The 192,105-nt window shown below is 68.2% G+C and carries 185 protein-coding genes and 3 pseudogenes (1 of these 188 running past the window's edge); 65 read left to right on the forward strand and 123 right to left on the reverse strand.

Annotated features, from left to right (window positions below; translation table 11 throughout):
* Positions 1 to 399: the final stretch of a DNA-formamidopyrimidine glycosylase family protein gene (locus tag ABJK40_RS15165; protein ID WP_348481009.1), read on the forward strand. Its footprint begins 456 nt before the window's first position; 399 of the gene's 855 nt are visible here — the last part of the coding sequence; its start codon lies off the left edge, out of view; its stop codon occupies positions 397 to 399.
* A gap of 136 nt (positions 400 to 535) precedes the next feature.
* Here ABJK40_RS15165 and ABJK40_RS15170 read toward each other — a convergent pair whose 3' ends face one another.
* Complete coding sequence (locus tag ABJK40_RS15170; RefSeq protein ID WP_348481008.1) at positions 536 to 1,468, reverse strand: hypothetical protein; 933 nt, start codon at positions 1,466 to 1,468, stop codon at positions 536 to 538.
* A 265-nt stretch (positions 1,469 to 1,733) separates the two neighbouring features.
* Between ABJK40_RS15170 and ABJK40_RS15175 the strand changes: the two genes are divergently transcribed.
* Both ABJK40_RS15175 and ABJK40_RS15180 read left to right on the forward strand, forming a co-directional pair.
* Positions 1,734 to 2,453, forward strand: coding sequence for a purine-nucleoside phosphorylase (locus ABJK40_RS15175; protein ID WP_348481007.1), 720 nt, complete (start codon positions 1,734 to 1,736; stop codon positions 2,451 to 2,453).
* An 87-nt stretch (positions 2,454 to 2,540) separates the two neighbouring features.
* A complete protein-coding gene (locus ABJK40_RS15180) occupies positions 2,541 to 3,839 on the forward strand; it encodes a multidrug effflux MFS transporter (RefSeq protein ID WP_348481006.1) in 1,299 nt (432 codons plus the stop codon).
* Positions 3,840 to 3,878: 39 nt separating this feature from the next.
* On the opposite strand, the gene ABJK40_RS15185 is transcribed toward ABJK40_RS15180, so the two are convergent.
* The 5 genes from ABJK40_RS15185 to purH form a co-directional block, all read right to left on the reverse strand.
* Entirely contained in the window at positions 3,879 to 4,865 is a 987-nt protein-coding gene (locus ABJK40_RS15185) for a malate dehydrogenase (protein WP_348481005.1), read from the reverse strand.
* A gap of 42 nt (positions 4,866 to 4,907) precedes the next feature.
* Complete coding sequence (locus tag ABJK40_RS15190) at positions 4,908 to 7,172, reverse strand: acyltransferase family protein (RefSeq protein ID WP_348481004.1); 2,265 nt, start codon at positions 7,170 to 7,172, stop codon at positions 4,908 to 4,910.
* A gap of 65 nt (positions 7,173 to 7,237) precedes the next feature.
* A complete protein-coding gene (locus ABJK40_RS15195) occupies positions 7,238 to 9,415 on the reverse strand; it encodes an acyltransferase family protein (RefSeq protein WP_348481003.1) in 2,178 nt (725 codons plus the stop codon).
* Positions 9,416 to 9,431: 16 nt separating this feature from the next.
* A complete protein-coding gene (locus ABJK40_RS15200) occupies positions 9,432 to 10,289 on the reverse strand; it encodes a methylenetetrahydrofolate reductase (RefSeq protein ID WP_348481002.1) in 858 nt (285 codons plus the stop codon).
* Between the two features lie 153 nt (positions 10,290 to 10,442).
* Positions 10,443 to 11,990 carry a bifunctional phosphoribosylaminoimidazolecarboxamide formyltransferase/IMP cyclohydrolase gene (gene purH / locus ABJK40_RS15205; protein ID WP_348481001.1) on the reverse strand — a complete coding sequence of 516 codons (1,548 nt, stop codon included), beginning with the start codon at positions 11,988 to 11,990 and terminating at the stop codon, positions 10,443 to 10,445.
* Between the two features lie 157 nt (positions 11,991 to 12,147).
* On the opposite strand from purH, the gene ABJK40_RS15210 reads away from it, so the two are divergent.
* Entirely contained in the window at positions 12,148 to 12,756 is a 609-nt protein-coding gene (locus ABJK40_RS15210; RefSeq protein ID WP_348481000.1) for a hypothetical protein, read from the forward strand.
* 169 nt (positions 12,757 to 12,925) lie between these two features.
* Here the strand turns inward: ABJK40_RS15210 and sucD are convergent, their stop codons facing one another.
* From sucD to ABJK40_RS15225, 3 genes are all read right to left on the reverse strand, one after another.
* A complete protein-coding gene (sucD, locus tag ABJK40_RS15215; protein ID WP_348480999.1) occupies positions 12,926 to 13,822 on the reverse strand; it encodes a succinate--CoA ligase subunit alpha in 897 nt (298 codons plus the stop codon).
* Between the two features lie 87 nt (positions 13,823 to 13,909).
* On the reverse strand, positions 13,910 to 15,055 hold the full coding sequence (gene sucC, locus ABJK40_RS15220) for an ADP-forming succinate--CoA ligase subunit beta (RefSeq protein ID WP_348480998.1): 1,146 nt from the start codon (positions 15,053 to 15,055) through the stop codon (positions 13,910 to 13,912).
* Positions 15,056 to 15,138: 83 nt separating this feature from the next.
* Positions 15,139 to 15,552, reverse strand: a complete 414-nt coding sequence (locus tag ABJK40_RS15225; RefSeq protein ID WP_348480997.1) for a cobalamin B12-binding domain-containing protein — start codon at positions 15,550 to 15,552, stop codon at positions 15,139 to 15,141.
* A 256-nt stretch (positions 15,553 to 15,808) separates the two neighbouring features.
* On the opposite strand from ABJK40_RS15225, the gene ABJK40_RS15230 reads away from it, so the two are divergent.
* A complete protein-coding gene (locus ABJK40_RS15230) occupies positions 15,809 to 16,330 on the forward strand; it encodes a hypothetical protein (protein ID WP_348510335.1) in 522 nt (173 codons plus the stop codon).
* A gap of 202 nt (positions 16,331 to 16,532) precedes the next feature.
* On the opposite strand, the gene ABJK40_RS15235 is transcribed toward ABJK40_RS15230, so the two are convergent.
* Positions 16,533 to 16,967: a hypothetical protein gene (locus ABJK40_RS15235; RefSeq protein WP_348480995.1), complete on the reverse strand. Its 435-nt coding sequence runs from the start codon at positions 16,965 to 16,967 to the stop codon at positions 16,533 to 16,535.
* Between the two features lie 121 nt (positions 16,968 to 17,088).
* Between ABJK40_RS15235 and ABJK40_RS15240 the strand changes: the two genes are divergently transcribed.
* The gene (locus ABJK40_RS15240; RefSeq protein ID WP_348510336.1) at positions 17,089 to 18,708 is read left to right on the forward strand and encodes an ATP-binding cassette domain-containing protein; all 1,620 of its coding nucleotides are present in this window, start codon (positions 17,089 to 17,091) and stop codon (positions 18,706 to 18,708) included.
* A 6-nt stretch (positions 18,709 to 18,714) separates the two neighbouring features.
* Here the strand turns inward: ABJK40_RS15240 and ABJK40_RS15245 are convergent, their stop codons facing one another.
* The 4 genes from ABJK40_RS15245 to ABJK40_RS15260 all read right to left on the reverse strand — a co-directional run bounded on the left by ABJK40_RS15245 (position 18,715) and on the right by ABJK40_RS15260 (position 23,229).
* Positions 18,715 to 18,912: a hypothetical protein gene (locus ABJK40_RS15245; protein WP_348480908.1), complete on the reverse strand. Its 198-nt coding sequence runs from the start codon at positions 18,910 to 18,912 to the stop codon at positions 18,715 to 18,717.
* A 5-nt stretch (positions 18,913 to 18,917) separates the two neighbouring features.
* Positions 18,918 to 20,003 carry a hypothetical protein gene (locus ABJK40_RS15250; RefSeq protein ID WP_348480907.1) on the reverse strand — a complete coding sequence of 362 codons (1,086 nt, stop codon included), beginning with the start codon at positions 20,001 to 20,003 and terminating at the stop codon, positions 18,918 to 18,920.
* Between the two features lie 26 nt (positions 20,004 to 20,029).
* On the reverse strand, positions 20,030 to 22,495 hold the full coding sequence (gene pcrA / locus ABJK40_RS15255) for a DNA helicase PcrA (protein WP_348510337.1): 2,466 nt from the start codon (positions 22,493 to 22,495) through the stop codon (positions 20,030 to 20,032).
* A gap of 119 nt (positions 22,496 to 22,614) precedes the next feature.
* A complete protein-coding gene (locus ABJK40_RS15260; protein WP_348480905.1) occupies positions 22,615 to 23,229 on the reverse strand; it encodes a class I SAM-dependent methyltransferase in 615 nt (204 codons plus the stop codon).
* A gap of 127 nt (positions 23,230 to 23,356) precedes the next feature.
* On the opposite strand from ABJK40_RS15260, the gene ABJK40_RS15265 reads away from it, so the two are divergent.
* Positions 23,357 to 24,043 carry a pyridoxamine 5'-phosphate oxidase family protein gene (locus ABJK40_RS15265; protein WP_348480904.1) on the forward strand — a complete coding sequence of 229 codons (687 nt, stop codon included), beginning with the start codon at positions 23,357 to 23,359 and terminating at the stop codon, positions 24,041 to 24,043.
* Between the two features lie 80 nt (positions 24,044 to 24,123).
* On the opposite strand, the gene ABJK40_RS15270 is transcribed toward ABJK40_RS15265, so the two are convergent.
* The 4 genes from ABJK40_RS15270 to ABJK40_RS15285 form a co-directional block, all read right to left on the reverse strand.
* Positions 24,124 to 24,975 (reverse strand): patatin-like phospholipase family protein, encoded by an 852-nt coding sequence (locus tag ABJK40_RS15270; RefSeq protein WP_348480903.1) that lies wholly within the window; start codon positions 24,973 to 24,975, stop codon positions 24,124 to 24,126.
* 84 nt (positions 24,976 to 25,059) lie between these two features.
* Positions 25,060 to 25,392, reverse strand: a complete 333-nt coding sequence (locus ABJK40_RS15275) for a hypothetical protein (RefSeq protein WP_348480902.1) — start codon at positions 25,390 to 25,392, stop codon at positions 25,060 to 25,062.
* A gap of 211 nt (positions 25,393 to 25,603) precedes the next feature.
* Complete coding sequence (locus ABJK40_RS15280) at positions 25,604 to 26,485, reverse strand: hypothetical protein (RefSeq protein ID WP_348480901.1); 882 nt, start codon at positions 26,483 to 26,485, stop codon at positions 25,604 to 25,606.
* A 107-nt stretch (positions 26,486 to 26,592) separates the two neighbouring features.
* Positions 26,593 to 28,431 (reverse strand): ABC-F family ATP-binding cassette domain-containing protein, encoded by a 1,839-nt coding sequence (locus tag ABJK40_RS15285; protein ID WP_348480900.1) that lies wholly within the window; start codon positions 28,429 to 28,431, stop codon positions 26,593 to 26,595.
* Positions 28,432 to 28,510: 79 nt separating this feature from the next.
* On the opposite strand from ABJK40_RS15285, the gene ABJK40_RS15290 reads away from it, so the two are divergent.
* Positions 28,511 to 29,050, forward strand: coding sequence for a hypothetical protein (locus tag ABJK40_RS15290; protein ID WP_348480899.1), 540 nt, complete (start codon positions 28,511 to 28,513; stop codon positions 29,048 to 29,050).
* A gap of 25 nt (positions 29,051 to 29,075) precedes the next feature.
* Here ABJK40_RS15290 and ABJK40_RS15295 read toward each other — a convergent pair whose 3' ends face one another.
* Positions 29,076 to 29,807 carry a DinB family protein gene (locus ABJK40_RS15295; RefSeq protein ID WP_348480898.1) on the reverse strand — a complete coding sequence of 244 codons (732 nt, stop codon included), beginning with the start codon at positions 29,805 to 29,807 and terminating at the stop codon, positions 29,076 to 29,078.
* Positions 29,808 to 30,002: 195 nt separating this feature from the next.
* On the opposite strand from ABJK40_RS15295, the gene ABJK40_RS15300 reads away from it, so the two are divergent.
* The 3 genes from ABJK40_RS15300 to ABJK40_RS15310 all read left to right on the forward strand — a co-directional run bounded on the left by ABJK40_RS15300 (position 30,003) and on the right by ABJK40_RS15310 (position 31,302).
* Positions 30,003 to 30,392, forward strand: coding sequence for a VOC family protein (locus ABJK40_RS15300; protein WP_348480897.1), 390 nt, complete (start codon positions 30,003 to 30,005; stop codon positions 30,390 to 30,392).
* A gap of 185 nt (positions 30,393 to 30,577) precedes the next feature.
* A complete protein-coding gene (locus ABJK40_RS15305; RefSeq protein ID WP_348480896.1) occupies positions 30,578 to 30,991 on the forward strand; it encodes a CrcB family protein in 414 nt (137 codons plus the stop codon).
* Positions 30,988 to 31,302, forward strand: a complete 315-nt coding sequence (locus ABJK40_RS15310) for a CrcB family protein (RefSeq protein ID WP_348480895.1) — start codon at positions 30,988 to 30,990, stop codon at positions 31,300 to 31,302. The genes ABJK40_RS15305 and ABJK40_RS15310 overlap by 4 nt, the downstream gene beginning before the upstream one ends.
* Before the next feature lie 27 nt (positions 31,303 to 31,329).
* On the opposite strand, the gene ABJK40_RS15315 is transcribed toward ABJK40_RS15310, so the two are convergent.
* The 6 genes from ABJK40_RS15315 to ABJK40_RS15340 all read right to left on the reverse strand — a co-directional run bounded on the left by ABJK40_RS15315 (position 31,330) and on the right by ABJK40_RS15340 (position 37,615).
* The gene (locus ABJK40_RS15315) at positions 31,330 to 32,121 is read right to left on the reverse strand and encodes a methyltransferase domain-containing protein (protein ID WP_348480894.1); all 792 of its coding nucleotides are present in this window, start codon (positions 32,119 to 32,121) and stop codon (positions 31,330 to 31,332) included.
* A 230-nt stretch (positions 32,122 to 32,351) separates the two neighbouring features.
* Positions 32,352 to 33,704, reverse strand: a complete 1,353-nt coding sequence (locus ABJK40_RS15320) for a cytochrome P450 (protein ID WP_348480893.1) — start codon at positions 33,702 to 33,704, stop codon at positions 32,352 to 32,354.
* Between the two features lie 11 nt (positions 33,705 to 33,715).
* A complete protein-coding gene (locus tag ABJK40_RS15325) occupies positions 33,716 to 33,946 on the reverse strand; it encodes a ferredoxin (protein WP_348480892.1) in 231 nt (76 codons plus the stop codon).
* Positions 33,947 to 34,061: 115 nt separating this feature from the next.
* Positions 34,062 to 35,318 (reverse strand): MFS transporter, encoded by a 1,257-nt coding sequence (locus ABJK40_RS15330; protein ID WP_348480891.1) that lies wholly within the window; start codon positions 35,316 to 35,318, stop codon positions 34,062 to 34,064.
* A gap of 129 nt (positions 35,319 to 35,447) precedes the next feature.
* Positions 35,448 to 36,770, reverse strand: a complete 1,323-nt coding sequence (locus ABJK40_RS15335) for a site-specific DNA-methyltransferase (protein ID WP_348480890.1) — start codon at positions 36,768 to 36,770, stop codon at positions 35,448 to 35,450.
* 17 nt (positions 36,771 to 36,787) lie between these two features.
* Positions 36,788 to 37,615, reverse strand: a complete 828-nt coding sequence (locus ABJK40_RS15340) for an SDR family NAD(P)-dependent oxidoreductase (protein WP_348480889.1) — start codon at positions 37,613 to 37,615, stop codon at positions 36,788 to 36,790.
* Between the two features lie 218 nt (positions 37,616 to 37,833).
* Here ABJK40_RS15340 and ABJK40_RS15345 point away from each other — a divergent pair, with 218 nt between their 5' ends.
* The 6 genes from ABJK40_RS15345 to ABJK40_RS15370 all read left to right on the forward strand — a co-directional run bounded on the left by ABJK40_RS15345 (position 37,834) and on the right by ABJK40_RS15370 (position 48,005).
* Positions 37,834 to 40,380: a glycoside hydrolase family 3 C-terminal domain-containing protein gene (locus tag ABJK40_RS15345; protein WP_348480888.1), complete on the forward strand. Its 2,547-nt coding sequence runs from the start codon at positions 37,834 to 37,836 to the stop codon at positions 40,378 to 40,380.
* 124 nt (positions 40,381 to 40,504) lie between these two features.
* A complete protein-coding gene (locus ABJK40_RS15350; RefSeq protein WP_348480887.1) occupies positions 40,505 to 42,235 on the forward strand; it encodes an alpha-amylase family glycosyl hydrolase in 1,731 nt (576 codons plus the stop codon).
* 139 nt (positions 42,236 to 42,374) lie between these two features.
* Positions 42,375 to 44,396 carry an NAD(P)/FAD-dependent oxidoreductase gene (locus ABJK40_RS15355; protein ID WP_348480886.1) on the forward strand — a complete coding sequence of 674 codons (2,022 nt, stop codon included), beginning with the start codon at positions 42,375 to 42,377 and terminating at the stop codon, positions 44,394 to 44,396.
* 184 nt (positions 44,397 to 44,580) lie between these two features.
* Positions 44,581 to 45,768: a pre-mycofactocin synthase MftD gene (gene mftD, locus ABJK40_RS15360; protein WP_348480885.1), complete on the forward strand. Its 1,188-nt coding sequence runs from the start codon at positions 44,581 to 44,583 to the stop codon at positions 45,766 to 45,768.
* A 123-nt stretch (positions 45,769 to 45,891) separates the two neighbouring features.
* Positions 45,892 to 46,629, forward strand: a complete 738-nt coding sequence (mftE, locus tag ABJK40_RS15365) for a mycofactocin biosynthesis peptidyl-dipeptidase MftE (RefSeq protein WP_348480884.1) — start codon at positions 45,892 to 45,894, stop codon at positions 46,627 to 46,629.
* A complete protein-coding gene (locus ABJK40_RS15370; RefSeq protein WP_348480883.1) occupies positions 46,599 to 48,005 on the forward strand; it encodes a glycosyltransferase family 2 protein in 1,407 nt (468 codons plus the stop codon). Before mftE ends, ABJK40_RS15370 begins: the two co-directional genes overlap by 31 nt.
* Here ABJK40_RS15370 and ABJK40_RS15375 read toward each other — a convergent pair.
* The 5 genes from ABJK40_RS15375 to ABJK40_RS15395 all read right to left on the reverse strand — a co-directional run bounded on the left by ABJK40_RS15375 (position 47,974) and on the right by ABJK40_RS15395 (position 53,056).
* Positions 47,974 to 48,522: a DUF4395 domain-containing protein gene (locus ABJK40_RS15375; RefSeq protein ID WP_348480882.1), complete on the reverse strand. Its 549-nt coding sequence runs from the start codon at positions 48,520 to 48,522 to the stop codon at positions 47,974 to 47,976. The genes ABJK40_RS15370 and ABJK40_RS15375 overlap by 32 nt on opposite strands.
* A gap of 68 nt (positions 48,523 to 48,590) precedes the next feature.
* Positions 48,591 to 49,724 (reverse strand): DUF418 domain-containing protein, encoded by a 1,134-nt coding sequence (locus tag ABJK40_RS15380; protein ID WP_348480881.1) that lies wholly within the window; start codon positions 49,722 to 49,724, stop codon positions 48,591 to 48,593.
* A gap of 1 nt (position 49,725) precedes the next feature.
* Positions 49,726 to 50,679, reverse strand: a complete 954-nt coding sequence (locus ABJK40_RS15385) for an alanine racemase (protein ID WP_348480880.1) — start codon at positions 50,677 to 50,679, stop codon at positions 49,726 to 49,728.
* A gap of 66 nt (positions 50,680 to 50,745) precedes the next feature.
* Positions 50,746 to 51,774, reverse strand: a complete 1,029-nt coding sequence (locus ABJK40_RS15390; RefSeq protein ID WP_348510338.1) for a neutral zinc metallopeptidase — start codon at positions 51,772 to 51,774, stop codon at positions 50,746 to 50,748.
* A gap of 187 nt (positions 51,775 to 51,961) precedes the next feature.
* The gene (locus ABJK40_RS15395; protein WP_348479868.1) at positions 51,962 to 53,056 is read right to left on the reverse strand and encodes an ROK family protein; all 1,095 of its coding nucleotides are present in this window, start codon (positions 53,054 to 53,056) and stop codon (positions 51,962 to 51,964) included.
* Positions 53,057 to 53,395: 339 nt separating this feature from the next.
* On the opposite strand from ABJK40_RS15395, the gene ABJK40_RS15400 reads away from it, so the two are divergent.
* Complete coding sequence (locus ABJK40_RS15400; protein WP_348479867.1) at positions 53,396 to 55,129, forward strand: hypothetical protein; 1,734 nt, start codon at positions 53,396 to 53,398, stop codon at positions 55,127 to 55,129.
* A gap of 108 nt (positions 55,130 to 55,237) precedes the next feature.
* On the opposite strand, the gene ABJK40_RS15405 is transcribed toward ABJK40_RS15400, so the two are convergent.
* Both ABJK40_RS15405 and ABJK40_RS15410 read right to left on the reverse strand, forming a co-directional pair.
* Positions 55,238 to 56,122 (reverse strand): DNA-formamidopyrimidine glycosylase family protein, encoded by an 885-nt coding sequence (locus ABJK40_RS15405; RefSeq protein ID WP_348479866.1) that lies wholly within the window; start codon positions 56,120 to 56,122, stop codon positions 55,238 to 55,240.
* A gap of 111 nt (positions 56,123 to 56,233) precedes the next feature.
* The gene (locus ABJK40_RS15410) at positions 56,234 to 56,791 is read right to left on the reverse strand and encodes an NUDIX hydrolase family protein (RefSeq protein ID WP_348479865.1); all 558 of its coding nucleotides are present in this window, start codon (positions 56,789 to 56,791) and stop codon (positions 56,234 to 56,236) included.
* A 98-nt stretch (positions 56,792 to 56,889) separates the two neighbouring features.
* Here ABJK40_RS15410 and ABJK40_RS15415 point away from each other — a divergent pair, with 98 nt between their 5' ends.
* Both ABJK40_RS15415 and ABJK40_RS15420 read left to right on the forward strand, forming a co-directional pair.
* The gene (locus ABJK40_RS15415) at positions 56,890 to 57,756 is read left to right on the forward strand and encodes an arginine deiminase family protein (RefSeq protein WP_348479864.1); all 867 of its coding nucleotides are present in this window, start codon (positions 56,890 to 56,892) and stop codon (positions 57,754 to 57,756) included.
* Positions 57,756 to 58,325, forward strand: a complete 570-nt coding sequence (locus ABJK40_RS15420; protein WP_348479863.1) for a methyltransferase domain-containing protein — start codon at positions 57,756 to 57,758, stop codon at positions 58,323 to 58,325. Before ABJK40_RS15415 ends, ABJK40_RS15420 begins: the two co-directional genes overlap by 1 nt.
* Before the next feature lie 113 nt (positions 58,326 to 58,438).
* Here the strand turns inward: ABJK40_RS15420 and ABJK40_RS15425 are convergent, their stop codons facing one another.
* Complete coding sequence (locus tag ABJK40_RS15425; RefSeq protein WP_348479862.1) at positions 58,439 to 59,368, reverse strand: alpha/beta fold hydrolase; 930 nt, start codon at positions 59,366 to 59,368, stop codon at positions 58,439 to 58,441.
* A 92-nt stretch (positions 59,369 to 59,460) separates the two neighbouring features.
* On the opposite strand from ABJK40_RS15425, the gene ABJK40_RS15430 reads away from it, so the two are divergent.
* From ABJK40_RS15430 to ABJK40_RS15455, 6 genes are all read left to right on the forward strand, one after another.
* Entirely contained in the window at positions 59,461 to 60,483 is a 1,023-nt protein-coding gene (locus ABJK40_RS15430; protein ID WP_348479861.1) for a D-glycerate dehydrogenase, read from the forward strand.
* Positions 60,452 to 60,946: a PPOX class F420-dependent oxidoreductase gene (locus ABJK40_RS15435; protein ID WP_348479860.1), complete on the forward strand. Its 495-nt coding sequence runs from the start codon at positions 60,452 to 60,454 to the stop codon at positions 60,944 to 60,946. The genes ABJK40_RS15430 and ABJK40_RS15435 overlap by 32 nt, the downstream gene beginning before the upstream one ends.
* A gap of 47 nt (positions 60,947 to 60,993) precedes the next feature.
* A complete protein-coding gene (locus tag ABJK40_RS15440) occupies positions 60,994 to 61,485 on the forward strand; it encodes a DoxX family protein (protein WP_348479859.1) in 492 nt (163 codons plus the stop codon).
* A gap of 89 nt (positions 61,486 to 61,574) precedes the next feature.
* Positions 61,575 to 62,162 carry a sigma-70 family RNA polymerase sigma factor gene (locus tag ABJK40_RS15445; protein ID WP_348479858.1) on the forward strand — a complete coding sequence of 196 codons (588 nt, stop codon included), beginning with the start codon at positions 61,575 to 61,577 and terminating at the stop codon, positions 62,160 to 62,162.
* Positions 62,159 to 63,349, forward strand: a complete 1,191-nt coding sequence (locus tag ABJK40_RS15450; RefSeq protein WP_348479857.1) for a hypothetical protein — start codon at positions 62,159 to 62,161, stop codon at positions 63,347 to 63,349. Before ABJK40_RS15445 ends, ABJK40_RS15450 begins: the two co-directional genes overlap by 4 nt.
* 102 nt (positions 63,350 to 63,451) lie before the next feature.
* Positions 63,452 to 63,634: a hypothetical protein gene (locus tag ABJK40_RS15455; RefSeq protein WP_348479856.1), complete on the forward strand. Its 183-nt coding sequence runs from the start codon at positions 63,452 to 63,454 to the stop codon at positions 63,632 to 63,634.
* A 110-nt stretch (positions 63,635 to 63,744) separates the two neighbouring features.
* Here ABJK40_RS15455 and ABJK40_RS15460 read toward each other — a convergent pair whose 3' ends face one another.
* A complete protein-coding gene (locus ABJK40_RS15460) occupies positions 63,745 to 64,434 on the reverse strand; it encodes a TetR/AcrR family transcriptional regulator (RefSeq protein ID WP_348479855.1) in 690 nt (229 codons plus the stop codon).
* Between the two features lie 76 nt (positions 64,435 to 64,510).
* Here ABJK40_RS15460 and ABJK40_RS15465 point away from each other — a divergent pair, with 76 nt between their 5' ends.
* From ABJK40_RS15465 to ABJK40_RS15495, 7 genes are all read left to right on the forward strand, one after another.
* The gene (locus tag ABJK40_RS15465) at positions 64,511 to 65,872 is read left to right on the forward strand and encodes a carotenoid oxygenase family protein (RefSeq protein ID WP_348479854.1); all 1,362 of its coding nucleotides are present in this window, start codon (positions 64,511 to 64,513) and stop codon (positions 65,870 to 65,872) included.
* 52 nt (positions 65,873 to 65,924) lie between these two features.
* On the forward strand, positions 65,925 to 67,388 hold the full coding sequence (locus tag ABJK40_RS15470) for an ABC transporter substrate-binding protein (RefSeq protein WP_348479853.1): 1,464 nt from the start codon (positions 65,925 to 65,927) through the stop codon (positions 67,386 to 67,388).
* Between the two features lie 35 nt (positions 67,389 to 67,423).
* The gene (locus tag ABJK40_RS15475; RefSeq protein WP_348479852.1) at positions 67,424 to 69,463 is read left to right on the forward strand and encodes an ABC transporter permease; all 2,040 of its coding nucleotides are present in this window, start codon (positions 67,424 to 67,426) and stop codon (positions 69,461 to 69,463) included.
* Positions 69,460 to 70,548 (forward strand): M14 family metallopeptidase, encoded by a 1,089-nt coding sequence (locus ABJK40_RS15480; protein WP_348479851.1) that lies wholly within the window; start codon positions 69,460 to 69,462, stop codon positions 70,546 to 70,548. Before ABJK40_RS15475 ends, ABJK40_RS15480 begins: the two co-directional genes overlap by 4 nt.
* 55 nt (positions 70,549 to 70,603) lie before the next feature.
* A complete protein-coding gene (locus tag ABJK40_RS15485) occupies positions 70,604 to 71,293 on the forward strand; it encodes a Type 1 glutamine amidotransferase-like domain-containing protein (protein WP_348479850.1) in 690 nt (229 codons plus the stop codon).
* Positions 71,294 to 71,487: 194 nt separating this feature from the next.
* Positions 71,488 to 72,366: an alpha/beta fold hydrolase gene (locus ABJK40_RS15490; protein WP_348479849.1), complete on the forward strand. Its 879-nt coding sequence runs from the start codon at positions 71,488 to 71,490 to the stop codon at positions 72,364 to 72,366.
* A 46-nt stretch (positions 72,367 to 72,412) separates the two neighbouring features.
* Complete coding sequence (locus ABJK40_RS15495; protein WP_348479848.1) at positions 72,413 to 72,718, forward strand: putative quinol monooxygenase; 306 nt, start codon at positions 72,413 to 72,415, stop codon at positions 72,716 to 72,718.
* 49 nt (positions 72,719 to 72,767) lie between these two features.
* On the opposite strand, the gene ABJK40_RS15500 is transcribed toward ABJK40_RS15495, so the two are convergent.
* Positions 72,768 to 73,403, reverse strand: a complete 636-nt coding sequence (locus tag ABJK40_RS15500) for a helix-turn-helix domain-containing protein (RefSeq protein ID WP_348479847.1) — start codon at positions 73,401 to 73,403, stop codon at positions 72,768 to 72,770.
* Positions 73,404 to 73,556: 153 nt separating this feature from the next.
* On the opposite strand from ABJK40_RS15500, the gene ABJK40_RS15505 reads away from it, so the two are divergent.
* The 5 genes from ABJK40_RS15505 (at position 73,557) to ABJK40_RS15525 (ending at position 78,327) form a co-directional block, all read left to right on the forward strand.
* Entirely contained in the window at positions 73,557 to 73,766 is a 210-nt protein-coding gene (locus ABJK40_RS15505) for a hypothetical protein (protein ID WP_348479846.1), read from the forward strand.
* Positions 73,763 to 74,035, forward strand: coding sequence for a hypothetical protein (locus tag ABJK40_RS15510; RefSeq protein WP_348479845.1), 273 nt, complete (start codon positions 73,763 to 73,765; stop codon positions 74,033 to 74,035). Before ABJK40_RS15505 ends, ABJK40_RS15510 begins: the two co-directional genes overlap by 4 nt.
* Positions 74,032 to 75,747, forward strand: a complete 1,716-nt coding sequence (locus ABJK40_RS15515) for an amidohydrolase family protein (protein ID WP_348479844.1) — start codon at positions 74,032 to 74,034, stop codon at positions 75,745 to 75,747. The genes ABJK40_RS15510 and ABJK40_RS15515 overlap by 4 nt, the downstream gene beginning before the upstream one ends.
* A 79-nt stretch (positions 75,748 to 75,826) precedes the next feature.
* Complete coding sequence (locus ABJK40_RS15520; protein WP_348479843.1) at positions 75,827 to 76,804, forward strand: alpha/beta hydrolase; 978 nt, start codon at positions 75,827 to 75,829, stop codon at positions 76,802 to 76,804.
* The gene (locus ABJK40_RS15525; RefSeq protein WP_348479842.1) at positions 76,801 to 78,327 is read left to right on the forward strand and encodes an NAD(P)-binding protein; all 1,527 of its coding nucleotides are present in this window, start codon (positions 76,801 to 76,803) and stop codon (positions 78,325 to 78,327) included. The genes ABJK40_RS15520 and ABJK40_RS15525 overlap by 4 nt, the downstream gene beginning before the upstream one ends.
* A gap of 254 nt (positions 78,328 to 78,581) precedes the next feature.
* Here the strand turns inward: ABJK40_RS15525 and ABJK40_RS15530 are convergent, their stop codons facing one another.
* The 4 genes from ABJK40_RS15530 to ABJK40_RS15545 all read right to left on the reverse strand — a co-directional run bounded on the left by ABJK40_RS15530 (position 78,582) and on the right by ABJK40_RS15545 (position 84,252).
* A complete protein-coding gene (locus ABJK40_RS15530; protein WP_348510339.1) occupies positions 78,582 to 79,979 on the reverse strand; it encodes an HNH endonuclease in 1,398 nt (465 codons plus the stop codon).
* Positions 79,980 to 80,124: 145 nt separating this feature from the next.
* Positions 80,125 to 81,462, reverse strand: a complete 1,338-nt coding sequence (locus ABJK40_RS15535) for a hypothetical protein (protein ID WP_348479840.1) — start codon at positions 81,460 to 81,462, stop codon at positions 80,125 to 80,127.
* 219 nt (positions 81,463 to 81,681) lie between these two features.
* On the reverse strand, positions 81,682 to 82,902 hold the full coding sequence (locus tag ABJK40_RS15540) for an acyl-CoA dehydrogenase family protein (protein ID WP_348479839.1): 1,221 nt from the start codon (positions 82,900 to 82,902) through the stop codon (positions 81,682 to 81,684).
* 180 nt (positions 82,903 to 83,082) lie between these two features.
* Entirely contained in the window at positions 83,083 to 84,252 is a 1,170-nt protein-coding gene (locus ABJK40_RS15545; protein WP_348479838.1) for a Rieske 2Fe-2S domain-containing protein, read from the reverse strand.
* 134 nt (positions 84,253 to 84,386) lie between these two features.
* Between ABJK40_RS15545 and ABJK40_RS15550 the strand changes: the two genes are divergently transcribed.
* On the forward strand, positions 84,387 to 85,361 hold the full coding sequence (locus ABJK40_RS15550) for a hypothetical protein (protein WP_348479837.1): 975 nt from the start codon (positions 84,387 to 84,389) through the stop codon (positions 85,359 to 85,361).
* 12 nt (positions 85,362 to 85,373) lie between these two features.
* Here the strand turns inward: ABJK40_RS15550 and cysS are convergent, their stop codons facing one another.
* Positions 85,374 to 86,732 carry a cysteine--tRNA ligase gene (gene cysS, locus ABJK40_RS15555; protein ID WP_348479836.1) on the reverse strand — a complete coding sequence of 453 codons (1,359 nt, stop codon included), beginning with the start codon at positions 86,730 to 86,732 and terminating at the stop codon, positions 85,374 to 85,376.
* 131 nt (positions 86,733 to 86,863) lie between these two features.
* On the opposite strand from cysS, the gene ABJK40_RS15560 reads away from it, so the two are divergent.
* The 5 genes from ABJK40_RS15560 (at position 86,864) to ABJK40_RS15580 (ending at position 92,721) form a co-directional block, all read left to right on the forward strand.
* On the forward strand, positions 86,864 to 87,199 hold the full coding sequence (locus tag ABJK40_RS15560; RefSeq protein ID WP_348510340.1) for a PRC-barrel domain-containing protein: 336 nt from the start codon (positions 86,864 to 86,866) through the stop codon (positions 87,197 to 87,199).
* A 187-nt stretch (positions 87,200 to 87,386) separates the two neighbouring features.
* A complete protein-coding gene (locus ABJK40_RS15565; RefSeq protein WP_348479834.1) occupies positions 87,387 to 87,608 on the forward strand; it encodes an antitoxin in 222 nt (73 codons plus the stop codon).
* A 163-nt stretch (positions 87,609 to 87,771) separates the two neighbouring features.
* Positions 87,772 to 90,348: a valine--tRNA ligase gene (valS, locus tag ABJK40_RS15570; protein WP_348479833.1), complete on the forward strand. Its 2,577-nt coding sequence runs from the start codon at positions 87,772 to 87,774 to the stop codon at positions 90,346 to 90,348.
* Between the two features lie 136 nt (positions 90,349 to 90,484).
* A complete protein-coding gene (locus tag ABJK40_RS15575; protein ID WP_348479832.1) occupies positions 90,485 to 91,189 on the forward strand; it encodes a L,D-transpeptidase in 705 nt (234 codons plus the stop codon).
* 74 nt (positions 91,190 to 91,263) lie between these two features.
* Positions 91,264 to 92,721, forward strand: coding sequence for an LCP family protein (locus tag ABJK40_RS15580; RefSeq protein WP_348479831.1), 1,458 nt, complete (start codon positions 91,264 to 91,266; stop codon positions 92,719 to 92,721).
* A 45-nt stretch (positions 92,722 to 92,766) separates the two neighbouring features.
* Here ABJK40_RS15580 and ABJK40_RS15585 read toward each other — a convergent pair whose 3' ends face one another.
* From ABJK40_RS15585 to ABJK40_RS15610, 6 genes are all read right to left on the reverse strand, one after another.
* A complete protein-coding gene (locus ABJK40_RS15585; RefSeq protein WP_348479830.1) occupies positions 92,767 to 93,591 on the reverse strand; it encodes a vWA domain-containing protein in 825 nt (274 codons plus the stop codon).
* Positions 93,592 to 93,698: 107 nt separating this feature from the next.
* Positions 93,699 to 94,712 carry a MoxR family ATPase gene (locus ABJK40_RS15590; RefSeq protein ID WP_348479829.1) on the reverse strand — a complete coding sequence of 338 codons (1,014 nt, stop codon included), beginning with the start codon at positions 94,710 to 94,712 and terminating at the stop codon, positions 93,699 to 93,701.
* Positions 94,705 to 95,856 (reverse strand): NDMA-dependent alcohol dehydrogenase, encoded by a 1,152-nt coding sequence (locus ABJK40_RS15595; protein ID WP_348479828.1) that lies wholly within the window; start codon positions 95,854 to 95,856, stop codon positions 94,705 to 94,707. The genes ABJK40_RS15590 and ABJK40_RS15595 overlap by 8 nt, the downstream gene beginning before the upstream one ends.
* Positions 95,857 to 95,915: 59 nt before the next feature.
* Complete coding sequence (locus tag ABJK40_RS15600) at positions 95,916 to 96,623, reverse strand: hypothetical protein (protein WP_348479827.1); 708 nt, start codon at positions 96,621 to 96,623, stop codon at positions 95,916 to 95,918.
* 112 nt (positions 96,624 to 96,735) lie between these two features.
* Positions 96,736 to 97,587 (reverse strand): MBL fold metallo-hydrolase, encoded by an 852-nt coding sequence (locus ABJK40_RS15605; protein ID WP_348479826.1) that lies wholly within the window; start codon positions 97,585 to 97,587, stop codon positions 96,736 to 96,738.
* A 182-nt stretch (positions 97,588 to 97,769) separates the two neighbouring features.
* Positions 97,770 to 98,882, reverse strand: a complete 1,113-nt coding sequence (locus ABJK40_RS15610; protein ID WP_348479825.1) for an NDMA-dependent alcohol dehydrogenase — start codon at positions 98,880 to 98,882, stop codon at positions 97,770 to 97,772.
* A gap of 195 nt (positions 98,883 to 99,077) precedes the next feature.
* Between ABJK40_RS15610 and ABJK40_RS15615 the strand changes: the two genes are divergently transcribed.
* A complete protein-coding gene (locus ABJK40_RS15615) occupies positions 99,078 to 99,608 on the forward strand; it encodes a hypothetical protein (protein WP_348479824.1) in 531 nt (176 codons plus the stop codon).
* Positions 99,609 to 99,667: 59 nt separating this feature from the next.
* On the opposite strand, the gene ABJK40_RS15620 is transcribed toward ABJK40_RS15615, so the two are convergent.
* Positions 99,668 to 102,691, reverse strand: coding sequence for an insulinase family protein (locus ABJK40_RS15620; protein ID WP_348479823.1), 3,024 nt, complete (start codon positions 102,689 to 102,691; stop codon positions 99,668 to 99,670).
* Between the two features lie 10 nt (positions 102,692 to 102,701).
* On the reverse strand, positions 102,702 to 103,283 hold the full coding sequence (locus ABJK40_RS15625) for a bifunctional precorrin-2 dehydrogenase/sirohydrochlorin ferrochelatase (protein WP_348479822.1): 582 nt from the start codon (positions 103,281 to 103,283) through the stop codon (positions 102,702 to 102,704).
* Positions 103,284 to 103,440: 157 nt separating this feature from the next.
* On the opposite strand from ABJK40_RS15625, the gene ABJK40_RS15630 reads away from it, so the two are divergent.
* The 4 genes from ABJK40_RS15630 (at position 103,441) to ABJK40_RS15645 (ending at position 108,592) form a co-directional block, all read left to right on the forward strand.
* Positions 103,441 to 105,252, forward strand: coding sequence for an NADPH-dependent assimilatory sulfite reductase hemoprotein subunit (locus ABJK40_RS15630; protein WP_348479821.1), 1,812 nt, complete (start codon positions 103,441 to 103,443; stop codon positions 105,250 to 105,252).
* Entirely contained in the window at positions 105,249 to 105,977 is a 729-nt protein-coding gene (cobA, locus tag ABJK40_RS15635; RefSeq protein WP_348479820.1) for a uroporphyrinogen-III C-methyltransferase, read from the forward strand. The genes ABJK40_RS15630 and cobA overlap by 4 nt, the downstream gene beginning before the upstream one ends.
* Before the next feature lie 99 nt (positions 105,978 to 106,076).
* A complete protein-coding gene (locus ABJK40_RS15640; protein WP_348479819.1) occupies positions 106,077 to 106,859 on the forward strand; it encodes an ABC transporter ATP-binding protein in 783 nt (260 codons plus the stop codon).
* Positions 106,860 to 106,936: 77 nt separating this feature from the next.
* The gene (locus ABJK40_RS15645; RefSeq protein WP_348479818.1) at positions 106,937 to 108,592 is read left to right on the forward strand and encodes a hypothetical protein; all 1,656 of its coding nucleotides are present in this window, start codon (positions 106,937 to 106,939) and stop codon (positions 108,590 to 108,592) included.
* Positions 108,593 to 108,620: 28 nt separating this feature from the next.
* Here the strand turns inward: ABJK40_RS15645 and ABJK40_RS15650 are convergent, their stop codons facing one another.
* Positions 108,621 to 109,352: an MOSC N-terminal beta barrel domain-containing protein gene (locus ABJK40_RS15650; protein WP_348479817.1), complete on the reverse strand. Its 732-nt coding sequence runs from the start codon at positions 109,350 to 109,352 to the stop codon at positions 108,621 to 108,623.
* Between the two features lie 87 nt (positions 109,353 to 109,439).
* A complete protein-coding gene (locus ABJK40_RS15655) occupies positions 109,440 to 109,895 on the reverse strand; it encodes an ATP-binding protein (RefSeq protein ID WP_348479816.1) in 456 nt (151 codons plus the stop codon).
* Positions 109,896 to 109,997: 102 nt separating this feature from the next.
* Here ABJK40_RS15655 and mftA point away from each other — a divergent pair, with 102 nt between their 5' ends.
* From mftA to ABJK40_RS15680, 5 genes are all read left to right on the forward strand, one after another.
* Positions 109,998 to 110,129, forward strand: coding sequence for a mycofactocin precursor MftA (gene mftA, locus ABJK40_RS15660; protein WP_348479815.1), 132 nt, complete (start codon positions 109,998 to 110,000; stop codon positions 110,127 to 110,129).
* Between the two features lie 12 nt (positions 110,130 to 110,141).
* Entirely contained in the window at positions 110,142 to 110,462 is a 321-nt protein-coding gene (mftB, locus tag ABJK40_RS15665; RefSeq protein ID WP_348479814.1) for a mycofactocin biosynthesis chaperone MftB, read from the forward strand.
* Entirely contained in the window at positions 110,459 to 111,649 is a 1,191-nt protein-coding gene (gene mftC, locus ABJK40_RS15670) for a mycofactocin radical SAM maturase (protein WP_348479813.1), read from the forward strand. The genes mftB and mftC overlap by 4 nt, the downstream gene beginning before the upstream one ends.
* Positions 111,650 to 111,899: 250 nt before the next feature.
* Positions 111,900 to 112,481: a glycerol-3-phosphate 1-O-acyltransferase PlsY gene (gene plsY, locus ABJK40_RS15675; RefSeq protein ID WP_348479812.1), complete on the forward strand. Its 582-nt coding sequence runs from the start codon at positions 111,900 to 111,902 to the stop codon at positions 112,479 to 112,481.
* 46 nt (positions 112,482 to 112,527) lie between these two features.
* The gene (locus tag ABJK40_RS15680; protein WP_348479811.1) at positions 112,528 to 113,316 is read left to right on the forward strand and encodes an SDR family oxidoreductase; all 789 of its coding nucleotides are present in this window, start codon (positions 112,528 to 112,530) and stop codon (positions 113,314 to 113,316) included.
* Positions 113,317 to 113,352: 36 nt separating this feature from the next.
* On the opposite strand, the gene ABJK40_RS15685 is transcribed toward ABJK40_RS15680, so the two are convergent.
* Positions 113,353 to 114,312, reverse strand: a complete 960-nt coding sequence (locus tag ABJK40_RS15685; RefSeq protein ID WP_348478332.1) for a TrmO family methyltransferase — start codon at positions 114,310 to 114,312, stop codon at positions 113,353 to 113,355.
* Positions 114,313 to 114,480: 168 nt separating this feature from the next.
* Between ABJK40_RS15685 and ABJK40_RS15690 the strand changes: the two genes are divergently transcribed.
* A complete protein-coding gene (locus tag ABJK40_RS15690; RefSeq protein ID WP_348478333.1) occupies positions 114,481 to 116,118 on the forward strand; it encodes an AMP-binding protein in 1,638 nt (545 codons plus the stop codon).
* 87 nt (positions 116,119 to 116,205) lie between these two features.
* Here ABJK40_RS15690 and ABJK40_RS15695 read toward each other — a convergent pair whose 3' ends face one another.
* From ABJK40_RS15695 to ABJK40_RS15710, 4 genes are all read right to left on the reverse strand, one after another.
* Complete coding sequence (locus ABJK40_RS15695) at positions 116,206 to 116,940, reverse strand: hypothetical protein (RefSeq protein ID WP_348510341.1); 735 nt, start codon at positions 116,938 to 116,940, stop codon at positions 116,206 to 116,208.
* On the reverse strand, positions 116,937 to 117,704 hold the full coding sequence (locus ABJK40_RS15700) for a dienelactone hydrolase family protein (RefSeq protein ID WP_348478336.1): 768 nt from the start codon (positions 117,702 to 117,704) through the stop codon (positions 116,937 to 116,939). Before ABJK40_RS15700 ends, ABJK40_RS15695 begins: the two co-directional genes overlap by 4 nt.
* Before the next feature lie 98 nt (positions 117,705 to 117,802).
* Positions 117,803 to 118,837, reverse strand: coding sequence for a phosphotransferase family protein (locus tag ABJK40_RS15705; protein WP_348478337.1), 1,035 nt, complete (start codon positions 118,835 to 118,837; stop codon positions 117,803 to 117,805).
* A 34-nt stretch (positions 118,838 to 118,871) separates the two neighbouring features.
* A complete protein-coding gene (locus tag ABJK40_RS15710; protein WP_348478338.1) occupies positions 118,872 to 119,156 on the reverse strand; it encodes a hypothetical protein in 285 nt (94 codons plus the stop codon).
* Between the two features lie 55 nt (positions 119,157 to 119,211).
* On the opposite strand from ABJK40_RS15710, the gene ABJK40_RS15715 reads away from it, so the two are divergent.
* Positions 119,212 to 119,967 carry a PHB depolymerase family esterase gene (locus tag ABJK40_RS15715; protein WP_348478340.1) on the forward strand — a complete coding sequence of 252 codons (756 nt, stop codon included), beginning with the start codon at positions 119,212 to 119,214 and terminating at the stop codon, positions 119,965 to 119,967.
* Between the two features lie 63 nt (positions 119,968 to 120,030).
* Here the strand turns inward: ABJK40_RS15715 and ABJK40_RS15720 are convergent, their stop codons facing one another.
* On the reverse strand, positions 120,031 to 121,308 hold the full coding sequence (locus tag ABJK40_RS15720) for an NlpC/P60 family protein (protein ID WP_348478341.1): 1,278 nt from the start codon (positions 121,306 to 121,308) through the stop codon (positions 120,031 to 120,033).
* Positions 121,309 to 121,502: 194 nt separating this feature from the next.
* On the reverse strand, positions 121,503 to 123,026 hold the full coding sequence (guaA, locus tag ABJK40_RS15725) for a glutamine-hydrolyzing GMP synthase (RefSeq protein ID WP_348478427.1): 1,524 nt from the start codon (positions 123,024 to 123,026) through the stop codon (positions 121,503 to 121,505).
* A gap of 195 nt (positions 123,027 to 123,221) precedes the next feature.
* Here guaA and ABJK40_RS15730 point away from each other — a divergent pair, with 195 nt between their 5' ends.
* Together ABJK40_RS15730 and ABJK40_RS15735 are read left to right on the forward strand one after the other, a co-directional pair.
* Positions 123,222 to 123,620 carry a hypothetical protein gene (locus ABJK40_RS15730; RefSeq protein WP_348478343.1) on the forward strand — a complete coding sequence of 133 codons (399 nt, stop codon included), beginning with the start codon at positions 123,222 to 123,224 and terminating at the stop codon, positions 123,618 to 123,620.
* A 148-nt stretch (positions 123,621 to 123,768) separates the two neighbouring features.
* Positions 123,769 to 124,605 carry an SDR family oxidoreductase gene (locus ABJK40_RS15735; protein WP_348478344.1) on the forward strand — a complete coding sequence of 279 codons (837 nt, stop codon included), beginning with the start codon at positions 123,769 to 123,771 and terminating at the stop codon, positions 124,603 to 124,605.
* A gap of 45 nt (positions 124,606 to 124,650) precedes the next feature.
* Here the strand turns inward: ABJK40_RS15735 and ABJK40_RS15740 are convergent, their stop codons facing one another.
* Entirely contained in the window at positions 124,651 to 125,241 is a 591-nt protein-coding gene (locus ABJK40_RS15740) for a TetR/AcrR family transcriptional regulator (protein WP_348478346.1), read from the reverse strand.
* A gap of 5 nt (positions 125,242 to 125,246) precedes the next feature.
* Entirely contained in the window at positions 125,247 to 126,404 is a 1,158-nt protein-coding gene (locus ABJK40_RS15745) for an amidohydrolase family protein (protein WP_348478348.1), read from the reverse strand.
* Between the two features lie 97 nt (positions 126,405 to 126,501).
* Here ABJK40_RS15745 and ABJK40_RS15750 point away from each other — a divergent pair, with 97 nt between their 5' ends.
* From ABJK40_RS15750 to ABJK40_RS15760, 3 genes are all read left to right on the forward strand, one after another.
* Positions 126,502 to 127,941, forward strand: coding sequence for a pyridoxal-dependent decarboxylase (locus tag ABJK40_RS15750; RefSeq protein ID WP_348478350.1), 1,440 nt, complete (start codon positions 126,502 to 126,504; stop codon positions 127,939 to 127,941).
* A 10-nt stretch (positions 127,942 to 127,951) separates the two neighbouring features.
* Complete coding sequence (locus tag ABJK40_RS15755) at positions 127,952 to 128,725, forward strand: SDR family oxidoreductase (protein ID WP_348478351.1); 774 nt, start codon at positions 127,952 to 127,954, stop codon at positions 128,723 to 128,725.
* An 87-nt stretch (positions 128,726 to 128,812) separates the two neighbouring features.
* Entirely contained in the window at positions 128,813 to 130,783 is a 1,971-nt protein-coding gene (locus ABJK40_RS15760) for a hypothetical protein (protein ID WP_348478352.1), read from the forward strand.
* A 54-nt stretch (positions 130,784 to 130,837) separates the two neighbouring features.
* Here the strand turns inward: ABJK40_RS15760 and ABJK40_RS15765 are convergent, their stop codons facing one another.
* From ABJK40_RS15765 to ABJK40_RS15775, 3 genes are all read right to left on the reverse strand, one after another.
* Positions 130,838 to 131,503: a CoA pyrophosphatase gene (locus ABJK40_RS15765; RefSeq protein WP_348478353.1), complete on the reverse strand. Its 666-nt coding sequence runs from the start codon at positions 131,501 to 131,503 to the stop codon at positions 130,838 to 130,840.
* Between the two features lie 130 nt (positions 131,504 to 131,633).
* Complete coding sequence (locus ABJK40_RS15770) at positions 131,634 to 131,804, reverse strand: hypothetical protein (protein ID WP_348478354.1); 171 nt, start codon at positions 131,802 to 131,804, stop codon at positions 131,634 to 131,636.
* Positions 131,805 to 131,834: 30 nt separating this feature from the next.
* Positions 131,835 to 132,392, reverse strand: a complete 558-nt coding sequence (locus tag ABJK40_RS15775; RefSeq protein WP_348478355.1) for a hypothetical protein — start codon at positions 132,390 to 132,392, stop codon at positions 131,835 to 131,837.
* 55 nt (positions 132,393 to 132,447) lie between these two features.
* Between ABJK40_RS15775 and ABJK40_RS15780 the strand changes: the two genes are divergently transcribed.
* Positions 132,448 to 133,764, forward strand: a complete 1,317-nt coding sequence (locus tag ABJK40_RS15780) for a cytochrome P450 (protein WP_348478356.1) — start codon at positions 132,448 to 132,450, stop codon at positions 133,762 to 133,764.
* A gap of 156 nt (positions 133,765 to 133,920) precedes the next feature.
* On the opposite strand, the gene groL is transcribed toward ABJK40_RS15780, so the two are convergent.
* From groL to ABJK40_RS15795, 3 genes are all read right to left on the reverse strand, one after another.
* On the reverse strand, positions 133,921 to 135,558 hold the full coding sequence (gene groL / locus ABJK40_RS15785; protein WP_348478357.1) for a chaperonin GroEL: 1,638 nt from the start codon (positions 135,556 to 135,558) through the stop codon (positions 133,921 to 133,923).
* Positions 135,559 to 135,614: 56 nt separating this feature from the next.
* Positions 135,615 to 135,905 carry a co-chaperone GroES gene (groES, locus tag ABJK40_RS15790; protein WP_348478358.1) on the reverse strand — a complete coding sequence of 97 codons (291 nt, stop codon included), beginning with the start codon at positions 135,903 to 135,905 and terminating at the stop codon, positions 135,615 to 135,617.
* Between the two features lie 280 nt (positions 135,906 to 136,185).
* Complete coding sequence (locus ABJK40_RS15795; RefSeq protein ID WP_348478359.1) at positions 136,186 to 136,905, reverse strand: DM13 domain-containing protein; 720 nt, start codon at positions 136,903 to 136,905, stop codon at positions 136,186 to 136,188.
* Between the two features lie 95 nt (positions 136,906 to 137,000).
* Here ABJK40_RS15795 and ABJK40_RS15800 point away from each other — a divergent pair, with 95 nt between their 5' ends.
* A complete protein-coding gene (locus tag ABJK40_RS15800) occupies positions 137,001 to 137,759 on the forward strand; it encodes a class I SAM-dependent methyltransferase (RefSeq protein WP_348478361.1) in 759 nt (252 codons plus the stop codon).
* 23 nt (positions 137,760 to 137,782) lie between these two features.
* Here ABJK40_RS15800 and ABJK40_RS15805 read toward each other — a convergent pair whose 3' ends face one another.
* The 17 genes from ABJK40_RS15805 to ABJK40_RS15885 all read right to left on the reverse strand — a co-directional run bounded on the left by ABJK40_RS15805 (position 137,783) and on the right by ABJK40_RS15885 (position 155,711).
* Positions 137,783 to 138,403, reverse strand: a complete 621-nt coding sequence (locus tag ABJK40_RS15805; protein ID WP_348478362.1) for a TetR/AcrR family transcriptional regulator — start codon at positions 138,401 to 138,403, stop codon at positions 137,783 to 137,785.
* Positions 138,404 to 138,464: 61 nt separating this feature from the next.
* On the reverse strand, positions 138,465 to 139,517 hold the full coding sequence (locus tag ABJK40_RS15810) for an ABC transporter ATP-binding protein (protein ID WP_348478363.1): 1,053 nt from the start codon (positions 139,515 to 139,517) through the stop codon (positions 138,465 to 138,467).
* Positions 139,514 to 140,560, reverse strand: coding sequence for an ABC transporter ATP-binding protein (locus tag ABJK40_RS15815; RefSeq protein WP_348478364.1), 1,047 nt, complete (start codon positions 140,558 to 140,560; stop codon positions 139,514 to 139,516). The genes ABJK40_RS15810 and ABJK40_RS15815 overlap by 4 nt, the downstream gene beginning before the upstream one ends.
* Positions 140,557 to 141,483 (reverse strand): ABC transporter permease, encoded by a 927-nt coding sequence (locus ABJK40_RS15820; protein WP_348478365.1) that lies wholly within the window; start codon positions 141,481 to 141,483, stop codon positions 140,557 to 140,559. Before ABJK40_RS15820 ends, ABJK40_RS15815 begins: the two co-directional genes overlap by 4 nt.
* On the reverse strand, positions 141,480 to 142,415 hold the full coding sequence (locus ABJK40_RS15825; protein ID WP_348478366.1) for an ABC transporter permease: 936 nt from the start codon (positions 142,413 to 142,415) through the stop codon (positions 141,480 to 141,482). The genes ABJK40_RS15820 and ABJK40_RS15825 overlap by 4 nt, the downstream gene beginning before the upstream one ends.
* A 16-nt stretch (positions 142,416 to 142,431) precedes the next feature.
* Positions 142,432 to 144,033 (reverse strand): ABC transporter substrate-binding protein, encoded by a 1,602-nt coding sequence (locus ABJK40_RS15830; RefSeq protein ID WP_348478367.1) that lies wholly within the window; start codon positions 144,031 to 144,033, stop codon positions 142,432 to 142,434.
* A 190-nt stretch (positions 144,034 to 144,223) separates the two neighbouring features.
* The gene (locus tag ABJK40_RS15835) at positions 144,224 to 144,823 is read right to left on the reverse strand and encodes a Maf family protein (protein ID WP_348478368.1); all 600 of its coding nucleotides are present in this window, start codon (positions 144,821 to 144,823) and stop codon (positions 144,224 to 144,226) included.
* A 233-nt stretch (positions 144,824 to 145,056) separates the two neighbouring features.
* Positions 145,057 to 146,214: a tRNA dihydrouridine synthase DusB gene (dusB, locus tag ABJK40_RS15840; RefSeq protein ID WP_348478370.1), complete on the reverse strand. Its 1,158-nt coding sequence runs from the start codon at positions 146,212 to 146,214 to the stop codon at positions 145,057 to 145,059.
* A gap of 95 nt (positions 146,215 to 146,309) precedes the next feature.
* Positions 146,310 to 146,753, reverse strand: a complete 444-nt coding sequence (locus ABJK40_RS15845) for a hypothetical protein (protein ID WP_348478371.1) — start codon at positions 146,751 to 146,753, stop codon at positions 146,310 to 146,312.
* Between the two features lie 7 nt (positions 146,754 to 146,760).
* A complete protein-coding gene (locus tag ABJK40_RS15850) occupies positions 146,761 to 148,242 on the reverse strand; it encodes a fasciclin domain-containing protein (RefSeq protein WP_348478373.1) in 1,482 nt (493 codons plus the stop codon).
* Positions 148,243 to 148,335: 93 nt separating this feature from the next.
* Positions 148,336 to 149,418 (reverse strand): tRNA (adenosine(37)-N6)-threonylcarbamoyltransferase complex transferase subunit TsaD, encoded by a 1,083-nt coding sequence (tsaD, locus tag ABJK40_RS15855; protein ID WP_348478374.1) that lies wholly within the window; start codon positions 149,416 to 149,418, stop codon positions 148,336 to 148,338.
* Entirely contained in the window at positions 149,415 to 150,008 is a 594-nt protein-coding gene (gene rimI, locus ABJK40_RS15860) for a ribosomal protein S18-alanine N-acetyltransferase (protein ID WP_348478376.1), read from the reverse strand. Before rimI ends, tsaD begins: the two co-directional genes overlap by 4 nt.
* The gene (gene tsaB / locus ABJK40_RS15865) at positions 150,005 to 150,697 is read right to left on the reverse strand and encodes a tRNA (adenosine(37)-N6)-threonylcarbamoyltransferase complex dimerization subunit type 1 TsaB (RefSeq protein ID WP_348478377.1); all 693 of its coding nucleotides are present in this window, start codon (positions 150,695 to 150,697) and stop codon (positions 150,005 to 150,007) included. The genes rimI and tsaB overlap by 4 nt, the downstream gene beginning before the upstream one ends.
* 40 nt (positions 150,698 to 150,737) lie before the next feature.
* Positions 150,738 to 151,322: a tRNA (adenosine(37)-N6)-threonylcarbamoyltransferase complex ATPase subunit type 1 TsaE gene (gene tsaE, locus ABJK40_RS15870; RefSeq protein ID WP_348478379.1), complete on the reverse strand. Its 585-nt coding sequence runs from the start codon at positions 151,320 to 151,322 to the stop codon at positions 150,738 to 150,740.
* Positions 151,322 to 152,461 (reverse strand): alanine racemase, encoded by a 1,140-nt coding sequence (gene alr, locus ABJK40_RS15875; protein ID WP_348478380.1) that lies wholly within the window; start codon positions 152,459 to 152,461, stop codon positions 151,322 to 151,324. The genes tsaE and alr overlap by 1 nt, the downstream gene beginning before the upstream one ends.
* A 25-nt stretch (positions 152,462 to 152,486) precedes the next feature.
* Positions 152,487 to 153,911 (reverse strand): NAD(P)H-hydrate dehydratase, encoded by a 1,425-nt coding sequence (locus ABJK40_RS15880; protein WP_348478381.1) that lies wholly within the window; start codon positions 153,909 to 153,911, stop codon positions 152,487 to 152,489.
* A 57-nt stretch (positions 153,912 to 153,968) separates the two neighbouring features.
* Entirely contained in the window at positions 153,969 to 155,711 is a 1,743-nt protein-coding gene (locus tag ABJK40_RS15885; protein WP_348478382.1) for a class I adenylate-forming enzyme family protein, read from the reverse strand.
* A 110-nt stretch (positions 155,712 to 155,821) separates the two neighbouring features.
* Between ABJK40_RS15885 and ABJK40_RS15890 the strand changes: the two genes are divergently transcribed.
* The gene (locus ABJK40_RS15890) at positions 155,822 to 157,822 is read left to right on the forward strand and encodes a cation:proton antiporter (protein ID WP_348478383.1); all 2,001 of its coding nucleotides are present in this window, start codon (positions 155,822 to 155,824) and stop codon (positions 157,820 to 157,822) included.
* A 42-nt stretch (positions 157,823 to 157,864) separates the two neighbouring features.
* Here ABJK40_RS15890 and ABJK40_RS15895 read toward each other — a convergent pair whose 3' ends face one another.
* The 5 genes from ABJK40_RS15895 to rplM all read right to left on the reverse strand — a co-directional run bounded on the left by ABJK40_RS15895 (position 157,865) and on the right by rplM (position 164,217).
* Entirely contained in the window at positions 157,865 to 158,251 is a 387-nt protein-coding gene (locus tag ABJK40_RS15895) for a holo-ACP synthase (protein ID WP_348478384.1), read from the reverse strand.
* Positions 158,252 to 158,258: 7 nt separating this feature from the next.
* Positions 158,259 to 161,666: an SIS domain-containing protein gene (locus ABJK40_RS15900; protein WP_348478385.1), complete on the reverse strand. Its 3,408-nt coding sequence runs from the start codon at positions 161,664 to 161,666 to the stop codon at positions 158,259 to 158,261.
* A 240-nt stretch (positions 161,667 to 161,906) separates the two neighbouring features.
* Positions 161,907 to 163,319: a phosphoglucosamine mutase gene (gene glmM, locus ABJK40_RS15905; RefSeq protein ID WP_348478386.1), complete on the reverse strand. Its 1,413-nt coding sequence runs from the start codon at positions 163,317 to 163,319 to the stop codon at positions 161,907 to 161,909.
* A 13-nt stretch (positions 163,320 to 163,332) separates the two neighbouring features.
* Positions 163,333 to 163,725 (reverse strand): 30S ribosomal protein S9, encoded by a 393-nt coding sequence (gene rpsI, locus ABJK40_RS15910; protein ID WP_348478388.1) that lies wholly within the window; start codon positions 163,723 to 163,725, stop codon positions 163,333 to 163,335.
* Positions 163,726 to 163,764: 39 nt separating this feature from the next.
* Complete coding sequence (gene rplM, locus ABJK40_RS15915) at positions 163,765 to 164,217, reverse strand: 50S ribosomal protein L13 (RefSeq protein ID WP_348478389.1); 453 nt, start codon at positions 164,215 to 164,217, stop codon at positions 163,765 to 163,767.
* A gap of 329 nt (positions 164,218 to 164,546) precedes the next feature.
* On the opposite strand from rplM, the gene ABJK40_RS15920 reads away from it, so the two are divergent.
* Entirely contained in the window at positions 164,547 to 166,673 is a 2,127-nt protein-coding gene (locus ABJK40_RS15920) for an EAL domain-containing protein (RefSeq protein WP_348478391.1), read from the forward strand.
* Here ABJK40_RS15920 and truA read toward each other — a convergent pair.
* The 36 genes and pseudogenes from truA to tuf all read right to left on the reverse strand — a co-directional run.
* Positions 166,592 to 167,638 (reverse strand): tRNA pseudouridine(38-40) synthase TruA, encoded by a 1,047-nt coding sequence (truA, locus tag ABJK40_RS15925; RefSeq protein WP_348478392.1) that lies wholly within the window; start codon positions 167,636 to 167,638, stop codon positions 166,592 to 166,594. The two genes, ABJK40_RS15920 and truA, sit on opposite strands and share 82 nt — an antisense overlap.
* 144 nt (positions 167,639 to 167,782) lie before the next feature.
* Positions 167,783 to 168,151, reverse strand: a complete 369-nt coding sequence (gene rplQ / locus ABJK40_RS15930) for a 50S ribosomal protein L17 (protein ID WP_348478393.1) — start codon at positions 168,149 to 168,151, stop codon at positions 167,783 to 167,785.
* 31 nt (positions 168,152 to 168,182) lie between these two features.
* A complete protein-coding gene (locus ABJK40_RS15935; protein ID WP_348478394.1) occupies positions 168,183 to 169,115 on the reverse strand; it encodes a DNA-directed RNA polymerase subunit alpha in 933 nt (310 codons plus the stop codon).
* A gap of 101 nt (positions 169,116 to 169,216) precedes the next feature.
* On the reverse strand, positions 169,217 to 169,834 hold the full coding sequence (rpsD, locus tag ABJK40_RS15940; protein ID WP_348478395.1) for a 30S ribosomal protein S4: 618 nt from the start codon (positions 169,832 to 169,834) through the stop codon (positions 169,217 to 169,219).
* 26 nt (positions 169,835 to 169,860) lie between these two features.
* Positions 169,861 to 170,256 (reverse strand): 30S ribosomal protein S11, encoded by a 396-nt coding sequence (rpsK, locus tag ABJK40_RS15945; protein WP_348478396.1) that lies wholly within the window; start codon positions 170,254 to 170,256, stop codon positions 169,861 to 169,863.
* Positions 170,256 to 170,636 carry a 30S ribosomal protein S13 gene (gene rpsM / locus ABJK40_RS15950; protein WP_348478397.1) on the reverse strand — a complete coding sequence of 127 codons (381 nt, stop codon included), beginning with the start codon at positions 170,634 to 170,636 and terminating at the stop codon, positions 170,256 to 170,258. Before rpsM ends, rpsK begins: the two co-directional genes overlap by 1 nt.
* 22 nt (positions 170,637 to 170,658) lie before the next feature.
* Entirely contained in the window at positions 170,659 to 170,772 is a 114-nt protein-coding gene (rpmJ, locus tag ABJK40_RS15955) for a 50S ribosomal protein L36 (protein WP_015440432.1), read from the reverse strand.
* A 9-nt stretch (positions 170,773 to 170,781) separates the two neighbouring features.
* The gene (gene infA, locus ABJK40_RS15960) at positions 170,782 to 171,006 is read right to left on the reverse strand and encodes a translation initiation factor IF-1 (RefSeq protein WP_348478428.1); all 225 of its coding nucleotides are present in this window, start codon (positions 171,004 to 171,006) and stop codon (positions 170,782 to 170,784) included.
* 243 nt (positions 171,007 to 171,249) lie between these two features.
* Positions 171,250 to 171,888, reverse strand: coding sequence for a TetR/AcrR family transcriptional regulator (locus ABJK40_RS15965; protein WP_348478398.1), 639 nt, complete (start codon positions 171,886 to 171,888; stop codon positions 171,250 to 171,252).
* 519 nt (positions 171,889 to 172,407) lie between these two features.
* Complete coding sequence (locus tag ABJK40_RS15970; RefSeq protein WP_348478400.1) at positions 172,408 to 173,073, reverse strand: adenylate kinase; 666 nt, start codon at positions 173,071 to 173,073, stop codon at positions 172,408 to 172,410.
* Between the two features lie 24 nt (positions 173,074 to 173,097).
* The gene (gene secY / locus ABJK40_RS15975; RefSeq protein ID WP_348478402.1) at positions 173,098 to 174,423 is read right to left on the reverse strand and encodes a preprotein translocase subunit SecY; all 1,326 of its coding nucleotides are present in this window, start codon (positions 174,421 to 174,423) and stop codon (positions 173,098 to 173,100) included.
* 423 nt (positions 174,424 to 174,846) lie between these two features.
* Positions 174,847 to 175,359 (reverse strand): 50S ribosomal protein L15, encoded by a 513-nt coding sequence (gene rplO / locus ABJK40_RS15980; protein WP_348478404.1) that lies wholly within the window; start codon positions 175,357 to 175,359, stop codon positions 174,847 to 174,849.
* A gap of 125 nt (positions 175,360 to 175,484) precedes the next feature.
* Positions 175,485 to 175,664 (reverse strand): annotated as a pseudogene (gene rpmD / locus ABJK40_RS15985) (50S ribosomal protein L30); the annotation flags it as partial.
* Entirely contained in the window at positions 175,664 to 176,347 is a 684-nt protein-coding gene (gene rpsE, locus ABJK40_RS15990) for a 30S ribosomal protein S5 (protein ID WP_348478405.1), read from the reverse strand. The pseudogene rpmD and the gene rpsE, both read right to left, overlap by 1 nt.
* On the reverse strand, positions 176,347 to 176,715 hold the full coding sequence (gene rplR / locus ABJK40_RS15995; protein ID WP_348478407.1) for a 50S ribosomal protein L18: 369 nt from the start codon (positions 176,713 to 176,715) through the stop codon (positions 176,347 to 176,349). Before rplR ends, rpsE begins: the two co-directional genes overlap by 1 nt.
* Before the next feature lie 2 nt (positions 176,716 to 176,717).
* On the reverse strand, positions 176,718 to 177,266 hold the full coding sequence (gene rplF / locus ABJK40_RS16000) for a 50S ribosomal protein L6 (protein ID WP_348478409.1): 549 nt from the start codon (positions 177,264 to 177,266) through the stop codon (positions 176,718 to 176,720).
* A 29-nt stretch (positions 177,267 to 177,295) separates the two neighbouring features.
* Positions 177,296 to 177,700, reverse strand: a complete 405-nt coding sequence (gene rpsH / locus ABJK40_RS16005; RefSeq protein ID WP_348478429.1) for a 30S ribosomal protein S8 — start codon at positions 177,698 to 177,700, stop codon at positions 177,296 to 177,298.
* A gap of 19 nt (positions 177,701 to 177,719) precedes the next feature.
* A complete protein-coding gene (locus ABJK40_RS16010) occupies positions 177,720 to 177,905 on the reverse strand; it encodes a type Z 30S ribosomal protein S14 (RefSeq protein WP_348415490.1) in 186 nt (61 codons plus the stop codon).
* 21 nt (positions 177,906 to 177,926) lie between these two features.
* A complete protein-coding gene (gene rplE / locus ABJK40_RS16015) occupies positions 177,927 to 178,553 on the reverse strand; it encodes a 50S ribosomal protein L5 (RefSeq protein ID WP_348478410.1) in 627 nt (208 codons plus the stop codon).
* A complete protein-coding gene (gene rplX, locus ABJK40_RS16020) occupies positions 178,553 to 178,855 on the reverse strand; it encodes a 50S ribosomal protein L24 (protein WP_348478430.1) in 303 nt (100 codons plus the stop codon). Before rplX ends, rplE begins: the two co-directional genes overlap by 1 nt.
* 38 nt (positions 178,856 to 178,893) lie before the next feature.
* A complete protein-coding gene (rplN, locus tag ABJK40_RS16025) occupies positions 178,894 to 179,262 on the reverse strand; it encodes a 50S ribosomal protein L14 (protein ID WP_040493564.1) in 369 nt (122 codons plus the stop codon).
* Positions 179,263 to 179,271: 9 nt separating this feature from the next.
* A complete protein-coding gene (gene rpsQ / locus ABJK40_RS16030) occupies positions 179,272 to 179,556 on the reverse strand; it encodes a 30S ribosomal protein S17 (protein ID WP_348478411.1) in 285 nt (94 codons plus the stop codon).
* 2 nt (positions 179,557 to 179,558) lie between these two features.
* Positions 179,559 to 179,774 (reverse strand): 50S ribosomal protein L29, encoded by a 216-nt coding sequence (gene rpmC, locus ABJK40_RS16035; RefSeq protein ID WP_348478412.1) that lies wholly within the window; start codon positions 179,772 to 179,774, stop codon positions 179,559 to 179,561.
* Positions 179,774 to 180,190: a 50S ribosomal protein L16 gene (rplP, locus tag ABJK40_RS16040; RefSeq protein WP_348478414.1), complete on the reverse strand. Its 417-nt coding sequence runs from the start codon at positions 180,188 to 180,190 to the stop codon at positions 179,774 to 179,776. The genes rpmC and rplP overlap by 1 nt, the downstream gene beginning before the upstream one ends.
* Positions 180,191 to 180,193: 3 nt before the next feature.
* A complete protein-coding gene (gene rpsC, locus ABJK40_RS16045) occupies positions 180,194 to 181,087 on the reverse strand; it encodes a 30S ribosomal protein S3 (protein WP_348478415.1) in 894 nt (297 codons plus the stop codon).
* 527 nt (positions 181,088 to 181,614) lie between these two features.
* Positions 181,615 to 181,983, reverse strand: a pseudogene (gene rplV, locus ABJK40_RS16050) (50S ribosomal protein L22); the annotation flags it as partial.
* A complete protein-coding gene (gene rpsS / locus ABJK40_RS16055) occupies positions 181,980 to 182,258 on the reverse strand; it encodes a 30S ribosomal protein S19 (RefSeq protein ID WP_348478416.1) in 279 nt (92 codons plus the stop codon). The pseudogene rplV and the gene rpsS, both read right to left, overlap by 4 nt.
* A gap of 31 nt (positions 182,259 to 182,289) precedes the next feature.
* Complete coding sequence (rplB, locus tag ABJK40_RS16060; RefSeq protein ID WP_348478417.1) at positions 182,290 to 183,129, reverse strand: 50S ribosomal protein L2; 840 nt, start codon at positions 183,127 to 183,129, stop codon at positions 182,290 to 182,292.
* Between the two features lie 16 nt (positions 183,130 to 183,145).
* Entirely contained in the window at positions 183,146 to 183,433 is a 288-nt protein-coding gene (gene rplW / locus ABJK40_RS16065) for a 50S ribosomal protein L23 (protein WP_348478419.1), read from the reverse strand.
* Positions 183,430 to 184,347 (reverse strand): 50S ribosomal protein L4, encoded by a 918-nt coding sequence (gene rplD, locus ABJK40_RS16070; protein ID WP_348478420.1) that lies wholly within the window; start codon positions 184,345 to 184,347, stop codon positions 183,430 to 183,432. The genes rplW and rplD overlap by 4 nt, the downstream gene beginning before the upstream one ends.
* 2 nt (positions 184,348 to 184,349) lie before the next feature.
* Positions 184,350 to 184,997 carry a 50S ribosomal protein L3 gene (gene rplC, locus ABJK40_RS16075; RefSeq protein ID WP_348416499.1) on the reverse strand — a complete coding sequence of 216 codons (648 nt, stop codon included), beginning with the start codon at positions 184,995 to 184,997 and terminating at the stop codon, positions 184,350 to 184,352.
* 401 nt (positions 184,998 to 185,398) lie between these two features.
* Entirely contained in the window at positions 185,399 to 186,988 is a 1,590-nt protein-coding gene (locus ABJK40_RS16080) for a fused MFS/spermidine synthase (RefSeq protein ID WP_348478422.1), read from the reverse strand.
* A 93-nt stretch (positions 186,989 to 187,081) separates the two neighbouring features.
* Positions 187,082 to 190,147 (reverse strand): BTAD domain-containing putative transcriptional regulator, encoded by a 3,066-nt coding sequence (locus tag ABJK40_RS16085; protein WP_348478423.1) that lies wholly within the window; start codon positions 190,145 to 190,147, stop codon positions 187,082 to 187,084.
* Between the two features lie 97 nt (positions 190,148 to 190,244).
* Positions 190,245 to 191,453, reverse strand: a complete 1,209-nt coding sequence (locus tag ABJK40_RS16090) for a trypsin-like peptidase domain-containing protein (protein ID WP_348478424.1) — start codon at positions 191,451 to 191,453, stop codon at positions 190,245 to 190,247.
* A gap of 169 nt (positions 191,454 to 191,622) precedes the next feature.
* A complete protein-coding gene (rpsJ, locus tag ABJK40_RS16095) occupies positions 191,623 to 191,934 on the reverse strand; it encodes a 30S ribosomal protein S10 (protein WP_348478425.1) in 312 nt (103 codons plus the stop codon).
* Between the two features lie 28 nt (positions 191,935 to 191,962).
* A pseudogene (gene tuf, locus ABJK40_RS16100) lies at positions 191,963 to 192,105 on the reverse strand (elongation factor Tu); the annotation flags it as partial.

The raw sequence follows: 192,105 nt of genomic DNA on the forward strand, positions 1-192,105 counted from the left end.
AAGTCGATGCGCGTCCACGGGTTCCTGCGAGACCAGCGCGCCGTCGCCGGAATCGGTAGACGACTGGCCAACGAGGTGTGCTGGCAGGCTCGGATCTCGCCGTTCGCCACGACCAAGAAGCTGGGTGCCGACGGCGCCGACAAGGTGGTCCAAGCCATTGCAGTGTGCGTCGCCGAGGGCCTCGACTACGAACGTGGTCGCAGCGACATGAGTTCGTCGAAGGACCGCCCGAGCAATGCGCACGGCCAGACCGGCGAACCGTGCCCACGGTCGGGCGAGCACGGCGACGACACGATTCGCGCCGTCGAGTACTCGGGCTACACCGTCAACTACTGCCCCACCTGCCAGACGGGCGGCAAGATCCTCGCCGACAACACGACCAGCAAGTTCCTGAAGTAGGCGGTGTCCCCGTCCCCCAATGCCATGCGGTGAGTCTCCCTCGCCCTGAGCCCGACCAAGCCTCACCGCCCCGCCACCACCCACCCAAGCGGTGAGTCTCCGTCGTGCCGATCCCGACCGAGCCTCACCGGATGGATCAACTCGCGAGCCTGCGCCGATCGAAGTCATGTCGCAAGCGAGCGACGGTTGCCGCCATCGATTCGGCCAGGTCGGCCTCGATGATGCGCGTCGTGTCCCATCCGATCGCCATCGCTGCGTCGTCGCGCCGCAGATCACGCCGGCGACCATCCGTCTCGGCATGCGTCGGGAACACGTCGACCTCGATCGCCCACCGCATCGACGGCACCGCCAGGTCGAAGCGCGCTGGACCGTATCCAGGGAGGTCGACCGCGAACTGGCGCTCGAGCGGACGCACTCCGGCGGCAGCGAGCGCATCACCGAACACTGTCTCGTGGTGTGAGTCCGCAGCGCCACCGTCGAGTCGTCGATCGAGTTGGAGCAGATAGCGACGGAGCCACGGCCGATGCTTCGACATGAAGTCGACGGCGACGTCGCGGAGGGCTGCGTCGAGGAGGTGTCCGTCCCTGGCGGCCTGCTCGATGATCGACAGCAGGTCGCGGTCGCCGACGAAACGTGCGAGATCGAGGGCCGTTCGCGCCCGGCTCGTGATTCGGATGCCGTCCTCACGCTCGATGACGTCCTGCTCCCGGATCGCTTTCGTTCGATACGGGACGATCCAGGGTTCGATGGACGGTTGTCGGTGTGGATCGACGATCACGTGTGTCCGCAGATCGTCGGGCAGCCGACGGAACCCCCACAGGCGCCCTGCGGTCGGGCCGCACACCACGGCGTCCTGATGAGCAGCACACACCGCAACGGCTCGGGCATGTTGATCGAGCGGCAGCACGGCGATCCGGTAGACGCCCTTGAGGATCGGCACGAGGGTCCCCGCGTGACGTAGACCGATGATCTGGTCGCGGGTCAGGCCCGAGTCGACGAGACGGGCGTGGGTGGCGACGCCGTGATGCGAAGCGAAGTGATCGGTCACTTCGGTGGGAAGGAATGCCATCGGTTGCTCCTGGGATCGTGTGGATCTCGGGAGGAGTCGGCAAGAAGAAGCGTAGCGACTGCCCACCACCCCCCAACTCGCCGATGAGACTCAGTCGGCCCCAGGGCGACGCACACTCACCGCTGCGGACCCACCCGGCCCGGACCTCGACACCGGTGAGACTGCATCGGGCCCAGGGCGACGCACACTCACCGCTGCTCGGTGGATGCGGACACTCGCGACGGAGGCGGGGTGGGGGCCGGGGGTGATCGCATAGATTGGCTGGATGCCGATCCATCTCCGCGCCGAACCCGGCGACTACGCACCCAACGTCCTGTGTCCCGGTGACCCGATCCGTGCCCAGTACATCGCCGAGACATTCTTCGACCCGGGCTACCGGCTGGTGAACGAGGTGCGCGGCATGCTCGGGTTCACGGGCACCATCGACGGCAAGCCGATCAGCGTCCAGACCACCGGCATGGGCGCACCGTCGGCGGGCATCGTGTTCGACGAACTCGCGCAGTTGGGCGTGAAGCGTCTGGTCCGCGTCGGTACCTGCGGCGGGATCGCCGACGGCATGTCGATGGGCGACACCGTCATCGCACTCACCGCTGCGGCCGAGGATCACGCCCCGCGTCAGCTCAGCCAGATGGACTGCATCGCGCCCACCGCCACGTTCGAACTCGTCGAGACCGCCGCGCGCCTCACGCGCGAAGGATCGATGGGCAAGGTGCACGTCGGACCGATCGTCACGTCCGGCCTCTTCTACGAGCCGCAGTGGGAGAAGTTCAACGTATGGAAGTCGCTCGGCCACCTCGCCGTGGAGATGGAGGCGGCGATGATGTACACGGTCGCGGCGATGAAGGGCATGGAGGCGCTTGCGCTGATGACCGTGTCGGACATGATCGGCGAGGACGAGGGCGATGCGGTGCGGATCTCCGACGAGGAGATGAAGGCCGGCGTCGACCAGATGATGAACATCGGCTGCCAGGTGGCGATTTCGTAGGTGACACGCCCGAGCGGTGGCCCCTCCGAGCAGTGACACGCGTCTTCGGGCATTCGATGTGTGTTCACCTCTCGTTAACTTTGGTCGGTGACCGAACTCGCGACTGCCCCATCGTCCGGATCTCCGGCGACGAATCGACCCCCGTATCGGATGGGCGAGCGCGAACTCCTCACGTTCGTCTCCGCGGTGATGGCGTTGATGGCACTCGGCATCGACCTGATGCTTCCTGCGTTCGACGACATCCGTGTCGCGTTCGACCTCGGCGTCGGGTCACCCGAGACCGGGAAGGTGATCACCGTCTTCTTCCTCGGTCTCGCGGTGGGGCAACTGTTCTACGGCCCGCTCGCCGACCGGTTCGGACGCAAGCCGATCCTCTACGCCGGCATCGGCATCTACCTCGTCGGCGCGGTCGGTTCGGCGCTCGCTCCATCGTTCGAGATGTTGCTCGCCAGCCGGTTCGTCTGGGGGCTCGGGGCAGCGGGCACACGCGTCGTCGCGACCTCGATCGTGCGAGATCGGTTCTCGGGTTCTGCCATGGCCAGCGCGCTCTCGCAGGTGATGGCGGTGTTCATGCTGGTACCGGTGCTCGCACCCACGATCGGCACGGGAATCATCGCCATCGCGCCATGGCAGGGTGTGTTCTGGTTCTGCGTGGTCTTCGCGCTGGTGATGGCGACGTGGAGCCTGCGGATGAGGGAGTCGCTCGATCCGGCGCACCGGCGTTCCCTGAACCTGCGATCCACCTTCGGCGGATACGTCGAGGTCGCCCGCACCCGCGTCACGGGCGGGAACATGATCGCGATGATGTTCCTCCAGGGGATCTTCACGACCTACCTCGCGAGCAGTGAACTGATCGTGTCCGAGGTGTTCGACCGCGAGACACAGTTCCCGTACATCTTCGGCGCAGTGGCCGTCGTGTTCGCCGTCACCGCGATCATCAACGGGCGGATCGTCGTACGAGTCGGCGTCGACCGTCTGATCGACAAGGTCTTCGTCGTGGTGATCGCGTTGATGGCGCTGTCGATCGCGATCTCGCTGCAAGCCGGCGGACGACCGAACTTCTGGCTGTTCATGTCGGTCCTCGCGCTCACGCTCGGATCCTTCATGTTCCTGATGCCGAACCTGAACACCGCGGCGCTCACCCCGGTCGGCCACCTCGCAGGCACCGCCTCGGCACTCTCCGGATCGGTCAGCATGGCCGGAGGCGCCGTGCTCGGAACGATCGTGAGCGGGTACATCACCGACTCGACCACGCCGTTCTCGATCGGCGTCGGGCTGCTCGGCGCCGGCGCCTGGATCACCGTGCTGGTGGTCAGGCGACGCTCACCGGGAACGGTCATCGATCGGCCCCACCACGCCGTCGAACCCATCGCGCCGGCGGTCTGACCGCGGCCGGAGGTTCGTGACGGGCGGGGGCCGACGACCTCAGATGAGGCCCATCTCCTTGACGGCATCGCGCTCCTCGACCAGTTCGGCAGCCGACGCGTCGATCTTGCCCCGACCGAAGTCGTTGATGTCGAGGCCCTGGACGATCGCGTAGTCGCCGTCCTTGCAGACGCACGGGAACGAGGAGATGATGCCCTCGGGCACGCCGTAGCTGCCGTCGGACGGCACCGACATCGACACCCAGTCACCGTCGGGCGTGCCGAGGACCCAGTCGCGGATGTGATCCACCGCGGCCGACGCCGCCGATGCCGCCGACGACGACCCACGAGCCTTGATGATCGCACCGCCACGTGTGGCGACGGTCGGGATGTACGTGTCGGCGTACCAGTCCTGGTCTCCGACGAGTTCGAGAGCGTTCTTGCCGCCGACCTCGCAGTGGGACAGGTCGGGGAACTGGGTGTTCGAGTGGTTGCCCCACACGGTCATCTTCTTGATGTCGTTGACCGATGCGTCGAGGCGGGTCGCGAGTTGACTCATGGCCCGGTTGTGGTCGAGGCGGGTCATCGCGGTGAAACGTCCGTTGTCGAGGTCGGCGGCGTTGTTCATCGCGATCACGGCGTTGGTGTTCGCTGGGTTGCCGACGACGAGGACCTTGACGTCCTTCTTCGCCGAGCGGCTGAGTGCCTCGCCCTGCGGCTTGAAGATGCCGCCGTTGGCCGCCAGCAGGTCGGAGCGGTCCATGCCGTCCTTGCGGGGCATCGACCCGACGAGGATCGCCACGTCGGCATCGCCGAACGCCACGTCGGCATCGTCGGTGCAGGTGATCGAGTCGAGCAGCGGGAAGGCACCGTCGTCGAGTTCCATCCTCACGCCTTCGAGGGCACCGAGCGCCGGCGTGATCTCCAGCAACTGCAACGCCACCGGCGTGTCCGGGCCGAGCATGGTGCCCGAAGCGATGCGGAAGAGGAGGCTGTAGCCGATCTGGCCTGCAGCTCCGGTGACGGCGACACGTACTGGAGTGGTCATGTCCCGAAGGCTACGCCCGAGGCCCCACCTCGCCCACAATCGTCAGAGCCCGAGCAGTCTCGCGATCAGGTCGGCGTAGTAGGTCTGACCGGCCCCGTTGAGGTGGATCTGATCGTCGTAGAAGCAGTCGCCGGGGCACTGCGGGCCGATCACCTCCCAGTCGAGAACGGTCACGTTCGGGTAGACGGACGGGAGCGCTCGGATCTTGGCGTTGTTGTCGGCGATCCAGACCCGGTCGGCCTTGCCGGTGACGAACACGACGATCGGCACGTCGGCGAGGATCCCCATCATCTGATCGAGCGACGCCTGGGGGAACGAACCGTTCGTGCCGAGGTGCACCACGACGGCCGACCCGAGGAACCCGTTGTCACGGATCGCCTGGAGTTCGGGGAGTGCTCGGGAGAACTGTCGGCTCTGCACGGCGTCGACGACGAAACCGCGCTCCGCGAGGCGGCCGGCGGAACCGAGCATGACGGAGTCACCGAAACCGACGAGGCGGATCGCCGGTGCCGGTGGTTGTGGCGGGACGGCGAGCGGGGTGATGGCCGCCGGATCGGTGACGACGCCCAGCGAGGTCACGGCGGACGGTGCGGGCTCGACCGGCGGTGTCGGCTCCGGAGGGTCGGTCGACGCCGGGACCGGAGGTGCAGTGGTCGGCGGCGGCACGGACTCCGCGGGAACCACCGTCGTGGCCGACTCCGGCTGCGACGTGCCCGACGAGTGCTCGTCGACACCACCATTGAGCGGCGGGTCGTCGGCGAACGTGGCGGGCAGCGTGGTGAGCACCGTCTCACGCTCGATCGTGGTCGGCGCGACCGTGGGGTCCGGATCGTCACTCGTGGCCGGCGCACCCTCCTGCTCACCGACGACTCCCCCCTCGCTGTCACGACCGTCTGAGTTCGGTGAGGGAGTACGGGTGAGGTCGGTCGTCGATTCGGCATTGTCGGCGAAGGCGTCGGCGATCTCGTTCTGTTCGAGGTCGGCGGTCGCGAGCGACACCCCGGCGAAGAGCGAGAGGGCGGTGACCACGGCAACCCCACCGACGAGGATCCGTCGTGGTGCGGGACGCGCGTTGCGCCGGGCCCGGCGAACCATGTCACCGAACGCACCGGTGCGGACCGGTGTCTCCACGAATCGGAACGAGAGTTCCGTCACCACGGCCGTGATCACCATGGCAAGGGCGAACTGCTCGATGGTCAGCTTGTTGCCGGCCAGTTTGCGGATCGCCTGGTAGATCGGCCAGTGGTACAGGTACAGCCCGTACGAGCGCACACCGATCCACGTCAGGAGTGGGTTGCCGACGACCCGGTTCGCCCGACCGCCGGGGTGACTGATCGCTGCGATCATCACCACGGTGAGGAACGAGGCGAAGAACAGTCCGCCACGGAACAGACGCTCGTCGGCCGCACCCTCGGGTGTGACCAGATGCAGCTGCCAGCACATCAGGCTGAACGAGCCGAGCGCCATCAGCGCCATTGCGTCGAAGGCCCAGCCCTTGTCACGAAGCGGTCCGCGCATCACCGCGAACGGCCTCCAGAGCATCGCGAACGCCGCGCCGAGGAGGATGCCCGAGGCACGCGAGAACGTGCCGATGTAGAGGAAGTCGAGCTTGGAGATCGCCCGCCCGCCGATGAACCAGTACGCCTCGGGAGTCTGTTCGGGCTCGCCGATCACACCGGGGTGGTACAGGAGCGCGGTGGCGATGGCGATCCCCACCGCAGCGATGAACAGCCAGCGACTCACGTCGGCGACGCGCCGCGTTCCCTTGCGCCCCAGCAGCACCACCATCACGACGGGCCAGACGAGGTAGAACTGCTCCTCGACGGCGAGGCTCCACAGGTGACGCAGCGGTGCGAAGTCGAACGCTGCGGTGTAGCCCAACCCGACCAGGAGTTGGTACCAGTTCGACCCGTAGAGCAGACCGGCCACCACGTCGCCCCGGAGTTGGCCGACCGCCGACGGCTCGAAGATCACGGTGTACACGGCGACGAGGACGAGCAGCACGCCGAGCGCAGGGAGCAGTCGACGTGCCCGGCGCTTCCAGAAGTCGATCAGCGAGACCGTGTAGGTACGTTCACGCTCGGCGATGATCAGCAGGGTGATCAGGTAGCCGGAGATGACGAAGAACATCTCGACGCCGAGAAAGCCACCGGGGAGCCACGACGGGTTCGCGTGGTAGATCATCACCGCGATCACCGCGAGCGCCCGCATCCCGTCGAGACCGGGAAGGTAGGGGACGCGACTGATCTGCGTGTCGTGCTCCCTGCGATCCGCAGTGGGAGATCTCGGCGGTGCGAACGTGGTCATCCGGCGACAAGTATCGACGGCGAGCCGACAGAAACCGGGTCACCCGTCGCGATTGGTGGCGGGTCCTAACCCGCCAGCGTGTCGTCGATCAATTGCGCGTAGTAGCGCTGGCCAGCGGACTTGAGGTGGATCCCGTCCTGGTACAGGCAGTCGTCGACGCACTGCGATGCGAGGCCGTCCCAGTAGAGGACCTCGACGTTCGGGTTGGCCGAGGCCGCGTCGATCATCAGGGCGTTGTTGCTCGACGCGAGGTCCTGGTTGTCCGGGAGGTCGTTGGTGACGAGGAGGACCTGGGGCACGTCGGCGACCGCTGCCATCATCCGGTCCATGCCCGCCTGACCGATCGGCCCGTTGGTGCCGAGGTGCAGGACGAGCACGCTCGGGAGTCGGTCTTCGCGTTGGAGCGTCTCGACGATGTCGATGCCGGACACCCATGCCCGACTCTCGATCGCATCGACCGCGAATCCCCTCTCGCGCAACTGCTCGGCAGCGCCGAGCATGACCGAGTCGCCGATGGCGATCCTGGTGACCGGGACCGGCTCGGCTGCAGGCGGCTCGGTGGAACCGGGCACGGGCGCGACGCTGTCGCCCGTTGCGTTCGGGTCGACGACCGATTCGGGATCGGGCTCGACGCCGTCCTCGGCGGGGACGTCCGTTGCTCCGGGCACCTGTTCGAACTCGTCGTCGACCGAGGGGCTCGGGTCGACCGCGTCGTCCACCGCCGGTTCGGTCACCGGGTCACTCACCCCGGTGTCATCGCAGTTCTCACCGGTGATGACGTTGCAGGAGAACTCCTTGCCGGCCTCGATGCCCTGGGCCACCTCGTTCTGTTTCAGTTCGGCGGTGGCCATGCTGCCGACGGCAAAAACGGCAAGCAGTGCCGCGACCGCCGCACCGCCGAGGGCTCCCTTGCGTTGACCCGCGGTCAGGGTCGACCGGGTGCGCACTCCGGCGCGGCGACGCTTCAACAGTTCACCGAAGCGGCCTTCGCGGATCGGCGTCTCGACGAAGCGGTAGGACAGTTCGGTGATGATCGCCGTGGCCACCATCGCCAGCACGAACTCGTGGAAACGGAGCTTGTTCGCAGCGATGTTGCGGATGATCTGATAGATCGGCCAGTGGTAGAGGTACAGCCCGTACGACCGGGTTCCGATCCAGATGAAGACCGGCAGCGACAGGACCTTGCCGGTCACCGCCCTCTGGTGGGTGACCGCCGCGATCACTGCGAGCGTGGCGAGACCGGTGAGGAAGAACCCGCCGCGGAACAGCAGCGGATCGACGCCCTGCGCCGGGGTGAACGAGACGAACCAACACAACGCACCCAGCCCGACGAATCCGAGCAGGGCGATCGCGTCGAACAGGCCACCCTTGTTGCGCAACGGGCCGCGCATGATCGCCGCTGGCCGCCAGATCATCGCGAACGCAGAACCGAGGAGCAGGCCCCCGGCTCGCGAGATCGTCGACAGGTAGAGCGCGTCGGGCTTCGAGATCAGGCGGCCACCGATGTTCCAGTAGGCGCCGGACGTCTCGGTGGCGGCGACGCCGAGGTCGTTGATCACCACCGCCGACTGCGGACCCGAGTGACTGAGCACGGCCACGGCGACCGTGACCACGATCGCAGCGAGGAACAGCCATCGGGCAACGCCCGCGATCCGTCGGCTCCCGACCTTCACGAACCCGATCATCACGAGCGGCCACACGACGTAGAACTGCTCCTCGACGGCCAGGCTCCACAGGTGACGCAGCGGGGCGAAGTCGTTCCCGGCGCTGTACCCGGCACCGGTCCAGATCTGGTACCAGTTCGAGCCGTAGAGGACCCCGGCCAGGACGTCGCCACGCAGCTTGCCGAGCGCGTCGCGCTCGAACAGCGCCACCCAGACCGACAGCAGCAGCAGCATCACGAACAGTGCCGGGAGGAGGCGTCGGAACCGACGGATCCAGAAGTTCTTGAGGTCGATCGTTCCGCTGCGCTCGTGTTCGGCGATGAGCAACAGCGTGATCAGGTAGCCCGAGATGACGAAGAACACCTCGACGCCGAGGTACCCGCCGGCGAGCCAACTGCTGTTGGCGTGGTACACCATCACCGCGACCACGGCCAGCGCCCGCACGCCGTCCAGGCCCGGCAGGTACGGCAGTTGACTGATCTGCTGGCGCCCGAGGATGTCAGCCTTGCGGCGGCTGAGGGGACGCGTGACGGGTCCGGTTTCGCGCAAAGCGGAGGTCGCGGCGTCGGTGGCGGTCACTGGCCACCAGTATCGCTCAGACTGCAGCCAGATCGACGTTCACGGCGATTTCTTTCGCCGTGGCCGCCGAGTTCAGGGTGTAGAGGTGCAGGCCGGGAGCACCGGCGTCGAGCAGGTCACGACACAGCTTCGATGCGGCGTCGATCCCCACCCGGCGGACCTGTTCGGGCGTGGTGCACATCTCGAGCCGATCGATCAGCCACTGAGGGACCTCGGCACCCGACATCTCGGCCATCCGCGTGATCTGACGCAGGTTGGTGACCGGCATGATCCCCGGGACGATCGGTTTGTCGTTGCCGAGCGCCGACATCTCGTCGACGAGGCGGACGTAGTGCTCGACGTCGAAGAAGAACTGGGTCAGCGCGAAGTCGGCCATCGACAGTTTGGTCGCGAGGTGTTCGCGATCCGAACGGCGTGACGTGCTGCGAGGGTGGACCTCGGGGTGGGCGGCGACGCCGATCGAGAAGCACCCCGTCGCTGCGACGTCGTGCAACAGGTCGAGTGCGTACCGGTAGTCGCTCTTGACGGGGACCCCGTCAGCTGGGAGGTCACCACCCAGTGCGAGGATGTTCTCGACTCCGTTGCGGCGGTGGTCCACCAGCAGCCCCGCCACCTCGGTCCGCGTGTGACCCACACACGTGAGGTGCGCCATCGGCACCAGCGTCGTCTCGGTGCGCATCCACTTGACGACTTCGCCGGTGCGGTGCCGGTCCGATCCGCCGGCCCCGTACGTGATCGACACGAAGTCGGGCGCCAACGCCTGCAACTCCCCCACGGCCTTTCCGAGGTTCATCTGCGCATTCGAGGTCTTGGGCGGGAAGAACTCGAACGAGAGCGTGCGGCGCGCTGCCAGGAGGTCGCCGATGCGGGCCATCGGCCCAAGCTAGACCCCCGAGTACCCCGTTCCACATCGTGGACCGAACGGAACGATTCCGCCATGCGGAACGAGCACCGAGACGCCCGGCCGCGCCACCTGCGCCGATCAGTTCGGGCAGCGCAAGTCCCTGGCGATCCGGCCTGACTCGCGTCAGTGGCGGAAGTGGCGTTGGTGAGTGAAGACCATGGCGATGCCGTGCTCGTCGGCGGCGGCGATCACCTCGTCGTCACGCACCGAACCACCCGGCTGGATCACACACGTGACCCCGGCGGCAACAGCGGCTTTGAGGCCGTCGGCGAACGGGAAGAACGCGTCGCTCGCGCACGCACCGCCCGCCGCTCGGCCGTCGGCACGCTCCGCCGCGATCCGAGCCGAATCCAACCGGTTCTGCTGACCCGCACCCACCCCGAACGCCTGGCGGTCCTTCGCGTACACGATCGCGTTGCTGCTGACCGCCGCACACACCACCCAGGCGAACTCCATGTCACGCCACTGGGCATCGGTCGGCTGGACGGTCGTGACGACGGTCCAGGCCTCACTGCGGCCGGCGACCACGTCGGGCTGCTGGACGAGCAGGCCACCGTCGACCGGCCGCAGGTCGAACGGGAGTGCCGACGGGGCGCTCGCACTCATCACCCGCATGTTCTTCTTGGACAGCAGGATCTCCAACGCGTCCGGCTCGAAGTCGGGGGCGATCACCACCTCGGTGAACACCGCCGCGAGCGGTTCGGCCATCTCCTTCGTCACGGTCCGGTTCGCCGCGACGATTCCGCCGAACGCACTGACCGGGTCGCAGGCATTCGCCGCGACGTACGCCGCGCCGATGTCGTCACCGATCGCCACGCCACACGGGTTGGCGTGCTTGACCACGACGACTGCGGGTTCGTCGAATCGCTGGACGAGTCGCCACGCCGCTTCGGTGTCGAAGACGTTGAGGTAGCTCAACTCCTTGCCCCCGTGCTGGGTCATCGAGTCCCACCAACTGGTCGCTCCGACCTGGCGGTAGCGGGCGCCCTCCTGGTGCGGGTTCTCGCCATAGCGGAGCGGCTGCGCCTTCTCGAGGGAGAGGTGGATCGAGTCGGGCAGCACCTGTTCGTCGGCGGCGGGCGGCGCGTCGGACTCGTCGAACCAGGTGACGACGGCAGCGTCGTACTCGGCGGTGTGAGCGAATGCGTTGCGTGCGAGGCGACGTCGCGTGTCCGCACCGAGCGAGCCGCTCCCCTGCAACTCGGTGACGACCCCGTCGTAGTCCGACGGGTCGACGAGGACGCCGACGAACGCATGGTTCTTCGCTGCAGCGCGCACCATGGCGGGGCCGCCGATGTCGATCATGTCGACCTTCGACGCCGGGCCCGAACCGTGCTGGAAGGACGCGGAGTCGGCACCGAACGGGTACAGGTTGGCCACGACCAGGTCGATGGCGGTGATGTCGTATGCCGCCATGTCCGCCTGGTGCTCGGGGTCGGTGGGGTCGGCGAGGATGCCACCGTGCACCTTCGGGTGCAGCGTCACCACCCGGTGCCCGAGGATCGCCGGCACACCGGTCCACTCGACCACGTCGGTCACGGGGATCCCTGCGTCGGCGATCGCCTTCGCCGTTCCCCCCGACGACACGAGCGACCACCCGAGGTCGACCAGTGATCGGGCGAGGTCGGCGACCCCGGTCTTGTCGTACACGGACAGCAGGGCGGTGGGCACGCAGCCGACGGTAGCGGCCCGGTCTGCCCGCCGCAGCGCTCGCGCGCGTGGCCAGGTATTCGCTGCACACCGTCCGGTGGTGTCGTATGGTCGCGTTGTCGCTCGGGTCCCCGACCGATCGACGCAGGTAGTTCGCTTCACAGATCCAGGAGACTTCATGAACGGCAAGATCACGGTCGCCAACCTCGTCATGGCCATCGGAGCGTTGGTGACGTTCCTCTTCTCGTTCTTCGGATTCTTCAAGTTCGGGAACGACTCGTTGTCCGCCTGGAGCACCGACGCCTTCGCCTTCGTCACCACCATTCCTGCGATCCTCGCGCTGGCGACGATCGTCTGGATCGGGCTCGAACTGTTCGGGGTGAAGGTCCCCCAGGACGTCCTGACGTTCAACCCCGATCAGATGAAGGCCACCTGGGGCATCGCGGCCACCGGCGTGATGCTCGCCTTCGTCACCACCGACGGCGACAAGTCGGCCTTCTTCTGGCTGCAGATGCTCGGTTCGATCGCCATGGCGGTCGGAGCGGTGATGGCGCTGCTCGGGAAGGGAACCGACACGATCGATCTGCCGACGAAGACCGGAGCCGGTGCGGGCACCGAGACCGGCCAGCCGGCTCCGTACCAGCAGGCACCTCCTCCCCCGCAGCAGGCGCCGCCTCCGCCCTCGTACGGCCAGCCCGCCCCACCGCCTCCTCCGCAGGCGCCCCCGGCGCAGGGCACCCCTCCGCAGTCGCCGGGGTCGCCCACGCCACCGCCCCCGGTCGGCTGACACCCACCAACGGCAGGCCACGACCGGCCGCCATCGGCGGACTCGCACGCGCTCACGTCCGAGCCGAAAACGAGATGTGCGCACCGGACGCCGCTGAGCGGAGTCCGGTGCGCACATCGCGTACGAGCCACGTCCTGACCGGACAGTGGCCTGATCAGGGAGTCGGTGATCAGAGAGTGGCGATGATCTCCGCCATCCGCTCGCCGGCCTCGGTCGGGTTGAGGCCGACCTTCACGCCGGCGTCGGCGAGAGCATCCATCTTGCCCTGGGCCGTGCCTTTGCCACCGGACACGATCGCGCCCGCGTGTCCCATCTTCTTGCCGGCCGGCGCCGTGACACCCGCGACGTAGGCCGACATCGGCTTGGAGACGTTCGCCTGGATGAACTCGGCGGCCTCCTCCTCGGCCGAACCACCGATCTCGCCGATCATCATGATCGCGTGGGTCTCGGGATCGGCCTCGAACTCGCGGAGGCAGTCGATGAAGTTGGTGCCGGGGACGGGGTCGCCACCGATGCCGACACACGTCGACACGCCGATGCCCTTCTGCTTCAACTCGTACAGCGCCTGGTAGGTGAGCGTGCCCGAGCGGCTGACGATTCCGACGTTCGGGCCGTCGGCCGTGGGCTCCTGTGCGATCTCACCGGCGGTGATGCCGATGTTGCACTTGCCGGGGCTGATGATGCCCGGGCAGTTCGGGCCGAGCAGGCGCGTGTTCGGGAAGTCGCGGATCAGCCGGTTGTACGTGAGTGCCTCGTCCTGGGCGGGAATGCCCTCGGTGATGCACACCACGAAGGCGATGCCAGCTTCGGCCGCCTCCAGGATGGCGCCGGCGGCGAACTTCGGCGGAACGGCAGCGAACGACGCGTTCGCTCCGGTCGCCTCGACGGCCTCGGCCACCGAGTCGAAGATGGGGATGCCGTCGACGTCCTGGCCACCCTTGCCGGGCGTGACGCCGCCGACGATCTGGGTGCCGTAGTCGCGGTTGCGCAGGCCGTGGTACTTGCCCTGCCCACCGGTGAGGCCCTGGACCAGGACCTTCGTGTTCTCGTCAACGAAAATTGCCATGTGTCTGTTCTCTCTGTGCGATGAGGTGTTGCGATGGGTGTTCGGTGTCAGACACCGAACACCGTGCGTGGTGTCGTCGGTCGATGGTCAGTTGGCGAGTGCGACCGCGGCGCGGGCGGCGTCGAGCATGGTCGGCTCCGAACGGAGCTTGTCCTCGGGGATTCCGGCATCGAGTAGGATCTGTCGACCCTCCTCGGCGTTGGTGCCGTCCAGGCGGATCACGATCGGTGCCTTCAGGTCGACGCGACCCATGGCCTCGACGATGCCCTTGGCGACTTCCTCGCCGCGGGTGATGCCGCCGAAGATGTTGATGAAGATCGACTTCACCTTGTCGTCGGAATTGATCACTTCGAGTGCCCCGGCCATGACGTCGGCGTTGGCACCGCCGCCGATGTCCAGGAAGTTCGCTGCGGATCCGCCGACCTGGTTGACGACGTCGAGCGTGGACATCGCGAGACCGGCGCCGTTGGCGATGATCCCGACGGTGCCGTCGAGGCCGATGTACTGCAGGTCCTTCTCCGCGGCCATCTTCTCGCGGTCGTCCATCTCGGTGAGGCCCTTGAACTCCTCCCACTCGGGGTGGCGGAACTCGGCGTTGCCGTCGAGGGTGACCTTCGCGTCGAGCGCGTGCACCTCGCCGGTGGGCTTGAGGATCAAGGGGTTGATCTCGGCCAGGTCGCAGTCGCCCTCGGTGTAGCAGCGGTACAGCTTGACGATGATGTCGGTCGCTCCGTCGACGGCGCGCTCGGGGAGCCCTGCGTCGAGGACGGCCTGGTGGGCCACCTCTCGCGACAGACCGTCGACCGGGTCGATGTGGCGCTTGATGATCGCATCGGGGTTCTCCTCGGCGACCACTTCGATCTCGACGCCGCCTTCGCGGGAGAGCATCATCAGGTGCTTCTTCTCGGCCCGATCGAGCGTGAAGGAGACGTAGTACTCCTCGTCGATGTCGGACGCCTGCTCGACCCACACGCGCTTGACGACGTGGCCCTTGATGTCCATCCCCAGGATGTTCCCGGCGTGCTCTCGTACAGCAGCCTCGTCGTCGGCGAGTTGGATGCCCCCGGCCTTGCCACGGCCACCGACCTGGACCTGAGCCTTGACGACGACGGGGTACCCCGCGTTGTTGGCCTCGCGCACGGCCTCGTCGACCGTGTCGGCCGGGCCGCCCTTGCTCACCGGGATGTCGTAGCGGGCGAAGTACTGCTTGCCCTGGTATTCGAACAGATCCACGTCAGATCACTGCTTCCTGTGTTGATTGCTGCCTGGGTTGATTGCTGATGGTCGACGGGAGTGGCCTCGAAGTGCGACGCACCTCAGGAGGACTCCCGAGCGTCGAGCGCGGATTCGAGCCATTCGCCGATGGCGCGGAGCGACGATCCGGGGCCGAAGATCTCCGACACGCCCTGCTCCTTGAGGACGGCCACGTCACCGTCGGGGATCACGCCGCCACCGAAGACCATGACATCGTCGAGGTCTCGGTTCTTCAGTTCCTGCATCACGCGAGGGAACAGGGTGAGGTGTGCGCCCGAGAGCAGCGACAGACCGACACCGTCGGCGTCCTCCTGCAGCACGGTCTCGGCGATCTGCTCCGGAGTCTGGTGCAGGCCGGTGTAGATGACCTCGAAACCGTGGTCGCGAAGCGCTCGGGTGATGGTCTTGGCACCACGGTCATGGCCATCGAGTCCTGGCTTGGCGACGACGATTCGGTACGGACGTTCCACGAACATCAGACCTTACGCAACGCCCCGCCACTTTCACCAACCTGGTGCCGCCGGTCGCCACCCGAGCGGTGAGTCTGCGTCGCCCACCACCCGACCCACACTCACCGCAACCCCCACACCCCAACCGAGCGGTGAGACTGCGTCGCCCACCACCCGACCCAGACTCACCGCTCGCCACATCGCCTGCGCACACCACGGCCGGGCCGACCACATCGGGTGCGGTCGTCGTGGCAAGTGGTCGGGGAGTCGCCAGACTGGACCCGTGGCTGCTCTCCCGAAGGTGCCCGAACTGCGTTCGCCTGTCGCGCGTGCTGTTGCGCCGGTCGCAGCAGGCATCGCCTTCTTCGCTCTCCTCGGGCTGATCACGTGGGGGATCGCGGCCTTCCTGGCGAGTGACAGTTCCGAACCCACCGACAATCTCGCTCCCCCACGTCTGGAACTCGGATCGGTGAACGGTCGGGCCACCGACGTCGAGGAGGACGGGCCGCTGCTGTTCGCCGAGCTGTCGACGATCACGGGTGCACGTTCCCTCGTCCTCGATCACGAAGGCGACGATCCGGCGAACGGGTGGCGGCTCTACTACGCCTTCCCGCCCGATCGACCGGACTGCCCCGTGACGCAGGTACGCGGGACGGCGACGTTCCTCGACTGCGATGGCAACGAACTCGACGTGACCGAGCTCTCTCCGCCGACGGACCCGGTTCGCCCCGTCGTGGAGGACGAGCGCACCCTCTACCTCGACCTCCGTGCGTTCTCCAGCATTGCGGACCCGTCGGACGGCTGAACACGCCCCGGCCGACTCCGGGATCCGCGGGCGCCGCGAGCCGTGCAGACACCCGACTCACCCAGGCGCTGCGCCCGAACCAGTCGCCGGATCGACCCGATCACGACCGATGCGGTCGAAGGAACATGGAAACGACGGCCCGATGTCCCGGTGTCGGGCGGGGGCTGGACCTCTGTCGTGGTGGGGCTCGGACGATGAGGGGTCAGGCGTCGGAGGCCGACAGGGCGTCGACCAGGCGGGTCGCGAACTCTTCGCTGTGCTGGTCGAGCTTGCTGCGGCTGATCGCGAGGCCACCGATCACATAGGCGCCGGTGTCACCGACGGCACTCGTCAGCTTGTCGAGAGCCTTTCCCGGATGCAGCGCGAACGTGCAGAACGCAGCAGCCTTCTTCCCGCGCATCGCCGGCAGGTTCGAGATGCTGTTGACCGCCCAGGGCGCCTGACCGAACACGAACGCGCCGTGCACCCACGACCCGATCAGGACGAGGTCGGCCGCCTGGATGGCGGCGTGGTCGGGATGGCGGACCTTCGACAGGCCGGTGATGGTCCATCGCTCCTGCGTGAGCAGGTCGGCGGTCTTCTCGGCCGCCTTCCACGTGTTGCCCGTCAAACTCTCGACCAGAATCGCTGCCTTCACGCCCGACAGTCTGCCACGCCGTCGACCTCACATCTCGATTCCCGGCGCTCGGGATCGGGGGCGTCGCCCGGGACGGAAAGTCGCACCGTGACGATCGCACCACTCCCGTAGTCTGCGGCGCGTGGGATCGATCGCCGTCAGCCATCTCGCCTGGCGACTTCCCGGCGGCGACGAGTTGTTCCGCAACGTCGGCTTCCACGTCGGCAACGGCGAACGGGTCGCCCTGGTGGGCGCGAACGGGGTCGGCAAGACGACGTTGCTGCGCCTGATGATCGGTGAGGCGACGCCGTCGGCGGGCACCGTGAGCATCGACGGCAGCCTCGGCGTGATGCACCAGCTGGTCGGCACCGCCGACCATGCCGCATCGACCGTTCGCGAGCTACTGCTGTCCATCTCGCCACCGCGGCTACGAGACGCCGCCGGCGCGCTCTCCACCGCGGAGCAGCGACTCGACGGCGACCCGATGGCGTACGCCGAGGCGATCGGCCACTGGAACGACGTCGGCGGGTACGACGCCGAGGTGCTCTGGGACGAGTGCACCACCCGGGCGTTCGGCGAGTCGTTCGACGACGTAGCGGACCGACCGCTGGGAACACTGAGCGGAGGTCAGCAGAAGCGACTGGCGCTCGAAGCGCTCCTGCGCAGCGAGTTCGAGGTCCTCGTCCTCGACGAGCCCGACAACTTCCTCGACGTCCCCGCCAAACGGTGGCTCGAGCAGCAACTGAACGAGACCCGCAAGACGGTCGTGTTCATCAGCCACGACCGCGAACTCCTGGCCGCGACCGCCACGAAGATCGTCACGATCGAAGCGTCGGGCTCGTGGACCCACGGTGGATCGTTCGCCACCTACGCCGACGCCAAGGCCCATCACGACGAACTCCGGGTGCATCACCGCTCGCTCTTCGACGACGAGAAGAAGCGGTTGGAGGACTACGTCAAGCTGATGCGCCAGCGAGCGTCGATCAGCGAGGCGTTCGCTCCGAAGCTCAAGGCCGCCGAGACCAAGCTGCGCCACTTCGTCGAGAAGAACGAGCGCCCACCCGAGGTCGCACGCCAGAAGATCGACATGCGGTTGCGCGGCGCACGCACCGGCAAGCGGGCGGTGATCTGCGAGTCGTTGGAGATCGATGGGCTCACCGACCCGTTCGATCTGGAACTCTGGTACGGCGAACGGGTCGCCGTACTCGGGGGCAACGGGGTCGGCAAGAGCCACTTCCTGCGACTGCTCGCCTCGGCGGGTGACGGAGCGACGAACGGCGCCGATTCCCACGTGGCTCACTCGGGTGTCGCCCGCCTCGGAGCGGGTGTCCGCCCCGGTCTGTTCCACCAGACGCACGAGCACCCGGACTGGATGGGTCGCGAACTCGTCGACATCCTCCACGACCAGGACGTGATGCTCGGCCCGGCGATGGGGATGCTGCGTCGCTACGAGTTGCAACCCTGTGCCCGTCAGTTCTTCGAGACGCTGTCGGGCGGCCAACAGGCCCGGTTCCAGATCCTGCTGCTGGAGTTGTCGGGAGCCACGCTGCTGCTGCTCGACGAGCCGACCGACAACCTCGACCTCGTGTCGGCCGAAGCACTCGAGACCGGTCTCGAACAGTTCGACGGCACGGTCATCGCCGTCACCCACGACCGCTGGTTCATGCGCGGGTTCGACCGCTTCGTCGTGTTCGGCAACGACTGTGCCGTGACCGACCACGCCGAACTCCCGCCGGTCTGGGCCGACTCGGACTCGAGCTGATCGGGGTCAGCGGCCGCGGGGATCGTCCGGCGGCCGCTTCGTCGACCAGAGTTGGTAGCCGTTCGAGAAGCTGATGAACGCGAAGACCGCAGCGGGAAGCCAGAGGCCGCGGAGCAGGCACAGGATCAGCAGCGGGATGCAGATCGACAGGATGGCGATGTTGACGCGCACGATCGTGTCGGCGGTGCGGGAGCGCGGAGCCATGCGGTTCAGCCGAACGTCCGCCGGACCCATTCCGCCAGGACCGGGTCGATGATGTCCAGTGCGCTCCCGTTGCGCTGCAGGTGCCCCCGGTCGACGAGCGTCGACCGAGCGTGCTGCGCACGACCGTTGGACTGGCCGAGCGACTTGGCGAGCGGCCCGAAGATGCTGTCGCCGTGGGCTGCCGAACGAAGCACCAACTGCTCCCCCGTCGACATCGACGAGAACAGGCGCTCCATGCCCGCCGACCCGGCAGCCAGCACCGCATCGATGCCACGCACGACGTGCTCGACCGACGCGACCCCGCCCCGGTCGACCTGACGCCACACTGCGTCGGCCAACTCCATGGTCCGGTGTGGATGGCCGAGCGTGAACGACCGGATGTGCGCAGCGACGGATCCTGCGTCGCGTCCGCTGTCGGCGAACCCCTGGCGGACGATGGACTCGACGGCCCCGGTCGACAGCGGAGGCGCCTCGACCAGGTCGGCCTGCGCGTAGAACGGCTCGGCCCGATCGGTGAACAGCATCTGCATCGTCGACGGCTCCGACCCTGCGAAGAGCAGGCCGATCTCCTGGAAGTGATGCTGGAGGGCCGTGCGCATCAGCGCCGCCGCACCGTCCACGCCGACGATCCCGGAGAACTCGTCGACGATCAACACGATGGGTTGCAGCGCCGACGCGGCGACCAGCAGATCGAACTGGGCGTGCACGGTGAGCATGGCGTCGGGGCGCTGCGCGGCGGGCTTGCGGAACTCGACGCCCATCACGCCCAACTGCAGTTGCAGACCCGCAGCGATCTCACCGAACGCACTCGAGCCCCGACCGACCACACCGGCGATCGCCCGGTCGAGCCGGATCGCGAAGTCCGCCCACGACGTCAACTCGTAGAGGTCGAGCCAGACGGGCACGGCGGTGTCCTCGAGGCGCTCGGCGACCGAGCGCAGTGCGGTGGTCTTGCCGAAACGTCGCGGCCCGAGCACGGCGGTGACACGACGCTCGGTGACGCGTTGCACCAGGTCGTCAACGAGATCCTGGTTCGCCGGCAGCCACGACGGGTCGAGCGGACCGTGGTGTGGGAAGGGGGTGAGCTCCATCTGGATCAGATTACCATTCTCTGGTATCATTCTGTACCGATTTTTGGCATCGCGTCGACTTTCTTCAGCGGTGCCCACGCCAGCGACAGGTGCTTGAGGCCGACACCGCCGGAGAAGTTGATGACCGCTTCGGTCCGCTCGCCCTCACCGTCGACCGCGATGATCGTGCCGGCCCCGAACGCCGGATGCTCGACCTTGTCGCCCACGCCGAGCCCGAGGTCCTGGCTGTTCGACGGCTCGGACACCGTGCGTCCGGCGCGCATCGCCGCGTCGACGACCCGGTTCTTGTGGGCGTCGTCGACGTCTTTGATGTCGGCGTTGATGTCGATGCCGCCCGTCTCGTCGTCGGACCTGGCGCGCCGATACGGCGGTGGGTCGTACCGGTACGCCGAGCCGCGTTCCTCGCGCCCGCCCGAGCGGTAGCTCTGGCGTCCGTACGACGACCGGCCCGTGACGTTGCCCTTCGACTCGATCAGTTCGGTCGGGATCTCGTCGAAGAAGCGCGACGGCGGGTTGTACTGCGTGGACCCGAACAGCTGACGGCTCCACGCATGGCTCATGTAGAGCTTCTGCATCGCACGGGTGATCCCCACGTAGGCCAGACGCCGCTCCTCCTCCATCTCGACCGGCTCGGTGAGCGCACGGATGTGGGGGAACACGCCTTCCTCCACCCCGGCGAGGAAGACGGTCGGGAACTCCAGACCCTTGGCGGAGTGCAGCGTCATCAGCACGACCTGGTTGTCGTCGTCCAACTGATCGGTGTCGGCGACGAGCGCCACCTGCTCCATGAACTCCTCGATCACGGTGAACTCGCGCGCCGACCCGACCAGTTCGCCGAGGTTCTCGATGCGGGTGTGGTCCTCGATCGTGTCGGACGCTTCGAGTTCGGCGATGTACCCCGAGCCCTCGAGCGCGAGTTGCAGCACGTCGCCGGGACCGTACGACGGGTCGGCCGCCGTTGCGTAGAGCCCGTCGAGCAGTTCGACGAACTGGCCGATGCCACGGAGCGCCTTGCCCGACACCCCGGCCTCCTCGCAACGGCGCAGCGCCTCCACGAAGGGGATCGCCTCGGCCCGAGCGAAGGCGTCGAGCTTGTCCACACTCGCGTCACCGATGCCACGCTTGGGTGTGTTGAGGATCCGCTTGAGCGACACCTCGTCGGCCGGGTTGACCACCGTGCGCAGGTACGCCATCGCGTCCTTCACCTCGCGACGATCGTAGAAGCGAGTTCCACCCACGACCTTGTAGGGCACGCCGACACGCATGAACGCCTCTTCGAGCACGCGGCTCTGCGCGTTGGTGCGATAGAGCACGGCGATGTCTCGCCAGTTGGTGCCGTTGTCCTCGGCGACCTGCCGGGCGGTCGACGCGATGAACGTGGCCTCGTCGCCTTCGTCCTCGGCGTGGTACCGGGTGATGATCTCACCACTGCCCAGGTCGGTCCACAGGGCCTTCGGCTTGCGTTCGGTGTTGTTGTCGATGACGGCGTTCGCGGCATCGAGGATGTTCTGGGTGCTGCGGTAGTTCTGGTCGAGGACGACCGTCGTGACGTCGGGGAACGCCTCCTCGAACTGCAGGATGTTGCGGAAGTCGGCGCCGCGGAATCTGTAGACCGACTGGTCGGTGTCGCCGACGACGCACACGTTGTGGTGCCCACCGGCGAGCAGCAGCACGATCTCGTTCTGCGCCTGGTTCGTGTCCTGGTACTCGTCGACGAGGATGTTCGTGAACCGTTCGCGGTAGTGCTCGAGGATGTTGCCGTGCTCCTGGAACAGACGCACGACGTTGATCAGCAGGTCGTCGAAGTCCATTGCACCCGCCTTGAGCAGGCGGGCCTGGTACTCGGCGTACACCTCGGCGTGCTTGCGGTCGAAGATGTTCTCGGCCTGCTGCAGCATCGTCTCGGGAGTGATCAACTCGTTCTTCTTGAGCGAGATGATCCCCTGCACCGCGCGCGGGGTGAACCGCTTCGAGTCGAGCCCGAGGTCACGGATCACGTACGACACGAGTCGGTTCGAGTCGGCGGAGTCGTAGATGGAGAACTGGCGCGGGTAGCCGATGGCCTCGCCGTTCGCCCGCAGGATGCGCACGCACGCCGAGTGGAACGTGGACACCCACATCGTCTTCACGATCGGGCCGATCAACTCGTACACCCGCTCGCGCATCTCCTTCGCGGCCTTGTTCGTGAAGGTGATGGCGAGGATCTTCGAGGGGTGGACGCCGGTGTGCACGAGGTGGGCGATCCGGTGCGTGAGCACCCGCGTCTTGCCCGATCCTGCACCTGCCACCACGAGCAGCGGTCCGTCGGCGTGGACGACCGCGTCGAGCTGATCGGGGTTCAACCCCTCGGTGAACGGCGACGGACCCTTCACCCGTGGCTGCGCGGCCTCGTGCGCCGAGGCGGCGTGGTCGAGTTCGTCGCTCGAGGGCGGTGGCGCTGCCGACGACTCGGCCGGGTGGGGGACGTCGGCGAACAGTTCCTCATCGGTCATGGCGATGCCCACTCTAGGGAGGGGGTACCGCAGAGATTCTCCGGTCCGGACGAGAACGGTCGAGCGACTCCGCCGCACCGCTGTGCCACCGATTCGGGCCGCTGCGTCGGACGAGGCCGTCAGCTCGCCAGGCGCACGACCGCGACGTGGTATTCCCATCCGTCCGGACCTGCGTCGCGGACCTCCCACCGCTCGATCGTGCCGTGAGCTGCCAACAACGCACGGTTGTGGGCTGCGGTGCGCAGAGCGAACAGGCGCGGCAGGCCTGGAACCGTGTGATCCGAATCGATGTCGCCGAGCCTCCCACCCCACTGACCGATCATCAGCGGCGCACCCCGCATCAGGACCCGACAGATCGAGCGCATCGTGACCGCGACCTGGTCGGTCGGCACGTGCATCAGGGTGCTCATCGACCATCCGGCGGAGAACGTCTCGTCCCGGAACGGCAGGTCGAACATCGAGGCGGCGATCACGTCGGCTCCCGCTTCGCCCGCGAGCGCGCCGTTCGCAACGGCGAGATCCACGCCGGTGTAGACGATCCCCGCATCGAGGAACGCAGACGCATCGGTCGCCGGGCCCGCACCGACGTCGAGCACGGACCGGCGACCTTCGGCGACGATCATCTCGGTGAAACGGTCGAGCAAACCCAGTCGGAAGCCACTCGGGCGGCCGCGGAGACGGTTGGCTGCCTCGTGCTCGTAGTACCGGGCGAGGTCGGCTCGTACGCGATCCATCGCGCCCACCGTGCCATGCCGGCACCCGCTCGACGCGACGTGTTCGCACGCGCCGTGCGACTCCGCACCGGCCCGGTCGCATCAACCCACGCCGGTGCCGACACCGGAGAGGACTACCTTGCCGAACGTGACCGAAGTAGCACCCGCATCTCCTCGAACCACGCTGCGGCGAGGGGCGAACCGCGCCGTCTACGAGCGCGATCGGGTCCGGGCGATCCTCGACGCCGGAGTCATCGCACACGTCGGCGTCACCACCGATGACGGACCGATCGTGCTGCCGATGGCCTACGGCGTGCGAGCCGGTGAGACGGGCATCGGGGACGGCGAGATCCTGGTCCACGGGGCGCTCGCGAACGCGATGTTGCGGGCGGGCCGTTCGCTCGACGTGTGCCTGACGGTCACGATCGTCGACGGTCTGGTCGTGGCACGCAGTCCTTTCCACAACTCGATGAACTACCGGTCGGTCGTGGTGCGCGGCGTGGCCACGGCGATCGACGACCCCGACGAGAAGGCCGTCGCGCTGCGCGTCATCAACGATCACGTCGCGCCGATCTGGGACACCGCTCGCCCACCGTCCGCGTCGGACCTGAAGAAGACGCTCGTGTTGCGTGTGCCGCTCGCCGAAGCATCCGCCAAGGTGCGCGACGGTGACCCCATCGACGACGACGTCGACATGGACGGTCCTCACTGGGCGGGCGTGGTCCCACTCACGACGACGTGGGGCACACCCTGCCCGGCCGCCGACCTGGCCGACGACGTCGTCGTCCCCGATGCCGTTCGAGCGCTCGGTGGTGCCGACGCCCACCCGCACTGAGCCGACGACGAACGGAACGGGGCGAGCGGACTCCGGGACGACGGACCGGATGGTCGGTCTGCGTGCGGGCGGCGCGGTGGTCAGCGGTCGTGCGGATGCGTGAGCAGGCCGGCGAGGTCACCCGATTCGGCACGAGGCGATCGGATCCAGTCGGTGGACGACAGGTACGACCGGTCGATCAGTTCCCGAGCACGACCGAAATCGCTGGGGCCGACGGCCACCGGACAGAGCGGAGGCAGCACGTGCATCGTGCAGCGGTCCTGGAAGATCTCGATGTCGCGCTGCAGCCGTCGGTTGATCAGCACCGTGACGGCGTGGAGCGCGATGCCGAGCGTGCTCGACGGCGCCGCGGCGAGCCCGCACGCGGTGCCCGCCGGCAAGACCCAGATCTCGTCGGCACCGAGGTCGACCGCGTGGGAGATCGGTGTGTTGTTGACGACGCCTCCGTCGATGTAGGGCACTCCGCCGATCACGACGGGCGGGAACACCGCAGGGATCGCCGCGCTCGCCATGACCGCGTCCACCGCGGGACCCGACGAGAACCTGCGGTCCACGCCGGTGAGCAGGTCGGTCGCCACCACGTGCAACGGAATCGGCGCATCCTCCAATCGCCCGAAACCGGCGTGCATCTCGACCAAGCCACGAAGTCCGTCGGGCGGCACCAGGTGATCGCGCCGGCCGATGAACCCGAGCAGCCCGCCGACGAAGCGCGTCGGGAAGACCGTCGAGCGGCGCATGGCGCCCCACAGCACATCGAGCCCGTCGACACCGGCGCGGTCCCATCGACTCGCCATGAACAACCCGTTGAGCGCACCCACCGAGGTGCCCACGATCAGATCGGGGCGCACGCCTTCGTCGATCAGTGCGTGGAGCATCCCCACGTGTACGGCACCGAGGTTGGCACCGCCGGAGAGCACGACCGCAGTGGTCACGGCCAGGACGTTACGCCCTGGGCGACACCGCCTCGACGACGCCCGGAGAACCGGCGCCGTCCGTCGGTGAGACGTGGTGATCCGTCAGGCGTTGCTGAGCGAAGCGGAGCACTCGCGCACGACGCCGGCGAGCTTCGGCAGGACGCACGGACGGCCCGAGCAGGCGTCCCAGGTGCGGATTCCGCCGGCCATCAGCGGCTCGGAGGAGAGGGCTCCGACCTGCATCGCGACCTCGAGGGCGGTCGCGAGCTGGTCCGGCGTGTACGGGGTCCACAGGGTTCGGTCGTCGGCCTCGACGTCGAGGATCGGTGCACCGTCGGTGCAGTTCCAGCCGTCATCCGCCGACGTGCGGCTGCGAACGATGCGCACTCGACCTCGAGGGTTGATCAGGATGCTGCCGGACTCCAACTGACTCACGTACAAGTCTTCGGTCGGAGCGCAGGACGAGTTGAGCGATTGGTCACGAATGCCGTCGATCCGACTCCGCCCGGACGATCGAGCGTCGGGTTCGGCCCGCACACGTCACGAATGGTGTGGCAGGGGTCTGACCCACTCCACACCCCCCACCCCACACCCCCCACCCCACACCCCACACCCGTCGGGTCAGTGGTGTGGCGGGGGTGTTGCGTCAGACGGGTGCGCATCCGTCGGTGGATCCGTCACCGACGAACTCGGCGACCACTTCCGACGTCTCGGCCACCTCCACGTCGGCGACTCGCACGGTGGCGTCGGGCTCCAACTCCAGTGCGTACTCGAGAGCGATCCGACAGATCTGCTCCGCCGCCTCGTCGACACTCGACCCCCGCAGGTCGATGTTGCGTTCAGCGATCACGTTGTAGATCACGACGTCGTCGAGGAGGTCGGCCGTCGACGGGTCGGCCTCGAAGAACATCTGGAGACCTTCGATGCTGATCACGCTCGGGTCGAAGGGTTCGTCGTCGTCCGGGGCTTCGGGTCCGTCCGAGTCGACGTCCGACTCGTCCCCAGCGTCGACGTCGTCGAGTCCGCCCAGATCGTCGAAGTCGACGTCGTCACCCTCACCGAGATCGATCCCGCATGCCTCCGACGTGTAGGCAGCGAGGTTCTCGTTCGCTTCGGTGAAATCGGGGTCGAGCAGGATCTCGACCGCGGCGTCGATCGCGACGGGATCGTCCTCCTCGGTCGACACACCGAGTTCCGCGATCGCGTCCAGAGCAGCCACGACGGTGCCGACGTCGTCCGCGATCTCGCGAGGCGCCGACGACTGCACGTCGTCGAACAACTGGCGTGCTTCGTTCCCGAACGTCTCCTCGAGTTCGAAGTCCGCCGACTGGATCGCCGAGATCGCAGTGCAGAAGCCGTCGCTCGATCCGTCGGCCGACTGCCAGGAGTCGCTGGACTCGGACGGAACCGCGCCCCGCACCTCGGACCCCGCAGACGCGGGATCTCCATCTGATGCCGAACCGCTCGCGCTGCATGCCGCGGCGCCGAGCAGGAGGACGGACATCGCGATGGCGTGATGACGATGCATGACCGGAAACGTAGCGACCCACGGTGTGCGGCGTCTCTCACCGACGGGCACGATCCGGACCCCGCCTCGATGCGCGACGCAGATCGATCGGACACCCGACGGCGGGATCAGGCCTCGGACTGTTCGGCCAGTTCGAGCCAGGCCGCTTCCAACCGGTCGAGTTCGATCTGCGCCTCGGCGAGCGACGCGCCCCGTTCCGCGAGCACCGAATGATCGGTCGTGGATGCGAGCTCGTCGTTCAGTGCGTCGACGCGCTTCTGCGCCTTCACCATCGCCTGCTCGGTCTCACGGAGCCGGCGACCGATCGTCGAGGCGCTCGGGCCCGTCCGCGACGCCTTCGGCTTCCCCGACGACGACGCCGACTTCTTCGCCTTCGCGACCGACGGCACGCCCGAGCGCGCCGCACCGGATCGCGCTGCACCGCCGCTGGTGGCACGTTCGTCGAGCCAGCCGCGCACGCCACCGGGGACGCGTCGCATCGACCCGCCCGGTTCGATCGCCAGCACGTGGTCGGCGACCCGATCGAGGAACGCGCGGTCGTGGCTCGCGACGACGAGCGCACCGGGCCAGTCGTCGAGGAACTCCTCCATCGACCGGAGGGTGTCGAGATCGAGGTCGTTCGTCGGCTCGTCGAGGAGTAGCAGGTTCGGCTTGCGGGCGAGCACCATCACGAGTTGCAGACGCCGCTTCTCACCACCCGACAGCATCCGCACCGGCGCGTACTGCGCCGTCGCGTCGAACCAGAACTTCTCGAGCAGCGCCTTGTCCTCGTGGTCGGGCTCACGCAGCGGCCCGGCGACCATCTTGCGCACCGTCATGTCGGGGTCGAGCGACGCGGAGTGCTGATCGGCATAGCCGACCACGACCGTCTTGCCGGTGCGGATCTCCCCGAGAGCCGGAGCGCGTCGCCCGGCGATGATGTCGAGGAGAGTGGTCTTGCCGGAACCGTTCGGTCCGACGACGGCGAGGCGGGCCCCCGGTTCGATCACGAGGTCGACGCCGTGGAAGATCGTCGTCGGCTCACTGCCCGGGTTCTCGAACCGCTGACCGACGTCGATGAGTTCGACGACCTGGTTGCCCAGGCGGGTGACGCCGGCACCCAGTTCGAGGTCGTTGGCACGCACACCGAGGTCACGAGGTCCGCCGGCGACGATCTCGTTCGCCGTGCGCAGACGTGCCTTCGGCTTGGCGGTGCGGGCGGGAGCGCCGCGGCGCAGCCACGCGAGTTCCTTGCGGGCGAGGATCTTGCGAGTCGACTCCTCCTGCTCTTCGCGTTCGATGCGCTCGGCGCGAGCGTCGAGGTAGGTGGCGTACGCACTCGAACCGGTGGCCGCCTGATGGACGAACGACCGGCCGTGGTCGAGTTCGACGATCTTGCTCGGCCCGACCTGGCTGGTGAGTCGGTCGAGCGCATGGCGGTCGTGGGTGACGAGCACGAGAGCCGCCGACATCGACACGAGACGGGCCTCGAGCCACTCGATCGCTTCGAGGTCGAGGTGGTTGGTCGGCTCGTCGAGCACGATCATGTCGTGCGCGTTCTCGGCGTCGCCCGACCCCGAGTTGTCGACCAGCATCTTCGCCAAGGCGACGCGTTTGGCCTGCCCACCCGACAGTTCGTCGGTGCGACGCCCGAAGAGGGGCTGGACACCGAGCGAGGTGGCCACCGCGGCGATCTCCCACCCGTCACCCAGGTACTCCTCGACCGTGCCGGCCGGCAGGACCGGATCCTGTTCGAGCATCGTGATGCGTGCACCCCGACCGAATCGGACGTCACCGCGGTCGGGTTGCAACGCGCCCGTGAGGATGCGCAGCAGCGTCGTCTTGCCCGAGCCGTTCACGCCCACGACGGCCACCCGGTCGCCGCGCGAGATCGTCACGTCGAGGTCGTCGAACAGGACCTTGTCCGGCTGAGCGAGGTGGACGCCCGAGACGTCGACGCAGATCACGCAGCGACGATACGCACCACTCGGCGGATTCGTGGGGAAGTCGGACGGTGCCGGCCGACGGGGTCCGTAGCCTGGCCCCGTGGCGAGCCGAGCATCCAGCGGAACCGACGATGCACGGTTCTTCGGTTCGATCGGCCCGGCAACCCGTGCCCTCTCGGCGTTCGGCACCTCGGCGCTCGTCCCGCTCCTGCTGATTGCGATCATCGTCGGGAACCCCCTCGCGATCATCGGCTGCGTGGTCGCGATCCTGCTCCTCGTGTGGTGGACGATGCGGGCCCTGCGCGTCGGCTACCGCCTCGACGGATCGGTGTTGACCTCCTCCCACGCGTCGCGACGGGCCCCCGCCCAGGAGATCGACCTGCGCGAGGTACGTCGGACCGGCCGTCAGCGTCGTGGCCGGTTGGCACTGCAGATGAAGGACGATGCCCCGGGCCGAACGGCCGACGAGTCGGTCGTGCACCTCGACCTGACGAAGCTGTCGTTGGATTCCATGGTGCGACTGCGATCGGTGATGGCAGCCGAGTTCGGCATCGACTGCGCGACGTGGGGTGCGACCGGATACGAGCGTGCACGACGGGACCGCGAGCCGGATTCCGGCGCGAGCCCGGCGCTCGACTGAGCGAACCAGGGCCCGGACGCCTCGTTCACGCCAGGAGCGCCAGGTCCCGTCGGACGTAGCGCAGGTGCGCCCACTCCTCTTCGAGGATCACGCGCACACAGTCCCCGACCGTGGGATGCCAGTCGTCGCCGCCCCACGGATTGTCGCGCTCCTCGGCGAGCAGCTCGGGCGTCGCGGTCGCGAGGAAGTCCGTCACCATCTGCTGGCGCTCCGCTCGCACCGCGACGATGTCGTCGTACGTCGGCGTGTCGGTGCGGAAGATCGACACGTCGAATCCCATGTCCGCCGCGCCCGTGAAGATCAGGCCGATCTCGTGGAACGGCTGTTCCATGCCCATGATTCCACCGCGGAGCCAGGCATCGGTCGCCAGCACCAGGTGCCGCAGCGTCTGCGACAGCGACCACTCGTCGCCGACGTGAGCGTCCCACCACTCCGCTGGCGCGCTCGTCATCGTCGTCTCCCACGCTGACTGCACCGCCGACCATCCGTCCCGCAGCCCCTCCGGCGTCTGCGCCTTCTGCAACTCGCGGCCGGGGAACTGTCGATTCAGCTCCGCCTCGACGAGTGGCACGACATCGACGCCGTTGACGACGAGGCTGCCGAAGAACAGGTCATGACTGTCGATGTCGAGCCCACCGACGTCGACGCTGCGCATGGTCACCCCGCTCAGGTCGCACGATCTCATGACCGCACCACGAAAACTGGTCCGGACGAACGTCGCGTACTCGAACTGTCGTGCACCGGGGTCGATCGTCATCTCCCCATCCTGCTCGGTCCGAGCGGGTGGCCGCCGGTCGCGCGCCGTGGAGCCTCGAGCCGCGTGGACGTCGAGGCCCGTGCCGGTGTCGCGCGGTTCGGACCGAACCCTCTGACCGCCATCGTCGAGAACGGGCGTCGCCGTCGCCGAATTCCAGCCGGCGGCCCGCGCAGGGTGGCTGCGAGGATGGAGCACATGGCGCTCACCATCGACCCCGTCCTGATCGACTGCGTGGATCTCGGGGCGATGACCGGGTTCTGGTCCGAGGCACTGGACCTCGACCATGTGTGGACGGGTCCTTCCGGCGGACACCTGCTCGCCGCCCGTGACGGGTCGGACCGTCGGCTCGGTCTGATGCCCGCACGCGAGGCCAAGTCGTCCAAGAATCGGTTGCACCTCGATCTTCGCCCGGACGTCGATCAGCAGACCGAGGTACGTCGACTGGAAGGCCTCGGAGCGCGCCGCGTCGACATCGGTCAGGTCGACACGACGTGGGTGGTCATGTCCGATCCGGAGGGCAACGAGTTCTGCGTGTTGCGGTCCCTCGCCGAGAAGGACGGCCACGGCACGGATCGCGACGACTGAGTCCGTCGCGGTACCGACGGTCGAGCCCCGATCGACGGGGCGTTCGACGCCGAGAGACATCGCGTTCGGATGCGTCGACGGCGTGGTTCCGGGCACGGGATCCGCACGCGCCAACGACCCGGGCGATCGGAGCGCCCCGACGGCCCCGGGCAGCGTGCCCGGACCGGGTTCGTAGAGTACGGACGATGGCGATCGACGATTCCGATCCCGCCGGGCGGGGCGGCAGGGCGACTCTGGCTGCTGCGGCCGGTGGGGTCGTCGGGGCCGGTGCGCGGTGGCTCGTCGGCGAACTGGTGACCGATGCCGGGGCGTCCGGTCTCCCCTGGGCGACGCTGACCGTGAACGTGCTCGGCTGTCTGCTCCTCGGCGTGTTGGTCACCCGGTTCGAGCGGGGCTCGATCGCCTGGACGCTGCTGGCGACCGGCGTGCTCGGTGGGTTCACCACCATGTCGGCCTTCGCGATCGAGTTGAACGGCTTCGCCGACGACGGCCGCACGACCGCCCTCGTCGTGTACCTGGCGATCACGATCGCAGGTGGCGTGGGAGCGCTGGTGCTCGGCGAGCGGGTCGGGACGAAGTCGATGCGGACGCGCCCGTGACGGTCGTCCTGTTCGCCGTCGCCGCCGGAGTCGGGGCGGCGCTGCGACACCGTGCCGAGGTGTGGGTCTGCACCTGGCAACGGTTGCTCGTCGTGAACGTCGCCGGGGCGGCGCTGCTCGGCTGGCTCGTCGAGAACGACGTGCGTCGATCGACGCTGACCGTCGTCGGCGTCGGGTTCTGCGGAGCGCTCACAACGTTCTCGTCGTTCGCTCTCGAGGTGAGGTCGCTCGGCCTCCGTGCCGGGACCGCCTACGCCGCGCTCACGGTCGCCTGCGTCTGTGGCGCCGCGGCACTCGCCGCCACCTTCTGAACTCCGGAGCGGTCGGTCCGCCGACGTTCAGGCGGCGTCGCCGGGCCAGCGGAACACCGAGTGGACTCTCGACCACTCGGGCTCGTGGATCTCCAGGAATGCGGCCACCTCGTCCGCTCGATCCTCGCCGAGGCACAACCGACGCAACGTCGCCGCCACGCGGCCGGACGGGTCGTCGGCATTCCGAGCCAACGGCGGTCGCGGCATCTCCCACCGCTCGGCGTCGAGGCCCATCTCGGCGAGCACCGCGGCGAAGTCGTCGGAGGTGGGTCCGTCGGGACGCTCGATGTTCCAGAACCGGCGCCATGCGTTGTTCCACGCCGATTGCGGATGCACGGTCGGGAGCACGACCACCACGGCGAGGCGGGCGCGTCCGGTGAGAGCGACGAGGAACGGCTCGATCTCGGCGACGTTGTAGGCCACGTGATGGCACACGACCACGTCGGCGATCGGCGCGTCGAGCGCGACGTCGGGCCAGTTGCCCTGGATCGTCATCGAGCGCACGCCGGCCGCGGCCGCCGCCTCGGTGAACGACGCGAGCATCGCTGCGTCCTGGTCCACTCCGATGACGCGCTCGGCGGGTGGCACGAGCGACATCGCCGCGCGTCCGCCACCGCACCCGACGTCGAGCACCGAACCTCCGGTCGTCGGCAACACGACTCGTGCGACCTCCGCCGACAGCACCGTACGATCGAGCGTGTCGTCGACGGCGAACGTCGCCGTGTCGTGCGCGTACGGTGATGCCGGCGCTCCATCGAGAACGTGCTGGGGGATCGCCCACGCTTCGAGCTGCTCGGCCCAGTGCTCCACCGCTGTCATCGCTTCACGCTACGTCCCGACGATCGCCGGCCTCGCGCTTGCGCGATCGTCATCGCGCCTTCGACCCCACCGCCTCTGCCGACGACAGCCGCCCAAGCGGTGAGCCTGCGTGGCCCAGAGACCGACGCAGACTCACCGCCGTGCGTACCTGGCGGCGAAACGGCCGGGCCGGTGAGCGTCCGTCGTCCGCAGGACGACGCAGACTCACCGCGACGTGTGATGCTGCTCGTTCAGGCGAGGATGCGGACCGGCAGGGCGCGCGGGCCGCGGATCTGGCCGACGGACCACTTGGTGTCGCCCGCCAGTTCGAAGTTCGGGAACCGAGCGATGAACTCCTCGATCGCGACCTTCAACTCCAGCCGTGCGAGGTTCGAGCCCAGACACCGGTGGATGCCCAGCCCGAACGCCGCGTGGCGGTTGACCTCACGGTCGATGATGAACGTGTCGGGATCCTCGAACTGCTTCGGGTCGCGGTTGGCGGCCGGGAACGGAAGGAGCACCCAGTCGTCCTTCTTCATCGGGCACCCGTGGAAGTCGTGGTCCTTCGCGACCATCCGCGCCATGGTGACCGGCGCATACGCACGGAGGAACTCCTCGATCGCGAACGTCATCACCTCGGGGTCCTCGGTGAGGCGCTGACGGTCGTCCGGGGACTGGGCGAGGTGCCAGAGCGAGGAACCGATGGCGGACCAGGTGGTGTCGATCCCGGCGATCAGCAGGAGGATGATCGAGCCGCCGACGATCTCGTCGGACAGCTTCTCGCCCTCCATCTCCATGTTCATCAGGTAGCTCGTGAGGTCGTCACGCGGGTTCTGGCGGTGGTCGTCGATCTGGTCGGTGATGTACTTGCCGAGGTCGTCGAGGCCCTCGCGGGTGCCGGGTTCCTCGGTGATCCGCTCGAGCGCGTCGTGCACGAACTTGCGGAACAGGTCCTCGTCCTTCTCGGGGAAGCCGAGCATCCGACCGATCACGTTGACCGGGATGTGCTGCGCGTACTGGATCGCTGCGTCGACGACGGTCTCGCCCGGCGTGATCTCGCCCATGTCGTCGAGGAGGCGACGACACAGGATGCGCACCTCGTCCTCCCACGGTTCGATCTGCTTGGGAGCGAACGGCGGGAGCAGCATCCGACGGGCCATGTTGTGGAAGGGCGGGTCACTGGAGATCGGAGGGACGGTCCCGATCGGTGCGGGCATCGCCAGGTCACCGGGACGGCCCACGGACACGACGACCGCTCGACTGGTGAAGTTGTCGGTGTCGTACGCCACGTCATGGACCGCGTCGTGGGTGATCGGCACCCACATCCCGCCGTAACGATCCGAGTGGGCCACAGGGCAACCACCCTCGCGGAGTTCCTTCCACACCTCGGGAGCGTTCGGGTTGTACGCGGGGTCGGCGTGGTCGAAGTCGGTCGCGAAGTCGCTCACCGGGCCGTAGTGGTCCTTGTCGTACGGGACTCGCTGCCACACGTCGGTGCCTTCGGGAGACGTACCGAAGATCGGCTCGCGTTCGCCGAACCGGCCGCCGACGGGTGCGGCGAGCGGGTCCTCGGGGAGGGTGTCGTTGTCGACGGTGTCGGTCATTTGATGGTCCTTCAGTCCGTGATGGAGATGGCGTACTCGGGGCAGTTGGCGGCCGCGAGGCGAGCGTTGTCGTGCTGGTCGGCAGGAACGTCGCCCTCGACCAGGAGCACGGCCTGGCCGTAGTCGTCCACGTCGAAGAGTTCGGGAGCGAGTGCGTAACAGCGGTTGTGCCCCTGGCACTTCTCGGCATCGAGGTGGATCTGCATCATTGCTCCTGACGGGACGTCGGTGACTGGCCGCATTCGAACAGTGTTCCAATCTTGCTCGATCGGGACGCGAAAGGCAAGTCGAGGAGACCTCTGGCCGCTCCGGCGCAGCCCGGCGCTCAGGACCTCGACGACGCGGTCGGTCGGGCGTTCATGCCGATCGGCGTGTGGCCACGACGAAGACCGCGGCGGCGGGAACCGTGAGGATTGCCGTCGCCGCACCCACCGAGAGCCGCGATGTCGCCAGGGTGCCCACGGCGATCGGGGTCACGAGGAGTGCCACTCGGGAACCGCCGGTCAAGGCTCCGAGCCCCACGCCGGGGCGCCCCGGGTGCTTGGCCGCGTCGTCGTACAGCTTCGGGAACTGCGTGGCGATCCCGAGTCCCGCCGCGAGGTAGCCGAGCACGACGATCCACTGATTCGGGACGAACGCCGCGACGACGAGGCCGACGATCGTGACGACGATGCCGATGTCGGCGACGCGCTGGTGACCGAATCGGAAGATCATCGAGTCGCCTCCGAAACGCCCGATGGTCATCCCGACCGTGAACGCCACGTACGCGAGCCCGGCGATTCCGGCCGACGCTCCGAAGTCGTCGGTCAGCCGGATCGCCGCCCAGTCGCTGGAGGTCAGTTCCATCGCGATCGAGCAGCCGCCGACGAGCGCGAAGACCAGCAACGGACCACGGAACCGACGTCGCGCCCGGTCCGCCCCGACCAGCGACCCACCCGCTGCGATGATCGGCTCCAACCCGATCCCACCCGGCGTGCCCGCCATCGGTCCGGCGGCTCCGGTTCCGTCCGCAGCAGGTCCGTCGACGAGCGAGGCGTGCTCGTCGGTCCTCAACAGGCCCGCTCCGACGACGATCACGACGACGAGCAGGATCGCGGAGACCGCGAGGAGGTGAACCCGCAGCGTCACCCCGACGCCCGCCAACTGTGACGCTGCGACGCCACCGACGACCGTGCCCAGGCTCCACAGTCCGTGCAGCCGGTTCATCACGGGCGCTCGTCGGCGGCCGCTGATCCACGACCCCTGCAGGTTCATCGCCGTGTCGACCAACACGTCGAAGATCGCCAACGAAGCGAGCCCGATCACCAGGACGGCAGGCGCCGTGGCGAGACCGACGATCGACAGCGACGAGCACAGACAGACCCCGGCGACCCACAGCAGATTGCGCGTCCCGAACCGCTCCACCGCTCGCCCGACGAGCGCGCTGCCGACCAGACCGGAGAGTGCGCCGATCGCCAGGAGTCGTCCGAGCGCGTCGTTGCCGATCTCGATCCGGTCGCGGATCTCGGGAAGCCGTGGCACGAACGACGCGAAGAGCGCGCCGTTCACGAAGAACTGGACGGCGACCGACGCGAGCGCTCGTCGGTCGCTCGGTGACAGCCCGTCGTCGCTCATGAGGTGTTCACGCTCCCACATCGGACCACGCACACTCGGATTCGCATGAGGTCCGTGCGTCCCACGACCGCGACGACCTCACGCGAACCGGGATCGAGGATCGCTGCGGGTGCCGCGGACCGGACGCGTTCAGCGATGCAGATCGGCGACCGCTTCGGACAACCGGTCAGCGGCATCGTCGAGTGTCATGTCGATGATCGCAGCGATCGCACGACCCGGTCCCGTCACCGTGGCGAGCGGACCACCGCGGACCGTGCCGGCGGTCAGGACGATCAGCGACTGACCGGCCACGCCGTCGACCGTCGACTCCTGGAGGACCGCCGCCTTCGCAATGGTCTTCCACACGGTGTCGATCCGGTTCATCCCCGGTCGCGACGGTGTGTTGACGCCGCCGAACTCGAACACCTGCGAGACACCGTCGGATCGACCGGCGCGCACGCTCACCGTGACCCCCGGCGCGACGCGCACGTTCTCCTCCAGCGTGTCGAAGCCGCACTCGGCGAGCAGCGTCCGCGCCATCTCCTTGACCGTGCGCCGATCGGGGAGGTCGGTCGGAGCCAGCGAGGCGATCCGTTCGTCGGCGGCGCGGACGTACGCCTGATCGGTGTCGTAGCCGATGTAGTGACGCCCGGTCCGCTTGGCGGCCACGCCGGTCGTGCCCGAACCCATGAACGGATCGAGGACCACATCGCCGTCGTAGGTGAACAGGTGCAGGCACCGCTCCACGAGTGCGACCGGGAAGGGTGCCGGGTGGCCGACGCGTGTGGCCGACTCGGCCTGGATCTCCCACACGTCGAGGGTGGCCTCCATGAACTCGTCGCCCGGGATCGTGGACCGCCCCTCGACTCCGTGGGCGCCGCGGCCGTCACCACCGCGACCGACGCGGTCGAATCGACCCTTGCTCGCGATGATCAGTCGCTCGGTCGTGTCGCGCAGCACCGGGTTGGCCGGCGACTGGTACGAACCCCAGGCGCACGAACCGCTCGCGCCGCGCTGCTTCTGCCACACGACCTCGCCCCGCAGGAGCAGGCGCAGGTCGTCCTGCAGGATCGACGTGACGTCGGCGGCCAGGTTCCGGTACGGCTTGCGTCCGAGGTTGGCGACATTGACCGCGATCCGGCCACCGGGCTCGAGCGTGCGGACGGCTTCGCGGAACACGTCGCGCAGCATCTCGAGGTACTCGATGTAGTCGGCCGGCACGTGTCCTTCACCGAGTGCGGTCTCGTACTCCTTGCCGGCGAAGTAGGGCGGCGACGTGACCACGAGCGCCACCGATGCGTCGGGCACGTGCGACATGTCGCGGGCGTCGCCGACGTGGATCACGTCGAGGTCACCGCGCTCGCCGAGGGTGTCGTCGTCGCTCACCTGCGGCGGCGCGAACCGTGCGTAGAAGTCGGTCGCGTCGTGCGACTCGCGTTTGCCGGCACCGAACGCCGAGGTCGAGGTACCCATCTACACGAACTCCTTCATCACGATCCCAACAGGGGCGGGTTGGTCTGACTGGCGGCCCGCTCCATCCGCTCGACGGGCAGTGCCCGCATCTCCTCGTGAGTGAGGATCCAGAACTGTCCGGCGTCGACCGCCGACACCACCGCATCGGCCACGTCGGCGGCCGGGACACCGGTCTCGACGCCCGTGGTCAGCAGTTCGCCGATCAGAGCACCGATCGGACTCGACACCACGGTCGGTTCGTGCTGCATCAGGTCGGTCTTGACGAAACCGGGGCACAGCACGCTCACGCCCACCGGCGACCCGGTCGAGCCGAGCTCGAGGAACAGCGATTCGCTGATCGCCACGACGGCGTGCTTGGTGGCGTTGTACGGGGCGGCGCCCGGCAACGCCATCAGGCCGGCCATCGACGCGGTGTTGACGATGTGGCCGACGCCCTGCTCGGTCATGATCGGCAGGAACGCGCGGATGCCGTGCACCACGCCGTAGAGATTGATCCCGACGACGCGATCCCACAGGTCGAGCGGACCGTTCCAGGCGTCGCCGACGCCTGCGATTCCGGCGTTGTTGAAGACCAGGTGGGCCGCACCGAAACGCTCCAGTGTCGCCTCGGCGAGTTCGGTGACGGACGCAGCCGAGGCGGTGTCGCACACGACGCCGGCGACCTCGGCGCCGGCTTCGGTGAGGCGGGCCTCCACGTCGCGGAGCTTGGGTTCGTCGATGTCGGCGAGGACGACACGCATCCGCCGAGCGATCAGGCGGTCGGCGACGGCCAGGCCGATGCCGCTCGCTCCGCCGGTGATCACCGCGACGTTCCCGGCTGCGATCACCGACGAGGTTTCGGACATGGCGGCAGATGTTAGAGAACATCGCGCGCCGAGTGGTCGATACACACCGCAATCGCGCGCTCCGCGCGAGGTTGGTCTTTCTGGTTCAGAACCAGAAGGACCAACTCGGGTTCGGGTGGGGCGACCGGCCAGCACCAGCAGGGGCATTACAGGCTCGGTCGTGGGCCTGGCCGTCACGGATCGTGGAAGCGTCGGGACGTGCGTGTCATCATCGCGGGGTGATCGACATCGAAGCCGCGCTCGGCGCCCTCTCCCTCGACGACAAGTGCCGCCTCGTGGCCGGCGAGACGAACTGGCGGACTCACGCCTTCCCCGACGCCGGGATCCCACAGTTGAAGATGAGCGACGGCCCGACCGGGCTACGCGGCGAAGGTCACGGAAGCGCCGGTACGCCCGGTGTGGCCGTTCCGGCCGGCATCACCCTCGGCGCGTCGTGGGACGCCGACCTCCTCGCGGAGATCGGCGACCTGCTCGGCAAGGAGGCGATCCGCAAGCGTGCGCACGTGGTGCTCGGCCCGACGGTCAACCTGCATCGCACACCCGTCGGCGGTCGCACGTTCGAGTGCTACAGCGAGGACCCGGAACTGTCGGGCGCACTCGCCGCGGCGTACGTCCGCGCCGTGCAGGCGCACGACGTAGCGGTCACCGTGAAGCACTTCGTGTGCAACGACACCGAAGTCGACCGGATGACCGTGAACGTCGACGTCGACGAACGTCCACTGCGCGAGTTGTACCTCCGCCCGTTCGAGCGGGCGGTCAAGGAAGGAGGCGCGTGGGGGATCATGAGCGCCTACAACCGCGTCGGCGGCGAGCACGCTGCCGAGAACCGGCGGCTGCTCACCGACATCCTGCGCACCGAGTGGGGGTTCGACGGCTACGTCGTCTCGGACTGGTTCGGCGTGCACGAACCCGTCGGCGCAGCGAATGCCGGGCTGACGCTGGAGATGCCCGGACCGATCCGGGTCTACGGCCAGGGCCTCGTCGACGCAGTCGAGCGTGGCGACGTGACCGAGGCGACCGTCGACGGCCTGGTGCGCGATCTCCTCGTCGTGATCAACCGCACGCGCGCCGACGAACGCAGCTGCGACGAGCCCGAGGAGTCGGTGGACGATCCGGCCGAGCGTGCGTTGACGCGCCGTGCGGCGATCGCGGGCACGGTCCTGCTCCGCAACGACACGGTGCCGTCACTCGGTCGCCCGGTGCTCCCCCTCGATCCCTCACGGCTCACCTCGGTCGCCGTGATCGGACCCAACGCCGTGGTGGACCGGTCGATGGGCGGCGGCTCGGCGAGCCTCACGCCCTTCGCGTACCGCACCGTCCTCGCCGCCCTCGAGGACCGACTGGGCGAACAGAGCAGCGACATCACCGTCACCTACCAACCGGGAGTGCGCATCGATCGCCTCACGCCCGTCGCCCGGCGCCAGCAGTTGCGCACGCCGAGCGGTGAGCCGGGCCTCCGGCTCGAGTACGTCAACGGATCGGACTGGGACGCGCCCGGCTCGTTCGACACGATCTCGCCCACGTCGATGCTGCGCTTCTTCGGGACGACGCCCCCCGAGGTCGACCCGGTCTCCTTCGGCGCCCGGGTGACCGGATCGTTCGTCCCCGACATCGACGGGCCACACGTGATCGGCGTCGTGTCGACCGGCCCGGTCGAGATGACGGCCACTCCGGAGGGCGGTGACCCTGTCGTGGTGGTGGACGATCCCGACATGTTGATCCCGCGCACCCGGGAGTTCTTCGGGTACGGCAGCGAGGAGTCGACCGCCGTGATCGATGCGGTCGCAGGCGTGCCGATCGAACTGTCGGTGAAGTGGAAGACCGCCGCCGGCAACGGATTCGCAGCGCTGCGGGTCGGCGTGCGCACGCCCGACCCCGACGACCTGTTCGAACAGTCCGTCGCGGCCGCGGCAGCAGCCGACGTGGCCATCGTGGTCGTCGGCACGAACGACGAGTGGGAGACCGAGGGTTTCGACCGGGAGGTGATGGATCTGCCCGGCGAACAGGACGAGTTGGTCGAGGCGATCGTCGCCGCGAACCCGAACACGGTGGTCATCGTCAACGCCGGGTCACCGGTCACCATGGACTGGGTCGACGAGGAACACCCGAACCCGGCGCCCGCGGTGCTCACGTCGTTCTTCGCCGGCCAGGAGCAGGCCGAGGCCTTGATCGACGTGCTCACCGGTGTGGCCGACCCGGGCGGGCGACTGCCCATCACGTACCCGAAGCAACTCGCCGACCACGCCGCGTTCGAGCACCACGAACCCGAGCGCCCCGCCGACGGCCCGCCACAGCAGCGCTACGAGGAAGGGCTGTTCATCGGCCACCGCCACTTCGAGCGGGCCGGCATCGAACCCCGCTTCTGGCTCGGTCACGGGCTGAGCTACGGCACCGCCGAGTGGGGTGACGCCTCGGCGTCCGAGACGACGGTGTCGGCCGCCGACCTCGGAGACCATCCGATCCGCGTCGTCGTGCCACTCACGTGCACCAGCGAGCGGTCGGCCACGGTCGTGGTCCAGGGCTACGTGGCACCACTCGCTGCGCCGGTCGAGCGTCCGGTTCGCGAGTTGAAGGCATGGTTCAAGACGAGGGTCGCTCCCGGATCTGCGACGGAGGTGACCCTGGAGTTCGGCCCGGACGCGTTCCACCACTGGGACGTCGAGTCCGGGGCCTGGATCGTCGCTCCCGGCGACTACGACATCGTGTTGGCCACGTCCGCAGCGCCCGACGCCGAGCACCAGCGGATCCGGGTCACCCTGACCTGATCACGCCGGGCACGGACCCTTCTCCTGCATCGATTCGACGAGGCGCGGGAGCATCCGTCGTCCAGCGATCGCGGGGCCGATCACGAGGGTGTCCCGTTGCGATGAAAGCGCTTACATTGTCGGCATGAATGCACAGCACTGGTGGCAGGAAGCCGTCGTCTATCAGGTCTACGTCCGGTCGTTCGCCGACTCGGACGGCGACGGCGTCGGCGACCTGGAGGGCATCCGCAGCCGCCTCGACCACATCGCCTCGCTCGGTGTCGACGCCATCTGGCTGAACCCGTGCTACCCGTCGCCCCAGCGCGACCACGGCTACGACGTCGCCGACTACCACGCGATCCACGCCGAGTACGGCGACCTCGCCGCGTTCGACGCGTTGCTCGCCGACGCCCGCGACCGGGACATCAGGATCCTCATGGACCTCGTGCCCAATCACTGCTCGAACGACCACGCCTGGTTCGTCGAGGCGCTCGCCGCCGCCCCCGGCAGCGACGCGCGCTCGCGCTTCTACTTCCGCGACGGTCGACCGGGTGACGACGGTTCGGACCCGCACGGCAACCCGCCGAACAACTGGATGGCGGCGTTCGGCGGGAGCGCCTGGACCCGGGTCGGCGACGACGACCCCCAGTGGTACCTCGGCACGTTCACGCCGCACCAGCCCGACTTCGACCACACCAACGTCGACGTCCAGCTGATGTTCCACGACGTGCTCACGTTCTGGTTCGATCGCGGCGTCGAGGGCTTCCGCGTGGACGCGATCTCTCCCGTCGGCAAGGACCCGGCTCTGCCCGACGCCCCGCCGGTCCCCCCGGGCACCGGGATGCTGCAGGTCACCTGGGAGAACCCCTACACCGTGTTCCGCCCCGAAGGCCACGACGTGTGGCGTCGGTTCCGCACGACGATCGACGACTACATGGACCGCCATCCCGGGCGTGACCTGATGATGGTCGCCGAGGCGTACATGAACGGTCGGCCCGACCTGATGGCGGCCTTCGTCAACGACGAGCAGTTCCATCAGGCGTTCGCATTCGACCTGCTGCTGTCACCGTGGGTCGACACCGAGATCGAGCGGGCGATCCGCGACACGCTCTCGATCATGACGATCGGCTCGACACCCACGTGGGCGCTGAACAACCACGACGTCCAGCGCATCGTCACGCGCCTCGGTCGGGCGAACGCGACCGACCCGAACACGATCAGCAACAACGCGCTGGAAGCCGCCGACGGTGCCGTCGACGTGACGCGAGGTGTGCGACGCGCCCGAGCGATGATCACACTCGCCATGGCGCTGCCCGGCTCGCTCTACCTCTACATGGGCGAGGAACTCGGGCTCCCCGAGGTGCTCGACATCCCCGACGACCGACGCCAGGATCCGGTGTTCCTCCAGACGCACGGCGAGCGGATCGGGCGCGACGGTTGTCGGATCCCGCTGCCGTGGACCGACGATCCGTCGACCAACTTCGGGTTCTCCGGCGGCGAGGACGACATCGACGGTGACGCCACGCCGGCCGACGCCTGGCTCCCGCAGCCCGACGGATGGGGCGTCCACGCGGTCGACGAGTTGGACGGGGACGACACGTCGATCCTCGAGCTGTACCGGGCGGTGATCGCGGCGCGCGACGAGTTCGCCGAGCCGGAGGGAATGGTGGCGGCAGTCGTCGACCTGGGCCCGGGCCTCGTCGCCGTCCGGCGAGGCGACCTGGTCGCCGTCACCAACACGACCTCGGAGCCGATCGCGCTCGACATGGACGACGACCTGGTCGAGATCGCCACCCCCGTGTTCGCCTCCGAGCCCGCCGAGATGCACACCCCCGGCGTGGTTCCGCCCGACTCCACCATCTGGCTCGTGAGCTGAAGGCGTCGCCCGGGATCCGACGGGCACGCGGTCGCATCCGGATCTCGGTCCAGCGGACGAGCGGTCCGGTCGGGTCCCGACACGACGGACGTTCCTGGCCGGTGCGTCGATCGGGCAGCCCGGTGGCAAGGATGTGTCCATGCCCGAGTCGCTGCTGGACAACCGGATCTCACCGATCACCGCTTCCGACGAGGAGATCCACGCCGCCGTCCACGGGGCAGACCTGGCGAGCTTCCTCCCGGCACTGCTCCCCGCCCTCGCCCATGCCCTGGGCGACGACTCGCTGCTCGTCGAGGCGCTGCGACCCGACGGTGACCTGATCCGCGACGAGACCGCGGGGCTCGACGCCGATCAGCAGGCCGAGATCCGTCGACTCGCGGTCGAGGTGTTGATCGACGTGCGCGACGGCCGTCGAGCCTTCGTCACCGGCGGAGCAGATCGGAACGACGACGGGCACCAGGGCGGCGGCGGAACCGATGACGCCCGACTCGGTGCGAGTGACGACCACATCCGACGACTGATGTCGCACTCGACCGGCGAGGACATCGGCGCCGAGTACGTGCCGCTGATGCGTGAGGAACTCTCCGTCACCGGCGAGGACCTGCGGGCGCCGACGTGGCGCGCGGCGGACCTGGCTCCCGACCGGTCGTTTCCCGTCGCGATCATCGGCGCCGGCATGTCGGGCATCCTCGCCGGTCACCGTCTGAAGCAGGCCGGTGTGGACTTCGTGATCTACGAGAAGAACCACGACCTCGGCGGCACGTGGCTGGAGAACACGTACCCCGGTTGCCGCGTCGACGTGTCGAACCACGTGTACAGCTACTCCTTCGCCCAGCGCAACGACTGGCCGTACTACTTCTCGCCTCAGCCCGAGTTGTTGGACTACTTCCGCACCTGCGCCGACGAGTTCGGCCTACGCGAGCACATGCGGTTCGGCCACGAGGTGACCTCCATGACCTGGTCCGACGACGACCGCGAGTGGACACTCGACGTGGACGGCGCCGAGGGGGAATCGACGCACCGGGCGAGCGCGGTGATCTCGGCGGTCGGGCAGCTGAACCGTCCGAACATGCCCTCGATCAGCGGCATGGACGACTTCGCCGGTGCGTCGTTCCACTCCGCGCAGTGGGATCACGACGTCGACCTCGCCGGCAAGAACGTCGTGGTCATCGGTGCGGGTGCGAGCGCCGTGCAGTTCGTGCCGCATGTCGCGGAGGTGGCCGGGCACCTGAGCGTGTTGCAGCGCACGCCGAACTGGTTCGTGCCGGTCCCGAACTACCACCACCCAGTCGCAGAGGGTCTGCAGTGGCTGTTCCGCCACGTGCCGGGCTACGCGCAGTGGTACCGGTTCTGGATGTTCTGGCGCTCGTCGGAAGGGCTGCTCGCTGCGTGTGCGGTCGACGACGACTGGGACGACTCGTCCCTGGCGACCGGGGCAGCGAACGCCGAACTGCGCGAACTGCTCGAGCAGTGGCTCTTCCTCTGCTACGCCGACCGACCCGACCTCCACGACACGGTGCGCCCGATGTATCCGCCCGCCTCGAAACGAATCGTGCTCGACAACGGGTCGTGGTCCACCACGATGAAACGTGACGACGTCACGCTCGACGGCACGCCGATCCTGCGGATCGAGGCCGACGCTGTCGTCACGTCGGACGCGGACGGACACGAGACGCGTCACACGGCCGACGTGATCATCTACGCGACCGGGTTCCAGGCATCGAAGTTCCTCACGCCGATGAAGGTGGTCGGCTCGGGCGGGCGTGACCTGCACGACGTGTGGGACGGTGACGCTCGCGCCTACCTCGGCGTGGTCCACCCCGGCTTCCCGAACTTCTTCCTGTGCTACGGGCCGAACACGAACATCGTCGTGAACGGCTCGATCATCTACTTCTCGGAGTGCGAGGTCCACTACGCGCTCGGCGTGATCGAGATGCTGCTGCGTGAAGGTCTGGCGTCGGCCGACTGCAGGCAGGACGTCCACGACGCCTACAACGTCCGCATCGACGAGGGGAACCTGAAGATGGCGTGGGGCGTGTCGACCGTGAACAGTTGGTACAAGGCCGAGTCGGGCAGGGTCGCCCAGAACTGGCCGTTCAGCCTGCTCGAGTTCTGGCAGCAGACCCGATCCCCCGACCCCGGCGACTACCACCTCACCTGACGCCGAGTCCGGCGCGTCCGGCGTGGCCGACTGGTCCGACTCGTCCGGCTCGTCCGGCGTGGCCGCCGTCCGACGACCTGGAGCCCGTCGCGGATCGTGTGGACACAGGCGGTTCGGGTGCCGCAGCCGACCCGGATCCGGGCCGGCTTGGGTGCGGTGGTGGACCGGCTCGTACGATGCTGCCGTGCAGAATCCTTGGTTCAACCCGTGGTTCGAGTCGATCGCGGTCGCGCAGAAGCGTGCGAAGCGGCGACTGCCGGCGTCGGTCTACGGCGCACTGATCGCCGGCGCCGAGCGGGGCATCACGCGCAACGACAACTGCGCCGCGTTCGAGGAGATCGGCTTCCGTCCGCTCACCGCCGGTCAGCCCGCCACACGCGACATGGCCACCGAGGTGATGGGCCAGTCGATGTCGATGCCCGTGATGATCAGCCCGACCGGCGTGCAGGCGGTGCACCCCGAGGGCGAGGTGGCCGTCGCCAGGGCCGCCGCGGCGCGCGGCGTGGTCATGGGACTGAGTTCGTTCTCGTCGCAGCCGATGGACCAGGTCATCGCTGCGAACCCCCAGACGCTGTTCCAGATCTACTGGGCCGGCGATCGCGATTCGATGGTCGGGCGCATGGAGCGAGCGAGGTCGAACGGAGCGGTCGGCATGATCCTCACGCTGGACTGGTCGTTCGTGCACTCGCGTGACTGGGGGAGCCCGGCGATCCCGGAATCGGTCGACCTGAAGACGATGATCAAGCACGGCCCCGAGGCGCTGATGCGTCCGAAGTGGCTGCTCGACTGGGTGAAGTCGGGGGCGATCCCGCAGCTCGGCGTGCCCAACTTCCGGGTCTCGGAGAGCGATCCCGTTCCCGGCTTCTTCGAGGCCTACGGAACATGGATGCAGACCCCGCCGCCCACGTGGGAGGACGTCGCCTGGCTGCGATCGCAGTGGGACGGCCCGTTCATGGTCAAGGGGATCAACCGCGCCGACGAAGCGCGTCGAGCGGTCGACGCAGGCGCTTCGTGCATCTCGGTCTCGACGCACGCCGGCAACAACATCGACGGCACCCCGGCGCCGATCCGCGTGCTCCCCGAGGTCGTGGCTGCGGTGGGCGACGAGATCGAGGTGGTGATGGACTCCGGCATCCGCCGGGGCTCCGACGTGGTCAAGGCGCTCGCCCTGGGGGCCAAGGCCGTGATGATCGGACGCGCCTACCTGTGGGGCCTCGCTGCCAACGGGCAGGCCGGCGTGGAGAACGTCCTCGACGTGTTGCGGATGGGGATCGACTCGAACATGCTCGGACTCGGCGCCGCCTCGATCGCCGACCTCTCCCCCGACGACCTGATCGTCCCCGCCGACTTCTCCCCTCCCCCTCGCACGTGATGGTGTGGCAGGGGTCTGACCCACTCCACACCACGTGGTGTGGCAGGGGTCTGACCCACTCCACACCACGTGGTGTGGTGGAGGTCTGACACAAAGATGGACGCGGCTGCGAGACTCTGACCGATGCGGCTGGGCGAGGCGACGTGGAACGAGGTCGAGACGGCGACCCGGTCGATGGGCGACGACGACGGCACGTTGTCGCCGATCATCCTCATCCCGGTCGGCTCGACCGAACAGCACGGTCCGCACCTTCCGCTGAACACCGACACCCTCGTGGCCGAGGAGGTCGCGGGACGCGCACTGCACCGTACGACCGGGCTGATCATGGGCCCGACGATCTCCGTCAGCGCGTCCGGTGAACATGCCGGCTTCGCCGGAACGCTGTCGATCGGGACCGAGGTGATGACCCAGGTGGCGGTCGAATTGGGACGCAGCGCCGACTGGGCGGCGGGCGTGGTGTTCGTCAACGGGCACGGCGGCAACCACGATGCGCTCACCCGAGCGGCGGAACTGCTCACCTCCGAAGGTCGCAGTGTGATGGCGTGGTGGCCCAAGTGGCGTCGGCGCACCGACGGCGGCCCCCCCGACCTGCACGCCGGACGGATCGAGACGTCGCTGATGCTCGCGATCGACCCCGGCCTGGTTCGCTTCGAACTGTCCGCGGCCGGTCCGGACACACCGCTCGATCAGTTGCTGCCCACGCTGCGCGCCGCCGGCGTGCGCGGCGTCAGCCCGAACGGAGTCCTCGGCGACCCCGACGGCGCGAGCGGGGCCGAGGGCGAGCGGTTCGTGAACGACTTCGTCGACGACCTGGTGATGACGATCGAAGCGTGGCGCCCGATCGATCCGACACCGGCCTGACCCACGTGCGATACCTCCGTGACTCGACGTGGCTGCGCACGGGCGACGAACGACGACTGGTCCTGGGAGGTTCACCCTTCCGACTGTTCCGCCTGACCGTCGCCGGTGGCCGAATCGTCGATCGTGTCGAGCGCGGCGAGTCGGTGGACCGGTCCACGCTCGTCGATCGACTCGTGGAGACCGGGGCCGTCCATCCGTTGCCCTCCCCGTCGGAACGCTGGTCGGTCGGCGACGTCACGATCGTGACGCCGCGACTGGGAGGGGCTGCGACCGACGACGGCCGGATCACCGTCGACGACGGGTCGCTGCCGCCGATCCCCGGTGCCACGACACGACTCCCGACGAACCTCGGGCCCGCAGCTGCGCGCAACGCGGGCCGCCGCCTCGTCGACACCGAGTTCATCGCCTTCGTCGACGCGGACGTGGACCTCGACGTGAACGTCGACATGAACCCCGACACGGACGCAGACAGCGACGCCGACTCCGATGTCGACGCCGACCGCGGCGCGCGCGACGCCGCTCCGTCGAGGTCGCCACGCGTGTCCTGGCTCGAACCGCTGCTCGCCCACTTCGACGATCCCCGGGTCGGGCTCGTCGCCCCGCGGGTGCTCGGTGGCCGGCACACCTCGCTCGACCTCGGAGCCGAACCCGCACGGATTCGTGTCGGCACCCGGGTGAGCTACGTACCGGCCGCCGCGATCGTCGTCCGCGCGGCTGCCTTCGACGACGTCGGCGGGTTCGACGAGACGCTGCGATTCGGCGAGGACGTCGACTTCGTGTGGCGCCTCGACGCCGCCGGCTGGACGTGCCGGTACGAACCGGGGTCGACCGTGTGGCACGAACCCCGACCGGACCGCATCGGTCGCCTGCGCCAGCAGGTCGGATACGGGTCGTCGGCCGCGCCACTCGCGTTGCGGCACCCGACGGCGCTGGCACCGTTGCGCTCCGACGGGCTGCTCACATCGACGTGGGTGCTCGGCGCACTCGGCCACCCCGTCCTCGGCGCGGCCTGTGCGATTGCCGGCGCCGCCGGCGTCCGACGCAAGTTGCCCGGTGTACCCACCCCGGTCGCGCTGCGACTGGCTGGGAAGGCTCAGATCGCGACCGGTCGGCAGGTCGCCACGGCGATCCGGCGGGTGTGGTGGCCGTTCGTCGTGCCACTCGCCGTGATGTCCCGGCGGGCGAGGCTCGTCGCACTCGCATCGGTGCTCGCCGATCCGACCGCGCTGCCGACCGACCTCGCCTACGGGTGGGGCGTGTGGCGCGGCATGCGGGGGCGGCGCACGCTGCGACCGGCCGTGCCGAAGATCGGCACACGGACCGGTCGGTCGGGCGCCGACGGGTTCAGTGGGTCGGGACCCGATCGCCGGTCGTGACCGGATCTGCGGGGACGGCCACTCGGGCTCGCAGCACCGCCTGACTCAGCCGCTCGCTGATGTCGTCGCAGTCGTCGCACCCCCAGATCGCCGAGTAGGCGATGCACCCGAGGCAGATTGCCAGGACCGCTTCGAGCGACGCCGCCACGACCAGGCCGGCGAGCAACCCGTAGGTCGCCCAGGTCGCACCCGTGACCCAGCCGATCGCCGCTGCGCCGGAGAACGCGAGACCGACCATCTGGGCGAACCGCTTCGGAGGGCCTGGCACACGACGGGATTCGATGCCGAACCGCCGCTCGACGAACGGCGTGGCGACGCGCGTCGAGAACTGCCCGAGCGGCGACAGCGTCGGGCCGGTGAGGACACGTGCAGCGAAGCCGAACACGAGCGGCACGAGCAACCAGCCCTCGCGGAAGATCAGGAAGGCCACGGCCTGTGCGACGACTCCTGTCGCCACGAGACGGGCCGAGGTCTCGTTGACGGGGTTCGGGAAGCTGAAGATCTGACGCACGCCCATGACAACGACGATCGTATTCACGACATTCCCGATCAACACGGTCGGGATTCGGCTCGCGACGAGGATGCTCAGCCGCCGATGGCGCGGTACACCCGCTCGGCCGGGCCGCGACCGAATCGACGGTGCCAGGCGGCTCCGAGGGTGATCGCCACGACCCAGAAGCAGAACGCGAACGTGAGCGCGGTGCCGAGTCCGTTCGGCTGCACCAGGTCCAACCAGTCGACGAGCAGGTTGAAGACGATGATGTGGGCGATGTACAGCGTGAGCGTCATCTGCCCTGCTCGACGGAACGGGTCGACGAGCGTCGACGCCGGGCCGGTCGCTCGGTCGGCGATCCAGGAGATCGCGGCGAAGGCGAGCAGCGCCGTTCCCATCGCACTCGCCACGAAGACGATGCCCCGATCGAACGGGTGTGGTGACAGCAGATGTGCACTGAACGGAGTGGTACCGAGTTGCGACACGATCACGGCGGTACCGAACAGGACGAGGCCGAGCCCGCCACTCCGCAGCCGCCACTCGGGCGAACCCAACTGACGACCGGCGATGATGCCGGCGCACAGGAACGCGAGCCACGGAACGAGCGGATGGGTGCCGTTGATCGTCACCTCGAACACGAACCGGCGGATCGAATCCTGCCCCGGTTGCGTCAGCCACGACACGCTCCCGCCGTCTTCGACCTGCCAGAACGACCAGGTCGCCAGCCACCAACCCGCAAGGGTCGCCGCGAGTCCGACCACCACGAGCCAGCGGGTGGCAAGCGTGAACAGCAGTGCCGCCGCGACGAACATCGCGCCGTAGAAGAGGATGATCGTGCCGTTCCAGATCACCTCCAGCACCTGGCCGAGCACGTACAACGCCAGCCCGCGACGCACGAGGCGCCACCGCATCTCGGTGATCTCGGCACGCGACCCGCTCGCCACGACCCGCCGGGTGAGCAGTGTGATCCCGACCCCCGCCATCAGCACGAACGTCGCGGCGAATCGGGTGGAGAGCGGGCCGCGGTGTGGGTGGAAGAAGCGCTCGGCGACGGTCGAGTCGGGGAAGCTGCCGCCGCCCTCGAACACGAGGTAGCCGTGGTAGTTCATCACGACCACGCCGATCAGTGCGATCGCCCGCACCACATCGGGCCCCGGGAGTCGGTCGACGGATTCGGTCGGCGGGTCGACCGGCAGCTCCGTCGCCGTGCGCTCGGTTGCCGTCACCTCACCACCACCGGTACTCGTCGACGGTGGTCATGTGCAGGGCGCGCTGCACGTCGACCTGGTCGCCGACCACCGGGCACGGATCACCCTCGGGGACGAACGCCATCGACACGTGCATGTGGGGTGGCTCGTGCAGAGCGAGGCGGGTGCGGTCGAAGTGGAACGGGCTCCGGCCGTCGGGCAGCGCTGCGATCCCGTTCGCCGACCCGGCTCCGATCACGACGAGACGACCGTCCACGGCCAGCTCTGCCTGGTGGTAGCCGGCGCGGGTGCCCGCCGACATCGGCCGGACGTCGAGCACGTCGGCGCTCAGGTGCAGTGCCGTCTTGTCGCCGTGCCACAGTGAGGTCCCCACGCGGAGCCGGTAGCGGTGCGAGTCCGGCAGCGAGGTGTAGCCCGACGTCGACAGGTGACTGACCCAGACGACGAGTGACTCGTCGATCCCGGGAAGCAGGTCGGTCACCTGGCGGACATGGTCCTCGTCGGTCCCCGCCGTCGGCGGATGGATCGACACGCCCACCACGTCGAGCCCGTTGGAGCGTGCCGCGTCGACGAGTCCGATCCCGGCGCCGAAGCGGTGCATGTCCGACTCCAGTTTCACGACGACGCGGCCGCGCCAGCCGGCGTGGGCGAGGACCGCGACGTGGTCGATCGACCCGACGGTGAGGATCGGGTCGTGATGCACGACCAGAGCCGACACCTCGGGCGAGGCGAACGCTTCGGCGCCGACGGGCGTGAGCACCACGACATCGGGCCCGCTCGGCAGGTCGGCCAGTTCATGGACGTTGCCGACGGCGATGGTGTCGGCGAGTTCGGCAGCGAGTTGGGCGAGGCGCACACGACCGAACCCGTAGCCGTTGCCCTTCACCACCGGGACCAACCCGTCGACGCCGGCTGCCATTCGTGCGATCTGGCTGCGCCACACCGCCGTTCGCACCGAGAGCCTGACCGTCACCGCACCGACCGTACTGCCGTCACGCTCCCCGGCGAGGCCAGCGACGACGCTCCGACACGACGCCGATCAGACGTCGAAGGGGTCGGCGAACGTGTCGCAGCGGTTCGGGTCGCCGGACTCGAAGCCGATGTTGAACCACTTCACACGTTGCTCCGACGATCCGTGCGTCCACGCCTCCGGGTCGACACGACCCTGGGTGGCCTGCTGGATCGCGTCGTCGCCCACCGCGGCCGCCGCGTTCAACGCTTCCTCGATCTCCGCGCCGCTGTCGAACTGGTTGCGCGCATCGGCGTCGTTCGCCCATGCGCCGGCGAGGCAGTCGGCCTGCAACTCGAGTGCGATCGAGTACACGTTGGCGTTGCGCCGGTCGCCCTGCTGCAGACGGTTCATCTCGGCGTTGATCCCGAGAGCGTCCTGCACGTGGTGCCCGTATTCGTGCGCCACGATGTACTGCGCGGCCAGATCGCCCTGGGCGTCGAAGCGGTCCTGGAGCTGTGCGAGGAAGTCGAGGTCGAAGTACACGAGCTTGTCGGCGGGGCAGTAGAACGGGCCGGTCTGCGCCGACGCCTGGCCGCATCCGGTGTTGGTGAAGCCGGAGAAGAACACCGTCGAGGTGACAGGGTACTCGAGGCCGTTGAACGATTCGGGGTACTGGTCGATCCAGTACTGCTGCACGTCGATCGTGGCGCCGCACAGGATCTGTTCGGCTTCGCTGCTGCACGTGTCGTCGTCGCCACCCGTGCTCTGTTCCGATGCCGCCGGGCTCGATCCGCCCAGCCCGAGCGAGGAGCCGGCGCCGCCTCCGAGCAGCCTGGGCAGCAGCAGCGTGGCGACGAGGACCAGGATGCCGACCCTCCCGCCCTTGACCAGTCCTCCGCCCCCGCCACCCGACGAACGCCCCCCACGGGACCCTCCGCCGAGCGCACCACCGAGGATGTCACCGAGGCCGCCGCCACCGCTCCCGGACTGTCCGCCCAGCGCGCCTCCCAGGATGTCACCGAGGCCACCGCCGCCACCCCCGCTGCTCCGTCCCGACGAGCCTCCGCTCCGGCGGTCCTGGATCATGGAGGAATCGCGTGAGCGGATCTTCGTCATCCGCACATCCTTCCAAATTCGCGACGACTCCTCCGTCCTCGATCGCGATCCCGGTCGCCGTCGACGAACTCCGAAGCCGCGTCGGTTCCCGGGCGAGAGGTCCCGACGTCGGTGCCGACCTCGGTGTGGAGGCGCCGGGTGTTGGGCGCGAGTGCTGCGGTACGACGCGAGCGACCCGGCGCGCTCGTCAGCTGAGTCCGCGCCGTGACCGTCGCAAGCCACGCCATCCCACCGCGCCGGCGCCGATCAGCGGGCCGGAGTCGGCGAGTCGTGACGGCGTGATCCGTGCTCCGCGGCTGTACGGCAACCGGGTGTGTTCGTCGAGGCTCACCTGCGCCGAATGGAAGAAGGTCGCGGCGAAGCCGAGGGCCACGCTGCCGCCCACCACGACGAGCGACAGGTCGAGCGCGTTGCACACCGAGGCCGCGGCGAGCCCCACGAGCCGGCCCGTGCGCTGCATGATCTCGTACGTCGGCTCGGTCGGGGGCCGACCCGTGATGGCTTCGATCGCCAGACCCGATGCCTCGGCTTCGAGGCACCCCTGTGCGCCGCAGCCACACCGTCGCCCACCCGGCTCGACGATCATGTGGCCGATGTGGCCGGCGTTGCCCGTCGACCCGTCGAGCAGTTCGCCGTCGAGCACCACACCACCGCCGACGCCGGTCGACACGGTGAGCGCACAGAAGTTGGGATGCCCCTGGGCCGCGCCCAACCACCCTTCGGCCAACGCCAGCGCCTTGGCGTCGAGATCGCCGAACACCGGGAGGCGCGTCGTGTCCTGCAGGCGGGCACGCAGCGGGAAGTTGCGCCAGGCCGGGATGTTCACCGGTGACACCGTCTCGAGGTGCCGAGCGACCGGACCGGCCGCGCCGACGCCGACGGCGCGGATCTTCGCCCCGTGCTGGTCACGGGCCCGATCGGTGAGTTCCTCGATCATCACGGCGAGCGACCGGTAGTGCTCCTCGGGAACCACGTCGCGCTCGACCTCGAAACGCGTCCGATCGATCAGCTCTCCCTTGGCCGTGACGAGACCGGCGGCGAACTTGGTGCCGCCGATGTCGATCGCGAGCACGACGTCGGGGGAGGACCGATGCGGCAGGGCCGGGGTCTCGGTCGCGACCTGAGCCGGGTTCGGGATCCCCGTGGTCTCGTCGCCGGACTCGGGTTCGTGCGATGCGGACGGGTCGGGACGCCGGGTCGCGACGGTGGGATCGTCCGGGCAGTTCCCGCTGGTCTCGAGCGTGCTGTTGCTGTGTCCATCCGACGTGGCGTGATCGCTCATTCCCGCCGACGGTATCGGTTCGTCGTCCACCGTCGCCGACTCCCGACCGGGCCGGAGCGACGAGGCGCGACACCCACACCATCCGACGTCCCACCGCACGACTCCGACGGACGCTCGGGTCGAACGGTCGGGTCGTATGATCGCGCCGCACGATCCGGCGTTGCCGGCCCGCGGCGAGATTTCGGAATTTCGTGCTCTACTTGGTTCGCCTTCGCGCCGATAGAACCTTCGATCGCAATGACTCGTCCTCGCCCATCCACGTCCCGAGCACCCGCGGACCGACACCTCCGCACGCCTGGGTCGGGCGCGAACGGTCGCACGATCGACCGCCGTCGGGTCGTGCGTCCCCTCGTGGGTGCGCTCGTCGGAGCGCTCGCCGTCACCTCGGTGCCGTCCGTCGGATCGGCGACGCCTGCCCCGCCGACCACCGACGCTCCCGCCACGACGCCCCCGCGCGCCCCGACCACACCGCCCACGACGGTCGCGCCGACCACGACGCAACCGACGGCGCCCACCACGACGACGACCACGCAGCCCGTGGCCACGATTCCGACGGTCCTCGTGCCGCCCCCGTCGGTGACCGTTCCGGCCGCCACGACCACGACCACCACGACGCCTGCCACACCGCCCGCCCCTGCGCCGGCCTCGACGCCCGAACCCGGCCCTGCCGCACCGACTGCTCGCAACATCACGGTCTATCCCGAGCAGATGCAGCACATCCTCGCCACGATCCGCTACCTCGAGTCACGCGGCATCTACACGCTCCCTCCGAACCGCGGCAACGCCTCGGGTGCCTACCAGTTCATCGGTTCGACGTGGAACAACTACGGCGGCTATGCACACGCCTACCTGGCGCCGCCCCACATCCAGGACGAGCGGGCCGCCAGCGACGTCAACAAGTTCCTCGCCCAGTTCGGCAACGACGTGTCGATGATCCCGGTGATGTGGTATCTGCCCGCCGCGGCGCGGAATCCGGCCCTCATGGACGTCGTCCCCCTCCCGTCGGCCGGCAACGTGCTCACCATCCGCGAGTACCAGACCCGCTGGCTCGGTGTGTTCGCGTCGATCTCGGGAAAGCCGATCCCTCTCCCTCAGACGGGGCCGGTCGACCTGTCGGCCCTCGCCGGTTTCGCCCCCGAGGTACCGCTCTCGTCGGTCGAGGCACCCGCGATCTCCTACCCGGTGCTCGGACCGTCTCGCGTGGCGATCCCCGAATGTGACGACGCCGTCCAGATCGAGGTGGCCGACAACGACGGCGACGCGACCGACGGCCCGACGCGCGCCGACAACGAGGCTGCCGGGCTCTGCACCCCCCAGGCCCCGGGCATCGTCTTCGGCGTCAAGCTCCAACCCGTCCTGGCCGTGGCCGACGGCGTGGTGACCGACGTCCGCAACGTCGACGGCAGTGCGATCACGGTCACCGTGACCGATCCCAACGGCACCAGCTACGTCTACTCCGGATTCAACGACGACAACCCGGGGACGGCCGACGGTCAGGCGCCCGACCACCTCCGACTCTCGGCGCTCGCTGCGGTCGGTGGCGAGGTGCGCGCCGGCCAGGTCATCGGGTTCATGGGCGACACCGACCCGCTGCCGCTCGGAGTCCGAGCCGACGTTCCGACCGACGCCACGGTCGAGATCGACCCCGATGCCGTCGCACCGCACATCCGGATCACGATGGTCGACATCGCCGGCAACCCGATCGACGCGTTCGGGCCGATGATCGACGCCCTCTTCCGCCAGACCTGTCGGGTGATGATCGGTCAGTGGTCGATCCCCGCGAACGGAAGCGACCACGAGCCGGTCACGATCGAGACGACCGACGACGACGACGAGATCGACTCCGAGTGGGTGATCACGGCCGACGGCCGGGTGACCGCGAGCGGATGGGGCGCACTGGTCAACCCGACCGAGAGCTGCGGCTACGCCCCGGACACGGCGTTCGGACCCGGAGCCGGCGGAGCCGACATGGGCCTCGTGCACTGGCTCGACCCGATCGTGCTCCCCACCGACGTGTGGATCGTGCTCGCACTGCAGGACGAGCACACCATCCCCGGTCTCGTCAGCCGCTGACACGCCGTCCATCCGGTGTCAGACACCGTTCGGATCGATCTGTCAATCGGTGTCAGACACCGTTTGGACACCGTTTGGATCACACCGTTTGGATCACCGTGTGGATGCTCAGGCGGGGTGGCGATTCCACGGCAGGTCGGCCAGGAACCGTTGAGCTGCCGGATGCGGGTCCATCACCGGCGTGTCGTCGGGATCGGCGAGCACACGCGGGTCGAGGTGCGACTGGCAGCTGGGGCACCAGTAGAGCATGCGGCGCGGCTGGCCGGTTCGGGCCCCGTCGATCGACCCGGGACACCGCGGGCACTTCTGCCCGTTGCGGCCGTAGACCGCGAGCCGACGGCCCTCGTGTGATCCGGCGCCGCCACGGTGGAGTTGCGCTCGCACGAGTGAGGCCGCCGTGTTCACGATGCGCACGGCGTCGGGCTCGGTGAGTTCTCCGACCGGGGCGAACGGACTCAGACCGGTCACCCAGAGCACCTCGCAGCGGTACACGTTGCCGATTCCCACCATGACCCTCTGGTCGAGCAGCACTTCGCTGACCCGTGCCGTCGCGTCCTCGTACGACAGCAGCAGGTTCACGACCAGGCCGAGGTCGGCATCGGACGCCGTGAGGTCGGGGCCGAGTCGACCGCTGCCGGGGTGGCGGCGCTTGTCGGGACGGCGGTAGGTCTCGACGTCGTGTGCGTTGAAGCACACGGCGACCCAGTTGTCGTTCTCGATCGAGACCCGCATCTGGTCGTAGGGACGACGCCAGTTCTCGCCCTGTCGATACACGTGCCACGATCCGCCCCGCCGGAGGTGGGTGTGCAGGATCATCCCGTTGTCCCACTCGATCTCGAGGTGTCGGCCGTGGGACTCGACGTGCTCGACGGTTCGGCCGGCCTGGGGAACGGGCCCGACGAGACGGGGCGAGTCGAAGCGGGTCATCGCCTTGCCGCCGAGCGCCGTTCGCAGGGCGCTCGCAGCTCGTTGAATGGTGACTTCCTCCGGCATCCCGATCACCACTCTACGCGACCCGCGATCGCCGGTGTGGACAAAGAATCGAGCGTGTGTCACGCCCGCAGGCCGCCGGACGCGCAGAGCGTGGTCGGGGCGGACGGCTCGTCAGGGCAACTTGCCGACGTGGGCGAGCGCGAGCCGGATGAGGCGGTCGTGGCCGCTCGTCATCTGCTCGCGCACCTCGTTGCCGACCGCCTCCTCGGGCGAGAACCACGTGAGGTCGAGCGCTTCCTGCGTGGGCTCGCACTCCCCCTCGACCGGCACGACGTACGCGAGCGACACCGCGTGGTGCCGCGGGTCGTAGAAGCCCGAGCGGTCGGGGTCGGGGAAGTACTCGACCACCGTGAACGGGGTCGGGTTCGGCGGGACGCGCGGAAACGCCATCGGACCGAGATCCTTCTCGCAGTGGCGCATGAGAGCCTCGCGGACCCGCTCGCCGAAGAGCACGCGACCGGTGACGATCATCCGGCTGATGGTGCCGTCGGCAGCGACGCGCAACAGCATGCCCACCTCGGTCACGTTGCCGAGGGAGTCGACACGGACCGGCACGGCGTCGACATAGACGATGGGGACGTTGGCGCGCACGGTCTCCATGTCCTCGTCGGAGAGCCATTTGGTCGAGGTCTCGGTGGTCCCGTGGGAGTCGGTGTCGGTATTGCTCACGGATCCGATGATCCCACGTTCGGGCACCGCGGACGAAACAACCACGTCAGATGTCGAGGGTGGACTCCGACTCGAACCTCGACATCTAGCCTGCCGCGATGGACGTGTTCGTGGATTCCGAGACCGCACCCCTCCGCTCGGTGCTCGTGGGGTATCCCGACAACTTCCTGCAGGTCGATCCCGAGATCATCAACGAGACGCAGCGGCAGTACTACTTCGGGGCCGACGCCCCCACCCCCGAGGCGGTGACCGCACAACTCAACGGCTTCATCGAGGTGCTCGTCAGGCGCGGGATCGACGTCCGCCAGCCCCACCCTCTGCCCTACCTGCCCGATCAGATGATGACCCGCGACATCGGCGTGGTGATCGGCGACACCTTCGTGGTCACCACGATGGCCGCACGCAGCCGACGCCACGAGTGGCGTGGGTACGCCCACCTGTTCGAGCACTTCCCCGAGCACGTGAAGGTGCTGTTCGGGCCCGAGGACCTGGTGATCGAAGGGGGCGACGTGATCGTCGACCGCGGCAAGGTGTTCGTCGGGATCGGCCAACGCACGACCCTGGCCGGCGCCGCCTGGCTGATGCAACTGGTCCCCGACTTCGAGATCGTGCCGGTCAACCTGAGCGGACTCGCCGACGGCGAGGACGTGCTGCACCTCGACTGTTCGTTCCTGCCCGTCGGTGACGGCCATGCGTTGATCTACCCGGGAGGGATGCGTGACATCCCGGCGACGTTGCGCGAGACCTACGACCTGATCGAGGTCACCAAGCAGGAGCAGCAGATGCTCGGCACCAACGTCTTGTCGCTCGCTCCCGACTGCGTGGTGTCACGCGAGGACTCCACCCGGATCAACGCCGAGATGCGTGCACGCGGCATCGAGGTCATCGAACTGCCGTACTCCGAACCACCCAAGACCGGAGGGAGCTTTCGTTGCTGCACCCTCCCCCTGCACCGGGCGTTCTGATGGCCGCTGCCGACGCCGAGCGTTGGGACGCCCGATACTCCGGCGGCACCGATCGACCTGCGGTCGCGCACGTGCCGATCGCGCTCGAACGAGCCGGTCACGCAGTCCTCGACCAGGTCCCCACGGGTGGCACCGCCGTCGACGTCGCCTGCGGACTCGGAGCGCAGTCGTTGTGGCTCGCCCACCGCGGCCTGCACGTCCGGTCACTCGACATCTCGAGCGAAGCGATCGCGTCGCTGTCGGCGTCCGCCCGGGCCGCCGGTCTGGCCGACCGCATCTCGGCGGACGTGTGCGACTTCGACGGTGGCCTGCCGGACGGTCTCGGGCCGTTCGACGTGATCGTCTGCCAGCGATTCCGGGCGCCGCACCTGTACGAGTCGTTCGTCGAGCACCTCCGCCCGGGCGGCTGGTTGGTGATGACGATCCTCTCCGAGACCGGTGCGGCCGACCCTGGCGAGTTCCACGCGCCGCCGGGCGAACTCACGCTGTTCTTCGACCGACCGGGCTGCTTCCTCGTCGCTCACCACGAAGCCGACGGCGAGGAGTCGATCGTCCTGCGACGAACCTGACACCGACCGCGGTCCTGTCGAACGGTGTCTGTCAAACGGTGTCAGACACCGGATGGATGCCTGACACCGACCGCGGACCTGTCAAACCGTGTCTGACACCGGATGGATGCCGGTCACGCGGTGTCTGACACCGTTCGAGGGTTCGATGCGGCCAGGAGGACCTCGCGGAGGGACTTGTCGTCGGGCCCGGCGGTGGTGGTGGCCATGAAGTCGAGCAGCGACGCCGTGAACTTCTCGGGCGCCTCGACGTGCGGGAAGTGCCCGACTCCTTCGAGGATCTCGAGTCGACTGTTCTCGATGGCCTCGTGCGCACGGATGCCGTGTTCGACCGGGATCACGCCGTCCTTGTCGCCCCACACGATCATCATCGGGACGCGAGCGGCCAGGTACAGGCGGTCCGTCGCGCTGACGGTCTGCCCGCCGGGCTCGATCACGCCACGCATCGTCTTCACGAACGCCTGGCGATTCTCTGCGCCGGCGAGCGAGGCGTACGCCCGCCACATCTCGCCGAGCCGTTCGGACCGGATGTTGCGTCGCCCGAGGAAGCGCCCGACGTCGTTCGCTCGGTCCACGACGAAGCCCGGGATGCCGAGCGGCATCAGGTACTCCGCACCCGGGAGAGCGAGCATCCGCAGGATCACCGACACCTCGCGGCCGAGACCTCCCGAACCCACGAGCACGAGACGGTCGATGAGGTGCGGGTACTGGTACGCCAGTTGCATCGCCACCCCGCCACCGAAGGAATGGCCGACGACGGTGACACTCGCGACGTCGAGCATCGCGAGCATGTCGCGCAGGCCACTCGCGAACGCACCCAGCGAATAGTCGCCGCGAGGCTTCGCCGATTCGCCGTGACCGAGCAGGTCGGGCGCGATCACGTCGTACTCGGCGGCGAGATCGTCGATGGTGGAGTCCCAGGTCTTGGAGCTGCCTGCGAGCCCGTGGATCAGCAGGATCGTCTCGCGTTCCGGGTCACCCGCTCGCCGGAATCCGACCTCGTGACCGTGGATCGTCACGTGCTGCAGCGGCAGGCGGTGTCCCATCCGGCCCAGTATCGCCTGCGCCCCTCCCGGAGGAGAAACGGTCCGGCGCCGCAGCGCTCTTCGGACCACCGCGCTCCAATATCGTCGAGACGATGAACGACGCCACGACCAACGGCCGGATCGGGTCCGACCCATTCCGGCCGATCGCCGGGCGGGCACAGATCGTCGTGACCGGACGCATCCCCGACTCGGGACTCGAGATCCTGCGTGCGTCGGGCGAGGTGTGGGCGTGGACCGAGGACGAGCCGATCCCGACCGATGTCAGGGACGCACGACTCGCCGACGCCGACGCGGCGGTCACGTTGCTGACCGACCGGGTCGACCACGCCTTCCTCGCGGCCGCTCCGAAGTTGCGCGTGGTGGCGAACGTGGCCGTCGGCTACGACAACGTCGACGTCGCCGCGTGCAACGCGCGCGGGGTGGCCGTCACCAACACGCCCGGCGTGTTGACCGACGCGACCGCCGATCTCACGCTGGCGCTGCTGCTCATGGTGACCCGGCGACTCGGTGAGGGCGAGCGCCTGATCCGCTCCGGCACCCACTGGAAGTGGGGGATGGCGATGATGCTCGGCACCGGCGTGCAGGGCAGGCGTCTCGGCGTCGTCGGCCTGGGAGCGATCGGCGAGGCGGTGGCGACGCGCGCCCGCGCCTTCGGGATGGACATCGTGTACCACAACCGCAGCGCCGTCGACCGGGAGACGGAGCGGCGACTCGGCGCCACGCTGGTGACGCTCGACGAACTCCTCGCCACCAGCGACGTGGTGTCGCTGCACTGCCCGTCCTCCGAGGCGACGCATCATCTGATCGACGACGCCGCGCTCGCCTCGATGCGGTCGGACTCGTTCCTGATCAACACGGCACGCGGGCCGATCGTCGACGAAGCGGCTCTCGTCGAGGCGTTGACGAGCGGCACCATCGCCGGTGCGGCGCTCGACGTGTACGAGAACGAACCCGACGTCCACCCGGGCCTGCTCGGACTCGACAACGTCGTGATGGTGCCGCACCTCGGTTCGGCGACCGTGGAGACGCGCAGTGCGATGGCCGACCTCGCCGCCAGGAACGTCGTCGCGATCCTGGCGGGCGATGAGCCACTCACGCCCGTCGGCGGTCGGTGACACGGGAACAGTCGTTGCACGGGCGCGGTTGTCATCCACCGTGCAGATCTCCGACGCCATCGAATTCGTGCGCAACAAGCGCAACGGCATGCTCATCACGACCAAGGCGGACGGTCGACCCCAGTCGTCGAACATCGCCTTCCGCGTCGACGACGACGATCGGATCCTCGTCTCGGTGACCGACGGGCGTGCGAAGACGACCAATCTGCGACGCATCCCGCGTGCATCGCTGCACGTCAACCGTGACGATTTCTGGGCCTACGCCGTGATCGAAGCCGACGTGGAACTCACTCCGGTCGCCGTCGCGCCCGGCGACTCCACGGTCGACCGACTCGTCGACTACTACCGAGCGGTGGCAGGCGAGCACGACGACTGGGACGAGTACCGACAGGCCATGGTCGACGAAGGTCGACTGTTGCTCGTTCTCAGCCCCACCCACGCGTACGGCATGCTCGGCCGGTAGACCGGCGCAACGGGTTGACCGTTCGAGGATCGGGGTAGAACGGGCGCATGATCGGAACTCGCACCATCGCTCGCTCGCTGCTCGCTTCGGCGTTCGTCGTCCTCGGGGCGAAGTCGCTGATGCGGTCGGGCCAACTGGGTCCGGTCGCGGAACAGGTCACCGACCCGCTCACCGACGCCGCCGGTGTCGACACGAATCCTGAGAAGCTCGTGCAATTGAACGCCGGGGTGCAGATCGCCGGCGGCGCACTGCTCGCGCTCGGCATCGCCCCGCGACCCGCGGCACTGGCACTCGGCGCGTCCCTCGTCCCGACCACCCTCGCGAGTCATCGCTTCTGGGAGTCCGACACGCCGATGCAGAAGGAACTCGACACGATGGGCTTCGTGAAGAACGCGGCGATCCTCGGTGGCCTGATCTTCGCCGCCCTCGACACCGGCGGCCGACCGTCGGTGTTCTGGAGCGGGAAACGCGCGGTTGCGAACGCAGCCGACGCGGTGTCGGGTGCTGCGCAGCACGCGTACACGACCGTGACGAACTGACGGACCCGGCACCTGTTCCCCTCGCACGAATTCGCGTCGTTGGGGACGGCATTTCATCGCACGGGGCGCAGATTTGGCAAAGTGTGTCCGTGCCATTGACCGGAGCGGGGGCCGCCCGACTGTACGACGACCACGTCGACGCCGTGTACGCGCTGATCACCCGACGGATCGGGAGCGCATCGAGTCCCGAGGTCGTCGCCGAGACCTTCGAGCATGCGCTGCGCTCGTGGGATCGCTTCGACAGCCAGCGCGGGACCGAGCGGCTGTTCCTGGTCGGTTCTGCCGTCGCCGTACTTCGTCGTCACAGTGCCGCCGAGCGCGAGCACCTGCGGTCGCTGCGGCTTCGCGAGCAGACGGGCCCCGTGGTCAGGATGGTCGACCCGCTGGTGCCCGATGGCGCTGCACGCTCGCCGCGTGTCGTGCAGCACGAGGCGAACCGCGACCTGTTCGCCACCGACGCACAGGCCGACGTCCGGAGCGGCTCGCCCCTGATGACCGCCGTGTCGGAACTCGCGCCCGACGATCGCGACATCGTGCTGCTCTCGCTCTGGGAGTCGTGCTCACACGCGGCGATCGCCGAGGCACTCGACCTCTCGGTCGGCACCGTGCGCTCCGCACTCGGCCGCATCCGTCGCGAACTGAAGGCTGCGATCTCCGAACCGGGGAGCACCGCGTGAACGTCTTCGACGAGATCCAGGGATCGCGTCCCGGAGTCGAACCCATGCCCATGGGGAAGCGGCGCGAGATCCGCGAGTCGCTCTTCGGAATCGGGCACGGGGACACGACGCGGAACATCACCGGGCGATCCGAGAGTGGAGCAGTGGTGTCCACCGCTCCGCACGGGATGCGTCGCCCGATCGCCAAGCGGCGGCGACCGGCCGGGTCACTCGCCAAGCTCGGTGCCGGTCTCCTGGTGTTCGCCGTCCTCGGTGCGGTGGTGTGGTCGTACTCGACACGTGACGAGACGGTCGCGGGGACGGAGACCACCACGACGACCTCCACGACGACCTCCACGACGACGATCGCGCCGGTCACGACCAGTGCGGCCCTCGTGCGCACCGGCGTCACTGCGGACACTCCACTCGCCCTTCCCACCTCGTCCCTGCCGTTCGTCGAGGCCACGGTGCGCCCGGCGATCGCAGGGAGCAGCGCACTCGTGCTCGGTGCCCCCGACGGCACCGAGGTGTGGATGGCGGAGTTCGACGGCGAACCCGCAGATCCGTCGGGACTCGACATCCGTCAGGTGGGGTCGCTCGGCGTCGGCGTCGACAGCAACCGGGCGGAGGGAGCGTTGGCGTCGTACCGACCGCAGGTGCCGTGCGGCGTCGTGATCGTCAACGACGCGATCGGCCGACCGCTCGACCGACAGCCGATGGTCGACTTGTTCTCGGCGATGTCGATCGACGGCGACGCGACGATCGACGTCACCTTGCCCGTCGACTGGTCGGTGTTCTCACTCGGCGATTCCCGGACGATCTACTCCGTCCGGTTCGACGTGCCCGGCGGTGGTGAGGGTGCTCCTGCGTCGGCGCTCCTCGTCCAGACCCCTGGCGGGTCGTTCGCCGAGTTGATGTTCGGTGGCCGACAACTCGACCCGGTCACCTTCCTCGACGGACCGGCGTTCATCGAGATCGATTCGCCCGACCCGACGCTGGTGAGCGTGTTCTGGCAGGACTCGACCACCGTCTTCAACCTGAGTTCGAACACGGCGACGCTCGCCGACCTCGAGGCGTTCGCAGCGTCGCTGACGCCCGTCGGCCTCGATGAGTGGACGGCGCGGTTCGGCGCCGCCGACCCCGTACCCGCCGCCGTCGCGCCACCGTGCTCTCCGCAACCGTCGTTCGGCACGACGTTCGAACTCTGAACAGTCCGCACGGGCCGGATGCTCCGGCGCCTCGGACGCGTCCTCCGACGGGCGAGAGCGCGGACACGTTTTCGTGCTGAATGGATTGGGCACACGCCATGCATGAGTTTTCCCCTCGCTCTCGTCGTCGTCGCAGCTGTCGTGTTCTTCGGGCTCGTGTTCGTCGCGGTCAATGCAGCCGGCACCCGTCTCACGGGCAAGCAGATCGACGAGGATCCCGACGTCCGCAAGCACGTCGACCCCGACAAGCGTGACGACGACTTCCCCATCGACAGCGAGTTCTGAACGTCGACGAGCGGGATCGACCAGCATCGGGCGATCGGATGGATTCGGGCGGTCGGGCGGAACCAGGCGGTCGCCGAACCGGGGGTGCCGCCGCGCCGTCGTGACGACCTTCAGTCGTCGGACGGTTCGTCTGGACCAGCTGTGGGGTCGACTCGTGCGGCGGCGAGGATCGCTTCCACCCCGGGCCAGAGGAGATGAGTGAAGTCGTCGGCCAGGTCCTCGACGGTCCTGCGGGGTCGGTCGGTCTCGATGTCGTCCGACTCGATCCACATCAGCGTCACGATCTGCAAGGCCCCGATGATCGAATGACTCCAGGTGAGAGGTGACGTCGTGGTCCCGAGTCCGCCGGCGGCGGCTTCGAACACGTCGATGATCGTGCGGGACGACCGATCGATCCGGCGGCGCAGTGGACCCATGCGCTGCCCCGCTGCGTTCACGAACAGGTACAGGTCGCGATGAGCCCCGACGGCGGACAGGTATGCGCTCACCGCAGCGCGGAATGCGTCGCGCGGCGCCGTTCCCGTGCTCCGAAACGCAGCGATCTCCTCCACGATGCGATCGACGAGGACGTCGGACATCGCATCGATCACGGCGTCCCGGTCACCGATCGTCCGGTAGAGGATCGGCTTCGTGACCGCCGCCTCGGCGGCGATCTGGTCCATCGTGACGTCGGTTCCGACCGACGCGATCGCCCGTTCGGCCGCGGCCAGCAACTGCGACCGGTCGGCGAGGACCGCCCGACCCTTCGGGCGGCCCCTCCGCCGCGGGCGCTCGGGTCCGGCTGTCGTGCGTCGAGTCACACCACGACCGTATCGGTCCGTGAGATTTATTTACTCCGAGTAACTTCTGACGAGCGACCACTGTTACGTTGGTCACATGACGATCGAATCCCTCGCTCCGACCGACGCGTTGCCGTGGCACCTGCGCGACAACTGGGCACCGGTGCTCGACGAACGCACCGACACCGAACTGCGCGTCGACGGCGTGATCCCACCCGAGTTGGTCGGCACCTACGTACGTACGGGACCCAACCCGGCGTCGGGGACGTCGGGACACTGGTTCTTCGGCGACGGCATGTTGCACGGCGTGCGCCTCGCCAACGGACGAGCCGAGTGGTACCGCAACCGCTTCATCCAGACGCCGAACATCTCCGACCCGCTCGACGATCCGATGGCCGGCATGGGCGACCTCACCCGCGGCACCGGCAACACCCACGTCATGGCCCACAACAAGCAACTGCTGTGCCTCGAGGAAGGGCACTGGCCGTGGAGGGTCGACACCGAATTGAACACCCTCGGCGTGCAGGACTACGGCGGCGAGCTCACCTGCTCCATGACCGCGCACCCCAAGGTCTGCCCGGTCACCGGTGAGCTGATCGCGTTCAGCTACCTGAGTCCGGAGCCACCGTTCCTCCACTACATCCGCATCAGCCCCGACGGCCAGCTCGTGCAACTGGAAGGCATCGAGCTGCCGAACATGGTGATGATGCACGACTTCAACGTCACGCAGAACCACATCGTCTTCATGGACCTCCCGGTGTGCTTCGATCTCGGCGCGCTCGAGACCGGTCTGCCCTTCAAGTTCGACCGCGACGCCGGCGCACGCCTCGGGGTGATGCCGCGCAACGGGGCCAATGCCGACGTGCGCTGGTTCGAGATCGACCCGTGCTACGTGTTCCATCCCGTCAACGCTCACGAGTCGGGGAACTCGATCGTGTTGCACGTGTCGCGCCAGAAGGAGGCGTTCGGCTCGAGCAACGACGACTACGCAGAGGTGGGTCGGCTCTGGAAGTGGACGATCGACCTCGATGCCGGCACCGTCACGGAGGAACAGGTCGACGACCGCCCGGGCGACTTCGGTCGCGTCGACGACCGCCTCGTCGGGCTCGATGCCCGCTACGGCTACCTGATGGCGATGGCCGGCGAAGGCAACAGCGAGGAGCCGGTGTACGGCTCGGCGTTCTGGAAGTACGACCTCGCCAGCGGTGCGTGCGTCGAGCACCGACTGGGCGACGGCGTCCGTGGGGCCGAACCCGTCTTCGCTCCCGCCTCGACCGACGCCGGAGAGGACGAAGGTTGGATCATCAGCATCGTCCACGACACGAACTCCGATCAGTCGCGACTCGTGATCATCGACGCCCAGGACTTCGCGTCGGAACCGGTCGCCACGGTCCACCTACCGCGACGCGTGCCGTACGGCGCCCACGGCAGCTGGGTACCCGACACCGCGATGGCCTGAGCGCCGCCGCACCGCATTCATCCGATCACCAGGGGACACACGGGGGGACATCATGATTCATCACCATCGGTTGCAACGGGGGTCCGCGACCATCGCGGTGATCGGGCTGGTCGTCGCATCGTGCGGCGGTGGTTCGGACGACACAGGCGCCGCGCCCGACGCGTCCACGGCCGGCACGGAGGCGCCGCTCGACACCGCGGCGGGCTCCGACACGTCCCCGGACGCGACCGACGGCGAGACCACCGACTCGACGGCCGACGACGCCGCGGCCGACGACACCACTCCGACCGACACCACTCCGACCGACACCACTGCGGAAGAACCCCCGGAGGATGGTGGGGATGGCAGCCAGGACGACGATGGCGCCGACGACCCGGGGACGGGCGACGGGTTCGGTGCGCTCGGACCGGCATCGGGCGAACCGATCGTCCTGGGGATGGTCAACACCGAAGGCGCTGCGGGGCTCGACTTCCCCGAGATGCGCACCGACACCGACCTGGCACTCGCCTACCTCAACGAGCACGGCGGCTTCGGCGGCCGTCCCGTCGTGATCGAGCACTGCACGGCAGCCGGCTCGCCGGAGACCTCGCAGGCCTGCGCGCAGGAACTGAGCGGCAAGGGCGTGGAGATGGCGTTGCTCGGCCTCGACCTGTTCCCCGGCTACGACACGTTCGCGGCGTCGGACATCCCGGTCGTGGGCGCGCTGCCGATCCTCCCGCCCGACTACACCGCCGATGCGCTGTTCGTCACCGGCGGCAACGCCACCACCATGGCGGCGATGGTCGCACTCGCGGTCGAGGAGTTCGATGCGCAGAGCGTCGGCATCGTCAGCGCCGACAACGCCGGAGCCAACGGTTCGGAGGCCTCGCTGATCGGCGCTCTGGAGAAGGCGGGCATCACGTACAAGTCGGTGAAGGGTGGCGACAACGAGACCGACGCCGGCTTCCAGGGTCTCATCCGCGAAGCCAACAGCGAGAACCCCGACCTGATGGTGTCGCTCTACGCCGACGCCGGATGCATCGGAGCGATGCGCGGCCGTGTGTCGCTCGGCATCACGACGCCGATGGTGTCGACGGCGATCTGTGGCAGCGCCGAGGTGATCGACGTCGTCGGCGACGACGCGGTCGGCTGGTACTTCGTGGGAGTCGGGGCGCCCGGCGACACGACATCGCAAGCCGAGTTCGACGAGCTCATCGAGCCGACCTACGGCAGCGGCGCCACCGCCTCGTTGGGCGTCGGAGCGCTCGGCATCTCGCAATTGATGACGCTCGCCCGTGTGGCGAACGCGATCGCAGCCGACGGCGGCGAGGTCAGCGGTGCGGCCATCTACGAACGGATGGCCACGTCCACCGACATCCTCACCTTCCCGAACGACAGTGCACTCGCCTGCGGGACGTCGGACACGTACCCGAGCATCTGCAACTTCGAGTTCCCGATCGGCACCTACGTGGAGGGCGGGGAGATCGAGACGGTGCCCGGGTTCGAGTCGGTGTCGGTCGTCGACTACCTGCCGTGAACACCCGGTCGCACTGACCATCGCCCGGCTCGCCCATGACCGACTACCTGTTCTTCGTCCTCCTCGGCTCGGCGGCCGCGGCGATCATCGGGGCGTTCGGGATCGGGCTGATGATCACGCACCAGGGTTCGGGCGTCGTGAACTTCGGGTTCGGTGCCATGGCCACCTGGTCCGGTTACGTGTACGCCGACCTGCGCCAGGGCGCCTATCCGTTCCCGATCCCGGGCCTCCCGGCGCGCTACCACTTCGACGGCGACATCGGATTCCGCTGGGCCATGCTGCTCACGCTGGCGACCGCAGCGGTGATCGGCTGGTTCGTGTACACGTTGGTGTTCCGCCCACTGTTCCGCGCACCGGCCCTGGCCAAGATCGTCGCCAGCATCGGCTTGGTCATCGTGTTCATCTCGCTGGTCGAGAACCGGTTCCCGGACAACGCCGGACTGCGTGTCGACCCGATCCTGCCGCGCGAACCCGTCACCGTCATGAACGACGTCACCGTTCCCCGTGACGGGTTGTGGCTGCTGGTCGTGGTCGTGGCGATCGCCGCGACGGTGTGGGCCACGATGCGTTTCACGCGGGCCGGCCTGGTCACCCGCGCCGCCGCGGAGAACGAGAAGGGCGTCGTGCTGCTGGGCTACTCCCCCACCCTGGCGGCGTCCGCCACGTTCGTCGTCGCTTCGGTGATCGGGGCCTTCGTGGTGGTGCTCGCGTCGCCGATGATCCAGTTGTCCTCGACCAACTTCACGTTCGGGTTCCTCATCCCGGCGCTCGGTGCGGCCCTGATCGGCAGGTTCCGCAGGGTGTGGCCCACGGTGCTCACCGGCATCGCGATCGGTCTCGTGCAGTCGACGTTCACCAAGCTGCAGGGCGACGTGAGCTGGTTCCCCCAGTACGGGGCGCGCGAGGGGTTGCCGTTCGTGGTCATCATCGTGGCGATGGTGGCGCTCGGCGAACGGGTTCCCGATCGTGGTGCCGTCGACACGTGGAAGTTGCCGGCGGTGCCCGCGGCGCGGGTCACTCCGCAGAGCGTGCTGATCCCGGTCGGACTCGCCGTCGTCGGTCTGCTGGCGCTCGGGCCACTGTGGCGTGGTGCGATCATGACCACGCTCATCGCCACCGTGCTGGCGCTGTCGCTGGTGGTGCTCACCGGCTTCGGCGGGCAGACCTCACTCGCACAGATGGCATTCGCCGGGGTCGCGGGGTTCTCGCTCTCCAAGCTCGCGATCGGATGGGGAGTGCCCTTCCCGCTGGCGCCGATCCTCGCGGCGCTCGTGGCCGCGGTGTTCGGCACGCTCGTCGGGTTCCCCGCGCTGCGTGTGCGCGGCGCGAACCTGGCGATCGTCACGCTGGCCGGTGGCGTCGCGATCAACGAGTTCGTGTTCAAGAACCCGAAGTACGTCGGGGACGCGTCGACCGGGGGTGCGCAGATCCCCAACCCGAAGCTCGGCGGGTGGGATCTCGGGCTGATCCTCGGGTCGCAGGCATCGCGACCCGTGTTCGGTCTGTTCCTGTTGGCGGTCGTGGTGCTGCTCGCACTCGGCGTCACGAACCTGCGGCGGAGCCCGACCGGGCGCCGGATGCTCGCCGTGCGCTCCAACGAGCGGTCCGCCGCGGCCGCCGGCATCGACGTGGCCCGCGTGAAACTGCAGGTGTTCGCCATCTCCTCGTTCATCGCCGGCGTGGGCGGCTGTCTCATCGCGTACCGCTTCGCCAGCGTGTCCGACGCATCGTTCGGCACGATCGCGTCGCTCACCGCCCTGGCGTTCGCCTACCTCGGCGGCATCGGGTGCGTGAGTGGGGCGGTCACATCGGGCATCACCGCGTCGGCGGGCGTGTCGTTCTATGCGATCTCGGAACTGACGGGCAGCCTGGGCGATTGGGAGGTGCTGATCGGCGGGGTGCTGCTGATCCTCACCGCGATCCTCAACCCCGAGGGAATCGCAGGCGGCGTGCGGGCGAAGGTGGACGCAGCGCGCTCGGGACGCGCCCGGTCGGCTCCACCGGCGAACGAGACGTCGGCGGTTCGGGCGACACCTTCGGCCGGTCCGCCCGGGTCTGCCAACATCGTCACATGACCGAACCCGCCACGCGCCGACTCGACTCCACGTACGCCGGCGCGAGGGAGCGGTTCCTCACCGCTGCCCGAGCGGCCGGCGCCGAGATCGACTCGTTCCCCCACCCGCTCGCCGGGATCGACGGGGAGGATCTGGCGATCGACATCGCGCAGGTCGGCGCCCCCGATGCCCGCGACGTGCTGCTGATCGTGTCGGGCACGCACGGCGTGGAGGGCTACACCGGGTCGGCGCTGCAGAGTTGGTGGCTCGACGAACGAGCGTCGCCGGCGCGATCCGCATCACCTGGCATCCGTGTCGTGCTGCTCCACGCCTTCAACCCGGTGGGCTTCTCGTGGGTCCGACGGGTGAACGAGGACAACGTCGACCTCAACCGGAACTTCGTCGCCTGGCCCGAACCGCCGACCAACGAGGCGTACTCCGACGTGGCCGACCTGCTCGTGCCCGCCGAGTGGACGGACGACGTGCAGGCCGCCACCACCGACGCCCTGCTCGGCGTGGCCGGCGAGGTGGGCCTCGATCGCTTCCAGCAGATCGTGAGCGGCGGCCAGTACGACCACCCGACCGGCATCTTCCACGGTGGGTCGGGCCCCGTCTGGTCGCACCGCTGGCTCGTCGAACACCTGGCCGCACTCGTCGCACCCGCACGCAGGTTGGGCATCATCGACCTGCACACCGGCCTCGGCGAGTGGGGCCACGGCGAACTGATCTCGCACGAGGCCGGCGGCGACCCGGGCTACGAGCGCGGCACCTCCTGGTGGGGAGACGTGCGCTCGATGCGCGACGGCGAGAGCGTGTCGGCGTCGTTGAGCGGAGACTGGCTGGCGGCGGTCGACGGCCTCCTGCCGGGCGTCGAGGTCACGTCGGCCGCTCTCGAGTACGGAACCGTCGACGTGATCACCGTGCTCCAGGCGTTGCGTGCCGACGCATGGCTCCACGCTCACGGCGACCCGACCGGGCCGGGTGCCGGTGCGATCCGAGCACAGGTACGAGCCGCCTTCGCCGACGACGACCCGGCCTGGCTCGACGTGGTCGTCGACCGCTTCGCGCAGGTCAGCGACGCCGCACTCGCCGCACTGACCACCTGATCCATCGCATCGGGTGGTTGGGGCCGACCGCGGCGCCACGTGCGAGGATCACGCCATGCCGGGCGTGATCTGTCTCCAGGGTGGGCGCGAGTTCACCGACCAGTGCCGCGAGATGGACGCCGAGGTGTTGTCCGTCGCCGGAGTCGCAGCTCGTGCCGAGTCCGGTCGCGCCGATCGCGGATCGGTTGCGGTACTGGCAGGCGCCGCCCGACGCGGCACCGACTATGCGGGTGCGTCGAAGCGGGCCCGTCGTCACTACGAAGCTCTCGGTGCGAGCGTCGTCGTCGTCCCCGATCCTCGCGACGGAATCGAAGCCGCCGTCGAATCCCTCACCGACGACATCGCACTGCTGGTCCTGCCCGGTGGGTCGCCGGCGAGTCTGCGCGAGGTCCTGTCGGGCAGGGTCCGCCAGCGAGTCGTCGACCTGCACGACGCAGGCATGTCGATCTCGGGCGCGTCCGCCGGGGCGATGGTCCTGTGCAGCCGGATGGTTCGACCGAACGGGGGCGCGGAAGTCGTCGACGGTCTCGGACTCGTCGACGGGTTGGCGCTCCCCCACTGGACGCCGGGGTCGGATCGCGGCTGGCCGGTCCCCGACGATCTCGACCTGTGGGGGCTGCCCGAATGCGGCGGAGTGATCGTGGAGGGTCGACCCGGATCCCTCACGGTGCGAGCAGTCGGCAAGAACGAGCCGGCCGTGCGCCGCAACGGATCCTGGCGGCCGGTCCCGCGTGGCGCCGACTGACCTCGACAGGCGATGGGGTGTCATCGTTCGTCCGAACGGCCGGCGGTCCCGGGTCCCGATGTCGGAGAAATGTCGACGTGGGTCGACATCGCGACGACCGTGTCGACGCGCGTGGACACGGGTCGTCACGGCAACCGAAGAAGAGGGGGCCGGTGGAATGACCTGTCCCCGAGCTCGGATGCCATGATCTCGCCATGCCCACCATCGAAGTGAACGACATCGAGATCTGTTACGAGAGCTTCGGCCCCGACGACGCACCGCCGCTGCTGCTCGTGATGGGTCTCGGTGCGCAGATGACCCTGTGGAGCCCGGGGTTCGTCTCCGAATTGCTCGAACGGGGCTTCCGCGTGATCCGCTTCGACAACCGCGACATCGGTCTGTCGACCAAGTCGGAGGGACCGCCGCCCGACGTGATGGCGCTCTACGCGAAGTCGTTGGCCGGTGAGTCGATCGACGCGCCGTACACGTTGTCGACCATGGCGAACGACGCAGTCGGACTGCTGGACGCCCTCGGAATCGCCGCAGCACACGTCGTCGGCGCGTCGATGGGAGGAATGATCGTCCAGGTGATGGCGATCGAGCACGCCGACCGGGTGCTGTCGATGACGAGCATCATGTCCACCACCGGCGCGTCCGACGTCGGCCAGCCCGACCCCGCTGCGATCGGCGCCCTCCTCACGCCGCCGCCGACCGACCGAGCCGGGGCCATCGCGGCAACGGTGGCCACCTCGCGCATCATCGGCGGGTCACTGTTCGACGAAGCCGACGCGCGTTCCCGTGCGATCGAGGCCTACGACCGGTGCTTCCACCCGGCGGGCGCCGCCTTCCAGATCGCGGCGATCGCAGCGACCGGGGATCGCACCGATCGACTGCGCGCGGTGCAGATCCCGACCCTGGTGATCCACGGACGCGAGGACTCCCTCGTCACCCTCTCGGGCGGCGAGGCCACGGCGGCCGCTGTGCCCGGTGCCGACCTGCTCGTGCTCTCCCGCATGGGTCACGACATGCCCACGGCGTACTTGCCGCGGATCGCCGATGCGATCGCCGGACTCGCTCTCGCCACCGAGGACTGACCGCTCCGACTCCGACACTGCGGCTGAGCGCCGGTAGTTTCCGCGCATGTCGAAACACTCGTTGATCGCCAAGCTCACCTGCACCGACGGACGCGCCGACGAGTTCGAGGCGGCCCTCGCCGGATTGATCGAGGCGAGCAACGAGGAGGCCGGCCTGGAGATCTACTCGGCGCACCGCGACGCCGAGAACGTCTACTGGTTCTTCGAGTTGTACACCGACGACGCGGCGGTCGCCGCCCACGGCAAGGGCGACGCGATGGGCAAGGCGATGGCCGCAACCGGTGCCTTCCTCGCCGGGGCACCGGAGATCCACCGGCTCACACCGGTCGTGGCCAAGGGCCTCGACATCTGACGAGCGAGAGGTGATCCGACGCCTCTGACTCGCGGCTGGCCCCCGGGTTTCAGGCGATCGACTCGGGCGTGTCGTCGTCGATCAACGGAAGGACCTGATCGATCAGGATCGGCAACGTCGCGAGCATCGTCCGCCGGACGCGCCCGTCGTCGATCCGACCACGACCGACCCACTCGACCGTGAGTTCCTGGACGAACCCACCCCAGGCGCGCACGAGGGCGCGCACGACCGGATCGTCGGCTCGATCGCCCAGGCCGATCGCCAACAGGGTCTGATCGGCGAGGATCTCACGGGTCTCGTCGAGGATCGCCGCCACGTCGTCGTCACTCTCGGCACCCCCGACGGCCGCCGAGGCGAGCCACCGGTTCGGATTGCGACGCACGGCGTCGAGGAAGCTGTCCACGGCGGTGGCCCAGGCCTGGGGAGAGCCGAGCGCGGTCTCCGGCGATGCCTCGAGTGGCGCCTGCGCCGCCTTGCGCACCACCGCCAGGTACAGGTCGCGCTTCGATCCGAAGTAGTGGTGCAACAGGCCTCGGGCGATGTCGGCCTCGCGGGCGATGTCGCTGACCGACACCTCGCTGTAGGGGCGTTCGCCGAACAGTCCGGCGGCCACGTCGAGAATCTGTTCGCGCCGCTCCTCGGGCTCCATGCGGGTGCGCTTCGGCGTCGGCGGGGCGGAACTCACCACCCCATTGTCGCCGCTCCGCCGACCGACATGCGTGAGAACTTCTATTGGACATCGTTCAACAAGATCGCTATGGTCGTCGTGGTGGGGTCCGCGAGGGGCTCCTCGGTGCCGATCCCGTCGGTGCCCACCTGCGTGAGAGGGTCCGACACGATGCAACCCACGAGAGCTCGACGGTTCGTGTCACCCCGACCGGGAGACGACCTGGCCGCGATCGCCGCTCGCGAGCTCCCCCACGCCGACGGTGCCGAGCAGCAGCTCCTGTCGTGGAACCTGCACCTCGCAGCTCGGGCCGCGACCCGACGCGACGTCGGCCTCCTGCCGAGCGACATCGTCTTCACCGAACCGCCACCGCCACGATGAGCGCCACCATCAGCCGCGCCACCGTCGTCGGCGGGCACGACGGGCGCGCCGAGATCGAGATCGAACTCACCTACGACAACGGCGGTGTCTCGACCATCGCCCTCGACGAGGACGCCTGCACCGTGTCGCTCGACGCCGCGGGCGTCGGTTCGATCGAGGAACTCGTCGGTCGGGCGTGGACCGTCGTCCTGCCCGCACTGGAACGGCGCGGCGAGCAGCCGCTCCGAACCCCCTCCTCACCCCCGCCATTCCCGTCCGATTCCCGATGACCCGACCCGACCGCCACCAGGAGACCAACATGCTCGACCTCGCCATCCGCAACGGAATGATCGTCGACGGCTCGGGAGAACCGGGCCGGATCGGCGACGTGTCGATCCGCGACGGCAGGATCGTCGCCGTCGGCGGGACCGCCGGCGACGCCGTCCGGACGATCGACGCCGGCGGAAAGATCGTCGCGCCCGGGTTCATCGACCCGCACACGCACTACGACGCCCAACTGTGTTTCGACCCGTTTGCGTTCCCGGCGCTCGAACACGGGGTCACGACCGTGGTCCCCGGCAACTGCTCGCTGTCACTCGCTCCGCTCCGCGCGGATCAGCGCGACGCGTTCAGCAGCATGTTCCGACTGATCGAGGAGATGCCCGAAGCGGCCTTCGACGCCGGCGTCGACTGGCGATGGGGTGAGGGCTTCGGCGCCTGGCTCGACGCACTCGCCGGGAACATCGCACTCAACGTGGCCCCGCTCGTCGGACACTCCGTGATCCGCATGTTCGTCATGGGCGCCGACGCCCAACAGCGCGCCGCCACCCCCGGCGAGGTCGAAGCGATGTGCTCGATGCTCGCGGAGTGCCTCGACGCGGGTGCGATCGGGATGTCGACCAGCTTCGTCGACATCGACGAGAGCTATCGCCCGGTGCCGAGCCGATGGGCCGCACCGGAGGAACTCGACGCCCTCGCCCGCGTGCTCGGCGAACACGACGCGATGTTGCAGATCGTCCACGAGTTCTTCGACGCGGACCTGACCGTCGCACGCGTCGAGCAGCTCGCTGATCTGTCGATCGCACACGGTCTCACGACGACGCTGTCGCCACTGTTCCATTCGAGCGCCAACCACGAGGCGACGACCAAGGTGATGGCCGCCGTCGCTGCAGCTCGCGAGCGCGGTGCGGTGGTGTGGCCCCAGGTCCAGACGCGGCCGATCGACATCAGCTTCACGCTCGACCAGCGCAGCCTGATGCTGCTGACGATGCCGTCGTGGTGGCGGGTCGCGTCGATCCGAGACCGGGCCGAGAAGCTCGTCGCGGTGGCCGAGCGTCGCGACGAACTCGTCGAGGAGATGAACTCGCTCGCCCGTCGTCCCGGAGGTGGGACGGGGGCCGGAGCGTTCGTCATCCGCCGGACCGTCCACGATCGCAACGCCGATCTGATCGGTCGCACCATCGAGGAGATCGCCGCCGAGCGCGGGTGCTCCCACGGCGACGCCGTGCTCGACATCGCGATCGACGAAGACCTCGGCACGTGGTTCATCCGCGAATCGATCGGCCACAACGACTCCCCCGTGGTGGGCGAACTCCTCGCCGACCCCCTCGTCCACGTCGGAGCCTCCGACGGCGGCGCCCACGTCGGCTCGTTCTCGACGTTCGGTGACACCGGCTTCCTGTTCTCGGAGTTCGTGCGTTCCACGAAGTCGCTCAGCCTCGAGGCGGCCGTGAAGAAGATCACCCTCGACCCGGCGACCATCTGGCGCATCCCCGACCGTGGGCTGCTCGCGCCCGGCATGGCCGCCGACGTCGTCGTGTTCGACGCCGACCGCATCGGACGCGGTCCGGAGGTCGCCTCCGAGGACTTCCCCGGCGACGGGATCCGGTGGATCCGCCGACAGGAGGGCATCGATTCGGTGATCGTCAACGGCGAGGTGTCGTGGACCTGCACCGACGGCTACGTCGCCGATGCCCGCGCCGGCGTGGTCGCCACGCGGTGACCCGGACGCGACCGACGTCTCGCACCCGACTGACACCCCGTCGACGCCCACCACTCCGTTCGAATCACAGGTGACCCCGATGCTCCCCCCAGGTTGTCGTTCCCGCGTGGTCTCCGTTGCCGGGACCCGCATCCATGTCGTCGAAGCGGGCACCGGCCCGCTCGTGCTGTTGGTCCACGGATTCCCCGAGTCGTGGTACTCCTGGCGCCACCAACTCACGGCACTGGCCGCGGCCGGCCATCAGGTCGTCGCGATCGACGTGCGTGGCTACGGTCGGTCGTCCGCACCGCTCGACGTGTCGGAGTACCGCATGGTCCGCCTCGTGGCCGACAACGTGGGGCTCGTCTCGGCACTGGGCCACGACACCGCGGTCGTCGTCGGTCACGACTGGGGCGCACCGATCGCCTGGACCTCGGCGCTGCTGCGTCCTGATGTGTTCACCGCCGTTGCCGGCCTGTCCGTCCCGTACACGCCGCCGTCGGAGCACCGCCCACTCGCGATGATGCGTGCCCTCGCGGGCGACGAGGAGTTCTACATCGAGTACTTCCAGGAGCCGGGCCGGGCCGAGGCGGAGATCGAGGCCGACGTGCGCGGATGGTTGCACGGCTTCATGTTCTCCGCCTCCGGCGACGCCCCGCCGCTCGAGCCCGGGGCCGGGACCATCGGCACGATCCCGCACGGCGCGCAGATGCGCGACCGGTTCGCGTGGCCGGAGAGCGAACCCGCCTGGCTCACCGACGACGACCTCGACGTCTACGCCAACGAGTTCGAGCACACGGGATTCCGCGGCGCGCTCAACCGCTACCGCAACGTCGACCGCGACTGGGAGGACCTCGCAGCGTGGCGTGGCGCCCCGATCGAGGTGCCGGCTCTGTTCATCGGCGGTGACCGTGACGGCCCGACCATCCTGGGTGCCCCGGCGATCGATGCATTCGGCACCACGCTTCCCCGCCTCCACCGCTCGGTGATCCTCGAAGGGTGCGGCCACTGGACCCAGCAGGAACGTCCTGTCGAGGTCGGCGACGCGTTGCTCGACTTCCTCGGGAGCCTCTCGTGATCGACGCCGTTCCCGGCGAGGACCCGCAGGACATCGCCGTGGTCGGCGGAGGAATGGCCGGGATGTTGGCCGCTCTCCTGTTGGCTCGTGACGGACATCGCATCACGGTGTTCGAGCGCGACGACACGGACCTCCCAGAGACCGCCGACGAAGCGTTCGACGGTTGGAACCGTGGTGGTGCTCCCCATGCACGTCAGTCCCACGCTCTGCTCGCCCGGCTCCACCGCATCCTCGCCCAGCGTGCCCCCGACGTCCTGGACGCCTTGGCCGAACAGGGGGCGACCGAGCTCACCGTGGAGCGGCTCCTGCCGCCCGAGATCGAGGATCGCGAGCCGCGTCCCGGCGACGACGACCTCGTGCTGCTGTGTTGCCGTCGGCTCACGCTCGAGTGGGTCCTGCGTCGCGTGGTGACCGCCGAGCCCGGTGTCACGTGGCGCGGTGGCGTCGGAGTCGCGGGCCTGCTGGGAGACGGGACCGACGTGCGCGGTCTGCGGCTGGACGACGGAACGGAGGTCGCCGCCGACCTCGTGGTGGTCGGAGGTGGACGCGACACCCCGGTCCTCGACTGGATCGCGGACCTCGGCGGCGACGTGCAGGTGACCGAGGAGCAGAGCGAAGCCGGGATCATCTACCTGTCGCGCTTCTATCGTCTCCGCGAGGGGCGCGAACTGCCACTGCTCACGAAGCAGGGAGCCGGCGGCGACCTCGGCTACCTGGGCTTCGCCGGGTTCTACGGCGACAACGGGACGTTCTCGATCACGTTCGGCGTGCCGACGGGTGACCGAGCACTGTTGGCACTCCGAGATGCCGACGCGTGGGAGGCGGCGATCCGGTCGCTCGTTCCGCTCGCCGAATGGACCGACGAAGGCCTCGCCGACCCGATCACGGAGGTCGAGGCGATGGCCCGGCTCCGGAACCGGATCCGACGCTTCGTCGTCGACGGGCACCCGGTCGCGACCGGCCTGGTGGTGATCGGCGACGCCGCCGTGACGACCAACCCGTGGTACGGCAAAGGTTGCTCGCAGGCCGGGATCGCGGCCGAGGCCTTGTCGTCGATCCTGCATGAGCACGGTCGCGACCGACACGCGATCGCCGTGGCGATGGATGCCGCGATGGTGACGGAGGTGAAACCGCACTACGTCGCGTCGTGCATGCAGGATGCCGACCGGACGAGGCTGCACACGGCGTTCCACGACGGGACCGAGCCCGACCCGGCGGCGGCCGCCGCACGCGAGTTCGTGATGGAGGGGTTGATTCCCGCGACACGGGTCGACGCCGACGTGTTCCGTGCGTTCTTCCGCTCGTTCAACATGCTCGACCGTCCCGACGTCCTGTTCGCCGACCCGCGCGTGCTGCACGCGGCGACCACCGCGCTCGCGACCAAGGGTGACCGACCGCCACCCCCGCGACTCGGTCCGGATCGCGACGAACTCCTCGCCATCATGGCCGCTGCCACCGAAGCCCGACCCGCGACGAGCAGGCCCTCACCGACGACGACCGGGCACTCGCCGACGAACGTCTGAGCGCGCGCAGGAGCGAGCCCCGATACGCCGGTCACGACGTCGTTGCCTCGGGACTGCGCGGGACCATCCGGGCCTGGAAACCGTCGGTCGGACCCTTCGATCTTCGGGTGCTCCACGGGCATGCGAGCTCCACCCCATCGCAACCACCGGACCGGGCGCACCCGTTCCACCCCATCGGAACCAGCGGACCGGGTGCACGTCGATCGGAGCCGACGGCCAGATCGGCCCGACCGACGACGACGGCTCGACTCCGCTCAGACCATGGCCAGCTCGTCCCCACCCACCCCCTCCCCGGCGTGGACGTCGCCATCGAGGCTGCGGGCAGACCCTCGTCGTGTCGGTGCGGTGCGTGGTGGAGGTTCACCCGGCAGCGGACATGCCGTGCGATTCACCGTCGATTCCACCATGTGCCGGACGCCGTCCGGTCGCGTCCAGGTGCCCACCCGGTCGGCGTCCACGCGCAACCCCCATCGACCTTCGTGGACCTGATGGTGGTGCGTCTCGCACAACGGCAGCAGGTTCGACAGGTCGGTCGGGCCGCGATGTTCGAGCCAGTGTTCGACGTGGTGGATGCGACAGGCGTCGAACCCGACCCCGCACTCCGGATGCGCGCACGTCCGGTACAACGCACGCAAGGCTCGGCGTTGCGCACGGGTCGCCGTCCGTTCGGACCGCCCCACGTCGAGCACCTCCGCACCGCCACCCATCACGACGGGGACGATCTCGGCGTCGCAGCACATCCGCCGGACCGTCGCAACCGGGAGGTCGACACCGTTCTCGGTCTCGCGCAACCCGTGTCGTCGGCCGGCATCGGTCAGGGCCTCGAAGTCGACGACCACGGTGATCTCCGGAACTCGATCGACCACTGCTCCACGCTGGGCTCCCACCCCGATCGAGTCGGCGCCGACACCACCGTCGGGTCGCGAGCCACCTCCACCCGTGAGCGCATGGAGGGCCGCATCGACCAGCAACTGCTGCCACGGCCTCTGCGCCGCCCCCTGTGTCGCACGCAACCGAGCGAGTTCGCGATTGATCGAGGCGCCCAGCTTCGCGTCGCGGACCGGGTCGAGTTCGAGCCGCGTGTGGTGCATCCCGGTGATCGGATCCACCCATCGACTGACCCGCGAGGCCGCTCGTTGCTGCTCCAACTCGTCGACGTCCGGGTCACACCCTGGAGCCGACGCGCAATGCTTCGCGAGCGCCCGACACTCGCGCCGGAAGGTCTCGAGCGACACCCGGGACGCCCGCCGGAGCAGATCGTCGGTGTGCCCGAGATATTCCTCACGGACCGGGCCGACGAGGTTGCGGGCCGCGCCGTGGACCGCATCGAGATGGGCGGCGGTCAGTTCGCCCCGGTCCAGGGCACCTTCCAGATCGGGACGCTCGACGCACAACTCGTCGCGCGCTGCGACGTCGAGAGCGTCTCGCTGCGTCTTCCCGGTCGCCGAGGCGATGGCCCGTTGCGGCGCGTCGGATCGACCCTCGTCGGACAGCTGGCGCAGGCGGCGCGCCACCCTCATCTCGATCGCATCGAGTCGGGAACGGGCCAGGCGCACGGCGACCAACACGTCGTCGAGCCCCTCTCGTTCGAGCGAAGCGACATCGCTGGCCACCGCTGCAGCCCACGCTGCATCGGCTCGGTCGTCGATCATGGTTGTCATCCGATCCTCGGTGTTCGAGATCGGGGGAGTCGGTTGACGGCCACAGTAACGAAGGGGTACTCCAGAGTTTCCGGTGTCGGGCGTCATGAGCCCGACTCGGTGCCACGGGACCCCACCGCGGCCTCGTCTCCGGATCTCATGGCCGGCCCTCCGGAACGTCGTCGAAGACTCCGATGTACCGACGGTCGACGCGGTAGGTCGTCACGGCCAGGTTCGGCAGGTCGCAGTCGAGGGACTCCGGTACGGGAGGCGAGATCTGCCACGAGCCCTCTCCGATGACGATCCCGTTTCCACCGCGGAGCACGTCGCAGTCGCGTCGGACGACGACCACGAGGAACTGGGTCGCCAGGTCGACACCGGTGGAAGCGACATCGACGTCGACATCCGAACCCAGAGTCGATTGCGCCAACGATGCCGCGGTCGAGATCCTGTGCGTCTCGAGGTCGTCGAACACGTCCCCGACGGCCGCCTCCCGGACGAAGATCCTCTCCGGACCGGACGGGGTCACGGTCACCGATTCGCCGACCAACCCGTCGGTCCACGTCGCCGGTGCGGTCTGTCGGAGGAGGTCGCGCTGCCGATCGCCGAGCGTGAACACGGCGATGGAACGCATCGTGGCGTCGCAATCGTCGACGGTCGGATCGATCGTCTCGAGCACGGCCTCGGTGGACATGCGGATCCTCACCGTCACGTCCTGCGGGTCGCAGGCGTCGACGGGCACGAGCAGTTTGGCCTGGTGGACGAAGCTCGTCACGCGCCTCCGTGTGTCCTCGTCGGTCACCTCGAGGGCGAGAGCGGCGTGGTCGGCGTCACCCTCGACGAACGTCGGCACGGAGATCCGGGCGAGGAGCCCGGGCGTTGCAGCGTCGGAGTCGATGAGATCTGTCGCACCGATCACATCGTCCAGATGGTCGAGCGCCGTCGGGAAGCGGTCGCGATACCCGAGGTCCACGGCGAAGAAGTGCACGACGGTCAACTGGCGGTAGCAGTCCACGTCGCCCGACTCGTCCACGTCGACGATGACAGCGTCGTTCGGGCCGATCTCCAGCGTCGGCGGAGTGGACGGGATCACGCACTGGCCGGTCGTCGCCACGAGCACGAACTGTTCGCCGAGGTCGATCTCGTCGAGCTGGTCTGCGGGGCCGCCTGCGAGTGCGATGAACTCCGCGCGCAGATCGTCGGTGTCGATGATCCGCCAGGCGCCGAACAGCGACGTGGCCGGCTCGGCGAACTCACCGTCGTCGAGCGAACTCGACAGGAACGGCTGGATCACTTCCACCGCCGTGCGATCCGTGGGGACCGGATCGTCGCCGACGACGCTGGACGGCGGTTCGGTCGACGGAGCGTCACCCGTGCCCGACGGTGCCTCGACTCCGACGTCGGAGGTTCCGCAACCTGCGGCGGCGAGGAGGAGCGCTGCACAGAGCACGCCCACGGCTCCGCCACGCCCTCGATGTGATCGTTGGTTCGCCATGTCCGTTGGACGCAGACGGAGTCCACCCGGTTCCGCAGGCACGACGGGGACGTGTCCCCTCGACTGGCCGCCCACCGTGGCCCGTCCCCGACAAGTCCGCCGACCGCCGCATGGTCTCGGCGAGCCGCCACCGCACGACCGACCGACAGCTGAACACGCGGCCGCGCCACTGCATCCCGGCGGCCGAGCCGATGTCACCGAACTCGGGTCGGACTCAGGTCACTCGATGCGCAGACCGGAGATGGCCCGGCTGATGACCAGCTGTTGGATCTGCTCGGTGCCTTCGAAGATGTCGTGGATCTTCGCATCACGGTGCCAACGCTCCACCGGGTACTCGCGGGTGTAGCCGTACCCACCGAGGATCTGGATCGCACGCTCGGTCACCCAGGTGGCAGTGCGGGCCGCCTTGAGCTTGGCCATCGAGCCTTCGGCGTTCTTGAACCCCTTGTTCTTGCCGAGCCACGCAGCCCGGTAGATCAGCAGACGCGACGCCTCGATCTCGGTCGCCATGTCGGCGAGCATGAACGCGATCGACTGGTTCATGATGATCGCCTTGCCGAACGCGTGACGCTCCTTCGCGTACTCGAGCGAGTACTCGTAGGCCGCACGAGCCACTCCGAGAGCCTGAGCGCCGACCGCGGGGCGAGTGGCTTCGAAGGTCTGCATCGCAGCCTGCGCATTGCCCTTCTCGCCGCGCTTGACCCGAGCGATCCGCTCGTCGAGCTTCTCCTTGCCACCGAGCAGGCAGCGTCCGGGAACACGCACGTCGTCGAGCACGACCTCGGCCGTGTGCGACGCACGGATGCCGTGCTTCTTGTACTTCTGACCCTGCGACAGGCCCTTGGTGCCGGGCGGCACGACGAACGACGCATGGCCCTTCGAACCGAGCTCGGGGTCGACCACGGCGACCACCACGTGGATGTCGGCGATGCCACCGTTGGTGATCCAGGCCTTCGTGCCGTTCAGCACCCACTCGTCGGTCTTCTGGTCGTAGACGGCCGAGGTGCGGTATCCGCCGACATCGGAACCGGCGTCGGGCTCGGAGGCGGCGAACGCACCGAGGGCGAGCTTGCCCGTGTCGGCGTTCTCGTAGCACTGCGGCACCCACTCCATCATCTGGTCCGGCGTCGCGGACGACGCGATGCCCGCAGCGGCAAGACCCGATCCCATGATCGCCATGCCGATGCCGGCATCGCCCCAGAACAACTCCTCGATGGCGATCGGCATCGAGAGGCCCGTCGGGTCGTTGAACATCGCCTCGGCCATGAACTCCCAGCCGTACAGGCCGATCTCCTTGGCCTGCTCGACGATCGGGTACGGGAACTCCTCCTTCTCGTCCCACTCCTCGGCCGCCGGGCGCACCACGTCTTCGGCGAAGCCGTGCACCCACTTCTGAAGGGTCTGCTGATCTTCGTTCAGTGCCATCGAGAATTCGGTCATGTCTCCAAGTTACCCGTCGGTAACAGCGGCGTCTACTCGTCGGTAACTTCGCGACGAGATCGTCACGACCGGTCAGGAGGTCCGGGGGCACGGCCGCGGTCGACGAGGACACGACCTGCAGGGTCGACTTCGCATGCCCGAACCGTTCGCGATCTCGCCGCCGGCCAGGGCGGGAGTGGGTCAGCGTGCCTCGACGATGTAGTTGCCCGCAAGGAGTTCGATCGGGTCGGCCTCGTCGAACACGACACCGACCGGGTCGCCGCCGTCGGCCACCACCTGCAGCTGCTGTTTCCACTGCCGTCGCACCATCGACACGCCGCGGTCCGTCGACGACAGGCGCTCCTCGGAGTGCAGCGTGATCGCTCCCTGACTCACCTGGGTCTCGTAGTCGCCGGGATACGACTGGTGCTCGGCGTCGGTCAGGTCGAACCAGCTCTTCGCGTCGGGCCCGTAGGTGCCGAGACCCTGGGGTGGCGCACCCTTCGGGATCCGCAGGATGCAGAACACGCGGGTGTGGGTGTCGTCGATCGGTTGCGCCCACGACATGTTGTTCGTCTTGCCGAGGTAGGCGAGCGTGGGGGTCGCGACGACGCGGATGTTCGGGAACCGCGTCTCGGTCACCCGGTGCAACGTCGTTCCGTCGTCGAGCAGCCGGTCCTGCGTGGACGTCACGCCGAGTTCGTGTTGGTTCCAGTCGACGTCAGGCCAGGTCCCGAGGCGGGGATCGAACTGCGGCCCGCTCATCGCGTTGTGGAGGATGAACACGTGGTACGGGTCCATCACGTTCTCGTGGGTCTGGAACCAGTTGCACGGTGCCACGGACGGACCCCCGAAGGCGAAGTGGTCCACGACGTGCAACTCCTCGTCGGCACCCAGGGCTTCGAAGATGTCGTAGCGGGGGAACGTCGGCTGCCGGTCAGGCGGCCCCATGTAGGTGAAGATCAGTCCACCGAACTCGTGCAGCGGGTACCACGGCTGGCGATGCGAATCACGATGGCGTCCGCCGCGCGGCTCGCACGGTTGGTCGACGCAGGTGCCGTCGGCGCCGAACGCCCACCCGTGGTACGGGCACCGGATGCAGTCCTGTTCGACACGTCCGAAGAAGAGGCTCGTCCCGCGGTGACGGCAGCGGGGCTCGAGCAGTCCGGGAGTCCCGTCGTGCGACCGGTACAGCACGAGGTCCTCGCTCAACAGCCGCACGTTTCGCGGCACCGACGTCGCCTCGCTCGACAGCGCGACGGGTTGCCAGTAACGGCGCAACAGTTCGCCAGCGGGCGTGCCCGGTGACGTCTCGTACAGATCGGGGTCCGACTCCCCTGTGGCGCGTCCATACGCTCGACCGTCGTCCATGTCCGGAGGTCAGCACATCACCGATCGCCCGAGCGCCGTCGAAACACGGAATTCATCTCGACCGGGAGGCCACCATCTCGACCGCCGATCGAATTTCGTCCGATCGACGACGTCCGATTCTCTACGGTCACGACATGACACGTCTCCACTTGATCCGTACCCGCTGGGCCGCCGTCGGCGCCGCACTCGCCATCTCCCTCGGCGCTGTCGGCCTGGGCGGGTTGAACATCGCCTCCGCCGACGTGTCGAGCGGCGATCGGCCGGTGTTCATCCCGATCGCGCCGTGTCGACTCCTCGACACACGTGCGGCCTCGCCGGTCGGCCCCAGGGCGACCCCACTGGGATCGGGCGAGACCTACACCGTGACCGCGCACGGCGACAACGGACGGTGCACCGGCGCGTCGACGATCCCGGTCGACGCCGTCGCGTTGGCCACCAACGTCACGTCGGTCCGAGCGACGGCAGTGACGTTCCTCACCTTCTGGGGCGAGGGTGCCAACCCGGGGACGTCGAACCTCAACCCCCGACCGAACGCCGCACCGACCCCCAACTCGGTCAACACGCCGCTCTCCACCGCCGGCACGTTCAACATCTACAACGACGCCGGAACGGTCGACGTGCTGGTCGACGTCAACGGCTACTACGCCCTCCACGACCACGACGACCGCTACGAACTCAAGCCGACGCAACTGGTCATCGACGGTTTGGCCTTCCGTCCTCAGTCCTCCACGAGCAACTGGACATTCGACGACGTCTGGGAGCACTCGCCGTCGGCACCGTTCCAGTGCCTCGTCGCCGACGTGGATCTCCCGATCGGGGTCACCCTCGAGGGCGCCGAGTTGCACTATCAGGCACCGGCACCGACGGCGTTCAACCTCGTCGTGGGTCAGCGAGCGAGTGGGGCCGAATCGAATGCGGGTCCTGCCCCCAGCAACCTGGTCCAGTTCGTCCTCCCGCTTCCCGCCACGCCCCCCAACGAATTCGGGGTGCAGACCATGGCGGTCAACACGAGCCTGAGCACGGCGCCGGGCTACTCCCAGACCGTGTCCATCTGCACCGCACAGGACCTCACCATCGGCTCGGTTCGGCTGACGCATCCGCCGGCCTGAGTCGGTGGCGGGTCAGCGTCGGACGCTGGTGCCGTCCTTGGTGGTCTCGACGGTCCAGCCGTCGGCCTGCAACCCGGCGCGGATCGCGTCCGCCGCAGCGAAGTCCTTGTCGGCGCGCGCCCGATCGAGCGCGGCGGCCTGAGCGGCGACGTCGTCGTCCACGTCGTCGCCGCCGGCCGACAGTTCCAGGCCCACAGCACTGCAGATCTCGATCACGGCAGCCACGAGCGGACCGGCCGTGTCGTCACCCGAGTCGATCGCCGTGTTGGCGGTGCGGACCGCATCGAACACGATCGACATGGCCTTGGGCGTGTCGAGGTCGTCCTCCATCGCCGCACGGAACGCGTCGATCACCGACGGGTCCGACTCGACCGCCGGCACCTTCGCCGCACGGGCCGCGAACGCATCGAGACCGGCCAGCGCCTTGACGGCGGCGTCGATCATCGACTGACCGAGCTTCACCGGGCTGCGGTAGTGCGACTGCAACAACACGAGTCGGTAGGCGCGCGGGTCGTAGTGCTCGATCAGATCGAGCAGGTTCGACACGTTGCCGATCGACTTCGACATCTTCTCGCCCTCGGCGTCGACCACGAAACCGTTGTGCATCCAGTGGTTGGCGAACGTCTTGCCGAGCGCCACGGCCTGGGCCCGTTCGTTCTCGTGGTGCGGGAAGCGCAGGTCCTGTCCGCCGCAGTGCAGGTCGAAGCCCTCGCCGAGCAGATCGAGGCTCATCACGACGCACTCGCTGTGCCAGCCGGGCCGACCCTCACCCCACGGTGAGGGCCACGACGGTTCGTCGGGCTTGGAGAACTTCCACAGCACGAAATCGGCCGGATGCCGCTTCTCGGCCGCACCCACGACCTCACGATCGCCGCCGCCCACACGCATGTCGTCGAGTGTCTGGAACGCGAGCAGGCCGTAGTCGTCGACCGATTCGACATCCATGTAGACGCCGTCGTCGGTGGTGTACGCCGAGTCCTGTGCCACGAGTTCACCGATCAGTTCGACCATCTCCGCCACGTAGTCGGTGGCGTGAGGGATGTCGTGCGGGCGCTGCACGCCGATGCCGTCCATCGCCCGGAACCACATCGCCTCGCACTTCGTGGTGATGTCCTTCCAGGGGCGGCCCTCGTCGTTCGCTCGGGCGATGATCTTGTCGTCGATGTCGGTGATGTTCGAGACCAACTGGACCTCGAGACCCGACCATTCGAGGAACCGACGCAGGATGTCGTAGCTCAGCGTCGCCCGACCGTGGCCCAGGTGAGCCGGCCCGTAGACCGTGGGGCCGCACAGGTAGATCCCGACCTTGCCCGGCTCACGCAGAGCCAGTTCGCGCACGGAACGGGTGGCGGTGTCGTACAGGTGCAGCACGCGCCCGATCCTACGCGTCGTGCGATGCCACCACCCCGGAGGGTTTGTCGCTCGTCGTGGTTTGCCGAGCCCTCGATCGGGAATCCCAATGTTACGGGCACGTTACGAAAGTAACGACAACGAAAGGAACGATGACAATGAGCATCAACGAGATTCCCCGCAACCCGTCCGAGTCCTACACCGGCCACGAGGTCATCGGGTCCGACGGCGAGACCGTCGGCAAGGTCACCGACGTCGTGTACGACGACACCACCAACCAACCCACCTGGCTGGTCGTCAAGCCGGGTTTCCTGCGGGCCGAGCACTACGCGCCGGTCGAAGGCAGCTACACGACGGAGGACGGCAACATCGTCCTGCCCTTCGACAAGCAGTGGCTGAAGGCGGCTCCCGTCGCCTCCGGCGACCACGTGATGGACAGCGGACTCCAGCGCGACCTGGTCCACCACTACGGCCGGTCCGTCGACTGACCGACCCCACTGCGTCACGCCGGCGGTCGCACCCGTCCCCACTCGGGCATCCCCGAGTCGGGTCGACCGTCGACCGTCGGCCTGCCGGCGGTCGTCGAGTTCGGTGACGCGCGACGACGTGAGTGCAAAACGGGGCCGCGCACGTCATGCTCACCGGGTACACACCACGACCCCGGGAGGTCAGCACATGGGAATCCTCGACAAGATCAAGAACTTGGCGAACAAGAACAAGGACAAGATCGCAGTCGGCGTCGACAAGGCGACCGACGTCGTCGACTCCAAGACGGGCGGCAAGCACACCGACAATCTCCGCAAGGTCGACGACGCCGCCGCCAAGTTCGCGGGCAAGCCCACGACCGGCACGCCGACGGACGCTGCACCCACCGACGTTCCGCCCGCGCCGAAGTAACCGGCGTACGCCACCGTCGAGGTGCGAGCATTCAGTACTCGCGCGCCGTCGGTCGAGTCGCCTGCGGTGGCATGCGGGTCGTGGCGGCGCCGTGCGCGGACGCGCCGAACGGTGCGCAACACGGCGTTCCCGCTCGCACGGTGGTCGGTAGCCTCCGAACCGTATGACGAACATTCCGGACCGGCCGACACTCGACGGCATCGAGGACCGCTGGGCCGCACGGTGGGACACCGACGGCACCTACGACTTCGACGCCACGGCGGTCCGAGCGGACGTCTTCTCCATCGACACGCCGCCGCCCACGGTCAGCGGTTCGCTGCACGTCGGCCACGTGTTCAGCTACACCCACACCGACACCATCGCCCGGTACCAGCGAATGGCGGGCAAGTCGGTCTTCTACCCGATGGGCTGGGACGACAACGGCTTGCCCACCGAGCGTCGCGTGCAGGCGTACTACGGCGTCCGGTGCGATCCATCGGTGCCCTACGAGGCAGGATTCGAGCCGCCGTTCCGCGGTGACCCGCCCAAGAAGCACCAGGCGATCCCCGTCTCGCGCCCGAACTTCCTGGAACTGTGCGACGAACTCGTCGAGATCGACGAGGAACTGTTCGAGCGCCTGTTCCGTCGACTCGGCCTCAGCGTCGACTGGTCGCTGAAGTACGCCACGATCGACGAACGTTCGCGTCGCGTCAGCCAGCGCGCGTTCCTCCGCAACGTCGCACGCGGCGAGGCCTACACGCAGGAGGCACCGACACTGTGGGACATCGACTTCCGCACCGCTGTCGCTCAAGCCGAGATCGTCGACCGGAACCGGCCGGGCGCGTATCACAAGATCGCGTTCGCCAAGTCGGACGGGTCGGGTTCGATCGAGATCGACACCACCCGCCCCGAGTTGCTCGCTGCGTGCGTGGCACTGGTGGCGCACCCTGACGACGAACGCTTCCAGCCCCACTTCGGCACCACGGTGAGAGTGCCGATCTACGGCCAGGAAGTCGAGGTGCGCGCCCACGAACTCGCGCAGCCCGACAAGGGCACCGGCATCGCGATGATCTGTACGTTCGGCGACACCACCGACGTCACGTGGTGGCGCGAACTCGCCCTCGACATGCGCGTGATCATCGGCCGCGACGGCCGCATCCTGCCCGACACGCCAGCGGGCGTCGACGCCACCGCATACGCCGAGATCGTCGGCAAGTATCCGAACCAGGCCCAGAAGATCGTCGTCGACGCGCTGACCGAGTCGGGCGAACTGATCGGCGACATCCGCACGATCGACCACGACGTGAAGTTCTACGAGCGGGGCGAACGCCCGCTCGAAGTGGTCACGTCTCGCCAGTGGTACATCCGCAACGGCGGCAAGGACACCGACCTGCGTGCCGCGCTGGTGGGCCGCAGTGGTGACGTCACGTGGCACCCCGAGCACATGCGCCACCGCTACGAGAACTGGGTCGAAGGCCTGAACAGCGACTGGCTCGTGTCGCGCCAGCGCTTCTTCGGCGTTCCCATCCCGGTGTGGTACCGACTCGACGACGCCGGCGAGCCGATGTACGACACCCCGCTGGTGCCCGACGAGTCGATCCTCCCGATCGATCCGTCGACGGACGTGCCCGACGGTTTCACCGCCGACCAGCGCGATCAGCCGGGCGGGTTCGCCGGCGACCCCGACATCTTCGACACGTGGGCCACGTCGTCGCTCACCCCGGAGATCGCCGGACTGTGGGAAGAGGCGGGCGCCGACCTGTTCGATCGGGTCTTCCCGTTCGACATGCGGCCACAGGGCCACGACATCATCCGCACCTGGCTGTTCTCGACCATGACACGCAGCCATCACGAGTTCGACGTGGCACCGTGGAAGCACGCCGCTCTGTCGGGTTGGATCCTCGACCCCGACCGCAAGAAGATGGGCAAGTCGACCGGCAACGCGCAGACCCCCGAGGGGATGCTCGAGCAGTTCGGCACGGACGCCGTTCGCTACTGGTCGGCCTCCGGGCGACCAGGTGTGGACACGACGTTCAGCGAGGACCAGATGAAGGTCGGCCGCAAGCTGGCCAACAAACTGCTCAACGTGTCCAAGTTCGTCCTGTCCGTCGAGCCCGACGACGGCAGCGGCGTGGACATGGACGCATCGCTCGCGCTCACGGTCACCGATCCGATCGACCGGTCGATGCTGGCGAAACTCGACGCCGTGATCGTCGAGGCGAGCACGGGCTACGACAACTTCGACTACGCCCGCGCCCTGGAGCGGACCGAGTCGTTCTTCTGGTGGTTCTGCGACAACTACGTCGAGCTGGTCAAGAACCGCGCCTACGAGGCCATGGGCCCCGACGCAGCGGCATCGGCACGACGAGCGCTGCGCGAGGCACTCTCGTCGATCCAACGGCTGTTCGCCCCGATCCTCCCCTTCGCCACCGAGGAGGCCTGGAACTGGTGGAACGAGTCGAGCGTCCACGCACAGTCGTGGCCGCTGCCCGTCGGGCTCGACGGCGACGCAGCACTCATCGACGCTGCGATCGATGCACTGACGCTCGTGCGTCGCGCCAAGTCCGAAGCCAAGGTCAGCCAACGCGCCGATGTCGATTCCGTGACGATCACGGCGCCCGGTGCGCTCCGTGCCGCACTCGAAGCCGGCCGGGCCGATCTCGCGGCCGCCGGCTCGATCGCCGAGATCACGATCGTCGAGGGCGGTGCCGGCGACTCACTGACCTGCGACGTCGTCATCGCGTCGACCGGCGCGGGCTGATCCGACACCGGTTCGACCACGACCATCCGAGTCGGATGTCGCCCATACGGTTGCCGTTCGGATCGTTTTCGATTACACTCGTGTAGTTTGCAATTGGGTGACGATCGACACGCTCGATCCGCTAGCGTCGTCGCCCATGCGGACGAGCGTTGGGAACTTTCGCACCCGAGTCGGTGCGGTCGCGGTGGCGGTCGCTTCGGTCCTGTCGATCGGAACGACCACGTTCGCGGTGGACGACGCGCCCGACTCCACCGCAGCCCCGGCGCTGCCGGTGATCGCCGACACGACGACCACCGAAGCGCTCGGCAACCCGGCCGACGTCGACGACGCCGTTCCAGCCTCACGACCGGGCACGACCGTCCAGACCCAGACCCCGCCTCCCCCACCCACGACGACCACGACCACACTGCCCCCACCTCCGCCGCCCGATGCGCTTCCGGCCGGGTCCGGCACCGGGCGTCGCGCCGTGTACTCCAAGTCCCAGCAGCGGGTGTGGGCCGTGTCCGACTCGGGTGAGGTGCTCAAGACCCACCGCATCTCGGGCAAGCTCAAGTACTGCGACCCGTACCCGGGCACGTACACCGTGTATTCCCGATCGCGCTACACCAACTCGATCCAGAACCCCGTCATCAAGTGGGGCTACATGATCCGCTTCACGAAGGGCTGCAACGGCGGCAACATCGGCTTCCACGAGATCCCGAAGAAGTACGGCCAGCCGGTCCAGTCGATCTCCCAACTCGGTCAGCCGCTGTCCGACGGCTGCGTCCGACAGGCCACCTCCGATGCGATCTGGATGTGGAACTGGGCCGGCGTCGGGACGAAGGTCGTCGTCCTCGGCTGAACCGTGCCTCCGGGTCCGTCGATGACGGACCCGACGGGAACCATGCCGCTGCACTCGGTATCGTCTTCTGCTTCATGGCCTGGACATCCCGCTCGTCGAGATCTGCGACCTCGAAACCGAAGGTCGAACTCGACGACGACCGCCCGAAGCTGAAGCGGACGTGGCCGCAACGCCTCGTCATCGCCGTTCTCGGCGTCGCTGCGGTCGGCAGTTTCGGTGCGTCGGCGAGTGCCTGGTTCGTCCAGCGGCAACTCGAGGACCGCGTCATCGTGCAGCTCGACTCCCTCGAGGTCGACACCGGCAACGCACCGGATGGACCGACGACGGGTGACACGGGTGACGATGCCGCAGCAGCGGCCGACGGCGCTCCGGTGACGGCGGCGACCGACGATCCGCAACCCGTCGAGACCTTCCCGCCTGCCGAACCCGGCGCGCGCAACATCCTCATCACCGGTGCCGACAACAACGCCTGCCTCGACCCCGATTCGCCGTACGCCCCGGCGTTCGGTGACCGCGAGAACATCGGCGAGCGATCCGACACGATCATGATGTGGCGGGTCAACCCCGCCACCAAGCAGGTCGCCGTCCTCTCGTTCCCTCGCGACCTCTGGCTGAGGATCGACGGGAGGTCCAGCAAGGACCGGATCAACGCGGCGTACACCCGCGACGATCCGCAGCGCCTGATCAACACGATCCAGCAGAACTTCGGGATCGAGACCGACCACTTCGTCCAGGTCGACTTCTGCGCGTTCAAGGAACTCGTCGACGCCGTCGGCGGCGTCGCCGTTCCGTTCGCGACCGGCGTGCGCGACGGCAACACCGGCCTCGCCGTGCCCCCGGAGTCCATCGTCGACGGGTGCTTCACGTTCAGCGGCGAACACGCGCTGGCCTACGTGCGCAGCCGCAAGCTCGAGTACTTCGATCCCGGGACGCAGACGTGGAAGCGTGACGGCACCTCCGACCTCGGGCGCATCACACGACAGCAGGACTTCATCCGCCGTGTCGGTGACCAACTGATCGCGAACGCCTTCTCGCCGAGCGTCGTGCGGTCGCTGCTCGACGTCAGCCGCCAGTACATCGTCACCGACGCCGGGCTCACACCGGAGAAGATCCTCGAACTGTCCGGTGTGCTCGCCAACTCCGACCCGGCCGACATCACGACGTATCAGGTCGAGGCACGGGGCACGACGATCCAGGGCAACTCGGTGCTCGAGCCGCAACTCGGTGGCGACAACATGCAGGCCGTCCTGGCGCTGTTCCGCGGCGAGGTCACCCTGGCGGAGCGGCCCGAGCAGAGTGCCGACGTGAACACGGCCACGGAGGACGAATTGCCCGACGGCGAGACCACGGCTCCGAGCACGACGGTCCCGGTCGTCGACCCGGACACGACGACGACCACGACGCCGACCACCGCCACGATCGTCGACGACTCCGTGCCCGACGAAGCCGTGCCGTTCGAGGCGATCCCCGAGGTCGACGTCGAGGAGAACCCGCTGGGGTACTTCCCTGACGGCGACGTCTCCTGCGGCTGACGCCCGAGCGTCTGTCAAACGTTGTCTGACACCGTTCGACAGGGTTCAGTCGAGAACGCGGGTGAGTGCTTCGGCGGCGTCGGACGGACCGGACACGGTCGTGATCCTGGCCCCGACGGCCGCAGCGAGAGCCTCGGCCTCCTCGCTGTCCGACTCGGGGGCGATGATCACCAACTCGTCGAGCCCACCTGCCGCTGCGATCGCATCGCCGTCGACCGTCGACCGGCAGTCGGACAGCAACACGGCGACCTTGCGGCCCGCGGTCGAGCGCGACAACTGGTCCCGCGCCGCCATCAGCGCGCCTGCCACGTCCGTCGTTCCGAATCCGCGCAACGCCAGGACGGAGTCGACCACTCCCTCGTTCGACTTGGCCACGTCCTGCGACTTGGCCGCCACGACGTCCTTGCCGAACGTGAGCACCGAGTAGTCGTCGGGTGCCCGCCAGGCCACGGCCGATGCGGCGACCGCATTCGTGGCGAGCGGCTTGCCTCCCATCGAACCGCTGCGGTCGACGAGGAGGCAGATCGCGGTGCCGGGCTTGGCCCACGCCGTCACCCGCAGATCGTCGGGGTCGACCGCCGACGCCGAGGCGCGTGCCGTGACGATCGCATCGAGGCTGGCGTCGACGTCGAGGTCGCCCACGTCCGGGCGGTAGCGCTGCGTGCGGAGCTTGCCGGTGCCACGCGGGCGCGTCGGGCCGCGCCGCGCCACGTCGAGGAACAGACGCCCGGCGAGTCGTCGGGCGAGCTCACGCAGCACCGGGTCGGTGGCTCCGGTGAGGTCGGCGAGCATGGCGAGCATCTCGTCGGGATCGTCGCCCATCGCCTCCTCGACGGCCGCTTCGTCGAGCTCGCCGACCTCGGGCGACACCTCCTCGAAGTTCGGCTGCTGCGCCAGTTCTCGACGCGACGTCGTCTTGCGACGTGCTGAAGCGACTTCGTCGTCGGCCGCGTCACCCTCCTTCGCCGGAGGCGACTTCAGGGGGAGCTCGTGGCCCCGATCGGGGCTCCAGCTTTTCCCTCGTCGCCACCGTCGCTCTCCGCCGAACTCCGCCCGAAGACGGACTCCCACAACTCGGTCACGATCTGCTCGGGCGTCCGCGTCGTGCCCTCACGCACCCGGATCCGACCCGACAGCGCCACGAGCGCTGCGTCGAGCGACGCGCTCGGAGAGCCGATGTCGACGCCTCGCAACTCGGCCAACGAACCTGCGACGAACACCATGTCGATCGCACCGCGGATCGACGAGCCGACGCGCACGTCGGGGTGCTCGCGTGTCGCCCGCACCAGGTCGACGACCAGCGCGACCCAGTCCGGTGACACCAGCCCGTCCGCGACGCCGTTCGAACCGGGCCGTGCGCCATCGGGTCCGGTCGCGACGGCGCGCTGCACGATCATGACCTCGTCGGCCACGGACTGGTAGCTCACGGCGATCCGACACATCCGGTCGTAGACCGCACCGGAGATCCGAGCCGTGCCCACGGCGTCGAACGGATTCATCGCAGCGACGAGACGGAAGCCGGGCGCCGCCTCCAGCCGACCGAGTCTCGGGACGGTGATCTCACGTTCGCTCATCACCGTGATCAACACGTTGAGCGTCTCCTCGGGGACGCGGTTGAGTTCCTCGATGTAGAGCAGCGACCCGTCGCGCAGCGCCGAGGCGAGCGGCCCCGGTACGAACACGTCGGGGTCGTACCCGTCGCTGAGCACTCGAGCCGGGTCGAAGTGCCCCACCACCCGCGCCGGCGTGAGCTCGGCGTTGCCCTCGACGAACTCGAAGCCGATGCCCAGTTCGCGTGCGACGGCGCGCAGCAGCGTCGACTTGCCCGTCCCGGGTGGGCCCTCGATCACGATGTGGCGGTCGGATGCGATGGCGGCGACCGTCAACTCGATCTCGCGCACTCGCCCGACAACGTCGCCTCGCAGCCGCTCGACGAGGGCGTGCAGCCCGCCGTTCGACTCGGCGTCGGCGACCGGCTCGAATTCACGCATGCAGCACGACCCCACGGATGTTCTCGCCGTCGCGCATCGCCCGATAGCCCTCGTTGATCTCGTCGAGCGAGTAGGTCCTGGTGATCAGCTCGTCGAGCTTCAACGTGCCCGCCCGGTACATCGACAGCAGCCGCGGGATGTCGGCACGCGGGTTGAGCGAACCGAAGATCGTGCCCTTGATCTCCTTGTTCCACATCGCCAGTTCGAACAGGTTGACCGAGGACTCCCCCTGGGTCATCGGTGCGATCGCCGTGACGACGATCGTGCCGCCCTTGCCGGCGAGGGCCATGCCCATCGCCATCATCTCGCCGTGCAACACGCCGGGCGTCATGATCACCCGCTCGGCCATGTGCCCCCACGTCATCTCCTGCACGGCGGGGAAGGCCTCCTCCATCGACGCGTACGTGTGGGTGGCGCCCATCTCCATCGCCTGCTCACGCTTGAACTCGACCGGGTCGACGGCGATCACCCGTTGTGCACCCGCCGCTGCGGCGCCCTGCACCGCGTTGATGCCGATCCCCCCGATGCCGACCACGACGACGGTGTCGCCCGCCTGTGTGCCGGCGCGTTCGGTCGCCGAGCCGAACCCGGTGGCCACACCGCACGACACGAGCGCCACCGCTTCGAGCGGGAGGTCGTCGTCGACCTTGATCACCGATTCCTCGGCCACACACGAGAACTGGGAGAAGGTGCCGAGCTTGGCGAACAGGTTGAGGTCGGTGCCGTCCCCGAGGCGGTGGCGGCTCGTCCCGTCGGTGATCATCCCCTTCTTGAACGTGCCACCACTCGAATCACACAGGTTCTGGCGCCCGGTCGAGCAGTACCGGCAACGTCCGCACGACGGGACGAACGACGCCGACACGTGATCGCCGACGGCCACGCTGCGCACGCCCGGCCCGACCTCGACGACGATGCCGGCGCCTTCGTGACCTCCGATCAGCGGCCACAGGTTCTCGATCCCGGCCAACTCCCACATCTCTTCGGGCGGCGCCATGTCGCCGGTGACCATGTGTTCCTCGCTGTGGCACAGGCCGGCGGCCTTCCACTCGACGAGCACCTCGCCCGCCCGGGGTCCGTCGACTTCGATGTCGACGACCTCCCACGCCTGATCGGTACCGCTGATGATCGCTGCACGTGACTTCACCGGGCCGAAACTACTGGTGCCCGCCGGTCGGCGAGTCATCGGCCGCGGCCCTCGCGGGCCTACGCCCCGGGCGTCACGAACGGCTTGACCACGTTGATGTACTGCTCCTCGGTCGGAGCGTTGAAGTACTGCGTTTCGCCCTCGTCGACGAACACGAAGGTGGGGCAGTCCGCCTCGACGGCTTCGACGGTCTCGGACCCCAACGACGTCCCGGTCGTGGCCTCGTGGATGGTCACCTCGTACGTCACGTCGACGATCTCGAGCGTCGTGACCGAGCCGTCGTCGCCCTCGAGGTCGCACATGATCCCGGTCGGCGCCGTGCCCGAACGGACCGCGCAGACGACGAGTTCGGTCGGAACGATCTCGCTGCTGTTCTCGAAGTCGGCGTCGGTCTGGACATTCCACCCCGCCGGAGCATTCGTGAGGTTGCGTTCGAAGACGAACCCGCTGTCGGACTCCTGCATCAGCACGAACGGATGCGGTCCGGGACCCTCCGAATACGGGGTCAGACCACCGAATCCGGTCTGGGTGGAGCACACCCGATCGAGGTCGCTGAGGAACTGCGGCACATCGTCCGCGAGTGCGGTGTCGCCCTCGGGCGCGGCACTCTGCGCACCGTCGCTCCCCTCGTCGTTCGCCGTGTCATCCACCGCATCGGCTTCATCACCCGCTTCGTCGTCGGTGCCGTCGGCGTCTCCGCCGCTCGACCCGCCACATGCCGTGAGGGCGACAGCGGTGAGGATCGCGAAGGTGATTCGGGTTCTCATGAAGGTCTCCTGATGTCGTGGGCCCGCTGCTCGGACCTCTCGACGGGAACCTACGGATCGACCGTGAACGCGCCGTGATCGACTGGGCTCACCGGCCGCACCTCACGTCGATTCAGACGAGGGCGGCGAGCTTGGCGGCCACGTCGTCGGTGACGGGTGGGCCGCCGTGACCGAAGGCGGCGACCGACGGCATCAACGCAGCCAACGTGGCGACGGACGTGTTCGCCGTGGCCATGTCGGGCGTGAAGTCGGGATTCGCACCCGTGAGGCCACCCTGCCCGTCACCGTTGATCGCGTCGCCGGCGACGAGGATGCCGGTGGCGGTGTCGAACAGCGAGATGCTTCCGGGAGTGTGTCCCGGGGTGCCGATGATGCCCATGCCGAACACCTCGTCGCCGTCGTCGACCTCGGTGAGCGTGAGCGACGACCGGATCGATCCGATGTCGGCGGCGCCTGCGTAGACGGTCGCGTTCGACAGGTCCCCTTCCAGGCCGGCGAGGCCGCCGGCGTGATCGCCGTGGTTGTGGGTCAGGACGATGTGGCCCACCATTGCGGGCGTCACCGACATCGCATCGAGCCCGGCGAGGATCGCATCGCGACTGCCCGAGGTGCCGGTGTCGACGATGGCCACCTCGTTGCCGCGCACCAGGACGTACGCCGACACGAAGCCGAGCGACACGTGCTGCAACTGCAACCGACCCGCCGGGTTCGCCTCCGGGTCCTGATCGGAGGTCGTTCCACCGGAACCGTTCGTCTCCTCGGGGTCGGTCGTCGAACCGGCGGCCGACCCGCCCGGTGGCGTGGATCCCGTCGAGGAAGTCGTGCCGGCATCGGTCGACGCCGCACCGGAATCCGACGATCCCGCGCAGGCGCCGAGGAGGATGATTCCGATGCCACCGGCGCCGAGGTCGGTGATCACCGAGCGACGTGTCATGCGGCGGGAGGACGAGAGGCGGGGTGTCACGAGTGCGACCGTAGGCCACGACGTCGTCGGCCATCCATCGTCGATCGCACGTGTTTCGTCAACGGTTCCGAATCGGCTCGGCGCGCACCCTTCCGTCGGGTGCGCCGTCGGATCCACCGACGGCCGAGAACGACGAACGGCGCCCGGCCGAAGCCAGGCGCCGTCCACGAGATCGCAGGGGATCAGGCGTACTTCATGACACCGCGGATGTTCTTGCCCGCACGCATGTCGTCGTAGCCGTCGTTCACGCCGTCGAGCGTGTACTCCTGGGTGACCAGTCCGTCGAGATCGAGCTGGCCGTCACGGTAGAGACCGATCAGCTTCGGGATGTCCGAGCGGGCATTGCCCGAACCGAACAGCGAGCCGACGACCTGCTTCTCCATCAGCGTGAGGTCGAGCAGGCTCACGTTCGCCGACATCTCCGCGGCCGGATGGATGTTGGTGACCACGACACGACCACGCTTCGCGGTCAGGGCCAGCGCCTCGATCAGCACGTCACCCTGACCGACACCCATGGTCATGATGACCTTGTTCGCCATGGTGCCCCACGACGCCTGGCCGAGCGGCTCCATCGCCTCGGCCATCGAGGCCGCCGTGTGCGTGGCGCCGAACTCCATCGCCTTCTCGCGCTTCGACTCGACCGGGTCGATCGCCCAGATCTGCTTCGCTCCGGCGAGCTTCGCTCCCTGGATCGCGTTGGCGCCGATGCCACCGACCCCCACGACGGCGACGATGTCGCCCGGCTTCGTCTCGGCGGCGTACACGGCGGAACCCCAGCCCGTCACGACGCCGCAGCCCAGCAGACACGCCTTGTCGAGTGGGACGTCGTCGTCGATCTTGATGCAGCTCGCCTCGTTCACGACGGTGTGATGGGCGAAGGTGCCGAGCAGGCACATCAGACCGAGGTCCTTGCCCTGGGCGTGGTGGCGCGACGTACCGTCGGTGATCTGCTTGCCGAGTCCGAGCACGGCGCCCAGGTCGCACAGGCTCTGGTGGCCGGTCGAGCAACTGTGGCACCGGCCGCAGGACGGGATGAATCCGAACACCACGTGGTCTCCGACGGCCAACCAACTCACGCCTTCGCCCACGGCCTCGATGACGCCGGCGCCCTCGTGGCCGCCGATGATCGGGAGCTCGAACGGCAGGTCGCCGGTGACGAGGTGCTCGTCGGAGTGGCACATGCCCGAGGCTGCGAGCTTGACGCGCACCTCACCCGGGCCCGGGTCGTCGAGTTCGATGTCCTCGACGCTCCACGGCGTGTCGGTTTCCCAGAGAATCGCTGCTTTGGTCTGCATTCCCCGAGAGTACGCCACGTGCCGCCCGACACGTCAACGGGAGCGACCAGGAGCGAACATCGTCGGTCGCGCCGTTGCCGTCGGTCGTCACGGCCGGCGGGCGCCAGAGCCGACGAGCCGACTCCGGTCGCTCGGGCCGGGACTCGACGCGTAGATGGGGCCAACTGTGGAGTACCCCGCTGGCATGATGGCCACATGGACGGCAGCGACCAGACCGACGCACTCTTCTCCGACGCGCTGCTGTCGATGATCCGCGACATGAGTGACTCCGAGTTGCACGACGTGGCCGAGATCGTTCGTCAGGCGCAGATCGAGCGGGCGGTCGGCAGCGGAGACGAGGACGCGATCATCGCCAACGCCTTCGAGACCGCCTTCGGCCGTGACGGGCTGGGCGTGTTGCCGTGGGTCGAAGGCAACGTCGTGGTGTGCCCGGGCGGCATGGTGTCGAAGTCGAAGGCCAGCCACCGATGCCGGTTCGTGAGCGTCGACGACACGTGGATCTGGGAATCGCACCTGCTGCTGCGCGAGGACAAGCGATCGTCACCGGGTACCGACGAGGGCTTCCGCGCCGTTGCGCTGCTGCCGCTCGTCGACGGCACGGGACTCGACGTCGTCACGGGCAAGGCCCGCCAGGGCCAACACTCCGTCGACCACGTCGTCAGCTACGAGATCCGCGCCGGCGAACTCGTCGAGGTCTCCCAACGCACCGTCCAGCAGCGTCACTGACCCGGTCGGCCCGACCGATCGACGAATTCGCTGTCGCCGACCCGGTCGGGTCCGCGACCTCAGGCACGCGGGGTGACGCGCACTTCGATGTACCGATCGAGGTCGATCCACGCGTCGAAGGCGTCGGCCACCTCGGCCTCGGTGATGGTGTCGATCAGCAGCGCCCCGTCGACGAAGTCGTCGAAGGACGCATTGCCGTCGGGGTCGACCAACACGTCGAGCACCTCCTCGTTGATCTGCACGTTGTTGATGAAGTTCAGCTTCTCGGCGACGGTGCTCACGGCGTTGGAGAACTCACGCTCGCTCGAGCCCTCGGTGCGGAGTTCGTCGAGTTGGCCGAGTACCGCGCTGGACACGTCGTCGACGAGGTCGGGAGCGGTCGACACCGAGATGTACAGCTCGGTCGAGGGCTGCGCTCCGTCACCCAGGTCGAGTTGCGCGAACGGCGAGTAGGAGTCACCCAGTTCCTCCCGGATGAAGTCCGTCAGGCGGTTGCCGACGAGTTCCCGGACGACCGAGGCGATCACGTCGTCACGCCGATCCGACGTGGCGGTACCCGTGAACAGGAACGACACGTTCGCCGTGTCCCCCTGCCCACCCTCGGCCTCGGCGACGACCACGCCCGGCGGCGGAGGCGGTTCCACGGCCCGCTGGGTGCCGATTGCCGTGCTCTGGTTGGGGATCGACCCGATGTAGCGCCGGGCGAGGTCGGTCACCTCGTCGATGTCGAAGTCCCCACTCAGCGCGAACGACCACGGCCGCTGCTCCAGCCCGAAGGCTCCGCGGGCGAGTTCCTCGATCCCCGTCACGTCGGCGCTGGCGAGCGACTCGGGCGTGGGCAACAGGTAGCGCACGTCGTCGTAGCGGGCGTCGAGGAGCGCGTCGAACTCGGCGTAGCCGGCATCGATGGTCGGGTCGAGGGCGAAGGGCAACTCGTCGTCGACGTAGCGGTCGACGGCGGTCTGGTCGACCCGCGGGTCGGTCATCAACAGGTGGACGAGTTGGAACAGCACTTCGAGATCGGCGGTCGACGCCGTGCCCGACATCTCGTTGGTGAGCGGAGTCATCTCCGGGAACAGCGCCACCGACTTGTCGTCCAGGAAGGCGGCCAGAGCAACCGGGTCGAACTCACCCGCACCGCTGTCGGCCACGACCGCCCCCAGCGCCTGGCCGTCGGCGACCGACCCGTCGGGGACGAAGCTCAACCCGCCGGGGCTGCGCGCCGACAGGAACACCTCGTTGTCGACGATGTCCGTGGTGTTCAACGAGACCCGGGCGCCGTTGGCGAACTCGAGCACGGTCGGGTCGAGCGCCGACGTGAACGGGTCGGTCGCCAGCTGCTCGACGCTCACCTCCTCGACGGGGTCAGGGCGTTCGATCAACGAGTCGCCGATCGCCTCGTCGTCGGGACGGGGTTCGAGGTCGCGAACGGCGGCTGCGACGATCGTGTCGACGATCACCTCGGAGTCGACGACATCGCCCGCCTCGGCGGTCGGCACGGCGACGAACGCGTGTGCACCGGTCGTGCGGTAGAGGTCGACCAGACCGAACGCGACGGTCTCGGCGGTGGCACGATCGAGCACCTCGTTGACGAAGTCGTACTCCCGCTGGGCCGGTACGTACCACTCACCCTCGAGCACGTGGCGGGTGTACTCGTCGGCGAAGGAGGTGTCCTGGCGCGACTCGCGACCGTCGAAGTTCCGCTGTGTGGCCGCACGTCGCGACGCGATCGCCCGTTCCAGTTCCGCCGGCGTCACACCGAAGCGAGCGACCCGTTCGAACTCGTCGACGATCGCCGTGACGGAGGCCACGACCGATGATCCGTCGGTGTCGACGGTGATCTCGGGTGCGGTCAACAACCGCACGAACGAACTCGAACCCGCTGACGCCCGCTCGAACGGAGCGTCGCCGCGCAGAGCGTCGTTGTCCAGGCGGGTGGCCACGATGTCGAGTGCCAGGCCGTCGAGGATCGAGCGTTGCGCCTCGGCTTCGAGTGCCGTCGGCGCGACGGCCGACGGCAGGCTGAGCGCCACGAATCCCTCTGCCAGATCCGGGTCGTCCACGATCTCGACGCGTGCGTCCGGCGACGGCTCGACGAGCAGATCGACCCGCTCCGGATCTGCGCCGCGCGACTCCACGTCGGAGAAGCGGGTCGCGATCTCCTCGACGATCGCGGCGGCGTCGATGTCGCCGACGACCACGATCGCCGCGTTGTCCGGCCGGTACCAGTCGTCGTAGTAGCGCCGCAGGGCGTCGGGTGTGATGGTCTCGATCGCCTCGCGCCCGCCGATCGGAATGTGGCCCTCGTACGGCGAACCGGCGAGGAGGAAGGTGGCGAAGCGGTCGAACACCCGACCGCTCGACGTCTCGGTGCGCGCACGCCATTCGTCGAGCACGATCCCCCGCTCGGCCTCGACGTCGACCGGGTCGAGTGTCGCCGCGGACAACCAGTCCTCCAGGATGTCGAGCGCCGTACCGACCGCCTCGGGCGCGTCGGGGACGTTGAGGGTGTAGATCGTCTCGTCGTAGCTCGTGCTGGCGTTGATGTCGGCGCCGAACGCTGCACCGAAGCTGCGCAGCACGTCGATGAGTTCGTTCTTCGGGAAGCGTTCGGTGCCGTTGAACAGCATGTGTTCGAGGAAGTGTGCGCCCCCGACCTGGTCGTCCGCCTCGAGGCCCGAGCCGGCGTCGACCACGAGACGCAGTTCGACCTTGCCGCCGGGGTTGTCGTTGGACCGCACGAGGTAGCGCAACCCGTTGTCCAGCGTTCCGGTCGCGGTGTCGGGGTCGCCCCCGCCGAGTTCGGGCAGCCTGGCCGGGTCGGGTGCGACGACGCTTCCGGGAGGACCGTCCCGGTCGGGAACGGTGTCGGGCGACGTGCCGGGGTTCGGGACCGACGTCGAACTCGACGGGTTCGTCGGCATCGTCGACGAACCGTCGCCGTCCATCGACTGCTCGACCTGCACACCGGAGTCCGACGTACACGCCGCGAGGAACACGGTCACGACGGTGAGTGCGGTGGCGGCCCGTCGCGTCCCCGTCGACATCGCCCCGATCGACCGCCCGAACCGTCGCATCCGCATCGGCAGGACCTTACGAGTCGGCGAACAGTTCGCGGAGTCGTGGCGTCCAGTCGATGTCCTCGGTCGACCCGCCCGACTCCTGGACCGCACGACGTTCGGCAGCGAGCACGTCGGCGACCTCGGCCACCCGATCGTCGAGGATCTCCGCGAGACGATCTCGGAGGTAGCCCGCAAGGGCCGGGCTGGCCCCGTCGGTGCTGATCGCCCCGGTCACGCGGCCGGCTCGCGTGATCGCCGGCAGGATCCACTCGCAGTCGACGGGTTGGTCGGCTGCGTTGGTCCAGATGTTCCTGGCGCGCGCCGCCGTCGAGATCGCCTGGTCGACGTCGAAGTCGCCGGTGGCGGTGACCACGAGTCGCATGCCGTCGAGGTCCCCGTCGTCGAACGACTTCTCGCGCACCTCGGCCATGGCGGCCCGGTCGACGTGGTCACTGACCTCGGTGGCGACCAGTCGGACCTGCGCACCGGCCGCGACCAGACCCTCGGCCTTGCGTGCCCCGATCCGACCCCCTCCCACCACCAGCACCGCGACACCGTGGAGGTCGAGGAACACGGGATACGAGAACCTGGCAGTCGATTCCGTCGGCGACATCGCCCCAGCGTAGAGCCGTCGACGACCAGCGTCGTCGACACGAGGCCCGACAAATCCCGACAAACCCGACCTTTTTTGTCGGGATTTGATTGAATGGTCGAACCCTCGCCCAGGTCGGGACCAGACCCGGACACGGACATCGACGACGGAGTAGAGCATGAGCGCAGAGACCATCAAGATCGAGAGCGGGTACCTCGCGGGCACCATCGGTGAGGAACTGGCGAGCGATGCCGTCGACTTCGAGCACGATGCCGAACTCCTGCTGAAGTTCCACGGCATCTACCAACAGGACGACCGCGATGTCCGCCGGAGCCGCACGAAGGACAAGCTCCCGCTCGACTACTCGTGCATGGTCCGCGCCTCGGTCCCCGGCGGAATCATCACGACCGAGCAGTGGTTGGCCCTCGACCGGGTCGCCGGACTGGCCGACGACAAACTCCGTCTGACCACGCGCCAGGGCGTGCAGTACCACGTGGTGTACAAGAACGAGTTGAGCACGCTCGTGGCCGGCATCAACTCCTCGCTGCTCACCACCCTCGGAGCGTGCGGCGACGTCGTGCGCAACGTGATGGCCTGCCCGCTCCCCCACCCGGATCGGACCGCCGTGATCCAGCCCGTGGTCGACGAGATGGTCGCCCGCTTCCGCCCGCAGACCGAGTCGTACTGGGAACTCTGGGTCGACGGTGAGAAGGCAGTGTCCGCCGAGAAACCGGACAGGAAGCGGCGTTCGGACTTCGACGTCCTCGACTCGATCGACGACATCGAGCCGATCTACGGCACCGCCTACCTCCCTCGCAAGTTCAAGATCGCCATCGCCTGGCCCGGCGACAACTGCGTCGACATCTACACCAACGACGTCGGCATCGTGCCCACCCTCACCGACGGCACGAGCGGCGAGTTGACCGGGTTCGTCGTGCTCGCCGGCGGCGGGATGGGGATGAGCCACAACCGTCCCGACGACACGTACCCGCTGCTCGCCCAGCCGGTCGCCTGGGTTCCGCCCGCCGACCTCGGTCCGGTCGTCGAAGCCATCGTCACCACTCAGCGCGACCACGGCGACCGCGACGACCGCAGCCGTGCCCGCCTGAAGTACCTGCTCGAGGCACAAGGGATCGACTGGCTTCGCGATCAGATCACCGAGCGCACGGGCCTCACCCTCGCCGACCCCGTCGAACTCCCCGAGTGGGAGGTCGGCGCGCACCACGGCTGGCACGACATCCCATCGGAGACGAACGGAACCGCCTCGACGGGGCGAGGCACGATGACACTCGGGTTGCCGGTTCCGTCGGGCAAGGTGGCCGGCGGGCTGCGATGGGCCTTGAAGCGGCTCGTCGCCGACGGCGTGGTCGGTGAGTTGCGCGTCACGCCACGCCAGGACCTGCTCCTCGTCGGCATCGACCGGCGCGAGGTCGACACCGTCGAGAACCTGCTTCGCGCCAACGGCGTCCGTCTCGCATCGGACAACAGCGCGACCCGGAACCTCGCCATCGCCTGCCCGGCGCTCCCCACGTGTTCCAAGGCGCTGGGCGAAGCCGAGCGTGTGCTTCCCGACGTGGTCGACCGGTTGGAGAAGGTGCTCGCCGACACCGGCAACACCGGCCTCCCCCTGCGTCTGAACATGACCGGCTGCCCCAACGGGTGCTCGCGCCCCTATGCGGCAGAACTGGGCATCGTCGGGAGAACGAAGCGCGGCTACGACATCTTCGTCGGCGGCTCGCCGGCCGGCGACCGCCTCGCACGCAGCCTGCGCGCCGACGTTCCGTTGACCGACATCCCCGACCTGCTGCGCCCGCTGCTCGAACGTTTCAGCCACACGACCTCAGTCGACGGCTCACTCGACGGCACCGGACGCTCGCTGAGCTTCGGCGACTGGGCGGCGCAGCAGGACTGGGACGAACTCCTGGCGCTGCTCCCGCCCGACACGTCGCGCCGGGCGAAGCGTGCCGCATCCGTGGGTGCCGACTCGTGACCGTGTCGCTCGTCGGCGCCGGTCCCGGCGACCCCGACCTCCTCACCGTCAGGGCGGCGCGCCTGCTGGCGGACGCCGAGATCGTCGTCCACGACGCCCTCGTCGGTGACGGCGTGATGGCCCTGATCCCCGACCACGTCGAGCGGATCGACGTCGGCAAACGGGTCGGCCGACCGGTGCCCCAGGAGATGATCTCGGCGCTGCTCGTCGAACTGGGCGCGCAGGGCAAGCGCGTGGTCCGCCTCAAGGGCGGCGACCCGTTCGTGTTCGGTCGAGGCGGAGAAGAAGCGCTTGCGCTCCAGGCCGCAGGCGTCGAATATGACATCATTCCCGGCATCACCTCGTCGATCGCAGCTCCGGCTGCGGCGGGCGTCCCGGTGACGCATCGTGGAGTCTCCGCCGGCTTCACCGTCGTCACCGGGCACCGCCGTCCAGGCGAACCCGACATCGACTGGCGGTCGCTCGCCAAGGTCGGCACCACGGTCGTGATCCTCATGGGCGTCACGCACCGTGCGGCGATCGCCGACGAACTGATCGCCGGCGGGCTGCCCGGCGACACGCCCGTGGCCGCCGTGCGGTTCGCGACCACGAGCGACCAGGACGTCGTGCGGTGTGACCTCTCCGAACTCGGAGCGGCACCCGTCGAGTCTCCTGCGACGATCGTCGTCGGCGCCGTCGCTGCGTTCGACCTGCGCAGCGTCGCGAGCCTCGCCACCACCGCCTGACCCCTCTCCCACCACGGCCTCAGCGGTGTCGCGATCGAGCGATCGGCGGCCGACGACGCATCGACGCGGGTCGATCATGCGTCGCGGCACACTGTCGGAGTGGATCTCCCACCGCCGTCGCCCGGCTCACGAGCGCTCCCCCTGCGCATCGCCAACCTGTCGAAGCGTTTCGGCGACAAGGTGGCGCTGGACGACCTGTCGATCGACGTGCCACCCGGTGCCTGCTACGGGCTCGTCGGTCCCAACGGGTCGGGCAAGTCGACCACGATGCGCACCGTGGTCGGACTGTCACGGCCCGACAGCGGGATCGTCGAGGTGTGCGGCATCCGCACGGACGAGGACATCATCGGCGTCCGCCGACTGATGGGCGTCATGCTCGACCCGCTCCAACTGTTCGACCGCCTCTCGGCACGCGAGTTCGTCACCACCATCGGTGAGCTGCGCCGGCTCGAACCCGACGTCGTCGTCGCCCGGAGCGACCAGATGTTCGAGGCCCTGGAGATCAGTCACGACGCCGACCGCCCGATCGCCGGTTACAGCCACGGGATGCGCAAGAAGACGGCGCTCGTGGCCGCGTTGATCCACCGCCCGCGTCTCGTGATGCTCGACGAGCCGTTCGAAGGCGTCGACCCCGTCTCGACGCGCACGATGCGTTCGATGCTCGACCGGTTCCGCGCCGGTGGCGGCACCGTGTTGCTCTCGACACACGTCATGGACGTGGTGGAGCGGGTGTGTGACCACATCGGGGTGATCCGCGACGGTCGGATCGTGGTGGCCGGGCCGATCGACGAGATCCGCGCCGGGCGCAGCCTGGAGGATGCGTTCATCGACGCCGTCGGAGCAACCGACACCCACACAGCGGACCTCGACTGGCTCGGATGACCGACCCGGTCCCACCCCCTCCGGACTCGTCGTCACCGCCTGCGGACGGCACCGCGCCAGCGCCAGCGCCTGCATCGATGCCGACGCCCGCACCGATCCCTGCCCCACCACGGGCGAACAGCGCTGCGCCGGAGTCCGCCACCAGCGCAGCGACGGTCCGCTTCTTCGCCCGCCTGCGGTGGAAGCTGCTCCGCGGCGCGATCCGCCAGGGTGGCGCACAGAGCGTGGCCACGGTGATCGGGCTGGTCGCTGCGGCCGGTGCGGGCACCGTCGGCAGCGTGGTCATCGCCGTCGGTCTCCGTTCGGTCGACGAACCCGAACCGTGGCTCGTGATGTTCCCGCTCGCGCTCGTGGTCGTGGTGATCGCGCTCGGTGTGATCGCCGGGGTCGCGCAGCCGGTCGACCCGCGCATCCTCGGCTCCGAACCGATCAGCGATCGCCGCCTCGCAACCGGCCTGCTCACCACCTCGGCGTGCGGACCACCCGGCATCGCCGCGACGCTCCTCGGCATCGGCCTCCTCGTCGGCAGCGCGCACACGATTCTCGGCGTGCTCGTCGGGCTGCCGGCGCTCGCTGCGTTCCTCGCGACCATGCTGCTCGTGTCGCGATCGACGATCAACCTGCTCGGGCTGTTCACCGTCCGGTTCCCGCGAGCCGCCCAGGTGACGATCGGGCTCGCCGGACTCGTGTTCTACGGAGGGCTCCAGTTCGCGCCGAGCGCGTTCGGCCGCCTCGACCCGGCGGCCCGGCGCGACGTCGCCGACGTGGCACGGTTCACGCCGTCCGGCCAGATCGGCCAGGCATTCGCCGACCTCGACGACGCTCCGCTGCGCGCACTCGGCCACGTCGCGCTCGGCACACTCTGGCTCCCGCTCCTGGCCCTCGTGTTCATGGTGACGATGCGACACCTTCTGCTCGCCGCAGGTGGACCGGGTGCGAACGCGTCCTCGACGCACACGACGAGTGCGATCGGTCGGCTCGCCCGGCGCGCCTGCGGAACAGGTGCGGAGGGAGCGATCGCGTGGCGCAGCGTGCGCACCCGGATGCGACAGCCGCGCACCGCCCTCGAGACCTTCATCGGCGGAGGGATCGGGCTGGCCGTCGTGCTCGTCCCGGCCCTCACGCGTGACGACGTGGGTGCGTCGGCCGTGCTCGTCGGCGGCGCCGTTCAACTGTCGGTGCTGTTCATGGCCGGCAACAGCATCGGATCCGACGGACCCGCGCTCGGTGCCGAGATCATGTGTGGCCTCGAGCCCGAGGTGATCGTGGCCGCCACGACCCGATCGGTCATCGTGGTGGCGTCGCCGCTCGCGCTCCTCGGCCCACTCATCGCTGCGGGTGTGACCGGCGAGTGGGCCTACCTGCCGGCCGGCGTCGCCGTGGGTTGCGCAGGCCTGCTCGCCGGTGCGGGTGGCGCGATCACCCAGTCCACGTTCGTCCCGATCGCCATCCCCGAATCGGACAATCCGCTCGCATCGGGTGACACCGGCAGCGGGCTGCTCGCCGCACTGGTGCTCGCGCTCGTGCTGCTCTCGCTGACGGTCCTCACGCTGCCGTTCGCGATCGCCCTCATCTGGGCACTCACCGTCGAGTCCGTCCCGCTGGTCACGGCGCTCTCACTGCTGACACTCGCCGGCGGGTGGGGTGCGATGCGCCTCGGTCGTCGGCTCGCGTCGCATCGCTGGCGCAACGGCGAAGCCGAGCTGTACGCCGCGATCATCCCCTCGCGCTGACCGCCCGCTCGAGCACCCGACCCCCTGGTCAGCCGAGTCGCACCTCGTCACCGACAGCGATGGTGCCGACCTCGGTCACCAGGCCGCCGACCGCGAGGAACGTCGCCCGCTCCGCGTTGATCGTCTTCAGCACGTCGAGGTCACGACCGAGGTGTGGCTGCGGACGGGTGACCATGACGCACCGGTCGATCTGCTTGACCACGTCGAGTCGAACGGCGCGGTCACCGACATCACCGATCGTGACCGACGATCCGACAAAGGCGTCCTCGCCCGAGCCGTCGGTGACGATGTTGGTGCGAAAGCGACGCCGATCCCAGTCGCCGAGCGTCGACTCCGACACGAGCGACACGCGTGACCGGGTCGAGTCGTGGAACGCACCGCCGGGACCCTGCCAGCTCACCCACTCGGCATCGTCGGCGACCCCGATCGGGCACTCGTAGGTCCCGCCGACGTCCACGTTGTGGTCCGCGGCGGCTCGCAGTTCCACGTTGCGTCCGAGCCATGCCGACAACGCCGCGTGGTCGCCCTGACCGACCTCGGCTCCGTCCGGGAGCGTGATCGCGAGTTCCCCGTCGACCACGCGTGCGGATGCGAACAGCAGTTCAGGAGTCCGGCGCGCGGTGAGGGTGTTGCCGGTCGCGACATCGAAGATCGACCAGGCCCGGTCACCGTCGACGCCCAGTTCGGTCACCTCGGCCTTTCGCAAGACCTCGCCCCCGACCGACTTCACGGGGAATCGCCAGATCTCGTTCACACGCATCCCGGCAACGTAGTTCCGACGACGACCTCGGCCGACGGCGACGATTCCGGGGACCACCATCCCCCGAGACGGCCGCGACCCGTGGCGTCAGCAGTCGAGCGTCATCACCACTTCGTCGTACCGGAAGCCGCCCTCGACGCGGACCCGGTACGACTGGGAGAGCGCACGCACGATCACCAGACCGCGTCCGCGTGCGTCCTGTGGGTCAGGCAGGTCCGGATCGGGGTGGTACGTGCGTTCCGGGCCCGTGTCGGCGGCGGCAACGACGAGGTCGAGTTCGGTCGGACGGCGGCGAACGTCGACGTGGACGGTGTCGACCCCGCCGTGTTCCAGGGCATTCGTGACCAACTCGCTGGCCACCAGTTCGATCTCGAAGCATCGATCGGCATCGCAGTCGGCGACCACCGACGAGATCCGCTCGCGGCATGCCGAGAGCTCCTCGATGTCGCTCACGACGATCGAGTCCGACGTCGAGGACGTCGGTTCGCGCGAGTCCGGATCCCCGGGGTCGTCCGACTTCCACACCGATTCAGAGCCGCCCACTCCCCAGACGGTATCGCGGGTCGTCCGTCGCATCACGTGATTCGAACCGCCCGGGGGCGCACTGCTTGGTCCGCGCAGAATCCGTACGGGTAACGTGATGAGATGGACGACACGACCATCGACACCACGATCGACACCCGCAGCGCCACCTCAGCCGGTGTCGAACCCGAAGCGCCCGTCGACGAACTGCTCGTCGAGGAGATCTCGATCGACGGGATGTGCGGCGTCTACTGACGCCCGCTCCACGTGCTCGACTCGTCCCTCGGTCTGCACCCGCAGGTCGCGCTGCGCCCGGAACCCTTCGGTGCGCTCGCCTACCACTTCCACACACGCAAGCTCGTCTTCTTGAAGCACCCCGACGTCGTTCGCGTCGTGCGATCGCTCGCCGACCACGCCACCGTTGCCGACGCCCTCGTCGCCTGCGAGATCGACGAGCGTCGCTGGCCGTCGTTCGACAAGGCCATCACCTCGCTCTACGAATCCGACATGCTCTGTGAGTCGACGGAACTCGAAGCGTCGGGCGTCGCGGACACCACAGCCGAATCTCCCACAGGAACCGTCCGATGACCGTCACCACAACACCCGCCTCCACCCCGGACTCGACGTCGGGCCACCCCACAGCCGGGCCGGCGACGCTCGTCGAGCAGCTGAAGGGCGGACTCGACGCTCCGATCTGTCTCACCTGGGAACTCACCTACGCGTGCAACCTCGAGTGCGTGCACTGCCTGTCGTCGTCGGGACGTCGCGACCCTCGCGAGCTCAGCACCGCCGAGGCCAAGGCCGTCCTCGACGAGTTGCACGACCTGCAGGTGTTCTACATCAACATCGGTGGAGGCGAGCCGATGATCCGGCGTGACTTCTTCGAGTTGGTCGACTACTCGATCGCCAAGGGCATCGGCGTGAAGTTCTCGACGAACGGCGCGTTCATCGACGCCGAGAAGGCCCGTCGACTCGCAGCGATGGACTACCTCGACATCCAGATCAGCCTCGACGGCACCGACGCCGTCACCAACGACGCAGTGCGCGGAGAAGGTTCCCACGCGACCGCGATCCAGGCGATGCAACACCTGCGTGACGCCGGGTTCGGCGAGTTCAAGATCTCGGTCGTCGTCACCCGCCACAACGTCGACCAACTCGACGAGTTCAAGGCGCTCGCCGACGAGTACGGCGCGCAGCTGCGCATCACGCGCCTGCGGCCGTCCGGCCGTGGCGCCGACAGTTGGCACGATCTTCACCCCACCCAGGCTCAGCAGCGTCAGATCTACGAGTGGCTGCTCGCGAAGGGCGACGACGTGCTCACGGGCGACTCGTTCTTCCACCTGAACGCTCTGGGAGAAGAACCACTTCCCGGACTCAACATGTGTGGAGCGGGCCGCGTGGTGTGCCTGATCGACCCGATCGGCGACGTCTACGCCTGCCCGTTCGTGATCCACGACGAGTTCAAGGCCGGCTCGGTCCGAGACGACGGCGGCTTCTCGAAGGTCTGGAAGCAGAGCGACCTGTTCACCGAACTCCGCGAGCCGCAGTCCGCCGGCGCGTGCGCATCCTGCGGCAGCTACGACGCATGCCAGGGCGGCTGCATGGCGGCGAAGTTCTTCGTCGGGATCCCGCTCGACGGCCCGGATCCCGAGTGCGTGGTCGGCCACGGCGAACAGGCGATGCTCGCAGCGTCGTCCGCCGCCGTCGAACTCCCCCGTCCGATGATGGACCACTCCAAGCCCCAGCGCGTCCCGGTCACCCTCACCCGCCGCTGAACCAGACAGCCGAACTGATCCAAATGGTGTCAGACACCGGATGACACACCGAACGGCGGTTGCCTGTCGGGTCGTTCGTTCCTGCGCCGTTGCGTTCCTGTCATCCGGTGTCTGACACCATTTGGATGATCTGTCATCCGGTGTCTGACACCGTTTGGATGATCTGGTCATCGCGTGGTCTGGCGTCGATCGCCGGGAAGCCCGCTCGCAGGCCGGAGTTCGGCGTGCCCACGTGCAAGGATCGTGACCTGTGCCCGTCGCCCTGCTCGTCATCGCCTACCTGCTCGGCACGTTTCCCAGTGCCACGCTGATCGCCCGGGCCAACGGCGTCGACATCTCGACGGTCGGCTCCGGAAACCCGGGTGCCTCGAACGTCACCCGGGCGCTCGGGTGGCGCAAGGGAGTGTGGGTGTACGCGCTCGACACGCTGAAGGGCGTGCTGGCGTCGGGGCTGGCCCTGGCCATCGACGGCCGACCGCTCGCGTACTGGTGCGGTGTCCTCGTGATCCTCGGCCACATGTTCCCGCTGTTCCGTCGGTTCCGGGGCGGCAAGGGAGTCGCCACGGGGTCGGGGGTGATCCTCGCGCTGCATCCGGTGATCGCACCGTTCGCCGTGGCGCTGTGGTGGATCGTCACGAAGGTCACCGGCAAGGCCGCCGTGGGTTCCTTCGTGGCGGTCGTGATGGTCCCGCTCGGACTCGCTGCGTTGGGGCGCCCGGCGTGGGAGTACTTCGCCGTCGGTGGACTGAGCGTGCTGATCCTGGCCAAGCACTGGCGCAACTTCGAGCGGATCCTGAAGCGCCAGGAGCCCGAGATGCGCACCACTCGTTGAAGCGTCCGATTCCGACCGGGGGCGTCGCCGCTGCGAACATGACCCGATGAGCGACAGCGCGCCCCACCCCGATCTGTTCGACCTGACCGGTCGCGTCGCCGTGGTCACCGGCGGGTCGCGCGGGCTCGGCCGCGAGATGGTGCTCGCGTTCGCACGCCACGGAGCCGACGTCGTGGTGGCCAGCCGCAAGTTCGACAACTGCGTGGCCGTGGCACGCGAGGTCGAGGAGCTCGGTCGCCGTGCGCTCCCGTTCGCCTACCACGCCGGCGAGTGGGATGCCGCCGAGGTGCTCGCCGACGCGGTCCACGGCGAATTCGGGAGGTGCGACGTCCTGGTCAACAACGCCGGGATGTCACCCTTGTACCCCAGCGTCGATGCGATCCGCGAGGACCTGTACGACAAGGTGATGGACGTCAACCTCAAGGGACCGTTCCGGCTCTCCGCGATCATCGGCACACGGATGACGACCGCCGCCGAGGCAGGCGAACAGGCCGGCGGTTCGATCGTCTTCGTGTCGTCGATCGCCTCCCAGCGCCCGGGCCCGCAGGAGATCGTCTACGGCGCAGCGAAGGCGGGCGTGAACAACCTGACCCACGGGTTGGCGCGCACGTTCGGACCACATGTGCGCGTCAACTGCATCGTGCCGGGGCCGTTCCTCACCGACATCTCCAAGGCCTGGAACATGGAACAGTTCGAAGCAGCGGCCTCGGTGGGCTACGCGCTCGGTCGCGGTGGGCAGCCGAACGAGATCGTGGGTGCGGCGCTGTACCTGGCGAGCGATGCGTCGAGCTACACCACGGGAACCACGATCAACGTCGACGGCGGCCCGCGATAGCAACGCTGATCCGGCGCCGCGCCCGGGGCCTCCGAATCACTCGCTCCCCAGGTCGAACATCGTGACGTCCGCAGGCCGGCCCCCGAGGCTCGCGTAGAACGCGAGGGCGTGCGTGTCGTCGTCGTCCGCGGCGACGAACACGACGTCGATCCCGCGACCGGCCGCACCGGTGACGAGCGCATCGACGAGCCGTCGGCCGACGCCACGACGCCGGTCGTCGACTCGGACCGCGAGGTCGTAGACGAAGAGTTCGGTACGTTCGTGGCGGGTCATCGACAACTCGTGGCCGGTGATGCATCCGATCGCCCGTCCGTCCTCGAAGGCACCGATCGCCCAGAACGACTCGTCGGAGAGCAGCTCGCTCACGTATCCGTCGGACAGCGGCTCGTGGTCCTCGTCGAACACGTCGTGCATCATCTCGAAGGCGGCGCGAGCCCGCTCCACGTCGGCCACGCCGAGGCGTTCGATCGTCACGCTGTCGCTCCCACCCGGGTCGACCACCGTGCCCGCGATCCTCCAGTAGCCAAGCATCAACTCGTGCGACCAGGCGGGTTGGCGGACCGGCGACCTCGGGGCGAACTCGGCCATGAAGGGCTTCACGTCGAGGACCGGGGTGCCGTCGATGGCGTCGAGGCCTCGAACGGTCACGACCCGCCGATCGACCTCCACGATCTCGCACGTGGTCACGCCGATGCGGTTCGGGCGGCCCTTCGCTCGCTGCGAGAAGATGCCGACCTGCGGCCAGTCGGACCTCCCGCGCGGATGGCGGGCTCCGACGGTGATCTGGGACTCGTCGACCTGGTCGAACACGTACACGACGTCCAGGTGCGAGAACTCGTCGAGTCCGTCGAACGCATCCGTGGCGAACCGGTCGTCCAGGACGATCTCGCTGAGCACGTCACCCCAGTCGTCGTCGATCGGTTCGGATCGGCCACCGCGGACCACTCCGATCGGGACCATCTCGATGGCATTCGGTTGCCTGGCCTGTGGGGTCACGGGAGCACTCCTCTCGGCAACGACCTCGACTCATCGCCGAGACCGACTCGTCGCAACCTACACGGGGGCACGCGACGTGTCGGGTGTGGATCCCGCTCCGGATCCCGCGCTCGGCGTCACCCGCTCGCGTGACGACTGGCACAGCGGCGTCATCTAGTTTCGTCGGTCATGGAGATGCACTTCGCCACCGTCTGGGAGTCGATCGCCGATGCGATCCCCGATCACGTCGCCATCACCCACGCCGACACCCGGCGAACGTGGGCCGAGTTCGACGACCGAGCCGCACGCCTCGCCGAGGCGTTCACCGCTGCGGGCCTCGGGCCGGATTCGAAGATCGCCCTCTACCTCTACAACGGCAACGAGTACATGGAGGCCCACTACGCCGTGTTCAAGATGCGCGGCGTCGCCGTCAACGTCAACTACCGGTACCTCGACGAGGAGTTGTGGTATCTGCTCGACAACTCCGACGCCGAGGCGATCGTGTTCCACTCGTCGCTCGGCGATCGGGTGGCCAACGTGGTCGACCGACTCCCGAAGCTGAAGCTGTCGATCGTGGTCGACGACGGCCCGGCACCCGGCGGTGCGACCGAGGTCGAGGGGGCGCAGCCGTTCGAGGACGTGGTCGCCTCCCACGAGCCGATGGAACGGATCGCCCGCCACGGGGACGACATCTACATGCTGTACACGGGCGGCACCACCGGCATGCCCAAGGGCGTGATGTACCACGTGGGTGGGCTGACCGAAGGCTTCATCATGCAGGGCTTCCCGATCGTCGGGCTCCAGCCGCCGACCGATCCGACCCAGATCGGCGAGCTCGTCCGATCGGCCGTCGAATCCGACGCGCCACGCATGGTGTCGATCCCGTGTGCCCCACTGATGCACGGCACCGGGTGCTGGATCGGCTGGTTCATCCCGATGTGCGCCGGAGCCGAGATCGTCACGCTCACCAGCCGCAGCCTCGACTCGCACGAGGTTCTCCAGACCATCGAGGATCGTCGGGCCACCGCCGTCACGATCGTCGGTGACAGCTTCGCCAAGCCGCTCGTGCGGGCGATCGACGAGGGCAAACCGGGCGGCGGAACGTACGACCTATCGTCGATCGCGATGTTCCTGTCGTCGGGGGTGATGTGGACCACCGAGGTCAAACAGGAGATGTTGCAACGGATCGAGCAGGCCGTGCTGATCGACGCGATGGGCTCGTCGGAGGGCTCGATGGGGACGCAGATCACGGCGAAGGGTCTGGCGACCGAGACCGCCAAGTTCACCCAGTCGCCCACCACCAAGGTCTTCAGGGACGACGACACCGAGGTCGTGCCCGGCTCCGACGAGGTCGGCATGGTCGCTGCGGGCGGCAACGTCCCCATCGGCTACTACAAGGACCCCGACAAGTCCGAGCGCACCTTCCGCACCATCGACGGCGTGCGCTACTCGTTCCCCGGAGATCTCGCACAGGTGGCCGCCGACGGCACGCTGATCCTGCTCGGACGCGGCAGCCAGGTGATCAACACCGGTGGCGAGAAGGTCTTCCCCGAGGAGGTGGAGGAGGCGGTCAAGCGCGTCGAGGGCGTCCTCGACTGCCTCGTGGTGGGTGTGGACGACGAGAAGTTCGGCCAGGCCGTCACGGCGGTCGCGTCTCTGGTCGAAGGCGCGGTCGTCGACGCGGAGACGGTGATCGCCTCGGTCAAGCACGATCTCGCGGGCTACAAGGCACCCAAGTCCGTGATCTTCGTCGCCGACGTCCCTCGAGCCCCCAACGGCAAGGCCGACTACAAGCGGGCCCGCCAACTCGCCGAGGCAGCCGCCTGACGGACGCGTCGACACGGTCGGTCGTGGGGTCCCACCTGCTTCACCGGCGTGTCCGAGGTCCACCGCGGGAGTCGGCGTGGTCGGGCACTACAGGGTGAAGCGGAACAGCGCGGTGACGAGTCGACCGTCCTGTTCGAACTCGAGCGCAGCGAGATAGTCGCCCAGGCCCGGCAGGGCCGTCGCAAAACTGAACCGGTCGTTGCCGACGAGTTCGGCATGGGCGTGGGCGAACGCGAAGTCGTCGGCACGGAACAGTGACAGGAAGGCGGGGCCGTCGTAGATGTCGTTGCCGTTCCACGGCGCCGACAGCACGAAGTCGAACCCCTGACGCGTTACGGTGAGCGAGCCATCGGTCCACGCGTCGTCGTCGGTGATGTTCTGCTCGTCGAGCGGATCACCCTCCACGTCGACCGTCGCACCCAACTCCAGGAAGTCGGGTCCGCCCGTCGGCGCCACCTGGGCGACGACACGTACCTCGCCGGGTGGTGTGGCGAGTTCACGGTTCTCCCCGTCCTGAGCGAATGCCACGTGGCTGAAGAACGTGAGGCCCGCATCGGTGACGAAGTAGTGGTCCGAGCGATCGTGGAGCGTGTCGAACTGCATCGCCTGGCCGGCCCGGAGCACCTCCACCGCGAGGCGACCGGGTGCGGTCTGTTCGACGACGAGTTCGTCGCTCCCGACCTGGGGCTGCAACGCGAAGGTGGGGGTGCGTCCGTCGTGGTGCCCCTCGTCCTCCGCGAGGAAGATCTGGCCGTACAGCCCGCCGAGCGTGGCGCCCACGCCGAGGACGATCAGCACCACGGCGACGACCTTCGACCTCACGAGGGCGCCGGCTCCGTCTGCAACTTCTCGACGAAGAAGTCGAGCACGCGTTCGACGCTCCGATCATCGCGTTGCTCGGTGAGGACCGAGTGGTCGGCTCTGCTCGAACTCGGCAGTTCGACGGCGATGAACGCATCGCCGAGCTTCTGGCGCAGCGTGGCGAACCGATCGCCCACCAGCTTGTCCCCCGCGAATCGGAGGCCGAGCACCTGGCACCCGTCGGCGGCACGCTGGATCACGGCGGCCTCGTCATCGGGCGACAGGTTGAGGTCGGCACCTCGGGCCTTCCCGATCGCGAACGGCATCGACGGCTGCGACAACACCGGCGCGAGCATGATCTCGTCGACCATCATCCCGAGCGCGAACCCACCGGAGAAGCACATCCCCACTGCGCCGACTCCGGGTCCTCCGACCTCGGCGTGGACGCTGCGCGCGAGGGCACGCAGCCAGGCGATCACCGGTGACGTCTGGTTCATCGCCAGCGTGGCGAACTCGCGAGCCACGCAGACCTTGACCATCGACGCCGCGGCGTACGTGTTGCTCAGTTCCTTGCCCGGTGTGCCGACGAGGTCGGGCATCACCACGGTGAACCCCCGCTCGACGACCTCGTTCGCGAACGTGGTCACCTTGGGCGTGATGCCGGGGATCTCGTGGATCACCACGACCGCCGGGCCGGTACCACGCCGGTACACGTCGTGGGTGATCCCCGCCGAAGCGAACTCGCTCCGCTCCCAACCGTCCAGCACGTCGTCGGCGTCGCTCATCGAACCATTCTCGCCGGTCCCCGCACCTGCGCCACCATTCCTGCTCTCCCCGTGACATCCATCCCGGACGGAGGCACCCAGGACGTGGTCGAGACGGGTCAGGACGGCGACGACAGTGCGGCGAGTGCCTCCTCGGCGAGACGTTCGGTGCCGGCCTTGAAGCCGTCGAGCACGGCGGGGTCGATCGCCTGATCGCCCATCGACCCGTTGAGGAACCGGGCGTACACGCCTTCGGAGATCACGGCGAGCCGCCACGACGAGAACGCGACGTAGTAGCCGATGTTCGACAGGTCGCGACCCGTGCGTGTTGCGTACCGCTCGAGCAGTTCGGCGTAGGTGGGGAACCCGTCGATGCCGGTCGGGTCGTTGGGTCGGGCCTGGTTCTCCCCCGGGTCGGACCAGTACACACCGAGGTACCCCACGTCGGCCAGCGGGTCGCCGAGCGTGCACAGTTCCCAGTCGAGGACCGCGGTGACGCGCCCGGCGTCGGTGTCCACGAGACAGTTGCCGAACCGGTAGTCGCCGTGGGCGATCGACACGCCGACCTGTTCGGGCAGATCGGCTGCGAGGCGACGAGCGACCTCGTCGATCGACGGAAGTTCGCGGGTCTTGGAGTTCTGCCACTGGGTGGTCCACCGTCGCACCTGACGCTCCACGTATCCGGTCCGCTTCGCGAGGTCACCGAGCCCGACCTCGTCGACGTCCACGGCGTGCAGGTCGGCGAGCACGTCGATCAGGTGCTCGCCCGCTTCACGACGTCGAGCGATCGTCATGTCGGCTGCCGCCTCGGCGCTGTCGAGCACGACACCGGACACGAGGCTCATCACGTAGAACGGTGCGTCGTTGACGGCATCGTCGGTGCACACGCCGAGCGTGCGGGGCACCGGCACGTCGGTGGTCCCGACCGCGCTGATGATCGTGTGCTCGCGGACCATGTCGTGCGCCGACGCCAGCACCTTCCCGGTCGGCGGACGCCGCAGGACCACGGTCGTTCCGGTCGAGTCGGTGACGCGATACGTGAGGTTCGAGCGTCCCCCGGTGATCAGGTCGAACTCGTAGGGACCCGTGAGGTCGTCGATGTTCCGGTCGAGCCAGCGGCTGACCTCGTCGGCGTTGATTCCAGTGAGACTCATCGATTCCCGAACGTAGTGGCCCGACGCCGATCGCCTACGTTCGGTCGGTGCGATCCGTGGCGAGCCGAGCGACGCTGGCGACGATCCTCCTCGCCGCTACCGCATGCTCCTCGTCCGGCGACACCTCGGCGACTCCCGACCGTCCGGCTGCGACGAACGCGACGCCGAACGCGTCGACGACACCGCCGACGACCAACCCGCCTGGTGTGGGGCCGACCGCCTCAGTCTCGACCAGCACGTCACCGTCGTCGGATCCAGGGTCCTCCGCCACGACGGAGCCGACGAGCGGGTCGTCTGCACCCGAGGGGGACGACGTCATCGCATGTACCTCACCGTCGGGCCGAAGGGTCCGTGATCACGCCGGGCTCGAGCGGGTGTCGCTCTTCGTTCCCGCCGACAGCAGCGGACCCGCACCGCTGCTCGTCCTCCTCCACGGGTTCGCCGGGCAGTACGACGAGTTCGCCGCCGCAACCGGTCTCCTCACCGAGGCGTCCGAGGCCGGAGTCGCACTGCTCGTCCCGTCAGGCGCCGGCGATCCACCGACGTGGGAGGTGCAGGCGGGCCCGGCCGACGACGTCGGATTCATCGACGCGCTGCTGACGGACGCAGCGAACGATCCGTGCATCGACCCGACGAGGGTCTGGCTGGCGGGGTACTCGGCGGGTGCCGGCTTCGCAGGGCGATTCGCCTGCGTGGGTGATCGACCCCTGGCCGGCATCGTCATGAACGCCGCCGTGTTCCCCGCCTCGTGCGATCCCGGTCCACTCGGCGTGGTGGTCGCCCACGGCACCGACGACCTCGTGGTTCCCTACACCGGGTTGGACATCGGCACCGACGACGATCCGATCGTGCTGCCCGCCACACCCGACCTGGTGGCGGGTTGGGCCGACCGGTTGGGATGCGACCCGGACCCGCGGGAGGTCATCGGTGTCGAGTCGGCGAACACCCGCTGGACCGGTTGTGACGACGCCACCGTCGATCTCGTGACCTACATCGGTGGTGGACACCGGTGGCCGGGTCGTCCACTGGTCGGCGGCGAGGGCCTGGTCGTCGAGTCGCCCGACCTGACGTGCATCGTGCTCAGCGCCGTCACCGAGTCAGCCGACCCGGTGGCCGCCTGTGCTCCCTGAATCGGAGGGTGGCGACGCCGACGTGATGCCGCACACCGCCGCACGCAGCGTTCGGGTGCGTTCTCAGCCGGGGCGGCCGACGCCGGAGACCTTGCCCCAGTTGACGCTCGCGATGTTCACGACGCTGCCGGTGTTGGGTGCGTGGACGAGTTGTCCACCGCCCAGATACACCCCGACATGGCTGATGGGGCTGTAGTAGAAGAGCAGGTCGCCCGGCTGGGCACTGCCCTTGTCGACGTGGGGAATCGATGCGTACTGCTGGGCCGATTGGTGCGGCAGGTACACGCCGGCTGCAGCCCATGCGTAGGCGGTGAGTCCCGAACAGTCGAAGGACACACCGGGGTTCGAGGTGGCGTACTTGTACGGAACGCCCTGCTGGCTGAGTGCTGCGTTGACGGCGACCCCGGCTCGAGACGAGGGAGGCGGTGCCGACGGCGCCGACGGCGCCTGAGGTGCGGGCGCCTCGGCGGCGGGCGTGTTGCCGCCGCCACCGCCGCCTCCGGCGTTCCCACCGTTGCCTCCCGTGGTGTCGCCACCGCCGTTGCCGGTGGTTCCGCCCGAGTCGTCGCCCGTGGTGCCGCCCGAATTGGTGCCGCCCGAGTCGTCGTTGCCCGAGCCGTTGTTGGCGTTGTTGTCGTTGGCGGCGTTGGCGGCGTTCTGCGCAGCTTCCACCTCGGCTTGCAGGCGTGCTGCGGACTCGGCCGCTCGACGCGCCTCCTCCTCGGCGATCAGATCACCGAGTTCGGCTTCGGCATCGATGCGAGCCTGCTGGTACTCGCCCGTGAGCTTCTCGGTCTCGGCCTGCGCATCGACGAGCGATGCAGCGAGGGCCTCGGCTTCCTCGACCTTCTCGTCGAGGGTCGTGCGATCCTCTTCGAGATCGTCGACGAACGCATCGAGTTCGTCCGTCGTGACGTCGCCGGCGCTCAGTGCGACCCGGGCGAGTTCGTCACGCTGCAACACGTCGTTGACGTCGGCTGCGTCCTCGAAGAGAGGTCCCAGCGGCGTGGTGCCGGAGCCGACGAAGGAGCGAACGGCCATGTCTCCCAGATCGGCGCGGAGTTCACCCAGCTCGGTCTCCTTGACGGCGATCCGTGCTTCGAGGTCGACGATCTCCTGATCGAGCTGTTCCTTCTCCTGCACCGCCTCGACGTAGTCCTCGCCGATCTCGAGCGCCTTCTCCTCGAGCTGTTCGAGCTGGTCGACGATGTCCTCGACCTCGGCACGCTTCTGGTCGACCGGGCTCGCAGATGCGATCTGCGGCGTCATCGCGGGAACGACGAGGGCGACCATGAATGCGACCGGGACGGCGATGGGCGCCACGCGCAAGAGGTGCTTCACGAGCGGCAACTCTAGCGAATATGACGAAGACGTTGCGAAACGACGTAGAAATTCACATTGCACCCGTCACACCGTCTCGCCGTGAGCCACACCCCGCTCCGGTGCGGGGCGATCCTCACGTCGACGGTGGCCGACCGGTTCATCTCGCGCCGACGGGCGGGGGCAACCACTCGTCGCCACGACGAGCGGCTCGGTCATTCCCATTCGATGGTGCCCGGGGGCTTCGACGTGATGTCGTACACCACCCGGTTCACGCCGTCGACCTCGTTGATGATCCGCTGGCTCATCACTTCGAGCGTCTCGTACGGGATGCGCGCCCAGTCCGCCGTCATCGCGTCCTCGCTGGTGACGGCGCGGATGACGATCGGGTTGCCGTAGGTCCGTTCGTCGCCCATCACGCCGACCGAGCGCACGTCGGCCAGGAGCGCCGCATAGCACTGCCAGATCGAGCGTTCGAGACCCGCTGCGGCCAGCTCCTGGCGCACGATGAGATCGGCGTCCTGGAGCAGTGCGACCCGCTCGGGCGTGACCTCGCCGATGACCCGCACGCCGAGGCCGGGTCCGGGGAACGGTTGGCGCCAGACCATCTCGTCGGGGAGCCCGAGCTCGGTGCCGAGCGCGCGGACCTCGTCCTTGAAGAGGTCACGCAACGGTTCGATCAGTTCGAGATCCATGTCGTCGGGCAGACCACCGACGTTGTGGTGGCTCTTGATCACCGAGGCGGTGCCGTCGGTGCCGCCCGACTCGATCAGGTCGGGGTACAGCGTGCCCTGCACCAGGAACTTCGCTTCGGTGAGGCCGCCCGTGTGCTTCTCGAAGACACGGATGAAGCGTTCGCCGATCGCCTTGCGCTTCGACTCCGGTTCGGTCAGCCCAGCGAGCGCCTCGAAGAAGGTCGCGCCCTCGTCCGCGTGGATCAGCTCGATGCCGAGGTTGCGCCGGAACGTCTCCACCACCTGATCGGACTCGTGCTTGCGCATCAGCCCCGTGTCGACGTACACGCACGTGAGCTGCGACCCGATCGCGAGGTGCACGAGTGCGGCCGCTACGGCGGAGTCGACCCCGCCGGACAGCCCGCAGATGACGCGTGCGTCGCCGACCTGTTCACGGATCAGCGCCACCTGTTCCTCGATCACCGACGACATCGCCCAGTCCGGTGCGATTCCTGCCCGCTCGTACACGAATCTGGCCAGTGCGGCCTGGCCGAACGGGGAGTGGACGACCTCGGGGTGGAACTGGACGCCGTAGATCCTGCGGTCGTCGTTCTCGAGCACGGCGACGGGCGCTCCCGGTGACGTGGCGGTCGCGACGAAGCCGTCCGGCATCTCGGTGATCCCGTCGAAGTGGCTCATCCAGCACTCGTGCGACGGCGGCGCGTCGTCGGGCAGGATCAGCGACTCGCCCGTGCGTTCGAGCCGCGTCCGCCCGTACTCCCCTGCCATCCCGCGCCCGACGACTCCGCCGAGTTGCTGCGCGATCAGTTGGGCTCCGTAGCAGATGCCCAGGATCGGGATGCCGAGGTCGAAGATGTCCGCATCGAGAGACGGCGCACCGTCGACGTGAACGCTCGCCGGTCCACCCGAGAGGATGATCGCCTCGGGCGCCCGCTCGGCGATCTCGGCCGCCGTGATCCGGTTCGGGACGATCTCGGAGAACACGTGCAACTCGCGCACGCGCCGCGCAATCAACTGTGCGTACTGCGCACCGAAGTCGACCACGAGGACCGTCGAGCGGTCGACGTGGCCGTCGCCGGGCGTGTGGCTGTTCGGGGTGGGGGCGACCCCCGTGGTATCCGGCGGCGACTGCGGTTGACTCACCGTGTGCAGCGTAGAGGAACGGTCCGGCCCAGAACCTGCCTCGCAACCGCGGTCCTCGCACTTCACCTGTCGATACTCGGTGTCGGCGCCTCTGCGATGGCCGGCGCTCCGACGGTCGCTGCTGCGAACGCAGACGCCCTGAACGCTGCGACCGCGGGCCTTTCCACGTCCGATCCCCGGCTCGCAGCCGCCCCGGCCGACGACGTACCGCCGGCGCCGCCGGGAACCGTGTCGGAGTTCTACCCCGAGAGCGCGAACCTCTCGGACTGCGTCGGCCTGGTCGAGAAGCCTGGCTGCGGCAGCGACTCGCGTGGCGGCTGGCGCCAGACGCTGGTGTTCGTGGCCTTGTTCGCCGGGCTCGGCGTGATCCTCTGGCGCGTCTCGCGTGGGATCAGTTCGAACCGCAGGACGATCGACGCCGCCATCGGCGACCCCGGCAGCAGGACGCGCGCCGAGGCGGACACCGGATCCGACGCCGAGCCCGACGCCACCTGAGATCACGCGATGGCGTGGGCGCAGCGGGCTCGCTCGTGACGTCCGCCGGTGCACCAAGGCGAGCACGACCACCACGAATCGACCCGACGCGTCGGAGACCGAGCGCCCCGATCCACACCGACGACCGCCACCGTCGTACGGTCGCACCGTGACCGCGACGACACAACTCCACCACGACGGTCGACGACTCGAAGGCAGACGGGCGGTGATCGTCGGTGCGGGGCAGACCCCCGGCGAGACCATCGGCAACGGTCGGGCGACCGCCATCACGTTCGCTCGGGCCGGTGCCCGACTCGTGTTGGTGGACCGGTCGGCAGAACAACTCGCCGACACCGTGGCGATGATCGACGCCGAGGTCGACGGTTCCACCCAGGTGGTGTCCGTGGTCGCCGACATCACCGACGACGACGCGCCGGACGCGATCGTGCGCAGTGCGGTCGAGTCGCTCGGCGGGATCGACATCCTCCACAACAACGTCGGGATCGGCGCCGGGGACGGCCCACCCCACCGCCTCGGCGACGATGCCTACGACCGGATCATGGACGTCAACCTGCGGGCACTGTGGCGTACGTGTCGCGCTGCGGTCCCGGAGCTCCGCCGATCCGACAGCGGTGCGATCGTCAACGTCTCGTCCCTCGCCGCCATCGCTTCGGCCGGCAACCTGACGGCCTACCGGCTGTCGAAGGCCGGCGTCAACACGCTCACGACAAGCCTTGCGATCACCAACGCGAAGTACGGCGTGCGTGCCAACGCGATCATGCCGGGCTTCGTCGACACGCCGATGGGCGTCGACGCAGCAGCCCAAGCGCTCGGCATCGACCGTGGGGACTACGCGGCGGGCCGGGCTCGACAGGTGCCGCTCGGACGTCAGGGATCGGGGTGGGACGTGGCCAACGCCGCGCTCTTCCTCGCATCCGCCGAGGCGGGTTGGATCACCGGCGTGATCCTCCCGGTCGACGGCGGCCAGTCGATCCGGATCGGTTGAGTCGGCGCCAGTCGACACCGTCCGCGAGATGCCGACCGAACGTCGTCAACCAGGGGAATCGACGAGACCACGGATCAGCGCGACGAGGTCCGCTTCGAGTTGATCTCGGGAACCGAAGCCGGCGTGGAGCGTGCCGACCGCACCCACGAGGGCCCCCTGGATCATCCCGGCGATGTCCTTGGCCCGATCTCGTGGCACGCCGTGGAAGCGGTGCAGCACCTCGACCTCGAACACCACCCCGGCCCGGTCCGGGTCGGCGACCGATGCGATGGTGGAGCCCGGACGCGAGAGCGCTGCCAGCACATCTCCGCGATCGACGACGCCGTCGAAGTACGCTTTCACCCCGACTCCGATGCGGTCGCTGTCGGGCGAGGCGTCGCGCAGGGCCCGCCACACCTCACGCCCCAGACCGCCGGTCTCACGCCGGAACAACTCCACCAGCACCTCGTCACCGTTCTCGAAGTGCCGATAGGGCAACGCCTTGGACACCCCGGCCTCGCTCGCCAACCGTTCCATGCTGAGCGCCGCGGCACCGTGCTCGACGACGAGGCGTGCGGCGGTGTCGAGGAGTTGGCGGCGTCGATCGTCGCTGCGCATGCGACGGCGCGGCTCGGAGACGACGGCGGCTCCCCTCATCGCGTTCAGGCGCCCAGGAGCGTCCGGTAGTTGTCCTCGTAGAACATCTGACGCGCTGCCTGGTCGACGTCGCATGCGTCGAACGACTTCTCGAACTTGCCGATCGGATCCTTCGTCCCCTCGGGGTGCGGATAGTCGCTGGAGAAGAGGTACAGCTCGGGACCGGAGTGAGCGATCATCTGGGCGACGTCCTCGCCCGGGAACGGCGTGAACCGAATCTGCCTCCGGATGAAGTCGGATGGCTTCATCGACAGCTCCGCAATGCGCGGTTCGGTCCGCGAGAAGCTCTTGGCGGCGTAGTCGAGGCGGCTCATCAGCGATGGGGCCCACGACGCACCCATCTCGATCACGCCGCAGCGGAGTCCGGGAAAGCGATCGAACACCCCGTCGAGGATCATCACCGACAACCAGGTCTCGGCCGCGTGGTGAACCGACGGAAGATCCTTGGCGCGCAGGTTCTCCCCGCCCCCGTGGAGGTCCTTCGGTCGCGGCAGGCCGTTGTCGTGCCAGCCCTTGGACACCGAGCTCTTCCCGCCGCCGACGTGCATCACGATCGGAATGCCTGCGTCCTGGATCGCCGCCCACACCGGGTCGTTGTCGACGTGCGCGGGCGAGCGTCCGGCGGACGTGGCGTGGGCGAGCCACAGTGCACCGCAACCCATCTCGAGAGCCTCGTCCACCGCCGCCAGGGTGCGGTCCGGATCGTCGAGTGGCAGGAAGCCGACGCTGACCAGGCGGTCGTCGCCGTTGCAGAACTCGGTCATCATCCGGTTGTGCGCACGTGTGCCGCCGTAGACGACGTCGGGATCCTGGGCGAAGGCGAACAGGCCGACGGAGAACGTGGAGAACACGAGCTGGGACCCGAAGCCGAGGAGGTCGAGCGCCCGGGTGCGTTCGGCCGGGTCCATCGCTCCGAGCGCCATCCAGCCCTTGGCCGATGCGATCACGTCCTCGGCGAGTTCATCGGCTCTGTCCACGTCACCGATGCGCGCCAGGCCCTGCGCGATCTTCGAGGCGGCGCCGACGCCACCCTTGTCGAGTGCCGGCGTCAGGTCGGGCAGCAGCTCGCGGACCGAGGGATCGGCATGATCCCGCAACCACGTCAGACCTTCCATCAGGTGACTGTCGGCATCGAGGACGTGGGGACGGTGGGCGTACGGCATCGGTGACTCCTGGGCTGGTGCGAACGGCCACAAGTTACGGTTTTTCACCAGCGTCCGCAAGTCGACCACAGGCCGAACCAGACCTACCCTGCACGCCATGACGCCCGAGGAGTTCCGACGCGCCGGACACGAGTTGATCGACTTCATCGCCGACCATCTGGACACGAGCGCCGGTGCCGACGGCGCCCCGAACGAGCGCAGCGTCTCTCGTCGACCCGTTCAGCCGACGGTCGCACCCGGTGATGTCCGAGCGGCACTGCCCGAACATCCGCCCACCGAACGCGAGACGTTCGACGCCGTGATGGCCGACGTGGAACGCGTGATCGTCCCCGGCATCACCAACTGGCAGCACCCGGGGTGGTTCGCGTACTTCCCGGCGAACGTGAGCTACCCGTCGATCCTCGGCGAACTGCTGTCGGCGGGACTCGGCGTGCAGGGCATGAGTTGGGTGACGTCGCCGGCGTGCACCGAGGTCGAGACACTGATGCTCGACTGGATGCAGGAACTGCTCGGTCTGCCCGAGTCGTTCCGTTCCACGAGCGACACCGGCGGCGGCGTGATCCAGGGGTCGGCGAGCGAGGCCACACTCGTGGCGATCCTGTCGGCGCGGCACCGGGCCACGAACGGCGCCGTCAACGCCGGAGGAGACACGACGGGGCTCGTCGCCTACGCGACCAGCCAGTCGCATTCGAGCATCGAGAAGGGCCTGCGGATCGCCGGCATCGGCACCGACCGGATGCGAACGGTCCCCCACGACGAGCAGTTCGCGATGCGACCCGACGCCCTGCGCGAGATGATCGCAGCCGACCTCGCGGCCGGGCTGGTGCCGTTCTTCGTCAACGCGAACCACGGGTCCACGTCGTCGATGGCCTTCGACCCCTCAGCCGAGATCGGGACGATCTGCCGCGAGCACGGCATCTGGTTCCACGTCGACGGTGCGATGGCCGGCATCGCTGCACTGGTCCCCGAGTACCGATGGGTGAACAGCGGAATCGAACTCGCCGACTCCTACTGCACCAACCCGCACAAGTGGATGGGCGTCAACTTCGACTGCACCACCTACTGGACCGGCGATCGTGCCTCGCTGCTCGGTGCCCTGAGCATCCTCCCCGACTACCTCCGGTCGGCCGCGGCCGAGTCGGGCGCCGTCATCGACTATCGCGACTGGCAGATCCCGCTCGGCCGCCGGTTCCGGGCTCTCAAGCTGTGGTTCACGATCAGGATGGACGGCGTCGATGCGTTCCGGGAACGGATCCGACGCGACGTGCAACTGACGCAGAGTCTCGCCACCGCGGCTCGGGCCGACCACCGCTTCGAGGTCGTCGCACCGCACCCGCTCAACCTCCTGTGCCTCGCCGCACGCGCCGGCAACGAAACAACCGATGCACTGATCGAACGGGCCAACGCTTCGGGCACCGCACTGTTCACCCGCACCGTGCTCGACGGTCGATCGGTCCTGCGCATCTCGATCGGGTCACACACCACTCGTTCCGAACACGTCGACGCCGCCTGGGAACTGCTGCAGAGGTCTGTGTGAACATGGAGAGATGACGCGTCCCGTCGCACTGATCACCATGGCCACCGGATACGTCGGCCCCGCGCTGGCACGAACGATGGCCGACCGCGGCTTCGACCTCGTGCTGCAGGGGATGGCCGACTCCGACTCCATGGTCGGCGTGGAGGTCTCCTTCGCCGACCAGATTCCCGACCTCGAGGCGCGCGGCGCACGGGTCGACACCGTCACCGACGTCGATCTCAGCACCGCCGACGGCAACCGGTCGCTCGTCGCGCGATGCATCGACCGGTTCGGCCGGCTCGACTCGGCCTGCTTCGTGACCGGAGCCATCGTCGTCGGCAAGTTCCTCGACATGACCGAGCAGCAGTGGGAACGGATCAAGCGGACCAACCTCGACATGGTGTTCCACGCGCTCCAAGCGGTGCTGCCCCCGATGGTCGCCGCCGGATCCGGCCAGGTCGTGGTGTTCACCTCGGCGACCGGTGGACGCCCCGACCCCATCACGTCGATCTACGGTGGCACCCGCGCCGGGGCGAACGGCATCGTGCGGGCGGTGGGCCTCGAGCACGCTCGCGACGGCATCCAGGTGAACGCCGTCGGGACCAACTTCATGGACTTCCCCGGTTTCATCGCTGCGAGCGGGGCCGATGATCCGGAACGGCGAGCCAGGATCGAAGCGCAGACGCCGATGCGTCGCCTCGGCACGATGAACGAACTGGCCCACGTGACCGCCCCACTGCTCGACGGGATGAACCGGTTCCAGACCGGCCAGTTCTTCGACTTCTCGGGTGGTTGGGGCGCCTGAACGGCGGTCCCCGGGTCGCCCCTACGTCGGTGGGACCGGACGCCCGGCGCGGCTTCGGGCCCACGGAGGCGTCGTAGTGTGGCGGTGATGAAGGCTCGAATCGCCCGATCGGCCGTCATCGCACTCCTCCTCGGTGCCGTCGTCACCTCGACGGCCTCGGCCGCTCCGGCAGGCAGGATCGAGGTCGACGATCCCCCGGTGCGGACCATCGACACCCGCGTCGGCGACGGCGCTCCACAGGGGAGGGTCACCACGATCCAGTTGGGTTCGGGCATCCTGCAGGTCTGGGCCGTGGCTCCCGAGGCCCCGGGTTCGGCCGTGGTCCACCCGTGCAGCGAGCCCGCTCCCACCGACCGCGTCACGTTCCGCCTCGACCCGGCACAACCCGTCCAGTTCCACCGGATCTTCACGTCGGACAGTTCCTGTCTGACCTCCACCGTGCCGATCCACGTGATCGTCGACGACGGTGGCAGCGTGTCGGCCGCGTCGACGGGCACCGCCGACCAGTACGTGCCACTGCCGAGCCCGATCGCCGTGTCGACACAGACGCTTGCGGGGAACGCGACGACCCGGATCCCACGACCGGCTCAGGTCACGACCGACGCCACCGCGGCACTCGTCGGGCTGGAAGCCCTGCTGAGCGAGGAACCAGGCTTCATCAGCGCCTCCGGCTGCGACGGCCCGCGGCCCGTGTTCGCCGACCTGTCGTTCGCGCGCGGGCGGGTCGCCAACGTCGCCGCCGTCTCCGTGGACCCCGGTGAGGACATCTGCGTCTACGCCAGTACCGCCGTCACGCTGCGCACCACTCTGCTCGGCGAACTCCGCAGCGACGGCCCGAACCCCGAGGCGCTCCCACCGAGATGGAACTTCGTCCCCGCCCAGGTACCGGCCCCGAGCCTGCGCTCGATCAACCCGGTCCGCCGGCTCGACACCCGCAACGGAACCGGCCGGGCAGCCGTCTCGAACAGCGGCGTGCTCCGCCCCGACACCTCGACACTGAGGGCGAACACTCCCCTGGAACTCTCCTTCGGCGACCTGGTCGGGCCCCTCACGACCGCCGTGAGCATGAATGTCACGGCGGCGAACGCTCGGGCCGACGGCTTCCTGACCGTGTGGCCGTGCACCGGCGCACGACCCGAGGTGTCCAACCTCAACTTCACCACGTCGGGTGCGGTGCCGAACCTCGTGGTCACCAAGCTCAGCCCTCGCGGGACCGTCTGCATCGAGGCGAGCAGCGAGGTGCACGTGATCGCCGACGTCAACGGCACCTACGAGGACGACGGCGGGCTGCACGCCGTGCCGGTCGAGCCGGTCCGCATCCTCGACACCCGGTCGGCCGTCGGTACGTCGATCGCCGGTCGCGTGACCGCCGGCAACGAGATCGAACTCCAGGTGACCGGCGCCGGGGTGCCCGCTGACGCAGGCGCCGCCACGTTGAACGTCACGGCCACCGGATCCGACCGGAACGGTTTCGTCACCGTCTACCCCTGCGACGCCTCCCGGCCCACCACCTCGAACCTCAACTTCCGGGCAGGAGAGGCCTCCCCCAACCTCGTCACGACCGCGGTCTCCACCGACGGCACCGTGTGCCTGTACACGTCCCAGGACGTCCACCTCGTCGCCGACCTGTCCACCTGGTACGGGCTCGATCGGCCCGCAGGCCTCGTCGACCTGGCTCCGACTCGCATCCTCGACACCCGCCGACCGATCGGGGTGGCGACCGCCGGACGGGTCACACCGTCGACGGTGGTCGAACTCGACGTCGCACCGACACCGGGCGCGGCCGCCGGCGCCGACGCCGTCGTGATGAACGTGACCGCAGCGCAGGCCGACGGGATCGGATTCGTCACGGTGTGGCCGTGTGATCAGATCCGACCGACGGTGTCGAACCTGAACATCCGCCCCGGTCGAACCGTGGCGAACCTCACGACCGTCAAGTTGTCGGGCACGGGCACCGTCTGCCTCGCCACGACGAGTTCGACCCACCTCATCGCCGACGTCGCCGGCTACCTGACCGACGTCCCGGTCTGCGGCAACGCCCTCGTGCTCGACCCCTGACATCGCCCCGCTGTCACGCCGGGACGGCGCCGGGGTCTGACCCCGACCGACCTGTCAGCGTGGCAGGACGAGCAGATCGACGAGGATCCGGGCCGTGGCCCCCCACACCGTCTCGTCGTCGAGGTGGAAGAAGTGCAACGGACGGTCGAGCGGGGCGAGGCCCCAGCGTTCGCGGTGGTACGTGCCGGGCCGGGTGAGGTCGGCGATCGGCGTCCACATCACCCGGTCGGCCTCCATGGTCTGCGGGCTCAGCTCGATCCGCTCGTCGAGCGTTGCCACGATCGGCACGATGTAGCTCTTCGACACGATCGTCGACAGGTGTTCCAACTCCCCCACGATCGTGGGTCGGGCCGGATCGAGGCCGATCTCCTCGTGCGCTTCTCGCAGAGCGGTCTGCACCGGCGTTTCACCGGGGTCGCATCGACCCCCGGGGAAACTCATCTCGCCCTTGTGGTTCCGCAGGTGCATCGATCGCCGGGTCAGGAGCACCTCGGCTCCGTCCGGACCGTCGGCGAGGACCAGCAGGACGGCGGAGTTGCGAGCGTCGGCGAAGGTGGGGATCAGCGGTGCCGAGGTCGCTGCGACGGGAGCAACCAACTGCTCGACGCTCCAGGTCGCACCGAGCGGCCACGGCGGATCGACTTCGACGACGGTGTTCGCCGGTCGCGGGATCACCTGCCTGCCACCGGCCCGCCGCTGCACCGACCCGGGGTCAGACACCGCCACACCTTCCGCAACACCCGGGGTCGGACACCTCGACATCTCCCCAACACGTCGCGCCTCGACACATCGTCGTCTCTGTCACCATGCGGTTCGCGTCACACGACTGCGACGATCCACCGCGCCGGGTTCACGAAGCCGAAGGGGTCCAGCCCGATGCGGTCAATTCCGCGAGAACGACGTCGAGTCCAGCGGTCTTCATGTTCGCGAGGACCCGACCGGGGGCCTCCTCGCCCTTCTCGAACTCCTCCCACGCGGCGAGGATCTTCGTCAGGTCGGGTGCCGGCTGCTCGAAGCTCATGGGTGCGAGTCTACGAGCGTCGTCCGGTGGTCATGCCGAGTCCGACCTGTTGCGGTCGTCGATCATCGCCTTCTTCAAACGCTTCGCCGCGAGGAAGGTCTGTGCGGCCGAACGGCCCGCCATCCGACCCGCGATCTCCGGGTCGACCTTGGTGTCCGACGGATCGGATCTCGGGGCCGTGCCCGTCGCCCCGGTGGCAGTGCGCGAACGCCCCCGACGACGGTCCTTGCGCTCGTTTCGAGTCGCGAAGTCGGTGTTCCACCACACGAAACCCAGGACGAGTGCGAGCAGGAGCATGATCGCTCGGGTCGAGTTCTGGACGGCGTAGACCGGCTGGGCCGACGCCACCACCGTGGCACCGATGAGCGCCACGTCGAACAACCGGTGGACCTGACGGTGCACCAGCCGGAACGCTCCCGCCGGACCGGTGGAGATCGCGGCGTTGACGATGATCAGACCACCGAGCACGAGCGGGATGATCGGCGTGGAACTGGGGATGGCGGTCGAGATGAAACAGGCACCGATGATGTACTCGACGAGTTGGTGCATCCAGAACGGGCGCATTGCGCGGTTCGACTCGGTCGCCATGGTCGCAGGGTATCGAAGAGCGCGCCGAGGGGGCTCGCGTGGCACGCTGGTCGACATGGACCCCGACGCGACGACCGACGACGGGAACGGCGGAGAATCCGTCGCCGGCGCACGACCCGATCACCTCGACGACGGGCACGCTCCGTCCGATCTGATCGCCCGTCTCGACGTGACCGACCCCTCGTTCATCGACGACCCGTATCCCGCACTGGATGCTCTGCGCGAAGCGACACCGATCTTCTGGAACCCGTCCAGTGGTCAATGGATGCTGACCCGCTTCGCCGACATCGCCTCGACCCTGCGCGACCGGCGGGTGGGCCGAGGCTTCACCCACCGCTACTCCCACGAGGAGTTCGGTCGACCGGCACCCGATCCACGGTGGGCGGCCTTCCACGAGCACGAACGGTGGTCGCTCCTCAGCCTCGAGCCGCCCGATCACACGAGGCTCCGTCGTCTGGTCTCCAAGGTGTTCACGCCGACCTCGATCGCACGCCTGCGTGGCCGGGTCACCGCGTTCGCCGACCAGCGGCTCGACCGCTGTGCCGAGATCGCCGCCGACGCCGGATCGTTCGATCTCCTCGGCGACTACGCGCAGCCGTACTCGGTGGCCGTGATCTGCTCGATGCTCGGTGTACCCGTCGAGGACGCCGATCGCCTCCTCGCGTGGTCGCACGCGATCGTCAAGATGTACGAGCTGACGTCGGCCGACGCGACGAGGGTGGCGGCGAATCGCGCCGCCGAGGAGTACATCGCGTACACCCGGGAACTGATCGCAGAGAAGCGTCGGCACCCCGACGACCTGCTCGTCTCGCAGTTGGTGCAGGTGACCGACGAGGGGGACTCGTTGACCGAGGACGAGATCGTCTGCACCACGATGGTGCTGGTCGAGGCCGGACACGAAGCCACGGTGAACACGTTGGGCAACGGCTTCCGTGCGCTGATGCATCACCCGGATCAGTGGCGGCGGCTCACGTCGGGCGAGTTGGCACCCGGCGACTCCGTCGAGGAACTGCTGCGCTACGACGCACCGCTGCAGATGTTCGAACGATGGGTGCTCGACGACGGAGTCGAGATCGCCGGTCAACCGATCGACGTCGGCCAGGAGGTGGCGATGCTGTTCGGGTCGGCGCAGCGCGACCCGCGCCGCTTCGACGATCCGGGCCGCTTCGACATCGGCCGCAACGACCCGAGCCACGTCGGCTTCGGCGGCGGCATCCACTTCTGCATCGGCGCCCCGCTCGCCCGCATGGAGTTGGCGGTGTCGGTGGACGGCATCGTGCGTCGCTTCCCGGACCTCACCCTGGCGGCCGAGCCCGAGTACCACCCGACCTTCGTCATCCGCGGCCTGAAGGAACTCCGCCTCTCCCCCTGACTGCACACCCCCACCGGTGAGTCTGCGTCGGCCCAGGCCCGACGGAGACTCACCGCAACTGGTTCAGCTGGACGAAAACGCCGACGGGCGGACCGGCTCGATGCCGATCCGCCCGTCAGAACGTCATGCGTGCCGAGGCGGTGCCTCGGCAGGTGGTCACATCATGCCGCCCATGCCACCCATGCCGCCGCCGCCCATGCCGCCCATGCCGCCATCGGCTTCGGGCTCGTCGGCGACGAGGACTTCGGTGGTCAGCAGCATCGCTGCGATGGACGCTGCGTTCTGCAGGCCCGCACGGGTGACCTTGGCCGGGTCGATGATGCCGGCGGCGACGAGGTCTTCCATGACCCCGGTCCGGGCGTTCATGCCCTTGGAACCCTTGGCAGCTTCGACTTCCTTGACCACGACGGCCCCTTCGAGGCCGGCGTTGTTGGCGATGTTGAGGCCCGGAGCGATGAGCGCCGTCCACACTGCCTTGGCGCCGGTCTGCTCGTCGCCCTCGAGGGTCTCCACGACGGCCCAGACGTCCTTGCGTGCACGGATCAGTGCGGTGCCGCCACCGGCGACCACGCCTTCCTCGATGGCTGCACGAACCGACGACACGGCGTCTTCGATGCGGTGCTTCTTCTCCTTGAGCTCCACCTCGGTGGCGGCGCCGACCTTGATCAGCGCCACACCGCCGGCCAGCTTCGCGAGACGCTCCTGGAGCTTCTCACGGTCCCAGTCGGAGTCGGTGTTCTCGATCTCGGCCTTGATCTGGTTGACGCGACCGTCGATGTCGGCCTTGTCGCCGCCACCGTCCACGATCGTGGTGTTGTCCTTGGTGATCACGATGCGCTTGGCCGTGCCGAGCAGGTCGAGCGTGACGGAGTCGAGCTTGAGGCCGACTTCTTCGCTGATGACCTGGCCGCCGGTGAGGACGGCCATGTCCTGCAGCATCGCCTTGCGGCGGTCGCCGAAGCCGGGGGCCTTGACGGCCGCAGCGTTGAACGTGCCGCGGATCTTGTTCACCACGAGGGTGGCGAGTGCTTCGCCTTCGATGTCCTCGGCGATGATGACGAGCGGCTTGCCGGTCTGCATCACTGCTTCGAGGGTCGGGAGCATCGTCTGGACGGTGCTGATCTTGGCGCTGTGCAGCAGGACGTAGGCGTCCTCGAGGACGACTTCCTGACGCTCGGTGTCGGTCACGAAGTACGGCGACAGGTAGCCCTTGTCGAACTGCATGCCCTCGGTGAAGTCGAGCTCGGTGCCGAACGTGTTCGACTCCTCGACCGTGACCACGCCGTCCTTGCCGACCTTGTCGATGGCGTCGGCGATGACCTGGCCGATCGACTCGTCGGCGGCCGAGATGGTGGCGACGGACGCGATGTCCTTCTTGTCGTCGACGACCTTGGACTGCTTGGCGATCGATGCGACGGCGGCCACGACGGCCTTCTCGATGCCGCGCTTGATCTCCATCGGGTTCGCTCCGGCGGCGACGTTCTTCATGCCGGCGTTGACCATCGCCTGTGCGAGCACGGTGGCGGTGGTGGTGCCGTCGCCGGCGATGTCGTCGGTCTTGGTGGCGACTTCCTTCACGAGCTGAGCGCCCATGTTCTCGAACACGTCGTCGAGTTCGATCTCCTTGGCGATCGACACACCGTCGTTGGTGATGGTCGGTGCGCCGAACTTCTTGTCGAGGACGACGTTGCGGCCCTTGGGACCGATCGTGACCTTGACGGCGTCAGCGAGCTTGTTGACGCCTGCTTCGAGTGCGCGACGAGCTTCGTCGTCGAACTTCAGAATCTTTGCCATTGTTGTTTTCTCCTAGCGATCTGTGTGTGGTTTCAGCGGGGTGCTCAGGGTCATCGTCAGCCGACGATGGCGAGCACGTCCCGGCTGTTGAGGACGAGCAGGTCTTCGCCGTCGTTGCTGACCTCGGTGCCGCCGTACTTGCTGTACAGGACGGTGTCGCCGACGTTGATGCCGACTTCGATCAGTTCGCCGGTGGTGTCGGAGCGCTTGCCCGGGCCCACGGCGAGAACTTCACCCTGCTGGGGCTTCTCCTTGGCGGAGTCGGGGATGACGAGACCGGAAGCGGTCTGCGTCTCGGCCTCGGCGGGTCGGACCACGATGCGGTCATCGAGTGGCTTCAGGTTCATGAGTTCTTGCCTCCATTGGCAGTCACGTTGTTGCGGGTGTCGATGATTCGGCGATGACTCACGCCGACTCACAGCGTCAGGGTGTACCCCGTTGGCACTCCCCTCAACCGACTGCCAACGCTAGACCTCTCCACGTCGATTGGCAACCGGCAATCGAGAGTGCCAAATCAGGCCCCGACGCGCAACCGTCACGAAGGCGCGTGGCGGACGACCGTCCGGGTCCCGTGGCCGGTGGGGTGCGGCCCGCCGGTGTCGGGGAGGCGGAGTCACGGCCCGCCGCTCAGGCGGCGACGAGGTCGGCGTTGCCGAAGGCGGTGCTGAAGCGGACGCACCAGATCGAGACCCGGCTGTACCGGTCGAGGTCGACATCGGCCGCGATCTCGTAGTTCTGTTCGCCGATGTTGCCCTTCAGGTCGCCGAGGTCGATGAAGTCGTTGGGATCGTCGGGATCGAACAGGTAGACGTTGAGGTCGGGTCCGTTGCTCGACTCGAACTCCTCGAAGCGCAAGAAGCGCTGACCTGTGCCGTTGCCGAGCACGATCGCCTCGCCCGTCACGTCGTACCGGCTCGTCCCCGCGAAGGAACCCGACGCCTCGGTCACGATCTGCGGCTCGGAGGGAGGCGGGGCGACGGTCGGCTGCGGTGGCGCCGAGCCGGGTGCCTCCTGGGATCCGGCGGTCTCCACGGCGGCTCCGGCGTCGCCGGATTCCTCGTCGGGCCCGGGCGCGGCGACCTCGGACCCGGTGCTCGCCACCTCGTCAGCCGACTCGACGCTTCCCGGTGTTCCCGCGACCTGAGCGTCCGCCTCGTCGGGAACGGTCGCGACGGCCGAATCGTCGGCTGCAGCCGGAGGTGCCGAGAACTCGGGGAGTGCCTCGGCGACTTCGTCGTCGACGAAGGCCGTGTGGATCCCGAAGTACCCGAATGCGAGCCAGGCGAGTCCGGCGAGGACGACACCGGCGGCCGGGAGGCTCACCTTCCAGTTGCGGATGAACTTCATGTCGCCATCGAACCAGACGACGCACGCCGCACGACCCGACTTCACCGATCGTTCCGATTCCGTTCGCCGCCGTTTCGGATCGGTACGTTGACGGGGTGTCACGGCCGGCCGATCCGATCTTCGCCGATCCGCGACTCGCACGGATCTACGACGACATCGACGGTGATCGCGACGACCTGGATCTCTACGTCGACATCGTCGGCGAACTCGATGCGCGTCGCGTCCTCGACATCGGGTGCGGGACGGGAACGCTGGCGTGTCGCCTCACGGGGCGAGGCATCGACGTGGTCGGCGTCGATCCCGCCCTCGCCTCGCTCGACATCGCACGCGGCAAACCCGGAGCCGACGCCGTGACGTGGATCCACGGCGATGCGACGGCGCTGCCCCCGGATCCGCCCCTCGCTGATCTCGCCGTCATGACCGGCAACGTGGCGCAGGTGTTCGTGACCGACCACGAGTGGTCGGCTGCGCTCGACGGGATCGGACGCGCACTGCGAGCCGACGGACGACTCGTGTTCGAGACGCGGAACCCCGCGCGTCGGGCGTGGGAGAACTGGGACACCGACGGGGTGCCCACGAGACACACGACGGCAGTCGGCGACGTCGACACGTGGACCTCGGTGCTCGACGTGGCCGTGCCGCTCGTGTCGTTCCGCCACCACCACCGGTTCGTCGCCTCGCAGGAGATCGTCACCTCGGACTCGACGCTGCGGTTCCGCAGCCTGGACGAGATCGAGGCCGACCTGGCGGCACACGGCTTCGACGTCGACGAGGTGCGTGACGCACCCGACCGGCCCGGCCTCGAGTTCGTCGTGATCGCACATCGGTCGCCGTCACGTGCGGCCCCGGCCTGATCGCTGCTCGCCCGTGCAGGGAATCAGATCGGTGGATCTCCGAGTCCCAATGCACGACACCACAGGACGTTCAGCGTGTGAAGTGCGGCATCGTGTTCGTAGTCCTCCCCCAGGACCATCCACACGTATGCGAACCGCTCGACCATCGAGCACAACGCCTCGGCTGCGTACCGGGGTTCGAGCACCACGTCGACGTCACCGTCGGCACGAAGCCTGCGGATCTGTCGCTCCACGCGCCGGACGAAGACCTCGCGCGACTGACGTCGGAACTCTCGCATCTCCGCGTCGAACGTGGCCACCTGCTCCACGAGGGCGATCATCGGAGCGTGGGACTGGTAACTCCGGAGGAACGCTCGGTTCGCTTCGCTGATGCGGGCCTCCACCGATTGCGCCTGGACGGAGGACGCCGGCTTCGCCTCGTCGAGCATCGTCTCGCCGAGCAACCGCACCGCTTCACGGAAGATCTCCTCCTTCGACGTGAAGTACGTGTAGAAGGTGCCGTGGGCGACTCCCGCCGCATCCGTGATGTCGGTGATCCGTGCATCCAGGAACCCCTCGCGCTCGAAGACCGTTCGAGCTGCGTCGAGCAGCCCCGACCGCGTCCGCTGTCCGCGCTGACTCATCGGAATCGTCGGCCGGGCCATCCGACAGACACTACGTCACAACCTCGTCAGTGCCCTGCGGAGCCGGCAACCGGAGAACGCGTCACGACGACGTCCGCGTCGCTCCGAGGTGGACGGTCGAGGTTCCGGATGCGTCGGGCGTGTGCAGGTGACACCGCACTTCTCCCCCTCCCTCGACGGCGACCACCGGTGGAATCTCGGTCCGGCACCGATCCATGACGTAGGCGCACCGGGTGTGGAACCGGCAGCCGGCGGGTGGCGCGCTCGGATCGGGCGGGTCACCCGGGAGCACGATCCGATCCCTGCTGCGCTGCCGCACCGGATCGGGGACCGGCACCGCCGACAGCAGCGCCTCGGTGTACGGGTGTGCGGGCCGCTCGTAGACACGTTCCACGGGACCCACCTCGACGAGCGCACCCAGGTACATCACTGCGACCCGGTGACTGATGTGGCGGACGACGGAGAGATCGTGGGCGATGAAGAGGTACGCCAGTCCGAGTCGTTCGCGCAGATCCTCGACGAGGTTGATCACCTGGTTCTGGGTCGACACGTCGAGCGCGCTGACCGCCTCGTCGAGCACGATGAGGTCGGGGTTGGCGGCGAGCGCTCGTGCGATCGCCACGCGCTGACGCTGGCCACCCGAGAACTCGTACGGGTAGCGGTCGCGGTGATGGGCGGCCAACCCGACGGACTCGAGCAGGTCGACCACGCGCTCGTCGCGAATTGCTCGCGACATCCCGTCGTGGAGACGGATCGGTTCGGCGATGCTGTCCCCCACGACCATCGACGGGTCCAGCGACGAGTACGGATCCTGGAAGACCATCTGCATCCGGGCGCGAAGCGGACGCAGGGTTCGCTGGGACATGTGGGTGATGTCGACCCCACCGAGTTCGATCGTTCCGGCATCGGGTTCGAGGAGTCGGACGATGGCGTTGGCGGTCGTCGACTTGCCGGATCCCGACTCCCCCACCAGACCCAGCGTCTCGCCGATGCCGATCGTGAACGACACGTCGTCGACGGCACGGACACGTCGCCGGGCGAACAGACCGCGCTTCTGGGTGAAGCTCACCTCGAGACGATCGACCCGCAGCAGCGGGTCGGCCGAACGCTCGATGGCTCGCTCGTACGCGCTCATCGGGCCACACCGATCTCGTCTGCGCGGATGCATCTGACGGTCCGTTGCAGCCCGATCTCGACGAGTTCGATCGCCTGCTCTCGACACGCATCGGTGACGTGCTCGCAGCGTGGAGCGAAACGACAACCCGACGGCATCGCCCACGGTTCGGGTGGTGAACCGGGAATCGACGAGAGCTGCGAGCCGCGTGACCCCACCTGTGGCATCGCCTCGAGGAGACCCTGCGTGTAGGGGTGTTGCGGATCGGCGAAGATCTCGAACACGTCACCCTCCTCCACGATCTGTCCTGCGTACATGACTGCGACCCGATCGCAGATGTCGGCCACCACCCCGAGGTCGTGCGTGATGAACACCACCGCCATGCCGAGTTCGGCCTGGAGATCTCGGAAGAGGTCGAGGATCTGCGCCTGCACCGTGACGTCGAGCGCGGTGGTGGGCTCGTCCGCGATCAGTACGTCGGGCTCGCATGCGAGCGCCATCGCGATCATCACGCGCTGACGCATCCCACCGGAGAACTCGTGGGGATAGGCGCCGAGGCGGTCCGCAGCGGCGGGGATCCCCACGAGGTCGAGCACCTCGACGGCGCGACGTCTCGCCTCGCTCCGTGACGCTCCGCGGTGGCGACGTACCACCTCGGCGATCTGTTCGCCGATGGTGAACGCCGGGTTGAGGCTCGTCATCGGCTCCTGGAAGATCATCGCGATGTCGGCACCGCGATGCTCCTCCAACGATCTCGCCGAGATGCCGACCAGGTCCACATCGCCCAGCATCGCCCTGCCGTGGCTGACCCGGCCGGGAGGGCTCGGCACGAGACCCATGGTGGCCATCGACGTGACGGTCTTGCCGGACCCAGATTCCCCGACGATGCCCAGGGTCGTGCCGGCAGCGACGTCGAACGAGACACCGTCGACGACCGTGACCCACCCCTGCTCGGTCAGGAAGTCCACCTTCAGGTCCTCGACCGAGAGGACGGTTCGTCCCTCGACGGGCGAACCGGACTTCCCGACCGTGTTCGCTTCGCTCGTGATCAGATCGTCGGTCATTCGGATCGCACCTCTCGTCCGATCGCATCACGCGCCCCGTCGCCCAGCACGTTGAAGGCGAGGACGGTCAATCCGATCGCTGCGCCGGGAAACACGACCAGCCACGGCTGGCTCTCCATCACTCGGAATCCGTTGGCCAGCATCGAGCCCCACGATGATTCGGGCGGCTGCACGCCGAGGCCCAGGAAGCTCAGTGACGCCTCGGCCAACATCGCGAAGCCGCTGGTCAGCGAAATCTGGACCAGCAGCGGCGACAGCACGTTGGGAAGGACGTGGCGGCGCACGATGCGATGGGACGGCGTGCCCGTGGCGCGAGCAGCTGCGATGAACGTCTCCTCGCGGACCGAGAGGACCGATGCTCGAACGAGACGGAGGAACGTCGGTGCGAAGACGATGCCGATCGCGACCATCGCGTTCGTCAGGCTCGCCCCGAGGACCCCGACGATCGCGATGGCGAGGATCAGGGGCGGGAAACTCATGATCGCGTCGTTGACCCGCATGATCAGCCGGTCGACGCGCCCGCCGAAGTAGCCGGCGACCAGACCGGGCACCACGCCGAGCGCGAGCCCCACGGCAACGGCTTGCAGCACGGCCACGACGGCGATCCGCGACGCGAGGATCATCCGGCTGAGGACGTCGCGTCCGAGCTGGTCCGTTCCCATCACGCCGCCGTCGAACGGTCCGGCCATGACGTTCGCGAGGTCCTGTGCATTCGGATCTCGTGGTGCGATCCACGGAGCGAGGATCGCGATCAGTGCGAGCACGACGAGGTAGGCCGCGGCGATCACGGCGGCCTTGTTCGCCGTGAACCGGCGCAGGAATCGGCGCGAGGGCGACTCGGACGGGTGGAGGAGTTGTCGGTCGGCGCCGACCATTGCGGACGACCCGCCGACCAGCGTTTCGGGACCGATCACGTCCGTCATCGAGCGCGGACCTTCGGGTTGAGGTACCCGTACATCAGGTCGACGATCAGATTGACCCCGATCACGACGAGTGTGGCCACCACGACAATGCCTTGGATGAGGGGGAGGTCACCTTCGGTGACTGCCGTGATGGCGAGTTGGCCCAGGCCCGGGATCCCGAAGATCTGTTCGATGACGACGGTTCCACCGAGCAGGAACGAGATCTGCAGTCCGAGGACGGTCACGACCGGGATGGCCGCGTTCTTCAATGCGTGTTTGAGCACCACGGTGTGCGAACGCATGCCCTTGGCCCGTGCCGTGCGCACGTAGTCCTGGGCGAAGACGTCGATGAGCGAGCTGCGCAGTTGGCGCGCCGTGACGGCGGCACCGCTGCTCCCGAGGGCGATCGACGGCAACACGAGGCTCTTCGCCCATTCGGCGGGGTCGTCGCCGAACGGCACGTATCCGGTGGCCGGAAGCCAGGAGTTGCGGATGGCGAGGAAGAGGATCAGCAACATCGCCAGGAAGTACGACGGCAACGCCACCCCGGTGGTGGCGCCGAGCGTGACCAGTCGGTCGACCCAGCTCCCTCGCTTGGATGCCGCCAGGACGCCCGCGGGAACTCCGACAGCGAGTGCGAAGACGAGCGCCCCTGCGGTCAGCACGATGGTCGTGGTGAACCGACCACCCACCAGATCGGTCACCTTGGCGCTGCTGAACAACGACGTACCGAAGTCCCCCTGCACGGCGTCGCCCACCCAACGTCCGTACTGCACGACCACCGGATCGTCGAGCCCGAGATTGGACCGGACCTCGTCGATGCGTTCCTCGGTCGCGTTCTCGCCGGCGAGGGTGACAGCGGGGTCACCCGGGACCAGGAAGATCAGCCCGAAGACGATCACCGTCACGATGAACAGGAGTGGGATCACGCCGAGCAGCCGGCTCCACAACATCCTCAGCATCGCGACCTCAGCTCGTGACGCCCATGCCGCGGAACTCCGGCTTGCCCGAGAACCAGCCTTCGACTCCCGTCACGTTGCTCGCGTACACGACCGGCGTGGTCGTGAAGTAGATGACGACGTCGAGCGCGTCTTCGGTGACCTGACGCGAGGCGGCCTGGAGATCGAGTGCACGATCCTCGGGCGACTGCACCTCGAGCGCCGCCGCGCTGGTCTCCTCGACGGCGTCCGTGGTCAGGGCACCGGGGTTGGAGAAGCCGGCTGCCGTGTAGAGCAGTCCGAGCGTCTGGCTCGGGTCCGGACGTCCACCCCACGGCGAGACCAGACCCTGACCTTCCTTCTGGACGTAGAAGATGTCGGCGGTCTGGGACGGCTGCACGGCCCGGATCTCGGCGGTCACCCCGATCTCGGCGAGCTGCGCCTGGACCGCTTCGCCCAACTGTGTGATGTTCGGCACGGTCGGGACGATCATCTCGAACGTGAAGCCGTCGGGGTAGCCAGCGTCGGCCAGCATCTGGCGGGCCATCTCCGGGTCGTACTCGTAGAGATCGGCGGAGATCGAGTCGTCATGCGCGAAGTACCCCTCCGGGAAGGGTTGCACGCCGGCGATACCACCGATCCCGAGGAGGAGTCCGTCCACGATCGCATCTCGGTTGATGGCGTGGTTCAGAGCCTGACGTACCACGGGATCGGCAAAGGGTTCGAAGGAACCATTGAGTTGGAGGTGGTAGTACGCCAGGCTCGGGACCGTCAACAGTTCGAGCCCAGCCGACTCCGCCTCCGAGACCTGGGGCGGGTCGACGAACGTCCAGTCGATCTGACCCGAGCGCAGCGCATTGAGACGGGTGACCGAATCGGTCTGGATCAGGAAGTCGATTCCGGCGACCTGGACCGCATCGGGGTCCCAGTAGTCGTCGTACGCCTCGTACACGATGCGCGCATCCTGGTCGTACTCGGCGACCGTGAACATCCCGGCTCCGACCGGTTGGACGTCGAGGTCGGCGTTGTCGAAGGCTGCGGGGCTCAGTTGCATCCCGGCCCGGTCGGACAGCACGAGTGGCAGCGACGCCGCATCGCCGTTCAGCACGAAACGGACGTTGAACTCGTCGACGACCTCGACCTCCTCGATGACGGCGAGTTCGGAGGACACCGCGGAGTTCTCGACCGTCTGGCCCCGCTCGATGTTGGCCTTCACTGCCTCGGCGTTGAACGGTTCGCCGTCGTGGAACGTGACGCCTTCGCGCAGCTTCATGTCGAGCGCACCTCCGTCCTCGGAGAACTCCCACGACTCGGCGAGGCCCGGGACCGCTTCGGCTCCGGACGACTGGTGGACCAGTCGGTCGTAGGTGAGGAACAACGACGTGTTGTCGAAGCTGGAGCTCGCACGGTGCGGGTCGAACCGACTGGGCCCGACGGTGTACGAGACACGCAGCACCTTCGTCGGGTCGTTCTCGCCCGCCGCCTCTGCGGGCGAGTCGCTGGACGAGCCGACAGGCGCACTGGATGCCGATCCCGAGTCGGTGTCGGCAGGCTCGGACGAACTGCCGCCACCGCATGCGGCCACCACCCCCACGCTGAGTGCCAACACGATCGGTACGAAACGTCGTTTCATCGGATTCCCCATTCATCGTTCGACCCGACCCCCCTGGCCGCATCGATCGTCAAGGTAGGTCAATCTTGACGTCGACGTCAAATTCAGATGACGTCGACGTCGATTTCATGTCGGACGGCACAGCGATCCGATCGTCGCCGGGACGCGGATCGCCCCCGGTCGGGGTCCGAGCGAGACGCGCGAGAGGTCGTCAGCCGAGGACGTTGCGGAGGATCTCGAGGGTCTCGGCGAGCGGGAGTCCGATGACGTTGGTGACGCTGCCGTCGACGCGCTCGACGAACGCTGCGGCCGCCCCCTGGATTCCGTAGGCGCCCGCCTTGTCGCTCGCCTCACCGGTGGCGACGTACCAGTCGATCATCTGATCGGTCAGTGTCGCGAACACGACGTCGGTCGACACCACGATCGTGGTCGACCGACGAGCTCCGTGATCCGCGATCGACACCGTGACGCCGGTGTGGACGCGGTGCGATCGACCCGAGAGCGAGCGCAGCATGCGGCGGGCGTCGTCGTCGTCGACCGGCTTCTCCAGGATGCGGCCATCGACCTCGACGGTCGTGTCGGCAGCGATGACGACGTCGCCACGCCCGGCGAGCAACGATTCCATCGACGCCGCTGCCTTCTCGATCGACAGCCTGCGCACGTAGTTCGTCGGCGACTCTCCGGGCACGGGTGTCTCGTCGATGTTCGCTGCCCGCACGGCGAACGTGAGCCCGACGGACCTGAGCAGTTCGCGCCGACGCGGCGAACCCGAGGCCAGTACCAGCGAACGGTCCGACGGCAGCGCGATCATCGACCGACCATACCGACCCCCATCGAGGCACGACCCGCATCCACCGACCCCGCCGGATTCCGACTGTGAGCCCACGACCGCGAGATCACGGTCCTCGACTCACGGATACGGAACCGACTCGACGGGTCCGACCACATCGAACCCCCGGTGTGAGCCCACGACCGCAACATCGCGGTCCAGGACTCACAGACACGCAACCGACGGGTCGACGGGGAGGCTGTGGCCTGCTCCGGTCAGCCCCCGGACAGGGCCATCACGGCGTCGTCGTCGGGCACCGAGACGTCGGTGTCGAGCGCCGCACGCTGTTCCGCGTCGAGCCAGCCCTGCGGGATGGCGACCTTGATCGGCCCGTTCGTGTGGCCGCGCTTGATCCGCTCGCCACCCTCCACGATCGCCGACGCTGGATCGAGCGTGTCGATGATGTCGTCGAGTTCGCCGAGCGACGAGCACAGGGCGAAGCGCCGACGGACCTCGGAGCCCACCGGGTATCCGCTCATGTACCAACCGGAGTGCTTGCGGAAGTCACGCATCGCGTGGTCCTCCCCCAGGTGGGCGGCGAGCAGACGAGCGTGGAGCGCCATCACCTCGCACACCTCCCCCAGCGTGCGGCTCGCCGGAGCCGGACGACCCTGCAGCACGTCGACGAGATCTCCGAACAGCCACGGTCGACCGAGGCAGCCGCGTCCGATCACCACACCGTCGCACCCCGTCTGGTCGATCATCCGCACGGCGTCGTCCGCTTCCCAGATGTCACCGTTGCCGAGCACCGGGATCGAACTCCCCAGGCCGACCAGATGCTGCTTCAGTTCGGCGATCGCCTCCCAACGCGCCTCACCGGAATAGTGCTGCTCGACCGTGCGGGCGTGGAGCGCGATGGCCACGACCCCCTCCTCGGCACAGATCTCGCCCGTGCGGGTGTGCATCAACCAGTCGTCGAAGAGTCCCATCCGGAACTTGGTCGTGACGGGCACACCGTACGGTGACGCGTTGCGCACGGCGGCACGCACGATCGCACGGAGCAGTTCGGGTCGGGCCGGCACGGCCGCGCCGCCGCCCTGACGGGTGACCTTGGCGGCGGGACATCCGAAGTTGATGTCGATGTGGTCGACGCGACCGGCATCGCACAGACGGTGGACCGCCCTGCCCATGATCTCGGGATCGGACCCGTACAACTGCTGGCTCCGCGGCTGTTCGTCGGGGCCGAAACTGATCATCCGGTCGGTCTTGGGGTTCTCGTGCACGACCGGAGTGGCCATCGCCATCTCGTTCACGTACACGAGGCCAGGGGCGAAACGGCGACACAACTCACGGAACGGTGCATTGGTGACGCCCGCCATCGGGGCGAGCACCACCGGCGCAGCGAGCGCATGGGAACCGATCGTGAACGTCATCTCGACCGCCACGGTATCGGGACGCCGGGACGGGGCCGAGGGCCACGGAAGACCGCCCCGACACAGGCACCGGCACCGGACCGGCACCCGCACCGTCAGGACGGGTCGTCAACCGTCGACAGCAGGTCCGACAACATCGGCCCCACGAGGTCGATCGCCAGCCACAGCGGCCGGTCGGTCCCCGCCCGTTCGGGATCGGTCGTCGCGACGACCAAGTGCCCCTCCCTCGCCGCGTCGGCGACGACATCGCGGTGGGCGGGGAGGGCGAAAGTGACGACGAACGCGGCGCGCACCGGGACGCTGACGCCGATCGCCAGGGCGAGGAGATGCTCCACCGAACCCGGCACGCGGTTCCTCTCGTCGACGGCGACGATCGACGCGTGGGTGGCGATGTCACCGACACCCTCGACCGCGTGCACCCGTGCGAGATCCGAGATCTCGGGGTGGCCGAGAGCGTCGATCACCGCGGTGGGCCACGTGCCACCGGCGTCGTCGATCGTGGTGCCGGTGTCGACGACTGCGAAGACCGGTGCGTTCATCGCCCGCTCAGGGCTGGACCGGCAGCACGCCACCGACCACGTGGACGATGCCCCCGTCGACGGCGTTGTCGATCTGGGTGAGCGACACGCCACCGACACGCACCGGCGTGCCCGATGCATCGACCGGCTGAGCACCACCGTTCACCACGGTGATCGACCCGCGCCCGGCGATCGCATCCACATCGAGCGATTCACCGTCCACGAGGTGAGCCTCGAACAGCGCCCGGACCACGTCGTCGTCGTCGAAGTCGGGCGAGCTCGCGGAGTTCCGCAGGGTCTCGATCGCGTCGTTGGTCGGCACGAAGATCGTGAACGGTCGACCCGCTCCCTCCAGTTCCTCGACGAGGCCCACCCGGTCGAGCAGCGCCGCCGCCTCACTCAGGTCGGGGCGACCCTGGAGGAACGCGCCGATCTCCTGGACGACCGGCGGCGCCAGCGTCGTGGTCGTCGTGGTCGTGGTGGTGGTGGTGGTGGTGGTCGTGGTGGTCGTGGTCGTGGTGGTCTCGGGGACGGTCGTGGTGGTCTCGGGGACGGTCGTGGTGGTCTCGGGGACGGTCGTGGTCGATTCCGGAACGCTCTCGATCGACTCGGGGACGCTGGCGATCGGCTCGGACACGACCGGTGCGGGGTCGGCCAGGACGTTCGTGGAGGTACACGACACGCGGTCGCCGGCGGTCAGACGGATGTTGGGGAAGGTGTAGTTCCCGACCGTCGTCTGGGCATCGGCGGCGGTGGCGACGGCCTGGACCACGATGTCGTCGGTGGAGTCACCCCGTTGGAGCGTGCACTGTGCCGACAGCCCGGTGACGGGTTGCGCTCCTTCGGGTTCGATGAACTCGGCGATCTCCGCCGTGGAACCCCACGTCGACGGATCAGCGTTCGCACCTGGTGCCCAGCGGAACTCGGTCCGACCGGTCGCATCGGTCGGTTTGAGCGCTGCCTGACCGACGACGGCATCGGGCGGAAGAACCCATCGGTACGCGTTCGCGTCGGGTCCCTGGACGGTGACGGTGGTGCTCAGCGAGGTCGACAACGGCCGACCGTTCGACGCGAGGCGGGTGACCACGAGCGACACGGATTCCGGCGCGACGTCCTCGATGACGCCGTCGTTGTTGTCGTCCCCGCGGTTCGACAGGACGAGGAAGGCGACGATGCCGGCGATCACGAGCACGCCGAGGAGGATCCCGGCTGCCGCGCCGGGCGTGCGATACCAGGACTCCGGAGGAAGCGTCCTCGTCGGCCCACCCGGGACCGCCGCCGAGGCCGGGGGCTCGTGGGTGGTGTCGGCGAACATCGGAGGTGGGGTGGAGACCGTGGGCGGCAGGGTCGGAACCACCGGCATCATCTGCGTCGCGTCGATGGGGACCGGATCGTCACCGGGTTCCGCCGGGGTGCCGGCGGGCGGCTCGGCGAGGCCACCGATGCCCTGTTCGGGCGTCGGGTCACCGCTCGACAGCGGGTTGTACGGGGTGGTGTCGTCGTTCGACATCCTCTCAGTGTCCCATGTCGGATCGGCCGGTCCGCGTCTCCCGACGAACTTCGTGCCGTCGGCTCCGGTCACCGAACGGTGGACCCGACCGGATCAGTGGACGAAGGGCAGCTTGAGGTTCGGGAACGCTCCGACGTCGAGCGACGTCGGACCGTCGGACCGCAGCCGGTGCCATCCCGCAGCGGCGATCATCGCCGCGTTGTCGGTGCACATCTCGCGACTCGGCAGGAATCCCTGGATGCCGTCGGCCTCGCAGGCGGTGAGCAGTTCCTCGCGCAGCAGCGAGTTCGCTGCCACGCCGCCACCGAGCACGATCCCGGTCGCTCCCGTCTGTTTCGCCGCCTTTCGGGCCTTGTGCACGAGGACGTCGACCACGGCCATCTGGAACGACGCCGCCACGTCGGCGTCACCGACGTCGGGGTGCTTGCGCACGTAGTTCATCACCGAGGTCTTGAGTCCGGAGAAGGAGAAGTCCAGCCCATCGTCCTTCATCGCCCGCGGGAACGCGATCGCATCGGGATCACCGAGCAGTGCAGCGGAGTCGATGGCCGGGCCGCCCGGGTAGCCGAGGCCCAGGAATCGGGCCACCTTGTCGAACGCCTCGCCGGCCGCATCGTCGATGGTCTGGCCGAGGAGTCGGTACCGGCCGTGGTCGATCATCTCGACGAGCATCGTGTGCCCGCCCGACACGAGCAGGACGAGCAACGGGAACTCGAGCGACGGGTCCTCCAGCGATGCCGCGTAGAGGTGCGCCTCCATGTGGTTCACGCCGATGAACGGCTTGTCCCACGCGAGCGCCAGCGCCTTCGCGGCGGACACGCCGACGAGCAGGGCACCGACGAGACCGGGGCCGACCGTGCAGGCGATCGCATCGATGCGCGATTCGTCGACTCCGCCCTCGACGATCGCCCGGGCGATCACCGGGTTGAGTGCGTCGAGGTGGGCGCGAGACGCGACTTCGGGAACGACTCCTCCGAAGTCGGCGTGCAGGTCGATCTGGGTCGACACGACGTTGGAGACGATGTCGTTGCCGCCCATCACCAGCGCCGCCGCCGTCTCGTCGCAGCTCGTCTCGATCCCGAGAACGAGCGTGGACTCGTCGACCGCCGGACCCGTGGCCCGACCGACGTCGACGCCCGTCTCGTGGCCAGTCGTCGACCTGAACGCTGCGGTCATCGTGTTGCTCCCAACCGGTCGAGGCGTCGTCGGTACGCGTCGTGCTGAATGTCGTGACACCACATGACGATGGCGTCCTCGACGTTCTCGTAGTAGTTCTTGCGGACCCCGGCGGGCACGAAGCCGAAGTTGCGGTACAGCTCCTGGGCTCCGTCGCTCGACACCCGGACCTCCAGCGTCCAGGCGGTGCACTCGCGCCGGATCGCCTCCTCCGCGAGGGCGAGCATCAGCGCGGTCGCCACGCCGGTGCGGCGTGCGTCGGGATGCACCGCGACGTTCGTGACGTGCGCCTCGTCGAGGGTGAACCACAGACCGGCGTGACCCACGATGCGGCCCTTCGACGACCTCCGCGAGCCGCTCGCCGTCCCCGACGAACGCCTGGCCGTGAGGTAGTAGCGCGAACCCCCCGCGACCTGATCGATCTCGCTCTGGAAGACCCCGGGCGACCACGGCGTGGGGTAGGCGTGCGCCTCGGTGTCGAGGATGCCCTGCCTGAGGTCGCGTTTGCGCATCGGCGCGATCGTCAGCGAGCCGTTGTTGTCGTCGCCCGGGCCGTCGGGGCGGCCGAGCATCCGCTCGATCACGCTCATCGCGCGGCCCGCGTCTTCCAGTTGATCAGCGCGTCGGGCGCGCGGAGGTAGATCGGTTCGATGTCGCGTGCCTGGACCCACTCCTCGCGCAGCGCCTTGGCGTGGGCCAGTTGGACGAGCGGTCCCGCCGACGGATACGCGTCGCCGCCGATCTCGCAGTGGTAGCCCTCGAGGATCTCCTCGGAGTAGCGGCGGGCGCCGTCGCCCACGCACAGCGCGTCCTGGTTCCGCGCCATCAGATCGGCGACGAGGTCGTGGACCGGGCCGACCTGCGGGTCGGCGATCTGTTGGATGCCGCCGGGCACCTGTCGGTACATGGCGTAGAAGACCTCACCCTTGCGGGCGTCGATCACCGGGACCACGACGCGGTCGGTGTGGCGGCACGGGAAGGCGAGCAGGTCCAGGGAGGAGATGCCGATCATCGGGATCCGCAGTGCCTGGGCGATCGCCTTGGCCGACGCGAGCCCGACCCGCATACCCGTGAAGAGGCCGGGACCGACGTCGACGGCCACGACGCTGATCTCGTCGAGTGCGATCCCGGCCTGGCGGCAGGTGAATTCGATCGCCGGCACGAGCGTTTCGGCGTGGCGTCGACCCTTGGTGATCTCGAAGGAGCCGATCACCCCTTCGTGCCCGCCGATCGCCACGCTCACGCGTTCGGTCGCCGTGTCGATTCCGAGGATCAACACGACGAGATCACCACGTACCCGGGAAGTGTCGGCAGGTGCGTCAGCATCGGTGCGGTCCCAGTCTCGTGAGCAGTCGGTCCCACCGACCGGCCCAACCGGGGCCGATCGCGTCGATCTCGATGTGGCGTGCTCCGTCGAGCGCGAGCACGTCACCGTCGTCGTCGCTCGCGTCGTGATCGTCCTGGGCGAGGTCGAGTTCCTCGTCGAGCCCCGCGGGGATCCGAGCGTCGAGGTGGATGACGAGGTGGTCGCCGAACAGGTCGACCACGTCCCCCCACTCGACGAGGACGATCCCGGCGAATTCGGCCAGTTCTCGCAGTGCGAGGTCGGCCACTTCGGTCGTGCGCTCGAGCCGGTACAGGTCGGCGTGGTGGAACGTGACCTTGCCGGCGTGCGGACCCGTTTCGATCGGATAGCTGTGGACGAGGGTGTAGGTCGGCGAGGTGACCCGGTCGGTCACGCCGATCGCCCGGCCGAATCCCTGCGCGAATGCCGTCTTGCCGGAGCCCATCTCCCCCGAGAGCACGATGATGTCGCCGGGTCGGCTCAGCTCGGCGATGACCGACGCGATGGCGTGCGTGTCGGCGATCGAGGCCGAGTGCAGCGCGAGTGGGTGGTCCGACATCAGTGGTCGATGCTACGTCGCGGAACCCGCGGGACACGCGAGGAGATGCCGCAGACGATCTCGTAGCCGATCGTGTCGAGCAACGCCGCCCACTCCTCGGCGCCGATGCGGATCGTCGAGCCGTCGGGTGCGTTCTGGGACCCGATCAGCGTGACGTCGTCGCCCACCCGGACGTCGTGGTCTCCGCAGTCGACCATCAGCTGGTCCATGGTGACCGCTCCGACGATCGGGCACCGCCGACCGCCGATGAGTACGGCGCCACCGACGGCGTGGAGTCGCCGGGGCACGCCGTCGGCGTAGCCGATCGGGATCGTGGCGACGGTGGTGTCGCGGTCGAAGCGGTGGCGCAGCCCGTAGGAGATCCGACTGCCGGACCGGACCTGCTTGACGAACGAGATGCGTGCCTTGACCTCCATCGCCGGACGCAGATCGTCGCACAGGTGGTCGACGCCAGGTCCTGGCGACACCCCGTAGATCGCGATGCCCGCACGCACCATCGAGAGGCGTGCATCGGGCCGCGCCAGGGCGGCGGCGGAGTTCGCAGCGTGGACGAGGGGAACGGCCGGCAACTGCTCCAGGACCCGGCCGAGCTTCGCGAGTTGGCCGTCGGTGAAATCGACCGAGTCGGGATGATCCTCGTCGGCGACGGCGAAGTGGGTGTACACCCCTGCGAGCCTCAACGCCGGTGCTCGCTGCGCGATCGAGGCCGCGACCGCGGCGGCGCTGTGGGGATGCACACCGACGCGCTGCATCCCGGTGTCGACCATCAGGTGGACGGGCAGGCCCACGGGGCCTTCTGCCACCAGCGCGTCGAGGAACGGGCGCCGGTACACGGTCGGCGTGAGCCGATGGGCGACGATGTGCGGCGCGGCGTCGATCGGTTGCTCGGTCAGCACCAGGATCGGCGCGTCGATCCCGGCCCGCCGCAGTTCGATCCCCTCCTGCACGAGCGCGACGCACAGCCCTTCGGCACCCGCCGCGATCGCCGTTCGGGCCACGTCGAACGCGCCGTGTCCGTAGCCGTCGGCCTTGACGACGGCCCACACCGCGGCCGGTGCCACCCGCTCGCGCAGGACTCCGACGTTGTGCGCGATCGCGTCGAGATCGATCTCGGCCCACGCCCACCGGATGTCACTCATCGGTTCCTCTCCGCTCCCACCGAGATCATCGCAGCGCTGCGATCGCGGCGGGGAGCAAGTCGACGATGTCGCCGGCGACCAGACCGACCGCCGGCCCGAGATCGGCGGCTGCAGCGTGGATGAATGCCGCTGCCGCACACGCGTGGAGTGGTTCGATGCCCGCAGCCAGTGCGGCGCCGAGCAGACCCGCGAGCACGTCACCCGATCCCGCCGTTGCGAGGCGCTCGTCCCCGCGATCCACGATCAGTACCGGCGCTCGGTCGTTCGAGTCCCGTGCACGTTCAGGGTCCGGGTCGGGCGTCGCCGACGGCGGAGCAGCGATGACCGTGGTCGGACCCTTCAGCAGGATGTGGGAGTCGAACTCGGCCGCGGCGGCGCGACACGAGGCGATCCGGTCGGCGCCCGGCCGTTGACCGGTGAGGTTGCCGAACTCGCCGTCGTGGGGCGTCACCACGGTCGTGCGATGACGCGTGCGCAGCAACGGACCGGCGCCGCCGGCGTTCTGCGACGCGGCGTGGATCGCGTCGCCGTCGACGAGCGTCGGCACCGTCGCGTCCCGGATGCACTCGCAGGCGGCCCGCATCGTCTCGTCGTCGCGCCCCAGGCCGGGACCGATCACCAGCGCACCGAACCGATCGATGTCGGCGAGCGCCTCGTCCGCGAAGTCAGCGGTGCCGATCCCGTGCTGCACGACCTCGCTGCGTGTCCGCGGAGCGCACCCCGGTGCCGACAGCGACACGAGGCCGCTGCCACCGCGCAGTGCGGCCGCCGTGCACAACTCGGCGGCGCCGGGCATCGACTTGCTCCCGGCGATCACCTTCACCGCAGCGTGCCACTTGTGCGCGTCGGTGTCACGTCGTGGCCACCAGCGCGCGACGTCGCCCGCGTCGACGAGGTGGCAGGAGACGTGCGACGTGTCGAGCCCGATGTCGGCGACGATCACCTCACCCGAACACGCGGGGCCGTCGGCGAACAGGAGGCCGGGTTTGAGTGCCTGGAACGTGATCGTTCGGTCGGCTCGCACGACGCGACCCGTGTCGGCACGCGCACCGGTCACACCGTCGATGCCGCTCGGGATGTCGACCGCCAGCACGAGGGCGCCGGCGACGTCCGGGCCGTGCCACGGCCGGGACGGATCGTGGCGGTAGCCGGTTCCGTATGCGGCGTCGATCACGAGGTCCGCAGCAGGGAGCACCGGAGGGCATATCACCGCCTCGATCACCCGGACGCGGATGCCGCGGCGTCGCAGCCGCTCGGCAGCATCACGACCGTCGGCACCGTTGTTGCCGGAACCGACGACGACGTTCACCGTTCGGCCGTAGGTGCCGCCGAGCAGATCGATCGCGGCGCGGGCCACGGCCGCTCCCGCACGCCGGATCAGTTCGTCGACCGGCTCGGGCGCTGCCGCATCGATCGCGCGCATCTCCGCGGGCGTGACGACCGGAACCATGCGACGAGTCTCCCAGATGTCCGTGTTCGGGTCAGCCCCGAACACGGACATGTCACATCAGACGAGGGTGTCGCGGAGTTCGCGCTTGAGGAACTTGCCGCTGGCGTTGCGGGGAAGCGGCTCGTCCATGAACCAGATCCGCTCGGGAATCTTGAACTTCGCCATCTTGTCCGCGAGGAAGTCGCGCAGACCGTCGTCGTCGAGTGTGGAACCCGGCGAGCGCACGATGGCCACGCCGACGATCTCGCCGAGCCGGTCGTCGGGCACCCCGAACACGGCCGCCTCGGCCACGTCGGGGTGCTCGTAGATCCCTGCTTCGACTTCGGAGCAGTAGACGTTCTCGCCGCCGCGCAGCACCATGTCCTTGGCCCGGTCCACGATGAACACGAAGCCGTCATCGTCGATCTCTGCGATGTCTCCCGTGTGGAACCAGCCGTCACGGATGGCGTCGGCCGTGGCCTCGGGTCGATTGAGGTAGCCCTTGATCACGATCGAACCGCGCACGCAGAGTTCGCCGCGGGCGCCGGGGGTCGTGACCTCCTCGCCCATCTCGTCGACGAGTTTGGTGTCGAGCACCGGCACCACCCGCCCACACGACGCAGGCTTCGCGACGTAGAGAGCGCCGGAGTTGGCCGTGACGATGCCGTGGGTCTCGGTCAAGCCGTACCCCGTGCTCGGCGCGCCACCATCGAGAGACTTGTCGATCTTTGCGACGAGATCGGGCTGCACCGGTGCGCCACCACCGCCGAGACCGACGAGCGACGAGGTGTCACGCGTTTCCCAGTCCGGATGCATCAACATCTCGCGTGACATCGTGGGCACACCGGAGAAGTTGGTGACGCCTTCGCGCTCGATCAGTTCGAGCGCACGGCCCGCGTCCCACTTGTACGTGAAGACGATGCGCGACCCCGAGATCGTGGCCGGATGCAGCAGGCAGTTGTTGGCGGTCACGTGGAACAGTGGCGTCGGTGCCATGAACACGTTCTGCTTCGCCTCACCGGCCGACTCGTCGGCGGCAACCGTCCCACCCCCGCTCGCTGCCTCCACCTTCGCCTTGGCCATCGTGGCGACCGTCGTCATGAAGGCGAGGTCGAGCAGGTTGTGGATCGAGCCGCGGTGCGTGAGTTGGGCACCCTTCGGGAAGCCCGTCGTGCCGGAGGTGTAGAAGATGCAGGCATCGTCGTCGGGATCGATGTCGACGGCGGGCAGCGTGGCCGGGGCGTTCGCCGGGTCGATCACGTCGGCCCAGTGCGTTGCTCCGGCGGGCAGGTCGCCGTGCACGTCGGCGTCGTGTCGCACGGCGATGACCGCGAGCGGAGCCCCGGCGCGCAGTTCGTCGATGACCGGGGCGACGCGTTCGATGCGCTCCCCGTCGCAGATCAGCACCTTCGGTCGCGAGTCGGCCAGCCCGTACTTCATCTCCTCGGTGGTCCACCAGGCGTTCATGCCGACACACGCCGCACCGATCGACACGATCGCCCAGTACGAGAAGACCCACTCGGGGTAGTTGCGCATCGACACGGCGACGCGATCGCCTGGACGGACGCCGTGATCGTCGACGAGGTGCGCGGCGAGCGCCTTGACGATCGCGTCGGACTCGGCGTAGGTGAACCGCTCGTCCTCGTAGACGACGTAGTCACGGTCGCCGTAGCCCGCAGCGAGTTCCCACACGAAACGCATCGACGGCGGAGCGGACTCGAACACCCGCATCGGGATTCCGCGGACTTCGATCTCCTTCATCGCGAACTGTGCGCCCGGAGCGATCAGTTCGTTCCAGGCCTCGGTGTATTCCTCGATCATCCGGCCAGTGTCGCAGCGACACAGCTGCCGCACCGAATCCCGGAGCATCGCGTACCATCCGTCCGACGCGGAGCGAATCGTTCGAGCCGCTCACCACTCACCCGCCGGGGGTGTCGTCGAACGATCGGAGCATCGAGTTGGGGGTCATCGGTTCGAGCCTGCCTCTGTCGGCACCGGCGGAAGTGTTCGTGGTCCTGTTCCTCGTCATCCTGGTGATGCCGCGGGTGGCCGAGAAGCTGCGCTTGCCCGGTCTGGTCGGGCTGATGGTCGGCGGGATCCTGATCGGTCCGTTCGGTGTCGGTGTGCTCGAGCGAACCGGCATCGTGGAGTTGCTCGGCGCCGCAGGTGTGCTCTTCTTGATGTTCGAAGCCGGACTCGAACTGGAACGCAGCGCACTCAGCGACGAGCGCCGTCAGACGATCGTGTTCGGAGTGCTCACCTTCGCGTTGCCGTTCGGGATCGGTGCCGTCATGCACCTCTCGTTGGGCTACTCGGTGTCGGCCGCGCTCCTCCTCGCTTCGTGCTGGTCCTCGCACACGCTCCTGGCGTACCCCGTGTTCCAGCGCGGTCGCGTGACCGCCAACCGTGCCGTCACCGTCGGTCTCGGTGGCACGGTGATCACCGACACCGCTGCACTGCTGGTGCTCGTCGTCATCGCACGACTCGACCAGGGCGATCTCGGCTGGAGGTATGCCGTCACCACCGGACCCGCTCTGGTCGCAGCGGCGATCGCCATCCTGTGGGCTCTGCCGCGACTCACCGATTGGTTCTTCGCATCGATCGGCCAGGAGCGTTCCGCGCGCTTCCTGTTCGTGATGGTCGCGCTCTTCGGCTCGGCCGCGCTCGCCGAGATCGCCGGCGTCGAACCGATCATCGGTGCCTTCCTGGCCGGCCTCGCACTGAACCGCCAGGTCGTCCGTGGGAGCGCACTGTCCTCACAGATCTCGTTCTTCGGATCGAACCTGCTCACCCCCATGTTCATGATCTCCGTGGGCATGCTGATCGACCCGATGCTGGTGGTGTCGGACGGGACGACGGTGCTGCGGGCGGCCGGCTTCACGGTGGCGGTCGTGGCCGGCAAAGGACTCGCAGCCGCCGTGACCGGTCGGATCTTCAGATGGCGACGCGCGGAGATCGTCGCCCTGTTCTCGCTCTCGGTCGCACAGGCCGCAGCAACGCTGGCAGCGGTGTTCGTCGGCTTCGACATCGGGCTGCTCGACGAGTCGACGGTCAATGCGGTGATCGTGGTGATCCTCGTGTCGTGCGTGTTGGCATCACTCAGCGGCGAGGCGGTGGTGCCACGCCTCCCGCCACCGCCCGCCAAGCTGGAACGTCTCGGTCGGCGCGTCGTGCTGCCGGTGTCGGACCGCACGCGTTCTGGCCACCAGGTCCGGATCGCCGCCGCGGTGGCCGCGGAGGACTCGGGCACCGTGGTGCCGCTCACCGTTCTGGGGTACGCGACGACCCCGACCGAACTGCGTGAACGCCGGGACGACCTGGTCGACACGGTGGAGCGCATGGTGCTGGCCTCGGGAGCGGAGGCCGAGTCCGAGGTCCGGTTGGACGTGTCGCGCTCCGCCGGGGTGCTCCACTCGACGGTCGAGCAGGACGCAACGTGCGTCGTGATCGGCTGGAAGGGTTGGTCCACGCTGCGGGAGTCGTTCTTCGGGGAGTCGATCGACTCCCTCCTCGCCTCGGCGTCGGTCCCCGTACTGGTCGTGCGCGAGGCGTCCGTCGACGACGCGGCCAGACGCGTCGTGGTCGCGTTCGACGACAGCGACGACCGGCTCGACCATCGACGGGCCACCGAACTCGCGGCCACCGTCGCCGTCCGACTCGCCCGCTCACTGCGCGTTCCGCTCGTGGTGTGCCGAGCCTCACCGCGCAGTCCGTCCGACCTCGACCACGTCGCCGACGAGGTCCGCTTCGCACCCGACGGCAACTTCCGCGACCTGCTCGACTCGGCGACGGAGCCAGGCGACGTGATCGTCAAGGCGCTGCCGTCGACCGCGGCGGGTCTGGGAAGTCGATTCGTACGACAGACACGCGGCCTCGACGACCGCACCATCGTCGCCACGTCGCCCGCACGCACCGACCTGCCGGCGGTGTGACCGCGGGGCAGGCAAAGGTCCCCGACACCCGTCCCGGTTCCTCTACGGGCGCTCGGCGATCACGTAGGCGCCGGCGGTGGTCGCGGAATGGGTGAGGGTGAGGTGCCACACGCCGATGCCCGCCTCGTCGGCGAGCCCCTTGGCCCGGCCGGTCACCATCAGCGACGGCGCCCCGGACTCGGCCCGCTCGACCCACACCTCGTGGAAACCGAATGCGCCGAGCCCGAGGCCGAGCGACTTCATCACGGCCTCACGCGCTGCGAAGCGTGCAGCGAGCGACGGCACCGGATCGACCTTGGGTTCGACGTATGCCAACTCGACGTCCGTGAAGAGCCGGGTCCGCATGGACGGCGTCCGTTGCAACGACGTGCGGAACCGTTCGATGTCGACCAGGTCGATCCCGATGCCGACGATCACGGCGTGCCCCACACGTCGATCACGACGTGCGGAAGAGTTCGGCGGTGTCGACGACCGGTCCGACGAGCAGCTGCTGCACCGGGATCTCGCCGAGGCGTGATTCGTCGAAGGTGCCCTCGGTCTCGGACACCGTGTCGACGAGGCGGTCGTAGCGGCGGTCGTATCCCTGCAGCACACCGCGCATCACGTCGGCGGGTCGGGTGTCGTGGAAGCGCACGTGGAGGAGCGTGAGTCCCGTCGTTTCGCCGCCCTTCACCTCGGGCACGAAGATCAGGGTGCGTCCGTCCCGACGCCCGACCGCCACGAGCACCTCGCGCTCGGTGGCCACCCGGTGCTTGGTACCGCGCAGCTCGGCGACCCCTTCGACACGGCTGGCGAGATCCCGCGAGATGCCTCCTCGGTCGATGATCGTGACGGTCTCGTTCGACGCATCGATGCCGTAGCGGGTGAAGCCGCGCACCTCGGCGACCGCGGGGTCGATGTCGGCGAGGATCTTGAGCGTGCGATAACTGAGCACGTCGCGACCCGCCCCGGCGTCGAGCACGGCTTGCACCAGCGGCCGGTCGATGATTCCCTCGTCACTGCGCGAGATGCCGACGGTGACGGTCTTCGCCTGGTGCTTGATCGTGTCGACGGGTCGGGTGAGTTCGTCGATCGCGGTCGTGAGCGCAGCGACCAGGTCGTCGATCAGCGCCGACGGCGTGGCGACCTTGCCCGACCGGAGCTGGTATGCGTGCATCGGTCGATCCGACATCACGTGACCGAACATCGCGAACAGCTGCACGCCGGTCGACGCTTCCAGGTGACCGTCGTAGAGATGCGACCGCAGCCCGTCGGTGAACTCCTCGGCGGACACCCGCAGATCCGTCTGCAGCCGCTCGAGCGCATCGTCACCGGAGAGGTTCTCGCCGACCAGTTCCTCGATCACCTCACGTGCGTGGCGCAGCGGATGGGCCGACGCGTCGATGGCCAGCGCCGCCTCGTAGCCGAACAGGTGACCGACCATCGCCGAGAGCACGAACCCGAGGGTCGGGTCGACGTGGGGTACCTCGATCACTGCGTCAGCGCTGTACCGGGTCTCGCCCTCGGTGGCGAACACGATCGGCGTCGCCTTGTGCGCCTTGAAGATCGCCACCTCCTTGGCGACGTCGTCCGCCGTCGAGCCCTCGAGCCCGGCTGCGCACACCAGGATCAGTGGCTCCGACGACAGGTCGATGTGCTTCTTGTCCTCCGTGGAGTCACACGCCATCGACTTGTAGCAGAGCTCGGAGAGCTTGATCCGCACCTCCTCGGCGGCCACCTTGTTCGGCCCGTTGCCGACCACGGCCCAGTAGCGCTTCGACGGGGCGAGTCGGCGTGCGGCGTCGGCGATGACCTCGCGGCGTTCGAGCGTGGCGCGCATCGCGTCGGGCAACGCGCGCAGCGACGAGAGCAGTTGCGTCCGGCGACGGGCATCACCGAGTCCGGTCGCCTCGGCGATGGCGCACGACAGGAGCGCGCCGGCCGCGACCTGGGAGTAGAACGCCTTGGTGGATGCGACGCTCATCTCCACGTCGCGGCCGTCGGAGGTGTACATCACTCCGTCGGCCTTCTCGGTCAGGTCGGAGCTCCGTCGGTTGACGATGCCGATCACCTTTCCACCGCGCGACCGGATCAGTTCGACCGTGCGGTTCGTGTCGGTCGTCGTGCCCGACTGGCTGACGGCGATGGCGAGCGTGTCGCTCATGTCGAGCCGGAGCTTGAAGCCGGACAGTTCGGTGGCGGTGATCGCGTCGACGTCGAGCGAGGACCCGAGCAGTTCGTCGAGGATCGCGGCCGTGCTCTGGCCTGCCACGGCAGCGGTGCCCTGACCGATCACGCGGATGCGGGTGATCGTGCCGTCGGCGAGCGCAGCCGAGATGTCGTCGGGAAGCGCCACCGAACCGACCACCGCACGCAGTGCGCCGTCGACGTCGGACGCCGGGTCGGCCGCGATCTTGCCGCGCAACGTCTTCGCGAAGCTGAGGGGTGCCTCGGTGATCTCCTTGAGCAGGAAGTGCGGAGCGTCGCCGCGGTCGATGTCCCGTGTCGTCACCTCCGCGACGGACACGTCGTCGTCGCCGACCGGGAACGGAGTCCCGTCGTAGGCGTACCGCTCGATTCCGGCGAGGTCACCGGCGACGGAGGAGTCGATCGAGATGATCTCGCCGCCGTGCTCACCGTCCATCCGCACGTAGCGGGCGGTCTCCTCGACCACGCCGTACGGCTCGCTCGCCACGATGTAGCAGTCGTCCGCGAGACCGACGTAGAGGCCCTGTCCGCTGCCGCGCAGTGCGATCAACAGCGTCGACGGCGCTGCGGCGGTCATGGCGCCGATCGCCACCGACCCTCCGAAGGTGGACACCGTGCGACGGAATGCCTCGACCGCACCGATGCCGTTCGCGAGGTGGCGGGACGTGATGGTGGGGATCACCTTGGCATCGGTGGTGATCGGCGCGGCGATGCGCAGTTCGTGTTCGATGCGCAGATCTCCGTGGTTGTCGACGTCACCGTTCAGTGCCGCCACGACGTAGGGCGCCCCGGCACCGGCCTGTTGCATTGCACCGGACTGCTCGGACTCCGAGGAGTTCAGCGGATGCGTGTTCGGCTCGCTGATGATTCCCACACTCGCCCAACGCGTGTGACCGAGCAGCGAGACCCGAGCGCCGGGCGACGACACCGCTCGCCGGAACAGCGAGTCGTTCGTGAGCGTGCGGCGCAGGGCTGCGGTGTTGTCACCGAGTTCGCCGATCTCGGCGGCTTCCTTGTAGACGAACGAGATCACCGAGTTGCCGTTGGCGTCGTGCGTGGCGACGACGGAGCCGTTCTCGAAGAGGGGGTCGGTGCCTCGGGCGTCGACGAGCGCCGCCAGGGACTGGGCGTCGATGTCGTGATTCCACACGTAGAGGTGGATGCCGGCCGAGTCGCGACCGCGGACCTCCAGGCGGTCGAGCGCGGAGAACGCCTGCTGCGCGACGAGGTAGGCGGCGACCGCCGAGGGCTGAGCGTCGCGCCCCGCCAGTGCCTCGACCTCGCGGGCGGTGCGGAAGCGGTCGTTGCGGATCGCCCAGAGCACGTCGGCGAGCGCGATGAGTTCCGCGTTGGCCGCTTCGAGCAACTCGCCCGACAGGCCGTCGTCGTTCGCGTCGAGTTCGGCCTCGCGCTCGGACCGGAAGATGTCGAGTCGGTCGAGTCGGGTCGTGAGCGCAGCGACGAGTTCGGGTTGGCCGGCGAGCGCGATGACACCGGGAAGTCCCCGCAGCGCGGCGTCGACCTCGGCTGCGGTCGCCGTGACCGCTGCGACGTGCGGAATGGATTCGACCGCCGCGTCGAGCCCGCCGAGCAGGTTCTCGGCGCGTGGGGTCGGTCGGGTGGGTGGACGGCTGACGACGCCGATGATGCCGCACATGGCGGACCACGCTACCGACTTCGTCCGACGCAGACCGGACAGGCGTGGCGTCTGCGCCACCGGGTCCCGCCACCCGCGTCCGGTGTGAGTCCTGAACCGCGTTCTCGCGGTTCAGGACTCACACTTCGACCGAGCAGCCCACCCGCTCCCTGCAGGTGTGAGCCCTCGACGGCGATCTCGCGGTCGAGGGCTCACGGGGACCAACGGAGAACGGCGTGGTTCGCTCGGCAGGGACTGCGGTCAGCCGAAGCGGGTGCGAGCGACGGCGGCGAGACGGTCAGCGGTCGCCTGTGCCTGTTCGGCGGTCGCTGCTTCGACCATCACGCGGATCAACGGTTCGGTGCCGCTCGCTCGCAGCAGCACCCGGCCGGTGTCGCCGAGGCCGGCCTCCGCTTCGGCCACCTCGGCGGACAGGCGCTCGGCCACGTCGGGAACCCTGTCGCCGACGCGAACGTTCACGAGGACCTGCGGCAACGACGTCATCGAGTCGGTGGCGATGTCGGCCAGCGTCCGACCCGAGCGCTTGACGATGTCGAGGAGCGCCAACGCCGTCAACAGACCGTCGCCGGTGGTGGCGTGGTCGCTGAAGATCACGTGGCCGCTCTGCTCGCCGCCGAGGGAGTGCCCTCCGGCGGCCAGCGCCTCGAGCACGTACCGGTCGCCGACCCCGGTCGTGACGACCTCGATCCCCGCCTCGACCATCGCCAGCTTGAACCCGAGGTTGGTCATCACCGTGACGACGACGGTGTCGTTCGCGAGCAGTCCGCGATCTCGCATGTCGACGGCGCAGATGGCGATGATGTGGTCACCGTCGACGACGTTGCCCAGGTGATCGACGGCGATGAGCCGGTCGGCGTCACCGTCGAGCGCGATGCCGACGTCGGCCCGGTGCTCCAGCACCTTCGACGCGACGAACTCCGGGTGGGTCGCGCCACACGCGTCGTTGATGTTGCGGCCGTCGGGCTCGTCCGCGACGACGATCACCTCGGCCGCCGTCGCCGCGAGGATGGCCGGTGCAACGGTGCACGCAGCGCCGTTGGCGGTGTCGACCACGACCCGCAGACCGGCGAGGTCACGTCCTTCGAGGAGCCGCAGCACGTGGCTCGCGTACCCGGAGCCACCGTCGACGTCGACGACCGTGGCCGAGCTGTCCACGTCGGAGTGTTCCGACGAGCGATCCGCTGTACCGCTCTCGTCGAGCGGCGAGCCTGCGGTGGCGGAATCGACATCGAGAACCGCCAGAGCCGCTTCGATCCGCGCCTCGACCTCGTCGGTCAGCTTCGTTCCACCCGGTGCGAACAGCTTGATGCCGTTGTCCTGCCACGGGTTGTGCGAGGCCGACACCACGGCGCCCATCGCTCCCGTGTGCTGGGCCTCGAACGCGACGAGCGGGGTGGGCACCACGCCGAGGCGGATCACGTCGACACCCTCGGCGAGGAATCCCGCGGTCAGTGCCTCGTCGAAGGCAGGCGTGGACTCGCGGGTGTCGCCCCCGATCACGACGGTTCGCGGTCGATCCCCGGGCTCGCCGTCGGAGGCCATCACGTCGTCCGACCCCAGAACGCGAGACGCCGCCCGTGCGAGACGGGCGGCGAACTCGGTGGTCAGTTCCTCGTGTGCAACTCCGCGGACACCGTCGGTGCCGAACTTCATCGCAGCGCCGGAATCAGCGCTTGGTGAACTGCGGGGCCTTGCGGGCCTTCTTGAGGCCGTACTTCTTGGACTCCTTCTTGCGCGGGTCACGCGTGAGGAGGCCGGCGGCCTTGAGCGGGTTGCGAGCTTCGGGATCGAGCTCGACGAGCGAGCGGGCGATGGCCATGCGCAGGGCGCCGGCCTGGCCGCTCGAGCCTCCGCCGTGGATCGTGGCGGCGACGTCGTACGACTCGCGGGTCTCGGTGACGTTCATCGGCTCGGCGACGACCATCTGCGACGCGTCGGTCGGGAAGTAGGCCTCGAGGGTCTTGCCGTTGATCAGGAACTGGCCGGTGCCGGGACGCAGCGAGGCGCGGGCGACGGCGCGCTTGCGGCGGCCGGTGGTCTGGGTGAGGGGAGCAGTCATGTGTTTCTCGTTCTCGTGTCAGTCAGTCGTGCGGGCCGCTCAGCGGGCCTTCGCGTGGTCGATGGCCATGGCCTGGGGCTTCTGCGAACCGTGGGGGTGCTCGGAGCCGGCGTAGACCTTGAGCTTGGTGAGCTGCTGACGACCGAGCGGGCCCTTGGGGAGCATGCCGCGGATCGACTGACGCACGGCCTCGGCGGGCTTGCGTGCGTGGAGCTTGGCGTACGACTCCGACCGGATGCCGCCCGGGTAGCCGGAGTGGCGGTACTTCATCGTGCGCTCGGCCTTGCCGGCCGTCATGACGATCTTGTCGGCGTTGATCACGATGACGTGGTCGCCGGTGTCGATGTGGGGGGCGTAGATCGGCTTGTGCTTGCCCTTGAGGACGCGAGCGACCTCGGTGCACATGCGACCGAGGACCATGCCCTCGGCATCCACGACGTGCCACTGGCGCTGCGCCTGGATCTCACTCTGTTTCGGACTGTAGGTCGCCATCTCGGCCCCTCTCGATGCAGCCAGGACACGATGCCCCGACCGGTTGGATCAGACTGCGCGCACCAGACTCTGGGCGAGCAGCATCCGTGGACGGGTCACGACGGACCCGCTCCATGGAACCCCGCAATGCTACGGCGGCGTCACCCCGCGCCCAACACGCGGCATCGGCAGCAGCCCCGACCCGTCCCTCCGGACGGCGGACCGAGAAAGCAGGCAGGGTCGCCGAGGCCGTCGACGTGACCCGGCCGGCGGAGGGACGGCTCGCAACGGAACGCCCGGCGCCGGTGCCGGGCGCGTTGCACCCTGGCGCATACGGTGTCCGGATCGCCATGAACGACCGACACGCCGACGCCGGCTCCGAAGAATCCGAGATTTCTCCTCAAGTCGCGCTCGCACCCGGCCGATACCGGAGAGTGGAAGGTGACGCGTCGGACCCGGGGTCGTTGGGCGGGTCCGCGCTCGACAGCCTGCCCGATCCGGTCATCGCGATCGACGCCAGCGGAACCCTGCTCTACGTCAACCGGGTCGTCACCGACGTGCTCGGATGGGAACCCGACGACATCGTCGGCCGTTCGGTGCTCGACCTGCTGCACCCCGACGACCTCAACATCGTGCTCGCGTCGATGGCGACGGTCACCACCAAGAAGGTCGGCGAGTTGATCATGGTCCGTGCCCTCACGGCCCACGGTTCGTGGATGGCGCTCGAAGTACGCGGGGCGGTCCAGGGGGCGGGCGACGACCATCTCAACGTGTTGGTGCTGCGTGACACGACGCACCGGCACCGCCTCGAGCTCGACCAGGGCGAGGTCGGCGTCCTCCGCTCCGTGATGGCCAACATGCACGGGATGATCGCGCTGGTGGAACCGGACGGTTCCGTGCGATCGATCAACGGTGCCGTCACGCGCATCCTCGGCTACGACCCCGAACTGATCCCGGGTCAGCAGTTCACCGACTTCCTGCACGTCGACGACCGGGCGCAGGTCGTCGACGTGATCTCGGCGCTCGGCCCGCACGAGTCGGCGCACCTCGATGCGCGCTTCACGGCGACCTCGGGTGAGTCGATCACGTGCGAGTTCACCGTGAACAACATGTGCGCCGACTCGACGGTGCGTGGCTACATCGTGTCCGGCCAGGTCGCCGCAGGGCTGACCGACGCCCGCAATCGCGTCGACTTCCTCGCCCACCACGACGGCCGAACCGGGCTCCTGAACCGTCACGGGTTCATGAAGGCTGCCAACGAGTTGATCGCCCAGGGCGGAGGCCTCGGGCTGATGATCGTCGACGTGATGCGCTTCCGCTCGATCAACGAGTTGTACGGCGAGACCGTGGGAGACGCCGTCCTCAGTGCCGTCGCGAGCCGGATCGACGAGATTCGCTGGCCCGACCTGCTGACCGCACGATTCGGGGGAGACGAGTTCGTGTTGGCGGTCCGATCGGCCAGCGACTCGGCGATCGAGATGCTTCGTGAACGCGTCGGGCGTGACGTCGCACGCGCGATCCAGATCGACGGTCAGGAGATCAACGTCGGTCTCCGCACGGCGGTGTCCTTCGATCCGAACCCCGAGGGTCTCGAATCCGTGCTCGCGAGTGCGAGCAACGAACTCATGCGGATCAAGCGCAACGCCGACCCGGAGTCCGGCGAGATCTCGGTCGACTCGATCAACAAGCGCCGAGCCCACCTCGACCAACTCCGCAGCGCACTCACGTCGGGCGAGATCCAACCGTTCTTCCAACCGATCGTCGATCCCGACGGACGGATCCTGTCGGTCGAGGCACTCGTGCGCTGGGTGCATCCGGTCCGCGGCGTCCTCGGCGTCAACGAGATCCTCCCGATCGCGCAGATGGCCGGGCTCGCCGAAGCCGTCGACGAGCGGGTGCTGGACATGTCGCTCGCATTCGCGTCTCGGCTCTCCGACGCCGGGCACGGCGACGTGGAGGTCCACGTCAACGTCGATCCGAAGGTCATCTCACGCGCAGCATTCGCCGCTCACTTCCTCGAACGGTGCTCGTTCCACGGAGCACGTCCGGAACAGATCGTCGTCGAGTTGACCGAGACCGACCTGCTCGCCCCGGGAGTCACGTCGCTCGACAACATGCAGGAACTCCGTCGAGCGGGCACTCACGTGTCGATCGACGACTTCGGCACCGGCTACTCGAGCCTCTCGCACCTGCTCGAGCTTCCCGTCGACGGTGTCAAGATCGACCGCAAGTTCATCGCCGGGATCGACGTCGACCCCGCGGCGACGAACCTCACGACGGCGATCATCGGTCTCAGCGAGAGCCTCCAACTCGGTTGTGTCGCTGAGGGCGTGGAACAGCCGTACCAACGTGACCGCCTCGTGGCACTGGGCTGCACCGCGTTCCAGGGCTGGCTCTACTCGCCGGCGGTGCCACCCGACGAGGTGTTCGCGCTCCTCCCGCGCATCGACGTCGCCTCCACCGACGCCAACGCCTGAGCCGCCCGGGCGCTCTGCCGCCCGGCGTCCCAACGGACTCCGTCGTAGCCGACGTGCCACAGGACGAGTCCCGTCGGCGGAGCGACCGGACCCGCCGACGCACGATCCAGCGCGGCCAGGGTGTCCGTGATCGACCCCGGGGCACGACGACCACGGCCGACATCGACCAGGGTGCCGACGATGCTGCGCACCATCTGGTGGCAGAAACTCGTCGCCGCGACGTCGAATCGGAGCATGTCCGACGGCGGGGTCGCGGTCGGCTCCGCACGGCCGCCCGCTTCGGGCGTGGTGCTGCTGCCGCGGTCGAAGCTCGACCCGACCCGGTGCCATTCCGCTCGCTGGAGGATTCGCACCAACGACTTCTCCGGGTGTCCGTCCCGGCTCGTGGGACGGCGACAGAAGCTGGCGAAGTCGTGCTGGCCGAGGAGGTGCGCTGCCGCCTCGTTCATCGCCTCGAGGTCCAGGGCGTGGGGCACGTGCCACGACGTGCGTGCGACGAGCGGGTTGGGGTGCGGATGGTTCCACACGTCGTACCGATAGGCCCGCGACGTGGCGCTGAATCGTGCGTCGAAGTCGTCGGGGACCCACTGCGACGAACGGATCGCGATCGCCGGAGCGCACATCCGATTCACGGACTGCTGCAGCCGGTCGAGGTCGACGCTCGCGGGGAGTCGTCCGGTGACGACCTGGCCCCAGCCGTGGACACCCGCGTCGGTTCGACCAGCTGCGGTGAGGTCGAGATCGACCTGGAGGACCTGCTGGAGCGTCGCCCGCAGCGTTCCCATCACGGTGGTCACGCCGTGCGACTCGGCGAACCCGTGGAAGTCGGTCCCGTCGTAGGCCACGACCATCGACGCATTGCGGCGGGCCGGCGAGTCGTTGCCATCGACTTGATCGTCACGATCGACCCGCATGCCGGCAGCGACCGGATCGACCTCGTCATCCGTCGGTCGGTCGTCGGCCACGCTCACCGATCCGAAAACGAACGAACGCGTGAGGTTCGTGCGGCCGCTGGCCGCGCAAACCTCACGCGGACGAGAGGACGGGGTCGATCACGGCGAACCGACACGAAGTCGAGCTGCGCCGCCATGCGATCGTGGTGTGTCGTGTCAGACGAGTTCGATGCGTGCCATCTCGGCGTTGTCACCGTGACGCGTGCCGAGCTTGAGGATGCGCGTGTACCCGCCGTTGCGCTCCATGTACCGCGGAGCGATGTCGTGGACGAGCTTGTAGGTCATCTCGCGATCACCGAGCTGGCTCTGGATCTGGCGGATGCGGTGGACCTGCATCGGGCCTTCCTCCTGAGCCTTCTTGGCCTTGGTGATCAGCTTCTCCACGATCGGGCGGAGGTGCTTGGCCTTGGCCTCGGAGGTCGAGATGCCTTCGGCGGCGAACAGCGAGGCCGAGAGGTTGGCCATCATCAGCTTCTGGTGCGACGACGAGGAGCCGAAGCGGCGTGAGCGGCGGGGTGTGGGCATGAGATGTTTCCTTCTTGTCCGTGCAGGCGTGTCAGCCGCGCAGCGTCAGGCCGCGCTCGTCGAGCTTGGCCTTCACTTCGTCGAGGCTCTTCTGGCCGAAGTTGGTGATGTTGAGCAGGTCGTCCTCGGTCTTGGTGAGCAGTTCGCCCACCGTGTTGACCTGGGCCCGCTTGAGGCAGTTGTTCGGACGCTCCGAGAGGTCGAGATCCTCGATCGGGAGATCGAGGTCAGGCGAGCTCACGGCCACGTCGACGATCTCGCCGAGTTCGAGGCCCTGGGGCTCGTCGGACATCGTGGCGACGAGTTCGCTCAACGCCTGCAGCGTCGCGCCGGCGGAAGCCAGTGCCTCGGCCGGGGTGATCGACCCGTCGGTCTCGACTTCGATCACGAGGCGGTCGTAGTTCGTGGCCTGCTCGACACGGGTCGGCTCGACGTCGAACGACACCCGACGGATCGGGCTGAAGATCGCGTCGATCGGGATCATGCCGATCGTGCGGTTGTCGTCCTCGCGCTTGCTCGACAGGTAGCCCCGACCCTGCTCGACGGTGAGGTCGATGGCCAGGCGGCCCTTGGCGTTGAGCGTGGCGATGTGGAGTTCGCCGTTGAGCACTTCCACGTCGGACGGGCACTCGATGTCGGCGGCGGTCACGTCGGCGGCGCCGCGCACGTCGAGGCGCAGGGTGACGGGCTCGCTCGACACCGAGGTGACGACGATGTCCTTCAGGTTCAGGATGATGTCGGTGACGTCCTCGGTGACACCGGTGATGGTGTCGAACTCGTGGAGCGACTCGTCGAAGCGCACGGTCGTGATGGCCGCGCCGGGGATCGACGACAGGAGTGTGCGGCGAAGCGAGTTGCCGAGCGTGTGGCCGAAGCCGGGCTCGAGCGGGCCGACCGCGAACTTCTGGCGGTTGTCGGACTCCTCACCGAGAGCTTCGATGGTGGGGCGCTGCATGACGAGCATTTGGTGCCAGGACCTTTCCGGGGTGTTCGAGAAACAGATGTCGAGAGACGGGGTTCGAGTGCGCATCGGCGGGGAGCCGCCGACGAGAGCAACGCGGAGATCTACTTGGAGTAGAGCTCGACGATGAGCGATTCGCGCACCGGGATGTCGATGTGGTCGCGCTGCGGGAGGCTGCGGACGGTGACTTCCTTGCCGCCATCGCCCTGCTCGAGCCAACCCACGAGGGAGCGGTCGAGCGTGTCGATGTTGTGCTGGATCACGATCATCTTGGCGGCCTTGGGCGACAGCGAGACGACGTCGCCCTTGCGAACCGTGTAGCTCGGGATGTCGAGACGCTTGCCGTTGACACTGATCAGGCCGTGGTTGACGAACTGACGGGCCTGCGGCCGGGTCGATGCCCAGCCCGCGCGGTAGGCGACGTTGTCGAGGCGCTGCTCGAGCAACCGCAGCAGGTTCTCACCCGAGGGGCCGTCGAGGCGGACCGCTTCGTTGTAGGTCTTCTTGAACTGGCGTTCGAGCAGGCCGTAGATGTACTTCGCCTTCTGCTTCTCCTGCAGCTGGGCGAGGTATTCCGAGCCGGCGTTGCGGCGGCGGGTGCGACCGTGTGCACCCGGCGGGAAGGGGCGGCGCTCGAGCGCCTTGCGACCCTTCTCGTTCTCGAAGATGTTGGTGGCCAGGCGGCGCGAGATGCGCACCTTGGGTCCGGTGTAACGAGCCATGATTCTCTACTGCTTCCTAACTGCGCTCAGCCGCGGCGACGCTTGGGCGGGCGACAACCGTTGTGGGGCACGGGGGTGACGTCCTTGATCGAGATGACCTCGATGCCGGTGCTCTGGATGCTGCGCACGGCGGCATCGCGGCCGGAACCGGGACCCTTGACCTGCACTTCGGCGCGGCGCAAGCCGTGCTCCTGTGCGGCACGTGCTGCCTTCTCGGCGGCGAGCTGAGCGGCGAAGGGGGTGCTCTTGCGGCTGCCCTTGTAGCCGGCGACACCGGACGACGCCCAGGCGATGACGTTGCCCTGCGGGTCGGTGATCGAGACGATCGTGTTGTTGAACGAGGACTTGATGTGGATCACACCGGTCGTGACGTTCTTGCGGTCACGCTTGCGCGGCCGACGGGTTTGTGCTGGCTTCGCCATTACTTGCGAACCGCCTTCTTCTTGTTGGCCACGGTGCGCTTGGGGCCCTTGCGAGTACGAGCGTTGGTGTGCGTGCGCTGACCGCGGACCGGCAGGCCCTTGCGGTGCCGGACGCCCTGGAGGCAACCGATCTCGATCTTGCGCTTGATGTCGCCCTGAACGTTTCGACGCAGGTCACCTTCGATGGTGAGGTTGTCGTCGATGTAGGAACGGATCTTGTTGATCTCGTCCTCGGTCAGATTCGAGACCTTGGTGTTCGGGTCGAGCTCGAGCGACGTGCAGATTTTCTGCGAGGTCGTGAGCCCGATGCCGAAGATGTAGGTGAGCGAGATCTCCAACCGCTTTTCGCGGGGGATGTCGACACCGGCAATGCGTGCCATCAGTGTGTACCTGTAATCCTTTTCAGCCCTGGCGCTGCTTGTGACGGGGGTTCGTGCAGATCACCATGATGCGACGGTGACGACGGATCACCTTGCAGTTGTCGCACATCGGCTTGACGCTTGGTCGTACTTTCATGGGTTCTCTCTACTTGTACCGGTAGGTGATACGGCCTCGGGTGAGGTCGTACGGGGTCAGTTCCACTTGGACCTTGTCGCCAGGCAGGATGCGGATGTAGTGCATCCGCATCTTTCCGGAGATGTGCGCGAGCACCTGGTGTCCGTTGTCGAGTTCGACCTTGAACATGGCGTTCGGCAGCGACTCGAGGATCTTGCCCTCGAGGACGATCGCATCTTCCTTTGGCTTCGGCAGGGGACTGCTCCTTCACCCATCTGTGCTTCACACCATTTTGTCTTCGTGTTCCGCACCTGGTGAGGTACGGTTTCCATGTCGTCGACTTGGTGCTCAGCTGGATACGGCCGACGGCATGCGTGTTCTCGATCTGTCGCCAGACCGGCTGACCATGTTAACGGTGGGCTCCTCGGGTTCCACGCGCGAACGCACGAGAGCGCGCGTCACATGTGCGAGTGGACGGGCCCGGGTCCGCGCCCGTGGTCACCCCTCGACGGGTCTGACCAGGTCGCCGCGCAGCACCCCCATGATGCTGTCGATCGCCCGCCGCTGCCGGTCCGGTGCATCGGACGTGCCTTCGATCAGCCCCACGAGGATCACCCGGACGAACTCACGCACGGCGGGCACGTCCACGGGTCGGACCTCGCCCGTGGACACCCCGACCTCGACCAGGTCCAGGAAGAACCCTTCCCGGGCGGCGTCCTCCGCGGCCAGCCGTTCGGCCACCTCGGGGTACCTGCGGACGTCGGCGCGCACGACGCCGACGAACTTGGCGAGCGATGGGTCCTCGATGTTGATCTGCTGTGCGGCGTCGAGGACCGCGGACAACTTGCCGAGGAAGGTGCGCTCCGAGGCCTCGGCGCGCTGGAAGCGCTGGTAGATGCGGCGCTGCATGTCCTTGTGCACGCCCACGTAGAGGTCGAGCTTGGACTCGACGTAGTGGTACAGCGCCCCGGTGGTCACCCCGGCCGCTGCGGCGAGGTCCTTGTTGGTGGCGGCGCCGTACCCACGCTCACCGAAGAGCAACCGAGCTCCGTCCAGGATCGCCGTCCTGGTGGCCGCCGAGTCCGTGGCGGGTGGCCGACCTCGCCGTCGCGGCGCTGCTGTCTCCGAGGTCCCCACCGTCGAAGTATGACGGACGACACATCGGCAGTCTTCAGCGGAGCACGCCGCACCGTTCACGTCGGTGGGGGTGGTTCGCACCCGTGGGGATGATCGACGCACCAGGGGGTCCGCCCGGGCAGACGATGGCGATAGCGCGCGATCCACTCGTAGATGCGATCGAGCAGCCACGGTGTGCCCGGCATCCGCCACACCAGCAAGGGCACCCGACTCCCCCATGCAACCGCCAGGAACAGCCCGACGGCTCGAGGACCGGCGACGCGGACGTCGCCGCTCACCGTCCACGCCGCGCGATCGGTCTGTGACGGGCTCAGACCCGTCCGTTCCCGGACCCCCGGGGCCTGAGCCGCCACGATCTCCACCCGTCTGTGCCGATCGAGTCGGTCGAGCCAACTGGCCGACCTCGTGCAGAAGCCTCAATACCCGTCGAAGACGAGAGTGGCCGCCGACGGCACTCGCGCCGGGAGCGATCCGTACGAGGTCGGATCGTCACCGTGATCGGAGAGGCTCACCGCGTGGTCACCGCCGGCTCTGTTCGACGGCCTTCACCAGCCGGTCGAACACCGCCTCGGGCTGACCGACGCCGTTGACGACCGACAGTCGGTTCTGGTCGCCGTAGTGCTTGATGAGCGGGAAGGTCTGCTCCTCGTACAGATCGAGGCGACGGTTCACCGATTCGGGCGTGTCGTCGTCGCGCTGCATGACGTCGCCACCACACACGTCGCAGATCCACGGGCTGCGCTCGTTGCCTGACGCGGTGTAGTTGGTACCGCAGTCGCGACAGACCCGGCGGGCCGAGATCCGCTCCAGCACGATCTCGCGCGGGACGTTGAGGTCGAGCACCACGTCGATCGGCTTGCCGAGGTCGTCGCAGATCGCATCGAGTGCGACGGCTTGGTCGAGCGTGCGCGGGAATCCGTCGAGGATGTAGCCACGCGTGTCGGCGTCGGGCGCCGAGAGACGGTCACGAACGATGCCGATCATGATGTCGTCGGACACGAGGCCGCCGGCATCCATGACCTCCTTGGCCATCAGCCCGAGTTCGGTCTTCTCGCGCACGGCGGCGCGCAACATGTCTCCGGTGGAGATGTGCGGTACGACGAAGTGACGACTGAGGCGCACACACTGTGTGCCCTTGCCTGCACCTTGTCGCCCGAGGATGATGAGGCGGGCGCCCGGAATCATGAGGAGTCGACCAACTCGTGCGACCTACTTGAGGAAGCCTTCGTAGTTGCGCAGCGTGAGCTGACTGTCGATCTGGCGCATCAGTTCGAGTGCCACGCCGACCGAGATGAGCACGCTGGTGCCGGCGAAGCCGAACGAGTTCACGTTCGCGGCGATGAGCAGGAGGTACGGGAGGATCGCGATGATCGCCACGAAGACGGCACCCGGCAGCGTGATCCGGTTGACCGCCTTGCCGAGGTACTTCTCGGTCTGCGGACCGGGACGGATACCGGGGATGAAGCCACCCTGCTTGCGGAGTTGGTCGGCCTGGCGGATCGGGTCGAACGCGATCGAGTTGTAGAAGTAGGCGAAGGCGATGATCATCACCGCGAGGATCGACACGTAGATCAGGTTCTGCGGGTTGACGATGTAGTCGCTGATCCAGGTCTGGATCCTGCCCCGCCAACTGTCGGGGTCGGAGCCGCCGAGCACGTTCGAGAAGATCACCGGGAGCAGCAGGATCGAGCTGGCGAAGATGATCGGGATCACGCCGGCCTGGTTGACCTTCAACGGGATGTAGGTGTTCTGGCCACCCATCATCCGCCGTCCGACCACTCGCTTCGCGAACTGGACGGGGATCCTTCGTTGGCCGAGTTCGACGAACACGACGGCGATCACGATGCCGATGGTGAGGATCACCATCGCCACGAACCAGAACACCTTGTTCAACTGGAGGATGCCGAGGAAGCCGCCCGGCAGCGATGCCACGACGGAGGCGAAGATCACCATCGACATGCCGTTGCCGATGCCGCGCTGCGAGATCAGCTCACCCAGCCACATCAGGATCGCCGTGCCGGCGACGAGGGTGGGGATGATCAGATAGCCGCGTGGCCAGATGCCGCCGGTGAGCAACGGAACGTTGGTCGGCGGACCGGCCGTGAAGAACGCCTGGCCCTGACCCGTTCCGAAGATGAACACGAGGCCCGTGGCCTGCAACGTGGCGAGGCCGATGGTGACGTAGCGCGTGTACTGCGTGATCTTGCGCTGGCCGACGGCGCCTTCCTGCTGGAGTTCCTCCAGCTTGGGAATCACGACTCCGAGCACCTGCATGATGATCGACGCCGTGATGTACGGCATGATCCCGAGGGCGAAGATCGAGAACGATTCGAACGCACCACCGGAGAACAGGTTCAGGAAGCCGAGTGCTCCCTGTTCGTCGGCCGACGCACGCAGTTGCTCGATGGCGATCGGGTCGACGCCGGGAACGCGGATGGCCACACCCAGTCGGTAGACGGCGACCATGGCGACCACGAACAACAACTTGTTGCGTAGGTCGCTGATCTTGAAGACGTTCAACAGATTCGAGAGCACCGAGTACCGGGATCCTTGACTTGAGAGGCGAGAGGGGCGAGGCGCACACCGGCGCGCAGGCCAGCGGCGAGGATATCAGCGAGTCCACCGCGATCCCGAGCGGCGCGCCGCTGATGCACCGGACGTGACCACGAACGGCGGACGTCGCACGACGTGCTGCAACCGCTCGACGGAACGTCGACGTGAGCCGGACCCCGCCCCGGAGCGGGCCGATCCTCACGCCGGCCGGTGCACGGACACCGACGACGGCGATCGGGCCCGAAAACGACCGGTGGCCCGCACCGAAGTGCGAGCCATCGAGTCGATGCGTTCAGTTCACTGATTCGGGAACGATTTGTCCGAGTGCAAGGCGCCACGAGCCGAGTTGCCTCCCGGCAACGAGCAGCGATGTGGCAACGCAGCAATCGGGCGAATCGGCCCGAATCAGCGGTTCATGAATTGGTTGCCGGAGGAAGCCGGGCGACCGGCCTTGCCCTCTTCCTTGAACGGCAGGGTGATCATGGTGATCGAACCGCCGGCGGCCTCGATGGCCTCCTTGGCGGCTGCCGACGCACCGTGGGCGCTGACGTTCAGCTTCGTGGTGATCTCCCCGCGAGCGAGGATCTTCACGAACGCTCCCTTGCGCACGACGCCGTTGGCCACGAGCACGTCGGGGGTGATGTCCGACGAGCCGATCTTCTCGGCGAGGTCGCTGAGGGTGTGCAGGTTGACCGCCTGGTATTCGACGCGGAACGGGTTGTTGAACCCCTTCAGCTTCGGGAGACGACGCAACAGCGGCGTCTGGCCACCTTCGAACGAACGGTGCACCGTATTGCGGGCGCGCTGGCCCTTGCTGCCACGGCCGGCGGTCTTGCCGCCCTTGCCGCCGGTACCGCGACCGACGCGCTTGCGGCTCTTGGTGGAACCCGCTGCGGGCTTGAGGTCATGGACCTTCATGTTCAGCTCTCCTCTGCTTCGGCATCGGCGGCCTTCTCGTCGGCCACGGTCTCCACGATCGCCTCGACGGCGTCGCTGACGGACTCGCCGGACTCGTTGGCCTTGCTGCTGCCCTGCGGGCCGTCGATGTTCTCGCCGACCTCGATGAGGTGCGGGACGCGAGCGATCATGCCGCGGATCTCAGGACGATCGGGAAGGGTGTTGGTCTTGCCGATGCGGCCGAGCCCCAGGGCCCGCAGTGTTCCGCGGTGCTTGGGCTTGGTGCCGATCGACGAACGGACTTGGGTCACGGTGATCTCGGCCATCACTTGGCTCCGGTTTCTGCGGGGGCCTTGTCGGACTCGGCAGCGGCGTCGGTGGTTCCACCGTCGGTCGCCTTCTCGTCACGGGCACCCGGCTTCTTGTTCGACTCGTTGTACGCGTCGAGCAGACCCTTGGGGACGAACTCGTCCATGTGGAGCCCACGTCGTGCGGCCACGTCGTCCGGCCGCTGCAGTTGCTTCAGGCCGTCGACCGTGGCGCGTGCCACGTTGATGTGGTTGGCCGAGCCAAGGCTCTTGCACAACACGTCGTGGACGCCGGCCTCTTCGAGGATGATGCGCGCGGCGCCACCGGCGATGACGCCGGTACCGGCCGACGCCGGCTTGATCATCACGCGTCCACCACCGGTGCGGCCGAGGACTTCGTGGATGACGGTGCCACCGGCCATCGGCACGGTGAACAGGCTGCGCCGAGCTTCCTCGGTGCCCTTCTGGATGGCCAAGGGAACTTCCTTGGCCTTGCCGTAGCCGAGCCCGACGCGGCCGTTGCCGTCGCCGATCACGACGAGGGCGGTGAAGCTGAAGCGACGACCACCCTTGACGACCTTGGCGACACGGTTGATCGTGATCACCCTCGACTCGCGCAGACCGTCGGGATCGGGAGCGCGCTCGCGACCTCCGTCACGACCGCCGCGGCTGTCTCCTCGGTTGTTTCCTCCGAAACCCATCAGAACTCCAGTCCTGCGTCACGTGCAGCAGACGCCACGGCCGCGATGCGTCCGTGGTAGGCGAATCCACCGCGGTCGAACACCACGGTGTCGATCCCAGCGGCCTTGGCGCGCTCGGCGACGAGTTGTCCGATCTTCGTTGCGGCGTCGACCGATGCGGTCGATCCGGCGGCACGCATGTCGGCCTCGGTGGTCGACGCGGCGGCCAGGGTGACACCCCGGTCGTCGTCGATCACCTGGACGGACAGGTGCTTGTTGGACCGGAACACGGCCAACCGGGGCCGCGCTGCGGTCCCGTGGATCTTCTTGCGGACACGACGGTGACGTCGGATCCGCCCGGTGCGGCGCTTTGCTGCGACTTTCGACATGACTACTTCTTTCCTGCCTTGCCGGCCTTGCGGATGATGCGTTCGCCGGCGTAGCGGACGCCCTTGCCCTTGTACGGCTCGGGCTTGCGGAGGCTGCGGATGTTTGCCGCGACCTGACCGACGATCTCGTTGTCGATGCCGGTCACGACGACCGAGGTCTGTGCGGGGACTTCGAACACGATGCCCTCAGGGGCATTCACGTCGATGGTGTGGCTGTAGCCGAGGTTCATGCGGAGCTTGTTGGGGCCCTGCTGCTCGGCGCGGTAACCGACGCCGTGGATCTCGAGGGTCTTCCTGAAGCCCTCGGTCACGCCGATGACCATGTTGTTGACGAGGCTGCGCGTGAGGCCGTGCAGCGCCTTGGTCTTGTTCTCGTCGTTGGGACGCACCACCGTGAGGGTGTCGCCCTCCTGCTCGATGGTGATGCCGACGTTGCCGGGGATCACGCGCTCGAGCGAGCCCTTGGGGCCCTTGACCGAGATGTGGCCAGGTGTGAGCTTGATCTCCACGCCGGCCGGGACCGTGATGGGTGCTTTTCCGATTCGGGACATTCGTTCCTACTCTCTACGAATCCTGCTCGTCACCAGACGTAGCAGAGGACCTCGCCGCCCACTTTGCGCTTGCGCGCTTCGCGGTCGGTCATCAGGCCGTTCGAGGTGGACAGGACGGCGACGCCGAGCCCACCGAGAACACGGGGGATCGAGCCGGCCTGGCGGTACACCCGCAGGCCCGGCGTCGAGATGCGGCGGATTCCGCTGATCGTGCGATCACGATCCTCGGAGTACTTCATCTGGATGGTCAGCACCTCGCCGGGTCCCTTGTCGGACGCAGCGGTGTCGAAGCTCGCGATGTAGCCCTCGGCCTGGAGGACCTTGGCGAGTGCCACCTTCTGCTTCGAGGAGGGCATCCGCACCTCGTCGTGCATGGCGGTGTTGGCGTTGCGGACACGTGTGAGCATGTCGGCGATGGGGTCGGTCAGCATGATTCTTCGATTCCTTTCCGGCTCACCAAGAGCTCTTCGTCAGACCGGGGATCTCGCCGGCGTGAGCGAGGTCACGCAGACAGATCCGGCACAGACCGAACTTGCGGTAGACGGAACGGGGACGGCCGCAGCGTCGGCAGCGCGTGTAGGCGCGAACCTTGAACTTCGGCTTCTTGTTGGCCTTGTTGATGAGTGCTTTCTTTGCCATGTCAGTCTCTTCTCAGGCCGTTCACTTGCTCTTCTTGCCGTACTGGGGACGCTTGCTGCGCTTCTTGCGAGGTGCGTTCGCCGCGTCCTCGCCCTTCTTGAAGGGGAAGCCGAAGGCGTCGAGCAGCGCGTAGCCGCCTGCGTTGTCGGTCGCCGTGGTGACGATGGTGATGTCCATGCCACGGGGGTGGTCGATCTTGTCCGGGTTGATCTCGGCGAACATCGACTGCTCGTTGAGGCCGAACGTGTAGTTGCCCTGACCGTCCCAGCTGTGTGCCGGGAGCCCGCGGAAGTCGCGGATACGAGGGATCGCCACGGCGATCAGGCGGTCGAGGAACTCCCACATCCGGTCGCCGCGCAGCGTGACCTTGGCGCCGATGGCCTGGCCCTCACGCAGCTTGAAGTTGGCGATCGACTTCGATGCCTTGGTGACGATCGGCTTCTGACCGGTGATCACCGTGAGATCGTCGAGCGCCGCATCCATGAGCGACGGTTGCGCAGCAGCGCGACCCATGCCCATGTTGATGACGATCTTCTCGAGCTTCGGGATCTGCATGACGTTCCCGATCCCGAGTTCGTCCTTCAGCTTCGCCGAGATCTCGTCGTTGTACCTGAGCTTCAGGCGGGGGATGTCCAGCGTGTCGGCCATCAGATTTCCTCTCCGCTCGGACGGGCGATGCGCACCTTGGTGCCGTCGTCCTTGAGCTTGTAGCCAAGACGGACCTTCTTGCCCTTGTGCACCAACATCACGTTGCTGGCATCGAAGGGCATGTCCTTGTCGATGATGCCGCCCTGCTCGTTGGCACGGCTCGGCTTGGAGTGCTTGGACGCGGTGTTCACGCCGCTGACGACGATCTTGCCCGTCTTGGGGTAGACGTGCTCGATCTCGCCCTGCGTGCCCTTGTCCTTGCCGGTGATGACCTCGACGGTGTCACCCTTGCGGAGCTTCATCGGAACCCTCTTGTTCGTGACCTCTCGACGGGCGGGCATCACAGCACCTCCGGTGCGAGAGAGACGATGCGCATGAACTTGCGGTCACGCAGTTCGCGGCCGACGGGACCGAAGATGCGAGTGCCGCGAGGTGTCATGTCGTCCTTGATCAGGACGGCCGCGTTCTCGTCGAAGCGGATGTAGCTGCCGTCGGGACGACGCTTCTCCTTCTTCGTGCGCACGACGACGCACTTGACGACCTCGCCCTTCTTGACGCCGGCGCCCGGCATGGCATCCTTGACCGTCGCGACGAAGACGTCACCGATCGAGGCGTACCGGCGGCGCGTGCCACCGAGCACCTTGATGCAGAGCACTTCCTTGGCTCCGCTGTTGTCTGCGACCCGCAGACGGGATTCTTGTTGGATCATCGTCGGTCCTTACTTGGCCCGCTCGAGCACATCGGTGATGCGCCAGCGCTTGGTCTTCGACATCGGGCGGGTCTCCATGACCCGCACCTTGTCGCCGATGTTCACGTCGTTGTTCTCGTCGTGGGCGTGCAACTTGGTGGTGCGCAGCACCATCTTGTTGTACCGCGGGTGCGGTGCACGTGAGACGACGGCGATGACGGCGGTCTTGTCCATCTTGTTGGACACGACGGTGCCTTCACGCACCTTGCGTGCAGCGCGGTCGGTGCCGGCCTCGGGGGTGGTTTCTTCGCTCATGCTCACTGTCCTGCCTCGGCCGCAGCAATTTCCTTGCTGCGCATGAGGGTGTTGATCCGGGCGATCTGCTTGCGCACCTTGCCGATTTCGGCGGTGTTCTCGAGCTGACCGGTTGCGTTGCGGAAGCGCAGGTTCAGCGCTTCCTGCTTGGTGGCCTTCAACTCGTCGGCGAGTTCGCCCAACGACAGTTCGGCCAGGTCGTTCAACTTCGCAGCCATTACACGATCTCCTCTCGGGTGATGATGCGGCACTTGATCGGGAGCTTCTGGATCGCCTTGTTCAGTGCGACCTTCGCAGTGGCCTCATCCGGGAACGACAGCTCGAAGAGCGTGCGACCGGGCTTGACGACGGCGACCCAGAACTCGGGGTTGCCCTTGCCGGAACCCATGCGGGTCTCGGCCGGCTTCTTCGTGACCGGCTTGTCCGGGAACACGTTGATCCAGACCTTGCCACCACGCTTGATGGCGCGGGTCATGGCGATACGGGCCGCCTCGATCTGGCGGGCGGTCAGCCAGCCGGGCTCCACGGCCTGGATGCCGTACTCGCCGAAGCTGAGTCCGGAACCACCCTTGGTGAGTCCGCGTGTGCGGCCACGATGGTGCTTGCGGTGTGCGACCTTACGGGGCATCAACATCGGTCAGCCCTCCCCTTCGCTCGTCGTTGCGGTGTCGTCGCCGGTGGTTGCCTCGCCTGCGACGGCGGCTTCCTCACTGAGCAACTTCTCCAACTCGGGATCGGCTTCGAGCACCAGCGGCTGGGTCTCGGTGGGAGGCGCCTCGGTCGGCGCACCCGGACGGCCCGACGACACGACTCTGCGAGGTGCGCCTGCTGCGGCCTGACCCGAGGTCTCGCCGACGGCCATGGCCGCTTCGCGCTGGATCTTGTCGTCGTTGGCCTTCTTGTACGGGGTGATGTCACCCTTGTACAACCAGACCTTCACGCCGACACGGCCGGCGGTGGTCTTGGCTTCGCGCATGCCGTAGTCGATGTCGGCACGCAGGGTGTGCAACGGGACCCGGCCTTCGCGGTACCACTCGGTGCGGCTCATCTCGGCGCCACCGAGGCGGCCCGAGCACTGCACCTTGATGCCGAGTGCACCGGCTCGCTGTGCGTTCTGCACGGCACGCTTCATGGCCCGACGGAAGGCGATGCGGTTGATCAACTGATCCGCCACACCCTGGGCGATCAGAGCGGCGTCGAGTTCGGGCGCCTTGATCTCCACGATGTTGAGCTGGATCTTCTGATTGCCGGTGATGTCGGTGATCATCTTGCGCAGTTCGTCCGCCTGGGCGCCACGACGACCGATCACGATGCCCGGGCGGGCGGTGTGGACGTCGACGCGGAGCTTGTCGCGGGTGCGCTCGATCTCGATGCGGCTGATGGCGGCGGACTCGAGCAGTTCCATGATCTGGTCACGGATCTTCCAGTCCTCGGTGAGGTACTGCTTGTAGTCGCGCTCGCTGAACCAGCGCGACTTCCACTCGGTGGTGATTCCCAGACGGAACCCGTACGGATTGATCTTCTGTCCCATTACTTCTCCTCCGCCTCGTCAGCGGCGACGTCGTCGGTTGTCTCGGATGACTCGTCGTCAGCCGCTTCCTTGTCGGCACCGGGCTTCGAGAAGCCTGCTGCTTCGGCGGATTCGACGGTGTCGAACCACACTTCGGCCTTGGTGGCCGCGTAGTACCGCGAGTCGGGCTCGTGGTAGAGCATCGACTGTGCGTTGCCCTTGATCGGGTAGCCCTCGGGCATCTCGGCGACGTCGTCGAGCGGAGCGTGTGAACCTTCACCGTGCGGCGACTGGTCCGTGGCGTTGGCCTCGCCGTCGGTGTCGGCGTCGCCCGCTGCGTACTCGGCCGCCGCATCGGCATCGTCGGCATCGCTGTCGTGGGCGTCCTGGACGTCGTCCACGGTCGGCTGCTCCTCGGCAGCTTCCCGGCGGCTGCGAGCCACACGATCACGGCGGCTCGTGGTGGTCGGGCGGCCGCTGGAGGCAGCGCCACCCTGGCGGTCGCGACGGGCCTGGACGATCTCGACGCGGTCGTCGGTCATGCGAGCGACGATCACGGTGATGTGGCAGGTGCGCTTGTTGATCCGGGTCGCACGGCCACGGGCACGGGGGCGGAAACGACGCAGCGTCGGACCCTCGTCGGCGAAACAGGCGATGACGAAGAGCTCGCCGGCGTCCTGATCGTCGTTGTTCGTGGCGTTGGCGACCGCCGAGGCGAGCACCTTGCGCACGTCGTGGGCGATGTGGCGGTCGGTGAACTGCAGGACCTCGTCGGCGGAGACGACGTCGAGGCCACGGATCAGGTCGAGCACCGCACGGGCCTTGGACGCCGACGAACGGACGTACTTGGCCTGGGCCTTGGTGCCGGAACGCTCACCGGCGACGAACGACTTCTCGTTCAGCTTCGGGCCGGTCATCGCTTCGCTCCCCGCTCCATGCCGGCGTGGAACTTGAAGGTGCGGCTCGGGCTGAACTCGCCGAGCTTGTGACCGACCATCGACTCGGTGACGTACACCGGAACGTGCTTGCGGCCGTCGTGCACGGCGAGCGTGTGACCGACCATGTCGGGGATGATGGTGCTGCGACGGGACCAGGTCTTGATGACCTTGCGCTCGCCGGCGGCGTTCTGGGCGTCGATCTTCTTGAGCAGATGCTCGTCGACGAAGGCGCCCTTCTTGAGGCTGCGTGCCATGAGTGTTTTCCTTTACCTTCCGGGCGGCCGACTAGCGACGCCCACCCTTGCCGGTACGACGACGACGGATGATGAGCTTCTGGGAGCCCTTCTTCTTGTTGCGAGTGCGACTCTCGGGCTTGCCCCACGGGGACACGGCCGGACGGCCACCCGAGGTCCGGCCTTCGCCACCACCGAGGGGGTGGTCCACCGGGTTCATCGCGACACCACGGGTCTGCGGGCGCTTGCCCTTCCAGCGGTTGCGGCCCGCCTTGCCGATCTTCACGAGCTCGTGCTCGGAGTTGCCGACCTCGCCGACCGTTGCACGGCAGTCGATCAGCACGCGGCGCATCTCGGTCGAGGGCATCCGCAGCGTGGCGTAGTCGCCCTCCTTCGCGATCAGGCGGACCGACATCCCGGCCGAACGGCCGATCTTGCCACCGCCGCCGGGGCGGAGTTCGACGTTGTGCACCGTGGTGCCGACTGGGATGTAGCGCAGCGGCATCGCGCAGCCGGGCTTGATGTCGGAGCCCTGGCCCGACGTGATGCGGTCGCCCACGTTGAGGTTCTTCGGAGCGAGGATGTACGCCTTCTCACCGTCGAGGTAGTGGAGCAGCGCGATGCGACACGTGCGGTTCGGGTCGTACTCGATGGCCGCGACCTTGGCGACGATGTTGTCCTTCGTGCGCTTGAAGTCGATGATGCGGTACTGCTGCTTGTGGCCACCACCGCGGTGACGGCTGGTCTTGCGACCGTGGGCGTTGCGACCGCCGGTCTTCGACTTCTTGGCCAGCAGCGACTTCTCCGGCGTGGTCTTGGTGACCTCGCTGAAGTCGTGGCTGGTCTGGAAGCGACGGCCGGGGCTGGTGGGCTTGCGTGAACGAATGGCCATGGTCAGTCCTCCTGGCTCAGTTCTCGAACAGCGGGATTTCGCCCGCTGCCAGGGTGACGATGGCGCGCTTCGTGGCCGGCTTGGAGCCGACACGGTTCGTGCCGCGGGTGCGCTTCTTCTTGCCAGGCTTGTTCAGCGTGTTGACCTTGGAGACTTCGACGCCCCAGATCGACTCCACCGCGTCACGGATCTCGGGCTTGCTCGCCGAGGTGTGCACCTGGAACGTGTAGACACCGGACTCGATGAGCGCGTAGCTCTTCTCCGAGACGATCGGCGCGATGATGATGTCGCGAGGGTCTTTCACTGGTCTTCCTCACTCTTCTGGCTGCCCGGCTTGGAGAACCCGGCGGCCTCGGCGGCCTCTTCGGTGGCGAACCACACTTCGGCGATGGTCTGCTTGTAGAAGCGGCTCCCCGGAACGTGGAACAGCATCGAGTCGGCGTTGCCCTTGATCGGGAAGCCTTCCGGCTCGCTGCCGTCGTCGTTCGCAGCGTGGCTGCCCTTGCCGTGCGGACCCTCGTGGTCCGCTGCGGCGGACGCCGTGTCGGCTTCGGCTCGGTTGGCCGGCGCAGGTGCGCCGCTCGCGTCACCCAGGGCGGTCCCCGTGGGCAGCGACGACTTGGTGAACACCACCCAGTCGCTGCAGAGGATGTCGTACGCGTTGAGGTCTCCCGACCCGATCACCTGCACGCGAGGCAGGTTGCGGAAGCTCAGCCGGGCGTTCGTGTCGTCCTGGCTCAGCACGACGAGCACGTTGCCGCCGACATCGAGGGACTCGAGTGCCTGCTTGGCCGACTTGGTCTTGGGCGTGTCGAAGTTCCAGGAGTCGACGACGACGACCTTTCCTTCGGCCGCACGATCCGACAGCGCCGAGCGGGTGGCCAGCTTGACCATCTTCTTCGGGGTCTTCTGGTCGTACTTGCGGGGCTTGGGGCCGAGAGCGACGCCACCACCGGTGAAGTGCGGCGCACGGATCGAGCCCTGACGGGCGTTGCCGGTGCCCTTCTGGGCCCACGGCTTCTTGCCGCCACCGCGGACTTCGGCGCGGGTCTTGGTGCTCTGCGTGCCCGACCGGCGGGCGGCGAGTTGCGCCGTGACCACCTGGTGCATGACGGGGACGTTGGGCTCGAGGCCGAAGACGTCGGCGTCGAGTTCGATCGTGCCGGCGTCCTTGCCGGCAGCGTCCTTCAGTGTCAACTGTGAGAGTTTCTGGGCCATTGTCAGGCTCCCTTCCCTGCGAGCTTGACGGCGTTGCGCACGGTGACGACTCCGCCGGCGGGGCCGGGAACGGCGCCCTTGATGAGGAGGATGTTGCGCTCCGGGTCCGAGGCGACGACGGTCAGGTTCTGCGTGGTGACCTGCTCGTGGCCCATGTGACCGGCCATCTTCATGCCCTTGAACACCCGAGCCGGGAAAGCGCACTGTCCGATGGCGCCTGGCTTGCGGTGGTTCTTGTGGGCACCGTGGGATGCGGGAGCGCCCTTGAAGTTGTGACGCTTCATGACACCGGCGAAGCCCTTGCCTCGGCTGGTGCCCGTGACGTCGACACGCGAGCCGGACTCGATCGAGTCGACACCGATCTCCTGGCCGACCTCGAGGCCGTCGACCGAGTCGAGGCGCAGTTCGACGAGGCGCTTGCCGGGGGCGACGCCCGCCTTGGCGAAGTGACCGGCCTCGGGCTGGTTCAGCTTCTTGGCCTCTTTGCTGCCGTAGGTGACCTGGATGGCGGTGTAGCCGTCCTTCTCGGTCGTCTTGATCTGAACGATGCGCATCGGTTCGACCTTGACGACGGTGACGGGGACGACCTTGTCGTCGACCCACGTCTGTGTCATGCCGACCTTCTCGCCGACGATCGCTTGTTGTGCCATGAGGCGTGCTCTCTTCTTCGATCTCGTTGTCCAAACGACCGGGGTGCCGGGCGTTCTCCACGTAAAAGCTCCGCAGCACGAAAGATGACGACGTGCATACGGAGCTTGAAGACTCTGTTGTGCCGGCTGGTTCCAGTCCCGATCGATGCGGGCGGCCTGGTCGGACGTCAATTGCGGTATGTCACCGGCGCGGGATTCCTCTCCGAGACGGCCATGCAATGCTAGGGAGCGCGATCGACCCTTCCAACACGCGTCCGACGCAGGTTCCGCGGCGTCACCGGTGACTCGCGCCACACGACCGCCGTGCTGCGTCTCGATCTCACCGATCGGGTCCGACCCACCTCCCTCGTGAGTGCCGGGCGCCGGTCACGCCGGCCGGGCACGGTCGACCCCGCTGCGGGTCAGCTGGAGGAGGAGATGAGTTGATCGACGGGAGCGAAATCGTCGGTGAGGATCGTGGCGCCGTCGAGATACGCCTCCAGGTCCGCACCGGCGAGCAGGTCGCCGACTCCGTCCTCGGCCCGGCCGCTCGGCTCGACGTCGGCCGACAGTCGGGCTGACAGTGACTCCAGATCCAACGGTGACTGGCTCGCGACCACGACCGAGTTGCCGTTGCGACCCTCGACGATCCCCGGCCCTCGCACGAGCGCCACGTACGGGAAGACCTCGGCGATGGTGGCGGTCTCGGCGCGCAGGAAGTCCTGGCCCGATCCGTCGATGATGTTGGCGACGTAGATCCCGCCGGGACGCACGACCCGGTCCACGTCGGACAGGAACTCCTCGGTGGCCAGGTGGAACGGCACGGCACGACTGCCGAAGGCGTCGCCCACCACCACGTCGGCCGAATCGGACTCGATCTCGCCCAGGCTGAGCCGACCGTCGCCGACGACGATCTCCACCTCGTCCGCCGAGCCCGGCTCGCCGCGATCGAAGTCGATCTCGTTCTCCACCACCTCGACCAGGTCTCCGTCGATCTCCAGGATCGTCTGATCGCTCCCCGGCCTGGTCGCACGCACGTAGCGGGGCACGGTGAACGCTCCCCCGCCCAGGTAGACCACGTCGATCGGTGCCGCTGCCTCCCCGGCGGTCACGTCGGTCCCGTCGCCACCCGCCGCCACCTCGATCGCATCGACGACGCGGCGGATGTACCAGAACTCGAGCACCGTCGGGTCGTCGAGGTCGACGTAGCTGTGCCGCAGGTCGTCGAGCAGCAGCGTCCGGCCGGAGGGCGATGCCGGATCCTCGATCACCGACAGGCAGTAGTAGGTGGTCTGGGTCTCGCACGGCGACCCACTCACGAGCGCACCGACGAGCGACACCGCAGCGAGTCCGCCGAGGCCGAGCATCTCGCCGCTCGCGGCGACCCGGCCGGCGAGCCAGAGTGCGAACCCGCTCGCGACGAGGAGGACCCCGACCACCACGATCAGCGTGGTCACGGCGGCCGCGGCGACCAGCACGAAACCCGTGAAGAAGGTTCCGAACAGTGCCCCGCCGGTGCCCCACGCCGAGAGTCGCCCGACCGTCGAGCCGGTCGAGGCGAGGTCGCGCAACTGCAACTTGATGACCGCCGGGGGGACGGCACTGAGGACCGTCGCCGACGGGAGGAACCCGAAGGCGGTGAGGACGAGGATGCGAAAGCCGCCACCGGCGCCCCCACCCTCGCCGAGCACCCGGACGATCGGGATGGTGGCGATGGCGAGCGCGCCGCCGAGGACGAGCATGATCGGGAGGAGGCGACGCGGGTCGACGTGGTCCGCGGCCACGCCACCCGCCCAGGCCCCCACCGCGATGCCGGCGAGGATCGTCCCGATGATGCCCGTGAACGTCTCGAGGCTCACCCCGACGTACGGCGCGAGGAGTCGCCCCGCCAGGATCTCCAGCACCAGGACGGCGGCCGAGGTCCCGAAGACGAGGGCGATGGCGAGCCATCCGGCCAGTGGACGGGGGCCCGCTGGCGCATCGATGACGGTGGTCTCGTTCTCACTCGGCACGCCGAGCAGCGTACGGCGGGGGCAGATCAGAGACGAGGACGCGCGAGCCGTGGCCGGGCACACGACGACCGGGCCCGCGCCCGTCCGCCATCGTCAGCCGGCGTCGACGACCGTGAGTCGGGTGGCAGCGATGCGAGAACGCCGTTGATCGAAGCGTCGGATCAGCATCTCGATGCCGGCGGACGTTGAGAGGTCGAGGTCCTCCATCGACGCACGCACCCGTTCGATCGCACGCTCGGCGGCGTCCAGGTCGCCCAGTGCCAGTTGCACGCCGATCGCCACACCGTGTGCCCGATCGGTGTGTGCGTCGAGGTCGAGCACCCGCTCCGCGATCTTCAGCGCCCCCGGGAGGTCGCCGTGCGCCATCGTCCGCTCCGCTGCCGCGCATCCGGCATCGAGGACATCACGACGGAGTCGTTCGATCTCGGGGGCGACGGCGTCGAGGTCGCGCACGTCGCCGAATGCGTCGGGTCCCCACCGTTGGAGGGCAGCGACCCGACTCAGGATCGCCGAGGCCGCGTCACCGGCGGCATCGGCCACGTCGGCGTCGGCGAGGCATGCCTGGACCGACCAGAGATCGACCTCCAGTGCGTCGCTGCGGCGCAGGCGGATTCGTTCACCCTGCTGGATGAGGTGGTAGTCGGCCTCGCCCGACACGCGGTTCGGCTCGAGAGCCTGGCGCACGTGGCGCAGCGTCGCTCGGAAGTTGCTCCTGGCCTTGGTCGGGTCGCTCGGCCACATCACGTCGGCCAGGGTTTCGCGTGACCAGTCGGTGCGCAGGGCGAGCAAGGTGATCATCTGGCGGACCCGCGCCCTGCTCACGACGAGTTCGTCGCCACCGTGGGCGAGGCGGAAGCTCGTGCAGACGGTGACCGCGGCAGGGTGCTGCGGTGGCGCCGGCACCGCGGCGAGCAACGCGTCCACGCCCCAACGCAGGCCCGGCTCGCGTGAGCGCAGGGTGCGCAACGCGTCGTGCACACTCGCTCCCGCCACTTCGGAGAGGTACCGGGCCAGATCGACGCCACGGGGGTCCCCCGACCCGGCCAGTCTGGCGGCGAGTTCGATCGACCACGGGAGCGGAAGCCGGGTGAGGATCGCCTCGTTGGCCGGCAGCGGGGTCGACGGTGCAACCTCGCCGCTCCGCAGATCGAGCAGGGCCCGAGCGAGGTCACGCAGTTCGAGTTGCACCGGCCCGAGTCGGTCGTCGGTGTCGAGCCACGCCCGGCACCTCTCGGAGAGCACGTAGGCGTACGGGAGGTAGCGGCGGAGTTCACCGCGCAGGAGGGGCTCGTCGAACCCGATCTCATCGAGTCTCCGCTCGAACTGCTCGGCTGCGTACGCCTCGTCCGAGGTCAGGAGGTCCTGCGCTGCGAAGACGAGCGCCACGAACGTCTGCTCGCGGCTGCGCGCCCAGGCCAGTTCCTCGACACGTCCGGCGTCGGGCACGGCTCCGCAGTTGGCCTCGATCATGGACCTGACGAAGATGCCACGCACGGCGTCACGGACGTTGTCCAACCGCGGCGAGAGGTACTGAGGGTCGGCGAATACCGCAGTCGGGTCGCCGGCGTCCCATTTCGCCGCCGCCGACTGCGCGACCGCCAGCGGCTGGCCGAACCGTTCCAGCAGCTCGTCGAGGTACCGGATCGCGCTGTCGCAGTCGCCGGTGAGCAGCGCGAGCGTCGAACAGTGACCGAGCGCGAGTTCGTCCCGCTCCGGAAGTGTCTCGTACTCCGCGAGCGCCTGCGCGAAGTCTCCACGGAGCTCCGCTTCGACGACCCGGCCCCTGGCAGAGGTGCTGGCCATCCGCACTCCGCCTGCGTCGATGATGCGTTGGCTGCGTTCGAACACCTCGACCCACAGTGCTGCATCCTGGGTCAGCCAACTTCGCAGGCCCAGTTCGAGGACCGCCGTCGTGGCGCCCTCCAGATCCCCTGCTTCCTCGAAACCCACGGCCGCCTCGCGGATCGACCCCGTACTCGCGTCGAAGTCTCCGGCCAACCGGGCGCGGAAGCCGTCGACGAACGCCGCGGCAGGGCCGACGCGCGCCTCGACCGGCATCTCGGTCCACCACGCGTCCACCTGTTCGAGGCCGACTCGAAGGTCCATGTCGACGAAGACACCCATCATCTGCTGGAGCGCTTCGGCCCACAGACCGTGACGCAGTGCCGTGTCGACTGCCGCCTGATGGTCCCCCGCCTCGGCCAGCAGCTCGATGACCCTGCCCGCGAGGCGGGCGCGGTCGGCCGCGTTCGACACGAGGTCGACGGCCTCGTGCCACAGATCGTGTGCGGCGAGGGCTCCACCGTCGAGTCCGATCAGCAACGGAACGCGATCGAGGAGTTCGTCGACGACGACCTGGGGCGCGAACTCGGCGAGCAGTTCGGGCGTGACCTCGCCGGCGACGACGGCCAGGGCGATCACGAGGCGGTCGTCGGCGGTCAGCGCGTCGATCACCTCCTCGATCATGAACTCCAGCGACTTCTCGTCGCCGGCCACCACGCTGAGGCGCGTCACGGCCGGCCACCCCTGTGCCTGCTGGAGCCGTTCCACCGGAACGTCGTGGAAGTTCGCGAGACGCTCCAGTTCGTTGTCGTCGAAGGCGAGATCGGCCTGGTTGATCTCGACGAGGTCGTCGTTCGCCCGGAGTCGAGCGAGCCGCAGGTCGGGCCGCGTCCGCCCTGCGAGCAGGAGATGTCCGTTGAACGGCAGGTTCTCGACCAGGGCCGAGACGAACGCAGTGAGACCCTCGATCCGGTCACTCAGATGAAGGTCGTCGAGGCAGACGCACACGTCGTGCGGCGATGCCGCTGCGACTGCATCGCACACCTTCTGCGCGAGCAGGACGGGGTCGTCGGGCAACGCCGCCGACTCCGACGCACCGAGTGAGTCGATCAGCGTCGTTGCGATCTTGCGGAGCGCGTCGGTCGTCTCGCGGACGCCGACGTGGATGTCGTGGCCGGTCGGATCGCTGTCGTTGTCCCGGATCGCCTGGGCCAGTGCGATGGACTTGCCGTACCCACCGGGGGCGTACATGAGCACGACTCGTGTCGTCCAGCGCTGCGCGAGCACGTCGATGAGGCGGTCGCGCACGATCTCGTCCGCGAGTGGTCGCCCGAGTCCGCGTCGGACGGGATCGCCGTCGAGGTGCTGGGCCGCCACGTGCGAAGAATAGACGGCCGGAGGCGCACCGTGCGTGCCGACCGCGACCGACGGGATGTCGTCCGTCGCGTCGAGCGCAGTCGGCCGCGACCGCCGATCAGCCGGGACGGGCGGTGAGCGTGACGTCGAGTTCGACCGATCGGGAATCGCGCACGATCGCCACGGTCACCTGGTCGCCTGGCTGCTTGTCGCGGATCGCCGCGATGAGCGCGGACGACCCGTCCGTGGCCGCGCCGTCGATCGACACGATCAGATCGCCGGCGGCGACTCCCACCGTCTCGGCCGGAGTTCCCGCTTCGACGCTGGTGACGATCACGCCCTGGCCGCCGTCGCGACGATCTTCGAGGTCCACGCCCAGGAACGCCTCGGTGCGCGGAGCACCCTGGGATTGAGCGCGCAGGGTGTCGATGATCGGCAGCGCCTCCGCAGCCGAGATCGCGAAGCCGATGTTCGTGGCGGTGAACACCGCGGTGTCGCGAGCGACGGCGGTGTTGACACCGACGACCTCGCCCGCAGCGTTGACGAGTGGACCGCCGGAGTTGCCCGACGAGATCGCTGCGTCGGTCTGGATCAGCCCGTCGAGGAACACGTCGCCCTCACCGACGCTGCGGTCGAGTGCCGAGACGATGCCGAGTGTGACCGACGGGTCGCCGTCGAGGCCGAGTGCGAAGCCGATCGCCATCACCTCGTCGCCCAGTCGGACACTGTCGGGGTCGGCGAAGGTGGCTGCCTCGAAGCCGTCTCCGGCGATGCGCAACAGAGCGAGGTCGTTTCCCCGATCCGCTGCGAGCACGGTGGCCTCCCGTGGCTCGGTCTCGCCCGCGAGACGCACGCGGACGGAGTCGGCACCCTCGATCACGTGTGCATTGGTCAGGATCTCACCGTCCTCGGTGATGATGATCCCGGTGCCGAGCGACACTCCGACCCCGACGTCGGCCGACACGGTCACCGTCGACGACGCGACGAACTCGGCGACCTGTGCGACATCGAGTCGATTCTCGAAACCGGGTCGCGGGTTGGCGACGTCGATCGGTTCCGACGAGGGTCGCATGGGCGGCCGGTCGAGCCAGTTCGCGATGCTGTCACCCGCCAACGCTCCGCCGAGGCCGCCCAGCCATGCAACGATCGCGACGGCGAGGAGCAGCGGGGCGAAGCGCCACCTCGAACGCCGGGTCGCCTGGGTGTGGGTCGTGTCCTCGTGCGGAGGTGTCGTGCCCCGCCCGGGCGGGATCGGTGGAAGCGACGGAGGAGGCGGAGGCGGTGCCAGCGGTGTCCGTGTCGTCGACGGTGGCGGCAGAGTTGCCATGACCAGTGTCTACCCGCGCGGTTCGGGGGTGCGGGGATCGTGGACCCGTGTTGCCTTCTCGTTCACAACTGCGCGTCGACCCTCGGGCGCGCAGCGAGCGGACCCGAAGGCCCGCCCGCTCACGAATTCGACTGCGTCCCGTGCGTGTCAGACACCCACGGACACGGTGTCAGCTCTGGATCTTGATCTCGATGTCGACCCCGGCCGGCAGTTCGATGCGCTGCAGGGAGTCGATGGTCTTGTTGTTCGGGTTCACGATGTCGATCAGGCGCTTGTGGACGCGCATCTCGAAGTGCTCGCGGCTGTCCTTGTCGACGTGCGGCCCACGGATGACCGTGTAGCGGTGCTTGTCGGTGGGCAGCGGGATCGGGCCGCGCACGGTGGCGTCGGTTCGGGTGACCGTTTCGACGATCTTCTTCGTCGACTGGTCGATGATCTCGTGATCGAACGCCTTGAGGCGGATGCGGATGCTCTGTGCCATGGTTGATGTCCTTCCTAGTGCGTCCGGGTCACTTGTTGATCTTGGTGACTCGGCCGGCACCCACGGTGCGGCCACCCTCACGGATCGCGAAACGCAGACCCTCGTCCATCGCGATCGGCTTGCCCAACTCCACCGTCATCTCGACGTTGTCACCCGGCATCACCATCTCGG

It is taken from the genome of Ilumatobacter sp. (assembly GCF_039969435.1).
In the GTDB taxonomy this organism is placed as follows: Bacteria; Actinomycetota; Acidimicrobiia; order Acidimicrobiales; family Ilumatobacteraceae; genus Ilumatobacter_A.

What these genes read in the sequence shown, in the direction of transcription:
- tsaE (WP_348478379.1), bottom strand. Translation starts at nt 151,322, where the DNA reads ATGTCGGACCACCCACTCGCGCTGCACTCGGCCTCGATCGCCGACACG.
- ABJK40_RS15535 (WP_348479840.1), bottom strand. Translation starts at nt 81,462, where the DNA reads ATGGCGAACCAACGATCACATCGAGGGCGTGGCGGAGCCGTGGGCGTG.
- ABJK40_RS15760 (WP_348478352.1), top strand. Translation starts at nt 128,813, where the DNA reads ATGAAGGCTCGAATCGCCCGATCGGCCGTCATCGCACTCCTCCTCGGT.
- rpmJ (WP_015440432.1), bottom strand. Translation starts at nt 170,772, where the DNA reads ATGAAAGTACGACCAAGCGTCAAGCCGATGTGCGACAACTGCAAGGTG.
- ABJK40_RS15745 (WP_348478348.1), bottom strand. Translation starts at nt 126,404, where the DNA reads ATGCCGTACGCCCACCGTCCCCACGTCCTCGATGCCGACAGTCACCTG.
- ABJK40_RS15740 (WP_348478346.1), bottom strand. Translation starts at nt 125,241, where the DNA reads ATGAGGGGAGCCGCCGTCGTCTCCGAGCCGCGCCGTCGCATGCGCAGC.
- rpsE (WP_348478405.1), bottom strand. Translation starts at nt 176,347, where the DNA reads ATGGGTTTCGGAGGAAACAACCGAGGAGACAGCCGCGGCGGTCGTGAC.
- mftA (WP_348479815.1), top strand. Translation starts at nt 109,998, where the DNA reads ATGGACGACACGACCATCGACACCACGATCGACACCCGCAGCGCCACC.
- ABJK40_RS15300 (WP_348480897.1), top strand. Translation starts at nt 30,003, where the DNA reads ATGGCGCTCACCATCGACCCCGTCCTGATCGACTGCGTGGATCTCGGG.
- ABJK40_RS15465 (WP_348479854.1), top strand. Translation starts at nt 64,511, where the DNA reads ATGACGATCGAATCCCTCGCTCCGACCGACGCGTTGCCGTGGCACCTG.
- glmM (WP_348478386.1), bottom strand. Translation starts at nt 163,319, where the DNA reads ATGAAGTTCGGCACCGACGGTGTCCGCGGAGTTGCACACGAGGAACTG.
- ABJK40_RS15225 (WP_348480997.1), bottom strand. Translation starts at nt 15,552, where the DNA reads ATGTTCGTGGAACGTCCGTACCGAATCGTCGTCGCCAAGCCAGGACTC.
- ABJK40_RS15340 (WP_348480889.1), bottom strand. Translation starts at nt 37,615, where the DNA reads ATGTCCGAAACCTCGTCGGTGATCGCAGCCGGGAACGTCGCGGTGATC.
- ABJK40_RS15510 (WP_348479845.1), top strand. Translation starts at nt 73,763, where the DNA reads ATGAGCGCCACCATCAGCCGCGCCACCGTCGTCGGCGGGCACGACGGG.
- rplB (WP_348478417.1), bottom strand. Translation starts at nt 183,129, where the DNA reads ATGGCCATTCGTTCACGCAAGCCCACCAGCCCCGGCCGTCGCTTCCAG.
- ABJK40_RS15630 (WP_348479821.1), top strand. Translation starts at nt 103,441, where the DNA reads ATGAGCGCAGAGACCATCAAGATCGAGAGCGGGTACCTCGCGGGCACC.
- groL (WP_348478357.1), bottom strand. Translation starts at nt 135,558, where the DNA reads ATGGCAAAGATTCTGAAGTTCGACGACGAAGCTCGTCGCGCACTCGAA.
- rpsD (WP_348478395.1), bottom strand. Translation starts at nt 169,834, where the DNA reads ATGGCTCGTTACACCGGACCCAAGGTGCGCATCTCGCGCCGCCTGGCC.
- rplN (WP_040493564.1), bottom strand. Translation starts at nt 179,262, where the DNA reads ATGATCCAACAAGAATCCCGTCTGCGGGTCGCAGACAACAGCGGAGCC.
- rpsQ (WP_348478411.1), bottom strand. Translation starts at nt 179,556, where the DNA reads ATGAGCGAAGAAACCACCCCCGAGGCCGGCACCGACCGCGCTGCACGC.
- rplQ (WP_348478393.1), bottom strand. Translation starts at nt 168,151, where the DNA reads ATGCCCACACCCCGCCGCTCACGCCGCTTCGGCTCCTCGTCGTCGCAC.
- ABJK40_RS15295 (WP_348480898.1), bottom strand. Translation starts at nt 29,807, where the DNA reads ATGACGATCGACCCCGGTGCACGACAGTTCGAGTACGCGACGTTCGTC.
- ABJK40_RS15795 (WP_348478359.1), bottom strand. Translation starts at nt 136,905, where the DNA reads ATGAAGTTCATCCGCAACTGGAAGGTGAGCCTCCCGGCCGCCGGTGTC.
- ABJK40_RS15355 (WP_348480886.1), top strand. Translation starts at nt 42,375, where the DNA reads ATGCCCGAGTCGCTGCTGGACAACCGGATCTCACCGATCACCGCTTCC.
- ABJK40_RS15880 (WP_348478381.1), bottom strand. Translation starts at nt 153,911, where the DNA reads ATGGTTCCGGTCGTCACGCCCGCGGAGATGCGCGCGATCGATGCGGCA.
- ABJK40_RS15885 (WP_348478382.1), bottom strand. Translation starts at nt 155,711, where the DNA reads ATGATCGAGGAATACACCGAGGCCTGGAACGAACTGATCGCTCCGGGC.
- ABJK40_RS15700 (WP_348478336.1), bottom strand. Translation starts at nt 117,704, where the DNA reads ATGAGCGACGCCGACGACGTGCTGGACGGTTGGGAGCGGAGCGAGTTC.
- ABJK40_RS15575 (WP_348479832.1), top strand. Translation starts at nt 90,485, where the DNA reads ATGCGGACGAGCGTTGGGAACTTTCGCACCCGAGTCGGTGCGGTCGCG.
- rplM (WP_348478389.1), bottom strand. Translation starts at nt 164,217, where the DNA reads ATGGCGACCTACAGTCCGAAACAGAGTGAGATCCAGGCGCAGCGCCAG.
- rimI (WP_348478376.1), bottom strand. Translation starts at nt 150,008, where the DNA reads ATGAGCGTGATCGAGCGGATGCTCGGCCGCCCCGACGGCCCGGGCGAC.
- rplF (WP_348478409.1), bottom strand. Translation starts at nt 177,266, where the DNA reads ATGTCCCGAATCGGAAAAGCACCCATCACGGTCCCGGCCGGCGTGGAG.
- ABJK40_RS15780 (WP_348478356.1), top strand. Translation starts at nt 132,448, where the DNA reads ATGGACCCCGACGCGACGACCGACGACGGGAACGGCGGAGAATCCGTC.
- ABJK40_RS15330 (WP_348480891.1), bottom strand. Translation starts at nt 35,318, where the DNA reads ATGAGCGACGACGGGCTGTCACCGAGCGACCGACGAGCGCTCGCGTCG.
- ABJK40_RS15350 (WP_348480887.1), top strand. Translation starts at nt 40,505, where the DNA reads ATGAATGCACAGCACTGGTGGCAGGAAGCCGTCGTCTATCAGGTCTAC.
- ABJK40_RS15335 (WP_348480890.1), bottom strand. Translation starts at nt 36,770, where the DNA reads ATGGGTACCTCGACCTCGGCGTTCGGTGCCGGCAAACGCGAGTCGCAC.
- ABJK40_RS15545 (WP_348479838.1), bottom strand. Translation starts at nt 84,252, where the DNA reads ATGGACGACGGTCGAGCGTATGGACGCGCCACAGGGGAGTCGGACCCC.
- rpsK (WP_348478396.1), bottom strand. Translation starts at nt 170,256, where the DNA reads ATGGCGAAGCCAGCACAAACCCGTCGGCCGCGCAAGCGTGACCGCAAG.
- rplX (WP_348478430.1), bottom strand. Translation starts at nt 178,855, where the DNA reads ATGAAGCTCCGCAAGGGTGACACCGTCGAGGTCATCACCGGCAAGGAC.
- ABJK40_RS15755 (WP_348478351.1), top strand. Translation starts at nt 127,952, where the DNA reads ATGACGCGTCCCGTCGCACTGATCACCATGGCCACCGGATACGTCGGC.
- ABJK40_RS15175 (WP_348481007.1), top strand. Translation starts at nt 1,734, where the DNA reads ATGCCGATCCATCTCCGCGCCGAACCCGGCGACTACGCACCCAACGTC.
- ABJK40_RS15490 (WP_348479849.1), top strand. Translation starts at nt 71,488, where the DNA reads ATGCCCACCATCGAAGTGAACGACATCGAGATCTGTTACGAGAGCTTC.
- ABJK40_RS15325 (WP_348480892.1), bottom strand. Translation starts at nt 33,946, where the DNA reads ATGCGGCCAGTCACCGACGTCCCGTCAGGAGCAATGATGCAGATCCAC.
- ABJK40_RS15730 (WP_348478343.1), top strand. Translation starts at nt 123,222, where the DNA reads ATGGCCGGCGCTCCGACGGTCGCTGCTGCGAACGCAGACGCCCTGAAC.
- ABJK40_RS16090 (WP_348478424.1), bottom strand. Translation starts at nt 191,453, where the DNA reads ATGGCAACTCTGCCGCCACCGTCGACGACACGGACACCGCTGGCACCG.
- ABJK40_RS15935 (WP_348478394.1), bottom strand. Translation starts at nt 169,115, where the DNA reads ATGCTCGTCATGCAGCGCCCCACCATCGAAGCTCTCGGTGAGGAGTCC.
- ABJK40_RS15830 (WP_348478367.1), bottom strand. Translation starts at nt 144,033, where the DNA reads ATGAAACGACGTTTCGTACCGATCGTGTTGGCACTCAGCGTGGGGGTG.
- ABJK40_RS15185 (WP_348481005.1), bottom strand. Translation starts at nt 4,865, where the DNA reads ATGACCACTCCAGTACGTGTCGCCGTCACCGGAGCTGCAGGCCAGATC.
- ABJK40_RS15770 (WP_348478354.1), bottom strand. Translation starts at nt 131,804, where the DNA reads ATGAGCTTCGAGCAGCCGGCACCCGACCTGACGAAGATCCTCGCCGCG.
- dusB (WP_348478370.1), bottom strand. Translation starts at nt 146,214, where the DNA reads ATGACGTTCACGATCGGTTCCCATGCGCTCGCTGCGCCGGTGGTGCTC.
- ABJK40_RS16010 (WP_348415490.1), bottom strand. Translation starts at nt 177,905, where the DNA reads ATGGCAAAGAAAGCACTCATCAACAAGGCCAACAAGAAGCCGAAGTTC.
- ABJK40_RS15820 (WP_348478365.1), bottom strand. Translation starts at nt 141,483, where the DNA reads ATGACGGACGTGATCGGTCCCGAAACGCTGGTCGGCGGGTCGTCCGCA.
- ABJK40_RS15710 (WP_348478338.1), bottom strand. Translation starts at nt 119,156, where the DNA reads ATGACGTCGTCCCCCTCGGGTGCAGACGACCCGCTCGTCGGCTCCGTC.
- ABJK40_RS15845 (WP_348478371.1), bottom strand. Translation starts at nt 146,753, where the DNA reads ATGAACGCACCGGTCTTCGCAGTCGTCGACACCGGCACCACGATCGAC.
- ABJK40_RS15540 (WP_348479839.1), bottom strand. Translation starts at nt 82,902, where the DNA reads ATGACCGAATTCTCGATGGCACTGAACGAAGATCAGCAGACCCTTCAG.
- ABJK40_RS15750 (WP_348478350.1), top strand. Translation starts at nt 126,502, where the DNA reads ATGACGCCCGAGGAGTTCCGACGCGCCGGACACGAGTTGATCGACTTC.
- ABJK40_RS15920 (WP_348478391.1), top strand. Translation starts at nt 164,547, where the DNA reads ATGAACGACCGACACGCCGACGCCGGCTCCGAAGAATCCGAGATTTCT.
- ABJK40_RS15515 (WP_348479844.1), top strand. Translation starts at nt 74,032, where the DNA reads ATGACCCGACCCGACCGCCACCAGGAGACCAACATGCTCGACCTCGCC.
- groES (WP_348478358.1), bottom strand. Translation starts at nt 135,905, where the DNA reads ATGAACCTGAAGCCACTCGATGACCGCATCGTGGTCCGACCCGCCGAG.
- alr (WP_348478380.1), bottom strand. Translation starts at nt 152,461, where the DNA reads ATGAGTGACATCCGGTGGGCGTGGGCCGAGATCGATCTCGACGCGATC.
- ABJK40_RS15260 (WP_348480905.1), bottom strand. Translation starts at nt 23,229, where the DNA reads ATGGATCGCGTACGAGCCGACCTCGCCCGGTACTACGAGCACGAGGCA.
- mftC (WP_348479813.1), top strand. Translation starts at nt 110,459, where the DNA reads ATGACCGTCACCACAACACCCGCCTCCACCCCGGACTCGACGTCGGGC.
- sucD (WP_348480999.1), bottom strand. Translation starts at nt 13,822, where the DNA reads ATGGCAATTTTCGTTGACGAGAACACGAAGGTCCTGGTCCAGGGCCTC.
- rplE (WP_348478410.1), bottom strand. Translation starts at nt 178,553, where the DNA reads ATGGCCGACACGCTGGACATCCCCCGCCTGAAGCTCAGGTACAACGAC.
- ABJK40_RS15650 (WP_348479817.1), bottom strand. Translation starts at nt 109,352, where the DNA reads ATGCGTGTGAACGAGATCTGGCGATTCCCCGTGAAGTCGGTCGGGGGC.
- ABJK40_RS15620 (WP_348479823.1), bottom strand. Translation starts at nt 102,691, where the DNA reads ATGCGGATGCGACGGTTCGGGCGGTCGATCGGGGCGATGTCGACGGGG.
- ABJK40_RS15420 (WP_348479863.1), top strand. Translation starts at nt 57,756, where the DNA reads ATGGCCGCTGCCGACGCCGAGCGTTGGGACGCCCGATACTCCGGCGGC.
- ABJK40_RS15815 (WP_348478364.1), bottom strand. Translation starts at nt 140,560, where the DNA reads ATGACCGACGATCTGATCACGAGCGAAGCGAACACGGTCGGGAAGTCC.
- ABJK40_RS15600 (WP_348479827.1), bottom strand. Translation starts at nt 96,623, where the DNA reads ATGAGAACCCGAATCACCTTCGCGATCCTCACCGCTGTCGCCCTCACG.
- rplR (WP_348478407.1), bottom strand. Translation starts at nt 176,715, where the DNA reads ATGTCGAAAGTCGCAGCAAAGCGCCGCACCGGGCGGATCCGACGTCAC.
- rpsJ (WP_348478425.1), bottom strand. Translation starts at nt 191,934, where the DNA reads ATGGCACAGAGCATCCGCATCCGCCTCAAGGCGTTCGATCACGAGATC.
- ABJK40_RS15625 (WP_348479822.1), bottom strand. Translation starts at nt 103,283, where the DNA reads ATGTCGCCGACGGAATCGACTGCCAGGTTCTCGTATCCCGTGTTCCTC.
- mftE (WP_348480884.1), top strand. Translation starts at nt 45,892, where the DNA reads ATGCGGCTGGGCGAGGCGACGTGGAACGAGGTCGAGACGGCGACCCGG.
- ABJK40_RS15415 (WP_348479864.1), top strand. Translation starts at nt 56,890, where the DNA reads ATGGACGTGTTCGTGGATTCCGAGACCGCACCCCTCCGCTCGGTGCTC.
- ABJK40_RS15970 (WP_348478400.1), bottom strand. Translation starts at nt 173,073, where the DNA reads ATGATTCCGGGCGCCCGCCTCATCATCCTCGGGCGACAAGGTGCAGGC.
- ABJK40_RS15485 (WP_348479850.1), top strand. Translation starts at nt 70,604, where the DNA reads ATGCCGGGCGTGATCTGTCTCCAGGGTGGGCGCGAGTTCACCGACCAG.
- ABJK40_RS15405 (WP_348479866.1), bottom strand. Translation starts at nt 56,122, where the DNA reads ATGCCGGAGGAAGTCACCATTCAACGAGCTGCGAGCGCCCTGCGAACG.
- tsaD (WP_348478374.1), bottom strand. Translation starts at nt 149,418, where the DNA reads ATGACCGCAGCGTTCAGGTCGACGACTGGCCACGAGACGGGCGTCGAC.
- ABJK40_RS15495 (WP_348479848.1), top strand. Translation starts at nt 72,413, where the DNA reads ATGTCGAAACACTCGTTGATCGCCAAGCTCACCTGCACCGACGGACGC.
- ABJK40_RS15440 (WP_348479859.1), top strand. Translation starts at nt 60,994, where the DNA reads ATGATCGGAACTCGCACCATCGCTCGCTCGCTGCTCGCTTCGGCGTTC.
- ABJK40_RS15690 (WP_348478333.1), top strand. Translation starts at nt 114,481, where the DNA reads ATGGAGATGCACTTCGCCACCGTCTGGGAGTCGATCGCCGATGCGATC.
- ABJK40_RS15835 (WP_348478368.1), bottom strand. Translation starts at nt 144,823, where the DNA reads ATGATCGCGCTGCCGTCGGACCGTTCGCTGGTACTGGCCTCGGGTTCG.
- ABJK40_RS15615 (WP_348479824.1), top strand. Translation starts at nt 99,078, where the DNA reads ATGGACGGCAGCGACCAGACCGACGCACTCTTCTCCGACGCGCTGCTG.
- rplD (WP_348478420.1), bottom strand. Translation starts at nt 184,347, where the DNA reads ATGGCCCAGAAACTCTCACAGTTGACACTGAAGGACGCTGCCGGCAAG.
- ABJK40_RS15375 (WP_348480882.1), bottom strand. Translation starts at nt 48,522, where the DNA reads ATGGGCGTGCGTCAGATCTTCAGCTTCCCGAACCCCGTCAACGAGACC.
- ABJK40_RS15305 (WP_348480896.1), top strand. Translation starts at nt 30,578, where the DNA reads ATGGCGATCGACGATTCCGATCCCGCCGGGCGGGGCGGCAGGGCGACT.
- ABJK40_RS15810 (WP_348478363.1), bottom strand. Translation starts at nt 139,517, where the DNA reads ATGAGCGCGTACGAGCGAGCCATCGAGCGTTCGGCCGACCCGCTGCTG.
- ABJK40_RS15520 (WP_348479843.1), top strand. Translation starts at nt 75,827, where the DNA reads ATGCTCCCCCCAGGTTGTCGTTCCCGCGTGGTCTCCGTTGCCGGGACC.
- ABJK40_RS15775 (WP_348478355.1), bottom strand. Translation starts at nt 132,392, where the DNA reads ATGGCGACCGAGTCGAACCGCGCAATGCGCCCGTTCTGGATGCACCAA.
- rpsM (WP_348478397.1), bottom strand. Translation starts at nt 170,636, where the DNA reads ATGGCACGCATTGCCGGTGTCGACATCCCCCGCGAAAAGCGGTTGGAG.
- ABJK40_RS15455 (WP_348479856.1), top strand. Translation starts at nt 63,452, where the DNA reads ATGAGTTTTCCCCTCGCTCTCGTCGTCGTCGCAGCTGTCGTGTTCTTC.
- ABJK40_RS15560 (WP_348510340.1), top strand. Translation starts at nt 86,864, where the DNA reads ATGACAATGAGCATCAACGAGATTCCCCGCAACCCGTCCGAGTCCTAC.
- ABJK40_RS15435 (WP_348479860.1), top strand. Translation starts at nt 60,452, where the DNA reads ATGAGCCACTCACGCCCGTCGGCGGTCGGTGACACGGGAACAGTCGTT.
- pcrA (WP_348510337.1), bottom strand. Translation starts at nt 22,495, where the DNA reads ATGACCGATGAGGAACTGTTCGCCGACGTCCCCCACCCGGCCGAGTCG.
- ABJK40_RS15425 (WP_348479862.1), bottom strand. Translation starts at nt 59,368, where the DNA reads ATGGGACACCGCCTGCCGCTGCAGCACGTGACGATCCACGGTCACGAG.
- ABJK40_RS15705 (WP_348478337.1), bottom strand. Translation starts at nt 118,837, where the DNA reads ATGAGTCTCACTGGAATCAACGCCGACGAGGTCAGCCGCTGGCTCGAC.
- ABJK40_RS15395 (WP_348479868.1), bottom strand. Translation starts at nt 53,056, where the DNA reads ATGAGCGATCACGCCACGTCGGATGGACACAGCAACAGCACGCTCGAG.
- ABJK40_RS15475 (WP_348479852.1), top strand. Translation starts at nt 67,424, where the DNA reads ATGACCGACTACCTGTTCTTCGTCCTCCTCGGCTCGGCGGCCGCGGCG.
- ABJK40_RS15200 (WP_348481002.1), bottom strand. Translation starts at nt 10,289, where the DNA reads ATGGCCCGCATCGGCGACCTCCTGGCAGCGCGCCGCACGCTCTCGTTC.
- valS (WP_348479833.1), top strand. Translation starts at nt 87,772, where the DNA reads ATGACGAACATTCCGGACCGGCCGACACTCGACGGCATCGAGGACCGC.
- rplP (WP_348478414.1), bottom strand. Translation starts at nt 180,190, where the DNA reads ATGTTGATGCCCCGTAAGGTCGCACACCGCAAGCACCATCGTGGCCGC.
- ABJK40_RS15805 (WP_348478362.1), bottom strand. Translation starts at nt 138,403, where the DNA reads ATGGCCCGGCCGACGATTCCGATGAGTCAGCGCGGACAGCGGACGCGG.
- rplC (WP_348416499.1), bottom strand. Translation starts at nt 184,997, where the DNA reads ATGGCACAACAAGCGATCGTCGGCGAGAAGGTCGGCATGACACAGACG.
- ABJK40_RS15245 (WP_348480908.1), bottom strand. Translation starts at nt 18,912, where the DNA reads ATGGCTCCGCGCTCCCGCACCGCCGACACGATCGTGCGCGTCAACATC.
- ABJK40_RS15170 (WP_348481008.1), bottom strand. Translation starts at nt 1,468, where the DNA reads ATGGCATTCCTTCCCACCGAAGTGACCGATCACTTCGCTTCGCATCAC.
- rpmC (WP_348478412.1), bottom strand. Translation starts at nt 179,774, where the DNA reads ATGGCTGCGAAGTTGAACGACCTGGCCGAACTGTCGTTGGGCGAACTC.
- ABJK40_RS15430 (WP_348479861.1), top strand. Translation starts at nt 59,461, where the DNA reads ATGAACGACGCCACGACCAACGGCCGGATCGGGTCCGACCCATTCCGG.
- rplO (WP_348478404.1), bottom strand. Translation starts at nt 175,359, where the DNA reads ATGAAGGTCCATGACCTCAAGCCCGCAGCGGGTTCCACCAAGAGCCGC.
- ABJK40_RS15250 (WP_348480907.1), bottom strand. Translation starts at nt 20,003, where the DNA reads ATGGAGCTCACCCCCTTCCCACACCACGGTCCGCTCGACCCGTCGTGG.
- ABJK40_RS15565 (WP_348479834.1), top strand. Translation starts at nt 87,387, where the DNA reads ATGGGAATCCTCGACAAGATCAAGAACTTGGCGAACAAGAACAAGGAC.
- ABJK40_RS15530 (WP_348510339.1), bottom strand. Translation starts at nt 79,979, where the DNA reads ATGATCGACGACCGAGCCGATGCAGCGTGGGCTGCAGCGGTGGCCAGC.
- rpsI (WP_348478388.1), bottom strand. Translation starts at nt 163,725, where the DNA reads ATGACTGCTCCCCTCACCCAGACCACCGGCCGCCGCAAGCGCGCCGTC.
- rpsC (WP_348478415.1), bottom strand. Translation starts at nt 181,087, where the DNA reads ATGGGACAGAAGATCAATCCGTACGGGTTCCGTCTGGGAATCACCACC.
- ABJK40_RS15645 (WP_348479818.1), top strand. Translation starts at nt 106,937, where the DNA reads ATGCCGACGCCCGCACCGATCCCTGCCCCACCACGGGCGAACAGCGCT.
- ABJK40_RS15480 (WP_348479851.1), top strand. Translation starts at nt 69,460, where the DNA reads ATGACCGAACCCGCCACGCGCCGACTCGACTCCACGTACGCCGGCGCG.
- ABJK40_RS15590 (WP_348479829.1), bottom strand. Translation starts at nt 94,712, where the DNA reads ATGCGTGAATTCGAGCCGGTCGCCGACGCCGAGTCGAACGGCGGGCTG.
- ABJK40_RS15470 (WP_348479853.1), top strand. Translation starts at nt 65,925, where the DNA reads ATGATTCATCACCATCGGTTGCAACGGGGGTCCGCGACCATCGCGGTG.
- ABJK40_RS15505 (WP_348479846.1), top strand. Translation starts at nt 73,557, where the DNA reads ATGCAACCCACGAGAGCTCGACGGTTCGTGTCACCCCGACCGGGAGAC.
- ABJK40_RS15390 (WP_348510338.1), bottom strand. Translation starts at nt 51,774, where the DNA reads ATGACGAAGATCCGCTCACGCGATTCCTCCATGATCCAGGACCGCCGG.
- ABJK40_RS15680 (WP_348479811.1), top strand. Translation starts at nt 112,528, where the DNA reads ATGAGCGACAGCGCGCCCCACCCCGATCTGTTCGACCTGACCGGTCGC.
- ABJK40_RS15280 (WP_348480901.1), bottom strand. Translation starts at nt 26,485, where the DNA reads ATGCATCGTCATCACGCCATCGCGATGTCCGTCCTCCTGCTCGGCGCC.
- rpsS (WP_348478416.1), bottom strand. Translation starts at nt 182,258, where the DNA reads ATGGCACGCAGCCTCAAGAAGGGCGCCTTCGTCGACGAGCATCTGCTC.
- ABJK40_RS15850 (WP_348478373.1), bottom strand. Translation starts at nt 148,242, where the DNA reads ATGTCGAACGACGACACCACCCCGTACAACCCGCTGTCGAGCGGTGAC.
- ABJK40_RS15610 (WP_348479825.1), bottom strand. Translation starts at nt 98,882, where the DNA reads ATGCAGACCAAAGCAGCGATTCTCTGGGAAACCGACACGCCGTGGAGC.
- ABJK40_RS15320 (WP_348480893.1), bottom strand. Translation starts at nt 33,704, where the DNA reads ATGACCGACACCGTCGACAACGACACCCTCCCCGAGGACCCGCTCGCC.
- ABJK40_RS15900 (WP_348478385.1), bottom strand. Translation starts at nt 161,666, where the DNA reads ATGTGCGGCATCATCGGCGTCGTCAGCCGTCCACCCACCCGACCGACC.
- ABJK40_RS15550 (WP_348479837.1), top strand. Translation starts at nt 84,387, where the DNA reads ATGACACGTCTCCACTTGATCCGTACCCGCTGGGCCGCCGTCGGCGCC.
- ABJK40_RS15825 (WP_348478366.1), bottom strand. Translation starts at nt 142,415, where the DNA reads ATGTTGTGGAGCCGGCTGCTCGGCGTGATCCCACTCCTGTTCATCGTG.
- ABJK40_RS15315 (WP_348480894.1), bottom strand. Translation starts at nt 32,121, where the DNA reads ATGACAGCGGTGGAGCACTGGGCCGAGCAGCTCGAAGCGTGGGCGATC.
- ABJK40_RS15580 (WP_348479831.1), top strand. Translation starts at nt 91,264, where the DNA reads ATGGCCTGGACATCCCGCTCGTCGAGATCTGCGACCTCGAAACCGAAG.
- ABJK40_RS15190 (WP_348481004.1), bottom strand. Translation starts at nt 7,172, where the DNA reads ATGACCACGTTCGCACCGCCGAGATCTCCCACTGCGGATCGCAGGGAG.
- ABJK40_RS15210 (WP_348481000.1), top strand. Translation starts at nt 12,148, where the DNA reads ATGAACGGCAAGATCACGGTCGCCAACCTCGTCATGGCCATCGGAGCG.